Source organism: Actinomadura opuntiae (assembly GCF_030283205.1).
Taxonomy (GTDB): Bacteria; Actinomycetota; Actinomycetes; order Streptosporangiales; family Streptosporangiaceae; genus Spirillospora.
Genome location: NZ_JASNWF010000011.1, coordinates 170,487 through 349,538, shown reverse-complemented (window position 1 = coordinate 349,538; position 179,052 = coordinate 170,487). Strand labels below are relative to the sequence as shown.

168 protein-coding genes, 3 tRNA genes and 1 riboswitch (1 of these 172 cut by a window edge) are annotated in these 179,052 nt (G+C 73.7%); of the genes, 82 read left to right on the top strand and 89 right to left on the bottom strand.

All coding sequences use genetic code 11. The features are described from left to right. Positions 1 to 372: alpha-amylase family glycosyl hydrolase (locus QP089_RS25335; RefSeq protein ID WP_285914509.1), on the bottom strand; the 372-nt coding region annotated here is incomplete at its 3' end. 338 nt (positions 373 to 710) lie between these two features. On the opposite strand from QP089_RS25335, the gene QP089_RS25330 reads away from it, so the two are divergent. After that, positions 711 to 1,061 (top strand): hypothetical protein, encoded by a 351-nt coding sequence (locus tag QP089_RS25330; RefSeq protein WP_285914508.1) that lies wholly within the window; start codon positions 711 to 713, stop codon positions 1,059 to 1,061. A 3-nt stretch (positions 1,062 to 1,064) separates the two neighbouring features. After that, on the top strand, positions 1,065 to 1,919 hold the full coding sequence (locus QP089_RS25325) for an STAS domain-containing protein (RefSeq protein ID WP_285914507.1): 855 nt from the start codon (positions 1,065 to 1,067) through the stop codon (positions 1,917 to 1,919). 98 nt (positions 1,920 to 2,017) lie between these two features. On the opposite strand, the gene QP089_RS25320 is transcribed toward QP089_RS25325, so the two are convergent. Further along, on the bottom strand, positions 2,018 to 2,362 hold the full coding sequence (locus QP089_RS25320) for an STAS domain-containing protein (RefSeq protein ID WP_285914506.1): 345 nt from the start codon (positions 2,360 to 2,362) through the stop codon (positions 2,018 to 2,020). A 494-nt stretch (positions 2,363 to 2,856) separates the two neighbouring features. Here QP089_RS25320 and QP089_RS25315 point away from each other — a divergent pair, with 494 nt between their 5' ends. From QP089_RS25315 to QP089_RS25305, 3 genes are all read left to right on the top strand, one after another. Further along, positions 2,857 to 3,150 carry a sulfurtransferase TusA family protein gene (locus QP089_RS25315; protein ID WP_285914505.1) on the top strand — a complete coding sequence of 98 codons (294 nt, stop codon included), beginning with the start codon at positions 2,857 to 2,859 and terminating at the stop codon, positions 3,148 to 3,150. 309 nt (positions 3,151 to 3,459) lie between these two features. Further along, entirely contained in the window at positions 3,460 to 3,612 is a 153-nt protein-coding gene (locus QP089_RS25310; protein ID WP_285914504.1) for a hypothetical protein, read from the top strand. A 1-nt stretch (position 3,613) separates the two neighbouring features. Then, positions 3,614 to 4,690, top strand: a complete 1,077-nt coding sequence (locus tag QP089_RS25305; RefSeq protein WP_285914503.1) for a hypothetical protein — start codon at positions 3,614 to 3,616, stop codon at positions 4,688 to 4,690. Positions 4,691 to 4,693: 3 nt separating this feature from the next. Here QP089_RS25305 and QP089_RS25300 read toward each other — a convergent pair whose 3' ends face one another. Continuing rightward, the gene (locus QP089_RS25300) at positions 4,694 to 7,585 is read right to left on the bottom strand and encodes an ATP-binding protein (protein WP_285914502.1); all 2,892 of its coding nucleotides are present in this window, start codon (positions 7,583 to 7,585) and stop codon (positions 4,694 to 4,696) included. Then, the gene (locus QP089_RS25295) at positions 7,582 to 8,223 is read right to left on the bottom strand and encodes an FMN-binding negative transcriptional regulator (protein WP_285914501.1); all 642 of its coding nucleotides are present in this window, start codon (positions 8,221 to 8,223) and stop codon (positions 7,582 to 7,584) included. Before QP089_RS25295 ends, QP089_RS25300 begins: the two co-directional genes overlap by 4 nt. Before the next feature lie 51 nt (positions 8,224 to 8,274). On the opposite strand from QP089_RS25295, the gene QP089_RS25290 reads away from it, so the two are divergent. The 4 genes from QP089_RS25290 to QP089_RS25275 all read left to right on the top strand — a co-directional run bounded on the left by QP089_RS25290 (position 8,275) and on the right by QP089_RS25275 (position 12,476). Further along, positions 8,275 to 9,231 (top strand): DNA polymerase domain-containing protein, encoded by a 957-nt coding sequence (locus tag QP089_RS25290; protein WP_285914499.1) that lies wholly within the window; start codon positions 8,275 to 8,277, stop codon positions 9,229 to 9,231. 122 nt (positions 9,232 to 9,353) lie between these two features. After that, entirely contained in the window at positions 9,354 to 10,715 is a 1,362-nt protein-coding gene (locus QP089_RS25285; protein WP_285914527.1) for a cytochrome ubiquinol oxidase subunit I, read from the top strand. Positions 10,716 to 10,718: 3 nt separating this feature from the next. After that, on the top strand, positions 10,719 to 11,729 hold the full coding sequence (locus tag QP089_RS25280) for a cytochrome d ubiquinol oxidase subunit II (protein ID WP_285914498.1): 1,011 nt from the start codon (positions 10,719 to 10,721) through the stop codon (positions 11,727 to 11,729). Between the two features lie 72 nt (positions 11,730 to 11,801). Continuing rightward, a complete protein-coding gene (locus QP089_RS25275) occupies positions 11,802 to 12,476 on the top strand; it encodes an esterase/lipase family protein (RefSeq protein WP_285914496.1) in 675 nt (224 codons plus the stop codon). Between the two features lie 80 nt (positions 12,477 to 12,556). Here the strand turns inward: QP089_RS25275 and QP089_RS25270 are convergent, their stop codons facing one another. From QP089_RS25270 to QP089_RS25230, 9 genes are all read right to left on the bottom strand, one after another. Next, entirely contained in the window at positions 12,557 to 13,411 is an 855-nt protein-coding gene (locus QP089_RS25270; protein WP_285914495.1) for a geranyl diphosphate 2-C-methyltransferase, read from the bottom strand. A gap of 32 nt (positions 13,412 to 13,443) precedes the next feature. After that, complete coding sequence (locus QP089_RS25265; RefSeq protein ID WP_285914494.1) at positions 13,444 to 14,745, bottom strand: family 2 encapsulin nanocompartment cargo protein terpene cyclase; 1,302 nt, start codon at positions 14,743 to 14,745, stop codon at positions 13,444 to 13,446. A gap of 173 nt (positions 14,746 to 14,918) precedes the next feature. Next, positions 14,919 to 15,812, bottom strand: coding sequence for a TauD/TfdA dioxygenase family protein (locus tag QP089_RS25260; protein WP_285914493.1), 894 nt, complete (start codon positions 15,810 to 15,812; stop codon positions 14,919 to 14,921). Between the two features lie 14 nt (positions 15,813 to 15,826). After that, on the bottom strand, positions 15,827 to 16,660 hold the full coding sequence (locus tag QP089_RS25255; protein WP_285914492.1) for an ABC transporter permease: 834 nt from the start codon (positions 16,658 to 16,660) through the stop codon (positions 15,827 to 15,829). After that, on the bottom strand, positions 16,657 to 17,466 hold the full coding sequence (locus QP089_RS25250) for an ABC transporter ATP-binding protein (protein WP_285914491.1): 810 nt from the start codon (positions 17,464 to 17,466) through the stop codon (positions 16,657 to 16,659). Before QP089_RS25250 ends, QP089_RS25255 begins: the two co-directional genes overlap by 4 nt. Further along, positions 17,463 to 18,527: a type 2 periplasmic-binding domain-containing protein gene (locus tag QP089_RS25245; protein ID WP_285914490.1), complete on the bottom strand. Its 1,065-nt coding sequence runs from the start codon at positions 18,525 to 18,527 to the stop codon at positions 17,463 to 17,465. The genes QP089_RS25250 and QP089_RS25245 overlap by 4 nt, the downstream gene beginning before the upstream one ends. Positions 18,528 to 18,872: 345 nt before the next feature. Continuing rightward, the gene (locus tag QP089_RS25240; RefSeq protein WP_285914489.1) at positions 18,873 to 19,157 is read right to left on the bottom strand and encodes a DUF6295 family protein; all 285 of its coding nucleotides are present in this window, start codon (positions 19,155 to 19,157) and stop codon (positions 18,873 to 18,875) included. Between the two features lie 28 nt (positions 19,158 to 19,185). Beyond that, complete coding sequence (locus tag QP089_RS25235) at positions 19,186 to 19,929, bottom strand: dienelactone hydrolase family protein (protein ID WP_285914487.1); 744 nt, start codon at positions 19,927 to 19,929, stop codon at positions 19,186 to 19,188. A gap of 140 nt (positions 19,930 to 20,069) precedes the next feature. Next, a complete protein-coding gene (locus QP089_RS25230) occupies positions 20,070 to 20,900 on the bottom strand; it encodes an undecaprenyl-diphosphate phosphatase (protein WP_285914526.1) in 831 nt (276 codons plus the stop codon). Positions 20,901 to 20,905: 5 nt separating this feature from the next. On the opposite strand from QP089_RS25230, the gene QP089_RS25225 reads away from it, so the two are divergent. From QP089_RS25225 to QP089_RS25170, 12 genes are all read left to right on the top strand, one after another. Continuing rightward, complete coding sequence (locus QP089_RS25225) at positions 20,906 to 21,136, top strand: hypothetical protein (RefSeq protein ID WP_285914485.1); 231 nt, start codon at positions 20,906 to 20,908, stop codon at positions 21,134 to 21,136. Further along, on the top strand, positions 21,133 to 21,222 hold the full coding sequence (gene kdpF, locus QP089_RS25220; protein WP_285914484.1) for a K(+)-transporting ATPase subunit F: 90 nt from the start codon (positions 21,133 to 21,135) through the stop codon (positions 21,220 to 21,222). Before QP089_RS25225 ends, kdpF begins: the two co-directional genes overlap by 4 nt. Then, a complete protein-coding gene (gene kdpA / locus QP089_RS25215; protein ID WP_285914483.1) occupies positions 21,222 to 22,883 on the top strand; it encodes a potassium-transporting ATPase subunit KdpA in 1,662 nt (553 codons plus the stop codon). The genes kdpF and kdpA overlap by 1 nt, the downstream gene beginning before the upstream one ends. Beyond that, entirely contained in the window at positions 22,883 to 24,982 is a 2,100-nt protein-coding gene (gene kdpB / locus QP089_RS25210) for a potassium-transporting ATPase subunit KdpB (RefSeq protein ID WP_285914481.1), read from the top strand. Before kdpA ends, kdpB begins: the two co-directional genes overlap by 1 nt. Continuing rightward, positions 24,982 to 25,857, top strand: coding sequence for a potassium-transporting ATPase subunit C (locus QP089_RS25205; RefSeq protein WP_285914480.1), 876 nt, complete (start codon positions 24,982 to 24,984; stop codon positions 25,855 to 25,857). Before kdpB ends, QP089_RS25205 begins: the two co-directional genes overlap by 1 nt. A 14-nt stretch (positions 25,858 to 25,871) precedes the next feature. Beyond that, complete coding sequence (locus QP089_RS25200; protein WP_285914479.1) at positions 25,872 to 28,397, top strand: DUF4118 domain-containing protein; 2,526 nt, start codon at positions 25,872 to 25,874, stop codon at positions 28,395 to 28,397. Next, positions 28,394 to 29,071: a response regulator gene (locus tag QP089_RS25195; protein ID WP_285914478.1), complete on the top strand. Its 678-nt coding sequence runs from the start codon at positions 28,394 to 28,396 to the stop codon at positions 29,069 to 29,071. The genes QP089_RS25200 and QP089_RS25195 overlap by 4 nt, the downstream gene beginning before the upstream one ends. Positions 29,072 to 29,186: 115 nt before the next feature. Then, entirely contained in the window at positions 29,187 to 29,714 is a 528-nt protein-coding gene (locus tag QP089_RS25190; protein WP_285914477.1) for an HU family DNA-binding protein, read from the top strand. Positions 29,715 to 29,785: 71 nt separating this feature from the next. Continuing rightward, a complete protein-coding gene (locus tag QP089_RS25185) occupies positions 29,786 to 30,289 on the top strand; it encodes a SigE family RNA polymerase sigma factor (protein ID WP_285914475.1) in 504 nt (167 codons plus the stop codon). 3 nt (positions 30,290 to 30,292) lie between these two features. Then, positions 30,293 to 31,336 carry a hypothetical protein gene (locus QP089_RS25180; protein WP_285914473.1) on the top strand — a complete coding sequence of 348 codons (1,044 nt, stop codon included), beginning with the start codon at positions 30,293 to 30,295 and terminating at the stop codon, positions 31,334 to 31,336. A 104-nt stretch (positions 31,337 to 31,440) separates the two neighbouring features. Further along, positions 31,441 to 32,928, top strand: a complete 1,488-nt coding sequence (locus QP089_RS25175) for an alkaline phosphatase family protein (RefSeq protein WP_285914471.1) — start codon at positions 31,441 to 31,443, stop codon at positions 32,926 to 32,928. 28 nt (positions 32,929 to 32,956) lie between these two features. Continuing rightward, positions 32,957 to 34,195, top strand: a complete 1,239-nt coding sequence (locus QP089_RS25170; protein ID WP_285914469.1) for a YncE family protein — start codon at positions 32,957 to 32,959, stop codon at positions 34,193 to 34,195. 66 nt (positions 34,196 to 34,261) lie between these two features. Here the strand turns inward: QP089_RS25170 and nhaA are convergent, their stop codons facing one another. The 6 genes from nhaA to QP089_RS25140 all read right to left on the bottom strand — a co-directional run bounded on the left by nhaA (position 34,262) and on the right by QP089_RS25140 (position 42,350). Then, entirely contained in the window at positions 34,262 to 36,169 is a 1,908-nt protein-coding gene (gene nhaA, locus QP089_RS25165; protein ID WP_285914467.1) for a Na+/H+ antiporter NhaA, read from the bottom strand. A gap of 106 nt (positions 36,170 to 36,275) precedes the next feature. Then, the gene (locus QP089_RS25160) at positions 36,276 to 36,872 is read right to left on the bottom strand and encodes an Rv1733c family protein (RefSeq protein ID WP_285914465.1); all 597 of its coding nucleotides are present in this window, start codon (positions 36,870 to 36,872) and stop codon (positions 36,276 to 36,278) included. A 28-nt stretch (positions 36,873 to 36,900) separates the two neighbouring features. After that, positions 36,901 to 37,530 carry a CBS domain-containing protein gene (locus QP089_RS25155; protein WP_285914463.1) on the bottom strand — a complete coding sequence of 210 codons (630 nt, stop codon included), beginning with the start codon at positions 37,528 to 37,530 and terminating at the stop codon, positions 36,901 to 36,903. Between the two features lie 69 nt (positions 37,531 to 37,599). Further along, positions 37,600 to 39,222: a phospholipid carrier-dependent glycosyltransferase gene (locus QP089_RS25150; protein WP_285914462.1), complete on the bottom strand. Its 1,623-nt coding sequence runs from the start codon at positions 39,220 to 39,222 to the stop codon at positions 37,600 to 37,602. Between the two features lie 32 nt (positions 39,223 to 39,254). Next, entirely contained in the window at positions 39,255 to 40,982 is a 1,728-nt protein-coding gene (locus QP089_RS25145; protein WP_285914460.1) for an alkaline phosphatase family protein, read from the bottom strand. Positions 40,983 to 41,201: 219 nt separating this feature from the next. After that, positions 41,202 to 42,350 (bottom strand): NDMA-dependent alcohol dehydrogenase, encoded by a 1,149-nt coding sequence (locus QP089_RS25140; RefSeq protein WP_285914459.1) that lies wholly within the window; start codon positions 42,348 to 42,350, stop codon positions 41,202 to 41,204. 215 nt (positions 42,351 to 42,565) lie between these two features. On the opposite strand from QP089_RS25140, the gene QP089_RS25135 reads away from it, so the two are divergent. The 7 genes from QP089_RS25135 to QP089_RS25105 are packed head-to-tail and all read left to right on the top strand — an operon-like array spanning position 42,566 to position 50,968. Then, positions 42,566 to 44,116: an FAD-dependent oxidoreductase gene (locus tag QP089_RS25135; RefSeq protein WP_285914458.1), complete on the top strand. Its 1,551-nt coding sequence runs from the start codon at positions 42,566 to 42,568 to the stop codon at positions 44,114 to 44,116. A 1-nt stretch (position 44,117) separates the two neighbouring features. After that, positions 44,118 to 45,197 carry an alpha-hydroxy acid oxidase gene (locus tag QP089_RS25130; RefSeq protein ID WP_285914456.1) on the top strand — a complete coding sequence of 360 codons (1,080 nt, stop codon included), beginning with the start codon at positions 44,118 to 44,120 and terminating at the stop codon, positions 45,195 to 45,197. Further along, complete coding sequence (locus QP089_RS25125; protein ID WP_285914454.1) at positions 45,191 to 46,540, top strand: cytochrome P450; 1,350 nt, start codon at positions 45,191 to 45,193, stop codon at positions 46,538 to 46,540. The genes QP089_RS25130 and QP089_RS25125 overlap by 7 nt, the downstream gene beginning before the upstream one ends. A 5-nt stretch (positions 46,541 to 46,545) precedes the next feature. Continuing rightward, entirely contained in the window at positions 46,546 to 47,595 is a 1,050-nt protein-coding gene (locus QP089_RS25120) for a DUF6282 family protein (protein WP_285914453.1), read from the top strand. Next, entirely contained in the window at positions 47,592 to 48,992 is a 1,401-nt protein-coding gene (locus tag QP089_RS25115; RefSeq protein WP_285914451.1) for an aldehyde dehydrogenase family protein, read from the top strand. The genes QP089_RS25120 and QP089_RS25115 overlap by 4 nt, the downstream gene beginning before the upstream one ends. Before the next feature lie 54 nt (positions 48,993 to 49,046). Next, on the top strand, positions 49,047 to 49,715 hold the full coding sequence (locus QP089_RS25110) for a response regulator transcription factor (RefSeq protein ID WP_285914449.1): 669 nt from the start codon (positions 49,047 to 49,049) through the stop codon (positions 49,713 to 49,715). Positions 49,716 to 49,735: 20 nt separating this feature from the next. Then, a complete protein-coding gene (locus tag QP089_RS25105) occupies positions 49,736 to 50,968 on the top strand; it encodes a sensor histidine kinase (RefSeq protein WP_285914445.1) in 1,233 nt (410 codons plus the stop codon). On the opposite strand, the gene QP089_RS25100 is transcribed toward QP089_RS25105, so the two are convergent. From QP089_RS25100 to QP089_RS25075, 6 genes are read right to left on the bottom strand one after another with little or no spacing between them, the layout of a single operon-like run. After that, positions 50,965 to 51,606, bottom strand: a complete 642-nt coding sequence (locus QP089_RS25100; protein WP_285914443.1) for a DsbA family oxidoreductase — start codon at positions 51,604 to 51,606, stop codon at positions 50,965 to 50,967. The two genes, QP089_RS25105 and QP089_RS25100, sit on opposite strands and share 4 nt — an antisense overlap. A gap of 39 nt (positions 51,607 to 51,645) precedes the next feature. Then, positions 51,646 to 52,719, bottom strand: coding sequence for an alcohol dehydrogenase catalytic domain-containing protein (locus QP089_RS25095; protein ID WP_285914441.1), 1,074 nt, complete (start codon positions 52,717 to 52,719; stop codon positions 51,646 to 51,648). After that, a complete protein-coding gene (phnE, locus tag QP089_RS25090) occupies positions 52,716 to 53,549 on the bottom strand; it encodes a phosphonate ABC transporter, permease protein PhnE (protein ID WP_285914439.1) in 834 nt (277 codons plus the stop codon). Before phnE ends, QP089_RS25095 begins: the two co-directional genes overlap by 4 nt. Beyond that, a complete protein-coding gene (locus tag QP089_RS25085) occupies positions 53,546 to 54,307 on the bottom strand; it encodes a phosphonate ABC transporter ATP-binding protein (protein ID WP_285914437.1) in 762 nt (253 codons plus the stop codon). The genes phnE and QP089_RS25085 overlap by 4 nt, the downstream gene beginning before the upstream one ends. 2 nt (positions 54,308 to 54,309) lie before the next feature. Then, on the bottom strand, positions 54,310 to 55,218 hold the full coding sequence (locus tag QP089_RS25080; protein WP_285914434.1) for a phosphate/phosphite/phosphonate ABC transporter substrate-binding protein: 909 nt from the start codon (positions 55,216 to 55,218) through the stop codon (positions 54,310 to 54,312). Between the two features lie 18 nt (positions 55,219 to 55,236). Beyond that, positions 55,237 to 56,352, bottom strand: coding sequence for a TIGR03364 family FAD-dependent oxidoreductase (locus QP089_RS25075; RefSeq protein WP_285914432.1), 1,116 nt, complete (start codon positions 56,350 to 56,352; stop codon positions 55,237 to 55,239). Positions 56,353 to 56,485: 133 nt separating this feature from the next. On the opposite strand from QP089_RS25075, the gene QP089_RS25070 reads away from it, so the two are divergent. Together QP089_RS25070 and QP089_RS25065 are read left to right on the top strand one after the other, a co-directional pair. Next, positions 56,486 to 57,247 carry a GntR family transcriptional regulator gene (locus QP089_RS25070; protein ID WP_285914431.1) on the top strand — a complete coding sequence of 254 codons (762 nt, stop codon included), beginning with the start codon at positions 56,486 to 56,488 and terminating at the stop codon, positions 57,245 to 57,247. After that, entirely contained in the window at positions 57,244 to 57,897 is a 654-nt protein-coding gene (locus QP089_RS25065) for a phosphonatase-like hydrolase (RefSeq protein ID WP_285914428.1), read from the top strand. The genes QP089_RS25070 and QP089_RS25065 overlap by 4 nt, the downstream gene beginning before the upstream one ends. Before the next feature lie 354 nt (positions 57,898 to 58,251). Here QP089_RS25065 and QP089_RS25060 read toward each other — a convergent pair. The 5 genes from QP089_RS25060 to QP089_RS25040 all read right to left on the bottom strand — a co-directional run bounded on the left by QP089_RS25060 (position 58,252) and on the right by QP089_RS25040 (position 60,505). Further along, positions 58,252 to 58,323, bottom strand: a tRNA-Val gene (locus QP089_RS25060). 14 nt (positions 58,324 to 58,337) lie between these two features. Next, positions 58,338 to 58,408, bottom strand: a tRNA-Cys gene (locus QP089_RS25055). Between the two features lie 26 nt (positions 58,409 to 58,434). After that, a tRNA-Gly gene (locus tag QP089_RS25050) sits at positions 58,435 to 58,507 on the bottom strand. A gap of 40 nt (positions 58,508 to 58,547) precedes the next feature. Then, a complete protein-coding gene (locus QP089_RS25045) occupies positions 58,548 to 59,531 on the bottom strand; it encodes a CHAP domain-containing protein (protein WP_285914426.1) in 984 nt (327 codons plus the stop codon). Positions 59,532 to 59,701: 170 nt separating this feature from the next. Beyond that, on the bottom strand, positions 59,702 to 60,505 hold the full coding sequence (locus QP089_RS25040; RefSeq protein ID WP_285914424.1) for a universal stress protein: 804 nt from the start codon (positions 60,503 to 60,505) through the stop codon (positions 59,702 to 59,704). A gap of 101 nt (positions 60,506 to 60,606) precedes the next feature. Here QP089_RS25040 and QP089_RS25035 point away from each other — a divergent pair, with 101 nt between their 5' ends. Next, positions 60,607 to 61,173, top strand: coding sequence for a YceI family protein (locus tag QP089_RS25035; protein ID WP_285914422.1), 567 nt, complete (start codon positions 60,607 to 60,609; stop codon positions 61,171 to 61,173). A gap of 41 nt (positions 61,174 to 61,214) precedes the next feature. On the opposite strand, the gene QP089_RS25030 is transcribed toward QP089_RS25035, so the two are convergent. From QP089_RS25030 to QP089_RS25015, 4 genes are all read right to left on the bottom strand, one after another. After that, the gene (locus QP089_RS25030) at positions 61,215 to 62,135 is read right to left on the bottom strand and encodes a hypothetical protein (protein WP_285914421.1); all 921 of its coding nucleotides are present in this window, start codon (positions 62,133 to 62,135) and stop codon (positions 61,215 to 61,217) included. A gap of 118 nt (positions 62,136 to 62,253) precedes the next feature. Beyond that, on the bottom strand, positions 62,254 to 63,474 hold the full coding sequence (locus tag QP089_RS25025; RefSeq protein ID WP_285914420.1) for a M20 metallopeptidase family protein: 1,221 nt from the start codon (positions 63,472 to 63,474) through the stop codon (positions 62,254 to 62,256). 96 nt (positions 63,475 to 63,570) lie between these two features. Continuing rightward, positions 63,571 to 64,284 carry a hypothetical protein gene (locus QP089_RS25020; protein ID WP_285914419.1) on the bottom strand — a complete coding sequence of 238 codons (714 nt, stop codon included), beginning with the start codon at positions 64,282 to 64,284 and terminating at the stop codon, positions 63,571 to 63,573. 26 nt (positions 64,285 to 64,310) lie between these two features. Continuing rightward, positions 64,311 to 65,081, bottom strand: coding sequence for a maleylpyruvate isomerase family mycothiol-dependent enzyme (locus QP089_RS25015; protein ID WP_285914417.1), 771 nt, complete (start codon positions 65,079 to 65,081; stop codon positions 64,311 to 64,313). Positions 65,082 to 65,145: 64 nt separating this feature from the next. Here QP089_RS25015 and QP089_RS25010 point away from each other — a divergent pair, with 64 nt between their 5' ends. From QP089_RS25010 to QP089_RS24985, 6 genes are all read left to right on the top strand, one after another. After that, a complete protein-coding gene (locus tag QP089_RS25010; protein ID WP_285914415.1) occupies positions 65,146 to 66,090 on the top strand; it encodes a MerR family transcriptional regulator in 945 nt (314 codons plus the stop codon). A 58-nt stretch (positions 66,091 to 66,148) separates the two neighbouring features. Then, complete coding sequence (locus QP089_RS25005; protein WP_285914413.1) at positions 66,149 to 67,243, top strand: LLM class flavin-dependent oxidoreductase; 1,095 nt, start codon at positions 66,149 to 66,151, stop codon at positions 67,241 to 67,243. Next, entirely contained in the window at positions 67,240 to 67,833 is a 594-nt protein-coding gene (locus QP089_RS25000; RefSeq protein WP_285914411.1) for an FMN reductase, read from the top strand. The genes QP089_RS25005 and QP089_RS25000 overlap by 4 nt, the downstream gene beginning before the upstream one ends. A gap of 61 nt (positions 67,834 to 67,894) precedes the next feature. Then, positions 67,895 to 68,236, top strand: coding sequence for an ArsR/SmtB family transcription factor (locus tag QP089_RS24995; RefSeq protein ID WP_285914409.1), 342 nt, complete (start codon positions 67,895 to 67,897; stop codon positions 68,234 to 68,236). After that, on the top strand, positions 68,233 to 68,865 hold the full coding sequence (locus QP089_RS24990) for an SRPBCC family protein (protein WP_285914407.1): 633 nt from the start codon (positions 68,233 to 68,235) through the stop codon (positions 68,863 to 68,865). The genes QP089_RS24995 and QP089_RS24990 overlap by 4 nt, the downstream gene beginning before the upstream one ends. A gap of 10 nt (positions 68,866 to 68,875) precedes the next feature. Further along, positions 68,876 to 70,831: a hypothetical protein gene (locus tag QP089_RS24985; RefSeq protein ID WP_285914405.1), complete on the top strand. Its 1,956-nt coding sequence runs from the start codon at positions 68,876 to 68,878 to the stop codon at positions 70,829 to 70,831. Here QP089_RS24985 and cobN read toward each other — a convergent pair. Continuing rightward, positions 70,828 to 74,379 carry a cobaltochelatase subunit CobN gene (gene cobN, locus QP089_RS24980; RefSeq protein ID WP_446474083.1) on the bottom strand — a complete coding sequence of 1,184 codons (3,552 nt, stop codon included), beginning with the start codon at positions 74,377 to 74,379 and terminating at the stop codon, positions 70,828 to 70,830. The genes QP089_RS24985 and cobN overlap by 4 nt on opposite strands. Positions 74,380 to 74,461: 82 nt before the next feature. Continuing rightward, positions 74,462 to 74,579: riboswitch (cobalamin riboswitch) on the bottom strand. Positions 74,580 to 74,673: 94 nt separating this feature from the next. On the opposite strand from cobN, the gene QP089_RS24975 reads away from it, so the two are divergent. The 4 genes from QP089_RS24975 to QP089_RS24960 are packed head-to-tail and all read left to right on the top strand — an operon-like array spanning position 74,674 to position 79,099. Continuing rightward, complete coding sequence (locus QP089_RS24975; protein ID WP_285914403.1) at positions 74,674 to 75,768, top strand: hypothetical protein; 1,095 nt, start codon at positions 74,674 to 74,676, stop codon at positions 75,766 to 75,768. A gap of 60 nt (positions 75,769 to 75,828) precedes the next feature. Beyond that, positions 75,829 to 76,980, top strand: coding sequence for a ferredoxin-like domain-containing protein (locus QP089_RS24970; RefSeq protein ID WP_285914401.1), 1,152 nt, complete (start codon positions 75,829 to 75,831; stop codon positions 76,978 to 76,980). Then, positions 76,977 to 77,597: a precorrin-8X methylmutase gene (locus tag QP089_RS24965; RefSeq protein ID WP_285914400.1), complete on the top strand. Its 621-nt coding sequence runs from the start codon at positions 76,977 to 76,979 to the stop codon at positions 77,595 to 77,597. The genes QP089_RS24970 and QP089_RS24965 overlap by 4 nt, the downstream gene beginning before the upstream one ends. After that, entirely contained in the window at positions 77,597 to 79,099 is a 1,503-nt protein-coding gene (locus QP089_RS24960) for a precorrin-2 C(20)-methyltransferase (protein WP_285914399.1), read from the top strand. The genes QP089_RS24965 and QP089_RS24960 overlap by 1 nt, the downstream gene beginning before the upstream one ends. Here the strand turns inward: QP089_RS24960 and QP089_RS24955 are convergent. Further along, a complete protein-coding gene (locus tag QP089_RS24955; protein ID WP_285914397.1) occupies positions 79,087 to 79,842 on the bottom strand; it encodes a cobalt-precorrin-6A reductase in 756 nt (251 codons plus the stop codon). The genes QP089_RS24960 and QP089_RS24955 overlap by 13 nt on opposite strands. 17 nt (positions 79,843 to 79,859) lie before the next feature. On the opposite strand from QP089_RS24955, the gene QP089_RS24950 reads away from it, so the two are divergent. Further along, a complete protein-coding gene (locus QP089_RS24950) occupies positions 79,860 to 80,897 on the top strand; it encodes a cobalt-precorrin-5B (C(1))-methyltransferase (protein ID WP_285914396.1) in 1,038 nt (345 codons plus the stop codon). A gap of 7 nt (positions 80,898 to 80,904) precedes the next feature. Here QP089_RS24950 and cobM read toward each other — a convergent pair whose 3' ends face one another. The 3 genes from cobM to QP089_RS24935 are packed head-to-tail and all read right to left on the bottom strand — an operon-like array spanning position 80,905 to position 83,328. Continuing rightward, positions 80,905 to 81,648 (bottom strand): precorrin-4 C(11)-methyltransferase, encoded by a 744-nt coding sequence (gene cobM, locus QP089_RS24945; RefSeq protein ID WP_285914395.1) that lies wholly within the window; start codon positions 81,646 to 81,648, stop codon positions 80,905 to 80,907. Beyond that, the gene (gene cbiE, locus QP089_RS24940; RefSeq protein WP_285914394.1) at positions 81,645 to 82,925 is read right to left on the bottom strand and encodes a precorrin-6y C5,15-methyltransferase (decarboxylating) subunit CbiE; all 1,281 of its coding nucleotides are present in this window, start codon (positions 82,923 to 82,925) and stop codon (positions 81,645 to 81,647) included. The genes cobM and cbiE overlap by 4 nt, the downstream gene beginning before the upstream one ends. Beyond that, positions 82,918 to 83,328 (bottom strand): pyridoxamine 5'-phosphate oxidase family protein, encoded by a 411-nt coding sequence (locus QP089_RS24935; protein WP_285914393.1) that lies wholly within the window; start codon positions 83,326 to 83,328, stop codon positions 82,918 to 82,920. The genes cbiE and QP089_RS24935 overlap by 8 nt, the downstream gene beginning before the upstream one ends. 156 nt (positions 83,329 to 83,484) lie before the next feature. On the opposite strand from QP089_RS24935, the gene QP089_RS24930 reads away from it, so the two are divergent. The 7 genes from QP089_RS24930 to QP089_RS24900 all read left to right on the top strand — a co-directional run bounded on the left by QP089_RS24930 (position 83,485) and on the right by QP089_RS24900 (position 91,224). Next, positions 83,485 to 85,197 (top strand): MFS transporter, encoded by a 1,713-nt coding sequence (locus QP089_RS24930; RefSeq protein WP_285914392.1) that lies wholly within the window; start codon positions 83,485 to 83,487, stop codon positions 85,195 to 85,197. A 126-nt stretch (positions 85,198 to 85,323) separates the two neighbouring features. Continuing rightward, complete coding sequence (locus QP089_RS24925; protein WP_285914389.1) at positions 85,324 to 86,352, top strand: LacI family DNA-binding transcriptional regulator; 1,029 nt, start codon at positions 85,324 to 85,326, stop codon at positions 86,350 to 86,352. A 28-nt stretch (positions 86,353 to 86,380) separates the two neighbouring features. Further along, complete coding sequence (locus tag QP089_RS24920; RefSeq protein WP_285914387.1) at positions 86,381 to 87,601, top strand: extracellular solute-binding protein; 1,221 nt, start codon at positions 86,381 to 86,383, stop codon at positions 87,599 to 87,601. Then, positions 87,598 to 88,704 carry an ABC transporter ATP-binding protein gene (locus QP089_RS24915; RefSeq protein ID WP_285914386.1) on the top strand — a complete coding sequence of 369 codons (1,107 nt, stop codon included), beginning with the start codon at positions 87,598 to 87,600 and terminating at the stop codon, positions 88,702 to 88,704. Before QP089_RS24920 ends, QP089_RS24915 begins: the two co-directional genes overlap by 4 nt. After that, positions 88,704 to 89,627, top strand: coding sequence for an ABC transporter permease (locus QP089_RS24910; protein WP_285914385.1), 924 nt, complete (start codon positions 88,704 to 88,706; stop codon positions 89,625 to 89,627). The genes QP089_RS24915 and QP089_RS24910 overlap by 1 nt, the downstream gene beginning before the upstream one ends. Then, positions 89,624 to 90,472: an ABC transporter permease gene (locus QP089_RS24905; protein WP_285914383.1), complete on the top strand. Its 849-nt coding sequence runs from the start codon at positions 89,624 to 89,626 to the stop codon at positions 90,470 to 90,472. The genes QP089_RS24910 and QP089_RS24905 overlap by 4 nt, the downstream gene beginning before the upstream one ends. Beyond that, entirely contained in the window at positions 90,469 to 91,224 is a 756-nt protein-coding gene (locus QP089_RS24900; protein WP_285914382.1) for an SDR family NAD(P)-dependent oxidoreductase, read from the top strand. The genes QP089_RS24905 and QP089_RS24900 overlap by 4 nt, the downstream gene beginning before the upstream one ends. Positions 91,225 to 91,289: 65 nt before the next feature. Here QP089_RS24900 and QP089_RS24895 read toward each other — a convergent pair whose 3' ends face one another. The 3 genes from QP089_RS24895 to QP089_RS24885 form a co-directional block, all read right to left on the bottom strand. Then, complete coding sequence (locus tag QP089_RS24895; RefSeq protein ID WP_285914381.1) at positions 91,290 to 92,264, bottom strand: hypothetical protein; 975 nt, start codon at positions 92,262 to 92,264, stop codon at positions 91,290 to 91,292. 161 nt (positions 92,265 to 92,425) lie between these two features. Then, entirely contained in the window at positions 92,426 to 93,544 is a 1,119-nt protein-coding gene (locus QP089_RS24890) for a DUF2637 domain-containing protein (protein ID WP_285914380.1), read from the bottom strand. Positions 93,545 to 93,656: 112 nt separating this feature from the next. Continuing rightward, complete coding sequence (locus QP089_RS24885) at positions 93,657 to 94,322, bottom strand: dioxygenase family protein (protein ID WP_285914379.1); 666 nt, start codon at positions 94,320 to 94,322, stop codon at positions 93,657 to 93,659. A gap of 245 nt (positions 94,323 to 94,567) precedes the next feature. Here QP089_RS24885 and QP089_RS24880 point away from each other — a divergent pair, with 245 nt between their 5' ends. The 5 genes from QP089_RS24880 (at position 94,568) to QP089_RS24860 (ending at position 99,325) form a co-directional block, all read left to right on the top strand. Beyond that, positions 94,568 to 95,536: an AraC-like ligand-binding domain-containing protein gene (locus tag QP089_RS24880; RefSeq protein ID WP_285914377.1), complete on the top strand. Its 969-nt coding sequence runs from the start codon at positions 94,568 to 94,570 to the stop codon at positions 95,534 to 95,536. A gap of 96 nt (positions 95,537 to 95,632) precedes the next feature. Next, the gene (locus QP089_RS24875) at positions 95,633 to 96,958 is read left to right on the top strand and encodes an erythromycin esterase family protein (RefSeq protein WP_285914375.1); all 1,326 of its coding nucleotides are present in this window, start codon (positions 95,633 to 95,635) and stop codon (positions 96,956 to 96,958) included. 63 nt (positions 96,959 to 97,021) lie between these two features. Further along, positions 97,022 to 97,810 carry a DUF427 domain-containing protein gene (locus tag QP089_RS24870; RefSeq protein WP_285914374.1) on the top strand — a complete coding sequence of 263 codons (789 nt, stop codon included), beginning with the start codon at positions 97,022 to 97,024 and terminating at the stop codon, positions 97,808 to 97,810. 87 nt (positions 97,811 to 97,897) lie between these two features. Next, entirely contained in the window at positions 97,898 to 98,524 is a 627-nt protein-coding gene (locus QP089_RS24865) for a LysE family translocator (RefSeq protein ID WP_285914373.1), read from the top strand. An 87-nt stretch (positions 98,525 to 98,611) separates the two neighbouring features. Next, a complete protein-coding gene (locus QP089_RS24860; RefSeq protein ID WP_285914372.1) occupies positions 98,612 to 99,325 on the top strand; it encodes a Crp/Fnr family transcriptional regulator in 714 nt (237 codons plus the stop codon). A 2-nt stretch (positions 99,326 to 99,327) separates the two neighbouring features. Here the strand turns inward: QP089_RS24860 and QP089_RS24855 are convergent, their stop codons facing one another. After that, positions 99,328 to 99,765: a DUF3291 domain-containing protein gene (locus QP089_RS24855; RefSeq protein ID WP_285914370.1), complete on the bottom strand. Its 438-nt coding sequence runs from the start codon at positions 99,763 to 99,765 to the stop codon at positions 99,328 to 99,330. Positions 99,766 to 99,853: 88 nt separating this feature from the next. Between QP089_RS24855 and QP089_RS24850 the strand changes: the two genes are divergently transcribed. Beyond that, positions 99,854 to 100,417: a TetR/AcrR family transcriptional regulator gene (locus QP089_RS24850; protein ID WP_285914367.1), complete on the top strand. Its 564-nt coding sequence runs from the start codon at positions 99,854 to 99,856 to the stop codon at positions 100,415 to 100,417. Positions 100,418 to 100,433: 16 nt separating this feature from the next. Here the strand turns inward: QP089_RS24850 and QP089_RS24845 are convergent, their stop codons facing one another. From QP089_RS24845 to QP089_RS24830, 4 genes are all read right to left on the bottom strand, one after another. After that, the gene (locus QP089_RS24845; protein ID WP_285914365.1) at positions 100,434 to 101,891 is read right to left on the bottom strand and encodes an MFS transporter; all 1,458 of its coding nucleotides are present in this window, start codon (positions 101,889 to 101,891) and stop codon (positions 100,434 to 100,436) included. A gap of 37 nt (positions 101,892 to 101,928) precedes the next feature. Further along, positions 101,929 to 102,957: a sigma-70 family RNA polymerase sigma factor gene (locus QP089_RS24840; RefSeq protein ID WP_285914364.1), complete on the bottom strand. Its 1,029-nt coding sequence runs from the start codon at positions 102,955 to 102,957 to the stop codon at positions 101,929 to 101,931. 78 nt (positions 102,958 to 103,035) lie between these two features. After that, a complete protein-coding gene (qcrB, locus tag QP089_RS24835) occupies positions 103,036 to 104,694 on the bottom strand; it encodes a cytochrome bc1 complex cytochrome b subunit (protein ID WP_285914363.1) in 1,659 nt (552 codons plus the stop codon). Positions 104,695 to 104,795: 101 nt separating this feature from the next. Beyond that, positions 104,796 to 105,440, bottom strand: coding sequence for a hypothetical protein (locus tag QP089_RS24830; protein ID WP_285914362.1), 645 nt, complete (start codon positions 105,438 to 105,440; stop codon positions 104,796 to 104,798). A gap of 302 nt (positions 105,441 to 105,742) precedes the next feature. On the opposite strand from QP089_RS24830, the gene QP089_RS24825 reads away from it, so the two are divergent. Then, positions 105,743 to 106,486, top strand: coding sequence for a hypothetical protein (locus QP089_RS24825; RefSeq protein WP_285914361.1), 744 nt, complete (start codon positions 105,743 to 105,745; stop codon positions 106,484 to 106,486). Here QP089_RS24825 and QP089_RS24820 read toward each other — a convergent pair. The 6 genes from QP089_RS24820 to QP089_RS24795 form a co-directional block, all read right to left on the bottom strand. Then, a complete protein-coding gene (locus QP089_RS24820) occupies positions 106,483 to 107,733 on the bottom strand; it encodes a ferritin-like domain-containing protein (protein WP_285914359.1) in 1,251 nt (416 codons plus the stop codon). The two genes, QP089_RS24825 and QP089_RS24820, sit on opposite strands and share 4 nt — an antisense overlap. Further along, positions 107,730 to 108,590, bottom strand: a complete 861-nt coding sequence (locus QP089_RS24815) for an HvfC/BufC N-terminal domain-containing protein (protein WP_285914357.1) — start codon at positions 108,588 to 108,590, stop codon at positions 107,730 to 107,732. The genes QP089_RS24820 and QP089_RS24815 overlap by 4 nt, the downstream gene beginning before the upstream one ends. Next, complete coding sequence (gene bufB / locus QP089_RS24810) at positions 108,583 to 109,464, bottom strand: MNIO family bufferin maturase (protein ID WP_285914355.1); 882 nt, start codon at positions 109,462 to 109,464, stop codon at positions 108,583 to 108,585. Before bufB ends, QP089_RS24815 begins: the two co-directional genes overlap by 8 nt. After that, the gene (locus QP089_RS24805) at positions 109,461 to 110,060 is read right to left on the bottom strand and encodes a hypothetical protein (protein WP_285914352.1); all 600 of its coding nucleotides are present in this window, start codon (positions 110,058 to 110,060) and stop codon (positions 109,461 to 109,463) included. Before QP089_RS24805 ends, bufB begins: the two co-directional genes overlap by 4 nt. Positions 110,061 to 110,159: 99 nt before the next feature. Then, entirely contained in the window at positions 110,160 to 110,501 is a 342-nt protein-coding gene (locus QP089_RS24800) for a hypothetical protein (protein ID WP_285914350.1), read from the bottom strand. 199 nt (positions 110,502 to 110,700) lie between these two features. Then, positions 110,701 to 111,954, bottom strand: a complete 1,254-nt coding sequence (locus tag QP089_RS24795) for a hypothetical protein (RefSeq protein ID WP_285914349.1) — start codon at positions 111,952 to 111,954, stop codon at positions 110,701 to 110,703. A gap of 379 nt (positions 111,955 to 112,333) precedes the next feature. Between QP089_RS24795 and QP089_RS24790 the strand changes: the two genes are divergently transcribed. Next, positions 112,334 to 112,894 (top strand): TetR family transcriptional regulator, encoded by a 561-nt coding sequence (locus tag QP089_RS24790; protein ID WP_285914348.1) that lies wholly within the window; start codon positions 112,334 to 112,336, stop codon positions 112,892 to 112,894. A 47-nt stretch (positions 112,895 to 112,941) separates the two neighbouring features. Beyond that, complete coding sequence (locus QP089_RS24785; RefSeq protein WP_285914347.1) at positions 112,942 to 113,805, top strand: NAD(+)/NADH kinase; 864 nt, start codon at positions 112,942 to 112,944, stop codon at positions 113,803 to 113,805. 4 nt (positions 113,806 to 113,809) lie between these two features. Here the strand turns inward: QP089_RS24785 and QP089_RS24780 are convergent, their stop codons facing one another. The 4 genes from QP089_RS24780 to QP089_RS24765 are packed head-to-tail and all read right to left on the bottom strand — an operon-like array spanning position 113,810 to position 116,682. Then, positions 113,810 to 114,418 carry a response regulator transcription factor gene (locus tag QP089_RS24780; protein ID WP_285914346.1) on the bottom strand — a complete coding sequence of 203 codons (609 nt, stop codon included), beginning with the start codon at positions 114,416 to 114,418 and terminating at the stop codon, positions 113,810 to 113,812. Continuing rightward, entirely contained in the window at positions 114,415 to 115,533 is a 1,119-nt protein-coding gene (locus QP089_RS24775) for a sensor histidine kinase (RefSeq protein ID WP_285914345.1), read from the bottom strand. Before QP089_RS24775 ends, QP089_RS24780 begins: the two co-directional genes overlap by 4 nt. Positions 115,534 to 115,543: 10 nt before the next feature. Next, the gene (locus QP089_RS24770; protein ID WP_285914344.1) at positions 115,544 to 115,999 is read right to left on the bottom strand and encodes a hypothetical protein; all 456 of its coding nucleotides are present in this window, start codon (positions 115,997 to 115,999) and stop codon (positions 115,544 to 115,546) included. Positions 116,000 to 116,049: 50 nt separating this feature from the next. Next, positions 116,050 to 116,682: a TetR/AcrR family transcriptional regulator gene (locus QP089_RS24765; protein ID WP_285914342.1), complete on the bottom strand. Its 633-nt coding sequence runs from the start codon at positions 116,680 to 116,682 to the stop codon at positions 116,050 to 116,052. Between the two features lie 269 nt (positions 116,683 to 116,951). Here QP089_RS24765 and QP089_RS24760 point away from each other — a divergent pair, with 269 nt between their 5' ends. The 3 genes from QP089_RS24760 to QP089_RS24750 are packed head-to-tail and all read left to right on the top strand — an operon-like array spanning position 116,952 to position 119,709. Then, a complete protein-coding gene (locus tag QP089_RS24760) occupies positions 116,952 to 117,971 on the top strand; it encodes an enoyl-CoA hydratase/isomerase family protein (RefSeq protein WP_285914340.1) in 1,020 nt (339 codons plus the stop codon). A 45-nt stretch (positions 117,972 to 118,016) separates the two neighbouring features. Further along, positions 118,017 to 118,847 carry an acyl-CoA thioesterase gene (locus QP089_RS24755; RefSeq protein WP_285914338.1) on the top strand — a complete coding sequence of 277 codons (831 nt, stop codon included), beginning with the start codon at positions 118,017 to 118,019 and terminating at the stop codon, positions 118,845 to 118,847. A 58-nt stretch (positions 118,848 to 118,905) separates the two neighbouring features. Continuing rightward, complete coding sequence (locus QP089_RS24750; protein WP_285914336.1) at positions 118,906 to 119,709, top strand: enoyl-CoA hydratase/isomerase family protein; 804 nt, start codon at positions 118,906 to 118,908, stop codon at positions 119,707 to 119,709. A gap of 40 nt (positions 119,710 to 119,749) precedes the next feature. On the opposite strand, the gene QP089_RS24745 is transcribed toward QP089_RS24750, so the two are convergent. The 3 genes from QP089_RS24745 to QP089_RS24735 all read right to left on the bottom strand — a co-directional run bounded on the left by QP089_RS24745 (position 119,750) and on the right by QP089_RS24735 (position 123,542). After that, on the bottom strand, positions 119,750 to 121,576 hold the full coding sequence (locus QP089_RS24745; RefSeq protein WP_285914335.1) for a carbohydrate-binding module family 20 domain-containing protein: 1,827 nt from the start codon (positions 121,574 to 121,576) through the stop codon (positions 119,750 to 119,752). A gap of 146 nt (positions 121,577 to 121,722) precedes the next feature. After that, complete coding sequence (gene nrfD, locus QP089_RS24740; RefSeq protein WP_285914334.1) at positions 121,723 to 122,766, bottom strand: NrfD/PsrC family molybdoenzyme membrane anchor subunit; 1,044 nt, start codon at positions 122,764 to 122,766, stop codon at positions 121,723 to 121,725. Further along, on the bottom strand, positions 122,763 to 123,542 hold the full coding sequence (locus QP089_RS24735; RefSeq protein ID WP_285914522.1) for a 4Fe-4S dicluster domain-containing protein: 780 nt from the start codon (positions 123,540 to 123,542) through the stop codon (positions 122,763 to 122,765). Before QP089_RS24735 ends, nrfD begins: the two co-directional genes overlap by 4 nt. Positions 123,543 to 123,782: 240 nt before the next feature. Here QP089_RS24735 and QP089_RS24730 point away from each other — a divergent pair, with 240 nt between their 5' ends. Beyond that, positions 123,783 to 124,226: a PaaI family thioesterase gene (locus QP089_RS24730; RefSeq protein WP_285914333.1), complete on the top strand. Its 444-nt coding sequence runs from the start codon at positions 123,783 to 123,785 to the stop codon at positions 124,224 to 124,226. Positions 124,227 to 124,252: 26 nt separating this feature from the next. Here the strand turns inward: QP089_RS24730 and QP089_RS24725 are convergent, their stop codons facing one another. Continuing rightward, positions 124,253 to 125,125, bottom strand: a complete 873-nt coding sequence (locus QP089_RS24725) for a PaaX family transcriptional regulator (protein WP_285914332.1) — start codon at positions 125,123 to 125,125, stop codon at positions 124,253 to 124,255. A gap of 117 nt (positions 125,126 to 125,242) precedes the next feature. Between QP089_RS24725 and QP089_RS24720 the strand changes: the two genes are divergently transcribed. From QP089_RS24720 to boxB, 3 genes are all read left to right on the top strand, one after another. Further along, positions 125,243 to 126,847, top strand: a complete 1,605-nt coding sequence (locus QP089_RS24720) for a benzoate-CoA ligase family protein (protein ID WP_285914331.1) — start codon at positions 125,243 to 125,245, stop codon at positions 126,845 to 126,847. Between the two features lie 81 nt (positions 126,848 to 126,928). Continuing rightward, complete coding sequence (gene boxC / locus QP089_RS24715; RefSeq protein ID WP_285914329.1) at positions 126,929 to 128,620, top strand: 2,3-epoxybenzoyl-CoA dihydrolase; 1,692 nt, start codon at positions 126,929 to 126,931, stop codon at positions 128,618 to 128,620. A gap of 2 nt (positions 128,621 to 128,622) precedes the next feature. Next, on the top strand, positions 128,623 to 130,041 hold the full coding sequence (gene boxB, locus QP089_RS24710; protein ID WP_285914327.1) for a benzoyl-CoA 2,3-epoxidase subunit BoxB: 1,419 nt from the start codon (positions 128,623 to 128,625) through the stop codon (positions 130,039 to 130,041). A 138-nt stretch (positions 130,042 to 130,179) separates the two neighbouring features. Here boxB and QP089_RS24705 read toward each other — a convergent pair whose 3' ends face one another. The 4 genes from QP089_RS24705 to QP089_RS24690 all read right to left on the bottom strand — a co-directional run bounded on the left by QP089_RS24705 (position 130,180) and on the right by QP089_RS24690 (position 134,550). After that, the gene (locus QP089_RS24705) at positions 130,180 to 131,370 is read right to left on the bottom strand and encodes a cytochrome P450 (protein ID WP_285914326.1); all 1,191 of its coding nucleotides are present in this window, start codon (positions 131,368 to 131,370) and stop codon (positions 130,180 to 130,182) included. 11 nt (positions 131,371 to 131,381) lie between these two features. Continuing rightward, entirely contained in the window at positions 131,382 to 132,326 is a 945-nt protein-coding gene (locus tag QP089_RS24700) for a PDR/VanB family oxidoreductase (protein ID WP_285914325.1), read from the bottom strand. Positions 132,327 to 132,425: 99 nt separating this feature from the next. After that, positions 132,426 to 133,169, bottom strand: a complete 744-nt coding sequence (locus QP089_RS24695; protein WP_285914323.1) for an IclR family transcriptional regulator — start codon at positions 133,167 to 133,169, stop codon at positions 132,426 to 132,428. Between the two features lie 238 nt (positions 133,170 to 133,407). After that, a complete protein-coding gene (locus tag QP089_RS24690) occupies positions 133,408 to 134,550 on the bottom strand; it encodes an acyl-CoA dehydrogenase family protein (RefSeq protein WP_285914322.1) in 1,143 nt (380 codons plus the stop codon). A 71-nt stretch (positions 134,551 to 134,621) separates the two neighbouring features. Here QP089_RS24690 and QP089_RS24685 point away from each other — a divergent pair, with 71 nt between their 5' ends. Then, positions 134,622 to 135,179: a TetR/AcrR family transcriptional regulator gene (locus tag QP089_RS24685; protein WP_285914321.1), complete on the top strand. Its 558-nt coding sequence runs from the start codon at positions 134,622 to 134,624 to the stop codon at positions 135,177 to 135,179. 6 nt (positions 135,180 to 135,185) lie between these two features. Here the strand turns inward: QP089_RS24685 and QP089_RS24680 are convergent, their stop codons facing one another. Genes QP089_RS24680 through QP089_RS24665 form a run of 4 tightly spaced genes read right to left on the bottom strand, consistent with a single transcriptional unit; the run spans position 135,186 to position 138,993 of the window. After that, a complete protein-coding gene (locus tag QP089_RS24680) occupies positions 135,186 to 135,770 on the bottom strand; it encodes a GTP-binding protein (RefSeq protein WP_285914319.1) in 585 nt (194 codons plus the stop codon). Further along, on the bottom strand, positions 135,751 to 136,137 hold the full coding sequence (locus QP089_RS24675) for a DUF742 domain-containing protein (RefSeq protein WP_285914317.1): 387 nt from the start codon (positions 136,135 to 136,137) through the stop codon (positions 135,751 to 135,753). The genes QP089_RS24680 and QP089_RS24675 overlap by 20 nt, the downstream gene beginning before the upstream one ends. A gap of 7 nt (positions 136,138 to 136,144) precedes the next feature. Then, positions 136,145 to 136,579 carry a roadblock/LC7 domain-containing protein gene (locus QP089_RS24670; RefSeq protein ID WP_285914315.1) on the bottom strand — a complete coding sequence of 145 codons (435 nt, stop codon included), beginning with the start codon at positions 136,577 to 136,579 and terminating at the stop codon, positions 136,145 to 136,147. After that, positions 136,576 to 138,993: a sensor histidine kinase gene (locus QP089_RS24665; protein ID WP_285914313.1), complete on the bottom strand. Its 2,418-nt coding sequence runs from the start codon at positions 138,991 to 138,993 to the stop codon at positions 136,576 to 136,578. Before QP089_RS24665 ends, QP089_RS24670 begins: the two co-directional genes overlap by 4 nt. A 312-nt stretch (positions 138,994 to 139,305) precedes the next feature. Between QP089_RS24665 and QP089_RS24660 the strand changes: the two genes are divergently transcribed. Continuing rightward, positions 139,306 to 140,817 (top strand): M20/M25/M40 family metallo-hydrolase, encoded by a 1,512-nt coding sequence (locus QP089_RS24660; protein ID WP_285914312.1) that lies wholly within the window; start codon positions 139,306 to 139,308, stop codon positions 140,815 to 140,817. 80 nt (positions 140,818 to 140,897) lie between these two features. Here the strand turns inward: QP089_RS24660 and QP089_RS24655 are convergent, their stop codons facing one another. The 3 genes from QP089_RS24655 to QP089_RS24645 form a co-directional block, all read right to left on the bottom strand. Beyond that, complete coding sequence (locus QP089_RS24655; RefSeq protein ID WP_285914311.1) at positions 140,898 to 141,197, bottom strand: SAM-dependent methyltransferase; 300 nt, start codon at positions 141,195 to 141,197, stop codon at positions 140,898 to 140,900. Next, positions 141,194 to 141,442 carry a hypothetical protein gene (locus tag QP089_RS24650; RefSeq protein WP_285914310.1) on the bottom strand — a complete coding sequence of 83 codons (249 nt, stop codon included), beginning with the start codon at positions 141,440 to 141,442 and terminating at the stop codon, positions 141,194 to 141,196. Before QP089_RS24650 ends, QP089_RS24655 begins: the two co-directional genes overlap by 4 nt. A 123-nt stretch (positions 141,443 to 141,565) precedes the next feature. After that, entirely contained in the window at positions 141,566 to 142,408 is an 843-nt protein-coding gene (locus QP089_RS24645) for an LLM class F420-dependent oxidoreductase (RefSeq protein ID WP_285914309.1), read from the bottom strand. A 61-nt stretch (positions 142,409 to 142,469) separates the two neighbouring features. Here QP089_RS24645 and polA point away from each other — a divergent pair, with 61 nt between their 5' ends. Beyond that, a complete protein-coding gene (gene polA / locus QP089_RS24640) occupies positions 142,470 to 145,100 on the top strand; it encodes a DNA polymerase I (protein ID WP_285914307.1) in 2,631 nt (876 codons plus the stop codon). A 3-nt stretch (positions 145,101 to 145,103) separates the two neighbouring features. Here the strand turns inward: polA and QP089_RS24635 are convergent, their stop codons facing one another. Next, positions 145,104 to 146,291 (bottom strand): acyl-CoA dehydrogenase family protein, encoded by a 1,188-nt coding sequence (locus QP089_RS24635; RefSeq protein WP_285914306.1) that lies wholly within the window; start codon positions 146,289 to 146,291, stop codon positions 145,104 to 145,106. Positions 146,292 to 146,364: 73 nt separating this feature from the next. Here QP089_RS24635 and QP089_RS24630 point away from each other — a divergent pair, with 73 nt between their 5' ends. Further along, a complete protein-coding gene (locus QP089_RS24630) occupies positions 146,365 to 147,030 on the top strand; it encodes a GntR family transcriptional regulator (protein ID WP_285914304.1) in 666 nt (221 codons plus the stop codon). 21 nt (positions 147,031 to 147,051) lie between these two features. Here QP089_RS24630 and QP089_RS24625 read toward each other — a convergent pair whose 3' ends face one another. Beyond that, positions 147,052 to 148,173: a 5-methyltetrahydropteroyltriglutamate--homocysteine S-methyltransferase gene (locus QP089_RS24625; protein WP_285914303.1), complete on the bottom strand. Its 1,122-nt coding sequence runs from the start codon at positions 148,171 to 148,173 to the stop codon at positions 147,052 to 147,054. 137 nt (positions 148,174 to 148,310) lie between these two features. Next, positions 148,311 to 148,988 carry a GntR family transcriptional regulator gene (locus QP089_RS24620; RefSeq protein ID WP_285914302.1) on the bottom strand — a complete coding sequence of 226 codons (678 nt, stop codon included), beginning with the start codon at positions 148,986 to 148,988 and terminating at the stop codon, positions 148,311 to 148,313. Between the two features lie 101 nt (positions 148,989 to 149,089). Here QP089_RS24620 and QP089_RS24615 point away from each other — a divergent pair, with 101 nt between their 5' ends. Continuing rightward, positions 149,090 to 149,869, top strand: a complete 780-nt coding sequence (locus QP089_RS24615) for an NAD(P)-dependent oxidoreductase (protein ID WP_285914300.1) — start codon at positions 149,090 to 149,092, stop codon at positions 149,867 to 149,869. 72 nt (positions 149,870 to 149,941) lie between these two features. Here QP089_RS24615 and QP089_RS24610 read toward each other — a convergent pair whose 3' ends face one another. From QP089_RS24610 to QP089_RS24580, 7 genes are all read right to left on the bottom strand, one after another. Beyond that, positions 149,942 to 150,883 carry a catechol 2,3-dioxygenase gene (locus tag QP089_RS24610; RefSeq protein WP_285914299.1) on the bottom strand — a complete coding sequence of 314 codons (942 nt, stop codon included), beginning with the start codon at positions 150,881 to 150,883 and terminating at the stop codon, positions 149,942 to 149,944. Further along, positions 150,880 to 151,932 carry a 4-oxalomesaconate tautomerase gene (locus QP089_RS24605; RefSeq protein WP_285914297.1) on the bottom strand — a complete coding sequence of 351 codons (1,053 nt, stop codon included), beginning with the start codon at positions 151,930 to 151,932 and terminating at the stop codon, positions 150,880 to 150,882. The genes QP089_RS24610 and QP089_RS24605 overlap by 4 nt, the downstream gene beginning before the upstream one ends. After that, positions 151,929 to 152,627 carry a 4-carboxy-4-hydroxy-2-oxoadipate aldolase/oxaloacetate decarboxylase gene (locus QP089_RS24600; RefSeq protein WP_285914295.1) on the bottom strand — a complete coding sequence of 233 codons (699 nt, stop codon included), beginning with the start codon at positions 152,625 to 152,627 and terminating at the stop codon, positions 151,929 to 151,931. Before QP089_RS24600 ends, QP089_RS24605 begins: the two co-directional genes overlap by 4 nt. Continuing rightward, on the bottom strand, positions 152,624 to 153,361 hold the full coding sequence (locus QP089_RS24595; protein ID WP_285914293.1) for a PIG-L deacetylase family protein: 738 nt from the start codon (positions 153,359 to 153,361) through the stop codon (positions 152,624 to 152,626). Before QP089_RS24595 ends, QP089_RS24600 begins: the two co-directional genes overlap by 4 nt. A 134-nt stretch (positions 153,362 to 153,495) precedes the next feature. Next, positions 153,496 to 155,334: an ABC transporter ATP-binding protein gene (locus QP089_RS24590; protein ID WP_285914291.1), complete on the bottom strand. Its 1,839-nt coding sequence runs from the start codon at positions 155,332 to 155,334 to the stop codon at positions 153,496 to 153,498. 273 nt (positions 155,335 to 155,607) lie between these two features. Further along, a complete protein-coding gene (locus QP089_RS24585) occupies positions 155,608 to 156,564 on the bottom strand; it encodes an ornithine cyclodeaminase family protein (RefSeq protein WP_285914289.1) in 957 nt (318 codons plus the stop codon). After that, complete coding sequence (locus QP089_RS24580) at positions 156,557 to 157,297, bottom strand: IclR family transcriptional regulator (RefSeq protein WP_285914287.1); 741 nt, start codon at positions 157,295 to 157,297, stop codon at positions 156,557 to 156,559. The genes QP089_RS24585 and QP089_RS24580 overlap by 8 nt, the downstream gene beginning before the upstream one ends. 179 nt (positions 157,298 to 157,476) lie before the next feature. Between QP089_RS24580 and QP089_RS24575 the strand changes: the two genes are divergently transcribed. The 6 genes from QP089_RS24575 to QP089_RS24550 all read left to right on the top strand — a co-directional run bounded on the left by QP089_RS24575 (position 157,477) and on the right by QP089_RS24550 (position 165,944). Further along, a complete protein-coding gene (locus tag QP089_RS24575; protein WP_285914285.1) occupies positions 157,477 to 158,835 on the top strand; it encodes an amidohydrolase family protein in 1,359 nt (452 codons plus the stop codon). Beyond that, the gene (locus QP089_RS24570) at positions 158,825 to 159,901 is read left to right on the top strand and encodes a dipeptidase (protein ID WP_285914284.1); all 1,077 of its coding nucleotides are present in this window, start codon (positions 158,825 to 158,827) and stop codon (positions 159,899 to 159,901) included. The genes QP089_RS24575 and QP089_RS24570 overlap by 11 nt, the downstream gene beginning before the upstream one ends. A 65-nt stretch (positions 159,902 to 159,966) precedes the next feature. After that, entirely contained in the window at positions 159,967 to 161,892 is a 1,926-nt protein-coding gene (locus tag QP089_RS24565) for an ABC transporter substrate-binding protein (protein ID WP_285914283.1), read from the top strand. Between the two features lie 49 nt (positions 161,893 to 161,941). After that, complete coding sequence (locus QP089_RS24560) at positions 161,942 to 162,889, top strand: ABC transporter permease (RefSeq protein WP_285914281.1); 948 nt, start codon at positions 161,942 to 161,944, stop codon at positions 162,887 to 162,889. Next, positions 162,886 to 163,806, top strand: a complete 921-nt coding sequence (locus QP089_RS24555) for an ABC transporter permease (protein ID WP_285914278.1) — start codon at positions 162,886 to 162,888, stop codon at positions 163,804 to 163,806. Before QP089_RS24560 ends, QP089_RS24555 begins: the two co-directional genes overlap by 4 nt. A gap of 26 nt (positions 163,807 to 163,832) precedes the next feature. Then, positions 163,833 to 165,944, top strand: coding sequence for a dipeptide ABC transporter ATP-binding protein (locus QP089_RS24550; RefSeq protein WP_285914276.1), 2,112 nt, complete (start codon positions 163,833 to 163,835; stop codon positions 165,942 to 165,944). Positions 165,945 to 166,024: 80 nt separating this feature from the next. Here the strand turns inward: QP089_RS24550 and QP089_RS24545 are convergent, their stop codons facing one another. Continuing rightward, a complete protein-coding gene (locus QP089_RS24545; RefSeq protein ID WP_285914275.1) occupies positions 166,025 to 166,477 on the bottom strand; it encodes an Lrp/AsnC family transcriptional regulator in 453 nt (150 codons plus the stop codon). A gap of 153 nt (positions 166,478 to 166,630) precedes the next feature. Here QP089_RS24545 and QP089_RS24540 point away from each other — a divergent pair, with 153 nt between their 5' ends. Both QP089_RS24540 and QP089_RS24535 read left to right on the top strand, forming a co-directional pair. Next, positions 166,631 to 167,518 carry a tryptophan 2,3-dioxygenase gene (locus tag QP089_RS24540; RefSeq protein WP_285914274.1) on the top strand — a complete coding sequence of 296 codons (888 nt, stop codon included), beginning with the start codon at positions 166,631 to 166,633 and terminating at the stop codon, positions 167,516 to 167,518. Positions 167,519 to 167,534: 16 nt separating this feature from the next. Beyond that, complete coding sequence (locus QP089_RS24535; protein ID WP_285914273.1) at positions 167,535 to 168,893, top strand: FAD-dependent oxidoreductase; 1,359 nt, start codon at positions 167,535 to 167,537, stop codon at positions 168,891 to 168,893. Between the two features lie 19 nt (positions 168,894 to 168,912). Here QP089_RS24535 and QP089_RS24530 read toward each other — a convergent pair whose 3' ends face one another. Beyond that, positions 168,913 to 169,533 carry a TetR/AcrR family transcriptional regulator gene (locus QP089_RS24530; protein ID WP_353070615.1) on the bottom strand — a complete coding sequence of 207 codons (621 nt, stop codon included), beginning with the start codon at positions 169,531 to 169,533 and terminating at the stop codon, positions 168,913 to 168,915. 86 nt (positions 169,534 to 169,619) lie between these two features. Here QP089_RS24530 and QP089_RS24525 point away from each other — a divergent pair, with 86 nt between their 5' ends. Further along, complete coding sequence (locus QP089_RS24525) at positions 169,620 to 170,627, top strand: oxygenase MpaB family protein (RefSeq protein ID WP_285914272.1); 1,008 nt, start codon at positions 169,620 to 169,622, stop codon at positions 170,625 to 170,627. Here QP089_RS24525 and QP089_RS24520 read toward each other — a convergent pair. Further along, complete coding sequence (locus QP089_RS24520; RefSeq protein ID WP_285914270.1) at positions 170,624 to 172,084, bottom strand: MFS transporter; 1,461 nt, start codon at positions 172,082 to 172,084, stop codon at positions 170,624 to 170,626. The two genes, QP089_RS24525 and QP089_RS24520, sit on opposite strands and share 4 nt — an antisense overlap. Before the next feature lie 135 nt (positions 172,085 to 172,219). Between QP089_RS24520 and QP089_RS24515 the strand changes: the two genes are divergently transcribed. The 3 genes from QP089_RS24515 to QP089_RS24505 are packed head-to-tail and all read left to right on the top strand — an operon-like array spanning position 172,220 to position 174,344. Next, positions 172,220 to 172,858, top strand: coding sequence for a TetR/AcrR family transcriptional regulator (locus tag QP089_RS24515; RefSeq protein WP_285914268.1), 639 nt, complete (start codon positions 172,220 to 172,222; stop codon positions 172,856 to 172,858). Then, on the top strand, positions 172,855 to 173,061 hold the full coding sequence (locus tag QP089_RS24510; RefSeq protein ID WP_285914266.1) for a ferredoxin: 207 nt from the start codon (positions 172,855 to 172,857) through the stop codon (positions 173,059 to 173,061). Before QP089_RS24515 ends, QP089_RS24510 begins: the two co-directional genes overlap by 4 nt. After that, complete coding sequence (locus QP089_RS24505; protein ID WP_285914264.1) at positions 173,058 to 174,344, top strand: cytochrome P450; 1,287 nt, start codon at positions 173,058 to 173,060, stop codon at positions 174,342 to 174,344. Before QP089_RS24510 ends, QP089_RS24505 begins: the two co-directional genes overlap by 4 nt. 70 nt (positions 174,345 to 174,414) lie before the next feature. On the opposite strand, the gene QP089_RS24500 is transcribed toward QP089_RS24505, so the two are convergent. From QP089_RS24500 to QP089_RS24485, 4 genes are all read right to left on the bottom strand, one after another. Continuing rightward, positions 174,415 to 174,780, bottom strand: coding sequence for an STAS domain-containing protein (locus QP089_RS24500; protein ID WP_285914263.1), 366 nt, complete (start codon positions 174,778 to 174,780; stop codon positions 174,415 to 174,417). A gap of 39 nt (positions 174,781 to 174,819) precedes the next feature. Beyond that, the gene (locus QP089_RS24495; RefSeq protein WP_285914262.1) at positions 174,820 to 175,848 is read right to left on the bottom strand and encodes an SDR family oxidoreductase; all 1,029 of its coding nucleotides are present in this window, start codon (positions 175,846 to 175,848) and stop codon (positions 174,820 to 174,822) included. Between the two features lie 92 nt (positions 175,849 to 175,940). After that, positions 175,941 to 177,146, bottom strand: coding sequence for a sensor histidine kinase (locus tag QP089_RS24490; protein ID WP_285914261.1), 1,206 nt, complete (start codon positions 177,144 to 177,146; stop codon positions 175,941 to 175,943). A 67-nt stretch (positions 177,147 to 177,213) separates the two neighbouring features. Then, on the bottom strand, positions 177,214 to 179,052 hold the 3' portion of the coding sequence (locus QP089_RS24485) for a bifunctional phosphatase PAP2/O-acyltransferase family protein (RefSeq protein WP_285914259.1). 228 nt of this gene lie beyond the right edge of the window; the window shows 1,839 of its 2,067 coding nt (coding positions 229-2,067); the start codon falls outside the window, past its right edge; the stop codon is at positions 177,214 to 177,216.

The following is a 179,052-nucleotide window of genomic DNA, read 5'->3' as shown; positions in this document are numbered from 1 at the left end:
GGGGAGGATCCTGGTGTACTCGGAGATGTCGTAGCCGCCGTCTTTGAGCGGTGACTGGTAGATGGGCAGCAGCCACAGGCAGTCGACGCCGAGCCATTCCAGATGGTCGAGTTTGGAGATGAGGCCGCGCAGGTCGCCGTAGCCGTCGTTGTTGGAGTCGCAGAACCCGCGGACCGACACCTCGTAGAACACCGCCGTCTTGAACCAGTGCGGCGTCCGCGGCGACTCCTCGGCGAAGGGATCGGGGATCGCGCCCGCCGCCTGCCGGACCGACTCCGCCGGCAGCCCGCTCCGGGCCGGCCCGTGACCGGCCTCCGGGCCGGTGACCTGGCCGGACGTTCGGCAGGTGAAGTACCTCGACTGGTCGTGCATGGGCCATCCCGGAGTGTCGGCGACGTCTAGATCAGCAATGCCCGCCGCCCGTCGCGGGGACGTGCGCGACAGGCAACCATCAGTAAAAATCTCCGTACTCTCCGTGACCGCGCCGCCGGTTCGGCGGCGCCGCGGCCGGCCGACAGGCGACTCGCGGACCTTTGCACCCGTCGGGCGTGTCATGCCCCGTTCTTTAGCGTCGGCACCGTTTTCGCCGCAGGCCCCGGGTAGGTCGTTCCCAAGCTCAGAACCTGCCGCGCGGGCAGCTGATGACCAGCCCGGACGGGCGACCCGTCGCCCCGTCCAAAGCGATCGGAGGGACAGTGGAGCGCTGGGAGATGTCGCCATCGGTCGTACCGACGCGCGATGACCTCGTGGCCCGGCTGCGCGCCCGCTTCGCCGGCATTCCGGCCGAGCACGTGCGCCGTTGCGTGGACGATCTGTGGCGCTGCTGCACCCATCTCGGGATGCGGCCCGACGCCCGGACCATCGAGCGCCTCGCGGCGTCCCGGCTGACGGGCGTCGTGCGCGGCGCCCGGCCGCCCCGTCCGGACGGCGAGCGGGCGCCGGGGCCGCACGGCCCGGCCGCCGCCGCGCTCCCCTCCGCGCCCCCGACCACCGCCGTGCCGCCGGGCACGGCCGGGCCGAGGACGGCCCGTGCCGCCGCGAGTACCCCGATCGGGATGTGACAGATGAAGGACACCACCGTGCCGGGCCTGCGGATGGACACCCGGCGAGGGTTCGTCGTACTGCGGATGCCCGCGCAGATCAGCTGGCACAACTACGCGGGGATCCGGGAGGGGGTGTGCCGGGCGCTGTCGGCGGCCGGCGGCGCGCTCGCCCCGGACGCCGCGGTCGCGGCCGTGCCGCGCAGGGGGGTCGTCGTCGACTTCGGCGACTCGATCCTGCTGGACGCGTCCGGGCTGGTGCTGCTGGCCCGCACCGAGACCCGGGCCCGGCTGCTCGGCTGCCCGCTGCGGGCCGTGGTGCCCGCGACGGCCGCGCCCGTCCGGCGCGCGCTGCACCTCACCGGCCTGTCCAGCCTGGTCCCGGTGTTCGAGGACGTCGCGCAGGCCACCGCGGCGCCCGCGCCGCCGGCGCGGACCGCGGACGTCGACACCGGCCACGTGCTGGACGCCATCCGGGCCCTGCACCCGGCCGACGCCGGGTTCGCGGCGGCGCCGTCCGCGGCCGCGCCCGACCTGCTCATCACCACGGCCGAGGCCGGCGACGGCGACCACACCGTGGTGCACCTGTCGGGGGTCCTGGACCACATCACCGTCCGGCGGCTCGGCGAGACGCTGACCTCGCTGGTCGAGGGGAACCTGCGGCACCTGATGGTGCGGATGGGCGACCGGGTCGGGGTGCGCTGCGACCCGCTGCCCGTGCTGCTCGGCATCCGCTGGCGGGTCGCGGCCGAGGGCGGCTGCCTGTCGCTGCCCGGGCTGCCCGGCCGGCTCCGCGAGATCATCGACCGGGAGGGGCTCGGCTCGGTGTTCACCGCCTGCCGGTCCGCCGGCGGCGGGCTGCTCGGCGGGCCTGCCTGACCGGTCGGCACCGGTTCGCGGACGGGGCGGCCCGCTCGTCGGTTGCGGCCGCCTCGCGTCCCGCGCCCGCCTGTCGGTGCGGGCGCGGGACGCGGGCGTCAGGCGTGCGTCACGGGGACGGCGAGCGCCTCGCGCGCGGTCGCCACGTCGGGTGCGATGGCGACGCGGCGCGGCAGGCCCGCGACCTCGGCGACCCGGCGGACGATGCCGCGCTTCGGCAGCACCACCCACATCGGCACGCCGAGCTCGGTGGCCCGCATCTGCGAGCGCAGGATCACGTTCAGCGCGTTGGAGTCGCAGAACGTGCAGCCGGACAGGTCGAGGATGAGGGCGCGCGTCCCGGAGTCGAGCAGCCCGAGCGACTGGGCGAGGATCGCCTCGCCGTTGCTCAGGTCGACCTCGGCGGGGAACGTCACCGTCCCGCAGGTCTGCGTGCTCTCCACTCGCGCTGCTCCGAGATCCATGGCTCGCCCCAAGGTCAGGTTCCTCACGTGGGTGACAACTGGGGGTGCTTCACTGCGACTGTAAGCCCCAAAGCTGGACGAAACCTGAAAGAAATGGTCAAGAGTGGGACGCCGCTCCCTCATTTCGCCGATCATCGCGCTCACTTCCCGTTGATACCGATTCGTCGCTTCGGATGCGCGCATGCGCGATCACAGGCGGTTCCCTGGGATGGCGTTCGCGAGGATCCCTCGAACGCCCGGCCGTGCCGGGCGCGCCCGTGCGGGCGCCGTTCTCCGAAGCGTGCGCCGGGACGGGCTGATCGACGTCGTCGGCGCTCCTGCCGGGGCCGCCGAGCACCGTCCGGTACTCCGGCCCGTAGGGACAACGATCGCCGGCCGCGGGATGTTCCGCGGTGAACCGGAGGTCGCAAAGCCCTATATTTCCCTTAAGGGGGAGATGGCTCGCTTTGTGGGGCGAGGACAGGGGGACGCGGATGGGCTCGGAACCGGTGGTCATCGACGGCGGCGACCGCTCCTGCGTGCGCCTGCTGCTGGAACTGCGCGGGCGGCTCGCGGATCTGGAACCCGGCACGGTCGTCCATCTGATCGCCAGTGACCCCGCGGCCCCGATCGACCTGCCCGCCTGGTGCCACCTGACGGGCCACGCCTACCTGGGACCGGTCCCGTCGGCCTCCCCGGCCGGCGCCCCCACCTACGGGCTGCGCGTGGCCGAGCGGCCGCGCGCCACCGAGCCCGGTTCGCCCTGGCGCCCCGCCGCCCGGGGCTGACACGCGGGGCTGACGCGCGGGGCCGCCGCGTTCCCTTTCGGCGCCTCGTCCGGCACTATTGGCGTAGCGCCAACAGTGCGGGAGGTGACGGGCATGCCGGGACGGCCGTCGATCGCGGTCGCGGGTGCCGGGTTCCGCACCCGCGGCCCCGCCGCGCGGATGCGGTTCACAGGTCTCACTGAGCGGGACCTGGACGAGGCGTGGCGGGGCGGAGCGCGAGCCTACGGGGGAATGGCCCTCGGAGGTTCCCCGAAGTTCTGCCCCATGTACGGACCCAATACGAATGCCGGTCCCGGGTCGGTGATACACATGCTGGAAAGCCAGATCGCCCACATCGTCCAGGCCGCCCGTACGCCGCGCGATCCGGAGGTACCCGACATGGACGTCCGCGAGGGCGTACCGGCCAGCCGCCGCCGCACCCGCGCCCTCGACCCGTCCGACCGCCGGATCGTGATGCGCTGACATGGGCACCGGATCCACAGGCAAGGCACGAGCCCGCAGCGCGGGCGGCGTCGACCGCCGGTTACTGCGCGCGCTGGACGGCCTCTACGTCATCCCGCCCGAGTACCACCGGCCCGACACCGGGCGCGCCGAGGCCGCCGGGATGCTCGCCTGCGACGACCGGACGCTGACCGCGCTCGCCCGGCACGGCCTGCCCCGCACCGGCGAGCCCGGCCAGGAGCGGTTCGACTCGCGCGACCTGTTCAACCTCGCCCTGTACTCCGGCACCGGACGCACGCCGGTCGAGCGGGAGGTCGCCTCCCTGCTGCGGTGGACCCGCTCGTCGTGCGAGGACCTCATCGCGCCCCGCGTCTCCCGGTTCGAGCTCCGCGTGGCCTGCGGCGACCCCGACGGGTGCCGTCCCGACGCCCGCAACGCCCTCGCGCGTCCCCGCACCGGCGCCTACGGCGGAGCGGTCCGCAACGTCCGGGCGCATCCGGCGCGCGGCGGGCGCCGGGTCGCCGCGGCCCCCGACGCCGCCGCGACGACCGCGCGGTCGTCCGGTCCCGCGATGGCGATCTCCGCGGTGCTGCGGACGGTCGGCGACTGCCCGGTGCTGCGCTCGCCCGTGCTGCGCGCGATCGTCCGCGAGTTCATGGGCGCCGAGCCGCGCTTCCTCCGGCTGCCGGTGGAGCTGCGCGACGACCCCGACCTCGTCCCGCGCGGCTTCGCCGGCTGCGGCGCCGCCAGCCGCTACATCGAGCGGCTGTGCCGGGAGGAGGGCGTGCAGGCCACCACCCGGATCGGCTGGGTCGTCGGGCTGCCCGACGTCGTGCACGCCTGGGTCGAGGTCGTGGACGACGACGGCGTCACCAAGGTGATCGACCCGACGTTCGCGCTGCTGTCGGAGCTGATCCCCTGGACGAACCCGATGCTGCGCGACCCGTCGCTGGCGTTCCGGACCAACCGGCTCGTCCCGACGGGCCTGCACGTCGGCGGCGACATCGCGTCCCACACCTGCGGCCGCGCGCCCGGCGCCGGCGACCGCCCGCACGCCCGCGTCACCACCCGCATCGTCCCGCTGCGCCCCGGCCCCTGAGACTCAGTCGAACAGCCTCAGCCGGTGCGCGCGGGCGGCGGCCTCGCCGCGCCCGGCCACGCCGAGCTTGCCGAGGATGTTCGACACGTGCACGCTGGCGGTCTTCACCGAGATGAACAGCGCCTCGGCGATCTCCCGGTTGCTGCGCCCGGCGGCGACGAGCCGCAGCACCTCCGTCTCGCGCGGTGTCAGGCCGAGCCCGGGGGCGGGGCGCTCGCCGTCGAGGGCGGCCCCGGCGCGGCGCGCGAGGTCGGCGGCGCGCTCGCGCAGCGGGACCGCCCGCAGCCCGTCGGCCAGCTCGACGGCCCGGCGCAGCGCGACGCCGGCGCCGTCGCGGTCGCCCGTGGCGAGGGCGGCCTCGCCCGCCCCGGCCAGCGCGAACGCCGTCTCATAGGGCCGGTGCAGCGCGTCCCACGCCTCGGCCGCCGCGTCCCATGCCGGCCCGTCGAGGACGCCTTCGGCGCGCGCCGCCTCCGCGGCGAACGTCAGCCGGTACGCCTCCTGAACCGGACCGTAGATCCGCAGCCCCTCCACGCGGGCGCGCACCGCCGCCAGCGTCCCGGCGTCGTCCAGCTCCGCGCACGCGGTGGCGGCCACGATCAGCCCCGGCAGCGCGTACCGGGTGTCGTCGGGAAGGCCGACGTCGGTGAGGACCGGGCCGAGGGCCTCCAGGGCGTCGGCCGGACGGCCCCGCGCCAGCGCGATCGCCGCGTCCAGCCGGCACACCGGGAACAGGTTCTGCGCGCGCCGCGCCGCGCCCCGCGCGATGAGCTGCGGCGCCTGCGCGGCGTGCCGCTCGGCGGCGGCGACGTCGCCGCGCGCGAGCGCGACCGCCCCTCCCAGATTGTGCAGCCCGGCCCGGATGACGCCCGCCGACGTCCGCGGCAGCGTCCGCCCTATCACCGCGAGCGCCTCGTCCCACCGGCCGAGCGAGACCAGCGGCTCGGCGGCGTTGATCGACAGGTAGGCGCCGGCCGACCGGGCGAGGCCGTACTCCTCCGCCGTGGCGACGCCCGCGGCGGCCACCGCGGCGGACTCCTCGTGCCGCCCGTACATCTCCAGCACGTCGGAGTGGTTGGTGATCGCGCGCAGCAGCGGGGTGAAGGCCCGCGCCTCCACGGCCCGCTCGGCGACCCGTTCGAGCCGCGCGATGTGCGCCTCCGGGTCGTCCTGGTCGAACAGGTCGATCCACGCCATGTCCAGCTCGACCGACAGCTCCACCTCGGTCTCCCCGACGGCCCGCGCGACCTCCAGCGCCTCCCGCGCCGCCGCGACCGCCTCGGGACGGGTGCCGTGCAGGCCGTTGATCTTCTCGGCGAGCGTCGCGAGCACCCGCGCCCGCGCCGCCGACGGCGGGTCGGCGGGCACCAGCCGGGCCGCCTCGCGCAGGTCGGCGGGGGCCTTGTCGCTGCCCGACCGCAGCCGCATCATGCCGCGCAGCTCGTAGAAGCGGGCCGCGCGCACCGGGTCGCCCGACGCCTCCTCGTGCCGCAGCGCCTCCGTCGCCAGCCGGGCCCCGGTGTCGGGCTCGCCTGCGAGGTCGGCCAGCGTCACGGCCTCCTCCATCACCTGGACGTGCGGGACGCCGATGCGCTGCGCCGCGTCCGGCACCCGGTCCCACAGCTCCAGCACCCGCGACGCCATCCGCAGCGCCTCGGCGTAGGCGAGCGCCCGGCGCGTCTCGCCGACCGCCCGCCACGCGGCGGTCAGCGCCCGCACGACGTCGTGCGCGGCATGCCAGTGGTGCGCCAGCGTCACCGCCCGCGCCCGGTCCGGCATCAGCTCCGGGCGCTCCTCCAGCACCCGCGCGTACCGGACGTGCAGCCGGGTCCGCTCGCCGGGCAGCAGGTCGTCGTGCACGGCCTCGCGGATGAGCGCGTGCCGGAAGGCGTAGCCGTCGCCGTCGACGACGAGCGTGTTGGCCGCGACGGCGGGCCGCAGCCCCCGGGTCAGTTCCCGATCGTCCAGCCCGGCGACCGCCGCCAGCAGCTCGTGCTCGATCCGCGCGCCGCCGGCCGCCGCCACCCGCAGGATCTCCTGGGTGTCCTCCGGCAGCCGCTGGACGGCGCCGAGCAGCAGGTCGCGCAGCGACTCCGGCAGGTCCCGGCCGCCGCCGGAGCCGACCAGCGCCTCGACGAACAGCGGGTTGCCCTCGCTGCGCTCGAACACGTCCGCGAGCGCGCCCGCCGGCGGTTCGGCGCCGAGGATGCCGTGCACGAGGTCGCGCACCCCGTCCCGGCCGAGCCGGCCGACCTCGATCCGGGCGACGTGCTCGACGCGCTCCAGCTCGGTGAGCACCGGCCGCAGCGGGTGCGCGCGGTGCAGCTCGTCGGTCCGGTACGTCACGACGACCAGCAGCGCGTCGCCGCCGCTCAGGTTGCGGACCAGGAACGTCAGCAGGTCGCGGGTCGAGGCGTCCGCCCAGTGCGCGTCCTCGACGACCAGCACCACCGGGCCCGCCGCGGCGAGCCGCTCCAGCAGCGTCAGCACCAGCTCGAACAGCCGCGCCCGCGACTCGGCGGTGAACGCGCCCGCGTCGGCGTCGCCGAAGTCGGGCAGCAGCCGGGCCAGGCCGTCGCCCGCGCCGGCGGGCAGCAGCCCGCGCACCCCGTCCACGCCGAGGTCGCGGACGAGCCCGCGCAGCGCCGCGGTGAACGGCGCGAACGGCAGCCCCTCGGTGCCGAGCTCCAGGCAGCCGCCGACCAGCACCCGCGCGCCCTCGGCGCGGGCGCCGGCGGCGAACTCGCCCACCAGCCGGGTCTTGCCCACCCCGGCCTCGCCGCCGAGCAGCACCGCCGACGGCGTGCCGTCCCGGGCGGCGCGGAACGCGGCGCCGAGCGCGGCGGACTCGCGCTCGCGCCCGACGAGGACCGGGCTGACCGTGCGGGCGTTCACCGTCGCCGCGTCTCCGCCGGTTCCGCCGCTGCGCGCACCGCCTCGGCCATGATCGGGTCGCCCTCGGCGAGGTAGCCCGCGGCGACGCCGTCCCGGTCGGCCGCGGGCCGGTTCTGGCTCATCTTGGCCTTCGCCTCGATCCGGGTGATGACCAGCTCAAGGCCGACGATCGCGCGCAACTGGCCGGCGATGTACTGCGGCGGCGCGTCGTCCACCGACCAGGCGTCCGCCCGGCCCGCCTCGTACTTGCCGGTGAGCCGCCGCACCAGCGAGTCCAGCCACTCCGGGTCGTCGTGCACGACCAATCGTCCGTAGACGTGCGCGGTGAGGTAGTTCCACGTGGGCACGACTCGCCCGTGCTCGGCCTTGGACGCGTACCACGACGGCGTCACGTACGCGTCGGGCCCGTGCACGATGAACAGCGACTCGCCCTGCGCGGGCTCTTTCCACTGGTCGTTGTTGCGGGCGACGTGCGCGAGCAGCGCGCCGTGCTCGCCGATCTCCGGGTCGTACAGGACGGGCAGGAACGTCGCGACGAGGCCGCGCGGCGTGCTCGTCACGAGGTCGGCCGCGCCGCAGCCGCGGAGCAGGCCGCGCACCGCGCCGTCATCGGCCGAGAAATGGGCGGGAATGTACACGCCACGACGCTACCCGACCGGCCTGTCGGAGGCGCGTGCGAAGGTGGGGGTGTGAGCACCGAAGAGGAGCGGGACGGTGTCCGGCTGACCAACCTCGACCAGCCGCTGTTCGACGGCGCCGAGGCGACCAAGCGCGACCTGGTCGACTACCTCGACGCCGTCGCGGGGCGGCTCGTCCCGCAGCTGGCGGGCCGCCCGCTGTCGGTCATCCGCGTGCTGCGCGGCCAGAAGCCGTTCATGCAGAAGAACCTGCCGAAGTACACGCCGCCGTGGGTTCGGCGGGTCACCGTGTGGGCCGAGACGTCGCAACGGGAGGTGTCCTATGCGCTGTGCGACGACCGCCCGACGCTCCTGTGGTTCGCCAACCAGCGCGCCGTGGAGTACCACCCGCCGCTCGCCCTCGCCGCCGACCCCGGCCGCCCCACCCACCTGGTGATGGACATCGACCCGCCGGAGGGCGGCCCGTTCTCCGCCGCCGTCGGCGCCGCCCACCTGGTGCGCCGGGCGCTCGGCGACTGCGGGCTCGACGGCGCGGTGAAGACCAGCGGGTCCAAGGGCGTGCACGTGTTCGTCCCCCTCGACGGCCGCACGACCGCCGAGGACGCCGCGGCGGCGACCCGCGCGCTCGCCGCCCGCGCCGAGCGCCTCGACCCGGCCCTCGCCACCACCGCGTTCATCCGCGACGACCGCGCCGGCAAGGTGTTCCTCGACTCGACCCGGGCGGGCGGCGCGACCGTCGCCGCCGCCTACAGCCCGCGCATCAGGCTCGGCACCCCGGTGTCGTTCCCCCTCCCCTGGGACGAGCTCGACACCGCCGACCCCCGCGCCTTCACGATCCGCACGGCGGCCCGCCTGCTCGCCGACCGCGACCCGTGGACCGAGCTGATGCCCGCCGCGCGCCCGCTGCCCGCCGACCTGGTGGAGGAGGGCCACACCATCCCGATCGCCCGCGTGCAGGCGATGCACGAGGGCAAGCGCCGCGCCCGCGCCCGCCGCGCCCAGGGCTGACACCCGGAATGGTCAACGGCCGCCCATGATCGTCCCGGCCGCCGCGTCGCCGCGCGGCGCCCCGGGTACGACCCCGCCGGACCGATGCGCGGACGGAATCCGGGGAGCGGCACGTGACCGTGATGGGGCAGCTGGCGGCCGGCGCGACCCCGGGCGACCTGGTGGCCGCGCGGACGCAGATGGCGGTCTCGCTCGGCTGGCACATCGTGCTGGCCTGCCTCGGCGTCGGCATGCCCGCCATCACCCTGATCGCCGAATGGCGCGGCCACCGCACCGGCGACGCCAACTACCGGCTGCTGGCGCGCCGGTGGGGCCGCGCGATGGGCGTGCTGTTCGCCGTCGGCGCGGTGTCCGGGACGATCCTGTCGTTCGAGATGGGCCTGCTGTGGCCCGGGATGATGGGCGTCTACGGGCAGGTCATCGGGCTGCCGTTCTCGCTGGAGGGCATCGCGTTCTTCATCGAGGCGATCTTCCTCGGCCTGTACCTGTACGCGTGGGACCGGCTGAGCCCGGTGAAGCACCTGCTGTCCGGCGTGCCGATCGTCGTCGCCGGCGTGCTCAGCGCGTTCTTCGTGGTGACCGCGAACGCGTGGATGCAGGCGCCCGTCGGCTTCCGGGCCGTGAACGGCCGCATCGTGGAGGTGCACCCCTGGCGGGCCATGTTCAACCCGTCGTTCCCGTCCCAGACCGTCCACATGATCCTCGCCGCGTTCATGGTCGCCGGGTTCGGCATCGCGTCGGTGTACGCGGTGGCGATGCTGCGCGGGCGCCGCGACCGCTACCACCGGCTCGGCCTGCTGCTGCCGTTCACCGTCGCCGCCGCCGTCGCGCTGCCGCAGGTCGTCGTGGGCGACTGGGCGGCGCGGTTCGTCGCCGACCACCAGCCGATCAAGCTCGCCGCGATGGAGGGCGTGTTCGAGACGGCGCGCGGCGTCCCGCTGCACATCGCCGGCGTCGCCGTCGACGGCGAGCTGCGCTACGCGGTCGGGATCCCGGACGGGCTGTCGCTGCTGGCGCATGGCGACCCGCACGCCGAGATCGTCGGCCTGAACACGGTGCCGCCCGAGGCCCGCCCGCCGGTGAACATCGTGCACTGGGGCTTCCAGGTGATGGTCGGCCTCGGCTTCGCGATGCTGCTGCTGGCGCTGTGGCTCGGCCTGTACTGGTGGTGGCGCCGCGACATGCCCCGCACCCGGTGGTTCCTGCTGGCCACCTCGGTGTCGGGCGTCGCCGCCGTCGGCGCGCTCGAATCAGGATGGGCGGTGACGGAGGTCGGACGGCAGCCTTGGATCGTCTACGGGGTCCTGCGCACGGCCGACGCCGTCAACCCGGCGCCCGGCCTGGTCTGGGGAGCCGCGCTGGTCGGGATCGTGTACGCCGTGCTCACCGTCGCGTCGGTGTACGTGCTGCGGCGCATGGCCCGCGACAAGCCGGTCCCGATCGCGCCGCAGGAGCAGGACGTCACCGGGTTCACGGTGGTCTGACCCGTGGCGGCCGCGATCCTGCTCGCCGTGCTGTGGATCGGCCTCAGCGCCTACGTGCTGTTCGCCGGCGCCGACTTCGGCGGCGGCGTCTGGGACCTGCTCGCCGGCGGCAGCGAGCGCGGCCGGTCGCAGCGGGCCCAGATCGAGCACTCCATCGGCCCGGTGTGGGAGACCAACCACGTCTGGCTCATCTTCGTCCTCGTGGTCACCTGGACGGGCGTGCCGGCGGTGTTCGCGGCGCTCGCCTCCACCCTCTACATCCCGCTGACGCTCGCCGCGCTCGGCATCATCGCGCGCGGCGCCGCGTTCGCGTTCCGCAAGGCCAGCACGGCGCTGTGGCAGCAGCGGCTGTTCGGCTTCACGTTCGCGTTCTCCTCGCTCGTGACCCCGTTCTTCCTCGGCACGGTGGCCGGCGCGATCGCCTCCTTCCGCGTCCCGCCGGGGCTGGCCAAGGGCGACCTCGTGACGAGCTGGGTGAACCCCACCTCGCTGATCAGCGGCGGCCTCGCGGTCGGCGTCGCCGCCTACCTCGCCGCCGTCTACCTCACCCGGGACGCCGAGCGCGGCGGGCACCCCGAGCTGTCCGAGCGGTTCCGGCGGCGGGCGCTGGCCGCGGGCGCGGTGGTCGGCGTCCTTTCGGCCGGCGGCCTCGCCGTCCTGCACGCCGACGCGCCGCGGCTGTTCACCGGGCTGACGTCCGGGCGCGGGCTGCCGCTGCTCGTGGTGTCGATCGCGGCCGGGATCGCGTCGATCGTCCTGCTGTGGCGGCGCGCGTACGTCGCCGTCCGCGCCACCGCCGCGCTCGCCGTCGTCGGCCTGCTGTGGGGATGGGGCGCCGGCCAGTACCCGCACCTGCTGCCCGGCGTCGACCTCGACCAGGCCGCGGCCACCGACTCCGTCCTCGTCGCGAGCCTCGCCTCCCTCGGCGTCGGCGCGCTGCTGCTCCTGCCGTCGCTGTGGTGGCTCTACGCGACGTTCCAGCGTGAGCAGGCACCGGACACGCGAGACCGGTGATTTCGCCGATGCGGCGACCGGCGGCCGCACCGACACTCGGTGACGAAACCCCCACCCCCCGAGGAGGAGCAGATGCGCCGGATTCTCGGCACACTCCTGACCGCGGCGGTCACCGTGCTCGGTGCCGTCGTCGGTGTGAGCGCGCCCGCGCATGCGGCCGGGCACACGCCCGTGGTCTTCGTCCACGGCTACACCGGCAGCGCGTCCAACTGGGTCACCGCGGAGGCGGTGTTCGCCGCGGCCGGCTACAGCAGCAACGAGATGTTCGCCTTCAACTACAACTCCTACGGCGACAACAAGGCCAACGCGGCCAGCCTCGCCTCCTACGTCGACCAGGTGCGGTCGCGGACCGGCGCCTCCCAGGTCGACATCGTCAACCACTCGATGGGCGGCCTCGTCAGCTGGTGGTACATCAAGGAGCTCGGCGGCCAGCGGTACGTCCGGCACCTGGCCTCCCTCGCCGGCGCCAACCACGGCACCACCGCCGCCTACGCCTGCCTGACGTTCGTCACCTGCCAGCAGATGTCGCCCGGCTCGTCATTCATCCAGACCCTGTCCGCCGGTGACGAGACGCCCGGCGACACCCGGTACGCCACCTGGTACTCGCCGTGCGACGGCGTCATCAACCCCTACACCAGCACCATGCTGAGCGGGGCCACCAACAACTACGTGCCCTGCGAGAACCACCTCACCTACCTCACCGACACGGTGGTGCTGAACTCCGTCCGCACCTTCCTGGCGAGCTGACGCCCGCCGCTCCCGCCTCGATCGGGAATCCCGCGGCCCGCCGGTGCTCCCACCGGCGGGCCGCCCCCCTCTTCTCGGGATCAGACCCGGTCGGCCGCGATGAGCAGGTACTGGAAGCTGCCGCCCTTGTAGGCGTCCAGGAACGCCGCCTCGATGCCGGTCGCCAGCGTCGACTTGGCGCGCAGCTCCCAGTACGGGATCGTCGCGGACGTCAGGTCGACGACGCTCACCGGCACGAGCCGGTTCGCCGCCATCTCGCGGAAGTAGGTGCTGCGCGGGTGGATGTCGCAGATGTAGTGCGCGTTGATCTCGCTGACGGCCCGCGAGGGCAGCCCGTAGGCGTCGTTGTAGCAGCCGGTGATGCACACGTAGCGGCCGCCGCGCCTCAGCAGCCGCGCGTGCTCGGCGAACAGCAGGCCGAGCTCCACGTACATCGTGCTCTCGTTGTTCCAGATCGCCTGGAACGCCCCCGTCTCGAAGCCGGTGTCGAGCATGTTCTTGAAGTGGAAGCGCACCTTGTCGGCCACGCCGCGCCGCTCGGCTTGCTCGTTGGCGAACGCGACCTGCGCCTCGGAGATCGACACCCCGTCCACCCGGCAGCCGAACCGCTGGTTGGCCACCAGGCTGGACCCGCCGCGCCCGGACCCGGCGTCCATCAGCCGGTCGGACGGTTTGACCGGCGCGAGGTGGCTCATCAGCAGGTCCGCCTGGGCGCTCTCCAGCCGGTGCAGCTCGGCGATGGTCCGCTGCTCGCGGGTCTCGGCCGGGCCGTCCAGGACCGTCCAGTCCACGGGGCCGACGCCGTAGTGGTGGTGGTAGATCCCGTCCACCTCGCCGAGCCGCAGGTTGACCGGGTTGCGCTCGGCGTTCCAGTACTCGGCGACCGAGTGCTGGTAGAGGCTGCTGAGGACCGGGGACTCCTGGGTCGCGGTCATATCCGGTGATCCTTTCTCGTGGGTGCGGGGCGTCACTTGTAGCGGTCGGAGGCGCCGTGCCATTCGAGGCAGCCGGCCATCCAGCTCTGCACGCCGAGCAGGAAGCGCTGCAGCTCGGCGGACGGGACGGACGCCAGCTCCCGCTGGCTGTCCTCGAACCCGCGGACGAAGTCGTTGTGCATCGCCACGGCCGTCCGGACCGCGTCCTCGAGGGCGCAGCCCTCCTCCTCGGCGATCAGCAGGACCACGTTGCAGTCCGGCAGGTCGTCTGCGGCCTCCCGCTCCACCGAGTGCAGGTCGTTGACGATGACCGACGCGGTGCCCGCCTGCATGACCGCGCGGTGCACGCGCGGCTCGTAGAACAGGTTGGCGTCCAGCTGGTAGCCGCCGACGACGTCGATCAGCGTCATCGAGGTGTAGAAGCTGTCGTGCTGGCGGGCGGCGAGGTAGCGCCACACCGGCGGCAGCTCGCCGAGGTGCCGCCAGGCCGCGTAGGCCGTCCAGCTCACGTACATCTGGAACGTGGTGTTGAGGATCCGCATCAGCTGCGACGGCCCGGAGTGGCGCTTCAGGTGCCCGGTGGCCGAGCGCAGCGCGACCAGCACCGGATCGGCCCGCACGGCCTCGTCCAGCTGGAGGCTGTACTTGCCCGCGTCGGGCGGCGGGTCCATCGCCGACATCACCAGCGCCAGCCGCGGCGGCAGCTCGGTGGGGGTGGCGCCGAGGTCGCTCTCGTCGGCGTAGTAGTCGTCGCACGCCCACCAGGCGGCGTTCATCTTCGCGGCGAGCAGCAGCGCGTCGACGTCGTCGGTCTCGGGGTGGGCGAGGACGGCCAGCCGCCCGAACCCGGTGTTGCGGAACTTGTCCAGCTGGTCGGCGTAGATCCCGACCTCGCCGGCCCATTCGACCAGCCGGTCGTTGACCACCCGGGCGAGGTCGTCGTCGATCCGCGCGGTCAGCGGGCAGTACAGCGGCGGGAACGAGCCATCGCCCCACTCGCGTTCGGCGTAGCCCGGCGAGAAGAGGCCGCCCTGGCGGGTCGGGCTCGGCACCGGTGTCGGCAGGACCGGGAGGGCGGCGTCCGGCTCGGCGGGGGTTTCAGGGAAGGCGTCAGGGGCGAGGGCGTCCGGCTCCGGCGTCGCGGGTGCGGGGGCGGCCGGCGGGGGCGGTGCGGCGCGGAGCGCGTCCAGGATGCGCGCCGCGGACGTGCCGAGCCCGCTGGGACCGGACAGCAGCCGGCTCACCCGCTCGGCCGCCGCGGGGTCGGGCCCGGTCGCGTGCGCCGGCCCGTCCGTCCCGCAGCCGGGTCCGCGGGCAACGCTGCACTCGTCCATCGTCGTCCCCCTCGCTGGATCATGGCGTGGTCGGCCGGAACCAGTTACTCACAGCTTTGGGACGACTACAACAGGCAATGACCTTCCCTTGAGGTAACAGGATGTAAGCGTGCGCGCACGCATGGGGAGACGCCATGCCGGGGCGTCCCCGGCATGGCGTCTCGCTCCGGACGTCAGGCGGCGGTGGCGGCGGCCGCGGCCGGGGTGTAGTGCCCGGCGTCGTCGCCCTCGATGATGTAGCTGGTCTCGCCGTTCACGCCCACCGGAGCGTCGCCGGCGACGGTGACGCGGTGCAGCGTGCGCGGCAGGTCGCCGTAGTCGTCCGGCGCGTAGTGCTGGGTGATGCGGTTGTCGAACAGGACCAGGTCGCCGGGGTTCCACGCCACCCGCACGATGTTCTCCGGACGCGTCACGTACCGCTGCAGCAGCCGCAGGATGTCGCGCGACTCGGTGCCCGACAGCCCCACGATCTTCTGCGCGAACCCGCCGATGAACAGGCCGCGCTCGCCCGTCTCCGGATGCACCCGCACGACCGGGTGGGCGGTCTGGTAGCGGCGCGCGGTGAACACCTTCCGGTATTCGAGGGCCTTCTCGGTGTTGCTGCGCGGCACCGCGTAGTCGTAGTCGTTGGTGTGCACGGCCCACAGCCGATCGGCGAAGTCGCGCAGCTGCTCGGGCAGGTCCCGGTAGGCGGCGGCGGAGTTGGCGATGAGCGTGTTGCCCCCGTACGGCGGGACGACCAGGGCGCGCAGCGTGCTGAGCTTCGGCGGCGTCCGGACGAACGTGACGTCGGTGTGCCAGTTGTTGGACCGGATGCCCTCCTCGCCGTTCACCGGGAGGATGTCGGGCTGGCCGTCCACGGACGGGACGGTCGGGTGCGCCCTGGTCAGCTCCCCGAACCGGGAGGCGAAGCGGAGCTGGCCCTCGTCGTCGAGGCCGGCGCCGCGGAACACCAGCACCTTGTGCGCCAGCAGCGCCTCGTTGACCTCCTCGAAGGGCAGCCCGTTCGGGTCGGTCCCGGTGTACTCGGCCCCGATGCGGCCGCCGATGCGGCGGAACTCGGTCATGGTTCTTTCCCTTTCTAGCGGCGGACGGTGGGGTCGGCCAGCCGCAGCAGCAGCCGCAGCAGGCCGTCGAAGGCGAAGCCGAGCACGGCGATCTCGGCGATCCCGCTGAAGATCAGCGGCGTCTGGAGGTAGTTGCCGGCCTGCAGGATCAGGTAGCCGACGCCGCCGGTCGCGGCGATCATCTCGGCGGCGATGATGGCGGTCCACGCGCCGCCCATCGCGATCCGCATCCCGGTGATGACGCCGGGCACGGCCGCGCGCAGCCGCACGTGCAGCATCGTGCGCAGCTGCGAGGCGCCCAGGCTGCGGCTGGCGTTCAGCAGGTCGGGCGGGACGGCGTCGAGCGCGCCGAGCGTCGCGACCGTCACCACCGGCAGCACCCCGAAGAAAATCAGCGCGATCTTCGAGGTCTCGCCGATGCCGAACCACACCACCAGCAGCGGAATGAACGCGATCGGCGGCAGCGGCCGCATCACCGCGATGAGCGGGTCGGCCAGCTCGCGGACCACCCGGATCCCGGCCATGGACGCGCCGAGCGCGAGCCCGGCGGCGGTGCCGAGCAGGAACCCGGCCAGGATCCGCCCGGTGCTGATCAGCGCGTCCGCGACGAGCGTCTTGCCCTGCACCTCCGGGTACGGCTTGGTGAGGTACTCGGTGAGCGTGCGCGCGGTCTCGGTGACGGTCGGCAGCGTCACGGTGTCGCCGATGACGAGCGCCGCGATCTCCCAGATCACCAGGGCGAGGGCGAGCGCGCCGGCGCCCGTCCAGACGCGCCGCCACGAGCGCGGCGCGCGGGCCGGACCGGAGGGGGAGGCGGTGGCCGCGGGGGCCTCGGCCGTCGTCGTCATCGCTCCAGCACCTCCCGGATGCGGCGCTTGGCGTTCACGAACGCGAGCGTCTCGGTGTCCTCGTAGGCGCGGGGGCGCGGCAGGTCGATGTCGATGACGTCCTTGGTGCCGGCGGGCGGCGCGGACAGCACGCACACCCGGTCGCCGAGCAGCGCCGCCTCCTCCACGTCGTGCGTCACGAACACGATGGTGGTGCGGTGCTTCTGCCACAGCTCCAGCAGGAACCGCTGCATGGCGGCGCGGGTGATGGCGTCCAGCGCGCCGAACGGCTCGTCCATCAGCAGCACGCCCGGCCGGTTGACCAGCACCCGCGCGAACGCGGCCCGGTGCCGCATCCCGCCGGACAGCTCGTGCGGGTAGGCGTCGCGGGCGTCGGCGAGCCCGACCGTCTCCAGCAGCCGCTCGGCCTCCTCCCGCACCCGCGGGGTCAGCGCGCCGCGCGCCTTCGGCCCGTACAGGACGTTCTGCCAGGTCGTCAGCCACGGGAACAGGTTCGGCGTCTGGAACAGCACGCCCCGGTCGTGGCCCGGGCCGGTGACCGGCCGGCCGCCCACCAGCACCTCGCCGGAGTCGGCCTCGGTGAACCCGGCGACGATGTTCAGCAGCGTCGACTTGCCGCAGCCCGACGGCCCGAGCAGGCACAGGAACTCGCCCGGCCGCACGTCCAGGGTCACCCCGTCCAGCGCGGGACGTCCCGCCCGGCGCCGCCGGCTGAAGGTCTTGCTGACGTCCCGCAGCCGCACCCCGGCGGGCTCGTCGGCGACGCCGGCCTCGGCGAGGGCCGGGCTCGTCTCGATGGCGCTCACTTGCAGCCTCCCGACTGGGCCTTGTCCCAGAAGCTCGGGTCGATGTGCTGGGCGATCTTCTGCGGATCCGGCACGCTCTTCGCGCGGCCCTGCGTGACGAGGAACTCGGCCGTGAGCTTGAAGTTCTGGGCGAGCCGGCCGGTCGCGGCCGTCCCGTCCGGGCCCTTCAGCCACGACGCCTCCTCCGACGCGGGGATGTAGGGGTAGGTCCTGGTCGCGGCGACCGCGTCCTCGGGCGTGACGCCGACGTACTTGGCCGCGGGGCGGATGTAGCGCTCGGCCTGCGGGCCCTTGACCAGCGCCTCCGCCTTCGACATCTGGCAGACGAGCGCCTGCACCACGTCCGGGTGCTGCTTCGCGTACGGCGAGGACACCGCCAGCATGTTGACCGCCGCGTAGCCGAGCGCGGCGATGTCGGTGGAGCGCACCAGCACGCGCGCCTTGTGCTTCTGCAGTTCGAGCAGGAACGACTGGCTGATGTAGACCGAGTCGATCTTCCCGGCCTTCCAGGCGGCGGCCTCGGCGGCCTCGCTGGCGAAGCTGGCGACCTGCACCTTGCCGGCCAGGCCCCGGGTCTTGAGCCAGCCGCGCAGCTGGAAGTCCAGCGTGGACCCGACCAGCACGCCGACCTTCCGCAGGTCGCCCGGTGCCTTGATCTTGTCGTTCACGGCCAGGCCGGAGGCGTCGATGCCCTCGACGTAGACGGCCTTCACCTCGGTGCCGCTGGTGAAGGCGCCGGTGAACGGCGGGTTGCCGACGCCGGCGACGAACGGGAACGCGCCGGCGCGCAGCTGCGCCATGCCGGCGACGCCGCTGTCGATCGGCCGCAGCTGGATCGTTCCCGGCACCTTGCCGGCCAGGTCCTTGTTCGCCAGGACGACCGATTCGGGGCCGGCGACGGCGCCCTGGAAGTAGCCGATCTTGATGGTGCCGGTGGCGCCCCGCGCAGACGCCCCGCAGCCGGCCGCCGCCAGCGCGAGCGCGACGGCGGGCGCCGCCTTGGTGAGCAGCGACCTGGTGAACGGGGGTTTCGCGGGCAGGGGTGTGCTGAATCTGGGCATGGGGGGACGTGTTCCTCGTGCAGGGGGCGGTGCGCGTCCTCGGTGAGGGCGCGTGGCCTCGGTGGGTCTGGACGGGCGGGGCGGAGGTCCGCGGGCGGGGGCCCTGCGGAGCCGCGGGCGGATCGTCAGGCCGGACAGCGCGCGGCGGCCACGCGGAGCAGGTCCACGTGGCGGCGGCGGACGAGGCGGTGCCGGGGGCGCATGCCGGTATGAGAACACGCCGGGCGGGCCTTATGCAACTATTCCGACCGATTTACCATGAAATGCCAGATGGATCACGAGGACGCCCTCCCCGCCGCCACCGGCGGGGCGCGTTCAGGCGGTGTGCGTTCAGGCGGGGTGCGTTCAGGCGGGGCGCGGCCCGGTGGCGGAGGCCATGCCGGGCGGCGCCGAGGCGAGGGCCTTCTGGATGGCCTCGACGAGCGCGAGCGCCGCCTCCTCGGTCAGCTCCACCGCGACCCGCGCGGACGGCCCGTCGGACGGGTTCGTGAAGTCGATGTTGAGCGTGTGCTCGTTCGTCGAATGGAACGGGTGGTCGACGTAAACCGCCCCGTCCGTCAGCGTGAACCAGCCGGACGCGCCCTTGGCGGCGCCGGCCAGCTCGACCTTGTGCGTCTGGTAAGTGCACATGCGGGGGTCCTCCCTCGGGACGCGGGCTTCAGGACGCCAGGTGCCGGCCGTAGAAGTCGAGGATCCGCTTCCAGCCGTCGACCGCGGCCTCGGGCCGGTAGGCGGTCCGCTCGACGGAGAAGAACGCGTGCCCGGCGCCGGGGTAGCTGTGGAACTCGTGCTCCTTGCCGAGCCTGGTCAGCTCCGCGTCCAGCACGGCGACCTCGTCCGGCGCGGGGAACTGGTCGTCCTCGCCGAACAGCCCGAGCAGCGGGCAGGACAGGTCGCCCGCCCTGGAGATCAGCGGCCGGGCCTGCAACGGGAACTCCGCCGGCGGCTCCTTCACCACGAAGGCGCCGTAGCAGTCGACGGCCGCGTCGATGTCCAGCGACACCGCCGCCAGGAACGCCTGCCGGCCGCCCGAGCAGAACCCGATCACGCCGATCCTCCCGTTGGCGCCCTCCAGCGAGTTGAGGTGCGCGGCGGCGCCCGCCACGTCCCCGACGAGCTGCTCGTCGGGGACGCCGCCCTTGGCGCGGGCGGCGGCGGCCTGGTCGTCGGGGCTGACGCCCTTGCCCTCCCGCGAGTACAGGTTCGGGCAGATCGCCGCGTACCCGCGCGCGGCGAGGGTGCGGGTGATCTGCTTGGTGCCCTCGTCGTAGCCGGGCAGGTGGTGGATCACGACCACGCCGCCGCGCGGCCGGTCGCCGAGCGGGCGGGCCAGGTACGCCTCGAGCTCGGCCCCCTCGTGGCCGGTGATCGCGACGGTCCCGGCCTGCATCTGGTCTGTCATGTCTGCGCAACGCTCCGTATGCGGGTGTGGACACGGTCGGACGCGCGGTCCGCGGGCCGGCCGTGCGGACGGTCGCCAGTCTGCCGCACGGCCGCGCCGGTGATCACCGGCACCCCCGCCGGGCCCGGGGGCGGGGCGGGTCAGCCGTTCAGCGTCCCGGCACCGAGCAGGCCGAACAGCAGCAGGCCGACGGCGACCCGGTACACCACGAACGCGGTGAAGGTGTGCCGCGCGACGTACCGCAGCAGCCAGGCGATCGAGGCGTAGGCGACCACGAACGACACCGCGGTCCCGATGGCGAGCGGGAGCGCGTCCGCGCCGGACCCGAGGGCGCCCGGCAGCTCGTACAGGCCGGCGCCGGTCAGCGCGGGGATGCCCATGAAGAACGACAGGCGGGTGGCCGCGACGCGGTCCAGGTTCAGCAGCAGCCCCGTGGAGATCGTCGCGCCGGAGCGGGAGAAGCCCGGGAACAGCAGCGCGAGGATCTGCGAGCTGCCGACGAGCATCGCGTCCCGCAGGCTCGTGTCGTCCTCGCCGCGCTTGTTGCGGCCGAACCGGTCGGCGAGCCACATCACGACGCTGCCGGCGATCAGCGATCCGGCCACCACCCACAGCGAGGCCAGCGGCCCCTCGATGAGCGGCTTGGCGGCGATCCCGACGATGACGACGGGGATGGTCGCGTAGATGACCCACCAGGCGAACTTGTAGTCGTGGTGGTACCGCTCGTCCTTGTTCGCCAGGCCGGTGAACCAGGCCCGGACGATCCGGACGATGTCGGAGAAGAAGTAGACCAGGACGGCGGCGATGGCGCCGACCTGGATGACGGCGGTGAACCCGACCACCGCCTTGTCGTCGACCGGGACGTCCATCAGTCCCTCGGCGATCTTCAGGTGCCCGGTCGAGGACACCGGGAGGAACTCGGTCAGCCCCTCCACGATGCCGAGGACGATGGACTGGCCGACGTTGATCACGCTCAATGGACGATTTCCTCACGCTTCGTCACCGGCTCGGTGACGCGAGCCTACCCCCGCGGCGTAGCGAACGCGTGAAGATCGGGCGCGGCCGCGTAGGGAACGCGTCAAGAAGCCTTATTTGCCCTGGTTGCAGGTGTTTTCTGAGGGTCATGACTGATCTGCTGCTCGTGGCGCTGACCGTCGCGGTCTTCGCGCTGCTCGGCCTGGCCGCGAAGGCGGTGGGGCGGCTGTGACCGTCGACAACGCCGTCGGCCTGGTGCTGGCCGTGCTCCTGGTGGTCTTCCTGATCGCGGCCCTGCTGTTCCCGGAGCGGTTCTGATGGGCGCCACGACCGCGGGGGTCGTCTTCATCGGCTCCCTGCTGCTCGCGCTGGCCGCCGTCCACGTGCCGCTGGGCGACCACATGTACCGCGTCTACTCGTCCGCGAAGCACTGGCGGGCGGAACGCGCCCTCTACCGGACGATGGGCGTGGACCCCGACGCCGAGCAGGCGTGGGGCGCCTACGCGCGCAGCGTGCTGGCCTTCTCGCTGGTCTCGGTGCTGGTGCTGTACGGGCTGGAGCGGCTGCAGAGCCACCTGCTGCTGAGCCTCGGCATGAAGAACGTCCCGGACCACGTCGCCTGGAACACGGCCGTCAGCTTCGTGACCAACACGAACTGGCAGTCGTACTCGGGCGAGTCCACGATGGGCCACCTCGTGCAGATGGCGGGCCTGGCCGTGCAGAACTTCGTGTCGGCGGCCGTCGGCATGGCCGTCGCGATGGCGTTCGTCCGCGGCCTCGCACGGCGCCGCACCGGGAACCTCGGCAACTTCTGGGTCGACCTGACCCGCGGCGTCCTGCGGATCCTGCTGCCGATCGCCGTCGTCGCCGCCGTGGTGCTGGTCGCGGGCGGAGCCGTGCAGAACTTCGCCGATCCGCACACGGTCGGCACCCTCGCCGGGCATCCCCAGACCATCACCGGCGGGCCTGTCGCGTCCCAGGAGGCGATCAAGGAGCTCGGCACCAACGGTGGCGGCTTCTACAACGCCAACTCCGCGCACCCCTTCGAGAACCCCACCGCCTGGACGAACTGGATCGAGATCTTCCTGCTGGTGGTGATCGCCTCCGCGCTGCCCCGCACGTTCGGCCGGATGGTCGGGCAGAAGCGGCAGGGCTACGCGATCGCGGCGGTGATGGGCGTGCTGGCGGTGCTGAGCATCTGCGCCACCACGGCCGCGCAGGTCTCCCACCACGGCACCGTCCCGCAGGCGGTGGGGGCGGCGTCGGAGGGCACCGAGACGCGGTTCGGGATCGTCGACTCGGCGATGTTCGCGACCGCCACCACGCTCACCTCGACCGGGGCCGTCGACTCCTTCCACGACTCCTACACCAGCCTCGGCGGCGGCATGGCCATGCTGAACATGATGCTCGGCGAGGTCGCGCCCGGCGGGGTCGGCTCCGGTCTGTACGGGATGCTGATCCTGGCGATCATCACGGTGTTCGTCGCGGGGCTGATGGTCGGCCGGACGCCGGAGTACCTCGGCAAGAAGATCGGCGCCCGGGAGATGAAGCTGGCGTCGCTGTACTTCCTGGTCACCCCCGCCCTCGTGCTGGTCGGGACGGCGGTCGCGATGGCGTTCCCCGGGCCGCGCTCGTCCATGCTGAACGGCGGCCCGCACGGCTTCTCCGAGGTGCTGTACGCCTTCACCTCCGCCTCCAACAACAACGGCTCGGCGTTCGCGGGCCTCACCGTGAACACCCCGTTCTACGACGTCGCGCTCGGCCTGGCGATGCTGCTCGGCCGCTTCCTGCCGATCGTCCTGGTGCTGGCGCTCGCCGGGTCGCTGGCCCGGCAGACGCCCGTCCCGGTCTCCGCCGGGACGCTGCCGACGCACCGCCCCCAGTTCGTCGGCATGGTCGCCGGCGTGACGCTCGTCCTCGTCGCGCTCACGTTCTTCCCGGCGCTGGCCCTCGGCCCGCTGGCAGAAGGGATCCGCTGATGTCCGCCTCCGTACGTTCCGGCAGGGTCCCGCCCGCCGTCCGGGCCGCGCTGCCGGACGCGTTCCGCAAGCTCGACCCGCGGGCGATGTGGCGCAACCCCGTGATGCTGATCGTGGAGATCGGCGCGGTCTGGACGACGGTCCTCGCCGTCCGCGACCCGTCGGTGTTCGCGGTCGCGACCGCGGTGTGGCTGTGGCTGACCGTGCTGTTCGCGAACATGGCCGAGGCGGTCGCCGAGGGCCGCGGCAAGGCGCAGGCCGACTCGCTGCGCCGTACCCGCCGCGACACCACCGCCCACCGCCTCACCGGCTGGAGACCCGGCACCGCCGAGGGCGCCGAGGAGGAGGTGCCGGCCACCGAGCTGCGGCAGGGCGACATCGTCGTGGTCGAGGCCGGGCAGACCGTCCCCGGCGACGGCGACGTCGTCGAGGGCATCGCCAGCGTGGACGAGTCGGCGATCACCGGCGAGTCCGCGCCGGTGATCCGCGAGTCCGGCGGCGACCGCAGCGCGGTCACCGGCGGCACCCGGGTGCTGTCCGACCGGATCGTCGTGAAGATCACCCAGCGGCCCGGCGAGTCGTTCGTGGACCGGATGATCGCGCTGGTCGAGGGCGCGGCGCGGCGCAAGACGCCGAACGAGATCGCGCTGAACATCCTGCTCGCCGCCCTCACGATCGCGTTCCTCATCGCCACCGCCACCCTCCAGCCGTTCGCGATCTTCGCGTGGGCGCAGCACCCCGGCGCGTCCGCCGGGGCCGCGCTCGGCCCGCACGGCGTCACCGGGATCGTGCTGGTGTCGCTGCTGGTCTGCCTGATCCCCACCACGATCGGCGCGCTGCTGTCGGCGATCGGCATCGCGGGCATGGACCGGCTGGTGCGGCGCAACGTCCTCGCCATGTCCGGACGCGCCGTCGAGGCGGCCGGCGACGTCAACACGCTGCTGCTGGACAAGACCGGCACGATCACCCTCGGCGACCGGCAGGCGTCGGAGTTCATCCCGGTCGGCGGCGTGACCGCCGCCGAGCTGGCCGACGCGGCGCAGCTGTCGAGCCTGGCGGACGAGACGCCGGAGGGCCGCTCGGTCGTCGTGCACGCCAAGACCGCCTACGGGCTGCGCGAGCGCCACCCGGGCGAGCTGGCGCACGCCGGCTGGATCCCGTTCGCCGCGCAGACCCGGATGTCCGGCGTGGACGTCGACGGGCGGCGGCTCCGCAAGGGCGCCGCGAGCGCGGTGTCGGCGTGGATCCGCGAGCAGGGCGGCACCGTCCCGCCCGAGCTCGGGGGAGTGGTGGACGGCATCTCCGCGGCGGGCGGCACCCCGCTCGTCGTCGGCGAGGCCGAGGACGGCGGCAAGGCGCGGGTGCTCGGCGTCGTCCACCTCAAGGACGTCGTCAAGCAGGGCATGCGGGAGCGGTTCGCGCGCATGCGCGCCATGGGCATCCGGACGGTCATGGTCACCGGCGACAACCCGCTGACCGCCAAGGCCATCGCCGACGAGGCGGGCGTGGACGACTTCCTCGCCGAGGCCAAGCCGGAGGACAAGATGGCCCTGATCAAAAGCGAGCAGGCCGGCGGCCGGATGGTCGCGATGACCGGCGACGGCACCAACGACGCGCCCGCGCTCGCCCAGGCCGACGTCGGCGTGGCGATGAACACCGGCACCTCGGCCGCCAAGGAGGCCGGGAACATGGTCGACCTCGACTCCGACCCCACCAAGCTCATCGAGATCGTGGAGATCGGCAAGCAGCTGCTCATCACCCGCGGCGCGCTGACGACCTTCTCGATCTCCAACGACATCGCCAAGTACTTCGCGATCATCCCGGCGCTGTTCGCCGGCCTCTACCCGGGCCTGGACGCCCTCAACGTCATGCGGCTGCACAGCCCGCAGTCGGCGATCCTGTCCGCCGTCGTGTTCAACGCGCTGGTGATCGTCGCGCTGATCCCGCTGGCGCTGCGCGGCGTCCGCTACCGGCCCGGGTCGGCGTCCAAGCTCCTCAACCGCAACCTGCTCGTCTACGGGCTCGGCGGCGTCGTGGCCCCGTTCGCCGGGATCAAGGCCGTCGACCTGCTCGTCCAACTCGTTCCGGGGATCTCCTGATGGGCATGTTCCAGAACCTGCTGCGCCGGCACACCGCCGCGCTGCGGGCCCTCCTCGTCCTCACCACCGTCTGCGGCGTCCTGTACCCGCTGGCCGTCACCGCGGTCGCGCAGCTGCCCGGGTTGAAGGCCAAGGCCGACGGCTCCTACGTCGGCGCGGACGGCCGCCGCGTCGGCAGCGCCCTGATCGGCCAGTCGTTCACCGACGCGCAGGGACGGCCGCTGAAGCAGTACTTCCAGAGCCGCCCGTCGGCCGCGGGCGACGGCTACGACCCGGCCTCGTCCGGCGCGAGCAACCTCGGCCCCGAGAACATCGTCGACACCAAGGACGGCCCGAGCCTGCTGTCCCAGGTGTGCGCGCGCAGCAAGGCCGTCGGCGAGCTGGAGGGCGTGGACGGCCGCCGCCCCTACTGCACGCCGGGCGGGGCGGGCGCCGTGCTGGCGGTGTTCGGCCCCCGCGACGCCACCGGGACCGTCGCCCGCCCGACCCGTGTGATCAGCGTCAACGAGCCCTGCCCGGCGACGCCGTTCCAGGCCGAATACCGTGGAGTCAGGGTCGAGTGCGCCGCCGCCAGGCAGGACGACCGCACGGCCGCGATCGTGCCCGTGCGGGGGGACGCCCCGGCGCGGCCGGCCGTCCCGTCCGACGCCGTCACCGCCAGTGGCAGCGGCCTGGACCCGGACGTCTCGACCGCCTACGCGCGGCTGCAGGCCCCGCGGGTCGCCCGCGCGCGCGGGCTGGCCACGGCCGAGGTCGTCCGGATGATCGACGCGAACACCACCGGGCGCGCCGCCGGGTTCATGGGCGACCCAGCGGTGAACGTGCTCGAGCTCAACATCGCACTCGACAGGGCGGCCCCGTTCCGGGGCCGGTGAAGGGAGACGACGCCATGGCCAGGGGGCAGCTCCGCGTCTACCTCGGGGCCGCCCCCGGCGTGGGCAAGACCTACGCCATGCTCTGCGAGGGGCGGCGGCGGCTGGAACGCGGCACCGACGTCGTCGTCGGCTACGTCGAGACGCACGGCCGCCCCCGCACCGCCGCGCTGCTGGACGGCCTGGAGATCGTCCCGCGCCGCACCCTGGTCCACCGCGGCGCGACCTTCACCGAACTGGACGCGCAGGCCGTGATCGACCGGGCCCCGGCGGTCGCGCTCATCGACGAGCTGGCGCACACCAACGTCCCGGGCAGCCGCCACGACAAGCGCTGGCAGGACGTCGAGCGGATCCTCGACGCCGGCATCGACGTGATCTCCACGGTCAACGTCCAGCACCTGGAGTCGGTCAACGACGTCGTGGAGGAGATCACCGGGGTCGCGCAGCGCGAGACGCTGCCGGACGAGGTGGTCCGCCGCGCCGACCAGGTGGAGCTGGTCGACATGGCGCCGGAGGCGCTGCGCCGCCGGATGGCGCACGGCAACGTCTACGCGCCGGAGAAGGTCGACGCGGCCCTGTCGAACTACTTCCGCGTCGGCAACCTCACCGCGCTGCGCGAGCTGGCGCTGCTGTGGCTGGCCGGCAAGGTCGACGAGCAGCTCGACCGGTACCGCGCCGACCACGGCATCGCCCGCACCTGGGAGGCCCGCGAGCGCGTCGTCGTCGCCCTCACCGGCGGCCCCGAGGGCGACACCCTCATCCGCCGCGCCGCCCGCATCGCCGACCGCACCAAGGGCGCCGACCTGCTGGCCGTCCACGTCACCCGCGGCGACGGGCTGGCCGGCGCGGGACCGGCGCCGCTCGCCCACCAGCGCAACCTCGTCGAGGGCCTCGGCGGCACCTACCACCAGGTCGTCGGCGACGACGTGCCCCGCGCCCTGCTGGAGTTCGCCCGCGCGGTGAACGCCACGCAGCTGGTCATGGGGGTGTCGCGGCGCAGCCGCCTGTCGCGGGCGCTGCTGCCCGGTGTCGGAGTCACCACGACCGCGCTGTCCGGGCCGATCGACGTGCACATGGTCACCCACGAGCACGCGCACCGGAGCCTGCGCCGGCCCCAGGACGGCGGCCCGAACCTGCCGCTGCGGCGCCGCCTCGCCGGGTACGCGCTCGCCGTCGTCGGCCTGCCGCTGCTCACCCTCGCGCTGACCGCGCTGCGCGGGTCGTTCTCGCTGCCCACCCAGATCATGTTCTTCCTGGCGGCGGTGGTCGCGGTCGCGCTCGCGGGCGGGCTGTGGCCGGCGCTGCTGGCCGCCGTCGCGGGCTCGCTGCTGCTCAACTTCTTCTTCGCGCCGCCGCTGCACACCCTCACCATCGCCCAGCACGAGAACCTGATCGCGCTCGCGGTGTTCCTGCTGGTCGCGGCCGGGGTCAGCGGGGTGGTGGACCTCGCCGCGCGGCGCTCGCGGGAGGCCGCCCGGTTCGGCGCGGACGCCGAGGTGCTGTCCACCCTGGCCGGGAACGTGCTGCGCGGCGAGCGGGAACTCGACGCGCTGCTCGGCCGGCTCCGCGAGACGTTCGGGCTCGACTCGGTGACCCTGCTGGAGCGCCGCGCCGGCGACGACGGCGACCCGCCGCGCTGGCAGGTCGTCACCACCGCCGGGGGACGGCCCTGCACCGTCCCCGAGGAGGGCGACACCGAGATCCCCGTCGGCGACGACCTCGCCCTCGCGCTGCGGGGACGCCCGCTGCCGGCCGGGGACCGGCGCGTCCTGGAGGCGTTCGCCGCGCAGGCCGCCGCCGCGCTGCGGCGCCGCCGGCTGGAGGCCGAGGCCGAGCGGGCCCGCCCGCTGGAGGCCGTCGACCGGATGCGCACCGCGCTGCTCAGCGCCGTCAGCCACGACCTGCGCACCCCGCTGTCGTCGGCGAAGGCCGCCGTCGAGAGCCTGCGCAACACCGAGATCGACTGGACGGCCGAGGAGCGCGCCGAGCTCGCCGACACCGCCGGGGAGTCCCTCGACCGGCTCGACCGGCTCGTGGCGAACCTGCTCGACATGAGCCGGCTCCAGGCGGGCGTGCTCGGCATGGCCGCCCGCCCGCTCGCGCTCGACGAGGTCGTCCCGCGCGCCCTGGACGAGATCGGCGCCGCCGCCCGGCACGTCGGCGTCGCGATCCCCGGCGACCTGCCCGAGATCGAGGCGGACCCGGCGCTGCTGGAGCGGGTGCTGGTCAACCTGATCTCCAACGCGCTGCGCTACAACCCGCCCGGCCCGCCCGTCCTGATCACCGCGGGGGCGCTGCGCGACCGGGTCGAGCTGCGGATCGCCGACCGCGGCCCCGGCATCCCGGCCGCCGACCGCGACCGCGTCTTCCAGCCGTTCCAGCGCCTTGACGACCGCGACAACCACACCGGCGTCGGGCTCGGCCTCGCCCTGGCGCGCGGCCTCACCGAGGCGATGGGCGGGGAGCTGATCCCCGAGGACACCCCCGGCGGCGGCCTGACGATGATCGTCGTGCTGCCGGCCGGGGAGAATGGAGCGTCATGACGCGCGTGCTGGTGGTCGACGACGAGCCGCAGATCCTGCGGGCCCTGCGCATCAACCTGCGGGCCCGCCACTACGAGGTGGAGACCGCCGCGGACGGCACCACCGCGCTGCGCCGCGCCGGCGACTGGCATCCCGACCTGGTCGTGCTGGACCTCGGGCTCCCCGACATCGAGGGCCTGGACGTCATCCACGGGCTGCGCGGCTGGACCCGCACCCCGATCATCGTGCTGTCCGGCCGCGCGGGCAGCCGCGACAAGGTGGAGGCGCTGGAGGCGGGCGCCGACGACTACGTCACCAAGCCGTTCACGATCGAGGAGCTGATCGCCCGGATCCGCGCCGTCGGCCGCCGCGCCGCGCCCGGCGAGGAGGCGCCGACCGCCGCGGTGGGCGCGCACACCGTCGACCTCGCCGCCAAGACCATCACCGCGCGGGACGGCACGCCCGTCCGGCTCACCCCGACCGAATGGCACCTGCTGGAGATCCTGCTGCGCAACCCCGGCAAGCTCATCAGCCAGGGCCAGCTGCTCACCGAGGTGTGGGGCCCGTCCTACACCCGCGAGACGCACTATCTGCGGCAGTACATGGCGCAGCTGCGCCGCAAGCTGGAGCCGGACCCGACCCGTCCCCGCCACCTGCTCACCGAACCCGGCATGGGCTACCGCTACCAACCGTGACCCCGCACCGGGTCCGGCCGCCCCGCCGACCTGGAGACCCGGCCGTATCCAGGGATTCTGCCGGTCACGCTGGGCTAGCCTGAGCGAACGAAACGCCGCAATGGAGGCAGGGCGCATGAATCGCAGCGAGTTGGTCAAGGCCGTGGCGGAACGGGCGGGCGGCGACGAGGCGGTCGCGCGCCGGCACGTCGACGCGGTGTTCGAGGCGGTGATGGACGCGGTGTCCGCCGGGGAGCGCGTCGTCGTCACCGGGTTCGGCGCGTTCGACCGGTCCGCCCGCCCGGCGCGCAGCGCCCGCAACCCGCGTACCGGCGCGGCCGTCGAGGTGCCCGCCGCGCTCGTCCCGACGTTCCGGTTCGGCCAGACCTTCCGCAACCGCGTCGCCCAGAGCCCCGCCGAGACCGCGTCGACCGCCGAAGCCGTGGCGGTCGAGGCCGCGGCGGTCGAGGCCGCGCCGGCGGCCGAGGACGCCCCCGCCCCGTCCAAGAAGCCCAAGAAGGGCAAGAAGGCAGCGGCCTCTAAGGCAGCGGCCAAGAAGGCGCCGGAGAAGGCGCCGAAGAAGGGCAAGAAGGCCGCCGCCGCGGACCCCGCGCCGAAGAAGAAGGGCGGGAAGGCCAAGGCGAAGGCCAAGGGCGGGAAATAGCCGCGCCGCGCGGGCAACCATTGCGGCCGGTCGACCGGTAGATGTCGGCGGACGATCTACTGGGAGGTCGGATGCGGGATCGACCGGACTACGCGGCGTACGTGACCGAACGGTCACCGCGGCTGCTCAGAACCGCCTACCTGCTGTGCCGCGACTGGGGCCAGGCGGAGGACCTGCTGCAGACGGCGCTGGTGAAGGCATGGCGGGCGTGGCGCCGGATCGAGGACGATCCGGACCCCTACGTCTACCGGATCCTCGTCAACACGCACGCGTCGTGGGCGAGGCGGCGCTGGCACGGCGAGCGGCCGACCGGCCGGACGCTGGAGGGCCCCGACCCGGCGGACGGCATCGGCGCCGCCGAGGACAAGGCGGTGCTGTGGGAGGCGCTCGGCCGGCTCCCGCGGCGCCAGCGCGCCACGGTGGTGCTGCGCTTCTTCGAGGACCTGTCCGAGCCGCAGGTCGCCGCGGTCCTCGGCTGCTCGGTCGGGACCGTGAAGAGCCAGACCAGCAAGGCCCTCGCCAAGCTCCGGATCGACCCCGGGGTGCTGGCCGCCTCGCCGCAGGGAGGGGAGTGACCCATGGCCCACCAACTGAAGGACCTGACCGAGGTCATGGAGGCCGAGAGCGCGCGCGGCCTGCCCTCGCCGGACCTGCTGGACGGCGTCCGCCGCCGGGTCCGGCGCGGCAACCGCCTGCGCGCCGCAGCCGCGGCGCTGAGCGTGGTGCTGGTGGCGGGGACGGCCTTCGGGATCGTCCGGCAGCAGGACGGGAGCGATCGGGGGCGGCAGGCGCTGGCACCGACGATGACCGGCGTCACCAACGAGGCCTTTCCCAGGTCCGCGCCGGAAGAGGGCATGCAGCCGCTGAAGGAGGTGCGGTTCTCGAAACTCCTGGCCAGAGCGCGGCTCACCGTGACGCCGACCGGGCCGTTCATGGGCACCAGGCTGAAGTGCTCGGGCGATTTCATGGTCTTCATGACGGTGCGCGGCGCCAACGCGGGCGGCGGCTGCGGAACGGGCTCGCCCGACGCCAACTCCACCTCGCTCTACCAGGTGACGCCGGGCGTCCCGATCACCATCGACGTCGTGGCCGTCCCGTCGGCGGCCTACGATCGGGCGCCGGACGCGTTCGACGCGACGGCGGACCTCGACCGCTACCTGAAGAGCCATACGCCTGCTCCGGGTGACTGGAGCCTGCGGATCTACAGCGGTCAATGCGACTCCGAGCACTGCAGGATGGCGGCCCATCCGCCGCGGCAGCAGGCGCCGCTCCCGGTCACGGGGCTGAAGCGGCTGGCGCGGGCGTCCGGAACCGCCGACGGCCGCACCCGGACGGTGCCGCTCAAGACGAAGGCGCTGCGAATGCGGGTGACGTGCGTGGACGGCGCGGCGACCGCGGTGGTCCGGATCGGCGGGCACGCCAAGGTGGTGCCCTGCGAGGCCGCCGAGTCCGAGGGCGTCGTCTGGGACGCGCAGCTCGCGGACGGTGCGGACGGTCTGGAGATCGTCGTGCTGCCGGCGGAGGCGGGCGAGGTGCACGGCACCGGCGACGCCGCGCTGGCGAAGCTGATGAGGGGCGCGAAGCCGGCCGGGAAGTGGACCCTAGACGTCTACGCCCGCTGAGCCCGAGGGTCGCCGGGCCGGGGCGGTGAACGCGCCGGCCCGGCGGCTCGCCGAGCGCCGCGCGGTTCCGCGGACGCCCAGGTCGGCCGGGTTACGCTCGCGACGTGATCTTGCCTGGTGAGCGGCGCGGGGAGCGCCGCCCGGCCGGCCCGGGCGTGCCGCTGACGCGGCGCCGGCTGCTGTCGGCGGCGGGCGCCGCGGCCGCCGCGGCGTTCGCCGCCGAGTTCCTGCCGCCGAACGTGCGCCGCGCGCTGGCCGCCGAGCCGGCGCGCGGCCCCGGGCGGCTGAAGGACGTCAAGCACGTGGTGATCCTCATGCAGGAGAACCGCAGCTTCGACCACTACTTCGGGACGCTGCCGGGCGTCGCCGGGTTCTCCGACCCGAACGCGATCACGCTGAGCACCGGCCGGTCGGTGTTCTACCAGCCCGACGACGTCAACGAGGCCGGCTACGTGCTGCCCTTCCACCTCGACACCACCAGGAGCAGCGCGCAGGCCATCCCGTCCACCAGCCACGCGTGGGGCGTCCAGCACGCGGCCTGGAACAACGGGAGGATGGACGGCTGGCTGCCCGCGCACCGCGCCGCCGACGGGGACGCCGCCCCCTACGTCATGGGGTACTACACGCGCGAGGACATCCCGTTCCATTTCGCCCTGGCCGAGCAGTTCACCGTCTGCGACCGCTACCACTGCTCCGTGCTCGGCCCGACGTGGCCGAACCGGCTGTACCTGATGAGCGCCACCATCGACCCGGACGGCGACGACGGCGGCCCGATCACCGGCAACGTCGACCCCGAGCCCTACACCTGGGACACCTACCCGGAGGCGTTGACCGACGCCGGCGTGAGCTGGAAGGTGTACCAGGAGGCCGACAACTACGGCTGCAACATCCTGGAGCCGTTCGCCGCCTACCAGGACGCCCCGACCGGATCCCCGCTGTACCAGAACGGCATGCGGACGTACTCGGCGGGCCGGTTCGAGTACGACGCGGCGCACGACCGGCTGCCCACGGTGTCGTGGATCATCCCGACCAGCTACCAGTCCGAGCATCCGGACTACACGCCCGCCGCGGGCGCCGACTACATCGCCAGCAAGATCGACGCGATCGCCTCGAACCCCGACGTGTGGGCCAAGACCGTCTTCATCCTGAACTACGACGAGAACGACGGGCTGTTCGACCACGTCCCGCCGCCGGTCCCGCCCGCCGGGACCGACGGCGAGTTCGTCGACGGCGTGCCGATCGGCGCCGGGTTCCGGGTGCCGTGCGTCATCGTGTCGCCGTGGACGCGGGGCGGCTGGATCGCCAGCGAGCCGTTCGACCACACCTCCCCGCTGCGGTTCCTGGAACGCGTCACCGGCGTGGAGATCCCGAACCTCAGCGACTGGCGCCGCGCCACGTTCGGCGACCTGACCTCGGCGTTCGACTTCGGCCGGTCCGCCGGGCAGGGCGCGTTCCCGAAGCTGCCCGGCACCAAGGGGCCGCTCGCCGACGCGGTCACCGGCGTCACCTCCCTGCCCGCCCCCGCGCTGCCCGGCGCCGAGCAGACCCCGCCCGTCCAGGAGCACGGGCCGCGGCCGCGCCCGCGGCGCTGAACCGCACCGACAGCGACAGGAGACCGAGATGGTGCGAGGACTGCGAGGACTGCGAGGACTGCGAGGACTGAGCCTGGCCGCCGCCGGGACCGCCGCCGGGGCCGCGCTGGTCGCGCTGCCGGTGGCAGCGTCCGCGCTGGCCGGTCCGGATCCGGGCGCGGGCCCGGACCCGGGAGCGGGCGCGTCCGACGAGCAGGGCGTCCAACCGGGCGCGCCGACCTGGGCGCCGTTCGTCCCGCCGGCGCCGCGGACTTCGGTGCCCACACCGCCGGTGCCCGCCCGCCCGTCCCTCCCGTACGTGCCGCCGGCGCCGTCCCCGTGGGGGCGCAGCCAGCCCGCGAAGGCCGGCTACACCGGCTACGTCGCGCTGGCCGGCAGCGGCAGGGTCGCCCGGGTGGACGTCGCCGCCCATACCGTCACCTCGACCGCCATCCGCGCCGACACCGCCGAGGGCGTCGCCGTCACCCCGGACGCCAGGAAGCTGTACGTCGCGGTCACCGGCCAGTTCCAGGTGGCGGCGGTGGACACGGCCACGCTGCGGACGACCCCGATCGTCGTCGGCCCGTTCCCGCAGGACGTCGCCGTCTCACCGGACGGGTCACAGGCGTACGCGGCCGTCACCGGCGGCGACACCGGCGCGGGCGGGTCCAGCACGGTCGCGGTCATCGACACCCGCACCGACACCGTGACCCGCCGCATCGACGTCGGCGCGGCGCCGCGCCGGCTGGCTTTCGCGCCCGACGGCGAGCACGCCTACGCGGCGACGGCGGGCGGCCTCGTCGTCATCGACACCGCGAAGGGCACGGTCACCGGCAAGGTCCCCGGCATCCCGGACGCGCAGGGCGTCGCCGTCGGCCCGGACGGCTCCCGCGTGTACGCGACGCAGCCGGACGCGGACCTGCTGTACGTGGTGGACGCCGAGCACCGCAAGGTCACACGCAAGGTGAAGGCGGGCGCCGAACCGTGGGCCGTCGCCGCCACCCCGGACGGACGGAAGGTCTACGTCGCCGACATGAACTCCGACTCGGTCGGCGTCTACGACGCCACGGGCCGCAGGCACCTCGCGGACGTGCCGGTGGGCCGGCTGCCCGCCTCCGTCGAGGCCGTCCCGGACGGCTCGGAGGTCTGGGCGGGCAACGACATGACCGGCACCGTCTCGGTGATCGACACCGGCACCGACAGGGTCACAACGACGATCCGGGGCGGCGCGCGGAGCGAGACCCTCGGCGCGAGCCCCCTCGACATCGCCTTCGTCCGCAACCCCTGACGAACGCGCGTTCACTTGCGGCGAGTCGTCGTCTGGAGCGTTCCCATAACGACGACTCGCCGCAACTCAACGCGAAGCGCGGGCGCCGATGGCGGCGCGTTTGCGGGCGATGTGGACGGCGTGCCGCAGGCTCTCCAGGTCGTAGGCGCCCTGGTGGCGGCGCCCGTTGACGAAGAACGTCGGGGTGCCGGACACGCCGCTGAGGTCGGCGGAGTCGACGTCCTCGGCGACCCGGCCGGCGCCGGCGCCGCGGCGCAGGTCGTCGCGGAACCGGGCCACGTCCAGCCCGAGGTCGCCGGCGTACCGGACGAGGTCCTTGGGCTGCAGCGCGTCCTGGTGGGCGAACAGCAGGTCGTGCATCTCCCAGAACGCGCCCTGCGCGGCGGCGGCCTCGGCGGCCTGCGCCGCGAGCTGCGCCTGCGGGTGGACGTCGTTCAGCGGCAGGTGCCGCCACACGTACCGGACGTCGCCCTGCCCGGCCAGCAGCTCGCGGATCACCGGCTCGGCCTGCCCGCAGTACGGGCACTCGAAGTCGCCGTACTCCACCACGGTGACCGGCGCGCGGTCCGGGCCGCGGACGTGGTCGCGGGCCGGGTCGACCGGCGCGGCCAGGTCGATCACGCTCTCCGCGGTGCCGAGCAGCGCGACCACCCGCGGCCGGGCCGGCAGCAGCGCCGTCACCCGGACCACCAGCCAGGTCAGCGCCGAGGCCAGCAGCGCCGCCGACAGGATGCCGACCTTCGCCTCGGCGAGCCGGTCGCCGGTGAACGCCAGCGTCGCGATCAGCAGCGCGGCGGTGAAGCCGATCCCGGCGATGGCGCCGCCGCCCCCGACCGCCGCCCAGCCGACCGGCGGCTTCAGCCGGCCCCGGCTCACCGCCGACACCAGCCACGACAGCCCGAGGATGCCGATGGGCTTGCCGAGCACGTAGCCGGCCACGATGCCGAGCGTCACCGGCGAGGTGAACGCGTGCCGCAGGAACCCGGCGCTGATCGGGATCCCCGCGTTGGCGAGCGCGAACATCGGGACGATCACGTAGCTCGTCCACGGGTGGTACAGCTGCTGGAGCCGCTCGTTGGGGGAGATCGCGGCGGCGACGCCGGTCCGCGCCGACCGGGCCAGCTCCGGGGTCGGCTGCTCGCGGAACAGCCGGAACACCTCGCTGGCGCGCTCCAGGTCGGTGCGCGCGGCCGGGTAGGCGTACGTCAGCAGTCCCATCGCCAGCCCGACGACGACCGGTTCGACGCCCGAGGCGTCCAGCGCCAGCCACGCGGCAACGCCGAGGACCGCGTAGACCGGGAGGCGGGCGACGCCCGCCGCGCGGACCGCCAGCGTCACGGCCAGCACGCCGACGGCCGCCAGCAGCGGCCCCGCCTTGACGTCCTCGCTGTACACGGTCGCGATCACCAGCAGCGCGACCAGGTCGTCGACCACGGTGACGGTGAGCAGGTAGGCGTGCAGCCGGGCCGGGAACCGCTTGCCGACGAGGGTGAGGACGCCGAGCGCGAACGCCGTGTCGGTCGACATCGCGGTGCCCCAGCCGTGCAGGGACGGCCCGCCCGCGTTCACCGCCAGGTAGATCGCCACCGGGACGACCATGCCGCCGATCCCGGCGGCGAGCGGCAGCGCGAGCCGGCGGCGCTCGCGCAGCTCGCCCATGTCGAACTCGCGGCGCGCCTCCAGCCCGACGACGAAGAAGAACAGCGTCATCAGCCCGCTGTTGATCCATTCCCGCAGGTCCATCGACAGGGCGTGGCGCCCGGCGCGCAGCGACGCCTCCGTCCCCCAGAACGCGTCGTAGGACGAGCCGGAGGCGTTCGCCCACACCAGCGCCGCGATCGTCGCGGCCAGCAGGACGACCGCGCCGCCGGTCTCGGTGCGCATGAACTCCCGCAGCGGCGTCTGCAGGTTGCGGGCCCACGCCGTCCGGTCCGACAGCGGTCCGGCGGGCGGCCCCTCGCGGCGTTCCGTCATCGCGGCATCGTCACCCGATCCTCCGGCGGCACTGCGGGGGCGGGCCGGTCGGCGTCCCCCACCAGCGCATACCCCATGATCGCCGGGCCGGAACCGGCGGCGCGGGTCAGCCGATGTGCGGGCGGTCCAGCCGGGCCCACGCGGCGTCCCACATCTCCTCCCGCCCGCGGTCGCAGCGCCGCCGGACCGCCAGGTACACCGCCAGCGGCGGCAGCGCGGCGGCGCCGGCGGCGCCCGCCCCGGCGAAGACCGCGCCCGCGACGGTGTCCGCGCGGTTCTGCGGGCGCGGGGACCGCTCGCCGCGGGCGTCCACCCAGATCCGCCGCGTCGTGCCGGGTCGGGCCGACCTCCCCGCGGGGATCACGGTCGTGTGCGCCCGGCCGTCCGGGGTGGTCCAGCCGAGCCGGGCGTAGGAGTAGCGCTGCTCGCCGTCGTTCTGCTCCTCGATGCCGGTGACCCGCGCGATGATCCGGTGGTGCCCGGCCGACTCCGCCCGCTCGGCGCGCACCCCGGCCGTGTAGGCCAGCGACGCGGCGCTCGCGCAGGCGGCCGGCGCCGCGATCGCGAACGCGGCGGCGGCCCCGATCCCGACGGCCCGCTGCCGCCGGTCGACGGCGCGGCGCAGCGGGTTGCCGTCGAACCCGCAACGGCGGCGCAGCCCCCGCAGGGCCGCCGGGACGCGGCGCGGACGAACGCTGGTCATGGCTCCCCTCCCGATGGGATCCATGATCTCAGCCCGTCCCCCCGCGGGCCCCGCCGGGCTCCGGGGTGCGCACCGACACCCGGGTGACGCCGGGCACGGTGCGGGCCAGCACGTCGGCGACGCGCTGCGCCGCCTCGTCGGCCGGCCCGGTCAGCACCACCGCCCCGTCGCGCACCGAGACCTCCCAGGCGTGCCCGCCGGGGCCGTACTCGGTGATCGCGGCCAGCACGTCGTCCCTGATCCGCGCGTCCCCGCGGGCCAGCAGCGCGATCAGGTCGCGGCGGCTGACGATGCCGACGAGCACGGCGCCGTCCAGCACCGGGACGCTCTTGTGCCGCGTCCGCATCATGGTCTCGGCGAGCGCCGCGACGTCGGTGCCCGGCCGGGCGGTCTCCACCTCCCGCGTCATGACCTCCTCCACGTACCGCGGCGGCGGCCCGGCGGGGGTGGCGAGGGGGCGGGAGAACGCCCGCGGGTCGGCCTCGAACGCGCCGCGCAGCAGGTCCATCTCGCTGACGATCCCGGCGAGCCGCCCGTTGTCGTCCAGGACGGGCAGCGCGGTGATGTCGTGCTCGTGCAGGACGCGGGCGGCCTGGCGGACCGTGGCCGTCCGCGGGATCGTCACGACCGGTGAGGTCATCGCCTCTCGGACCAGCATGGCGTCCTCTCCTTCAGCGTGTCGTCCTGTCTACATCTCCCGCAGCGGACGGCGCATGCACCGCCCGGGTCACCGCGCCGCGGGCGCGGGACGCCGGTAGAGGGTGATGGAGTGGCCGACCTCGCCGATCGGCTCGCTCGTCCGGACGAGGGCGAGTATGCGGGGATCGGCCTTGGCGATCCAGCTGTCGGACACCGCGAGGACGCCGCGGACCCGGTCCGGCGGGACGGCGAGCGGGTCGGAGGCCGTGATCCCGTAGTGGGACGGCACGCCGCTGCCTTTGTAGGCGAGCCAGACCGGCTCCCCGGCGTACCGGTCACGCAGGCGCCCGGCGAGGCGGCCGAGGTCCTGGCCCCAGTCCACATTGGAGTCGTGCAGCCGCAGATGGGTCTTGGACGGCCCGCCGAACGCCTCGTTGGAGTAGGGCAGGTAGTAGGGGAAGGTCCGGACCGAGCTGACCGCGGCGAACAGGACCAGCCCGGCCGCCGCCACGGGCGCCCACCGCCACCGGACCGCGGCCGCGCAGCCTGCCGCGACCGCCAGCAGGATCGGGACGAAGATGGCGTACCGGACGCCGAGGTCGCGGGATCCGGCCATCGCGGCGCCCAGCAGCACCGCCGTAGGCGCGAGCACGTACGGTGCCGCCGGACGCAGCCGCCGGACCGACACCATCGCCGCCGCGCCCGCGAGCCAGAGCGCGAGCATCCCCAGCGGCGTCTTCACCAGGAGCGCCGCGGGCAGGTAGTACCAGAGCGATCCCTGGTAGTGGCGGCCGAACAGGAACCCGGTCCACGTCGCGTCCTCGAATCCGAACTGGACGCGCAGGCCGTCGCGGTAGGGGCGCGGGAACGGCAGCGCGTCCGTGGCGAGCCCGCGAAGCCCGCCGATCGCCGGGACCTCAGGTGGCGTCGTCCACCGCAACCGCGGATCGACGGCCAGGTAGCTCGCCCACACCACCGCGACCGCGATCACCGCGACCCCCGCCGCCGCTGCGGCCGCCCGAAGGATCGCCTTCCCGGCCGTCCCGGCCCCGTCCCGGCGATACGCCGACCACGCCGGGACGGCCGCGAGGGCCAGCAGAACCGGGACCGCCGCGAGCGTGCTCATCTTGGTCGCGAGCGCCGCGCCCAGCGCCGCCCCCGCGAGCGGCAGGTACGGCCATGGCCGGTCCCGCGCCCGCCACAGCAGCCACACCGACGTCAGGACGAACCCGGCCGCCGGCACGTCCAGCGTGGCCAGCGACCCGTGCGCGATGACGTCCGGCGAGAACGCGTACAGGCCCAGCGCCAGCAGCCCGCCCGCCGCACCGGCCAGGTCGCGCGCGAAGGCGAAGACGACCAGGCCGAACAGCAGCGTCAGCACGATCATGGGCAGCCGGGCGGCGAGCATCACCCGGCCGGGGTCGTTGCCCGACTCGTACAGCAGGTGCCGCCCGACCGCCTCCTGCGGCCCGGTGTAGGACCGGTCCAGGCGGACGCCCGCCAGCTCCGGCCCGATCCCGATGACCAGCTTGCCGAGCGGCGGATGCTCGGGGTTGTCGCGCAGGTCGTGCTCGCGCAGGTACAGCAGGGACGCGCCCGCGTACACCGGCTCGTCGATGGTCGGCGTCTGCCGCACCGCCGTCGTGACCATCGCCGCCGCCATCCCGGCGAGCAGCGCCACCACGGCGAGCACCACCGCCAGCGACCTCATCGCCCCACGGTCCCACCACCCGGGGCCCGAGGTCACCTGTGCGACGCCGCGGGCGCCGAACCCGTGGAGGGCGTGGAGCCGAACGCGGCCAGGAAGCGATCGCGGAACGTGCTCATCGGCCAGACCGGCGAGGTGCGCGCGGGCCGCAGGCCGTCCTGCCAGCCCCATCCGGAGATCTTGTCCAGCACGGCCGGGTCGCGGGCCACGATCGTGACCGGGACGTCCCGGCTCGCGTGCTGCCCGGCGATCGTCGGCGCGGGCTGGTGGTCGCCCAGGAAGACCAGCACGGTGTTCTTCGTCCCGTAGGTCAGCATGTAGGAGACCAGGGTGTTCAGCGTGTACTCGATGGACTTGCGGTACTCCCCGCGGATCCGGCCGGACGACGGCCAGGGCGCGTTCTCGCCCTTGCCCATCCCGTCGAACACCGACCCGTCGCCCACCGTCCTCCAGTCGACCAGGCTCGGGATGGACGCCCACGGCGCGTGGCTGGACACCAGCGCCAGCTCCGCCATCACCGGCGCCCGCTTCGAGCCGCTCAGCTCGTCGCGCTGCAGCGTGTTCAGCGTGTACTGGTCCGGCATGGTCGTGTAGCTGAACCGGGGGCCCTTGTAGCCGAGGTTCCGGTCGTCGTAGACCTTGTCGTAGCCGTAGAACGACGCCTCCGGCCACGACCGGGTGATCGCCGGCTGGACGGTGAGCGTCCGCCAGCCCGCCTCGCCGAACGCCCGGGTGAGCGTGAACCGGCTGCTCGACGTCAGCGTCCGGTACCGCTGCTGGTTGTCGATCCACAGCCCGGACAGCAGCGTCGAGTGCGCCAGCCAGCTCCCGCCGCCCGCCGTCGAGGAGGTGAGGTAGCCGCTGCGGGCGCCGAACCCGGCGGCCTTAAGACGCTGCGTGCCCGCGTCCAGCGTCGCGTCCACCTGCGGCGCGTACTCCGGGTGCTCGACCGCCGAACGGCCGTAGCTCTCCACGAACGCCAGCACGACGTCCTTGCCGCGCAGGCCCGTCAGCAGTTGGGTCGGCGGGGTCTGCCGGAAGGCGTCGACGGCGGCCTGCTTGGCGAACACCTGGCGGTCGTTCAGGCTGACCCGGACCTGCCTCGCGTGGTCGTAGGCGAGTTCGGCGGTGCTTCCCGAGGCCAGCGGGACGCCGGGGACGAGCCGCACGCCCAGCGCGGCGCACGCGACCCACGCCGTGGCGAGCACCGCGACCGTCCGGCCCGCCGCGGTGCGATGCCGGGCCGCCAGCCGGGTCAGCCGCAGCACCGCCAGCGCCGCCAGCACCGGCACCGCGAGCACCAGCAGCACGATGAGCGCGGTCAGGCCGATCGCGGCCGGCCGTCCGGCGGAGGTGTCGACGAACTCGAACCCGGGCCGCAGGAAGCTCCAGTCGAACACCGGGTTGAACGGGCGGACCAGGACGGCGTCGAAGCCGATGTCCAGCACCTTGACGACGACCAGCACCCCGAGGAGCGCGCCGAGCGGCGCCGCGACCCACCGCCGCGCCCGCTCGGGCAGCACCAGGACCAGCGCCACGGTGAGGAGCGCCTCGACCGGGATCCGGACGAACTGCCCGGGCGTCAGCCGGCCGAACTGGTCCGGCGCGTCGAGGGCGAACAGCACGAACAGGACGGCCAGCGCGGTCGTCGCCCATCCCGCGGCGCGCCGCAGCCGGCCTCGCGCGGGCGGGTCGCCCGCATCCCGCGCGTCCCCGTCCCCGCGGTTCGCGCTCGCCGAACGGAACGCATGAAACACCGACATCTCGGCTCTCCCCAGCCTGGCCCGTGACCGCCCGTGCCCGGCCGGAGTCCGGCTTCGACACCGGGTGCGGTCGGGCACATCCGGTTGTACGGCCCGGCGCCTTGATCGGTTCAGCCGCGCGGCGCCGCCGGGACGCCCCGGCGCATCGGAAAGGCCGCCCCGGGATGCGTTCCCGAGGCGGCCTTTCCAGGGTCGTAAGGCGCGGCGGCGCCGGCCGGATCAGTACTTGATCAGGCCGCGGATGTTCTTGCCGTCCCGCATGTCCTGGTAGCCCTGGTTGACCTCGTCCAGGCTGTAGGTCTTGGTGATCAGCTCGTCGAGCTTGAGCTTGCCCTCCTCGTAGAGGCGGAGCAGGCGGGTGACGTCGCGGCGCGGGTTGGCGTTGCCGAAGATGCAGCCGACCAGCTCCTTGCGCTGCATCGCCAGGTCGAACAGGTTGAGCTTGACGTCCTCCTGCATGACCGGCGCGACCGCCGTGACGACGCCGCGGCCGCCCTTGGTGACCATGCCCATCATCGGGCCGATGAGGTCGCCGGTGGCGGTCCCGACCGTCAGGATGACCTTGTCGGCGTTGGCGCCCCAGGTCATCTCGGCGACCATCGCCTGCGCCTCCTCGATCGAGGCGGCGCTGTGCGTCGCGCCGAAGACGCTGGTCGCCTTCTCCCGCTTCCACTCCACCGGGTCGACCGCGACGACGTGCCGGGCGCCGGCCATCGCCGCGCCCTGCACCGCGTTCATGCCGATGCCGCCGATCCCGATCACCACGACGGTGTCGCCGGCGCGCACGCCGGCGGCGTTGACCGCCGAGCCCCAGCCGGTGGTGACGCCGCAGCCGACCAGCGCGGCCTTGTCCAGCGGGATCCAGTCGTCGATCTTGATGACGGACGACTCGTTCACCACCGTGTACGGCTCGAACGTGCCGGTGCAGCACATCGTGCCGAGGTCCTCGCCGTTCTTGGAGTGGTGCCGCGAGGTCATGTCGCTGATCTGCCGGCCCGACAGCAGGAAGGCGCCGAGGTCGCAGATGTGCTGGCGGCCCTGCGCGCAGGAGGGACAGCGGCCGCACGCGGGGATGAACGACAGGACGACGTGGTCGCCCTCCTTCACCGAGGTGACCCCGGGGCCGACCTCGACGATCTCGCCGGCGCCCTCGTGCCCGCCGATCACCGGGAACTGCTTCCAGCCCATCAGGTCGGCGATCTCCTTGTCGATCACCATGTCCCCGGTGACCATGTGCTCGTCGGAGTGGCACAGGCCGGACGCCGCGAGCTTGACCTTGACCTCACCCGCCTTGGGGTCGTCGAGTTCGATGTCCTCGACGCTCCACTCGGTGTTCTTGTCCCACAGGATCGCCGCTCGAGTCTGCACAGGGCCCCCTCGCTGGTTCGGGCTGAAGATTCGTCAAAAATAGACGTTTCCGGGCCCGCCTGTCGACATCCGAATCGGATTATGTTTCATGTTCCGGACGGGGTTCCGGTCATGCCGCTGGACACTCGTCCAGGTCCGGTGCTTTCTTAGAACCCTCTGAGATCCCCGTCCTACCGTCTGCGGCGTTCGATCGGCGAGCGAGCGGAGGCGGCACGGTGGACGGAATCCGGGACTACCTCGTTATCGGCGCGGGACCGGCGGGCCTGCAGCTCGGCCATCTCCTGCGGCGCGCGGGCCGCGACCACGCCGTCCTCGAGAGCGGGCCCGGCCCGGGGACCTTCTACCGGACGTTCCCCCGGCACCGCAGGATGATCTCCATCAACAAGCCGCACACCGGCTGGGACGACCCCGAGCTGAACCTGCGGATGGACTGGAACTCGATGCTCAGCGACGTCCCGGACCTGGTGCTGAGCAAGTACACCGACGCCTACTTCCCGAACGCCGACGACTACGTCCGCTACCTGGCGGACTATGCGACGACGCTGAAGCTGGACGTCCGCTACGACACCCGCGCCGTCAACGTCGCCAAGGACGGGCACTTCAGGGTCACCGACCAGCGCGGCGAGGTGCACGAGGCCAGGCGCGTCATCGTCGCGACCGGGTTCGGCGCGCAGAACGTCCCGGACATCCCGGGGATCGAGACCGTCGAGCACTACTCCGACGTCTCGGTCGACCCCGACGACTTCACCGACCAGCGGGTCCTCATCCTGGGCAAGGGCAACTCGGCGTTCGAGACCGCGGACGCGCTGACCGAGCGGGCCGCCGTCATCCACGTCATCGGCCCGAGCGACGTCCGGTTCGCGTGGCGCACGCACTTCATCGGCCACCTGCGCGCGGTGAACAACAACTTCCTCGACACCTACCAGCTCAAGGCGCAGAACATGGTCCTGGACGGCCGGGTCGAGCGCATCGAGCACGACGGCGGCGCCTACCGGGTCCGCATCGCCTACGCCCGGCGCGACAAGGTCGTGACGCTGGAGTACGACCGGGTCATCAACTGCACGGGCTTCCGCATGGACGCGTCGATCTTCGACGAGACGTGCCGGCCGCAGCTCGTCATCAACGACCGGTTCCCGGCGCTCACGACGCAGTGGGAGTCGGTGAACGTCCCCGACCTGTTCTTCGCCGGGACGATCACCCAGTCGCGCGACTTCAAGAAGTTCACCAGCGCCTTCCTGCACGGGTTCCGCTACGGCGTCCGCGCGCTGCACCGGATGCTCGAACGCCGGTACGAGGGGATCGACTGGCCCGAGCGCGAGCTCCCGGCCGACCCCGGCGCCATCGCCGGCGCCGTGCTGAACAGGATCAACCGGACGTCGGCGCTGTGGCAGCAGTACGGCTTCCTCTGCGACGTCGTCGCGGTCGGCGACGGCGGCGCCCGCTACCTGGAGGAGCTGCCGCTCGACCACGTCGCCGAGCATATGGAGGGGGAGGACGAGCACGCCTGGTTCACCGTCAGCCTGGAGTACGGCGCCGGGCACGCCGACATCGACCCGTTCGACATCGAGGCGGGGCGCGCCTGGGAGGCGGACCCGTCCAAGGAGGACCGCTACCTGCATCCGGTGATCCGGTACTACCGGGACGGGAAGCTCACCGGCAGGCTGCTGCTGCCCGAGGACATCTGCAACGACTGGTCCGGCGAGGAGGAGTTCCGCGCGCCGCTCCGCGCCTTCGCCGCGTCCGCCCTCGACGGTGCCGGGGCCTGACATGGGCGCCCCGGTGAACGTCCGCGAGTTCGAGGAGCTCGCGCGCGAGCGGCTCGACCCGGTCCACTACGACTACTTCGCCTCCGGCGCCCAGGACGAGGTGACCGTGCGCGTCAACGAGGCCGCGTTCGCCCGGCTCGCCCTGCTCCCGCGCGTGCTTCGCGGCGCCGGGACGCCGCGGCTCGGCGTCACCGTGCTCGGCGCCGAGGCGTCGATGCCCGTCATGCTGGCGCCCACCGCGTTCCACCGGCTCGCCCACCCCGACGCCGAGCGGGCGACCGCGCGGGCCGCCGCCAAGGCCGGCGTCATCATGATCGCGGCGATGCTCTCCACGGTCGCGATCGAGGAGGTGGCGGCCGAGGCGCGCAAGGCGGCGCCCGACCCGGCGCTGTGGTTCCAGCTGTACCCGCAGCCCGACCTGGGCTTCACCGAGGCGGTCGTCCGGCGCGCGGAGGCGGCCGGGTGCCGCGCGCTGGTGGTCACCGCCGACTCGCCCGCGCTCGGCCGCAACGAGCGCGGCGACCGCAACGGCTTCCACGACCTGCCGCCCGGCATGCGCTGCGAGAACCTGCGCGAGCCCGGCGACTCCGCGCGGACGGGCCACGTAAGGCAGGTCGTGCTGTCGCCGGAGATCTGCTGGGACGACCTCGACCGGCTGCGCGGCATCACCGACCTGCCGATCGCGGTCAAGGGGGTGCTGCGTCCCGACGACGCGCGGCTGGCCGTCGAGCGGGGCGTCGACGCGGTCATCGTGTCCAACCACGGCGGCCGGCAGCTGGACACGGTGCCCGCCTCGATCACCCGGCTCGCGCCGGTGGCGGACGCCGTCGCGGGCCGGGTTCCCGTGCTGCTCGACGGGGGCGTGCGGCGCGGCACCGACGTGGTCAAGGCGCTCGCGCTGGGGGCGGACGCGGTCGCGATCGGCCGTCCGGCGCTGTGGGGCCTGGCCGCCGGGGGCGAGGACGGGGTGACGGACGTCCTCGGGCTGCTGCGGCGGGAGCTGGAGAACGCGCTCGCACTCTGCGGCTGCGCCGCGCCGGAGGACGCGGATCCCGGCCTCGTCGAGGAGGGGCCGTGCTGATCGCGGCGGTCGTCGTGGCGGCGATCGCCGTTCTCGCGAGCCTGCCGTACTGGCTGCCGCGAGCGGTGGTCGCGCTGCGGGTGCGCATCTTCGCGCGGGTCAACGGCGAGGAGGGCGTTCCGATCCCCGGCGACCTGGTCGGCGCCGACCGGTTCCGGGAGGTGTACTCCCATCCGGCGGCGGACGGGCGCAGCGAGGGCGCGCCGCTGTCCGACCTGTTCTGGTACTGGTTGGCGCCCGGTCCGCACGTCCATCAGGAGCACCTCGAACCGGGGGAGCGCTACGACGACGTCGCCCGCACCACCCGCCGCTTCCTCGCCCGGCCGAAGGGGGAGGTGGCAGCGCTCGCGCAGCGCTGCGCCGCCCGCGTGCTCGACGAGACCGGGCCCGGGCTCGTCCGCCTGCGCGACCTGATGATGCCGATCTGGGCGGAGTTCTCCTACGAGCTGGTGTTCGGCGAGCGGTGCCCGGCGCACGCCCGCGCCCTGATCGTCGCGAACGCCGACGACGTCGTCACCGCGCTGAAGTGCTGCGGGCTGCGGCACATGGACCGCCGCGGCCGGCTGACGGAGTACCTGCGGGACCGGCTCGGCGACGTCCGCCTCCCGCTGCCCGAGCGGCTGTCGAAGGACGAGCAGGTCTTCTACCTGCAAGGGACGTTCTTCAACACCGCGGTGGTGCAGATGTCGGAGGCGATGGCGCACCTGCTGATGGCGATCGCCCAGCACCCCGACGTGCAGCACCGCCTCGCCGCCGATCCCGCCGACGACGCCTACCTGGACCGCGTGATCGAGGAGAGCATGCGCCGGTACCCGCTGTTCGGCATCGCGCACCGGATCACCTCGGCCGACATCGCCGTGGACGAGCGGACCACGCTGCCCGCCGGGTCCGTGCTCTGCTTCAACTACCCCGAGTTCCACGCCACCGGCTTCGAGGACGCCGACCGCTTCGACCCCGGCAGGTGGGAGCGCCTGGCTGTGCGCGAGGCGAACCACATCCCGTTCGGCGTCACCGCGAACCGGCCCTGCCCGGCGCGGGGCGTCGCGCCCGCCGCCATGCGGGCGGTGACGCGAGAGACGCTGCGCCGCTTCGCGCTGTCGTCGTCCGCTGCGCACACCCGCTCCCTCCCGAACCGGGGGCCGTGCCTGCTCGCCCCGCGCGGCGCCCCGTCCCGCCGCGCCGGGGCCCGGCTGGCGCTGCTGCGGCTGCGCGACCGGTGGGAGGACGTGTGGCGCAGCCTCGTCCAGCTCGTCTACGGGACGTACATGGTGCTGGACGCCCGGCGGCAGCGCCTGGCCGCCGCCTACTTCGAGAACCTGCGGACCGCCGGAGAGGAAGGCTGATCGGGGTGGACGACGAACTGCTCGCCGAGGCGCGGCTGCGCCGCCCGAACGGCGCCCCGCACGACCGGTTCCTCGCCTCCTACCGCGCCCGGATGGGCTATCGCGGGCAGGCGCTCGTCCCGCCCGCCGTGTTCGGCGTCGAGGACGCGGTGGACATCCACTGCCACGCCCACGAAGGACAGCAGGACGCGCTGGCGATCGCGAAGCTGGCGTCGGCCAGCGGGATGAAGGGGCTGCTGTTCAAGAGCGTCGTGGGCATGAACCGGCCCGAGGCGCCCGGCCCGGCCGAGGTCGTCCGCGCGGTCGGCCGGGACCTCGAACGGTGGTGCGAGGACACCGGCGTCGAGCCGGTGCGGCTGTGGTCGGGGTGGATCGCCACCGACACCCGCGGCCTGCCGCTGCCGGAGGCGGCCCGCCGCGCGATCGAGGACGGCGCGTCCGCCATCTGGATGCCGGTCTTCCGCAGCGCCAACACACTGCACAAGGTCGGCGGGCTGCCGGTGTGGTGGGGCGAGGACTCCCGCGAGTGGAGCGACCCGCTGCCATGGCCGGACGCCCTGCGCGCCGGCGCGTACACGCTCGACGAGCACGGCGTCCTCAAACCCGAGTACAAGGAGGTGTTCCGCATCGCCGCCGACCACGACGTCATGGTCTCGTTCGCGCACGCCACGCACGAGGAGATCTACGCGATGGCGGACGAGGTGCGGAACCTCGGCATCACCAGGGCGGTGATCGACCACCCGTTCAGCCCGTTCATCGACCTGTCGCTGGACCAGATGCGGGAGCTGACATCGGCGGGGATCACCATGAACTTCACCTACGACGAGATCTCCCCGCTGCTCGGCGTCGACCCGGCGCGGATGTGCGCGACGATCCAGGCGCTCGGCACCCGGCACGTGACGCTGTCCAGCGACGCCGGCGAGCCGCTGTTCCCCAACACCGTCGAGGCGCTGCGCCTGCTCCACGCCCACATGCGCGCGTTCGGGCTGAGCGAGGAGCAGGTGCACGAGACCGGTTCCGTCAACCCGTCCCGGCTGCTGAAGGCGGACGCATGACCGACATGCTCATCGGCGGCGAGCTCATCGGCTCCTCCCGGACGATCGGCGTCGTGAATCCCGCGACGGGCGAGGAGTTCGCCCGCGCGCCCGACTGCGACGAGACCGCCCTCGACGCGGCGGTGCGGGCGGCGAACGAGGCGTGGCCGGGCTGGCGCGCCGACGCGGGCGAGCGGCGCGAACGGCTGGCCGCCGCGGCCTCCCTGCTGCGCGACGCGGCGGGCGAGCTGGCACCCCTCCTGACGGCCGAGCAGGGCAAGCCGCTGCGGGAGGCCGAGGCGGAGGTCGCGCGGGCCGCCGCCCGCTTCCAGCACCTCGCGGAGCTGGAGATCGCGCCGGACGTCATGGAGGGCGTCGACGGCGAGCGCGTCCGCGTGCACTGGCGCCCGGTCGGCCCGGTCGCCGCGATCGCGCCGTGGAACTTCCCGCTGCAACTGGGCGCGGCGAAGGTGGCGCCCGCGCTGGCGGCCGGCTGCGCCGTCGTGCTCAAACCGTCGCCGTACACGCCGCTGGCGACGCTCGCGATGGGACGCGTCCTGGCCGGCGCGTTCCCGCCCGGCGTGCTCAACGTCATCTCGGGCGCCGACCCGCTGGGGGAGCGGCTCGCCGCCCACCCCGGCATCCGGAAGATCAACTTCACCGGGTCGGCGGCGACCGGGAAGCACGTGGCCGCCGCGGCGGCGCCCGACCTCAAGCGCCTCACGCTGGAACTCGGCGGCAACGACGCCGCGATCGTCCTCGACGACGCCGACGTGGACGCCGTCGCCGACGGGCTGTTCTGGAGCGCCTTCGCCAACTGCGGCCAGATCTGCATGGCGGTGAAACGCGTCTTCGCGCCCGCCGTGCTCCACGACGACCTGGCCGAGGCGCTCGCGGAGCGCGCCGCGAAAGCGGTCGTCGGCGACGGCATGGACCCGGCCACGCAGATCGGCCCCATCGCCAACCGCCCGCAGTACGAGCGCGTGTCGGGCCTCGTCTCCGAGGCACTGGCTCAGGGCGCCCGCGCCGCCGCTGGCGGAGCCCCGCTCGACGGCCCCGGGTACTTCTTCGCCCCGACCGTGCTGGCCCGCGCCGAGGCGGGCATGCGGATCGTCGACGAGGAGCAGTTCGGCCCGGCGCTCCCTGTCGTCCCCTACCGCGACGTCGACGAGGCGGTCGCCCTCGCCAACGCGACCCCGTACGGGCTGTGCGGCTCGGTCTGGGGCACCGACACCGGCCGCGCCGCCGCGGTCGCCGAACGCCTGGAATGCGGCACCGCCTGGGTGAACGGTCACATGCGGATGTCGCTGGACGAACCGTTCGGCGGCAGCAAGCACAGCGGGCTCGGCGTCTCCGGCGGACCGTGGGGCGTGCGGGCGCACTGCGAACCGTTCGTCCTCCACGTCCCGGCGTCCTGAGGCGCGTCCGGCGGGCACCTGCCGTCAAGATCAAGGCCGTGGAATCCTGGAGGGGTGCGCACGCATCCGCCCCGGATTCTCCTCATCGAGGACGACGCCGAGATCGCGGGGATGCTGGACGAGCTGTTCACCGGCGAGGGGTACCGCGTCGAGGTGGCCCCCGACGGGCACCGCGGCCTGCACCTGGCGCTCGCCCGCGCCTATGACGTCCTGGTCGTCGACCGGATGCTGCCCGGCCTGGACGGCCTGGAGGTGCTCCGCCGGATCCGCCGCAAGGGCGTCGCCACCCCCGTGCTCGTGCTGACCGCGCTCGGCACGGTCGCCGACCGGGTCGCCGGGCTCGACTCCGGCGCCGAGGACTACCTGGTCAAACCGTTCGAGGTCGACGAGCTGCTGGCGCGGATCCGGGCGCTGCACCGCCGGCACGCCGACCGCGCGCGGACGCTGCCGCTCGGCTCGGGCGAGATCGACCTGGTCCTGCACCGGGCGCGGCTCGCCGACGGCACCGAGCACGAGCTGTCCGCCCGCGAGTTCGAGCTGCTGCGCGTCCTCGCCGGCCGGCCCGGCATGGTGTTCAGCCGCGCGGAGCTGCGCGAACGCGTCTTCGCCGACACCACCTCGGAGTCGATCGTCGACACCTATGTCCACTACCTGCGGCGCAAGCTCGGCCGCGGCACCGTCCGCACCGTCCGCGGCCTCGGCTACCGGGCTGGCGAGCTGTGAGGCCGGCCGGAGGAGGCACCGTGCAAGGACCGGACGCCCGCGTGCTGTCGAGGGTCGGATGGACCCTCACCCTGCAGCTCGCCGCGGCGGCGACCGTCGTGATCGCGCTCGTCGGGGCGCTGGTCTACCTGGCGATGAGCGCCGGGCAGCGCAGCGACGCCGAACGCGACCTGCGGCACGTGATCGCCGCGAACGCCGTCGAGAACGCGCCCCCCTGCGTGTGGATGTTCGCCATCGAGGACGGCCGGACCCGCCGCACCCCGAACGCGCCGGACGGCCTGCCCGTCCGCGCCGACCTGCGCGCCACGGGCACGGTCGTGCGCGAACACCGCATCGGCGGGATCGGCTACCTGGTGCGCACCGAGCACCGCGGCCCGGTCGTCGTGCAGGCGGCCCTCGACCGGCGGTACCAGATCCAGGAACGGCAGCGCCTCTACAAGGCGCTGGGCGTCGCCGAGATCGGCGGGCTGCTCGCCGCGCTCGTCACCGGCCGGCTGCTGGCGCGGCGGGCGATCTCCCCGCTCGCCGAGGCGCTGGACCGGCAGCGGCGGTTCGTCGCCGACGCCAGCCACGAGCTGCGCACCCCGCTGACGCGCCTGCACGTCCGCGCGCAGCTGCTGGCCCGCCGCACCGACGCGGGCGCGCTGGGCGACGAGCTCGGCGCCATCGTCTCCGACACCCGGCAGTTCGGCGAGGTGATCGAGGACCTGCTGCTGTCCGCCCGGGTGCGCCCCCGCGCGGCCGAGGGCAGTCCGGTGGACCTCGCCGGCGTCGTCGCCTCCGTGACCGCCGCCGAATCCGTCCGCACCCGGGCGCAGGACATCGCCCTCGACGTCACGGGCGCCGGCGCGCCCTGCGTCGTGGAGGGCGTCGAGACGGCGCTGCGCCGCGTCGTGTGCGCGCTGCTCGACAACGCCATCGGCCACACGCCGCCGGGAGGCCGCGTGGAGGTGGCGCTGGCGCGCGACGGCGACCGGGTCGAGCTGACCGTCCGCGACGACGGGACCGGCTTCGACCCCGCCGACGCCGAACGGATCTTCCAGCGCTTCGCCCGCGGCGCCCACGGCAAGGGCCGCCGCTTCGGGCTGGGGCTCGCCCTCGTCCGCGAGGTCGTGGAGAGCCACGGCGGCACGATCGACGCGACCGGGCGTCCGGGGGCCGGTGCGTCCTTCACCGTCCGCCTGCCCGCCGCGTCCCCGCCCGCGCGCCGCCGCCGCGTGGGCGCCGTCCCGGCCCGCTGGGCCCGCGTCTAGGAGCCCGCTTCAGTCCAGGCGCGGTCGAGGACCTGCGCGAACGCCTCGGCGGGCTGGGCGCCGGACACGCCGTAGCGGCGGTCGACGACGAAGAACGGAACGCCGGTCGCGCCGAGCTGCTGGGCCTCGCGCTGGTCGGCTTCTACCTCGGCGGCGAACTTCCCGGAGTCGAGGGCGTCGCGGGCCGCGTCCGCGTCCAGCCCGGCCTCCGCGGCCACGCCCACCAGCGAGTCGCGGTCGAAGATCGAACGCCCGTCGGTGAAGTGCGCCTTGTAGAGCGCCTCCACGACATCGCCCTGCACGCCCTGCCCGCCCGCCAGATGGACGAGCCGGTGCGCGTCGGCGGTGTTGCCCACCCGTCCGCCCTCCAGGTGGTACTCCAGCCCCACCCCGGCCGCGCGCTCCTCCATCTGCCGGTTCATCTGGACGGCCTGGTCGCGCGACATGCCGTACTTCCCGGCCAGCATGTCCGCCACGTCCTCGGTCCGGCCGCTCGGGTAGGACGGGTCGAGCTGGAACGCCCGGTAGGCGACCTCGACCCGGTCGCGGTGCGCGAAGCCGTCGAGCGCCCGCTCGAACTGGCGCTTGCCGATGTAGCACCAGGGGCAGATCACGTCGGACCAGATCTCGACACGCATGGGACACCTTTCTCAGGGACGGCTGACCGTGTGCAACGCTCAGCGGCCCTGATCGATTTCCCCAGGGGCGACGCCCACGCGGACCGCCCCGGACCGGGCGGCCTCCTGGAGCGCGGCGTCCAGATCGTCCAGCGGGTGGACGGGGCCGAGCAGCGCGTCCACCGGCAGCCGTCCGGCGGCGGACTCGGTCCAGGCGGCGGCCTCGGCGAGGTGGGCGGGGGCGTAGTTGTGGACGCCCCGCACGGTGAGCAGGCCGCGCACCAGGTCCTGCGCCTCCCAGTCCAGCGGCGCGCCGGGCGAGACGGTCCCGGCGAGGACGATGGTGCCGCCGGTCGCGGTGCGGGCGACGGCGTTCCGCGCCGCGGCGGGCGCGCCCGACAGTTCGATGTAGACGTCGGCGGACGGCGGCTCCGCAGCGGCGTCGACGGCGTTCGCGGCGCCCATCAGTTTCGCGGTGGCGCGGCGTCCGGCATCGGGATCGACGACGGTGACGGCAGCACCCTGATCAGCGAGCATCGCGGTCGCCAGCAGGCCGAGCAGCCCGGCGCCGCACACCGTGATGTTCCGGCTGCGCACCTCGGCGCCCCCGGCGGCGACGGTCGCGACCGCCGTCGCCGTCGCGCAGCCGAGCGGCGCCGCCAGCCCGGCGGGTAGCTCCGGCGGCACCACGGCCAGGGGGGTGCCGGCTCGCACGCGCACGTGAGTGGCGTAGCCGCCCGACAGCGGCCCGGCCTCCGCCAGCGGCGCGTGACCGTACTTGAACAGCCGCTCGCACTTCTGCGGCAGATCCCGCCGGCAACGCCCGCATCTGCCGCATGCCGCGTAAATGCCGACCGCGACCCGGTCCCCAATGGCGACGGCCCGGTCGCGGACGTCGCGCGGAGGCGGCCCGTCCCCGAGGCGGACGACCCGTCCGACGATCTCGTGACCGAGCACCCCGGGCGCCGGTCCCGGCCGGCGGCCGGAGACGGTGTGCAGGTCCGAGCCGCAGATCGTCGCGAGCTCCACCTCGACCAGCGCCTCGCCCGGCGCGGGCTTCTCAAGGCGCACCGCCACCGGCCGGTGGCGCCCGCCCACGCCGGGCCAGACCATGGCGACCGCCTCGGCGGTCATGGCGCCAGCCTGCGCCGGACGAACGAGCTGAGCAGGTCCACCACCACGACCAGGACCAGCACCATCAGGATGTAGGTGAGCATCTGGTCGAACCGGAACTCCTGGATCGACTGGTTGATGAGGAAGCCGATGCCCCCGGCGCCGACCAGGCCGAGCACCAGCGACGCCCGCACGTTGACGTCCAGCCGGTACAGCACCAGCCCGACCAGCTGCGGCACGCACGCCGGCAGCACCGCGTGCGCGACCAGCTGGGTGCGGCTCGCGCCGGCGATCCGCAGCGCCTGTGCCGGGCCGTCGTCGACCTCCTCCATCGCCTCCGACCACAGCTTGCCCATCACGCCGGTGTTGTTGCAGACCAGCGCGAGCACGCCGGCGAACGGCCCGAGCCCGACGGCGGTGACGAAGATCAGCGCGAACACCACGTCCGGGACGGCCCGCAGGAACGACATGACTCCGCGCGCCGCCTGGTAGACGGAGGCGTTGCCGTTGACGGCGCGCGAGCCGAGCGCGCACAGCACGATGGTGAACGGGATCGACAGCGTGGTCCCGAGCAGCCCGATCCACAGCGTCACCAGGCACGCGTGCAGGCCGTCCTTGACCACCGGGTCCCAGGCGAGGTCCGGCGGGATCGCCTCGGAGACGAAGCGGACCATGCCGTGCCAGCCGTCGGCCAGCATCGCCAGATCCATGTCGGTGCCGATCCACGCGGCGACGTGCAGCGCCACGAGGACGGCGATGACGGCGCCGCCGGTCACCAGCGTGCGGGCACTGCGCCGCCTGCGCGGGACCGGCAACCGCTTCGGGGCGCGTTCTGTGACGAGCACACTCACGGATTGACCTCCTCGTCCGCGACATAAAGAGAGGACACCTGGTCCTGGGACACCTCGGCGGCCGTTCCGGCGAAGGCGATCCGGCCGCCGCGCAGGCCGACGAGCCGGTCGGCGTGGCGGCGGGCCAGATCCGGCTGGTGCAGCACCGCCGCGACCGCGATCGACTCCGTCCGGGCCAGTTCGGTCATCACGGTCATGACGTTCTCGGCGGCGGACGGGTCCAGCGCGGAGACCGGCTCGTCCGCCAGCAGCACCTCGGCGCGCTGGCACAGGGCGCGGGCCAGCGCGACCCGCTGCTGCTGGCCGCCGGACAGCGCGGCGACGCGCTCGTGCGCCCGGTCGGCCAGGCCGACCCGGTCCAGGCACGCCATCGCCTCCTCGCGCAGCTCGCGGGGGAAGGCGACGGGCGCCCACGAGCGGCGCAGCGGCAGCCGGCCGAGCGCGCCCGCGCAGACGTTGTCCAGCGCCGAGCGCCGCCGCACCAGATGGATCTGCTGGAACACCATGGCGACGCGGGTGCGGGCCCGGTCGGCGGCGCGCGACCCGTCGAGCAGGTCGTCGCCGAACACCCCGGCGCGCCCCTCGTCCGGGCGGACGAGGCCGACCACGCACTTCAGCGCGGTCGACTTGCCCGACCCGTTGGCCCCGAGGAGCGCCACCACCTCCCCGGGAGCCACGTCGAGGTCGAAACCGGACAGCACCGTGCGACCGCCGAAGGACTTGCGCAGGCCGCGGACCGTGAGCGCGTTGGCGGTCATCGCTACAGGTTCTTCTCGGTGAGGCCGAGCGTCTTGGCCAGGTCGAACAGCGGCTGATAGGTCTGCTTCGTGACCGCGACGAGCGGGCCGGGCTCGACGTCGAGGAACGCGCCCGCCTTCGCCACGTCCTGCGGCGACAGCGAGGTCAGCGCGGACACGAGCTTCTTCTTGAACGCCGGGTCGAGGTCCTTGGCGACGGTGATCGGGTCGTTCGGGATCGGGTCGGACGCCCAGATCTGCTTGTACTCGGCGGCGTCGAACTGGTGCTCCTCCGTCGAGGTCGCCTGCTGCTGGGTGTTGATCTCGGCGGCGTCGACCTTCCCGTAGGTCAGCGCGAGCAGCGACTGCGGGTGGCCGCCCGCGTACTGGAGCTTGACGTCGGACTCCGACAGCCCGGCCTTCCGGATGGCGTAGCGGGGCAGCGCGTCGCCTGACGTCGACCCCGCGTCCGACAGAGCGAGCGTCCGGCCCTTGAGGTCCGCGACGGACGCGACCGGGCTGTCCTTCTTCACCCAGATGCCCGCCTTGTAGGTCGACACGGAGCGGTCCGGGTTGCCGAACGACACCACGGGCTCCGCGCCGGTGCGCTGCGAGGCGAACACGAACCCGAGCGGGCCGAACTGCGCCACGTCGAGCTTGTGGTTCTGCAACGCCAGCACCTCGGCGGAGTAGCCCTGCACGATCTGCACCTCGACCGGGCAGTCCAGCTTGGCCTCCAGGGCCTTGCCCAGCGTCTTGTAGGCGGGCGTCAGCTTGGCGGCGTCCTCGAACGGCTCGACACCGAACCGGACCTTGCCGCCGGGGCAGGACCCCTTGGCGGCGCCGGACGAGCCGTCGCCGCAGCCCGCCAGCACGAGGGCGGCCGCGGGGACGAGCGCGGCCAGCACGACAGAAAGCCGAAAACGGCGCATGGAAAGGCCTCTCATAGGTCAGAACAGCGAATCCAGGACGGCGGGCGCCAGTCCATGGGAGATGGTCATGCCGATGCCGGAGGTCACCGAGACGGCGCGGACGCCCTCGGCCACCTCCGCGTCGAGCACGCCGGCGGGCGCCGAGGCGTACTGGCCCCGCCAGCGGCGCAGCACCCGCAGCGACGGGACGCCGAGCAGCCGCGCGCCCTCGCGCAGCAGCAGCTCTGCCGTCCCCTCGTCGTCGAACGGCGCGTGGGTGGGGGAGTAGTGGTGGGTGTCGCCGAGCACGATCGCGCCGCCGGGCCGCTGGGTGAACATCAGGTTCACCCCGGCGTCCAGCAGCTTGGGCGCCTGCGCGGCGACCGCCTCGCGCAGCGCGGCGGCCGACGGCTGCGCGGCGAACCCGCCGTAGCGCAGCAGCGACAGCCCGGTCAGCACGCCCGGTGCCACCCGCACCCCGCCCGGCGGCGCGACCTCCAGCATCCGCAGCAGGCACCGGGTCATCCCGGCGGCGTCGGCGACGTCCGGCAGCAGCCGGTCGAGGTCGTGGCCGACCGCGAGCACCGTCCGGGCGGCCCGGACGTCACCCCGCGAGGTGCGCACCAGCCCCGGCTCCACCGACAGCACGCTGGTGCGCCACGCGATCGGAACGCCCTGCCCGACAAGCCAGCCGGCCAATGCGGGAATCACCGTGGGCGAGTCCACCCGCAGATCCAGCGGCAAATGCGCACCGCCCAACGCCCCGGCACCCGGCACGTGCCGCGCAACAGCGTCCGCATCCAGCATCCGAACCTGCTCGACGCCCCGCACCGCGGCGAACTCCTCCAGCACGGCCATCTCCTCGGGCCGCCGCGCGACCACCACCGTGCCGGCCTCGACGACGTCGAAGCCGGCCTTGGCCGCCAGCCAGAGCCAGCGTTCGCGCGCGGCCAGCGCGTACCGCAGCGCGTCGCCGTCCTGGGCGGTCACGCAGACATGGCCGAAGTTGCGGATCGAGGCGCCCGCCGCGAACGCGTCGCGGTCGACCACCGCGACCGTCAGCCCGCGCAGGTGCGCCTCGACGGCGTGCGCGAGCCCGACGACGCCGGCACCGACCACGAGCAGGTCCACAGGGGTGGCAGGGAGGGGGGTCATGGCCCCGAGACTCGGGGCCCGGCGGACCGCCCGTCAACCACCCGGAAGGACTTGTACAAACAAGTTAACCGGCTGTTCACCTGCAAAAATAGAACATTGACATCGCCGCCGCCGGCCCTTGTATGGTCAGGCCATGCCGTCGGGATCACTGCACGCCAAGCTGGCCGACGCGCTCCGGGAGCGGATCGTCTCCGGCGCGCTGGCCGTGGGAGAGCCGCTGCCCTCCGAGGCCCGGCTGGTCGAGGAGTTCGGGACCTCCCGCGGCACCGTCCGGCAGGCGCTGTCCACGCTGCGCAACGAGGGCCTGATCGAGGGCGGCCAGGGCCGCCGCCCCGTCGTCCGGCGCCGCCCGATGGGCCAGCCGTTCGAGACGTTCCTGTCCTTCTCCGCGTGGGTCGAGCGCTCCGGGCACCGCCCCGGCCAGCGCACCATCGAGCTGGCCCGCCGCGGCGCCGACCCGGTCGCCGCGGGCGCGCTCGGGCTGGAGCCCGGCGAACCGGTCATCGACGTGCTGCGGCTCCGGCTGCTCGACGACGAGCCCGTCATGCTGGAGCGCAGCACGTTCGTCCTGGACGTCGGCCTGCTGCTGTTCGACTTCGACCCCGACGCGGGCTCCATCTACGCGGGCCTGCTGGCCCGCGGCGTGGAGATCGTCGCGGCCACCCACACCATCGACGCGATCGCGGCGCCCGCCGAGGACGCCCGCCTGCTCGGCGTCCCCAAGGGCGGCCCGCTCCTGCGCGAGCGCCGCACCGCGAGGACCACCGACGGCCGTCCCGTCGAATACGGCGACGACCGCTACCGCCCCGACCGCGCCACCTTCACCATCGCCAACGAACGGGCGCACCACCTGGCGCTCGTGCGCACCGTCCCCGAAACAGGAGAGGCCCAATGACGTTCGAACTCGCCGCCCTCGACATGGCCGGCACCACCGTGCAGGAGGGCGGCGCGGTGTACGCGGCGCTCGACCAGGCCGTGGCGGCCCACATCGGCCGCCCGGTCCCCGAGGACGTCCTGCACCGCTGGACCGGCACCAGCAAGAGCGAGGCCGTCGCCGGCCTCCTGACCGAACTGACCGGGGACGCCGCCGACACCGGCACCGTCTACGCCGACTTCACCCGCCGCCTCACCAAGGCCTACGCGGACGTCCCCCCGCGACCGCTCCCCGGCGTCCCCGAGGCCATCGCGGAACTGCGCGCCGCCGGCGTCAAGGTCGTCCTGCAGACCGGCTACTCCCGCGAAATCGCGCAGTCGATCCTCGCCGCCATCGATTGGACCGTCGACGGCCTGGTCACCAGCGACGAGGTTCCCGCGAGCCGCCCGGCCCCGTACCTGATCTTCCGCGCGATGGAGCTGGCCGGGGTGACCAGCGTGCACCGCGTCCTCGTCGCCGGCGACACCCCCAACGACCTGGCCGCCGGCCGCAACGCCGGCGCCGCGTACGTCGTCGCGGTCACCACCGGCGCGACCACCGCCGCCGACCTGGGCCGCCACCCCCACACCCACCTGCTGGAGTCCGCCGCCGACCTGCCCGCCCTCCTGTGATCAGGCGCAGCCAGCCCAAGCCCCCTCCACCATGATCACAAAGGAGCCCTCCCCACCGAAACCACAGGGGACAAGGGGCGAAGCCCCAACGGGGGCGAGGGGCGAAGCCCCAAAAGACCGGTAGTAGCGCTCACCGAAAGGTGATCGCCGACCGCAACCACAAGGGGGCGAGGGGCGGAGCCCCAAAAGACAGAAGCGGCGCAGAGCCGAAAGATGCCCACCGACCGCAACCACAAAGGGGGCGTGGGGGGCGGAGCCCCCCACATCGGGGGTCCGGGGGTCGCCCCCCGGGTCAACAGGAAGAGGGAGTGCCGGCCCGCGCTCTCCGCGGGCACACCACTCCCCACTCCATCGTGGGCGATACTGGGATTGAACCAGTGACCTCTACCGTGTCAAGGTAGCGCTCTCCCACTGAGCTAATCGCCCTTGCGTGTACTGCGAGGTGGAGACGGGATTCGAACCCGTGTACACGGCTTTGCAGGCCGTTGCCTCGCCTCTCGGCCACTCCACCAGAGCGAGGCCGTACGGGCCTCTCAGAGCGGACGACGGGATTCGAACCCGCGACCCTCACCTTGGCAAGGTGATGCTCTACCAACTGAGCCACGTCCGCTTGTGGGCTCCGGGGTTTCCCCCGGCGCGCATGGACAACTCTAGCGGAATCCGGGAGTGGTTGCGTACTCGATGGCCCCGGGCGCGGTGGTCTCGGCCTCGGTGGTCTCGGCGTGCAGGGAGTTCCAGAAGGCGAGTTCCTTGTCCTCTTCGAGGTGGGCGATGCGGCCCCAGAACTCGCGGTCCTCGGCCTCGTGGGCGGCGGCGAGGGAGAGGGCGGGCATGAGGGTGGTGCCGGCGTCGGCGGCGTCGAGGTCGGCGGGGGTGACGCCGGTGGGGAGGGCGACGGGGGTGGAGGGGCGGTGGTGCTTGCCGCGCTTGCGGACGCGGATGGGCGGGGCGGTGGGGGCCTTGGTGGCGGCGCGTCCGGCGGCGAGGGCGACGGTGCCGCACAGCACGAAGGCGAGGATGCCGCCGAGGACGACGTCCTGGGCGGGGAGCTGCTGCTCGGGGGAGCTGTGCTGTTCCTCGTGGGTGTGCGTGGTGGTGGCGGCGTCGCCGACCTTGTCGACGGTGGTGGCGGGGGCGGCGTGCTTGGGGGTGTACTTGGCCTCGGTGACGTGGATCTTGCCGGGGTAGCCGAAGCCGACGACGTCGTCCATGCTCCGCGTCTTGCGCATGAGCTTGTAGCCGTCGGCGTTGCCCTCGATGGTGTGGAGGGTGTGGCCGTCGACCTTCTCGACGATGCCGACGTGGTCGATCTGGTCCATGTCGCCGGATCCGGCCCAGTCGTAGAAGACGAGGGCGCCGGGTTCGGGGGTGTGTCCCCAGGCGCCGTGGTCCTTGAACCACTGGGCGTGCTCGACGGTGGAGGCGAACTGCCCGGCCTGCTCGGCGACGCCCGCCTTGTCGGCGGCCCAGGCGAGGAACATGTCGCACCAGGGGGCCGTCTTGAAGTAGGAGTCGTGGTCGCCGTCGATGTGCTGGGCGTACCAGTCGCCGAACTTGGTGTAGCCGCTGCCGTGCTCGGCGTAGCCGAGCTGCTTCTGGGCAACGTCGAGCAGCTTCTTGCCGATCGGGTCCATCTCGCTCCCTGCCGACTCGCCGACTCGGGCAGGGGACGCCCGACCGGGGACCCGGTGCGTGCCTCGTTCCAAGGTCACGTTCCGGTCTCGCTGGAATGTAGTCGAGGTAAACCGCAGGCGGCAAGCCGTTCCGGGAAAGCGGTCAAAACGGGCTACTCGGGGGTAGTCCGTCAGAAGTAGCCCCTCGGCAGGACGGTCACCGGGCAGGGCGCGGCCCGCAGCACCTTGACCGAGACCTCGCCGAGGAAGACGCGGTGGGCGGCGGCGTCCTCGCTGGACGCGCAGACCAGCAGCTCGCCCTCGGGCCAGTCGAGGTCGTCCAGGGCGTCGGCGACGTCGTCGCCCTCGGCCAGGTCGGCGGTGACGTCCTCGGGGAGGAGCTCGGCGGACTCGACCGCGAGCCGGATGGCCAGCGCGAGGTCGTCGCGCAGCCGCTCGGCGTCGACGTCGCCGATGGCGAGGGTGACCAGGCGGAGCGGGACGTCGAGCCGGTCGGCGGCCTGGGCGGCGCGGACGACCGCCTCGTCGCACTGGGGGCGCCGGACGTACATGACGGTGATGCGGCCGAGCTCGTCGGGCGGGACGTAGCCGGCGGGGGCGAGCATGACGGCCTCGGTGGCCGAGTGCAGCAGGTGGTCGGCGGCGGCGCCGATGCCGATCCGGCCGCGCGCGCCGCCCTCGGGGGAGCCGACGACGATCAGGTCGGCGCCGATCCGGCCGGCGAGCGCGGTGAGGCCGCGGCCGACGCTGCGGCTCTCCTGGACCATCAGCTCGGCGGGCTGCTCGCCGAGCAGCTCGGCGGCCTGCTCCAGCAGCGTGTGCGCCTCGGCCGCGGCGCCCGCGCGGCCCGGCGGGTGGACGGTGGCCACGCTCAGCTCGCCGCCGGTGAGGGCGACGATGGCGCGGCCCAGCTCCAGGGCCTCGCGGCCGCCGGCGTCGCGGACGAATCCGGCCAGCACGTGTTCGCCGATCATCCCGGGAGCATTCCCCCGGAACGCGCCGTCACAACGATCATGATCGGGTTTGCGGTAACTTTTCGTGTTTGAAGCTCAGTGCACCATTTGGGGGGATTTTCATGGGGGACGAGTCGGCGGGCCTCGCGCCCGGCCGCTGGACCATCGACCCGGTCCATTCCGAGATCACCTTCACGATCCGGCACCTCATGACCACGGTTCGCGGCTCGTTCCCCGACTTCGGCGGCGAGCTGTCCATCGGCGCGGACCCGATGGCCTCCAGTGCCCGGGCCGAGATCAGGATGGCCTCCATCGACACCCGCAGCGCCGAGCGCGACGAGCACGTCCGCTCGCCGGACTTCCTGGACGTCCGGCGCCACCCGGTCATGACGTTCCGCGGGACCGGCGTGCAGCGCGCCGCGATCGGCCGCCGGGCCCGGCAGCCCCGCTACCACCTGGACGGCGAGCTGACCGTCAAGGACGTCATCCGGCCCGTCCGGCTGCTGACCGAGTTCCACGGCATCGCGTCCGACCCCTGGGGCGGCACCCGCGCCGGGTTCACCGCGACCGCCTCGATCAGCCGCCGCGACTTCGGGATCGAGTTCAACGTGCCGCTGCAGGGCGACAAGGTCATGCTCGGCGACACGATCGCCATCGCGCTGGAGATCCAGGCCGTCCACGAGGGCTGACCGCCCCCGCCGGCCGGCCCGGCCGACTGGCCCCGCGCTGGTCAGGTGAGCGTGCCGGAGCCGCCCGTGCGGGCCGGCTCCGGTGCCCGCACGGGGGGGACGTGCGGGTTGCCGTACCAGGCGACCGCCACCGCCCCGGCCACGGCCAGCACGAACCCGACGCCCGCCGGGACCGCCATCCCGTCCCGTGCCGCGTCGCCGAGCCACAGCACCCCGATGATGCCCGGGACGACCGTCTCGCCCGCCACCAGCGCGGCCGTGGCGCCGTTGATGGACCCGATCTGCAGCGCCAGCGTGTGGAAGTACATCCCGCCGAGGCCCGCGATGGCGATCGCGTACAGCGCGGGGTCGCCGAGCAGGTCCCGCCAGGCGAGCGGGTCGGTGCCGTTCAGCACCCGGACGCCGACGCCGACCGCGCCGAAGCACAGCCCCGACAGCAGGCCGGCGGGGATCGCGGCGCGCGGCCCGAGCAGCCGGACGACCGGCAGCGCGGCGGCGACGAGCAGCACCGACACCGCGAGCAGCCCCCAGTGCCAGCCGATCGCGACGCGTCCGGCGCCCTCGTGCCCGGCGGTGCCGGCCAGCAGCACCAGCGCCGCGCACACCACGCCGATCGAGATCCACTCGGGCCGGACGAGCCGGATGCCGAGCAGCCGGATGCCGAGCACCGCGGTGATCACCAGGTTCGCGCTGATCACCGTCTGCGACAGGAACAGCGGCACCAGCTTGGCCGACAGGGCGCCGAGCGCGAACCCGGCGGTGTCCAGCACCGTCCCGGCGATGAACTCCCACGTCACGACGGCCTTGGCGGTGGAGCCCAGGCTGGGGCCGCCGTAGCCGGTCGATCCGGCGCCCGCCCCGCCCTCCCGCGCGGCGGAGCGCCGGGCGCCGACCGCCTGCAGGACCGAGCCCGTCCCGTAACACGCCGACGCGCCCACCGCCGTCAGCAGACCGATGAACACGGGCGCCCTCCGATTCGCCGCGGGCGACCGCCCGTCCCGCCGGCCCGGTCCGTCCCGCCCCCCAGTCTGACGACCGGGCGGGCGGGAATGTTTCGCCTGCTCCGCACCCGGCCGATCCTCATCCCTCCCGCGCGAGCCGCCGGACGGCCAGCTCGGCGTACAGGGCCGCGCCGTCGGCGAGCACGGCGTCGTCGTAGCGGGCCTCGGGGGAGTGGTTGACCGCCGCCCCGGCCGGGTCGACGCCGGACGGGCAGGCGCCCATCACGACGAACGCCGACGGCACCTCGTTGCACACGAACGAGAAGTCCTCGGAGGTGGGGAACGGCCGCGGCGAGTCGAGGTAGCGCTCCTCGCCGTAGACCTCCCGGACCGTGTCGGCCATGAACGCGGCCTCGGCGGCGTCGTTGATCATCACGGGGAAGTCCTGGACGTAGCTGACGTCGACGTCCAGGCCGTGCGCCCGGGCCAGGCCCCGCACCAGCTCGACCACCCGCTCCTTCAGCCTCTCGTGCGAGGCGGGGGAGAACGACCGGACGGTGCCGGAGAAGTTCGCCTCGTCGGGGATGACGTTGTCCATCGTGCCGGAGTGGAACGATCCGATCGTCAGCACGACCGGGTCGAAAGGGTCGAAGGTGCGGGTGACCATCGTCTGCAGCGCGGTGACCATCTCGCAGGCGGCCGGCAGCGGGTCCTTCGCCAGGTGCGGCATCGACCCGTGCCCGCCGGCGCCCCGGACGGTGACCCGCAGCCGGTCCGCGGCCGCCATGATCGGCCCGCTCCGGGTCACGAACATCCCCCGCGGCAGCGCCGCGGAGAACACGTGCAGCGCGTACGCGGCGACGGGACGCTCGCCGGACGCCTCCAGCACGCCCTCCTCGATCATGATCCTCGCGCCGCCGAGGCCCTCCTCGCCCGGCTGGAACATGAACACGACGTCGCCCGCCAGGTCGTCGCGGCGGGCCGCGAGCAGCCGCGCCGCGCCCGCCAGCATGGTGGTGTGCAGGTCGTGCCCGCAGGCGTGCATGACGCCGTCCACCTGCGAGATGACGCCGGCGTCGCCGCGCTCGGTCACCGGGAGCGCGTCCATGTCGCCGCGCAGCAGCACGGTCGGGCCGGGGCGGGCGCCGCGCAGCACCGCCGTCACCGACGTGAGCCGCTCGCCCGTGGTGATCTCCAGCGGCAGGCCGTCGAGCGCCGCGAGCACCTTCTCCTGGGTGCGCGGCAGGTCCAGGCCGACCTCGGGCTCGCGGTGCAGGGCGCCGCGGAGCCGGACGAGGTCGTCCTGGAGGGCGGCGGCGTCGTCGCGCAGGGAGCCGGGATCGGGCGAGGGCTGGCTCAACGGTTCCTCCTCAGCAGTCTCCGGTCGGCCGCAAGCGGCTTTCCGGGCGGCCCGTTCCGGCGCCGCACCTGCACCGTATCGCCGCCGCCGCCCGATTCACCCCGTTCTGTGGGCACGAAGATCTTTGATGAGGAGATGCGCGTCCCGCAGCCGCGACGCGTCCTTCAGCGACCGGTAGATGCCCCACTTGGGGGAGATGCCGGCCGCGCCGGGCCGGAGGTCGAGGCCGTCCCGGGAGACGTCGGAGACGGCCCGGCCGCCGGCCTCGACCGCCCAGCGGACGCGCCCGGCGGGCGCCGCGGAGAACCGGGCCTCGATCTCGACGCCGATCCAGCGGCTGCAAAGCGGCTCCAGGTCGGTGGCGCCCACGATGACGCCCGACCGGATCGCGTTCAGCTCCAGCAGGTCGCGCCCGCCGCGCCGCCTCAGCGACGTCACCAGCACCGGTTCCCCGCCCGGCCCGCTACCGGGAACCGAGGCGAAGAACTGCTGGACGTGGGTGAAGCCCGTCGTCGCCCGCAGCGCCCGCGTCAGGTACCACGACCAGGCGAAACGCCACGTCTCGTCCGCGGCGACGCGGTGTTCCCGGCCGTCCGCCGTCCGCATCCCGCGAACCTCCTGGCGCTGCCGGTCCGGATAGGTGTCGACGTCGCCCGGATAGTGGACGTCGAACCGGTACATCGTCCCGAGAGCCCGGATGTGGCGGACGCCGGGATGTGACCCGGCACGGTCGTCCTCGACCCCGGCGAACGCGCCGAGCCCGTCCGCGCGGGGATCGGCGCTCCACGTCGCCGGGCCGTCCTCCGCCATCGGACCATCATGCCGGTCGCGGCTCGTCAGAAGGCCGTGCGGGCGAGCCAGTGGTCCAGGAGCGCCCGGTCGCCGGTCACCTTCACCTCGGCGTCGCCCGGGGCCAGCCGGCGGGCGAACACCAGCATCAGATCGCGGACGGGACCGGCGATCGTCAGGTCGCCGTCCCGCGACGCGCGCTCCCAGGCGATCCCGTCCGGCGCGCGGGTGATCACCCAGCCGGGCACGGACGGCTCGGACGGGCGCAGCGCCAGCGTCTCGCCCCGCCCGCGCAGCTCGGCCAGCTCCGGCCGGAACGTCGCGGCGGCGGGCTCGGACACCAGCACCAGCCACTCGCAGATCCCGTCGGCGGCGACGTCGGGCGCGACCTCGTACGCGACGCCCGTGGCGAACGCGGCGTCCGCGTGGTGGACGGCCGTGTCGTGCAGCATCCGGCGCAGCCACATCGCGGCCGGACGCGGCCCCATGACCGGATGCGCGACCGTGCGGCCCGGGTCCGCCTCGAAGGCCCGGACGAGGTCGTCCGCGCCGTCGCGCAGCCAGCCGGGCCAGTCCGCCGGCGCGTCGGGCGCCGTCCGCGGCACCTGCGTGACCAGGTCGGTCTCGCCGTCGCGGATGAAATCCGCGGCCCACCGGTGCGCCTGGCCGATGTGCCCGACGAGGTCGCGCAGCGTCCACTCCGGGCAGGTCGGCACCCGCGCGTCCGGGTCCGTCCCGGCGACGGCCGCGGCGATCCCGCCGGCGTGCCCGCGCAGCGCCTCGGCGATCCGCTCGGCGCCGAGCACATGGTCGTTCATGTTCGTCTCCTCCTCGTGGACGTGGTGCCCGTAACGTAGGAACTCCAGCCCGGTGGAGGTTCAAGTGACTGTGACCGGCGCCACAGGATCGGGGGGCCTCGGCATTGGCGAGTTGGCGGCGCTGACGGGCGTTCCCGTCCGGACGATCCGGTTCTACTGCGACGAGGGCATCCTCGAACCCGCCCGCAGCGCCGGAGGGCACCGCCGGTTCGACGGGGCGGCGGCCGACCGGCTCCGGCTCGTCCGGCGGCTGCGCGGCCTCGGGCTCGGGCTGCCCGCCATCGCGGCCGTCCTGGCGGGGGAGCGCTCGCTCGGCGAGGCCGTGGCCGCCGAGCGCGCCGCGCTGGAGGCGGAGATGTCGGCGCTGGCGTGGCGGCGCGCCGCGCTGACCGCGGTCGAGTCGGCGGCGCCGGACGAGCGGGCCGCGCGGCTGGAACTGCTGGCGGCGGCCGAGGACGGCCGCGCCGCGCGGGGCGCGCTGGTCGACTTCTGGCTGCGGCGGATCATGGCGCCGCTTCCGGAGGAGCGGGTCGAGGCGTTCCTGGAGATGGTGGTCCCGCCGCCGCCCGCCGATCCGAGCCCGGTGCAGGTCGTCGCCTACGCCGAGATGGTCGTCCTGGCCGGTGACCGGTCACTGAACCGGAGGCTGCTGGCGCAGGGGCGGTCGAACGTGCGGGTCGTGGGCGACGAGGAGTCGCTGCTGGCCGGGATGAGCGAGGCGATGGAGCTGGCGTCGCCGCTGGTCGCGGCCGGTGAGGCGCCCGGCCCGTGCAGGGCCCTGGACCGGTTCGTGGCCGCGCACGTGGCGGGTAGGAAGGCCAGGGACGGACCGGAGTTCCGGCGCACGATCCTGCGCGACGCCCAGGTGGAGCGCGACCCGCGCGTGGCCCGGTACTGGGAGCTGTTCCGGCTGGTCACCGGTGAGCCGGTGACCCTCGGCAGGCTGCACCTCTGGCTGCTCGAGGCGCTCGAACGGTCCGTGCCGCAGGCGCGGCGGCGGCCGGAATAGCGGGACCCGTTCCGGGGTTCGACAGTATAATTGAAACTTCTACTACTTGGAGGCCGGCATGCAGTTCGGGATCTTCACGGTCGGCGACGTCACCACCGACCCGACCACCGGCCGGACCCCGTCGGAGGCCGAGCGGATCCAGGCGATGGTCGCGATCGCGCTCAAGGCCGAGGAGGCCGGCCTCGACGTCTTCGCCACCGGCGAGCACCACAACCCGCCGTTCGTGCCGTCGTCGCCGACGACCATGCTCGGCTACATCGCGGCGCGCACCGAGCGGCTGATCCTGTCCACCGCGACCACGCTGATCACCACGAACGACCCGGTGAAGATCGCCGAGGACTTCGCGATGCTGCAGCACCTCGCCGGCGGCCGGGTCGACCTGATGATGGGGCGCGGCAACACCGGCCCCGTCTACCCGTGGTTCGGCAAGGACATCCGCGACGGCATCCCGCTCGCCATCGAGAACTACCACCTGCTGCACCGGCTCTGGCGCGAGGACGTGGTCGACTGGGAGGGCAAGCACCGCACGCCGCTCCAGTCGTTCACCTCGACGCCGCGCCCGCTGGACGGCGTGCCGCCGTTCGTGTGGCACGGCTCGATCCGCAGCCCGGAGATCGCCGAGCAGGCCGCCTACTACGGCGACGGCTTCTTCGCCAACCACATCTTCTGGCCCACCGACCACTTCCAGCGCCTGATCGGCCTGTACCGGCGCCGCTACGAGCACTACGGGCACGGGTCCGCCGACCAGGCGATCGTCGGCCTCGGCGGGCAGGTGTTCATGCGCAGGAACTCCCAGGACGCCGTCCGCGAGTTCCGGCCCTACTTCGACAACGCCCCCGTCTACGGGCACGGGCCGTCGCTGGAGGAGTTCACCCGCGAGACCCCGCTGACGGTCGGCAGCCCGCAGCAGGTGATCGACAAGACCCTGACGTTCCGCGACCACTTCGGCGACTACCAGCGGCAGCTGTTCCTGATGGACCACGCGGGCCTGCCGCTCAAGACCGTCCTGGAGCAGATCGACATGCTGGGCGAGGAGGTCGTCCCGGTGCTGCGCAAGGAGTTCGAGGCGCTGCGGCCCGCGCACGTCCCGGCGACCGCGCCGACGCACGCCGCGCTGGTCGCGGCCGAGGAGAACGCGGAGGTGACGCGATGACCACCCTCGCCGTGGTCTCGGCCGGGCTCGGGCAGCCGTCGTCCACCCGGCTGCTCGCCGACCGCCTCGCCGAGGCGGCCGCGCAGGCGCTGGGAACCGACCCGGAGATCGAGACGGTCGAGCTGCGCGACCACGCGCACGCGATGGTCGACGCGACGCTCACCGGCTTCCCGTCCGGCGATTTCCGCGCCGCCGTCCAGGCCGTCACCGGCGCGGACGGGCTGATCGCGGTGACGCCGGTGTTCAACGCCTCCTACAGCGGACTGTTCAAGACGTTCTTCGACGTGATCGAGCGCGGGGACCTGGAGGGCCGGCCGGTGCTGCTCGGCGCGACCGGCGGCACCGCCCGCCACTCCCTCGCCATCGACTTCGCGATGCGCCCGCTGTTCGCCTACCTGCGCGCGAACGCCATGCCGACCGCCGTGTTCGCCGCGTCGGAGGACTGGGGGAGCGGCGACACCGCCCTGCCCGACCGCATCGCCCGCGCGGGCGCCGAACTCGCCGCCGCGATCGACGGGCGCCCGGCCGCCGCGAAGGCCGACCCGTACGAGGAACCCGTCCCGTTCGCGGACCTCCTCGCCGGGCGCTGACCCGCCGGGCCTCCTTGTTTAAGGCTTGGCTTATATAAGCCGTGCCTGTAGGTTGGGTCCCGTGCACGCCTTCGATGTGCTGGGCGACCCGGTCCGGCGCCGCATCCTCGAACTGCTCGCCGACGGCGAGCGGTCCTCGGGCGAGGTGTCGTCGGTCGTCCGGGAGGAGTTCGGCATCTCGCAGCCCGCCGTGTCGCAGCACCTCAGGGTGCTGCGCGAGGCGGGCTTCGCGGTCGTCCGGCCGGACGGGACGCGGCGCCTCTACAGCGTCGGCTCCGCGCCGCTCCAGGAGATCGACGCCTGGCTCGACCGCTTCCGCCGCTACTGGACGCCGCATCTGGACGCCCTGGCCACCGAGATCGCCAGGGGACGGCGGGCACGCCGGACCGAGGAGGAACCATGATCGAAGTGACCGGGCAGATCAACGACGTGCGCCGCCGGGTCGGCGAGCGCGAGATGGAGGCCGGGACCGCCCGCGCCGTCGTCATCAGCCAGACCTACGGCGCCCCCGTCGAGGACGTGTGGGACGCCGTCACCGACCCCGAGCGGATCCCGCGCTGGTTCCTGCCCGTCTCGGGCGACCTGCGCGTCGGCGGCCGCTACCAGCTCGAAGGCAACGCCGGCGGCACCGTCGAGCGCTGCGACCCGCCGAAGAGCTTCTTCGCCACCTGGGAGTTCGCCGGGCAGACCAGCTGGATCGAGGTGCGGCTGACCCCGGAAGCCGACGGGCGGACGCGCTTCGAGCTGGAGCACATCACCCGCGTCGACGACCACTGGGAGCAGTTCGGGCCGGGCGCCGTCGGCGTCGGCTGGGACATGGGCCTGCTCGGCCTGTCCCTGCACCTGTCGTCCGGGAAGGACATTCCGGCGGACCTCGGACCCGAGTGGCAGGCGTCGGACGAGGCCCGCGACTTCATGACCGGCTGCGCGGAAGGCTGGTACGCGGCGGACGCCGCGTCCGGCACCCCGCAGGCCGAGGCCCGCGCCCGCGCCGACCGCACGATCGCCGCCTACACCGGTTCCGTGGAATGATCCCCGTTTTGTGACGCTTCTCCGGGGCCTGGACGACATCGACTGGTCCGCCCTGCGGCACGCCTACGGCTCCGCCGAGGACGTCCCCGGCCTGCTGCGCGCCATAGCCGACGAGCGCGACCCGTCCACCGACGCGGTCGGGGACCTGGACATCAGGATCTACCACCAGGGCGGCTTCGTCTGCGACGCCGCCACCGCGGCCCTGCCGTACCTCCTCGAACTGGTGGCGTCACCGGACACCGCCGATCGGATCGGCCTGCTGGAACTGATCGGGCAGCTCGTCCACGAGGCGAACACGGTCTCGGAGGTCGACCCGGGGTGGCCGGACGCCTGGGCCGCCGCGCTGTCCGGCCTGCTCGCCTTGCTCGACGACCCCGACGCGACCGTCCGCAGGGAACTGACGAGGACGCTGTCGGCCGCCGCGAGCGACGCGGACGCGATCGTCCCGGAGCTGCGCGCCAGGTGGGACGGCCAGGACGATGCGGCGGTGCGGCTCGGGCTGGTCCTCGCGGCGGGCGAACTGGCGTCCGGGTGCAGCGCGCTCGTCCTGCCCGAGACGCTCCTCTGGCTCCGTGACCTGCGGGCATCGGGCGACGCGCAGCTCCGGCTCGCCGCCGACATCGCGCTGTCGGCGGCGGTCGGCGCGCAACGTCCCGATCTCGCCGCGGCCATCGAGGCCCTGCACGGTGACGTCGCGGTCTGGCGCGGCGTCCCGTGGGTCGGCGGCATGAGTCCCGAGCTCGTCCCGTTCTTCGGCGGCGGCGCGTCCCGCCTGCTCGGCTGGATCGCGGCGCGGATCGAGGACGACCCGCCCGCGCGCCTCGACCTGTGCACGGCCTTCATCGCCGACGGCGACGCCGACAAGCGGACCGGTGCAGTGCGCATCGCCGCGCACCTGCTGACCGCGCGGCGATCCCCGGTGGAACGCCTGATTCCGCACCTGGCCGCCCTGTCCGCCGATGCGTCCCCGGCGGCGCGCTCCCACGCCGTCCTGCTGCTCGCGGCACTGGACGAGGGCGCCCCCGACCTGCTCGCCGCCCGGCTCGGCGACGACGCGCCGCTGTCCCGGCACGGCGACGATCGCGTCTCCGACTTCGCCGCGTGGGGCCTGGCCTGGCGCAGGGACCCGCGCTGCGTCCCCTACCTGATGGAACGGCTCGCCGGAACACCGCCGACCGCCGACGTGTACGACGGTTCGGTGTTCACCACGTCGGCTCCGTCCATCCTCTATTCGCTGGCCCCGCTGAGCGAGCACGCGGACGTCCTCCTTCCGGCGATCCGCGCGCGGATGGACGACCCCGACACCGGCCGCACGCTCGCGCGGTCGCTGGCGGAGTGGGGGCCGGCCGCCGCACCGGCCGTCCCCGAACTCGTCCGGCTGCTCGACACTGTCGCGGCCGTCCAGGCGGCGACGGCGCTCGCCGCGATCGGCCCGGCCGCGGCCGGCGCGGCCGAAGCGCTGCGGCGCGGCGGAGGGTCCGTCTACGACGGAGAGGCCGTCCTTTCCTGGGCGCTGTTCAAGGTGACCGGCGACCCGGCGCCGCTGCTGGGCGCCGTCGACGCCCTTTCGCCCGGCCACGGCGGGATCCATCTGCTGGCCGATCTCGGCGAGCAGGCCGCCGCCCACGCCACGCGCCTCCGGCTGCTCATGGACTCCCGGTCCGACTGGACGCGCGTGGACGCGGCGCGCGCGCATCACTCGGTCACCGGTGAGCCCGGGGCCGCGTCCGAGACGTTGTGCCGCGAGGTCTACGAGCTGGCGCGGGGCCGGTACCTGCCGGTGCGGTGGGCGGCGGTGCGGTACCTCGCCGAGATGGGCCCGGCGCCTTCGCAGGTGCGCTGGGCGCTGCGCGAGATCCTGGACTCCGACCGCCGGCATCACGTCAACAGCGGATGGCGGGCCTTCGCCGAGGACCGGGAACTGCGCACCCTCGCCGCACGGCTCCTCGGACTGTCCGCGGCTTAGTCGGAATCCTCCAGGTCGCCTTCGACCTCGAGGTAGAGGCGCTTCAACGCCTCCAGGGTGTCCTGTTCCGGGTGCTCCCACATGCCCCGGTCGGCGGCTTCGAGGAGGCGTTCGGTGATGCCGTGCAGCGCCCACGGGTTCGACTCGTTGAAGAACGCCTGGTTCTCGGCGTCCAGCGCGTAGGTCTGCGCGAGCTTCTCGTACATCCAGTCGGCGACGACCCCGGCGGTCGCGTCGTAGCCGAACAGGTAGTCGACGGTCGCGGCCAGCTCGAACGCGCCCTTGTAGCCGTGCCGCCGCATCGCCGCGAGCCAGCGCGGGTTGACGACGCGGGCGCGGAAGACGCGGGACGTCTCCTCGTCGAGCGTGCGGGTGCGGACGGCGTCCGGGCGCGTGCTGTCGCCGATGTAGGCCTTCGGCGCCTTGCCGGTCAGCGCCCGCACGGTCGCGATCATGCCGCCGTGGTACTGGAAGTAGTCGTCGGAGTCGGCGATGTCGTGCTCGCGGGTGTCGGTGTTCTTCGCCGCGACGCTGATCCGCCGGTAGGCGTTCTCCATGTCGCCGCGCGCCGGGACGCCGTCCAGCCCGCGCCCGTAGGCGAAGCCGCCCCACACCGCGTACACCTCGGCGAGGTCGGAGTCGTCGCGCCAGTTCCGGCTGTCGATCAGCGGCAGGATCCCGGCCCCGTACGCGCCCGGCCGCGACCCGAACACCCGCAGCGTCGCCCGCCGCTCGTCGCCGCCCTCGGCGAGATCGGCCCGGACGTGCGCGCGGACGTAGTTCATCTCGTCCGGCTCGTCCTGGTTCGCCGCGATCTGCACGGCGTCGTCCAGCATCGCGACGGCGTGCGGGAAAGCGTCACGGAAGAACCCGCTGATCCGGATCGTGACGTCGATGCGCGGGCGGCCCAGCTCGTCCAGCGGGACCGGTTCCAGGCCGGTGACGCGGCGGGACGCCTCGTCCCAGACCGGGCGGACGCCGAGCAGCACCAGCACCTCGGCGATGTCGTCGCCGGAGGTGCGCATCGCGCTGGTGCCCCACACCGACAGACCGACCGAGCGCGGCCATTCGCCGGTGTCCTCGCGGTACCGGTCCAGCAGCGAGTCGGCCATCGCGCGGCCGGTGTCGTAGGCGAGCCGCGACGGGACGGCCTTCGGATCGACGGAGTAGAAGTTCCGGCCGGTCGGCAGCACGTTGATCAGGCCGCGCAGCGGGGAGCCGCTCGGCCCGGCCGGCACGTAGCCGCCGTCGAGGGCGTGCAGCACCATGCCGATCTCGTCGCGGGTCTTCTCCAGCCGCGGGACGATCTCCGTCGCGGCGAACCGGAGGATGTCGGCGACCTGCCCGTCCGCGACCTCGGACGCGGCGGCCGGGTCCCAGCCGCGCTCCTCCATCGCGCCGACCAGCGCCCGCGCCCGCTCCTCGACCGCGTCGACCTCCGTCCGGGCTGCGCCGTCCTCCTTCAGGCCGAGCGCCTCGCGCAGGCCGGGCAGCGTCACCGAACCGCCCCACATCTGCCGCGCCCGCAGCATCGCCAGCACCAGGTCGACGCGCGTCTCCCCGGCCGGGGCCGCGCCGAGGACGTGCAGGCCGTCGCGGATCTGGACGTCCTTCACCTCGCACAGCCAGCCGTCCACGTGCAGCAGGAAGTCGTCGAACTCGGCGTCGTGCGGGCGGTCGTCCAGGCCGAGGTCGTGGTCGAGGCGAGCGGCCTGGATCAGCGTCCAGATCTGCGCGCGGATCGCGGGCAGCTTCGCCGGGTCGAGCGCCGCGATGTTCGCGTGCTCGTCGAGCAGCTGCTCCAGCCGCGCGATGTCGCCGTAGCTCTCCGCCCGGGCCATCGGCGGGATCAGGTGGTCGACGAGCGTGGCGTGCGCGCGGCGCTTGGCCTGCGTGCCCTCGCCCGGGTCGTTCACCAGGAACGGGTAGATGAGCGGCAGGTCGCCGACCGCCGCGTCCGGGCCGCAGGACGCCGACATCCCGGCGGACTTGCCGGGCAGCCACTCCAGGTTCCCGTGCTTGCCGACGTGGACCATCGCGTCCGCGCCGAACTCGTCCGCGATCCACCGGTACGCCGCCAGGTAGTGGTGGCTCGGCGGAAGGTCGGGATCGTGGTAGATCGCGACGGGGTTCTCGCCGAAACCGCGCGGCGGCTGCACCATCACGACGACGTTCCCCGATCGCAGCGCCGCGAGGACGATCTCGCCGTCCGGGTCGTGCGAGTCGTCCACGAACAGCTCGCCGGGCGGCGGACCCCAGTGCCGCTCGATGCTTTCGCGCAGGTCCCCCGGAAGCGTCGCGTACCAGGCCTTGTACCGCGCTGCCGGGATGCGGACGGGGTTGCCGGTGAGCTGCGCCTCGGTGAGCCAGTCGGGATCCTGCCCGCCCGCCGCGATGAGCGCGTGCATGAGCGCGTCGCCCTCGGCCGGTAGCGCGTCGCCGATGTCGTAGCCGTGGCCGCGCATCTCGGCGAGCAGCTTCACGACGCTGGCCGGGGTGTCGAGCCCGACCGCGTTCCCGATCCGCGCGTGCTTGGTCGGATACGCCGACAGCATCAGCGCGACCCTTTTGTCCTTCGCCGGGACGTGCCGCAGCCGCCCGTGCCGGACGGCGATCCCGGCGACCCGCGCGGCGCGTTCCGGATCGGCGACGTAGACGCTGAGGCCGTCCTCGTCGGTCTCCTTGAACGAGAACGGCACCGTGATGATCCGGCCGTCGAACTCCGGCACGGCCACCTGCGTCGCGGTGTCCAGCGGCGACAGGCCGTCGTCGTTGGCCTCCCACGCGGCGCGCTCGCTCGTCAGGCACAGGCCTTGCAGGATCGGGACGTCCAACTCCGCCAGCGCGCCGACGTCCCACGCCTCGTCATCGCCGCCCGCGCCCGCGAACGCCGGTTTCGTGCCGCCCGCCGCGAGGACGGTGACGACCAGCGCGTCGGCCCGTCCGAGCGTCTCCAGCAGCTCCTTCTCGGCGGTGCGCAGCGAGGCGCAGAAGACCGGAAGCGCCCGCCCGCCCTTCGCCTCGATCGCCTCGCACAGCGCCTCGACGAACGCGGTGTTCCCGGCCAGATGATGGGCCCGGTAGTACAGGACGCCGACGACCGGCCCCTCACCCGGCGCGCTCGCGCGCTCCAGCACACCCCAGGTCGGCGTGGGCGCCGGGGGAGCGAACCCGAATCCGGTGAGCAGCACCGTGTCGGACAGGAAGTTGAACAGCTCCGCCAGGTTGCCCGGCCCGCCGTGCGCCAGGTACGCGTGCGCCTCGGCGCTCACCCCGGCCGGGACGGTGGACAGCTCCATCAGCTCGGCGTCCGGCGCCTGCTCGCCGCTGAGCACCACCACCGGGCGCGGGCCCGCGAGCAGCGCGTCCAGCCCGTCCTCCCACGCGCGGCGGCCGCCCAGCAGCCGCACGACCACCAGGTCGGCGCCGTCCACCAGCGCGGGCAGGTCGGCCACGGACGTGCGGGCCGGATTGGCGAGCCGGAAGCCGGCGCCGCTCGCACGCGCACTGAGCAGATCGGTGTCCGACGTGGACAGCAGCAAGATCACGCGGATCGGGTCCTCACCCGGGGTCCTCGCCCCGAATCGCAGGTCGCAGCACTGCACGACGGCTCGTGCAGCGGCGGCACGGAGTCTCCTGGCTCCCGGATCGCCGCTCGCCCCGGCCTTCCCGCTCGCGCGGTGGCCTCGCATGGGGTCCGCTCCCCGGTGACAGTGGCGGGACCGCGCCGGATTCGCACCGGCTTCCTCCCTTGCCGCCGCCCACACCCTAACCCGATTCCCTCCGGACCGGCGCGCGCGGGCGCGCCGCGGGGAGCCGCGGGCGCGTGGGACGATCGTCCGATGCAACCGGAGAGCGAGCCGGTGTCGTGGCGGATCCGGCGCTGGGCGGCGCCCGTCGCATTGGCGGTGCTGGTCGGCGCCGCCATCGCCGGAGTCGGCTCGGCGGTGGGCGGGAAGGACCCGGAGGCGGCCGGACATCTCCGCTACCGGATGCCGCGCTTCATGCTCACCGCGGGGCGGCAGGACCCGTGGCTCGAGGTCCGCGCGGCGCGCAGCGTGAACGGGCAGGTGCAGGTGGTCGACGCGGTGCGGCCGCCGGGCTCCGCCGGTGCGGTGCAGGAGATCCTCGCCGGGCCGGGCGGGAGGTTCGTGGTCGCCGCATCGCGGAACGATCCGTGCGAGACGCGCCTCTTCCAGTTCCGGCTCACCCGCGACGGTCACGTGACCGGGCTCGCGCCGCTGCGCGGCGGCACCACACCCGCGCTGGTCGCGGGCCTTGCGATGAATCGCCACGGCGACCGGCTCGCCTACACGACCGCGCCCTGCGCGCCGAACCCGCCGAACCCGCCGAACGCGCCGAACTCACCGAACGCATTGGCGCCCGCGAGCCCGCCGCGTGCCGCGCTGACCGTCCTCGACGCCGGGACGGGGGCCCGCCGCACGTGGAGCGCGGCCGGGCCCTCGGCCATCGGCGAGATCGTCTGGGCCCGCGACGGGCGGACGCTCGGCTACGCCACCGGCGACGTCGTCCCCGGGGCCGGGCAGGACGCCGCCGTCCGGAACGTCACCGTCCGCGCGACCGACACGCGCGCCGGCGGCTCCGGCCTGCGCGAGGGGCGGCTCCTGTTCCGCGCGCCGGGCGGCCCGGCTGCGGTCTCCTCCGCCACCATGGGCCCGGACGGCCGCTCCGGCCACGGGACGCTGCGACGGCCGGACGCCATCGCGATCTTCTCCTTCGCGGAGGGGGAGCCGCTGCGCGTCACCAGCACGATCCCCCAGAAGCCGGGCACGGGCGTCGCGATCGCGCTGGTCTCGAGCGGGGAACCGCGATATGCCTGCTTGAACGGCCTCGACGCGTTCGGCAGGGCCATCGACGGGGAGTTCCGGACGACCTTCTCGGGGTTCGGGCACTGCGACTCGGCGTGGGGCTACTGAGCAGCGGTTCCGTCCGGATCGGGGCGTTCGGGCCTTCGGGGCGGGCCTTAGGATCCTGGCGTGTCGTCTTCGCGTTCTGGGCCGGACCGGTGTCCGGGGGCTCTGCGGGTGCACGCCGCCGCCGATGGGGGGCTGGCGCGCGTCCGGCTGCCCGGCGGCGCCGTGACGCGGCGGGGGCTCGACGCGCTCGCCGTCGCCTCGCGCGAGCTGGGCGACGGGTTCCTGGAGTTGACCTCGCGCGCGAACGTGCAGATCAGAGGGCTTGCGGACGGCGCCGAGGAGGAGCTGAGCGCGCGGCTGAGCGACGCCGGGCTGCTGCCGTCCGCGACGCATGAGCGGGTCCGCAACATCCTCGGCAGCGTGCTGACCGGACGCGACGGCGGCGGCCTCGTCGACGTCCGGCCGGTCGTGGCGGCGCTGGACGCCGGCCTCTGCGCGGACCCGGGCCTCGCCGAGCTGCCCGGCCGGTTCCTGTTCGCGGTGGACGACGGGCGCGGCGACGCCATCGCGCTGCGCGCCGACGTCGGCCTGTACGCGGTGGCGCCGGACGTGTTCGCCCTGGTCCTCGCCGGAAAGGACAGCGGCCTGCGGGCCGCCCCCGAGGACGCTGCAGGGCTCGCGCTGGACGCCGCGCGCGCGTTCCTGCGCGTCCGGACGAGCGAGTGGCGAGTCGCCGAACTCGGCCGAGAGCTGCCGCTGAGCGGTGAACGGGAAGCGGAACCGGTGGCGGTTCCGGCGGTGCCGCGCAGGCCACCGCTCGGCGAGATTCCCCAGCGGGACGGGCGCACGGCGTTCTCCGGGCTGGTCCCGCTCGGCCGCCTCGACCCGGCCGGGCTGAGCGCCGCCGGGGAGATCATTGTCACTCCGTGGCGGGGGGTCGTCGTTCCCGGCCTCACGGACATGCCACACTTCCCTGGCCTGGTCACCGGACCCGACTGGGCGGGGCTGACGTCCTGCGCCGGCCGTCCCGGCTGCGCGAAATCGCTCACCGACGTGCGCGCGGACGCGGCCCGCGCCCGCCGGGCCGGCGGCGGGCTGCCGGTGCACTGGTCGGGCTGCGAGCGGCAGTGCGGGCGTCCCGCCGACCGGCACGTCGCGGTGGTGGCCACCCCCGGCGGGTACGAGGTGCGGCTCGGCGGCGAGGTCCGCGCCCGGCCCGGCGACCTGACGGCGACGGCGGCGGCCGCCGCCACGACACGGAGGAGCGAGTGATCGACTACGTCCGCGACGGCGCGGAGATCTACCGGCGGTCGTTCGCGACCATCAGGGCGGAGGCGGACCTCGCGGGGCTGCCGGACGACGTCGCCCGGGTCGCCGTCCGCATGATCCACGCGTGCGGGATGACCGACCTGGTGCGGGACCTGGACCACGCGCCCGGCGTCGTCGCGGCGGCCCGCGCGGCGCTGCTGGCGGGCCGCCCGATCCTGTGCGACGCGCAGATGGTCGCGGCGGGCGTCACCCGCCGGAGGCTCCCGGCGGGCAACGACGTCGTCTGCACCCTCGGCGATCCCCGCGTGCCCGCGCTCGCGGCGGAGCTCGGCACGACCCGCAGCGCCGCCGCGCTGGAGCTGTGGCGGGACCGGCTGGAAGGCTCCGTCGTCGCGATCGGCAACGCGCCGACCGCGCTGTTCCGGCTGCTGGAGATGGTCGCGGACGGCGCGCCCCGGCCCGCCGCCGTGCTGGGGATCCCGGTCGGGTTCATCGGCGCGGCCGAGTCCAAGGACGCGCTCGCCGCGTCCGGCCTGCCGCATCTGGTGGTGCGCGGGCGGCGCGGCGGCAGCGCGATGACCGCCGCCGCGATCAACGCCATCGCCAGCGAGGAAGAGTGATGACCGGACACCTGTACGGGGTCGGGCTCGGCCCCGGCGACCCCGAGCTGATCACCGTGAAGGCGGCCCGGCTCATCGCGGGCGCGGACGTGGTCGTGCACCACGCCGCGCGCCACGGCCGCAGCATCGCCCGCGGCATCGCCGCCTCCCACCTGCGCGAAGGGCAGATCGAGGAGGCGCTGATCTACCCGGTCACCACCGAGGCGACCGGCGACTACCGCGCCGTGCTGGAGGAGTTCTACGAGCGGTGCGCGGCGCGGCTCGCCGAGCACCTGGACGCCGGGCGGAACGTGGTGGTGCTGTGCGAGGGCGACCCGTTCTTCTACGGCTCGTACATGCACCTGCACAAGCGGCTGTCCGGCCGGTACCCGACGACGGTCGTGCCGGGGGTGACGTCGGTGAGCGCCGCGTCCGCCGAACTCGGCCGTCCGCTGGTGGAGCGCGACGAGGTGCTGACCGTCCTGCCGGGCACGCTGCCGCCCGATGACCTCGCCCGCCGCCTGGAGGCCACCGACTCGGCCGCCGTGCTGAAGCTCGGCCGGACGTTCGGCGGCGTCCGCGCGGCGCTGGAGGAGGCGGGCCGGCTGGACGACGCCTGGTACGTCGAGCGCGCCACCACCGACCGGCAGCGGACGGTCCCGCTCGCCGACGTCGACCCGGACACCGTCCCGTACTTCTCGGTCGCGATCCTCCCGAGCCGCGTGCACGAGCAGACCCGCCGCGAGCTGCCGGAGCCCGCCGCGGCGGGGGAGGGACGGGGCGAGGTCGTGATCGTCGGACTCGGCCCGGCCGGCCGCGCGTGGCTCACCCCCGAGGCGCAGGACGCCCTCGCCACCGCCGACGACCTCGTCGGATACGCCCCCTACCTGGCGCGGGTGCCCGCCAACCCGCGGCAGGAGCGGCACGCGTCCGACAACCGGGTCGAGTCGGAGCGGGCCGAGTTCGCGCTGGCGCTGGCCGAGCGGGGACGCCGCGTGGCGGTGGTGTCGTCCGGCGATCCCGGCGTGTTCGCGATGGCCGCCGCGGTCCTGGAGGTCGCCGCCGAGGACCGCTGGAAGGACGTCCCGGTGCGGGTCCTGCCCGGCCTGACCGCCGCGAACGCCGTCGCGTCCCGGATCGGCGCGCCGCTCGGGCACGACTACTGCGTGCTGTCGCTGTCGGACCGGCTCAAGCCGTGGGACGTCATCGCGTCCCGCCTCGCCGCCGCCGCTGCCGCCGACCTGGTCATCGCCCTCTACAACCCGGCGTCGAAGACCCGCAAGGAGCAGGTCGCCAGGGCCCGCGACGTCCTGCTGGAGCACCGGTCGCCGGACACGCCGGTCGTCATCGGACGCGACGTCGGCGGACCGGAGGAGAGCATCCGGGTGATCCGGCTCGCCGACCTCGACGGGACCGGCGTCGACATGCGGACGCTGCTGCTGGTCGGGTCGTCGCGGACGACGGTCGCCGAACGCGGCGACGGCGGCACGATCGTGTTCACGCCGCGCCGCTACCCCTCATGAGCGAGCCAGCTCACCGCCTCCTCGACCGTCGCGGCGATCGGGACGCCGCGCGGCGCCGGCGGCCGGTCGACCATGACGACCGGGACGCCCAGCGTGCGGGCGGCGGTGAGCTTGGCCGAGGTCATCGCGCTGCCGCTGTCCTTGGTGACCAGCGTGTCGATCGCGTGCTCGCGCATCAGCGCCAGCTCCTCCTCGATGGTGAACGGGCCGCGTCCGAGGACGGTCTCCATGCGCGGCGGCAGCGGCGGCTCCGGCGGATCGACGGACCGGACGAGGAACCAGCGTCGCGCGTCGCCCGCGAACGCGGCGAGGTTCTTGCGGCCGGTCGTCAGGAAGACCCGCTCGCCGGGCAGGTCCGCGGCGGCGGCCTCCAGGGACGGGACGCGCCGCCAGTCGTCGCCCGGCCCCTGCGTCCAGCCGGGGCGGCGCAGCACCAGCAGCGGGATCCCGGTCCGCCCCGCCGCGACCACCGCGGACTCGGTCATCAGCGCGGCGAACGGATGCGTGGCGTCGACGACCGCGTCGATGCCCTCCTCGCGCAGCCAGGCCGCGAGACCGTCCGGGCCGCCGAACCCGCCGATGCGGGTGCGGCCCGGCGGCAGGTCGGGGTCGGCCGTCCGGCCCGCCAGCGAGCTGATCACGTCGTAGCGGGGATCGTCGGCGAGGGCTGCGGCCAGCCGCCGCGCCTCACCGGTCCCGCCGAGCAGGAGAACACGCCTGGTCTCTTCCACGGGCACGGTCACGAGGGCATGGTACGGCCGTGAGCGATCTCCGCTACGGCTGGACGACCGGCGCGTGCGCGACCGCCGCGACCAAGGCCGCGCATGCCGCGTTGCTGACCGGCGAGTTCCCCGATCCCGTGCAGATCACGCTGCCGAAGGGGCAGACGCCCGCGTTCGCGCTCGCCGTCGAGGAACTCGGCGACGGGTTCGCCACGGCCGGGATCGTGAAGGACGCGGGCGACGACCCCGACGTCACGCACGGCGCGCTCGTCCGCTCGACCGTCCGGCCGGGCGCGCCCGGCAGCGGGGTGGTGTTCCGCGCGGGGCCCGGCGTCGGCACCGTCACCCGTCCCGGCCTGCCCCTCGACGTCGGCGAACCGGCGATCAACCCGGTGCCGCGCCGGATGATGCGCGAGGTCCTCGGCGACGCCGACGTCATCGTGGAGATCTCCGTCGACGGCGGCGAGGAACTGGCGCGCAGGACGTGGAACCCGCGCCTCGGCATCCTCGGCGGGCTGTCGATCCTCGGCACGACCGGCGTCGTCGTCCCGTACTCGTGCTCGGCGTGGATCGACAGCATTCGGCGCGGCGTGGACGTGGCGCGCGCGATGGGCCGCGAGCACGTCGCGGGCGCGACCGGCAGCACGTCGGAGAAGGTCGCCGCCGACCTGCACGGGCTGCCGGAGGACGCGCTGCTCGACATGGGCGACTTCGCCGGCGCCGTGCTGAAGTACCTGCGCCGCCACCCGGTGCCGAGGCTGACGATCGCGGGCGGCATCGGCAAGCTCGCCAAGCTCGCCGCCGGGCACCTCGACCTGCACTCCAAGCGGTCCCAGGTCGACTTCGGCGTCCTCGCCGCCATGATCGACGACCCGGAGACCGCCGAGCGGGTGCGCAACGCCAACACCGCGCTCGACGCGCTCCAGATCTGCCAGCGGGCCGGTGTGCCGCTCGGCGACCTCGTGGCGGACCGCGCCCGCGCCACGGCCCTCGACGTCCTGCGCGGCGCGCCCGTCGCTGTCGACGTCGTCGTCATCGACCGCGCCGGCGTGATCGTCGGACGATCCGGCCCCTGACCTGCGCCTACGAGCGGCAGCGGGCGGCGGAGTACAGGTGGCTGTCGGTGAAGTCCTCCGCCGTCAGGACGCGGCCGACGATGATCACGGCCGTCCGCTCGATGCCCGCCTCCCGCACCTTCGCGGTGATGTCGGCGAGCGTGCCCCGGACGATCACCTCGTCCGCTCGGGACGCGTAGGCGACGACGGCGACCGGGCAGTCCCCGCCGTAGTCCAGGATCAGCTCGTCGACCACGGACTCGATCCGCTGCACGGCCAGGTGCAGCACCATCGTCGCGCGGCTGCGGCCCAGCGTGCGCAGGTCCTCGCCCGGAGGCATCGGCGTCGCCCGCGCCGACGTGCGGGTCAGCACCACGGTCTGCGCCACCTCCGGGACGGTCAGCTCCCGGCCCAGCGAGGCCGCCGCCGCCGCGAACGCGGGCACGCCCGGCGTCACGTCGTACGGGACGCCCGCCGCGTCCAGCCGCCGCATCTGCTCGGCCATCGCGCTGAACACCGACGGGTCGCCCGAATGCAGCCGCGCCACGTCCTGCCCGCGCCCGTGCGCCGCCACCAGCTCGGCGACGATGTCGTCCAGGACCATCCGCGCGGTGTCCACCAGGCGCGCGCCCGGCGGGCACCACTCCAGCACCTCCGGCGGGACGAGGCTGCCCGCGTACAGGCACACCGGCGAGGCGGCGACCAGGTCGCGCCCGCGCACCGTCATCAGGTCGGCGGCGCCCGGCCCGGCGCCGATGAAATGCACGGTCATCGGTCGTCCCCTCGCGTCACGGCCCACTGCGTGACCGGCATCATCGGCCGCCACCCCGTGAACCCGCCGACCGGCGCGGCCCGGCCGATCTCGATCCTGGTCAGGTCGCCGCCGAGCCGCTCGCGCGCCTGCGTGACCACCCGCTCCGACTCGATCGTGACGGCGTTGACGACCAGCCGCCCGCCCGGCCGCAGCGCCTCCCAGCACGCGTCCACCATCCCCGGCGCGGTGACCCCGCCGCCGATGAGGACCGCGTCCGGGGCGGGCAGCCCCGCCAGCGCCGCGGGCGCCTCGCCGACGACCACGCGCAGGCCCGGGACGCCCAGCGCCGCCGCGTTCGCCTCGATCCGCGCCGCCCGCCGCTCCCGCTCCTCGATCGCGATCGCCCGGCAGGACCGGTGCGCGCGCATCCACTCGATCCCGATGCTGCCCGCGCCGCCGCCGACGTCCCACAGCAGCTCGCCGGGGACGGGCCCGAGGCGGGCGAGGGTGATCGCGCGGACCTCCCGCTTGGTGAGCTGCCCGTCGTGGTCGTAGGAGTCGTCCGGCAGGCCGGGCACGACGGACGTCCCCGGCCCCGCGCAGCGGATCGCGACGACGTTCAGCGCGCCCGGATCGTCCGGCACCGGGCCGACGCGCTCGTCGTCCGCGCCGAGCCGCTCCAGCACGGTCACCTCGCTGGCGCCGTAGCCGCGCTCGTCCAGCAGTGCTTTGATCTCGGCGGGCGTGTCCGCGCCCGCGCTCAGCACCAGGACCCGCCGGCCGGGTGCCAGTACCGCGTTCAGTACCGGTAGCGGCCGCCCCACCGCGCTCACGACCTCGGTGTCCTCGACCGGCCAGCCGAGCCGCGCGCAGGCCAGCGACAGCGACGACGCGTGCGGCACCACCCGCACCCGGCCGGCGCCGAGCAGCCGCACCAGCGTCGTGCCGATCCCGTAGAACATCGGGTCGCCGCTCGCCGCGACGGCGATCCGGCGCCCGCGGTGCGCCTCGAACAGCGCGGGCAGCCCCGGCAGCATCGGCGACGGCCACAGCGCCCGCTCGGCGTCCAGGCTCGGCAGCAGGCCGAGCTGCCGCGGCCCGCCCATGATCACGTCCGCCTTGCGGAACGCGTCCCGCGCGGCCTCGGTCAGCCCGTCCCAGCCGTCGGCGCCGATGCCGACGACCCAGACGTCCGGGGCCACCGGGTCCTCCGGGGCACCCGGGGCGGCCGGGGTGTCGACGGCGTGCAGGTCCGGCCGCGTCGTGTCATGGGAGGCGGTGCCGTCGTCAGACATTGCCCAGCACCCGTCCGACCGCGATCTCGATGACGACCCGCTGCGGGTTCTCGCGCGGGGGCTTGTAGCGCTCGGCGTACCGCCGCTCGGCGTCCGCGACCGACGCCGCGTCGCTCCGCAGGACGGCCCGGCCCTCGACCGTCACCCAGTACCGGCCGTCCACCTGGCTCACCGCGACCGGCAGCCCGCCGTCGCCCGCCGCCCGCACGTGCCGCGCCTTCGCCGACCCGGCCGAGGTGATCACGCGCACCAGCCCGGCGGCGGCGTCCAGCGTCGCGCCCACCGGCACCGCGTGCGGCGTGCCGTCCGGGCGGACCGTGACCAGCGTGCACACCCGCCGCTCCCGCCAGAACGCCCGGACCCGCTCGTCGTCCAGGCTCAGCCGGTGTCGTGTCCCCTGCATCTCGTCCTCTCGTCCGGGTGAGCAGCAGGATCCCACGGCCGCGGGGGAGAACGTACGGACGGGGAGGTGACATGGTCCCCCGTTCGCCGCGCTGGCGGATTTGTCGCGCTATATGATTAGTTAGCGCAAGAAACTATTTCGTCGGGAGGGGAGAGCGTGCCGACCAAGCACTATCCGTGGGTCGCGCTGAGCAACACGACGCTGGGCATGCTGCTGGCCACGGTCAACTCCTCGATCGTGATCATCTCGCTGCCGGCGATCTTCCGCGGCATCCACCTGAACCCCCTCGAGCCGGGCAACGTCAGCTACCTGCTGTGGGTGCTGATGGGGTACATGCTCGTCTCGGCCGTCCTGGTGGTGACGCTCGGCCGGCTGGGCGACATGTTCGGGCGCGTCCGCATGTACAACGCGGGCTTCGCGGTCTTCACGGTCGGGACGGTCGCGCTCGGGCTCGACCCGCTGCACGGCGGCGCGGGCGCGGTCTGGCTGATCGCCTGGCGGGTGTTCCAGGGCATCGGCGGCGCCATGCTGATGGCCAACTCCGCCGCGATCCTCACCGACGCGTTCCCGGCCGACCGGCGCGGCATGGCCATGGGCGTCAACCAGGTCGCCGGCATCGCGGGCAGCTTCCTCGGCCTGGTCGCCGGCGGGCTGCTGAGCGAGGTCAACTGGCGGCTGGTGTTCTTCGCCTCCGCCCCGATCGGCCTGATCGGCACGCTGTGGGCCTACCGCAGCCTCGTCGAGACGGCCACGCGCTCGCTCCGCACCAGGATCGACTGGATCGGCAACGCCACCTTCGCGGTCGGGCTGACCGCGCTGCTGGCCGCGATCACCTACGGCATCCAGCCGTACGGCGGCCACGACATGGGCTGGACGAACCCGTGGGTGCTCGCCGGCGTCATCGGCGGCGTCGTGGTCCTCGCGGTCTTCTGCTACATCGAGACCAGGGTGGACGAGCCGATGTTCCACCTGGACCTGTTCAAGATCCGCGCGTTCGCGGCCGGGAACGCGGCCGGGCTGCTCGCCGCGATCTCCCGCGGCGGCATGCAGTTCATGCTGATCATCTGGCTGCAGGGCATCTGGCTGCCGCTGCACGGCTACGACTTCGAGGACACCCCGCTGTGGGCCGGCATCTACCTGCTGCCGCTGACCGTCGGGTTCCTGGTCGCCGGGCCGATCTCCGGCCACCTGTCCGACCGGCACGGGGCCCGCGCGTTCGCCTCCGGCGGGCTGGCGCTGTCCGCGCTGGCCTTCCTCGGGCTGCTGCTGATCCCGACGGACTTCAACTACTGGGCCTTCGCGGCGCTGATCTTCCTCAACGGGGTCGGCTCCGGGCTGTTCGCCGCGCCCAACACCACCGCGATCATGAACGCGGTGCCGGCGGGGCAGCGCGGCGCCGCGTCCGGCATGCGCGCCACCTTCATGAACGCCGGCATGGTGCTGTCCATCGGGGTGTTCTTCTCGCTGATGATCGCCGGGCTGTCGAACTCGCTGCCGAAGACGCTGACCGGCGGGCTGACCTCGCACGGCGTCCCGGCGGACGTCGCGGGCCAGGTGGGCCGGACCCCGCCGGTCGGGACGCTGTTCGCCGCGTTCCTCGGCTACAACCCGATCCAGAACCTGCTGGAGCCGTTCGGCGTGCTGTCCAAGCTGGACCCGCACGACGTCGCCACGCTCACCGGCCGCTCGTACTTCCCGCACCTGATCGCCGACCCGTTCCACCACGGCCTGGTGATCGTCTTCAGCATGGCGATCGCCATGTCGCTGATCGGGGCGCTGGCCTCGCTGCTGCGCGGCCGCCGCTACGTGCACGACGACTCGGCGACCGGCGCGCCCGAGCCGGTGAAGGCCGGGAAGGACGCCACCTAGCCCCGCACGCAGGACCCCGCCCCGGAACCCCCGGCCGCCCGCGCGGCCGGGGGTTCCGCCGTGTCCGGCCGGATCGGTCGCGGCCGCCCCATTGACGCGTACCACAAACGTTTTCATACTCCGGGCATGAGCACCGCGCCCGACGGCTCCCGGGCGACGATCCGGGCCGTGGCGAGGCTCGCCGGGGTGTCCGCCTCGACGGTCTCGCGCGCCCTGAACGCCCCCGAGCTGGTCAACGCCGAGACCCGGCGGCGCGTGCTCGAATGCGCCGAGCGGCTGGGCTACCAGCCCAACCGGGCGGCGCAGTCCCTCGTCCTCGGCCGCACCCGCAACGTCGGGCTGATCGTCCCCGACATCGCCAACCCCTTCTACGCGCCGTTCATCAAGGGCGTGGAGGCGCACTTCCGCGACACCGAGTACGCGGTGTTCCTCGCCGACACCGACGAGGACACCGCGACCGAGGTCCGGCTCGCCGAGGCCATGTCCGAACGGGTGGACGGGCTGATCCTGTGCGCCCCCCGCATGTCCGGGACGCGGCTGCGCACCGTCGCGTCCAAGACCACGATCGTGCTGGCCAACCGGGTCAGCCGCGCCGCGCCGTCGGTCCTGCTGGACTTCCGGCCCGGCATGGAGCAGGCCGTCGCGCACGTCCACGCGCTCGGCCACCGCCGCTGCGCCTACCTGGCCGGGCCCGCCAACTCCTGGTCCAACCGGCAGCGGCGCAGGTTCCTGGCCGCCGGCTGCGCCGAACGCGGCATGGAGCTGGTCGAGCTCGGCCCGTACGAGCCGCGCTTCACCGGCGGCTACCGCGCCGCGGACGAGGTGCTCGCCCGGGACGTGACCGCCGTGTTCGCCTACAACGACCTCGTCGCGCTCGGCGTGCTGTCCCGGCTCACCGCGCGCGGCGTCCCCGTCCCCGCCCGGCCCGGCGCGCCGGGCGGGCTCAGCCTCGTCGGCTTCGACGACGTCCCGATGGCGTCGATGACCAACCCGCCCCTCACCACCGTGGCGATGCCCGTGACCGCCCTCGCAAGAGCCGCGGCCGCCGCCATGCACGCGATGCTCGCCGAGGGGGCGCCGGGCGCGCCCCCGCCGCCGCCGGCCGCCGAGCTGGCGACCCGTCTCCTCATCCGAGGCACCACCGGGCCGATCTGAGCGCCGGCCCGCCCTGGAGGACCACCCCATGCGCATCCCCCGAAACGCCGTCCTCGCCCTCTCCGCCGCCACCGCCGTCCTCGCCGCCGCCTGCGGCGCCCCCGACTCCGGCGGCAAGTCGATCTCCGAGCCCCCGCCCGCCGACGTCAGGCTCCCGTCCAAGCCGGTCACCCTCAACATCGTGGACGTCGCCGGCAACCTCCAGCTCACCCAGCCGATCTTCGAGAACTACCAGAAGACCCACCCCAAGCTCGTCAGCAAGATCACCTACACCAAGGTCACCGCGCCCGAGCTGGCCGGCAAGGTCAAGGCGCAGCAGGACGCCGGCCGCCTCGACATCGACCTCGTGCTGACCGGCACCGACGGCCTGTCCGCCGGGCTGGAGCAGAACCTCTGGATCGACCTGCTCGGCAAGTACGCCGACAAGCTCCCGGACGTGAAGTCGATCTACCAGGACCCCGCCGCGAAGATGCAGGACCTCGCGCAGGGCAAGGGCGTCGTCGTCACCTACTACCCGTCCGGCCCGCTGCTGGAGTACAACCCGAAGACCGTCCCGAACCCGCCGAAGACCGCGCAGGACCTGCTCGCCTGGGCGAAGGCGCACCCGAAACGCCTCGAATACGCACGTCCCGCCAACTCCGGGCCCGGCCGCACCTGGCTGATGGGCCTGCCCTACATCCTCAAGGACTCCAACCCGATGGACCCGGTGAACGGCTGGTCCAAGACCTGGACCTACCTCAAGGAACTCGGCAGGTACGTCGACTACTACCCGACCGGCACCTCGCAGACCATGAAGGAGCTCGGCGAGGGCTCCCGCGACATCGTCCTCACCACCACCGGCTGGGACATCAACCCCCGCGCCCTCGGCCAGGTCCCCAAGAACGTCGGGGTGCAGTCGCTCGACGGCTTCACCTGGGTGACCGACGCGCACTACATGGTCGTGCCGAAGGGAGTGTCCGGCGGCAAGCTCGCCGTCCTCGCCGACCTCATGAAGTTCGCGCTCACCCCGCAGCAGCAGGCCGTCACCTACGACAAGGGCTACTTCTACCCCGGCCCCGCCGTGAAGGGCGTGACCCTGTCGATGGCGCCGGCGGAGAGCCAGAAGGTCATCCAGGAGTACGGCCGCCCCGGATACGACAAGCTCATCGCCGGCAACCCGAAGGCCCCGCCCCTGGACGCCAAGGCCATGGTCGCCGCCTTCGACCGCTGGGACCGCGAGATCGGCGGCCAAAAGGTCAAGAAGTCATGACGGCGGAGGTGGTGGCGGCGCGGGGCGCGCGGGGGACGTTCGGGGCGCTGCGGTTGGAAGGGGTGACGCGGCGGTTCGGGAAGGCGGTGGCGCTGAGCGGGCTCGATCTGCTGATCGAGGGCGGGGAGTTCCTCGCGCTGCTCGGGCCGTCCGGGTGCGGCAAGTCGACGGCGCTGAACTGCCTGGCCGGGCTGCTGCCGTTGTCGGAGGGCGGCATCTGGCTGGACGACGAGCGCATCGACGGCCTGCCGCCGGAGCGGCGCGGGTTCGGGATGGTGTTCCAGAACTACGCGCTGTTCCCGCACCTGTCGGTCCGCAGGAACGTCGCGTTCGGGCTGTCGGTCCGGCGCGTCGGGAAGGCGGAGACGGCGCGGCGGGTCGACGAGGCGCTGCGCATGGTCGAGCTGACCGAGCACGAGAACAAGCTGCCCGGCCAGCTGTCGGGCGGCCAGCAGCAGCGGGTGGCGATCGCCCGCGCGATCGTGCTGCGGCCCCGGCTGGTGCTGATGGACGAGCCGCTGTCCAACCTGGACGCGAAGCTGCGCGTCCAGATGCGCACCGAGATCCGCCGCATCCACCAGGACCTCGGCTTGACCACCGTGTACGTGACGCACGACCAGGAGGAGGCGCTCGCGCTCGCCGACCGTGTCGTGGTGCTGCGCGCGGGACGCGTCGAGCAGATCGGCACGCCCGAGGACGTCTACACCTATCCAGCGAGCACCTACATCGCCGGGTTCATGGGCTACCGGAACCTGCTGGAGCTGCCCGTGCTGTCGGCGGCGGACGGGCGGGTCACGCTGGGGGAGCCGGACGGCCCGGAGCTGACCGGCGTCGCCCAGGAGGCCGTCGAGGGGACGCGGGCGGTCGCCGCCGTCCGGCCCGAGGACTTCCGGGTCGCCGCGTCCGGGCAGGACGGCAACGCGCTGTCGGTGCGGGTCGAGGTGTCGGAGTTCCACGGACGCGAGGTCGCCGCCGAAGGCGTCACCGACGGCGGGCAGGTGATCCACTTCCGGACGCCGGAGCGGATCGCGCCGGGGGAGCGGGTCACGCTGACCGTCCCGCCCGAACGCGTGCTCGTGTTCCAGGGCGAGGGGGACGGGTGATGGCCGTCGACGCCCCCGCGCGTCCCGCACCGGCGAAGGCGCGGGGCGGCCTGCGGCACCGGCTCGCCGAACGCGGCGTCGACCGGGTGCTGCTCCTGCTGCTTCCCGCGCTGCTCGTCGTCGTGCTGCTGTTCCTGTACCCGATGATGTACGGGGTCGGGCTGTCGCTGCAGCCGATGCACGGCGGCGGCGCGCTCGCCAACTACCGCGAGTTCTTCCAGGACTCCTACCAGCGCGGCACGGTCTGGAAGACGCTGCGGCTCGCGCTCCCCGCCGCGCTGATCAACGTGGGCGCGTCCGTGCCGATCGCCTACCGGCTGCGCGGGCGGTTCAGGGGCCGGCGGCTGCTGACGGCGGTACTGGTCCTGCCGGTCACGCTAGGAACGGTCCTGGTGGCGGACGGCATCCTCCGCTACCTCGGCCCGAAGGGCTGGTTCAACCGGGTCCTGATGGACGTCGGGCTCGTCGACCACCCGGTCCGGCTGATCTACAACTACTGGGGCGTGCTGTTCTCGCTGCTCATCACCGGGTTCCCGTTCGCGTTCCTGCTCGTCCTGGCGTACATGTCGGGCATCGACCCGACGCTGGAGCGGGCCGCCGCGACGCTCGGCGCCGGACCCTGGCAGCGGATGCGCCGCGTCGTGCTGCCGCTGCTCGCGCCCGGCCTCGCCACCACGTTCGTGCTCGCGTTCGTGCTGGCGTTCTCGGTGTTCCCGTCCGCGAACCTCGTCGGCCAGCCCGCCGGGGAGACGCGGGTCATGGCGATCGCCGCCTACCAGGCGGCGTTCGAGAAGTACGACTACTCGATGGCCTCGACCATCGCCGTGCTGATGGGCGTGTTCGAGCTGCTGGTCATCTCGGTGACGCTGCTGCTGCGCGGCCGCCTCTACACCGGGCCCGCGACGGGAGGGAAGGGATCGTGAGCACCGTCTCCGCGGCACGCGCGCGCGGCCGTGCCGGCAGCTGGATCGTCTGGATCTGCGTGGCGTTCTTCCTGGTCAATCTGGCCGCGCTGATCCTGTCGGTGGTCGTCGACTCGTTCGGGACGCGCTGGTTCGCCGGCTGGCTCCCCGAGGGCTTCACCAAGGCGTGGTACTCCGACGCGTGGGAGGAGTTCCAGCTCGGCGACGTCCTGCGCGTCACGCTGGAGGTGACGCTCGCGGTCGTCGCGCTGGCGCTGCTGCTCGGCGTCCCCGCCGGGTACGCGCTCGCGCGCCGGACCTTTCCGGGCAAGCGGATCGTGATGTTCCTGCTGTTCCTGCCGGTGCTGCTGCCGCCGATCACCTACGGCATCCCGCTCGCCACCGTCCTGTACAAGGTGCACCTGGCGGGGACGCTGACCGGCGTCATCGCCGCGAACCTCGTGCCCGCGCTGCCGTTCGTCGTGCTGGTGATGACGCCGTTCGTCGAGCAGATCGACGCCAACGTGGAGTCGGCGGCCCGCATGTGCGGCGCCCGCACCGGGCAGGTGTTCGCGCGGGTGCTGGTGCCGCTGCTGCTGCCCGGCATCCTGGCCGCCGGGATCCTGGTGCTGGTGCGGACCGTCGCGATGTTCGAGCTGACGTTCCTCGTCGCGGACGCCGACAGCCAGACCCTGATCGTCGCGCTCTACAGCGCCGCGTTCACCCCCGGCATCCGCGCCGCCCAGGCCATCGACGCGATGGCCGTGATCTACATGGCCCTGTCGGCGGTGCTGCTGGTCATCGCCCTGATATTCATCAACCCGACGCAGCTCGTCGCGCAGGTGAGGGAGGCCCAGGCCGAATGAGCGCCGTACGGTTCGACTACCGGGGCGAGCGGGTGGTGGTGACGGGGGCGGCCGGGCTGATCGGCCGCGCCCTGGTCGCCCGGTTCGCCGGAGCCGGCGCGCGGGTGCTGGCCGTCGACGTGGACGCCGACGGGCTGAAGGTCCACGACGGCGCGCCCGGCGTGGACGTGCTGGCCGGCGACCTGGCCCGCGAGGACGTCGCCGACGCGGTGTTCGAGCGGCTCCGCGCCGACGGCGGCGGCCTCGACGTCCTGGTCAACAACGCCGCGATGACCGAGCTGCGCACCCCCTTCGCCGACATCGGGGCGGCGGTGTGGGACGCGGTCGTCGCGGCGAACCTGCGCTCGGCGTACCTGCTGTCGGTCCGCGCCGTCCGGTACTGGCGGGACGCCGGGCGCGGCGGCGCGATCGTCAGCATGTCGTCGCCCGGCGGGACCCGCGCCCACGAGAACCAGAGCGTCTACGACGTCACCAAGGCGGGCATCGAGGCGCTCAGCCGGGCGATCGCGGTGGAGCTCGGCGGCCTCGGCATCCGCGCGAACTGCATCGCCCCGGCCAGCGTCGTCGGGACGGTGCGCCCCGCCACCGACATCCCGTCCGGCCGCACGACCTCGCCCGAGGAGGTCGCGGACGCGGCGCTGTACCTGGCGTCCCCGGCGGCGGCGCAGCTGAACGGGCACGTCCTCCACCTGGACGGCGGCCTGCACGCCCGGCTGCGCACCGACCCGTCCCAGGAGCAGCAGCGCGGCTGACCGCGCGGTGCCGCCGCAGCGCTCCTGCGGCGGCATTGCAGCGGCACCACGGCGGCCGACGGCGGTTACGGCTTCGTGCCCGCCGGTGCGGGGCAGGGGCTCGTCGTGGCGGGGCCCGGCGAGGGCGCCGGGTCTCGCTCGGGGACGCCCGGACCGGTGCGGCGCAGGTTGTGCTTCTTCATGACGGCCTGCAGATCGGGGTTGCCGTCCCGGCCGTCGGCGTCGGCGAGCGCGGGGCACGCCCAGGCGTCCTGGCGGCCCCACGAGTAGCTGATGTCGAACGCGGGCCGCGGGACGAGCCGGTCCCACCGGTGCAGGATCGCCGTCATCTCGCCGGCCTCCGGCAGCCGCCAGTTCTTCTCCCCGTCGGTGCACGCCTGCCCGAACGTCTGGAACACCGGGACGATCATCTTCGTGGCGAAGCCGGCGCTCCTCGCCTGCCCGACCATCCGGTCGATCGCCTTCAGGTCGCATCCGCCGCCGCCCGCCCGGCACGGGTAGGGGTCGAGGCCGATCAGGTCGAGATGGGTCTCGGACGGCTTCAGCGGCGCCATCGGCCAGTCCGTCAGCGACGCGAACGCCTTCTGACCGGGCGCGTACCGGTGGACGATGTCGGCCCGCTCCCGCAGCTCGCCCGCGATGCCGGGGCACTGGTCGGGGTTCGGCTCGTCCGACAGGTACCAGCCGTAGACGCGGTCGTCGCCGGCGAACCGCTTCACCGTGTCGGCGAACGCGGACGTGCTGCTCTGCTGGAAGCCGCCGCAGGTGGTGTTGCCGACCCACAGCAGCGCGCGTCCCCCCTTCGGCAGGGAGGCGATCTCGTCCTTGTCGGGGTCGACGTCGAACAGGTTGTAGCCGAGCGCGGCGGCCTTCGCGCGGTCGCCGTCCGGCATGTTGAGGGCGGCGTGCAAGGTTCCGGTGACGAGGGACGCGGCGGCGGGACGGGCGGCGGCGTCCCCGGGGGAGGGGGCCGCCAGGTACCCGGTGACGGCCCCGCCGAGCGCGGCCGCGGCGGCCACCGCGAGCAGTTGCGTCTTCATGGGTGTCTCCCGGCATCGCTGATGCGGCATGAGATGCGCGTCCAGCGTCGCACGGGAATGGCGGGGACGGCCGGGAAAGCGAGCGAGGGCCGCAATGGACCCGTAAACGGACGGGATCGGCCGCCATTTCGGACGGCCGATCCCCGGAAAGGCGTGCCGGGTCAGACGCGCCAGGAGCGGACGAGTTCGTCGAGCGCCGCCTGGTCGTAGGCGATGCCCTGCGCGGCCAGTTCCTGCGCGACGAGCTCGCCGTCGCCGTGGTGCTTGGCGAGCAGCCGGTAGACCGCGTAGGGGAACCAGTGGTTGTCGCTGATCCGGCGGATGTCGGCCTCGTCGCACACGTAACCCTCGGCGCGCACCTCCTCGAGCGTCGCGGCGATGTCGCCGTGCCGGCGCTCGAGGACGTCGATGACGATGGTGCGCAGGTTCTCCGGGTCGGGCGCGGCGGGCGCCGGGTCCTCGTGCGGCGTGCCGAGCGTGCTGCGGCCGTTGAGGCTCCCGCGCGCGGCGGCGCTGACGACGGCCAGCTCCGGGTCGGGCTCGGGCGCCGGGGCCGGAGCCGGCTCGCGGGACGCGGCCGGTGCCCGCTTCGGCGCCGCCGGAGCGGCGGCCGCCTGCTCGGCCGCGCCGGACGCGGCGCCTTCGGACGCCGTGCCGGCGGCGCCCGCCGTCCCCGACTCGATCGCCTTGCCGGAGTGGCCGGGCACCTGGATCTGCGGGAACGGGCCGGTGTTGCGCAGCGGCATCAGCGTGATCTGCTGCAGGGTGACCGGCCCCGCGATGGCGCGCGGCGCGGCGGCCTCGGGCGCCTTCTTCTGCTCCTCCTCCTCGGCCTGCCTCGCCACGTACCTATGCAGCGTTCGCAGCAGGACGAACAGGCCCAGCATCGACACGATCGGCGGGACGGCGGCGGTCGCCTGGTAGGAGAACGACCGGTGGCCGACGTGCCCCACGTTGAAGATGAGGCTGGCCGTCCAGCCCGCCAGGGCGATGGCGAGCGGCAGGAAGAAGTCGAGCCAGCTCATCATGTCCCGGCGGCGCAGCACGAAGGCGTCGACGGCGAGCAGGAAGAGGCCGAGCTCTCCCACGATGATGAACAGGTCGACCAGCAGCGGGAACGAGTCGGCCTTCCATCCGCGGAGGCCGTGCTCCAGCGCCCAGTGGTAGAGCCCGGCGTAGGACTGGGCGAAGCCGCCCGCGGTCGCGGTCATGACCGCGATCGCCATGAAGGCGATGGCCCCCCACCGTGTGATGACCTGTACCCGGTTGGCAGCGCTCATGCGGCAGGTGCTCCAGATTGTCTTACCTAACCAAATGTGATCGGTGGGAGACTATCCATTCCTTGCGTGTTTCGTGGGAGATTCCAGTTACGTCTCTGTACCGTTCGGCGCCCTACCAGACCTGCAGGACGAAATCGAACCGCGCGGTGCGCCCGTCCGGGCCGTCCTGGACGTCCATCAGCAGTTCGGGGTCGAACAGCGTGTCGGTCCGGTTGCGGGGCTCGCCGGGGAAGTACAGCTGCGTCGTGAGGATCCGCTGGTAGGGCGCTTGCGCCTTGACGTGGATGTGCCGGGTGCGGCCCGGGTAGAGGCCGGGCACGATCGTGGACAGCGCGAACCGGCCCGCCGCGTCGGTGTACTGGTGGCCGCGCAGGGTGTAGCCGGTGTTGTCGTAGTTCCCGTAGTCGTCGGCCTGCCAGAAGTCCAGCAGCGCGTTGGCGACGGGCCGGCACGACATGGAGTAGACGGTCCCGCTCACCGCGAGCCGGGTGCCGGGCATGCCGGGCTCGACGAGGGAGGTCCGCTGCGGCGAGCCGGGCTTGAAGTACGGGCCCTCGATCTGCGCGGGGGTCGGCTCGTCGTCGCCGTCGTCGCACTTCGGGGTGGGCTTGAGCACGCGCGGCCGGACGCGGGCCTGCGCTGGCGGGGCGGCGGCGGACGCGGCGGCGGGCAGCGCGAGCGCGCCGAGCCCGACGGCCACCATGAAGTTCTTGCGGGTGATGCCGGACGGCTGGTCGGCAGGGGACTGGTCGGCGGGGGGCTGGTCGTCGACGGACATGGCGGGGTCCTCTCGGAGGGGTGCGGGAGCCGCCCTCCCGGTCGCCCCGGAGGGCGCGGGAGGCGTCGAGACCTGTATAGGCCCGCCGGAGCGGCCGGGTCTTGGCCCCGGCTGCCGGGACGTTGGCGCCGACTGCCCAAACTCCGCCCGGGATGTCGTGCTGACTCGCTCATTGACCTTCCTGACCGGCCGTAGAAGCCTTGCGGGTGCGTCCGGGACCCCCGCACCCAGCGAGAAGGAGCGTCATGCCCACGCTCGTCAGCACCTCGGACCACCCTGCCCGCGACCAGGCCGACTACTGGCGGCACGCGGTCCGCGAGGCCTTCGGCCCCTTCCACGTCCGGCCCGCCCGCGCCGGCGGGTTCGCCGCCCGGTTCGCCGGCCGCACCCTCGGCCCGGTCGAGGCCGGGGAGGTGCGCGCCCCGGCCCACGAGGTCCGGCGCGGCGCCCGGCAGATCGCCCGCGACACCCGCGAGTGCTACAAGCTCGGGCTGGTCCTGCGCGGCTCGTGCGTGCTGCGCCAGAACGGCCGCCGGGTCGGGGCCGGCCCCGGTGACCTGGTCTTCTACGACCTGACCCGGCCCGTCGAGATCGCCTTCGGCGCGCACCGGATCTTCACCGTGGTGGTCCCGCACCGCGCCGTCCCGCTGCCGCACGGCCGGATGACGGAGTTGGGCGGCACGCTGCTAAGCGGCGAGGCGGGCGCCGGACGGCTCGTGGCGTCCCTGCTGACCGCGCTCGCCGAGGACGCCGACCCCGCGGACGAGCCGTACGCGCACCACCTCGGAGGCGCCATCGTCGAGCTGCTGGCCGGCGCGGCGGGGGAGCGGCTCGGCGCCGGGTCCGTGCCGCCGCCGTCCCGGGAGCAGGCGGAGGCGGTGCGCGCGATCAAGGAGTGGATCGAGGCGCACCTGCACGACCCGGACCTGACCCCGGCCGCGATCGCCGGGGCGCACCACATCTCCGTCCGGCAGCTGTACCGGGTGTTCGAGCCGGCAGGCACGACGGTGGCCCGGTACGTCCGGGACCGCAGGCTGGAGCGCTGCCGCCGGGAGCTGGCCGACCCGCTGCTGGCCGCCCGGCGGATCGGCGCGATCGCGAGCCGCTGGGGGATGCCGGACGCCGCGGGGTTCAGCCGCGCGTTCCGGGCCGCCTACGGCCTGCCGCCGTCGGCCTACCGGGCGCGGGCGACGGGCCTGCGCCGGGCCGACTGATCACCCGGCGGGACGGGCCGCATCGGCGGCGGCCGCCGTGCATCGATCCGGGGATCCGGGGAACGCGGGAGATAAGGAGCATTTGGGGGGAATGTGATGCGACATCCACGGAGCCACCAGAACCCCGACGACGCCGTCCTCGGCGCCGCGCTGCCGCTGGAGTACGCCGACGACCTGGATCCGCTGCTCGACCGGATCGGGGACGCCCGGTGCGTGCTGCTCGGCGAGGCCAGCCACGGCACCCACGAGTACTACGCGTGGCGGGCCGCGATCACCCGCCGGCTGATCGCCGAGCGCGGGTTCTCCTTCGTCGCCGTCGAGGGCGACTGGCCGGACTGCCGCCGCGTCGGCCGCTCGGTCACGCTGGCGCCCGGCGGCGCCCGGGACCCGCGGACCGCGCTGGACGCCTTCGAGCGCTGGCCCACCTGGATGTGGGCGAACGAGGAGACCGTCCGGTTCTGCCGCTGGCTGCGCGAGCACAACGCCGATCTGCCGCCGGACGAGCGCGCCGGCTTCTACGGCCTGGACGTCTACAGCCTGTGGGAGTCCCTGCGGGCCGTCATCGACCATCTGGCCGAGCACCGTCCCGAGTACCTGCACACGGCGCTGGAGGCCTACCGCTGCTTCGAGCCGCACGGCGAGGACCCGCAGTCCTACGGGTGGAACACGGCGCTGGTCCCGGACGGGTGCACCGAGGAGATCCTGGCGCTGCTGACCAGGCTGCGCCGTCCCGTCTCGCACGGCGACTCCCGCGATCCCGACGAGGAGCTGGACGTGCGGCAGAACGCCGAGGTCGCGGCGGGCGCCGAGCGCTACTACCGCGCGATGATCGGCGGCGGACCGGAGTCGTGGAACGTCCGGGACGTGCACATGGCCGACACCCTCGACCGGCTGATGGACTTCCACACCCACGGCGGGCAGGGCGGCAAGGCGGTCGTGTGGGCGCACAACACCCACGTCGGCGACGCCCGCGCCACCGACATGGCCGACGCCGGCATGGTCAACCTCGGGCAACTCGCCCGCGAGCGGCACGGCCGCGACCTGGTCGTCGCGGTCGGGTTCGCGGGCGGACCCGGCGAGGTGGTCGCCGCGCCGCGCTGGGGCGGCCCGATGGAGGTCATGACCGTACCGCCGCCGCAGGAGGGGTCGCTGGAGGACGTGCTGGCGGGGTCGGAGCTGCACCGGGGCCTGTTCGTGGTGCCGCCCGAGCGCGACATGCCCGGCTTCCTCACCGGGAGGCTGGGGCACCGCGCGATCGGCGTCGTCTACGATCCCGACCGCGATCGGCGGCAGTACGTGCCGACGCGGCTCGCCGACCGCTACGACGCGCTGTGCTGGTTCCGGACCACGTCCGCGATCGCGCCGCTGCACCTGGAGGCGGCCCGGCGCGGCGAGTTGGAGACCATGCCGTCGGGCGTGTGACAGGGTCGTCGAGCGTGCGACGGCGCCGCCAGGCGCGACCGAGGCCGACGCAGGGAGACGAGCATGACGCTGACCATGGCCCCCGGGCCGCTCGCCGGGTCGCCCGGCGACGACGTCAACTTCCGCATCGAGGGGCCGAAGCACCGGCTGCTGATGCACGACTTCCCCCGCCGGGTGCACGCCCGGTTCGGCGGGGAGGTCGTCTTCGACACCGAGCGCGGGAAGCTGCTGCACGAGACGGGGCTGCTGCCCGTCCTGTACGTGCCGGAGGAGGACGTCCGGACGGACCTGCTGGAGAGGACGGACCACAGCACGCACTGCCCGTTCAAGGGCGACGCCGCGTACTGGACGATCCGCGCCGGCGGCCGCGTCGCGGAGAACGCGGTCTGGGGGTACCCGGAGCCGCGTCCCGAGTCGTCGTGGCTGCGCGGCTACATGGCCTTCTACTGGGAGCCGATGGACGCCTGGTACGACGAGGACGAGGAGGTGCGCGGGCACCTGCGCGACCCCTTCCACCGGGTCGACGCCCGCGTCGCGTCGCGGCACGTCCGGGTGCTGATGGACGGGAAGGTCATCGCCGAGACCGAGCGTCCGATGCTGCTGTCGGAGACCGGGCTGCGCAACCGGTTCTACATCCCGGCCGAGGACGTGCGCAGCGAGCTGCTGACCCGCAGCGACAAGCACACCGTCTGCCCCTACAAGGGCGAGGCGACGTACTGGTCGCTGGACGGCGCCGAGAACGCGGCCTGGTCCTACGAGGAGCCGCTGGAGGACGCGACGAAGATCCGCGGCCACCTGAGCTTCGACCACGAGGCGGTGACCGTCGAGACCGAGCCGCCGCCCGGCACGTGACGGCGGGTCGCGTGACGGCGGGCGGGGGCGCCGCGCCGGCCGCTAAATGGGTCGCACCGGACCCGTCCGGCGTTCCATGATTCCGGCATGCTGGACACATCTCTCTACGCGGCGTTCCTCGTCGCCGCGCTCGCCCTGTGCCTCACTCCCGGCCCCGACATGATGTTCATCGTGGCCATGGGCGGACGGGGCGGGCCCGCCACCGGCGTGATGGCCGCCGCCGGCGTGGCCACCGGCGCCCTCACCCACGCCATCGCCGCGATGCTCGGCCTGTCGGCGCTGTTCACGGCGATGCCGACGCTCTACCACGTCCTGCGCTGGGCGGGCGCCGCCTATCTGCTCTACCTCGCGGTGAAGTCGTTCCGGGACCGCGGCGAACCCGCCGAGGAGGCCGCGCCCGCCGGGCCGGGGCGGCTGCGCGCGTTCTGGCAGGGCGTCGTCACCAACCTGCTCAACCCGAAGGTCATCCTGTTCAACATCGCGTTCCTGCCGCAGTTCGTGAACCCCGATCTCGGGCACCCGATGGTCCAGTTCCTCGTCCTCGGGCTGACGCTGGTGCTGATGGGCCTGGTGGTGGACGGGACGGTCGGGCTGCTGTCCGGACGCCTCGCCCTGCTGTTGCGGCGCAGCCGCCGGGTCGCGCGGGCGCTCAACCTCTTCAGCGGCACCGTCTTCACCGGCCTCGCCGTCCGGCTGGTCGCCGTCGCGAAATAGGGTCGCGCCGAGATACGCCGGGGCGGTTTACCGGACAGGTGTCAGCGGGCATGTCAAGGTACCCGGCGAAAGGTAAGGAGGAGGACCGTGGCACCCTCCTCGCCGTGCTTCCCCCGCCCCGGCTTCTGGGCCGCGCTCGACACCGCGCAGCGGACCGCGCTGCGCGCCGCCGCGCGCCCGCGCCAGTACGCCGTCAAGGCGCCGCTGGTCTACCAGGGCGACGAGTCCGACCATGTGATCATCATCGAGCGGGGCTGGACCAAGGTGACCTCCTCCACCGAGGACGGGCACGACGTGGTGCTGGCCGTGCGCGGGCCGGGCGACCTGCTCGCCGAGAGCGCGGTGCTCGGCGGCCGCACCCGCTCGGCGACGGTGACCGCGCTGTCGCCGGTGCGGGCGCTGGTCGTCCCGGCCAACCGGTTCACCGGCTTCCTGGACGAGCATCCGGGCGTCTGGATGCTGGTCACCGGGACGTTCGTGCAGCGCATCGACGACTCCGACCGGCGGCTGCGCGCGCACGTCGCCAGCCGGGGCACCCAGCGGCTCGCGCGGCTGCTGGCCGATCTCGCCGAGCGCTCGGCGCAGCACGTCCCGCCCGCGCCGGACGGGTCGATCGTCATCGGGCCGCGGCTGTCCCAGGAGGAGCTCGGCAGCTGGATGGACGCCTCCCGGGAGACCGTCGCGCGGGCCCTGACCGGGCTGCGCGCCGCCGAGCTGATCCGCACCGGCCGGCGCAGGATCACCGTCGTCGACCTGCCGGGCCTGCGCGCGTTCGCCGACGACATCGACCTGCCGGACTAGCCCTACCGCGCGCGTTCCTCGGATGAGCGCGGACGGCCGCTGGTCTCGGGCTTGCGGCTCTCGCTGATCCTCCGCTGGGCCTCCTCCCAGGTGATGGGCAGGTCGGCGGCCTTCGCCCGCCAGAACACGAACGTGGAGTCGCGCATCACCGCGCGCTTGGCGCGCATCGTGGAGCGGTGCGGTTCGGCGGCCGCGTAGGCCTTGATCGCCTGCTCGTCGCGCCACGCGGAGAGCGTCCAGAACGTCCGCCCGAACAGCTGGGCCTTCAGCGTGACGCCGTGCGCGCCGTCGGACCGGCGCGCCTGCCGCAGCAGGGAGAGCGAGGCGAGGAGGAAGCCCGGCACGTGGCGCAGCGAGCGCACCTCGAGCCGGGAGGCCATGACCGTCACCCCGGCCTCGGGATCGGCGGCCGCCACGGGGGTCCAGGGCAGGGTCGGCATGGTCGGAGTCCTTCGGTCGGGCAAATCTTGTCGCTGGCTAGATTGCCGTCCGGATGCGAACTTGTCAATGGAAAGATAGGATCCCGGCATGAGCGACGACGGCTACCACCACGGTGACCTGCGGCGGACGATCATGACGGCCGCCGTCGAGGCGATCGCCGAATCGGGACCGGCCACCTGGAGCCTGCGCGAGCTGGCCCGCCGCGCGGGCGTCTCGCACGCCGCGCCCGCCCACCACTTCGGCGACAAGGCCGGGCTGCTCACCGCCGTCGCCGCCGAGGGCTACGCGCGGTTCGCCGACGCGCTGGAGGCCGCCGGCGACGACTTCCACGACGTCGGGCTGGCCTACGTGCGCTTCGCCGTCGACCACCGCGCGTACTTCGAGGTCATGTTCCGGCCCGAGCTGTACCGGGCCGACGACCCGGAGGTCGCCGCTGCCCGCGCCCGCGCCGACACCGTCCTCGTCCGCGGTGCCCGCACGGTCGCGCCGGACCGCCCGGCGGGCGACCTCACCGCCCCGATCGCCGCCTGGTCGATCGTCCACGGCTTCGCCGAGCTGTGGTTGCGCGGCGCCCTCCCGGCCGGGCTCGGCGACGACCCCGTGGCCGCCGCCGAACCGGTCATCCGGCTGCTGTTCGCCGAGCGCGGCTGAACGGCCCGCCGCCGCCCTAGGGCCGGGCGGCGACGGAATCGCGCCCGGTCTCGGGCACCGCGGCCCGCGCCTTGGCGGGAACGCACAGCGCGGCGATCACCCCGGCGGCGGCCACCCCGGCCGCGACCCACAGCGCGGGCTTGAAGCCGTCGACGAACGACTCGGGGGAGGCGTAGCCGCCCTCGTGGGCGAACACCGCGGCGAGGATCGCGATGCCGAAGACGCCGCCGAGCTCGCGCAGCGCCGTGTTGGTTCCGGCCGCCACGCCCGCGTCGCCGGCGGGCACCGCCGCCGTCGCCGCGCCCGCCGTCGTCGCGAAGATCATGCCGGTGCCGACGCCCCCGAGGACCAGCGGCCCGACGAGCGTCCCGTAGCCCACGTCCGGCGAGGTCACCGCCGCGAGCCAGCCGAACCCGGCGGCCTGCAGCACCATCCCGCCCGCCATCAGCGGGCGCGGCCCGACGCGGTCGGCCAGCGCGCCCGACAGCGGCGCGGCGATCATCGGCATGCCCGTCCAGACCAGCAGCCGCAGCCCGGTCTCCAGCGGGGAGTCGCCCAGCCCGATCTGGAACAGCTGGGTGATCATGAACAGCGAGCCGAGCAGCGACACCGCCTGCAGGAAGATCACCGCGTTGGCGGAGGAGAAGGCGCGCAGCCGGAAGTACGCCAGCGGCAGCATCGGGTGCGCGGCCCGGCGCTCCCACAGCAGGAACGCCGCCACCAGCACGGCCCCCGCCGCCAGCGCGCCCGCCACCTCCGGCGAGTCCCAGCCGGCCGACGGCGCCCGGACCGGCGCCCACGTCAGCGCGAACATGCCGAGCCCCGCGAGGACCTGCCCCGGCAGGTCCAGGTGGGGGCGCGGCCCGCGGCTCTCCCGCAGCAGCGCCGCCGACAGCGGGATCATCACCAGCCCCACCGGCACGTTGATCCAGAAGATCCACTGCCAGGCCAGCCCCTCGGTGATCGCGCCGCCGAGGACGGGCCCGCCGGCCACCCCCAGCCCGGTGATCCCGCCCCACAGCCCGATGGCCGCACCGCGCTTCTCCACCGGGAACACGTCGCTGATCAGCGTCAGGGTCAGCGGCAGCAGCAGCGCCGCGCCGGCGCCCTCGACCACCCGCGCGGCGACGAGCGCGCCGGCGCCGCCGGCCAGCGCGCACGCGGCGGACGCCGCGGTGAACACGGCGAGGCCCGTCACGTAGATCCGGCGGCGCCCGAACCGGTCGCCCAGCGCGGAACCGGTCAGCATCAGGCAGGCGAACGCCAGGTTGTAGGCGTTGATCGTCCATTCGAGGTCGGACAGGCTCGCGCCCAGGTGGGTGCGCAGCACCGGCAGCGCGGTGGCGACCACCACCACGTCCAGGGAGCACAGGAACGCCCCCATCCCCGCCAGCACCAGCGTCCAGCCCCGCCGCGCCGCCGGGACGGCGCCCGTCGCGGACGCCTCCCGGCCGGTCGCGGTCTTGCTCGTCATCTCCGGCATCCCGGTCCCTTCCCTTGGAGCGGATCGCTCACCGGGTACAGACCGCCGCCGATCCGGAAGGAACCGGTCCGGCCGCGGAGGCCGGGGACGGCGACACGGGCGGCAGCCCGAACTTCGGGAACAGCCCGGGGTCGAGGAAGGCCGTGATCTCCGCGACGCCGCCCGCCGCGACCGTGAGCACCTGGACGCAGTGCGCGCGGTGCACGCCGTCCGCGTCGCGCCGGTACGCGGCGAAGGCCGGCTGGCCGTTGGCGGAGACCGGGAGAAGGCGCATGTCGCCCGGTCCGGAGAGGATGTGCGCCGCGGCGAAGCGCGCCACGTGGTCGCGTCCGGCGAACCAGGCCGCGAACGGCGGCATCTCCAGCGTCGCGTCCCGCGTCAGCAGGTCCGCGAGCCCGGCCGCGTCGGCGTTCTCGAACGCCGCCACGTACCGGTCGAGCAGCGCGCGGACGCCCGGATCGCCGGGTTCGGCGACCGCGTCCTGCTCCGGCGCGAGCCGCTCGATCTGCTCGCGCGCCCGCTGCAGCATGCTCTTGACCGCGACCGTGGAGGTGCCGAGCGCCTCGGCGACCTCCGCCGCCCGCCAGCCCAGCACGTCCCGCAGGATCAGCACCGCGCGCTGCCGGGCGGGCAGGTGCTGCAGCGCGGCGATCAGCGCGAGCCGGACGCCCGCGCGGGACGCGACGACCGCGGCCGGGTCGCCGCCGTGCGCCGCGTCCGCCCACCCGCCCGGCAGCGGCTGCAGCCACCCGATCTCCGGACGGGCCGGGCCGACCGGAAGGTCCGGGTCGGAGTCCGGCGCGCCCAGCCCGGACGGCAGCGGCCGCCGCCCCCGCGCGCCGAGCCCGGTCAGGCACACGTTCGTCGCGATCCGGTGCAGCCAGGTGCGCAGGGACGCCCGCCCCTCGAACCGGTCGAACGACCGCCACGCCCGCAGGTACACCTCCTGGACGAGGTCCTCCGCCTCGTCCAGGGACCCGAGCATCCGGTAGCAGTGCACCAGCAGCTCGGCCCGGTACGGGTCGGTCAGCCGCACGAAATCCCCGTCATCGGTCATCGGCATTTCCCTTCACTGCTCCCACACCTGTACAGACCCGTGGGGCAGGCGAAAGGAACCGGCTTCCCGCCGACCGATTCAGCGGGGCGCCGGTGCGGTCTCCTCGGAGGCGCCCTCCTCCAGCGCGGGATCGCCGTGAGCGGGCTCGGGGACGACGGCCAGGTCGGCGCGGAAGCGACGGTTGAGGGCCGCGCGCATCCGGGCGGCGCGGCTGCGGGCGCGCGGGCTCTCGACGCCGCCGGACGGCGGCGGGACGTCCAGCGGGACGGCCGGGGCCGGACGCGGATCGGTGATCGCCGCCGTCCGCTCCGCCGGGAGCCGCCGCTCCACCTCGCTGAACCCGCCCTCGGGCGACTGCCGGATGACACCGGTCTCCAGCCCGTGCTCGACCAGCGCGAGGTCGCGCCGCTGCAGGCCGACGCAGATCCGGTAGGTCACGGCGTAGGCCAGGACGGGGCCGAGGACGACCGCGAACCGGAAGAACCACGTCGTCCAGAACAGCGGGATGTCGAACCGGTCGGCGATGACGTCGTTGCCGCCGGCCGCCCACAGCGCCCCGTAGAACACGACGCCGCCCATGCCGACCCCGGTCCGGGCCGGGACGTCGCGGGGCCGGTCGAGCAGGTGGTGGATCTGCCGGTCCCCGGTGACCCAGCGCTCCAGGAACGGGTAGACCGCCAGCCCGGTGAACAGCAGCCCCGGCACCACCAGCGCCGGGACGAGCACGCTCAGCGCGACCGTGTGGCCCCACGCGTTGATCTCCCACGCGGGCATGATCCGCAGCGCGCCCTCCAGCCAGCCCATGTACCAGTCCGGCTGCGAGCTCGCGCTGATCGCGCCCGGGTCGTACGGGCCGAACAGCCAGATCGGGTTGATCTGGACGAACGCCGCCAGCAGCACCGTCACCCCGATCACCCACAGGAACAGCGACGTGGTCTTCGCGATGAACACCGGGAAGAACGGGTAGCCGCGCACGGTCGTGTTGGTGCTGCCCTTGCCGGGGAACTGCGTGTGCGTCTGCCGCCACGTCAGCACCACCGCGTGCAGCGGGATGAGCGCCGCCAGGATCCCCGGGATCAGCAGCACGTGCACGACGTACAGCCGCGGGACGATGTCGGTGCCGGGGAACTCGCCGCCGAACAGGAACATCACCAGGTACGAGCCGACCAGCGGGATCGACGCGGTGACGCCCTCCAGGATGCGGATGCCGGTGCCCGACAGCAGGTCGTCCGGCAGCGAGTAGCCGAACAGCCCGTTCAGCATCACCAGGATGAACATGGTGATGCCGATCAGCCAGTTCAGCTCGCGCGGCTTGCGGAACGCGCCGGTGAAGAAGTTGCGCAGCAGGTGGACGAGGATCGCGCCCATGAAGATCAGCGTCGCCCAGTGGTGGATCTGCCGGACCAGCAGCCCGCCGCGCACCTCGAAGCTGATCTTCAGGGTGGAGGCGTACGCCTCGCTCATCCGGACGCCCTTGAGCTGGGTGTAGGAGCCGTTGTAGACGACCTCGTTCATGCTCGGCTTGAAGAACAGGGTGAGGTACACCCCGGTGAGCAGCAGGATCACGAACGAGTACATCGCGATCTCCCCGACCAGGAAGGTCCACTGGTCGGGGAAGGCCTTGCGCAGCGCCTTGCGCGCGAAGCCGGTGGTGCCGAGCCGCTCGTCGAGGGCGTGCGCCGCGGCGTCCACGCCCCGCGCCGCGCCCGTCCCGGTGCTCGGCATCGTGTCCGCCATCGACGCCGTCCTTTCGTCGGTCTGGACCGGTTCTGCGCATAAGACCGATCAAGACGGACGAATGTGACATCGGCCGATGTGCGGCCCGTCACACGCGGCGGTCAGACGGCGGGCGCGGCCCACCGTTCGCGGCGCTGGTAGCGCGGCAGCCAGCGGGCCCGGTACAGCAGCCGGAACGGCGGCGGCAGCAGCCGCATCACCGCGCGGGACGTGGCGTCGGGCGCCCCGTCCAGCAGCCACGGCACGAACGAGGCCAGCCCGCGCATGCCCAGCTCGCGGCGCATCTCGACGTCGAACGTGCCCCACTCGAACGGGGTGAGCACGCGGTGGATCAGCGGCAGCATCTCCGCCTCCTTGTAGTCCAGGAGGTCGTTCACCGCCGGGGGAAGGGTGCGCGCGTACTGCCGGAACGCGCGCCGGTCGCCGTGCTCCAGCGCGGCGTCGACCCCGTCCAGCAGGGGGACGACCCGGAACGCGCGCAGCTCCAGGGCGTCGAACACCGAGGAGCGCTCGCGGCCCCGCATCACCGTCCACAGCGCGCGCTGCTCCGCCGCCTGCTGGGCCAGCCAGTGCCGCCGGAACATCCCCCAGCCGCGGGCGACCCGCCCGGCGTCCGGCGCGGAGCCCGGCGCGGTGCCGGCCGCGGCCGACATCCGGGCCATGTCCCGCCGGAACGCGTCGTAGGCGGCGTTCAGCATGGTCAGGTTGAACCGCCGTGGCGTGCTGCTCTCCGGTATGGCGCCCATGCCCCCTCCAAACCCTCTGCGCGACCCGTCACAGAGAAGATGGATCAGTGCCGCCGAACGTGACGCGATCGGGGCCCGTGCGGGTGTGACCTGCCCCACATCGCGTTCGCCCGTGCGGTGCTATATGTCCATGTAAGCACTCTTCCCTGCCGCGCCCCGCTGATGCGGCCACGAACCCGGGAGTCGCCCCATGACCGTCGGCGCGGGGGTCTACGCCGCCGTGGAGGAGCCCGGCGTGGTGCGGCCCGGCGATCGGGTCGAACTTCTGCCGTGACCGCGATCTTCGCGTACCCTGCCGCCTGATGATTGATGAGCAGACGTCGGTGAGCTCCCGGCATGTCCTGTGCGTTCTCGGGACGGGGCTGGACCTCGGCGAGGTCGAGGCGCTCGCCGAGAAGGAGGGCTTCGAGCTCGACTGGGAGTACTCCGGGTACGCGCCGGACCCGCGGATGCCCGCCGCGTTCGAGGCGTGCGGCGCGGGCGCATCCTTCACCGGCCCGGACTGGGAGGCGGTGCGCGCGCACGACACCGTCGCCTACCTGCTGTCGCCCGCCGTCCGCCCCGGCGTGGCGTTCACCGTCGCCCGCCGCACCCTGGCGCTGACCGCCGAGCTGCTGCGCTCGGGCGCCACCGCGGTGAAGAACGAGAGCAACGGGCTCGCGCACGGCCGCGACCGCTGGCTCGACCTGGCCTACAAGGCGTACGCGGGGCAGGAGGCGGCCGTCCCGCTGTACCAGGCGTGGGTCAAGAAGCCGATCACGACCGGGGCGCTGTACTTCAGCTGCGGCATGCACCTGCTCGGCGCCCCCGACGTCGAGCTGGACCACCCGGGCGACCCGCACCCCGACGACGTGCTCGACCTGATCGACGGGCTGGCGCTGTACCTGCTGATGGAGCAGCGGTCGCGGGAGGTCCAGGACGGCGAGCTGTTCGCCCTCGACGACGGCGCGGACCGCTGGGTGCTGCGGCACGGGCCGTGCGACCGGTTCGCGGAGGACGACTACTTCCATAACCCGTACGGCTACTGGCGCCTGGTCCCCGCCTAGAGGTCGGGCATCTTGTCCAGCAGCCAGCGGACGCTGTTGTCGCCGCCGAGCGCGGGGAAGTGCCGCGCCGCCTTGTCGCACAGGTCGACGAGGTGCTTCCTGCGCCCGCTCTCGGGCAGTTCGACGTACTCGAAGGTCGGGCCGATCTGGGTGTCGTCACCGGACCGGTCCCGCGCGAGCGGCCCGGCCTGCACCGGCCGCGCCACCATGATCTCGGCGATGTTGGCGAGCAGCCCCTGCATCGCGGAGACGAACGTGCGCTCGTACCCGTAGCGGAGGCTGCGGCCGCGGGCGTCCACCGCCGCGGACGGCGTCCTGTACAGCACGTCGATGAAGTGCAGCACGTAGCAGTACACCGCGTTGAACAGGTCGTTGACGGCGGCCGCGGCCTCGTCGTCGGCGTACTGGAACCACTTGGGGTCGGTCGGGACCTTCCACACCGGGCCGATCGCCTCGACGCCCTCGGCGATGCGCTGGAACTTGGTGTAGTGCGGCAGCTCGTCCATGCCGAGCTTGGGCTTGAGCGGGTCGATGCTGACCGACGGCTTCTTGGGGTCGGCGCCCTCGCCCTGCTCGACGATCATCTTGAGCGCCGTCTGCGCGGTCGCGAGGTTCTCGACGGCCAGCGGCGAACCACCGCCGTCCTTGTTCCAGTAGGCCGCCACGTACTGCAGCTCCTTGTGCGGGGCCGCCCACAGGTCCTGGCTGTTGAGGTCCTTCAGCCCCTTCTTGATGGCCTCGTAGAACAGGCCGATCGTCGTGTACTGGCCCTTCGGCGGCTTGCCCTCCTTCGGGTCGGCGTACGGCCGCTCGAACTGCATGAAGACGTCCCGGACGACCTCCTTCGTACACGGCGCCGCGTGCAGCAGCAGCGGCGGATGCCGGTGCAGCATGTACTCGGGGTAGTCGGGGATGAACGTCTCGCTGTAGAACGTCACCTGGTCGCCGGCGCCGAGCGCGACGAGGATGTTGCGGACCAGGCACAGGTGCAGCATCTCCTCGATGACGATGCTGCGGATCAGCCGCTGCGCGCTCATCCCCGGGTTCCAGCGGGACGTGCCGACCCCGCCGATCGAGTACATCGCGTACAGGTACATCGGGATCGTCTGCAGCTCGACGGCGGCGGCCTGCTGCAGATGGTTGACCAGGTCGCCCCTGGTCCGGACGCCTTCGGCGGCGTCGACGGGATGGGCGTCCAGCACGGCGGCGAGCGACGCGCTCGCGGTGGGTGCGGTCTCGGTGGTCATCGCGGAACCTCCTGTCGGGGGAGCGGGACGGGCGCGGCGGGGACGCGCTCGGGGAGGCGGGCCGTGAGCCACCGCTGGGCGATCCAGCGGCGCAGGTGGCGGCGGGCCGCGCCGTCGCCGACCCCGGCCCGCTCCGCCGCCGCGTCCAGCGGGACGCCGGACAGCAGCGCGGTGAGCAGCGCGAAGGCCTCGGTGGGCGGGCGGACGGTGACCACGCGGTAGTCGCGGCGGAACACGACCAGGTTCGACGGCTCGGGCTCGGGCGGATCGGGCCGCGCGCTGCGCCGGACGGCCGAGTGGTACTCGTGCACGGCGGCGCACGCGCGGAACACCCGCAGGCCGGGCGCCGCCGCGGCGGTCACCGCCCCGGGCAGCTCCGCCGGCCACGGCGCCGGCGGCTCGCCCTCGGTGCCGGGACCGTCGTAGACCTCGGCGAACAGGCACTCGTACCGCACCAGGTCGATCATCAGGTCGATCCAGAACTCGCGCCGCCCGGCGGGCCGGTGCCGGTCGGGGCGGTGCGCGGCCAGGTGCGCGGCGAGCCGGTCGTCCAGCCGCGCGAGCGTGTACGAGCGGGGCGGGCGGGCGTCCAGGTACTCGCCGGCGAACGCGTCGAACAGGTCGGGGCCGAGCAGCGCGCGCAGCGCCGGATGCCGGTGCCGCATCACCTCCAGCAGCCGCCGCCGGCACCCGCGCCGGTAGATCTCCAGGCGGCGCGCCGCGCCGGGGCCGCCGGGCGCGGCGAGCAGCGCCGCGGCGCGCTCCGGCCGGGGGGACGGCGCGGTGATCGCGTCCTGGAACCACTGCTGCGCGGCCCGCAGCGACGGCGGCCCGCCGGTCGCGCGCGGCTCACCCATCGGACACCGCGCTCGCGGGCAGGGCGCCGACGTGCAGGTCCGCCTTGTGCAGCTCGTCCAGCAGCGCGGGGAACGGCGGGATGTCCTCGTCCCACTCCAGCAGGGTCGGGACGGCGCCCGCCAGCGACGTCGCCAGCCGATACAGCCGCCACACCGGCTCGGCCACCGGACGGTCGTGGGTGTCGATGAGGTGGTCGCCCATGTCGGTGTGCCCGGCCAGATGGATCTGCGCCACCCGGTCGTGCGGGATGGACCGGATGTACTCCTCGGGGTCGAAGCCGTGGTTGACGGACGAGACGTGCACGTTGTTGACGTCCAGCAGCAGGCGGCAGCCCGACTCCTCGCACAGCCGCGCGAGGAACTCCCACTCCGTCATCGTCGAGTGCGCGAACGCCGCGTACGTGCTCGGGTTCTCCAGCACCAGCGGCTGCTCCAGCACGTCCTGGACGACCCGGACGCGGCGGGCGATGTGCCGCAGCGCCTCCTCGGTGAACGGGACGGGCAGCAGCTCGTGGGTGTTCACGCCCGCCACGCCCGTCCAGCAGACGTGGTCGGAGATCCAGCGGGCGCCGACGTCCTCGGCGAGCATGCGCAGCCGGCCGAGGTAGTGCATGTCCAGGGGGTCGGTGCTGCCGATCGACATCGACACCCCGTGCATGACGACCGGGTAGCGCTCGGCGATCCGCTCCAGCGCGTGCCGGGGGTAGCCGGCCGAGTCCATGAAGTTCTCGGAGATGATCTCGAACCAGCCGACGTCGGGCCACTCGGCGAGCACGTGCGGCAGGTGGGCCGAGCGCAGGCCGAGGCCCAGCCCGAGCCGGGCCCCCTCGCCGCCGCGCGCGGTCCGGGCGGCCGGTGCGGGACCGGCCGTCACCGTTCCTGGTCCTTCGCGCCGGCGTCCGCGGAGGACGTGCCCTGGCCGGTGGGGAGCCCGCCGAAGCGGGTCTCGTAGTCGGGCACCTCGTCGTCGGGGAAGCCTTCGCCTGGCGACGGCCCGAACGGGACGCCGGCCTCGAACATCCGCTGCTCGAACACCTTGCGGGCCCGCTTCCACACGCTGGTGCCCCGGTACGGGCCCGCCGCGTGCACCCGGCTCACGTTGATCGGGCTGGCGCAGCTGCCGGACCAGCGGCAGTGCTGCGCGCCCGGCATGGCCTGCTCGGCCTCGTGCCCGCTGTAGCCGCAGCCGCCCTGGGCCGCGCACTCGTTGTCGCCGTGGCAGTTGTGCGAGACGGTGGCGCACCGCCCCATCCCGGCCATGACGCCGGTGCCGTCCCGGCCGTGCCCGGCGCAGGCGTTCAGGCCCATGCAGACGTGCAGCTCCGGTACGGGCTTCAGCGGCGCGGGCCGGGGTCTCGAGCCCGCCTCGGACGCCTGGTCGCGGCTCTGCTCGGCCGCCTCGCTCTCTCCTCTGAACTTCGTGACGTCGCGGTAGGTCAGTCGGGGGTCCCTGTCGTCGGGTGGGGCCATGCGTTCGTCCTTTCCGAGCGGGAGCGGTGGTCGGGGACGGGGGTCGGGGATGGGATTCGGGTTCGGGGACGGGGTTCGGGATCGCGGACGTCGCGCGGGTCAGGAGGCGAGGCGTTCGCAGCGGAAGCCGAGGACCCGGTCGGGAAGCTCGGCCTCCCCGGCGGGGAAGTTCTCCTCGGTGCTCGTCCTGCACCAGAAGGTCGGGTCGGCCGCGGCGCGGGAGCCGATGAGGAACGGCCCGTCGACGCGTCCGCGCTCGGGCGCGCCGGCCGCGGCCTCGCAGTGCTGGTAGCCCCAGCCCTTGCCCTTGTGGCCGGGGAACGTCCGATCGCAGGTGTAGTTGGGGAACGGGACGTCGGCCGACGCGGGGACGGCGCCGAGCGAGGCGAGGACGGCCGCCGCGGCGAGCACGCCGGCGCGCCGCCTTCCTCTGCGGGTCATGGGGGCTCCCGGGGGGTCGATGACTTCTCGCGACAGGATAATAACGCAGAGTCATCATTTGGAACGGTAGGTTCCTGTCACCCGGAAGCGCCCCCGGCCTGCCGCGCCCTCCGATCGGGGAGGGCGCGGCAGGCCGGGGGCGCTTCGCGGGGGCCGGCCGGGCGGCGGGGCGCCATCACCGCCCGGCGCGGCGGCCGGGTCAGGTCACCGGGTTGTCGACCAGGTAGACCGTGGGGGAGGGGGCGCCGCAGGTCGCCGGGGAGGCGGACCCGCCGCCGAACGACAGGTCGGCGGCGGCCGACCCGAGTGAGACGGCCGTGCTCTTCGCCGAGGAGGTCGGCGTGAACGGCCCCGCGGTCAGCGTGCCGTCGCTCGGCAGCGGCACGGTGATCTGCTTGTCGCGCACCAGCTGGGTGGTCGGGATCGGGATCCCGCCGGACGGGATGACGTTCTGCGACGCGGGCGTGCCGCCCTCGACCGTCAGGTTCAGCGCCGTGACCTTCCCGGACGCCGAGGTGTACCCCTTGTCGATCAGCTTGTTCACCGTCGCCGCCGGGATCACCAGCGCGCCGCCGGCCTCGGTGAAGGAGAACGAGGCGCCGCGCTTGGCCACCAGCGGGATGTGCGCGCCGACCGCGATGCCGACGTCGAGGGTGTCGGCGCCGACCTTGCACGCGTACGGCGCGTTGATGATGCCGACCAGCTCGTTCGAGGCGGGCTCGGGGAAGTTCAGCGGCGCGCCGGTGATCTTCGCCGGGGGCTGCCCGGCGGCGCCGCCGACCGCGATCGTGAGCAGCGCGTTGCCCGCCGACGGCTTGCAGTCGGCGGTGATCGGCAGGCTGAACCCGGCCTGCGACTTCAGGTTCACCTCGGCGAGGGCGTGGTCGAACGCCAGCGTGACCTTGCCGCTGTCCGGCGCGGTGTAGGGGCCGACGTCGAACGTCCCGGTCAGCGGCAGCCCGACCTTCAGCGGCTTGCCCGCCTCGATCGCGATGTCGTTGATCTCGAACGGCTTGTCGGCCGCGATGTTGATGCTGGACGGGGTGGAGTTGCTCGCCCCGATGCTCAGGTCCGTGATCTTCGCGTCCGCCTTGTCGATGCCGAGGATCGGCGCCAGCGACGTCAGCCAGGACGGGAAGGTGATGCTGCCCGATCCCTGCGACAGGTAGAACTGCTGGCCCGGGCCGAGCTGGACGGGCGCGACGCCCTGCACGTCCACGTCCGTCGGCAGGTAGAACACCGGCAGCCCGGCGAGTTTGATCGTGCAGCCGATCGGCAGCTTGAACCGGCCGGTGTCGACGCCGACGGCGGGCACGTCGCCCGGCGGGAGCGCTTGCGCGGACGGCGCGATGACGAACGTGAGCGCCGCGAGGGCGGCGCCCGCGCAGGCGGCGAGGGGACGCCGCAGCCGGCCGCGGCGGGCCGTCGCGGCGCCCGCCTGTCGAACTCTCATGGGGACTCCTCTCAGAAGTACGCATCTCAGAAGTACGAACACGTACCTGTGGGTCCCGGACATGGTGAACCCCGACGGGAGGCGGGGGATACGGACAGTGATGCGCAAACGCCACGGCGCGCTTAGCAGCCGCCCATAGAAATGCCACGGCCGGCCGCGTGGCCGGACGGCGTCCGCCCAGTACAATGCGCCCATCGAACGACAGCGGCGCTCCGATGGCGGCGCCCCTTCCGGTGGCCCGCGGTCCGGTGATCGGCGACCCGGCGGCCGGCGGCTGGCCGAGGTCTACGACCCGGCGCGTCCCGGCCTGCCGCGGGGCCGCAGCAGCCTGCCCGCCCAGGTCGTCCGCAAGGCCCAGCGCGAACGGCTGCTCGCCGCGGTGATCTCCGCGGTCGCCGAGAACGGCTACCCCCGCACCACCGTGGCGGCGGTCGTCGCCCGCGCCCGCGTGTCCCGCAAGGCGTTCTACGACCACTTCACCGGCCTGGAGGACTGCTTCCTCACCGCGCTCGCCGACGCGCAGAAGGTGATCCTGCGGGAGCTGATGAACGCGCCGAAGGGCCTCGGCGAGAAGCCGCCGCCGCTGGCCGTCCTCCAGGCGGGCCTGCGCTCCTACCTGTCCCTGTGCGCGCGCGAGCCCGAGTACGCGCGCTGCATCCTGGTCGAGCTGCCCGCCGTCGGCCCGCGCGCGCTCAGGGGCCGCAACAAGGCGTACGGGGCGGTCGCCGACGTGCTGCGGCTGTGGCGCGAGCACGCCGCGAAACGCCACCCGGAATGGCCGCCCGTCGAGGACCCGGCCTACCGCGCGGCGGTCGGCGCCATCGCCGAGCTGATCACCGCGCACGTCTGCGCGGGCGACGCGGCGGCCCTGCGCGACCTGCACGGCCCGCTCACCGACATCCTGCTGCGCATCCTCGCCGCGCCCCTCCCGCGCGGCTGATCGCGCGCCGCTCCCCGCGCGCGGCCCGATGGCCGTACGGTGCTGGCATGGGCATGGTGCACACGGTGGGGCTGGTCCTGCATCCCGAGCGCGACTCCGAGGTCGCCGTCGACACGATCGTCGGATGGGCGGGGCGGCGCGGCGGGACGGTGCTCGGGCTGCCCGAGGAGATCGGCCGGATCGACTGCAGCGCCGTCCCGGTCGGGGCCGCCGCGCTCGCCGAGCGCGCCGACCTGCTGGTCAGCCTCGGCGGCGACGGGACGATGCTGCGCAGCATGCGGCTGGCGGCCGGCGCGGCGACGCCGGTGCTCGGCGTCAACCTCGGCCGCCTCGGCTTCCTCGCCGAGATCGACGTGGACGGGCTGGCCGACGCGCTGACCGCCATCGACGAGCACCGCTACCAGGTGGAGCCGCGGATGGCGGTGTGCGTGCGGCTGCCCGGCGGGCAGGTGGTGTCCGCCTTCAACGACATCGCGCTGGTGCGGATGCCGGGCGACGGCCTGGCGGCGGTGGAGGTGACGGTGCAGGGCCAGCCGTTCGTCCGGTACGCCGGCGACGCGGTGATCGTGGCGACCTCGACCGGGTCCACCGCCTACAGCTACTCCGCCGGCGGGCCGATCGTCTCGCCCGCCGTCGAGGGCTTCCTGGTGGTGCCGGCGGCGGCGCACTCGACCTTCAACCGCGCGGTCATGCTGTCGGCGGACGAGGACGTCGAGCTGGAGCTGCTGCCGACGTCGGGGACGCTCGCGGTGGAGGTGGACGGCGGGGTCGCCGCGCAGCTCAAGGCGGGGGACCGGCTGCACGTCACCGCGTCGCGCGGCGCGGCCCGCGTCGTCCGGCTGGGCGGGACGACCTTCTACGAGCGCGCCCGCCGCAAGCTGCGCGTCAGCGGCAGCGCCGAGGCCGACTGACCCGTCACAGCCAGCCGCGCTCGTCGGCGACGCGCAGCGCCTCCATCCGGTTGCGGGTGCCGGTCTTGGCGATCGCCGAGGACAGGTAGTTGCGGACGGTCCCCTCCGACAGGTGCAGCCTCGCGGCGATCTGCGCCACCGCCGCGCCCGCGCGCGCGGTGTTGAGCACGTCGGCCTCGCGGGGCGTGAGCGGCGAGTCCCCGGCCGCCAGCGTCGCCGCCGCGAGGGCCGGGTCGACGACGCGCTCGCCCCGCACCACCCGGCGGACGGCGTCGGCGAGCGCCTCGGCCCGCGCGTCCTTGACCACGAACCCGGCGGCGCCCGCCGCCATCGCCCGGCGCAGGTACCCGGCGCGGCCGAACGTCGTCAGGATCACCACCCGGCAGCCGGGCGCCTTCTCGGCGAGCACCGCCGCCGCGGCCAGGCCGTCCGTCCCGGGCATCTCGATGTCGAGCAGCGCCACGTCCGGGCGGTGCTCCAGGACCGCTGCGACCACCTCGTCGCCGCGCCCGACGGAGGCGACGACCTCGAAGTCGTCCTCCAGGTCCAGCAGCGCGGACAGCGCCGTGCGGATCAGCTCCTGGTCGTCGGCGAGCAGCAGCCGGATCGTCATGCGCGCGCACCCTCCGCCGTCCCGACCGTCACCCTCAGCCGCCAGCCGCGCGGGCGCACCGGCCCGGCGTCCACGCGCCCGCCCGCCGCCGCGACCCGCTCGCGCAGCCCGGTGAGCCCGTTCCCGGACGGCGCGGCGCCGCCCACCCCATCGTCCACTATCTCCACGGCCGACGGCGACAGCGTCACCGTGCAGCGGGAGGCGCGCGCGTGCCGCACCACGTTCGTCAGGCCCTCGCGCACCACCCAGCCGAACAGCTCCTGCCGGGCGGGGTCGACCATCTCGGTGGACACCGGCAGGTCGGCGTCGACGCCCGCGGCCCGCAGCACCTCCCGGCCTCGGGCCAGCTCGCCCGCCAGCGACACCTCCCGGTAGCCCGACACGGCCGCGCGCACGTCGGCGAGCGCCTGCCGGGCCAGCTCCTCCACCTCGGTGATCTCCCGCGCCGAGCGCGGGGAGCCGGCCGCCGCCAGCCGGCGGGCCAGCCCGCTCTTGATCGTGATGACGGTCAGCGAGTGGCCGAGCAGGTCGTGCAGGTCGCGGGCGATCCGCGCCCGCTCGGCCGCCGACGCCAGCCGGGCCACCTCCGCGCGCGCCTCCACCAGCGCCTCGTTGGCGCCGGCCATCTCGGCGTAGGCGTAGACGGTCAGGGTGGTGAACACGACCATCAGCGCGGTGAGCGGGTCGGGCCCGCTGTGCCAGGGCCGCACCGCCCACGGGACGGCCAGGGCGGGCAGCGCCCCGGCCAGCACGATCAGGACGATGCGCCGGCGCACGATCAGGGCCGTGATGGCGACGACGACGGCCCACAGGTAGAAGGCGAAGTGCCGGGCGAACGGCAGCTCAGCGAGGAACAGCACGACCATCACGCCGTACAGGACCCAGAGCCGGCCTCGGGCCCCGCGGACGATCGACACTCCGGCGAGGATGTAGACGGCCGCGAACGCGGCGGCGATCGTGAACCCGGCCGTGGCGCCCGCCCCCGTGGAGTACTGCGCGACCCCGACCGCCGTCACCGACGGGTAGACGAGCATCCCGGTCGCGAGCCCCGCCCGGCGCCAGCCGCGCGCCCAGCGCTGCGGATCGGCGGCCGGCGCCTTCGCGGCGTCGTCCATGGCGGGCACGCTACCGGCCGCCGGACGCGGTGGCCGCGCCTCCGGCCGCGAACAGCGCCCGCATGCGCCGGCCCGCGGTGATGGCGACGACGCAGAGCAGGAGCAGCCCGCAGACGCCCTGCTCGACCTTCATCCACGGCGGGAGGAAGCCCGGGATCGAGACGATGACGACGACGGCCGCCACCATCACCGCGGAGACGATCCGCAGCCGCCGGTACGCCGCCCGGGAGCCCCTGGCGGTGCGGCGGGCGAAGGCGAACGAGAACACCGACACGACGGCGACGATGGTCCCGCGCACCCACACGGTGTCGTTCACCATCGAGTGGTGGTCGCGGAGCAGGTAGACGGCGACCATCGTCAGCCAGCTGAGGGCGAGGTAGGCGCCGGTGAGCAGGGTGATCGCGCGGAAGGCCCGAAGGTCGCGGGGGTCGCGGGAGGCGGTGCTGCGGTTCTCGGCTGCGTCCATACCGGTCATGGTGGGCGCGGGCCCCCGGTCACGCACAGTGAGTTCGCGCATCACCCGCCCATGACATTCGTCATGGCCCGGCCGTTGGCGGACCGGACGCCGAGCGCCCGGAACAGGAACGCGGTGAGCTGCGCGGCGGCCGCCGACGCGCTCTCCCGCGCCGTCCCGTCCAGCTGGTGCTCGAACGCCCGGCCGAGCGCGGCCCGGACGGACCGCGCGTCCGGCTCCGGATCGGCCCACGGCAGCGACCCGTCCGCCAGGCCGGCGGCCAGCACGTCGGCGATCAGCGCCTCCTGCTCGGCGACGGCGCGGGCGCGCTCCCCGGCGCAGCCGCGCGCCCGCATCGCCTCGCCCGAGGCCAGCGCCAGCGCCCGGCGGCGGCGCCGGTCGTCGGCGGTGATCCGCAGCATCCCGTCGACCAGGGCGCGCAGCGCCTCGGGCGGGCTCGCCGCGGACGCCGCCCACGAGCGCATCTCCGCCGTCACCAGCGCGCCGTCGCGGCGGAACATCGTCAGCAGCAGCGCGTCCCTGGACTCGAAGTGCCGGTCGAACGCCTCGTCGGGCAGCCCCGCCGCCGCGACGATGTCGCCGACGGTCACCGGCGCGCCGTCCGCCGCCGCCAGGCAGCGGTACGCGGCGTCGATGATGCGGACCCGCTCGACGGCCTGACCCGGTGCCTGCACGGCCCCTCCCCGCACGCCTTCGTCCGGACGTCCCCGGCTCCCAGCGGGTCCCGGGAGCCTCCAGCCTAACCCGGCGGGCCGCCGCGGGACCGTCCCCGCCGGGGCCACGCTGAGGTGGCCGGACGGCCCGGTTCACGTCGCTCACCTGCGCGGATTCGCCATGCCGCCGCCGCGCGCCGGGGCCCCGCGGCGCTACACTCCCGTCCCGGTAGAGATCAACGCGCGGATCCGCCGCAGGCCGGAGGGTCCCCGGGGCGAGAGGGACCGGCGTGCACATCTCCATAGCGGACCTCGCGGACGGCGCGGCGGACCTGCCGCCGCTCGACGGGGACGGCGCGGTCGGCGATCCGCTCGTCGCCGTGGACCTCGCGCCCGCCGACGCCGCGGTCGTCGCGCGCGCCGCGCGGCGCGCCCGGGACTGCGACCGCATCCTGGTCGGTGTGGGCGCCGGCGACCGCGACCTGGTCCGGGCCCTCGACCTCACCCTCACCGCGTCGGCGGAGGCCGGGCCGGAGAGCGTCGCCGCCGGCGACCCGGCGGAACGGCTCGCCGCGCTGCGCGCCGCCGCCGCGCACAGCCCGCAGGCGGCGCTGGTGCTGCGCGACGTGCTGCGCACCACGGACGGCATGCCCGTCGCGGCGGCCCTGGACGTGGAGTCCTACGCCTACTCGACGCTGCTCGGCGGCGCGGAGTTCGCGCGCTGGCTGGCCTCGCGCGGGCCGCGGCTGCTGCCCTCCGACGTCAAGGACCCGGTGCTGCTGGCGCGGGACGGCGACGTCCTGTCGATCACGCTGAACCGGCCGCAGCGCCGCAACGCCTACGGGCGCCAGCTCCGCGACGCGCTCGTCGACGCGCTCCGCGTCGCGCTGCTCGACGACGGGATCGCCCGCGTGGTCCTGGACGGCGCGGGCCCGGTGTTCTGCTCCGGCGGCGACCTGGACGAGTTCGGCACCGCGCCCGACCTGGCGACGGCGCACTTCGTCCGCACCCGCGCGGGCGCGGGCCGGCTGATCCACCGCCTCGGGCCGCGCGTCGAGGTCCGGGTGCAGGGCGCCTGCGTCGGCGCGGGCATCGAGCTGCCCGCGTTCGCCGGACGCGTCGTCGCGGCCGGCGACGCGACGTTCCGGCTGCCCGAGGTGTCGATGGGCCTGATCCCCGGGGCCGGCGGGACGGTGTCGCTGCCGCGCCGGATCGGCCGGTGGCGCACCCTGTACCTCGCGCTCACCGGCGAGCCCCTGGACGCGCGCACCGCGCTGGCCTGGGGCCTGGTCGACGAGGTCCTGCCGTGAGGGCGGCCGGAACGGCGCCGGACGACGTCGGATAACGTCTCGACCGTGCGACCCACGATCTCCGAGCAACCCGAGCCCCGGCTGGAAGAGCGGCACTCCGTCCTGGAACTGCTGGACCTGGAGGAGCTCGACCGGGACCTGTACCGCGGCACCCTCGTGTTCGACGACCCGTACCCGCTGTACGGCGGGCAGGTCGCGGCGCAGGCGCTGCGCGCGGCGGGCGGCACCGTCCCGGAGGGGCGGCTGCCGCACTCGCTGCACGGCTACTTCCTGCGCGGCGGCGACGCCGCCCGCCCCACGATCTTCCGCGTCGACCGGGACCGCGACGGCCGCTCGTTCTCCGCGCGCCGCGTGGTCGCACTGCAGGGCGGCGAGGTCATCTTCAACATGTCGGTGTCGTTCCAGCAGCCCGCCGTGGACGAGGACCGCCAGGTGCACCCCGCCCCGGACGCGCCCGGCCCCGAGGCGCTGCCGGACGAGGAGATGCCGCGGCTGTTCTCGATGGACAGCCGCGTCCCGCCGCAGCCCTACGCGGCCGCCGACTTCCCGACGCGGCTCTGGTCGCGCTGCGTCGAGCCGCTCCCCGACGACGACCTGCTGCACGCGTGCGTGCTGACGTACCTGTCCGACATCTCCAGCGGGCTGACGGCGCTGCACGACGGCAACGCCCGCTCGGGGTCCAGCCTGGACCACGCGGTGTGGTTCCACCGGCCCGTCCGGATGGACGAGTGGGTGCTGATGGACCTGGTCCCGCTGACCGTCGCCTCCGGGCGCGGCCTGTACTCGGGAACGATCCACACCCGCGACGGCGCGCTCGTCGCCAGCCTCACCCAGGAGTGCCTGTTCCGCACCCCGCGCGACCGGCCCGCCTCCTGACGCGGTTACGCTGACGCCGCCCGCCGCCGCAGCGGACGCCGCCGTCGCAGGAGGAACGTTGAGCGAGATCGTCGTGACCCGGCCGCGGCCGGGCGTCACCCGCGTCGAGATGAACCGGCCCGACCGGCTGAACGCGATGACCGCCGGGATGATCGAGGGCCTGCACGCGGCGCTGGCCGAGGCGGGCGCGGACCCGGAGTGCCGGTTGATCGTGCTGACCGGTGCGGGCCGCGGCTTCTGCGCGGGCCTGGACCTGGGCGGCTACGGCGAGCCGGAGGGCGTGGAGGGCGCGGGCGCGGTGCAGCGGGGGCTGGCCACGCAGCGGCACATCGCGGGGCTGGTGCAGCGGATCCGGCGGCTGCCGCAGCCGGTGGTCGCAGAGGTGAACGGCGCGGCGGCGGGCGGCGGCCTGGCACTGGTGCTGGCCTCGGACCTGCGGATCGCCTCGACGTCGGCGGTGTTCGCGGTGTCGTTCATGCGGGTCGGGTTCTCCGCCTGCGACATCGGCACGTCGTGGATGCTGCCGCGGCTGGTCGGCGCCGGACGGGCGCACGAGCTGATGATGACCGCCCGCCGCTTCGACGCCGAGGAGGCGCTGCGGATCGGCCTGCTCGCCGACGCCGTCGCACCCGATGAGCTGGCCGCGCGCGTGGACAAGGCCGTCGACGACCTGCTGTCGATGCCGCCGCTGTCGCTGTCGCTGACCAAGCAGGCGATGTGGCTGTCGCTGGAGATCCCGTCGTTCGACGCGGCCGTCGAGCTGGAGAACCGGCAGCAGGTCCTGACGATGATGACCGCCGACCAGACCGAGGCCATGACCGCGTTCGTGGAGAAGCGGGCCCCCGACTACCGCAACCGCTGACCGGCGTGCCGCCCCCGCCGGGGCGGCACGCCGGTCGTGCTCAGCGCCAGGTGTCGTTCGCGGTGTGCGGCGAGGTGCCGGTGGTGTAGGTGCGGTTGGCGCCGCTCTCCCACGTCACGGCCCCTGCGTCGGTCTTCTTGATGTACTTGTACTCGATGGGCGTGCCGGCGGGGAGCGTCACCGTGCCGCTCCAGGTCGGGTAGCCGGCCGACGACAGCGGGACGGCCCTGGCCGGGTCCCACGAGCCCAGGGCGGGCACGTTGCCGACGACGTAGACGCTCGTCCCCCAGGTCGTCGTGGCGTGGACGTTGAACGCGTCGGTGACGGTCGAGGCCGGGGGAGTGGTGGTTCCGGTGGTGTCGTCCACGTCGATGGCGACGGCGCCACCGGCCGGGATCGTGACGGACGCGGTGCCGCCCGACACCGTCACGGCCGTGCCGTTGCAGCCGCCGCCCTTCGCGCCGCCGGTGATGACGTCGCAGTACACGCCGTCCGGCAGGCCCGTGGTGTAGGTGGCGGTGGACGCGCCGGACGAGGCGTTCAGCCCGATCCAGCCCTTCGCGCCGCGGCTGAACCCGATGACGTTGCCTGCGGTGGCCGTGAAGTTGGAGACGGTCGTGGCGGACGCAGTGGCGTTGTGCCAGCCGACCATTCCCTTGACGCCGGTCGACTGCGTGATGCACTGCCAGCCATTCGAGCAGTTCGCGTCGGTCACGAAGCCGTAGGAATCGGCGGGCGGCGACTGCCCGGCCGCCGACCAGGTGAACCCGTCGAACACCGACGGCTTGCCGTACGGGTAGGCGAGCAGGAAGTAGTTCGCCAGCGTGTACGCGGTCCCGTTCTTGTAGCTGAGCGTGCTGCCGTTGCGCTCGGTGTCGTGGTTGGTGACCATCGCGAACGTCTGGCCGCTCCCGGCGTCCAGCGACCAGGACGGGATGCCCGACAGGTTCGACAGGGTGCCGGCGGAGAACTGCGCCTTCAGTCCGTCGGCGTAGGAGAAGCCGATGACGTCGCCGTTGGCGGTGAACGCGGACGGCTTGAGGGCGCCGGTCGTCGACCCCGGCATGACCTCCTGCGCGATGTACGGAGCCTTCCCCTCGGCCGTCGTGGTGTGCAGGGCGCCCTTGATGGCCGCGAAGTCGGCTTGCGGGATGTGCTTGGCCGCGTCGATGCGGAATCCGTCGACGCCGAGCCCGATGAGGTCGTTGAGGTATCCGGCGATCTTGCTGCGGACGTAGTCGGTCTGCGTCTTCAGGTCGGAGAGGTGGTCCAGTTCGCAGTTCTGGACCTCGGCGGTGTCGTTCCAGTCGTCGATGACGCCGTCGTCGTCATTGCAGTACCCGTCGCCGGGATGGTGGAAGTCGCCGTACCCGTACGGGACGGCGGGGTAGGCGTACCCGGACGGGTCGAACGCCGACCCGTCGTAGGTGGTGGTGAGCGTGTTGTTCGCGCCCGCCATGTGGTTGACGACCGCGTCGGCGTAGACGCGGACGCCCGCGCCGTGGCAGGCGGCGACCATCGCGGCGAACTGCGCGCGGGTGCCGAGCCGGCTAGTCAGGCCGTACGAGACGGGCTGGTAGACCTCCCACCAGGGGTGGGCGCCGTCGCCGCTGGAGGCGAGGCTGACGGACTCGGCGGGCGGGGCGACCTGGACCGCGCCGTACCCGGCCGGGCCGAGCTGGTCCGTGCAGGCCTTCGCGACGGAGTTCCAGTTCCATTCCCACAGGTTCGCGGTGACGTCACTGGCGTTGAGGGCCGCGTCGGCGCGGGCCGTCCCGTCCGGGGACGGGACGGCGAACGGCGCGGCGCCGCCGATCAGCAGGGCGGCGGCGATGAACAGTGGGCGAGCAGGGTTTCGACGGTGCATGTCGGCGGACTCCTGTCACAGGGCACATGGCGCGTGCCTGAAGGGGGTGGGGGACGGCCGTCCACGAGTACCGTGAGAATGCGCTCTTCTTGCAGTCAGGTCAAGAGCTTGCGCAAGATTTCATGCTTCTTGCAGAAACCGGACGGTCACGCGCCTTCGGTCTTCGCCGCGTCCCGGGCGTCCGCGCGTTCGCGCTGCGGGACGATCGTGTACTTCGGGTCCTTCGCCGACTGCATCCCGGCGTGGAAGATCCCGAACCTGGTGCACGCCGAACCGGCCAGCAGCGCGGCACCGCTCAGCGCCGCCGCGACCCGGCTGCGCCCGCCGAGCAGCGCGCCGCCCGCGGCGCCTGCCACCGACAGGATCTCCGCCGCCCGGGTCAGCTTGCCGCCCGTGCCCTGCCGGTACGGTTCGGCGAGCATGCCGAGGCGGCGTTCCATCAGCTTGGCCGCGGCGAGTTCGAGGCCCGCGCCGAACACCGCGGCGCTGCGCATCGGCGCCGTCTCGGCGACCGGCGAGGCCAGCAGCGCCATCCCGGACGCGGCGGCCGTGGCCGAGCCGACGAACACCAGCGGCAGCTCCCGGTAGCCCTCGTGCCAGGCCGGCACCGCCGTGTCGGCGGCGAGGACGGCGGTGTAGGCGGCGACCGCCGGGCCGAGCGTCGCCGCGCCCACCGTCGCGGTCCTGCTCAGCGGCTTGAACAGGCCGGTCACGTCCAGCACGGCGGCCGCGCCCGCCGCCGGGCCGTAGGCTGCCAGCAGCCACGAGCCAACGCTCATCGGCGAGGTCGGCTTCAGCACCCGCAGCATGTTGTAGAACCGCGCGGGCCGGCCCAGGTCGTGGACCAGCGCCACCGCCGACCCGGTGATCGCGACCAGCGAGGAGATCTTCAGCGCCCGCGCCGCGGCCGGACGCCCGGTCAGCTCCGCGCCCGCCGCCAGCACCGACCCGGCGCCCGCCAGCCCGCCGAGGAAGAAGTACCCGGCGATGTCGGCCGCCTGCCAGACCGGCGGGTTCAGCACGGGCTTGCCGTAGTAGGAGGTGAACTCGGCCTTGGGCACCATCGCCCGCTCGCCGCGCCCGCCGCGGCGTCGGCGGCGCTCGATTTTGCCGGTGCCCTGCCCGATGAGGGCGTCCCGGCCCTCCCGCTGCCCCTGGAGGCCGTCCTTGGTGACGTCGGACGTGCTCATCGCCTGCCTCCCAGCCGGCCGTGGACGGTGAACAGCGCGGCGACCCCGCCGGCGAGCGCGGCGGCGGCCACGCCGGCGTGCTTCCACATGGACGGCAGGTCCCGCGTGGTCACGACCGGGTCCGGCGGCAGCCCGTAGACCTCCGGCTCGTCCAGCAGGAGGAAGAACGCGCCGTCGCCGCCGACGCCGTCCTCCGGGTCGTGCCCGTACAGCCGGGCGTCCTCGACGCCCATGCCGTGCAGTTGGTCGACGCGCGCGGCGGCGCGTTCGCGCAGCTCGTCGAGCGGGCCGAACTGGATGGAGTCGGTGGGGCACGCCTTGGCGCAGGCCGGTTCGAGGCCGTCGCCGATCCGGTCGTAGCACAGGGTGCACTTCCAGACGCGGCCGTCCTCCTTGCGCTGGTCGATGACGCCGTAGGGGCAGGCGGGCACGCAGTAGCCGCAGCCGTTGCAGATGTCCTCCTGGACGACGACAGTCCCGAACTCGGTGCGGAACAGCGACCCGGTCGGGCAGACGTCCAGGCAGGCGGCGTGCGTGCAGTGCTTGCAGACGTCCGAGGCCATCAGCCACCGGACGCCGGAGTCGGCGTTGCCGACCGGCTTGTCCTGCTCGATGAACGCGACGTGCCGCCAGGTGTCCGCGCCGAGCCCCTGGGTGTTGTCGTAGGACATCCCGGTGAACTCCAGGCCGTCCTCGGGGACGGAGTTCCACTCCTTGCAGGCGACCTCGCAGGCCTTGCAGCCGATGCAGACCGACGTGTCGGTGAAGAATCCCATGCGGGGCGGGGCGTCGGGATAGCCGGCGTCCTTCGCGACGTCGGGCTCGGCGCCCGCCAGCAGGTTCCGTCCGACCAGCCCGCTCATGCGGTCACCTCCAGCCCGTGGACAAGGCGCTGCGTCCCTTCCCGCGAGAGGGCCGGCTACACCTGCGCCATCAGCGGCTCCGCAGGACATCTCGGTGCATTGACGGCTTTTCGGACGGCTGGATAGCGTCGGGAGATCGTCGAGGAGGCTGCGATGGCGGTGGAACCGTCCGGCTACGCGGGCCCGCTGGACCGCACGCTGGGCCTGCGGGTGGTCGAGGCGTCCGACCGGGAGGTCGTGGCCGAGATCGAGGTGACCGACGGGCTCATGCAGGCGTACGGGATCGTGCACGGCGGCGTGTACTGCGCGATCAACGAGACCGTGTGCAGCATGGGCGCCGCGCTGACCGTCGGGCTGGAGCACCGGGTCGTCGGGATCAGCAACCACACGCGCTTCATCCGCGCCGTCCGCGAGGGCCGGCTGACGGCACGCGCCCGCCCCGTCGACCGGGTCGGCGACCATGTCACCTGGCAGGCGGCCATCACCGACGACGAGGGCCGGCTGGCCGCCGAGGGCACCGTCAACCTGCTGCGGCTCACGCCGCAGGCGCCGCGGCCCGCGGGCGGGCGAGCGGCGGGGTCGCCGGCGGCCGGCTGATGGGCGCCCGGCCCGCCGGCCGGCGGTCAGCCGGCGGTCATCGCCTTCCACTGGCGGTCGGCGACCGGACGCCAGGCGCCGTGCCGCTCGTGGAACAGCGCGAACGCCTGCGAGCCGCTCCAGTCGTCCGGCAGCAGCGCGGCCGGCAGCGCCGGGTCGAGGAACGGGAACCGCCGCCACTCCTGGACGAGCCGGGCGTGCGCGGCGAACGTCCCCGGATCGTCGGCGGGACGCAGCGCGCGGACCGCGTCGAGGAAGTCCTCGTAGGCCAGCTCGATCTCGTCGAGGTTCCATGCCTGCCGGGCCACCCGGCGCGCCTCGTCGAGGTCGCCGAGGCACCCGACGAACAGCGTGGAGGTGTCGGCGACGCCGATCTCGGCGAGCACCTCGCGCACCTCGGGCTCGCGCTCGGGATGGGGGCTGACCCACACGCCGGGGGACAGGTTGCCGAGGCCGTTCCACGACAGCCGCGTCCGCAGCAGGTGCCGCAGCTTCCGGTTCGTCTCCGGGACGGTGGCGAGCACGAGCAGCCATCGCCCGTCCCACGCGCCGCCGGGACGGCCGAAGCCGTAGATGCGCTCGGTGCCGTCGGTGAGCAGCCGCTTCCCGGCGGGGGTGAGATGCCAGGCGGTGCGCCGGCCGTGCCGCTCCCCGGACAGCCATCCCTCGCTCGCGCTGCGGGCGAGGGCCTGCCGGACGGCCTTCTCCTCGACCCCGAGCAGCCCGAGCGCCTCCAGGAACGCCGCCGTCCACACCGGTTCACCGGCGGGCAGGACGAACTCGCCGAGGACGGTCAGCAGCAGCGAGCGCGCGCTGGCCGCCCCGAGCTCGCGGCGGCGCCGGAACCGCGGCCCCGCGCCGGAGCCGTTCCCCGCGTCCGTGCCGGCGGCCGGGCTCATCGGCTCTCCCTCCGCGGACGACTGCATCCGGTCCCTCATCATTCCACATAACCATTGACTAGCGTTTTGCGAGTGTAGAACATAATTGCCACGGTTCACGGCGAAGGGAAGCCCCCGATGACCGCTGACGCGGCGACCGGCCAGGCGCGGCCGGGCACGTTCAACGCCTCCGATTATCTGCTGCGGGCCGCGCGGGACCCCGGAACCGCCGGACGGACGGCGCTCACCGGCCCCGGCGGCGACCTGACCTACGCCGAGCTGGACGCTCTCGCCGGGAACGTCGCCGCCGGGCTGGAGGCGTGGGGGCTGCGGCCCGAGGAGCGGGCCGTGCTGTTCATGGCGGACGGCCCCGCCATGGCGGGCGCGATCCTCGGCGCGATGCGGCTCGGCGCCGTCCCCGTCCCGGTGTCGACCATGCTGACGGCCGCCGAGCTGGCGGCCCTGCTGAACGACGCGCGCGCCAGGGTGCTGCTGGTCAGCGACCGGTTCGCCGGTCCGGCGCAGGAGGCGTTGGCGCTGGCCCCGGGCGTGCGGCGCGTCGCGGTCGAGGGGGACGCGGTGCTGCGCGTCCCGGAGGGCGTGCGGGTGAACCCCTTCGCCGACCTCGTCGCCGAGGGCGCGGCGCAGGGCGGGGAGATCCGCGAACCGTACGCGACGTCCGACGACTCCAGTGCGCTGTGGCTCTACACGTCCGGGACGACCGGCAGGCCCAAGGGCGCGATGCACCGGCACGCCAACATCCGGCACGTCGTGGAGACCTACGGCCGGCAGGTCCTCGGCATCACCCCGGACGACCGCTGCTACTCGGTCGCCAAGCTGTTCTTCGCCTACGGCATCGGCAACTCGCTGTTCTTCCCGCTCGCCGTCGGCGCCACCGCGATCCTCGACCCGGACCGTCCGACGCCCGCGTCCGTCGCCGAGCGGCTGCGCGAGTACCGGCCGACGCTGTTCTTCGCCGTCCCCACCTTCTACGCCGCGCTGCTGAACGCGGACGTGCCGGCCGAGGCGTTCGCGTCGGTGCGGCTGGCGGTGTCGGCGGGCGAGCCGCTGCCCGCCGAGCTGTGCCGCCGCTTCACCGCGCGGTACGGCGTGGAGATCATCGACGGCATCGGCTCCACCGAGTGCCTGCACATCTTCCTGTCGAACCGCCCGGGCGAGGTGCGCCCCGGCACCACGGGCGTCGCCGTCCCCGGCTACGAGCTGCGCGTCGTCGACGCGCACGGCGCCGACGTCCCGCCCGGCACGCCCGGGTCGCTGCTGGTGAAGGGCGAGTCGATCGCCACCGGCTACTGGTGCCGGACGGAGACGACCCGGCAGGTGTTCCAGGGCGAGTGGCTGCGCACCGGCGACACCTACGTGGTGGACGAGGACGGCTACCACACCTGCCTCGGGCGCACCGGCGACATGCTCAAGGCCGGCGGCATCTGGGTGTCGCCGGCCGAGGTGGAGGCCCGGCTGCTGGAGCATCCGGCGGTCGCGATGGTCGCGGTCGTCGGCCTCCCGGACGGCGACGGCCTGGACAAGCCGATCGCCTGCGTCGTCCTCGCGGACGGCGCGAAGGCCGAGCCGGCGGAGCTGATCGACTTCTGCCGGGCGGGGCTCGCGTCCTTCAAGCGGCCCCGCGAGGTGCTGATCGTGGACGTGCTGCCGACCACGGCCAGCGGCAAGCTGCGCCGCTTCGCCGTCCGCGAGCAGGCCGCCGCCCTGCTCGGCCGCGCCTGACCCCCGCACGGTCCCGGGTGGCGGCCCGCCGCGCGCCGATATGCTACAAACTCTTGACGTGTTGACCGTGTTCTGTGGAGCATGGAGGGACGGACAGACCTGGAGGAGCACCCCATGCACGTCGAGTTCCGGACGGATCCGGCCCGCTACCGGCACTGGAGGGTCGAGGTCGACGGTCCGGTCGCCACGCTGACGATGGACGTCGACGAGCAGGGGGGCCTGGTCCCCGGCTACGAGCTGAAGCTCAACTCCTACGACCTCGGCGTGGACATCGAGCTGTACGACGCCGTCCAGCGGCTGCGGTTCGAGCAGCCCGGGGTGCGCACGGTCGTGGTGACCAGCGGCAAGGAGAAGATCTTCTGCGCGGGCGCCAACATCCGGATGCTGGCCGCGTCCGAGCACGGGTGGAAGGTGAACTTCTGCAAGTTCACCAACGAGACCCGCAACGGCATCGAGGACGCGACCGCCAACTCCGGCCAGACCTACCTCGCCGCGTGCAACGGCACCGCGTCCGGCGGCGGCTACGAGCTGGCGCTCGCCTGCGACCACATCATGCTCGTGGACGACCGGTCGTCGACCGTCTCGCTGCCGGAGCTGCCGCTGCTCGGCGTGCTGCCCGGCACCGGCGGGCTGACGCGCGTCACCGACAAGCGGCACGTCCGCCGCGACCGCGCCGACTACTTCGCCACCAAGGCCGAAGGGCTCGGCGGCAAGAAGGCCGTCGCGTGGCGGCTGGTCGACGAGGCCGTATCCCGCACCGCGTGGGACGCGACCGTCGCGGAACGCGCCGCCGAGCTGGCCGCCCGCTCGAACCGCCCGGCCGGCGCCGAGGGCGTCACGCTGGCACCGCTCGACAAGACCCGCACCGACGCCGAGATCGCCTACCGGCACGTGACCGCGAAGCTGGACCGCGACGCCGCCGCCGTCGAGATCACCGTCAACGGCCCCTCCGCCGACGCGCCCGAGGACATCACCGGCGTCCACGCCCAGGGCGCGGACTTCTGGACCCTCGCGATGACCCGCGAGCTGGACGACCTGATCCTCGACCTGCGCACCAACGAGCCGTCCCTCGGCACCTGGATCCTCCGGACCGCCGGCGACCCGCTGAAGGTCCTCGACCACGACCGCCTGCTGCTCGACCATGCCTCCGACTGGCTGGCGAACGAGATCGTCCTGTACCTCAAGCGGACGTTGAAGCGCCTCGACGTGACGAGCCGCAGCATGATCGCGCTGATCGAGCCCGGCAGCTGCTTCGCCGGCTCGCTCTTCGAGCTGGCGCTCGCCGCCGACCGCTCCTACCACCTGGAAGGCGTCTTCGAGGACGTCGACCCCGGCGCCGAGCCCGCCACCGTCGCCGTCGACGCGATGAACCTCGGCCCGCTGCCGATGGGCAACGGCCTCACCCGCCTGGAGACCCGCTTCCTCGGCGACGACGAGGGCCTGGCCGCCGTCCGTGACGCCGCCGCGAAACCCCTCGACGCCGGCGACGCCGAGCGCCTCGGCCTGGTCACCTTCGCGCCCGACGACATCGACTGGGACGAGGAGGTCCGCATCGCCGTCGAGGAGCGCGCCGGATTCTCCCCCGACGCCCTCACCGGCCTGGAGGCCAACCACCGCTTCCCCGGCCCCGAGACCCTGGAGACGAAGATCTTCGGCCGGCTCACCGCCTGGCAGAACTGGATCTTCAACCGGCCGAACGCGTCCGGCCCGGACGGCGCGCTGCGCCGCTACGGCACCGGACGGCGCGCCGACTTCGACCGAAAGCGAGTCTGAGCATGCCCGTCTCCGCGGACTACTCCGAGAAGATCCCCAACAACGTCGACCTGCACGAGGACCGCCGCCTGCAGCGCGCCCTGGAGTCGTGGCAGCCGAACTTCCTGTCCTGGTGGGAGTCGATGGGCCCGACCCTGCCGACCCAGGACGTCTACCTGCGCACCGCCGTCAACGTCGGCCGCGAGGGCTGGGCGCACTTCGGGCACGTCGCCATGAAGGACTACCGCTGGGGCATCTTCCTCGCCGAACGCGACGGCGACCGCCGCATCGGCTTCGGCGCGCACAAGGGCGAGCCCGCCTGGCAGAAGGTGCCCGGCGAGTACCGCGCCGAACTCCAGCGGCTCATCGTCATCCAGGGCGACACCGAACCCGCGTCCGTCGAGCAGCAGCGCAACCTCGGCGCCACCGCCCCCAGCCTCTACGACCTGCGCAACCTGTTCCAGGTGAACGTCGAAGAGGGCCGCCACCTGTGGGCGATGGTGTACCTCCTGCACGCCTTCTTCGGCCGCGAAGGACGCGAGGAGGCCGAGGAACTGCTGCACCGCAACTCCGGCAGCGAGGAGTCACCGCGCATCCTCGGCGCCTTCAACGAGGAGACGCCCGACTGGCTCTCCTTCTTCATGTTCACCTACTTCACCGACCGCGACGGCAAGTACCAGCTCGGCACCCTCAAGGAGTCCGGCTTCGACCCCCTGGCGCGGACCTGCGAGTTCATGCTCAAGGAAGAGGCCCACCACATGATGGTGGGCACCACCGGCATCGACCGCGTCGTCGAGCGCACCGTCCGGCTCATGCTCGAACACGACACCGACGACGTCGCCGCGCTCGGCGCGATCCCCCTGGACATGATCCAGAAGTACCTGAACTTCCACTACTCGGTATCGCTCGACCTGTTCGGCTCCGAGACGTCCAGCAACGTCGCCAACTACTACACCGCCGGGCTCAAGGGCCGCTGGATGGAAGGCCGCCGCAAGGACGACCACCGCCTCACCGACGACTCCATCCTGGTGGACGCCCTCGTCGACGGCGAGATCGGCCAGACCGAGGTCGCCGCCCTCGTCGGCCTCAACACCGACCTGCGCCGCGAGTACGTCTCCGACTGCCAGAGCGGCGTCAACCGCTGGAACCGCATCCTCGCCGACGCCGGCCTCCCGCAGCGCCTCTACCTGCCCAGCGTCGCGTTCAACCGCAAGGTCGGCGCCTTCGCCGGCATCGAGGCCACCCCGCAGGGCGAACGCATCACCCCCGAGGAGTGGGAGGCCCGCAAGGGCGCCTGGCTCCCCACCGACGTCGACAAGGCCCACGTCCGCTCCCTGATGCGCCCGGTGTACGAGCGCGGCAAGATCGCCTCCTGGATCGCCCCGCCCCGCAACGGCGTCAACGGAAAGCCCTTCGAGTACGACTACGTAAGGCTCGGTTAGCCCAGGGGGGCGACGCCCTGGAACCCCCGTTGCGACCGACAGGCTGGCCCGCTCCGCTCGCTGCGCTCGCTCCGCGTGCCTGCCCGTGGCCGGTGGCTCAGGTTTGGTCTTCCGTGCGTTGTTCAGCCGGGATCTTCGTTAGGTGAGGCGGAGGGGGAGGGACTTCCAGGCGCGGAGGGTGTTGTTGTGGTGGCGGATCGGGGGCGCCGCGAGGTCGATGTGTTCGACGCGGCGGGCCAGGGCTGTCAGGAGGGCTTCGGATTCCAGGCGGGCGACGTGCTGGCCCACGCACTGGTGGATGCCCATGCCGAAGCCCACGTGGCCGGACGGGTCGCGGGCCAGGTCGAACGCGTCGGGGGCGGTCCAGCGGCGCGGGTCGCGATTCGCGGCGCCGAGGAACATCAGGATCTTGCGGCCGTCCGGGATCACCGTGCCGCCGATCTCCCGGTCGCCGACGGCCGTCCGGAAGAAGGTCTGGACGGGCGACTGCCAGCGGACGGCCTCGTCGAACGCGGTGCGGGCCAGGTGCGGTTCGTCACGCAGCCGCCGCCACTGGTCGGGGTTCGTCGCGAACGCGTAGAGGACGGCGGCGAGGCCGTGGACGGTCGTGTCGACGCCCGCCGACAGCAGCGACCGGACGATCAGCGGGGCCTGCTCGTGGGTGATGTCGCCGCGGTCGGCCGCCGCCCAGATCTGCGCGCCGAACCCGTCCGGTGACAACCGGTCCCGCGCGCACTGGGCGTTCACCCAGTCCGAGACCTCGGGCATGCGGGGCTGCCCGCCGTGGAAGAGGTCGTTCTCCGGGCCGAACGTGTTGAACAGGTGGTCGCCGTAGGGGAGGAGGTTCTCGCGTCCGTCGTGCCCGAGGCCGACCGCGTCGGGGAAGACGCGCAGCGGGAACGCCTCGGCCAGGCGCGGTACGGCGTCGAACTCGGTGTCGGAGAGCACCTCGTCGACGAGCCGCTCGGCGTCGGCGAGCCAGGCGTCGCGCAGGCGCCGCAACGCGCGCGGCCCGAGCACCTTGGCCAGGACGGCGCGCGGCGCGTCGTGCCGGGGCGGGTCGGCCTCCAGCAGCAGGCTCGGCGGCCGCCACGGCTTCTCGTGCCGGAAGTTGCTGAGCCCCACGCCGGCGGCGGACTGGAAGTCCTGCCAGTTCATCAGCGCGGCGTGGACGTGCTCGTAACGGGCCAGTGCGAACACGTCGTACCTGGGCAGGTAGGTGACGGGTCCGGCCTCCCGCAGCCGCTCGTGCAGCGGCAGCGGGTCTTCGAGGTGCTCGTGCCCGAACGGGTCGGCGTCGATCGCGGGCGGGGCCTGCACGGTGGTCATGGCGTTTCCTTTCACAGGTCCAGGACGAGGCGCTCGCCGCGGGACCGGGACACGCACACGAACATGCAGTCGCCCGCCTCCCGCTCGTCGTCGTCGAGGATCGAGTCGCGATGGTCGGGCACGCCGTCGAGCACGGCGGTCTCGCACGTCCCGCACAGCCCCTGCCGGCAGGACGACAGCACGCTCACCCCGGCGTCCCCGGCGGCGTCCAGCACCGACCGGCCCGGCGGAACGGTGACCGTGACCCCGGTGCGTTTCAGTTCGACTTCGAACGGCTCGTCGCGGACGGCACCGTTCTCACGGGCGACGAACCGCTCGGTGCGGAGCAGGCCGGGCCGCCAGCCCGCGCAGCGTCCTTCCACGGCTTCCAGGAGCGGCGCCGGTCCGCAGCAGTAGACCTTGGTGGCCGGGTCCTCGTCGGCCAGGTACGTGCCCAGGTCGAGGAGGCCCTGTTCGTCCTGGGGGACGACGGTGACCTTCGCGCCGTGCGGTTCCAGTTCGTCCAGGAACGCCATCGACGACCGCGTCCGGCCCCCGTAGAGCAGCCGCCAGTCGGCGCCGAGCATCTCGGCCTGCCGCACCATCGGCAGCAGCGGCGTGATCCCGATCCCCCCGGCGATGAACAGGTACCGCTCCGACGGGACGAGCCGGAAGTTGTTGCGCGGCCCGCCGATCCCGACCGGGTCGCCCACGGCGAGGTCGTCGTGGACGAATGCCGAGCCGCCGCGTCCGCCGGGCTCGCGCAGCACGCCGACCCGGTAGGTCCGCGCGTCCCAGCGGTCGCCGCAGAGCGAGTACTGCCGGGTCAGGCCGTTCGGGAGGACGAGGTCGATGTGCGCTCCCGGCGTCCAGTCCGGCAGCCGCCCGCCGTCCGGGCGGGCGAGCGTGAGCGCCACGACGTCCTCGGCCGCCCGTTCCTTGGCCACGACGCGGAGTTCGATGGCCGTGTCCGCCATGGGGTCTCCTCAAGGTCCAGGTCCGGCCTTGAGAATCGCTTCCGGGCACGGCCTCGGGCCATGGCTTTCTCATTGGATGAGAGACGAATGTGCCTCCGCTCACACCATGTCGGTGCCCACCGCGCGCGAGATGCCCCGCGCGGCGGCCTTGAGTGCGGGGACCTGCGCCCGCGCATTGCCGTCGTTCGGGACCACGACCGACAGCGAGGCGATCACCTTGCCGTCCGGTCCCCGGATCGGCACGGCGATGCCGGTCGCGCGCTCGTCGATGTAGCCGGGGCACAGCGCGACGCCGCTGCGGCGCACGTCGGCGAGCAGCGCGCGCAGCCGGCGGGGATCGACCACCGTGCTCGGCGTGAAGGCGACGAGCTCCCCGGCCAGCACGTCCTCACGCAGGTCGGCGGGTGCGTGCGCGAGCAGGACCAGGCCGCTGGACGAGGCGTGCAGCGGCAGCCGTCCCGCGATCCGGGTCAGGTTGATCACCGCGTTCGGCATCGACAGCCGCTCGACGAACAGCACCTCGCGGCCGTCCAGCACCCCGAGTTGGGTGTGGTGGCCGATCACCGCGTGCAGGTCCTCCATGAACGGCATCGCGGCCTCGCGCAGCCCGAGCGTCGGCGCCGCCCGCGACGCCAGCTCCCACATGCGGATGCCGACCCGGACGCGGCGCCGCTCGTCCCGCGCCAGCAGCCCGTGCCGCACCAGCTCGTCGACCAGCCGCGACGCCGTCGCCACGTGCAGGCCGGTGCGCCGCGCGATCTCCGACACCGACAGCGCCGGATGGTCGGGATCGAACGCGTCGAAGATCCGAACCGCCCTGGTCAGGACGGAATCACGTGCCACACCGCCATTCTGCCCCGCACGCGAAGAACGGGCGCCGGCCGATGAGGCGCCGCCCGTCCCCTGAACGCTTGGGGCGAGGAGGGCGTCAAGGCGGGGATCGTGGAGGCCGCCGAGCGCATCGTCGAGCGCAGGGGTTGTGCGCGGTTCCCCGGTACGGCGGGACGCCTGCGCTGCTGCGGGCCTTTCGTCCCGAAGCGCCGCTGGTGGGCGAGAGCATCGGCGTCGAGAGCGGGGTGGGTCAGCGGGCGAGGTGGCGGGAGATGACGAGGCGCTGGATCTGGTTGGTGCCCTCGAAGATCTGCATGACCTTGGCCTCGCGCATGAAGCGCTCCACCGGGAAGTCGCGGGTGTAGCCGGCGCCGCCGAGGACCTGGACGGCGTCGGTCGTCACCTTCATCGCGTTGTCGGTCGCGATCAGCTTGGCGACGGACGCCTCGCGGCCGTAGGGGCGGCCGGCGTCCTTCAGCCGGGCGGCCGACAGGTAGGTGGCGCGGGCCGACTCGACGGCGGCGGCCATGTCGGCCAGGACGAACGCCAGTCCCTGGTGGTCGATGATCGCCTTGCCGAACGCCTCGCGCTCCTTGGCGTAGGCGACGGCGTGGTCGAGGGCGCCCTGGGCGAGGCCGGTGGCGACGGCGGCGATGCCCAGCCGGCCCGCGTCCAGGCCGGCGAGCGCGATCGACAGGCCCTGGCCCTCGCGGCCGATGAGGTGGTCGGCCGGGATCCGCGCGTCCACGAGGCGGACGGTCGCGGTGGTGGAGCCCATCAGGCCCATCTTGTCCTCGGGCCGGTCGAACTCCAGGCCGGGGGTGTCCGCCGGGACGTGGAAGCAGGAGATGCCGCGCGGTCCCTCGTCGGACGTGCGGGCCATGACGGTGTAGAAGTCGGCCTTGCCGCCGTGGGTCGTCCACGCCTTGGCGCCGTTGAGGACGTAGGAGTCGCCGTCCCGGACGGCCTTGGTGCGCATCGCGGCCGGATCGGAGCCCGCGTGGGCCTCCGACAGGCAGTACGCGCCGAGCCGCTCGCCCGACAGCATGCCGGGCAGCCGGCGGACGCGCTGCTCGTCGGAGCCGAAGGCGAACAGCGGGAAGCAGGACAGCGCGTGCACGCTGACGCCGACGCCGACGCTGGCCCACACCGCGCCGATCTCCTCCAGGACCTGCAGGTAGATCTCGTACGGCTGGTCGCCGCCGCCGAACTCCTCGGGGTAGGGGAGCGTCAGCAGGCCCGCCCGGCCGAGCGTGGTGAAGACGTCGCGGGGGAAGGTGCCGGTGCGCTCGGCGTCCGCGACGCGGGGCGCCAGCTCCTTGGCGGCGATCTCGCGGGCGAGTGCGAGCAGGTCCTCGGACTCGGACGTGGGCAGGTGCCGGGTGGCGGGCATGCGCGACTCCTTTCGCCATCTGAACGGTACCAGAACCAGTACCAGAGAACCCCTTTTGGTACTGTCGCGGGATGACGGAGACCCGCGCCGAGCGGCGCCGCGCGGAACTGGTCGAGCGGCTCATCGAGGTGTTCCTCGACCGCGGGTTCGCCGGGCTGAGCGTCGCCGAGCTCGCCGCCGTCCTGCGCTGCTCCAAGAGCACCCTGTACGCCGTCGCGGCCAGCCGCGAGCAGATCATCGTGACGGTGGTCCGCGCGTTCTTCCGCCGCGCGACCGAGCGGGTCGAGGCGGTCGTCGACGCGAGCGCCGGGCCCCGCGAGCGGGTCGGCGCCTACCTGCGCGCCATCTCCGCAGAGCTGGCGCCCGCCTCGCCCGCCTTCTTCGCCGACCTGGACGCCTTCCCCCCGGCCCGCGAGATCTACAAGCGCAACACCCTCATCGCGGCGCGGCGCGTGCAGGCGCTCGTCCGCGAGGCCGCACCGGGCGCCGACGCGGAGTTCGTCGGCGCCGTCGCGGGCCAGGTGATGGAGTCGATCCACCGCGGCGAGATCAAGGCGCAGACCGGCCTGGACGACTCCGCCGCCTACGCCGCGCTCGCGGCCCTCATCGTCGCCCGCATGGCCGCCTGAGGCGGGTCACGCCGTCGACTGCAGGGCGTGCTCGACCATCCGGATCAGGACGTTCTTGGCCGAGTCGTAGTGCCGGACGTCGCACAGCACGACCGGGACGTCCGGGTCGAGGTCCAGGGCCTCGGCGATCTGCTCGGCGGTGTAGCGGCGGGCGCCGTCGAAGACGTTCGCGGCGACGACGAACGGGATCCCCCGGTTCTCGAAGAAGTCGATGGAGGCGAAGCTGGTCGGCAGCCGCCGGGTGTCGACCAGCACGATCGCGCCGACGGCGCCGTAGGCGATCTGGTCCCACATGAACCAGAACCGCTCCTGCCCGGGGGTGCCGAACAGGTACAGCCGGACGCCGCCGCCGAAGGTCAGCCGGCCGAAGTCCATCGCGACGGTCGTGGTGGTCTTGCGCTCGAGGCCGCCGAGGTCGTCCACCCCGACGGAGGCGTCGGTGAGGGTCTCCTCGGTGCGCAGCGGGCGGATCTCGCTGACCGCGCCGACCAGGGTGGTCTTGCCGACGCCGAAGCCGCCGGCGACCAGGATCTTCAGGGTGTGCGCGGGGAGGTCCTCGGGCGCGGTGGGGTCATAGGCGGCGGAGTTCATCGAGCACTCTCATCAGGATCTTCGGGTCGGGACGACCGGTGCTGTGCCCGGCCGGCCCGCCCTGGGGGAGTTCTTCGATCAGGCCGTAGTGGTGCAGGTCCGCCAGCAGGACCTGCACGACCCGCAGCGGCAGGTCGGTGTCGGAGGCCAGGTCGGCCGGGGTGGAGGGGTTGCGGCACAGCTCCAGCAGCCGCCGCTGCTCGCGCGACAGCCACACCCGCTCGCCGGGCGTGCGGCCCGTCGCGACCAGCAGCGTGACCAGGTCGGCGACCAGCCCCCGGGGGCGGGTGCGCCCCCGGGTCACCGCGTACGGCCGCACGATCGGGCCGGCGTCCGCGCCGACCCAGCGCTCTCTCGGGGTCTCCACGGCCGGCTCAGCCCGGGGCGCCGGCCTGCGAGGGGTCCGCGGCCTCCGCCCGCGGCGCCGTGCCGAGCTGGCGCCGCACCCGTTTGATCAGCATCGTCGTCTCGTAGGCGACCAGCCCGGCGTTGCCGCCCGCGTCGCTCAGCACCGCCAGGCAGCTGCCGTTGCCGGCCGGCATGACGAAGAACAGGAGCCCGTCCAGCTCGACGACGGTCTGCCGGACCTGTTTGGCCCGGAAGTGCTCGCGGGCGCCGTTGGCCAGGCTGTGGAAGCCCGACGACAGCGCCGCCAGGAACTCGGCGTCCTTGCGGGTGACCCCGCCGGAGGCGCCCATCACCAGCCCGTCCCGCGACAGGAGCACCGCCTGGTGCACCTCCCCGACCCGGTTCACCAGATCGTCGAGCAGCCAGTCCAGCTCTCCCGTGGCGTGGCCCTGCTGCGTCATGCCTGCCCCCATTCATCGCGTGGGTCGCGATCGTCCGGATCGTCGTCGTCCCTGCCCCGAAGCCATCCCGACTGTAGCGACGCCATCAGGTCCCGGCTGACCTCCGGGCTCGGCTCCTCGTCGTCCTCGGCCGGCGCGCCGCCCCGCTCCGGGACGGCGCCCGCGGGCTCCGGCGCGGGCCGCGCGAGCAGCTGCGGCGCCATGTTGCGCTGCCGCACCCGCCGGGGGAGCCGGCCCGTCACCTCGCTCGACTCGCCCTCCGCCGGGTCCTCGGCGGGCGGCCGGGTCCGGCCACCCCCGGCCGGCACGGCCGGTGCGGGCGGCCCGGCGGGCGGTGGTCCCGCGGGCGGCGGGGGCTCCGGCGCGTACGCCGGGCCGGGCAGCGCGGGACGCACCGGACGCGCCAGCCCGCGCGGCACCGGCGCGGCCGACCCGACGGGGTGCCCGACCAGCGGGACCTCGTCGCCGCCCAGCAGCTCCCGGGACTCGTCCAGCACCACCAGCGAGTGCGGGACCAGCACGATCGCGGTCGTGCCGCCGTACGGCGAGGGCTGCAGCGACACGCCGATGCCGTGCTTGGCGGCGAGCCGCGCGACGACGAACAGCCCGAGCCGCTCGGTGTCGACCAGGTCGAACTCCACGGTGCTGGCCAGCCGCCGGTTCAGCTCGTCGCGCTCCTGCGGGGAGAGCCCGACGCCGCGGTCGACCACCTCGACGGCCAGCCCGTTGGCGACCGTCTCGAGCTTGACGGTGACCTCGGTGGTCGGCGGGGAGAACGAGGCGGCGTTCTCGATCAGCTCGGCGAGCAGGTGGATCACGTCGGCGACCACCCCGCCGGTCACCGCCGCCGACGACGCGCCGGTCACCTCCACCCGGGTGTAGTCCTCGACCTCGGCGATCGCCGCGCGGATGACGTCCTCGGCGGAGACCGGGTGGTCCCAGGCGCGGACGGTCGGCGAGCCGGACAGGATGACCAGGCCCTCGGCGTGTCGGCGCATGCGGGTGGTGAGGTGGTCCAGCCGGAACAGGTCGTCCAGCTCCTCGGGGCTGGCGGCGCGGCGCTCCATCTGGTCCAGCAGCCGCAGCTGCCGGTGCAGCAGCGACTGGCTGCGCCACGACAGGTTCACGAACACCCGGTTGATGCTGGCCCGCAGCTCGGCCTCGCCGACCGCGGTGCTCACCGCCGTCCGCCGGACGGCGCCGAACGCCTCGCCGACCAGCGCGATCTCCCGCGTGCCGCCGACCTGCGGATGCGGCGCCTCGGCGTCGACGTCGACCTTCTCGCCGCGCCGCAGCCGCGCCACCAGCCGCGGCAGCCGCTCGTGCGCCAGCTCCTGCGCGCTGCGCTGCAGCTGCCGCAGCTCGAAGGTGATCCGCCGCGCGAACAGCAGCGACAGCACCACCGACACCACCACGGCGAGCAGGCCGAGCCCGCCGATCAGGTAGAAGGCGAGCATGATCCGCCGGCCGGCGGGCTCCACGTCCTTGCGGTTCACCTCGTCGCCGGCCTTCGCGGCCGCCTGCAGCCAGACCGGCGACACCGCCGCGACGGCGGCGCGCCACTCGCGCTGGTCCGGGGCCGCGCCGTTGCCGACGATGTCGTTCTCCAGCACGGCGTAGTCGGTGTAGGCCTGCGAGTTCACCAGGTCGGCCATGATCTTGGCGATGCCGCCGCTCGCCGACGCGCGGCCGAGCTCGAAGAACTGGTCGCGGTTGCTCGCCCAGCCGGTGAACGCGGCGCGGTCGTCGGTGGTCATCCGGCCGTGCCGCAGCCCCGCGACCAGGTCGGCCTCGCGCAGCATGAACTCGCGCGCCCAGTACATGTCCAGCAGCGCGTTGGTCTGCTGGTAGACCGAGACGGCGTTGACGCTGACCAGCGTCGTGAGCACCCGGATCGTGCTGTCGGAGATCTTGCTGTACCCGTTGATGATCCGCAGCGGCGGGCTGCCGATGCGGACCTGGGCGCGCAGCGACCCGAGGTCGTCGAACGCGCCGCTGAGCACCCGGGTGCGCTGGAGCACGGTGTCGCTCATCGCGTCCTTGGCCGCCGAGGAGAAGGCCGACTTGCGGAACGCCGCCACGATCGCGTCCGTGCGGGCGGCCTGCGCCTCGTACTTCTTCTCCGCCGCGGCGGTGCGCGCCGCCAGCGACACGACCGCCGCCGAGCGCTCCTGCTGGATCGCCTCGATGACCGTCGTGGCCGGCAGGCCCACCTTGTCGTAGACGGTCGAGAAGTCGTACCGCTGGAGGGCGCTGTTCAGCGAGACCCCGGTCGGGATGGCCCACAGGACCAGCAGCGAGGCGAGCGGGACGGCCAGCAGCAATGCGATCCGGCGCCTGATGCTGCGGGTGCGCGGCCCGGTCCGGGTGCGCGGACGCCGCGGCGGCGCGGGCGCCTGGTCGGGTCGCGTCACCGGTTCACTTCCTTCGTCGAGGTCCGAGCTCGCTCCGTCGCCGAGCTGCAAAGGTCACGAAGCATACTGAGTCGGATTTGTCGCTGACCAGGGAAGTCAATCGGTAGGTGCCGGATATCCGTGGAATGCCGGGGTTGACAACTTCGGGAAATGGTGTCCGTCAGGTCGTGCCGGGGCCGCGTCCGAACGGCGTGCGGGCGCCCTGGCCGCTTCCGGCTAACGCCCGCTGATTGGCGACTCCAGATCTTGTCGACAGTAAGCCCACATGTCACGATTCGTGCGATTTGTCCCCCACGCAACGGAGACACGGTCATGCGCAGAGCCGCGCTCGCCTCCCTCCTCGGCCTCTCGCTCGCCGCCACCGCCGTGGCCGCGACGGACGCCCAGGCCGCCGCACCGGACCGGTCCCGGCTGGCCGCGCTCGTCACCCTCAAGGCCGTCCGCCACCACCAGCTCGACCTGCAGAAGATCGCGGACGCCAACGGCGGCAACCGGGCCGCCGGCCTGGACGGCAACAAGATCACCATCAAGTACGTCGCCGACCAGCTCAAGCGCGCCGGCTACCAGCCGACGGTCCAGAAATTCACGTTCGACTTCTGGCAGGAGAACGCGCCGGCGACGTTCGCCGAGACCGCGCCGACGCCGAAGACGTACACCCCCGCCACCGACTTCGCGACCCTGCAGTACTCCGGCTCCGGCGACGTCACCGCCGCCGCGACGGCCGTCGACCCGGGCGCGTCCGGAACCGGCAGCGGATGCGAGGCCGGCGACTTCGCCGGGTTCCCGAAGGGGAACATCGCGCTGATCCAGCGCGGCGGCTGCTTCTTCTCCGTCAAGGCCGACAACGCCATCGCCGCCGGCGCGAGCGCCGTCGTCATCTACCAGCTGCCCGACCAGCCCGGGCCGGTGGCGGGCACGCTCACCACGCCGTACTCCATCCCGGTCGTCGGCCCGACGAACGCGGTCGGCACCGACCTCGTCAAGCAGGCGCAGAACGGCGGCGTGACGCTGCACGTCAAGACCGACACCACCAATCAGAAGCGCGAGGCGGCCAACGTCATCGCCGACACCCCGCGCGGCCGCGCCGACAACGTCGTGGTGGTCGGCGCGCACAACGACAGCGTCGTCGCCGGTCCCGGCATCAACGACGACGGCTCCGGCACCGCGACGCTGCTGGAGATGGCCAAGCAGATCCACAAGCTCGGCGGCAAGGTCCGCAACCAGGTGCGGTTCGCGTTCTGGGGCGCCGAGGAGGAGGGCCTGCTCGGGTCCCAGTACTACGTCGACCACCTGCCGCAGGCCGAGCGCGACAAGGTCGCGCTGATGCTCGACTTCGACATGCTCGCCTCGCCGAACTACGTCCGGTTCGTCTACGACGGCGACAACAGCGAGGGCGGCAACAACGTCGACACCCCGCCCGGCACCGGCGCGATCGAGAAGGCGTTCACCGGCTACTTCGCCGGACGCCGCCTCGCCACCGACCCGACCGCGTTCGACGGCCGGTCCGACTACAACGCCTTCATCACCGCCGGCATCCCGGCGGGCGGCATCTTCACCGGCGCCGAGAAGATCAAGACCCCGGAGCAGGCGAAGGTGTACGGCGGCACCGCCGGCCTCGCCTACGACCCGTGCTACCACTCCGCCTGCGACCGGTACGACAACGTGAACCTGCAGGGCTTCGACCAGATGATCGACGCGACCGCGGCGGTCACCGAGCAGTTCGCGCACAGCACGCTCACCGTCAACGGCAACGAGCTCGCGCGCAAGCACGCGCTCGCCAAGCCGGCCGCCCCGACCCGAGTCGGCCCCTACCTCACCCGCTGACCCCACGTTGAGATGCGGCGAGTCGTTGTTATGGGACGCCTCATAACGACGACTCGCCGCAAGTCAACGAAAGAGCGGGGTCAGGGCTTGCGGCCTGCACCGACCAGGAACCAGAACTGCGACGGATCGTCCGGCACGTCCTCGGGCGAGTCGGGACGCCACAGCGGGCCGTGCACCAAGCCGGGATCGAGCAGGTCGAAGCCGGTGAAGAACGCGCCGATCTCCTCGGCGGTGCGCAACGTCGGCTCGATGGCCTCCAGCGTCCGGGCGATGTCGCGGTCGGCGGTGAAGCTGTGCGCGCCGCCCAGCAGGTAGTCGTAGACGCGGGCGACGCTGGCCTGGTTCGGGTCGATGCCGCCGGCCCAGTCCGGCTCGTTCAACGGGTCCCCTCTCGTCGTGCGTTCGGCGCCTCCACGGCCCGGACGTCGGGCGGGCGGGGCAGCTCGTCCCCGACGATCAGCTGCTCGACCAGGTACACCCCGATGGTGTCGGCGAACCCCCCGCCCGCCGCCGCACCGGTTTCGCCGAGGGCGACCGCGACCAGGTGCCGCGCGACCCGCTCCATCTGGCCGGCGCCCGCGGCGGTCAGCGGCCGGAGCCCGGCGGCCTCGGATTCGGCGTTCACGGCCAACGCCTCCTGCGGCGCTCGGGTGGAACGTGACGGCGGGCGCGCATCGTGCGGACATGATCATTCCGCGCCCTGACGCCGCCCGCGAGACCCCGCGGAAGGTCCCTCCGTTTCCGGTGCTCAGCCCAGGTTCAGTGCCTCCGCGACGGCCCGCAGGGCGGGCAGCGGGTCCTGACCGGAGCCGGTCAGGACCTGGACCGCGACATGGTCGGCGCCCGCGTCGAGATGCTCGGTCACCCTGGCCGCCGCGGCCGCCGGGCCGCCGTGCGCGACCAGCGCGTCGATGAGCGCGTCGCTGCCCTCGCCGGCGAAGTCCGCGCCGGTGAACCCGAGCCGCTCGAGGTTGGCGACGTAGTTGCGCATCTTCAGGTAGGTGCTGGACAGGTTCTCCCTGGCCAGCGCGCGGGCGCGGTCGGCGTCGGTGTCGACGATGACCTTCTGCTCCGGCGCGAGCAGCGGCCATTCGCCCAGCTCGGCACGGGCCCGGCGGGTGTGCTCCGGGGTGGTCAGGTACGGGTGCGCCCCGGCCGCCCGCTCGGCCGACAGCCGCAGCACCTTCGGCCCGAGCGCCGCCAGCACCCGTCCCGAGACCGGGACCTCCTGGGCGTCCAGCCGGTCGAGGTAGTCGACGATCTTCTCGAACGGCTTGCGGTACTCCTGCGTCGCCTCGCGGTGGCCGATGCCCACGCCGAGCAGGAACCGGCCGCCGTGCGCGGAGTTCAGCCGGTGGTAGGACGCGGCGGCCTCCTCCGCCGGCGTCGCCCACATGTTCACGATGCCGGTCGCGACCGTGATCTGGTCGGTCGCCGCCAGCAGCCGCTCGGCGATGTCGAGGTCGCCGGACGGCGAGCCGCCGATCCAGATCGTCCCGTAGCCGAGCCGCTCCACCTCCCTGGCCAGTTCCGGACTCAGGCCGCTCCAGGAGCGCCAGATGCCGACGCGCCCCACATTGATCTCCGTCATGTCCCCCTCCAACGGCAGGTGCCTCCGCGTGCCCACTACCCGCGGCTGCGAGGATGAGACCATGACCGACCGGCCCCGCCTGCTGCTCCTGGACGGCCACTCGCTGGCCTACCGGGCGTTCTACGCCCTGCCGGTCGAGAACTTCGCCACCACGGCGGGCCAGCCCACCAACGCCGTCTACGGGTTCGCGAACATGCTGGCCAACGCGTTGCGCGACGAGCGGCCCACGCATCTGGCGGTCGCGTTCGACGTCGGGCGCCGCACGTTCCGCACCGAGGCGTTCCCCGACTACAAGGCGACGCGGGCGCGCTCGCCCGAGGAGTTCGGGAGCCAGCTCGCCGTCCTCGACGACCTGCTGGCCGCGATGAACGTGCCCGTGCTGCGGGCTCCCGGCTACGAGGCCGACGACGTCATCGCGACGCTCGCCACCCGGGCCGCGGCCGACGGCCTCGCGGTCCTGGTCGTCACCGGCGACCGCGACGCGCTCCAGCTCGTCAGCGACGACGTCACGGTCCTGTACTTCTACCGGACGGCGTCGGAGATGATCCGCTACACGCCGGAGGCGGTCGAGGCGAAGTACGGCCTGACGCCCGCGCAGTACCCCGACTTCGCGGCGCTGCGCGGCGACCCGTCCGACAACCTGCCGGGCATTCCCGGCATCGGGGAGAAGACCGCCGCCAAGTGGATCCGCGAGTACGGGTCCCTCGCCGCGCTGCTGGAGCGGTCCGGCGAGGTGAAGGGCAAGGCGGGGGAGCGGCTGCGCGCCGCGCTCGACGGCGTCCGGCTGAACCGGCGCCTCACCGAGCTGGTCCGCGACGTCGACCTTCCCGTGGACGTCGGTGACCTGCGGCGGCGGCCCTACGACATCGCCGCCTTCACCGCGCTCCTGGACGACCTGGAGTTCCGCAACGCGAGCCTGCGGCAGCGGCTGTTCGCCGCCGACCCGGGCGGGGGCCGCCCGCCGGAGCCGACCGGGCCCGTGCTGCGCGGCCACGAGCTCGGCCCGGACGAGCTGGCGCCGTGGCTCGCCGCCAGGGCGACCGGGCCGGTCGGGCTCGCCGCCGACTGCACCTGGGTCCGCGGGGCCGGCGACATCGCGCGGATCGCGCTCGCCGCGCCCGACGGGTTCGCCGCCGCGTTCGAGCCGTCCGCCCTCACCGCGGGCGACGAGCGCGCGTTCGCCGGGTGGCTCGCCGACCCCGGCCGTCCCAAGGCGGTGCACGACGTCAAGGCGCTGTCGCGGGTCCTGCCCGAGCGCGGCTGGCGGCTCGGCGGCGTCACCACGGACACCGCGATGGCCGCCTACCTCCTGCTGCCCGGCCTCGCCGCGTACGGCGTCGCCGACGTCGCCGCCCGCTATCTCGGCCGCCGCCCGCCCTCGGACGGTCCCGACGCGCTGATGCTGCAGGCCGGCGCCGTCCTGGAGCTGGCGGACAGGCTCGCCCCCGACCTGGCGTCCACCGGGATGGACGAGCTGCTGCGCGACGTCGAGCTGCCGCTGTCGGGCCTGCTCGCCCGCGCCGAACGGGCGGGCGTCGCCGTCGACGCCGGGCTCCTGCGCGAGCTGGAGCAGCACTTCGCCGACGGCATGGAGCGCGCCGCCGACGACGCCGCCGAGATCGCCGGACGCCGCTTCAACCCCGGCTCCACCAAGCAGCTCCAGGAGGTGCTGTTCGGCGAGCTGGGGCTGCCGAAGACCAAGAAGATCAAGTCGGGGTACTCCACCGACCTGGACGCGCTGACCTGGCTCGCGACCCAGACCGACAACGGCCTCCCGCAGGTCCTGCTGCGCCACCGCGACCTGGCCCGGCTGCGCGCGACGGTCGCCGGGCTCATCCGGGAGATCGGCGCGGACGGCCGCGTGCACACCACCTTCCAGCAGACCGTCGCGGCCACCGGCCGGCTCACCTCCACCGAACCGAACCTCCAGGTCATCCCGGTCCGCACCGAGGAGGGACGGCGGATCCGGCGGGCGTTCCGGCCCGGCGACGGCTTCGACGCGCTGCTGACCGCCGACTACGGCCAGCTCGAGCTGCGCGTCATGGCGCACCTGTCCCAGGACCCGACGCTGCTCGCGGCGTTCGCGTCCGGCGAGGACCTGCACGGCACGATGGCCGCGCGGGTCTTCCAGGTCGCGCCCGAGGCGGTGACCCCGGACATGCGCCGCAAGATCAAGGCGATGTCGTACGGGCTGGCCTACGGGCTGTCGGCGTTCGGGCTGGCCAAGCAGCTCGGCATCGCGATGGCGGAGGCGCGCCCGCTGATGGACGCCTACTTCGCGCGGCTCGGCGGCGTCCGCGACTACCTGGAGGAGGTCGTCGCGGAGGCCCGCGTCACCGGCTACACCCGCACGCTCCTCGGCCGCCGCCGCTACCTGCCGCACCTGACCAGCGACAACAGGCAGCGGCGCGAGACCGCCGAGCGGATGGCGCTGAACGCCCCGGTGCAGGGCTCCGCCGCCGACATCGTCAAGATCGCGATGCTGCGGGTGGACGCGGCGCTCGCCGCCGCCGGGGCGCGCAGCCGGCTGCTCCTCCAGGTCCATGACGAGGTCGTGGTGGAGGTGGCGCCGGGGGAGCACGACGCCGTCCGCGATCTCGTCCGGACCGAGATGACCGGCGCCTACCCGCTCAGCGTCGGGCTGGACGTGGCGATCGGCGCGGGACCGGACTGGGCGGCCGCCGCCCACTGACCCTTACTGGAAGGCGGACTCGCCGGTGAGGGCGCGGCCGATGACCAGGGAGTGGACCTCGGAGGTGCCCTCGTAGGTCAGCACGGATTCCAGGTTGGCCGCGTGCCGGATGACGGGGTATTCGAGCGTGATGCCGTTGGCACCCAGCAGGGTGCGGCAGGTGCGGGCGATGTCGATGGCCTCGCGGACGTTGTTGAGCTTGCCGACGCTGACCTGCTCGGGGGTGAGGGTGCCGGCCTCCTTGAGGCGGCCGAGGTGGACGGCCAGCAGCAGGCCCTTGCCGGCCTCCAGCGCCATGTCGGCGAGCTTCTGCTGGGTGAGCTGGTAGGACGCCAGAGGGCGGTCGAACACCTGGCGCTGGCCGACGTAGTCGATGGTGGTCTCCAGGCAGTCCAGCGCGGCGCCGATCGCGCCGAACACGATCCCGAAGCGGGCCTCGTTCAGGCAGCTCAGCGGTCCGGACAGCCCGCGCGCCTCCGGCAGCATCGCCGAGTCGGGGAGCCGCACCTCGTCCAGGACGAGCTCGCTGGTGACGCTGGCGCGCAGCGACAGCTTGCGCTCGATGTCGCGGGCCTGGAAGCCGGGCGTGCCGGCGGGGACCAGGAACCCGCGGACGCCGTCGTCGGTGCGGGCCCACACGACCGCGACGTCGGCGACCGACCCGTTGGTGATCCACATCTTGGTGCCCGACAGGATCCAGTCGGCGCCGTCGCGGCGGGCGCGGGTGCGCATCCCGGCCGGGTCGGAGCCGAAGTCGGGCTCGGTCAGGCCGAAGCAGCCGATCGCCTCGCCGCGCGCCATCGCCGGCAGCCACTGCTGCTTCTGCTCCTCGCTGCCGTGCTTCCAGATCGCGAACATCGCCAGCGACCCCTGCACCGATACCAGGCTGCGCAGCCCCGAGTCGGCGCCTTCCAGCTCCAGGCACGCCAGGCCGTAGGAGACCGCGCCCATTCCCGCGCACCCGTAGCCCTCCAGGTGCATGCCCAGCACTCCCAGCGACCCGAGCTGCCGGGCCAGCTCCCGCGCCGGGATCCCGCCCTTGTCGAACCACTCGGGCAGGTGCGGCCGCAGCTCGCCGTCGCAGAACCGGCGGACGGTCGCCCGGATCTCCCGCTCCTCGTCGCCGAGGAGCCCGTCGATGCCGAACAGGGCGGTGGGGGTGACGGTCCGAGGCCGCGCTGAAGTCGTCATGCGGGGCAGTCTAGTATTGGATCCAATATCCGATCCACCCGCGCCGGCGTCCCGGCCGTGAGATATTGAGCCGGTGACCACCCAGCAGCCCCGACGGCCTCCGACGGCCCAGCAGTTCGTCCTGGAGGAGCTGCGGCGCGCCATCACCAGCGGCCGGCTGCGCCCGGGCGCGCCGATCCGCCAGGACGTGGTCGCCGAGGAGCTCGGCGTCAGCCGGGTCCCGCTGCGCGAGGCGCTCAAGACCCTGCAGGGCGAGGGACTGGTCACCTACCGGGCGCACCGCGGCTACTACGTCGAGGAACTGTCCCTGGACGACCTGCGCGAGGTCTACCGGATCCGCACCCTGCTGGAAGAGGAGGCGGTCCGCCGCGCCGCCGCGTCGATGACCGCCGCCGACCTCGCCGCCCTCGACCGCGCCGAAGACGAGGTCGAGGCCGCGGCGCTGGCCGGGGACGTGCTGGCGATGGCGGCGGCCAACCGGGCCTTCCACATGGCGCTCTACGAGTGCGCCGGCATGCCGCGCCTGGTCCGGCTCATCCGCACGCTGTGGGACGCCACCGACGCCTACCGCTCCATCTACTACGGCGAAGGCGTCAACCGCGAACGCGTCATCGGCGAACACCGCGCCGCGCTCGCCGCCCTGCGCGACGGGGACGCCGACGAGGCCGTCCGCGTCCTCGACGTGCACCGCGCGCATGCCGTCACGGCTCTCGAACACCTCATGTCCGCGACCGGCTAGCCGCGCCAGGGCGCCCAGGGCTCAGTCCCAGACCTCCTCGGCGGTCTCCGCGATGAGCCGCAGCTTCGCGAACTGCTGGTCCGCCGTCAGCGCGTTCCCCTCGACGGTGGAGGAGAAGCCGCACTGCGGGGACAGGCAGATCTGCTCCAGCGGGACGAACCGGGCGGCCTCGTCGATGCGCCGCTTCAGCTCGTCCTTGGACTCCAGCTCGCCGCGCTTGGTGGTGACCAGGCCGAGCACGACCATCTTCCCCGGCGGGACGAACCGCAGCGGCTCGAAGCCGCCGGAGCGCGGGTCGTCGTACTCCAGGAAGAACCCGTCCACGTCCAGCTCGCTGAACAGCGCCTCGGCGACGAAGTCGTAGCCGCCCTCGGCCGTCCACGACGAGCGGAAGTTGCCCCGGCACATGTGCGTGGTGACGGCCAGGTCGTCGGGGCGCCCGGCCAGCGCCGCGTTGATCTGCCGGATGTAGCGCAGGTGCAGGTGGTCGGGGTCGTCGCCGCGCTCGGCGATCATCGCGCGCTGCTTGGGGTCGTTGAGGTAGGCCAGGCTGGTGTCGTCCAGCTGCAGGTAGCGGCAGCCGAGGCCGGCGATCCGCCGCACCTGCTCGGCGTACGCGGCGGCGAGGTCGGCCCAGAACTCCTCGATGTCCGGGTAGACCTTCGGGTCGATCGCCGCGGGCCCGCCCCGGTAGTGGACCATGTTCGGCGACGGGATCGTCAGCTTCGGCGTGACGCCGTCGCCCGCGACGTCCTGCAGGAAGCGGAAGTGGTCGGCGAAGATCGTCTCCTCGAGCCGGACCCGGTCGTGCACGCGCAGGGCGGCCGTGCTGAACTCCAGGTCGCCGGACTCGTTGCGGAACCTGACCTTGATCTTCTCGTCCGCCGGGCTGATCCCGCCCAGCCGGTAGATGAAGTCCATGTGCCAGGACGTGCGGCGGAACTCGCCGTCGGTGGCGCTGCGCAGCCCGGCCTGGCGCTGCATCGCCACCACGTCGCGGACGGCGGCGTCCTCCACCTCGGCGAGGCGCCGGTCGTCGATGCGGCCCTGGGCGTGGTCGTCGCGCGCGGCCAGCAGGTCGGCGGGGCGCAGCAGGCTCCCGACGTGGTCGGCGCGGAACGGCGGTCGTGTGCGCGGGGACATGGCGGCTCCCTCACCGGGACGATGCTGGCGGACGGGGTCCACCCGCCAATCTAGGCACTGCCGCGACGGCGATCAATCCGTTGCCCAGGATCGGGTCTGACCGGCCGGAACTTGGGACCGCCGGGACCGGGTGCGGCCTAGCGGGCCGGGCCGTTGCCGTGCGGGCGGGTGCGGTCGGCCTCGGGCAGGGTGCGGATGACGCTGCGCAGGTGCTCGCGGGCGGCCCGCTCGGCGGACTCGGGGTCGCGGGCGCGGATCGCCTCGATGATCGCCAGGTGCTCGGGCAGCGACACCGCCGGGCGGCCGGGGTGCATCGCCAGCTTGAACTGGTGCCGGACGCTCTGCGCGCGCAGCCGCTCCAGCACCCGGGCGGCCGTGCGCTGGCCGCTGATCTCGCGGATCTCGCCGTGCAGCCGCTCGTTCAGCCGGGAGTAGCCGAACACGTCGCCCGCCGCGACGGCCGCGCGCATGGCGTCGCCGATCTCGGTCAGCAGCCGGACGCCGTCCTCGGTGATCCGCTCGGCCGCCTTCGCCGCGCACAGGCCCTCGATCACCATGCGCAGCTCGCTGATCTCGACGGCCTCCTCCAGCGACACCGCGCGCACCCGGGCGCCGCGGTTCTGCACCCGCTCGATCAGCCCCTCGTTGGCCAGCTCCAGCAGCGCGGCGCGGACCGCGGCGCGGCTGGCGCCGAACCGCTCGGCGAGGTCGGCCTCGACCAGCCGCTGGTTGGGGACGAACTCGCCGGCGAGGATCGCCTCCCGGATCCCGGTCACCACCGGGCGGCCGGTGTCCCGGTCGTCGGCTGTCGGCACTGTCCCTCCCCTGGAACCGCGTGCGAAGATATTGTCGCCAATTTTGTCGCGACCTAGTCTAGCGGGCGGCGCGAGCGCGCCGCCGGAGCGAGGAGGCCGGAATGTCGCAGGGTACCGGGCGGAAGCCGGCCGTCGCCGTGCTCGGGCTGGGCGAGGCGGGCGGCGCCATCGCCCGCGACCTCGTCGCGGCGGGCGCCGCCGTGCGTGCCTACGACCCGGCCGTCCCCACGCCGGACGGGACGATCCCCTGCACCGGAGAGGCCGACGCGGCGTCCGGTGCCGACCTCGTGCTGAGCGTCAACAGCGCGCACGACGCCATGGACGCCCTGCGCGCCGGGCTCGCGGGCGCGTCCGGCGCGGTCTGGGCGGAGATGAACACCGCGTCACCGGGGCTCAAGCGGGAGCTGGCCGCCGTCGCGCGGGCGGCCGGCGTGCGGTTCGCCGACATCGCGATCATGGCGCCGGTGCCGGGCCGCGGGCTGTACACCCCCATGCTGGCCAGCGGCGACGCAGCGGCGGACGCCGCGCGGATCCTCACCGGGCTCGGCGCGTCCGTCGAGGTCATGGACGCCGAGGCGGGCGCCGCCGCGACCCGCAAGCTGCTGCGCAGCGTCTTCTTCAAGGGCCTGGCCGCGTCGGTGGTGGAGGCGCTGGAGGCGGCGCGGGCGGCCGGCTGCGAGGACTGGCTGCGCGGCAACATCGTCGAGGAGCTGGTCGCGGCGGGGGAGCCGACCGTGGACCGCCTCGTCGACGGGACGCACAAGCATGCCGTCCGCCGCGCCGCCGAGATGGCCGCGGCGGCCGACATGCTCACCGAGCTCGACGTCCCGCCGACGATGGCCGCCGCCAGCCGCGACCTCCTGCGCCGCCTCTCACCCTGACCCGCTCTCGTTGAGTTGCGGCGAGTCGTGGTTATGGAACGCGCCATAACCACGACTCGCCGCAACTCAACGTCACAGGGGCGGGGTGCCGTGGGTGTGGAAGGACTCGATCGTCTTCAGGCCCCACGCCTGGCCCTTGGCGCGCTCGGCCTCCGTCCAGGTGATCGGCTTCCAGTCCGGCGCCAGCACCAGCCGCGCGCACGGGTTGCACAGCTCGATGCGGTTGCCGCCGGGCTCGTAGACGTACAGGAAGAACGTCTGCTGGATGGCGTGCTTGTGCGGCCCGGTCTCGATGAAGACGCCGTGGTCGAGGAAGATGTCGGCGGCGCGGAGGATGTCCTCGCGGGTGTCGGTGGCGAACGCGATGTGGTGCAGGCGCCCGTTGGCGCCCGTCCAGTCGCGGGTGTAGACGATGTCGTAGGACTTGTTGGTGAAGTGCAGCCAGCGTCCGGCGATGTCGCCGCTGTCGAGCCGGATCTGCTCGGTGGTGCGGCCGCCCAGCGTCTCCATCAGGAACTCGGTGCTCGGCTCGACCTCGGCGGCCAGGTAGTTGACGTGGTCGAGCCGCCGGACGCACACGCCGCGCGCCGGGTACGCCTGCGCCTGGTTCTTCAGCGACGGCTTCAGCTCCGGCGGCGCCTCGTACCACTCGCTCTCCCAGTACAGCTCCAGCTCGTGGCCGTCGGGGTCGCGGAACACGTACGTCGGGCCGACGCCGGGGTCGCCGTCGCGCCAGCCGACGCCGAGCCCCGACTCCTCGATCGCCTTGACGCGCCGTTCGAGGGCCTCCTGCGACCAGGTGCGCAGCGCGGTCCGGCGGATCCCGGACGTGCCGTGCGCGGTCAGCTTGACGGTGTGGTGCTCGTAGTCGTCCCACGTCCGCAGGTACACCGAGTCGCCCTCGGAGCCGACCTCGGTCAGGCCCATGACGCGGGTGAAGAACCGCAGGCTCTCGTCCGGTTCGGGCGTCAGCAGCTCGACGCTCCCGACGTGCGCGATCTCGTGCGTGATCAAAGGGACCTCCGGGGGAAGACGGTTCCGTCGAAGAGCTTGCGGGCGGTGCGGACGATGCTGGAGCGCCGCACGGACGTTCCGTCGAGCTCCACCTCGACGTCCAGCCGGCCGGTGGGGTGCTCGATGCTCATCGGCACGCCCGGCGCGGGAAACGCGGCGAGGTCGTGGCCGACCGCGCCGTCCATCAGCAGCGCGGTCGCCACGGTGACGGCGCCGAGCACGCCGATCGAGGCGTGCACGCGCAGCGGGATGAAGGTGCGGGTGCAGATCGTCCCGCCGGCGCGGGGCGGCGCGACCAGCGTGGTCTTCGGGACGGACGCCTCCGCCACGTCGCCGAGGCCCATCAGCTTCCCGGCCGCCAGCCGCAGCGACTGGATCCGGTCGCGCAGGGCCGCGAGGTCGGCGGGGTCCTCGTAGCCGGTGACGCCGAGGTCGGACGCGGCGGCGACCACGACCGGCATCCCGTTGTCGACGCACGTCACGTCGATGCCGTCGACGACGTCGCGGACGTTCCCGGTCGGCAGCAGCGCCCCGCACGCCGACCCCTCGGTGTCCTCGAAGTCCAGGACGATCGGCGCGGCGGTCCCCGGCACGCCCGAGATCACGGTGTCCCCGTCGTAGTCGACGGCGCCGTCCGGCGTCGCGAACGTCGCGGTCGCGACGCTGTCGGAGTTGACCATCCGGATCCGGACACTGCTGCGTCCGGGCCCGGCGGCGACGAGGCCGCGCTCGACCGCGAAGGGGCCGATCCCGGCGAGCAGGTTGCCGCAGTTCTGCCGGTCGGAGACGGTCGGCTCCTCGACGCCGAGTTGCAGGAACAGGTACTCGACGTCGACGTCCGGCCGCTCCGAGGGGGAGACGACCGCGACCTTGCTGGTCAGCGGGTGCGCGCCGCCGATCCCGTCGATCTGCCGGGGATCGGGCGTGCCCATGACCCGCAGCAGCAGATCGTCGCGCTCGGCGGGGTCGGCGGGCAGGTCGTCGGCGAGGAAGTAGGCGCCCTTGGACGTCCCGCCGCGCATCATCATGCAGCGGACCCCGGCACTCATGATTTGCCGTATTCGCTGTAGGAGACGTACTCGATGCCCATCTCGGGGAGCCGGTCGCGCAGCCCGTACCGGTCGAGGCCGAGCTCGCCCTTCTGGAACGCCGCGCGGGTCGCGTCCTCCTTCTGCTCTCTTGCGCGCGCCGCCTCCACGGCGTCCGCGACCTCCTCGCGAGGGACGCAGACCACGCCGTCGTCGTCGGCGAGGATCGCGTCGCCAGGCCGGACGACCTGGCCGCCGATGCTCACCGGCACGTTGACCGCGCCCGGCGTGGCCTTCACCGTGCCCTGCGCGCTGACGGCCGCCGACCACACCGGGAACCCCATCGCGTGCAGGTCCGCCACGTCCCGCACGCCCGCGTTGATGACGAGCCCGCGCACGCCCCGGTACTGGAGCGCCGTCGCGAACAGCTCGCCGAACATCCCGTCCGTGCACGGCGACGTCGTCGTCACCACCAGCACGTCGCCCGGCCGGCACTGCTCGACCGCGACATGGATCATCAGGTTGTCGCCCGGCCACGACAGCACCGTCACCGCCGTCCCGGCGACGCGCGTGCCGAGGTGCACCGGGCGGATGCCCGGCCCGAGGTAGCCGGTCCGCCCCATCGCCTCGTGGACGGTCGCGACCCCGAAGCCGCCCAGCTCGTCGACCGCGCCGGCGTCCGCGCGCGGCGGGTCGGTCACCACCACCGTCCTCATGCCAGCACCCCCGTCGTCTGCGGGTACACGCGAACGTACGCCTCGGCCATCGTCTCGTGGGGGAGGCCCAGGTTCGGGCCCGCGTTCCGCTTGAGCTGGACGCCCCGCCGCTTGGCCAGGTCGGTGTAGTAGTCCCACATGTGCACCTGCGCGGGCAGGCACTCCATCGCCTTGCGCTTGCGCTCGAACACCGGCGTGATGTCCAGCAGGACGTCCGGCTTGAAGTCGCACTGCTCCGGCTGGTGCGGCTCGAAGAGGAACACCGGGGGAGCGCCCAGCGGCTCGCCCGGCGCGTCGTACCCGATGGCCTGCGCCAGCACCCGCGCCTGCAACGCCATCCGCGCCGCCGCCGGATGGTCGCCGTTGTACGGATCGGCCAGCGTGTGCGTCAGCACGACCGCGGGCTCGAACTCCCGGTACACCCGGACGAGCCGGTCCACCAGCTCCGGCGTCTCGCGCAGCGGGTAGTCGCCGGCGTCCAGGAACTCGATCTCGGCGCCCAGCTCGGCCGCCGCGGCCTCCGCCTCGCCCCGCCGCAGCTCCTTGATCTCCTCCAGGCCCCTGCCCTCGCGCCACGCCCGCGCGGACTCCCCGCGCTCGCCGTAGCTCAGGCACACCACCTTCGCCCGGTCCCCGCGCTCGGCGGCCAGCGCGATCGCGCCCGCGGCGCGCCACACGAAGTCGCCCGCGTGGGCGCTCACCACGAGCAGCGGACTGGCGGCGTCGGTGCTCATTCAGACTCCTCCACAGCAGACGGAACCCGCCCCCGAACAGGGCCGATCAGCACCGATCCTGAATCCTGTCGCCCAAATTGTCAACAATTATGGCGTTGATTGGATGGAGGGCGGCCGACGCGCGGGCCGCGGCGTCACGCCGGACGGCGGTCCAGGGCCTCCTCGTCGTCCTCCTCGGTGAGGAAGCCGCCGGACTGGTGGTGCCACAGCCGGGAGTACGGGCCCTTGGACTGGAGGAGTTCCCGGTGGGAGCCCTGCTCGACGACGCGGCCGTGGTCGAGGACGACCAGCCGGTCCATCCGGACGACCGTGCTCAGCCGGTGCGCCACCACCAAGGCGGTGCGGTCGCGCATCAGGCGCCACAGCGCCTCCTGGACGAGGATCTCGCTCTCGGAGTCCAGCGCGCTGGTGGCCTCGTCCAGAAGCAGGATCGGGGCGTCCCGCAGGATCGCGCGGGCCAGCGCGACGCGCTGCCGCTGGCCGCCGGAGAGCTTGACGCCGCGCTCGCCGACCAGCGTGCCGAGGCCGTCGGGGAGGCCGTCGGTGAACTCGGTGACGTGCGCCGCCCGCGCGGCCCGCAGGATCTCCTCCTCGGTGGCGCCCGGCCGGGCGAACGCGATGTTGTCGCGCACCGACCGGTGGAACATCGCGGGCTCCTGCGGCACGTACGCGATCAGGCCGCGCAGGTCGGTCTGGCGCAGCCGCGCGATGTCCTGGCCGCCGACCAGGATGCGGCCCTCGTCGACGTCCATCAGGCGCAGCAGCAGCCGGGTGAGGGTGCTCTTGCCGCCGCCGGACCGGCCCACCAGCCCGATCCTGGCGCCCCCGGGGATCTCCAGGTCGAGCCCGTCGAACAGCGGCGGGCCGTCGCCGTGCGCGAAGACCACCCGCTCGAAGCGGACCGAGGCGTCGGCCGGGCGCAGCGGCTGCGGATCGGTCGGGTCGACGACGGCCGGGGGCGCCAGCAGCAGCTCGGTGAACTGCGCGGCCTCGGTGAGCGTGCTCTCGATCCGCCGGTACACCTGGTTGAACTCGAACATGATGCGGGTGGCGTTGGTGTAGTAGGTGAACGTCACCACGACCGCCTCCACCCCGAGGCCGCCGCGCAGCGCCACCGCCGCGAGCAGGCCGAGGACGCTGGTCAGGATCGACATCGGCGCGACGATCATGTCGACCCGGAGGTTGGCGTAGTCCCAGGAGCGCAGCGAGAGCCGGTACTGCTCGGCCATCCGCGCCCGGTGCTCACCGGCCTCCCGGTCCTCGGCGGCGAACGCGCGGACCGTCTCCATGTTGGTCACCACGTCGGCGACGTGGCCCGACACCCGCACCTTCGCGGCCTCGCGCGCGTCCACCAGCGCCTGCCGGCGGCGGATGAGCGGGGCGATCAGCAGGCCGGTCAGGACGATCATCCCCACGAGCACCAGGACCAGGGCCGGGTGGTACCGCCACAGGACCACCGACGCGAACGCCAGCGGGATCACGTTGGCCATGATCGAGAAGGCGAGCGTGTCGGCGAAGTCCTCGAACCCGCTGGAGAAGTTCAGGATCCGCTTGGTCAGCGCGCCGGCGAAGTTGTCGTGGAAGAAGGCGGTCTCCTTGGCGAGCAGCTCTTCCATTCCGGTGACGCCGAGCCGCTCGATCCCCCGGCCGTCCGTCCGGTTGAGGCAGTGCAGTCCCGCTCGCCAGAGCGCCTCGCCCGCGAGCATCAGCCCGGCGAAGGCGAGAAGGAAGGGGAGCAGGGCGGCCGGGCCGTCGTCCCCGCTGCCGGCGAGATGCCCCACCAGAGCGGCCACGACCAGCGGCGTCAGGTAGTACAGGCAGGTGTTCCCGAGGGCCGGAAAGGTCATCGCCGGAACCGAGACCCGCCACTCGCGGCGCAGGACGCCGCAGTAGTGGCGCAAGGCCAGCAGGACCGCCCGCCTGCGGGGCGCCGGACCGTCCTGAGAACCCTCTCGTGCCCCTGCCAGAACCACGCACCCTCCCACGCCGCCGCGGCCTTCATGCTGCCCCGAACCCTCCGGGCCGGGCGAACGCATTTTCCGCAGGCGGTGCGGCCGGTTCCGGACCGCGTTCCGAAAACGAGGAGGAGCGCGTCCCGGCATACGCCGAACGCGGGGGAGAGGGCTGGCGAGCCGCCCTTCCGCGCGGCGCCGATCGCGAAGGAGAGCACCCGGAAACGGGACGACTGTTATGCGCCGGCCGCACATCCGAATGTGACGCGAGCCGGAGCAGGGACCGGAACCCGGCTAGAGGTCGACGGCGATCCCCAACCCGCGCTCGCGGGCCGCGCGGTAGACCACGGAGGCCGCCGCGACGTCGAGCGCGGCGTGGCCGGTGGACTTGAAGAGCGTCAGCTCCGCGGCCGAGCCGCGACCGGGACGCCTCCCGGCGAGCACGTCGCCGATGAGACGGGCGTCTGCGGGGTCGGTCCCCTGAAGCTCCCAGGCACCGGCCGGGGGCGGCTCGGTCACGGCGCCGGGCCACTCGACGAACAGCGCCGAGGCCCGCAGCGTCTCGGCGCCGAACTCCGGGCCGTCGGACCCGCCGACCGAGCTGAGGTGGGCGCCGTCGCGCAGCCACGAGCGCCGCAGGACCGGCTCCCGGCTGGACGTGCAGCAGAAGACGACGTCGGCCGACCTGACCGCCGCCTCGACGCCGGCCGCTGCCGCTGCCGCGGGCAGGCCCGCGACCAGCCGCTCGGCCTTGCCCGGATCGCGCGCGCCGACCACGAGTTCCACGCCGTCCATCGGCGCGATGAGCGCGATCTGGGCGCGCGCCTGCGTTCCGGTGCCGATCACGGCGATCCGGGAGGCGCCGGGCCGGGCGAGCGCGCGCATGGCGACCGTCGCGGCGGCGGCCGTCCGCACCGCGGTGATCGCCTCGGCGTCCATGACGGCCAGCGGCCGCCCGGTCTCGGCGTCGAAGTGGGCGACGATGCCGCGGTGGGCGCCGTGGTCGCCCGCGGCGGCGCCGGGGAAGACCGACACGAGCTTTGCCGACAAGCCCAGCCCGGGCACGTGCCCGGGCATCGCGCCCAGCAGGCCGCGCCCCGAGCGGGCCGCGACGCGCGGCGGCGCGGAGACCTCGCCGGCGGCGACGGCGATGAGGGCGGTGCGCACCGCCTCCAGTACCGCCTCGGGCGGTGCGGCCGCCCTGGTCGCCTCCCGGTCGAGGACGAGCACGCCGCATGCGGGATCAGCCAACGCCGACTCCGGCGTCCGGGCCGGCCAGGGCGCGTTCCAGCTCCGCCGTGGCCGCGGTCAGGTGGTCCTGGAGCCCGGTCAGCGTGGGATCGTCGAACTCGCTGTCCAGGCCGACGATCGTGAGCGCGCACAGCGGCCGGCCGTTGCCGGCGAGCACCGCGCGGCCGAGCGAGGCGATCACCTCCTCGTTGCGCCCGCGCTCCAGCGCGAAGCCCGTGCGCCGGGTCCGCTCGATGTCGGCCAGCAGCTCGGCCCGGCGCTCCGGCGGATGCCCCTGCTGCTCGGCGGCGCGCAGGTAGGGGATCTGCGCGGCCTCGTCCAGCGCGGAGACGAGCGCCATGGGCCCGGCGAACTTGTGGACGGGGAGCAGCTCGCCCAGCAGATCGTTGATCATCGCCAGCCGGGGCGGCCGGACGACGTCGATCACCCGGGCGCCCTCGGGTTCGAGCACCTGCAGGTTCACCATCATCGCCGTCCGGTCGGACAGCGCCCGCAGCACGGGCCGGCCCAGCACGACCAGCGAGTTGGCGGCCGCTGCCTCGGAGAACTGGAGCACCACCGGACCCGGCAGGTAGTGGTCCTCGCTGCGCATGATCCAGCCGCGTCTGACCAGGTCCACCAGGATGCGGTAGGCGGTGGCGCGGTGCATCCCCGCCTCGTTCGCCACCTCGCTCAGCCGGAGCGGGCGGTCGGCCCGCACGACGGACTCGATGAGATCCAGAGCCTTGTCCACGGCAGAGCTCGCCGGTCTGGGCAACTTCCCTCCACGGTCGCTGAGCGGGCTTTTCCGATTCTTGACGCACATTAGCAGACGTTGCTAATGTTGTAACACTTGTTACGTTCTATGTAACAAACCTGGTCCGAGGGGTGCGCCAGCCACCCGGGACCGAGAACGGAGACCGTGCGATCGCCATGACGGACAAGGACGAGCCCCCGGTCGCGGGCAACGACCCCGCCCCCACTCCCTTCGCCGCCCCCGAACCGGGCCGGGCGACGGCCTACCGCGGCGTCTCGCTGATCGACGGAACCGGCGGCCCGGTCCGGCACGGCATGGCGGTGGTGACCGACGGGCCGACGATCACCGCGGTCGTCCCCGACGCCGACCTCGGCGCCGCGGTGCCGGCCGGCGCGGAGACGGTCGACCTGCAGGGCGCGTTCCTGCTGCCCGGCCTGGTCGACGCGCACCAGCACCTGTCGACGCCGCCCAACCGGGCGCAGGCGGAGGCGTTCATGCGGCGGCAGATCTACGGCGGCGTCACCGCGATCCGCGAGATGGCCGGCGACCTGCGGCAGATGGCCGACCTCGCGCGGGCGTCACTGGTCGGCGAGATCCCCGGCCCGGACGTGCACTGCGCGGCGCTGATGGCGGGCCCGGGCTTCTTCGACGACCCGCGCACGTGGCAGGTGACCCAGGGCGCGACGCCCGGCACCGTCCCCTGGATGCAGGCGGTCGACGCGGACACCGACCTGCGGCTGGCCGTCGCCGCGGCGCGCGGCACCGGCGCGGTCGCCATCAAGATCTACGCCGACCTCGACGCCGCGACGGTCACCCGGATCGCCGAGGAGGCCCACCGGCAGGGGATGCTCGTGTGGGCGCACGCGGCGGTGTTCCCCGCCATGCCCGGCGAGGTCGTCGCGGCGGGCACCGACGTGGTCTCGCACGCCCACATGCTGGCCCACGAGATCCCCGGCGACCGGCCCGGCGAGTACCGGCGGCAGCGCGGGCACCTCGCGGACACCTACCGTCGGCTCCTCGACGCGCCGGTGGACGCCCTCGACGCGCTCTTCGCCGACATGCGGCGCCGCGGCACGATCCTCGACGCCACCGCGAGCCTCGTGGCGCGGCTGCCGTCGAGCGCGCCCGGCGCGGCCGAGTTCGCCCCCGACGTGCTGCGAAGGCTCATCGACCGGGCACGGCGCGCGGGCGTCACGATCTGCACCGGGACCGACTACGAGACACAGCCGGCGGATCCGTTCCCCTCGCTCCACGAGGAGCTGCACTTCCTCGTCCACGCGATGGGGATGCCGCCGCACGAGGTGATCCGCGCGGCCACCTCCGCCGGCGCCGCCGCCATCGGGCTCCAGGACACGGTCGGCACCGTCGAGCCGGGCAAGCGGGCCGACTTCGTGGTCGTCGAGGCGGACCCCTGCGAGGACATCGGCCACCTGCGCCGCATCGTCACCACCGTCAAGCGCGGCCGGCGCTACGACCGGGCGGACTACGACCGCGCCGGCGCCGGCGCCCAGGAAGGAGCGCCCCGTGAGCGCTGACATCGAGGACCTCATCGTCGTCAACGCGCTCGGCGGGCTGGACAATCCGAACGCCCCGGCGTCGGCCTCCGCGTCCGGCGCGCTCGTCCAGACCAGCGACCAGCTGACCATCGACGAGCGGACCCTCGCGGACGCGCACGCCTCCGGCGTGACGGCCATCAACGTGACCCTGGGATACACGCTCGGCGACTTCCCGCCCTACCGGCACACCCTGGACGAGATCCGCACCTGGGACGCGATCATCGCCGCCCACCCGCGCGACCTGATGCGGATCGACACCGCCGCCGACATCGCCGAGGCCAAGCGGCAGGGAAGGATCGGCATCATCTACGGCTTCCAGAACGCCGCCGCCGTGGAGGACCGCCCCGAACGGGTCGCCGAGTTCGCAGGCCTGGGCGTGCGGATCATCCAGCTCACCTACAACCAGGCCAACCAGGTCGGCGACGGCTCGATGGCGCCCGGCGACCGGGGCCTGACACCGCTCGGACGCCAGGTCGTGGAGGCGCTCAACGAGCACCGCGTCATGGTGGACCTCTCGCACAGCGGCGAGCGGACCTGCCTGGAGGCCGCGCGCGCGTCCACGCAGCCCATCTCGATCAACCACACGGGCTGCCGCGCGCTGGTCGACCTGCCGCGCAACAAGACCGACGAGGAACTCCGGCTCGTCGCCTCGAAGGGCGGGTTCGTCGGCATCTACTTCATGCCGTTCGTCAACGCGTCGGGGCACGCCACGGCCGCGGACGTGGTGGAGCACATCGCGCACGCGGTCGACGTCTGCGGCGAGGACCACGTCGGCATCGGCACCGACGGGACGATCACGGCGATCGACGACCTGGACGGCTACCGGGCGCTGCTCGCCGAGCAGGTGGCGCAGCGGCAGGCCGCCGGCGCGTCCGCCGCCGGGGAGCGCGCCGACACCTTCCCGTTCGTGGTCGACCTGCGCGGCGTCGACCAGTTCCGCGAGCTCGCGCGGCTGCTGGCCGAGCGCGGCTACTCCTCCACCCGGATCGAGAAGATCCTCGGCCTGAACTTCCACAACTACGCGAAGGCGGTCTGGGGGAGTTGACGGCCGCCGAGAAGCGGAGTCACGCGATTCCCCCCGCCACGGACACGACACAGGAGCGGGCGCGCATGGGCATCAACACCTGCATCGGCACGGGCAGTGCACGGACATCGGGCCGCCGCACGGCGCGCGCCCGGGGCGGCCGGACACGGTACGCGCTCCTCGCCGGGGCACTGGCCGCCGTGCTGCCGCTGGCGGCGTGCGGCGGCGGTGGCGGCGGGACGACGAAGCACAAGTCGGGGTCGCCGACCTTCGGCTCCATCCCCGCCCAGTCGGGGACGCCCAAGGACGGCGGCGCCATCGACATAGCGCAGCAGCCGGGAGCCGGGCCGTTCTACATGCTGCCGATCGTGCCCGGCGCCTTCAACTCCACCTACGTGACCTACGAGTTCCAGCGGCTCATGTACCGGCCGCTCTACTGGTTCCCGCAGGGCGGCAGCCCCAAGATCGACGAGAGCCTCAGCCTGGCGTCCCCGCCGCAGTTCTCCGACGGGAACAAGACGGTCACCATCACCATGCGCGACGGCTACACCTGGTCGGACGGCACGCCCGTCGACGCCGACGACGTCGTGTTCTTCATCGACCTGCTGAAGGCCGCGCTGAAGAAGAGCCCGGCGAACTGGGGCAGCTACACGCCCGGCCAGTTCCCCGACAACGTCGCCGACGCGAAGGCGACGTCGCAGAACACGGTGACGCTGAAGCTCAAGGAGGCCTACAACCCCGAGTGGTTCACCGCCGACGAGCTGACCTCGCTCGTCCCGCTGCCGGCCGAGCAGTGGTCGCGCGCCGCCGGCGGCGGCGACCACGCCTCTGCGAAGGACGCCGCGGCGATCTACGCCTACCTGGACAAGGCGTCGCGGAACCCCGCCTCGTTCGCGAAGAACCCGCTCTGGCAGACGGTGGACGGCCCGTACAAGCTGAGCAGCTTCGACGTGACGACGAACGCCTACTCGATGACCGCGAACAAGGCGTACGGCGGCCCGCAGAAGCCGCACCTCGCGACGCTGAACTTCCGGCCGTTCACCTCCGAGAGCGCGAAGTTCAACCAGCTGCTGAGCGGCAGGCTGGCGATGGCCACGGTCGACCAGAGCAACGTGGGGCAGGTGTCGGCGCTGAAGGCCGCGGGCTACAACGTCTACGGCGCTCCGGCCCTGGGCTTCAACTTCATCATGCTCAACTTCAAGGACACCACCGACAACGTCGGCAAGCTCTACGCCCAGCTCTACATCCGGCAGGCGTTGCAGCGGCTGATCGACCAGCCCGGGTACATCGCCAGCAAGGGCATCTACAACGGCGCGGCCGTCGAGAGCTACGGCACGGCGCCCGCGACGTCGCCCTACGTCTCCGGAAGCACCGCCACCGCGCCCTATCCCTACGACCCGGCCGCCGCACGCAAGCTGCTGGAGGACCACGGCTGGAAGGTGGTGCCGAACGGCGCCACGACCTGCGAGCGCCCCGGCACCGGGCCGTCGCAGTGCGGTGCCGGGATCCCGCAGGGCCAGACGATGAAGTTCAACCTCTTCTACCGCAGCGGCCCGCAGCTGCACAGCGCGGTCAGCACCGCGTTCGCCTCGGAGGCCCGCAAGCTCGGCATCGCGATCACCGTCGCGCCGAAGACGTTCAGCTTCCTGATCCAGAACTACAACGTCCCGGCGGCGCCGTCGAAGGCCGGCGAGTGGGCCATGTCGACCTGGGGCGGCTTCAGCACCCCGCCCTACCCGACCGCGTCCGGGATCTTCGACACCAAGGGCTCGGGCAACGTGGGCGCCTTCGGCGACCCCGAGACCGACAGGCTGATCGACGCCTCGGTGCACGGCGCCGACCGCAGGGCCGTCCAGGCGGAGGTCGAGCACCTGCGGACCGGCCTGCCCGTGCTGTGGCTGCCGGCCGCGCAGACCATCTGGGCCTGGAAGAAGACGCTGTCCGGCCCGACCGGCTCGTTCGCCAACCTGCCGGCCAACGTGCTCACCCCCGAGTACTGGTACACGCGCTAGCCGGCGTCCCGGCGACGCCCGGGACCGCGACACGGAAAGGAGGCGGAACGTGATCCAGTACGCGCTGCGGCGGCTCGCGACGTCGGTGATCGTGATCCTGGGCGTCTCGGTGATCACCTTCGTCCTGCTGCACGGGATGGCCGGCTCGCCCGGCCGCGCCATCCTCGGCGTCCAGGCGAGCCCGGGGGCGGTGGCCGCGTTCGAGCACGAGCACGGCTACGACCGGTCGATCGTCGTGCAGTACCTCAGCTACCTGGGGCATCTGCTGCACGGCGACCTCGGGTACTCCTACAAGCTGAACCAGAGCGTGAACGCGCTGGTGGCCGAGAACGCCGGGCGGACCGCCCTGCTGTCGGCCGTGGCGCTGATCCTGGCGATCGGCATCGCGGTCCCGCTCGGCGTCTTCCAGGCGGTGAAGCGCGGCGGCATCGGCGACACCGTGCTGACGACCCTCACCTTCGTCGCCTACTCGATGCCCGTCTTCCTGCTGGCGATGCTGCTGATCCAGGTCTTCGCGATGGGGCTGGGCGTCCTTCCCGCGCAGGCGTCCCAGTCCAGCTCGGCCTTCGTGATCTTCACCGACCCGCGCGCCATGCTGCTGCCGGTGCTGACGCTGACCGGCGTGACGGTCGCGCTCTTCTCGCGGTACCAGCGGTCGGCGGCGCTCGACCAGCTCGCGCAGGACTACATCACCGTGGCGCGGTCGAAGGGCCTGTCCATGCGCATGGTCCTCACCCGGCACCTGCTCCGCAACGCCTGCGCGCCGCTGGTGACCCTGATCGGCATGTCGATCCCGCTGCTGCTCGCCGGCAACCTGGTGGTCGAGTCGGTCTTCAACTACCCGGGGCTGGGGCTGCTGTTCTTCAACGCCCTGAACAACCAGGACTATCCGGTGCTGCTGGGCTACACGCTGATCGCGGCGACCCTGACCGTCCTGGGCAATCTCGTGGCCGACCTGCTCGTGGCGGTCACCGACCCGAGGACGCGGCGGGCATGACCGAATCGGCGACCGACCGGACCACGGCGCTCACCGCGCCCGAGAAGCCGGGGACCCGTCCCCCTGGCCGGACGCGCGGCGGCCGGCTCACCCTGCGGGAGTTCACCAGGAACCGGCTCGCCGTCCTCGGCGGCGGCATCATCGTGTTCTTCGTCCTGTTCTGCTTCGTCGGCCCGCACCTCTACGTCACCGAGCAGATCTCCGTCGACCCGGTGAACAGCATGCTGCCGCCCGGCGGCGGGCACCCGCTCGGCACCGACGCGCAGGGCTTCGACGTCCTCGGGCGGATCATGAAGGGCGGCCAGGCGTCCCTGCAGATCGGGCTGCTCGCGGCGCTGATCGCCACCGCGATCGGCACCCTCTACGGGACGGTCGCGGGCCTCGCGGGCGGCCTCGCCGACGCGGTCATGATGCGCGTCGTCGACACGCTGCTGTCGATCCCGTTCCTGTTCATCGTGCTGATCATCGCGACCCGGTTCAGCTCCACGGTGCTGTCGCTCAGCCTGACCCTCGGGGCGTTCTCCTGGCTCGCGCCGGCCCGGCTGGTGCGGGCCGAGGTGCTGGCGCTGCGCTCGCGCGGGTTCGTCGCGGCCGCGACGGTGATGGGGGCGACGAAGGCCCGGATCATCGTCCGGCACCTGATCCCGAACGCGCTCGGCGTGGTGATCGTGAACATCACCTTCCAGGTCGCCGACGCGATCATCGCGGTGTCGCTGCTGGGCTTCCTCGGCTTCGGCCTCAACTACCCGGCCGTCGAGTGGGGCACCCAGCTGTCCAAGGGCGTGAGCTCCCTGCTCGACGGCTCCTGGTGGCTGATCTACCCGGTCGGCGGCTGCCTGGTCCTGGTGGTCATGGCGTTCAACTTCGTCGGGGACGCGCTGCGCGACTCGATCGACGTACGGCTGAGGCGGCGCTGATGGCCGCCGGCGCGAGAGGTGGCGATGTGAGGACCGGCGAGGAGCCCCTGCTGGCGGTCGAGGGGCTGTGCACGAGCATCCGGACGAGCCGGTCGGAGGTCCGCGCCGTCGACGGGGTCGACCTGACCCTGCGCCGGGGCGAGACGCTCGGGCTGGTGGGGGAGTCGGGCTCCGGCAAGTCGATGACCGGCCTGTCGGTGATGGGGCTGCTGCCGCCGGGCGGGCGGGTCACCGGGGGGTCGATCAGGCTGGAGGGCCGCGAGCTGGCCGACCTGCCGGAGCGGCGCTACCAGCGGATCCGCGGCAACGAGATCGCGATGGTCTTCCAGGACCCGATGACGTCGCTCAACCCCACCAGGACCATCGGCGAGCAGATCGCCGAACCGGTCCGGCTGCACCGCGGCGCGAGCCGCAAGGAGGCGCGGGACCGGGCCCTGGAGATGCTCGCGATGGTCGGCATCGCCGGCCCCGCCGAACGGCTCGGCCAGTACCCGCACGAGCTGTCCGGCGGGCTCCGGCAGCGGGTCATGATCGCCATGGCGCTGTCCTGCGAGCCGAAGGTGCTGATCGCCGACGAGCCGACCACGGCGCTCGACGTGACCGTGCAGGCGCAGGTGCTGCGGCTGCTGCACGACCTCAAGGAGCGGCTCGGCATGGCCATGCTGCTGATCACCCATGACATGGGGGTCGTCGCGCAGTGGGTCGACCGGGTCGGCGTCATGTACGCCGGGGGCGTCATCGAGAGCGCCGGCACGGCCGAGCTGTTCACGGGCATGCGCCACCCGTACGCGCAGGGCCTGCTCGCGTGCACGCCGCGGCTGACCCAGCGGCGCGAGGACGTCCTGTTCTCCATCCCCGGCTCCCCGCCGGACCTGGCCGCCCCGCCCGCCGGATGCCGCTTCGCCGACCGCTGCGGGCGCGCCGACGACCGCTGCCGGACGGAGGCGCCGGCGCTCACCGAGCCGCGGCCCGGGCACACGGTGGCCTGCTGGCACCCGGTCGACGGCCCGCTCCCGGCGGCGGCGCCCGGCCCCGCGAAGGTGGCCGCGCCCGCGGCGGACGCCGCGCCGGCGACCACGGGGCCCGAGGCGCCCGCGGCCGGCGCAGCCGACCCCGTGATGGTCGTCGAGGACCTGGTCAAGGAGTACCCGGCCGGCCGGCCGCTGCGCGGTCCGGCGCGGAGCGTCAAGGCCGTCTCCGGAGTGTCGTTCGAGGTGCCGCGCGGCCGGACCTTCGGGCTCGTGGGCGAGTCCGGCTCCGGCAAGAGCACGCTGGCCCGGATGCTCGTCGCGCTGGAGAAGCCCTCGTCCGGCGGCGTCACCGCGCTCGGCGGCGACCTCGCCCGCCTGCGCGGGCGGGAGCTGCGCCGGCACCGCCGCGACCTGCAGATGATGTTCCAGGACTCGCTCGACGCGCTCGACCCGCGGATGCGCGTCGGCGCCGCCCTGGCGGAGCCGTTCGCGGCGCAGGGCGTCGGGACGGCCGGGGAGCGGCTCGCGGCGATCCACGGCCTCCTGGACGAGGTCGGGCTGCCGCACGACGTCCTGGACCGGCACCCGCACGAGTTCTCCGGCGGGCAGCGCCAGCGCATCGCGCTGGCCCGGGCGCTGGCGCTCAACCCGCGCGTGATCGTGGCCGACGAGCCCGTGAGCGCGCTGGACGTGTCGATCCGGTCGCAGGTGCTCAACCTCATGCGGCGGCTCCAGGCCAAGCACGACCTCACCTTCGTGGTGATCTCCCATGACCTCACCGTCGTCCGCTACCTGGCGGACACGGTCGGGGTGATGTACCTGGGGAAGCTGGTCGAGATCGGCTCGCCGGACGACGTCTACCTGCGCGCCGCGCACCCCTACACCGCGGGGCTGATCGCCGCCATCCCCGTGCCGGAGCCGGGCGCCGGAGCCGCGGGGGACGCGGGCGCCGAGGCCGGCGACCAGGCGGGCGGCGCCATCGAGATGCCCAGCCCGTTCGATCCGCCGTCCGGCTGCCGCTTCCGCACGCGCTGCCCGCGCGCGGAGGCCCGGTGCGCCGAGGAGGAGCCGGTGCTGCGCGACTTCGGTCCCGGCCACGTCGCCGCGTGCCATTTCCCGCTCCGCGAGCCCGAGCCCGCGCCCGAGCCCGCCGCGCGGGCCGTCTGATTCCCCCCGCCCGCGCGGTGGTCCCGCGCGCCTCGGTGCGCGGGACCACCGCGTACCGGGGCGCGCCTCCCACTCACGGGTCAGGGGGCCGCCGGGGCGTCGGGGGAGGTGATCGGCGACCAGGCCAGCGGCGTGGACAGCACCATCGTGCTGGTGGGCTGCCCGAAGGGGGCGAGCCGGTCGATCAGCGACTCGAAGGCGTCCATGGAGGACGCCGCGATCCTCAGCAGGCTGCACGCGGCGCCGGTGACGCGGTGGATCTCGCGGATCTCGGGCCACTCCGCCACCTCGGGGGCGCGCAGCACGCACCGCGGCCCGTAACAGGACATCTGGATGAACGCGACGACGGACCACCCGACGCGGGCCGGGTCCACCTGCGCCCGGTAACCGGTGAGCACGCCCGCCTCCTCCATCCGGCGCACGCGCTCGGCGACCGCGGGCGGGGACATGTGGACCCGCCGCGACAGTTCGCTGAACGACAGCCGCGCGTCCGCCTGGAGCTGCGCGAGGAGCAGCCAGTCGGTCTCGTCCATGGTGATCCTCCCAATCTGAAACCCAACTTGGCCAAATGAAGCTGATGCAGTGCCATATCCGGCTTGATGCCTTCGAATCGGCATGTACTACGGCCTATCTCCTATCAGATCATTAACACCACGTCACATCGCCGAGCCACGAGGAGGGCAGCGTTGACCAGCACCGATCTCGCATCATCGATCCGGCCCGCGTCCGAGCGGGAGCGCGCCGAGCGCGCCGCCGCGAGCGGGGGCGAGCCCACGCTGGCCTTCACGGAACGCGTTCCCTACGACGCCTACGTGAACGCCGACACCCTGCACACGCTCCAGCGGACGCTGAGCGACGACCCCGGCGAGATGTCGTTCCTGGTGATCAGCCAGGTGATGGAGCTGTACTTCGGGCTCGTCCACCACGAACTGCGCGAGGTCCAGCGGCTGCTGCGCGCCGACGACGTGTGGGGGGCCCTGCTGCCGGCGCGCAGGGCGGCGCTGCACCTCGACGGCCTGAACGCCGGCTGGCAGTGCCTGCGCTGGATGACCCCGGCCGACTTCAACCGGTTCCGCGACCTGCTCGGCGAGGGCTCCGGCTTCCAGTCCGCGATGTACCGGCGGCTGGAGTTCCTCCTGGGACTCAAGACGGCCTCTCTCATCCGGCCCTTCAGGCGGCAGCCCGCGGTGCACGCCGAACTGGCCGAGGCCCTGCGGTCGCCCAGCGTCTGGGACGACGTGGTCGCGCTGCTCGCCCGCACGGGGCACGACATCCCGGCGGACCTTCTCGGCAGGGATTTCTCGGACGAGCACCAGCCGCATCCCGCGGTGGAGGCCGCCTGGGTGGAGATCTACGGCGACGCCGGACCCGGCAACCACCTGCGCCTGCTCGGCGAGGCGCTCACCGCGGTCTCCGAGGGGTTCGGCGACTGGCGCCACCGGCATCTGGCCTCGGTCCGGCGGGCGATGGGCGCCAAGGCCGGCACCGGGGGCTCGAACGGCGTCCAGTGGCTCCGGCGCAGCCTGGACCGGGAGGTCTTCCCGGAGCTGTGGTCGGCCCGCACCCACATCTAGAAAGGTCCGCGATCCAATGAGCACACCACAGGAGATCGCCGTGGTCGGAGCCGGCCTCACCGGCTCCCTCCTCGCCTGCTACCTCGCGAGGCGGGGCCACCGGGTCGCCCTGTACGAGCGCCGGTCCGACCCCCGGGCCGGCGGCGCCGAGCGCGGCCGCTCCATCAACCTCGCCCTGTCCGAGCGGGGCCTGGACGCGCTGCGCCGGATCGGCCTGGAACGGCGCGTCATGGCGGGCGCGCTGCCGATGAGCGGCCGGATGATCCACCCCGTGGCCGGCGGCCTGGACTTCCAGCCCTACAGCCGGGACGGCGGCAAGGCGATCCACTCGATCGGCCGGAGCGCGCTCAACGCCGCGCTGCTCGACGCCGCCGAGGCCGCGCCCGGAGTGCGGGTGCACTTCGGCCACCGGCTCACCGGAGCCGACTTCGCGACCGGCGCGCTGAGGTTCGAGACCCTCGGCGGCACGGTGCACGCCGCCGCGGCGGTCATTCTCGGAGCCGACGGCGCGGGATCGGCGGTGCGGGCGCAGATGGCGGCGTCGGGCGCCGTCCGCGAGAAGGTCGCGTTCCTCGACCACGGGTACAAGGAACTGACCATCCCCGCGGCCGGCGGGGAGTTCGCCCTCGATCCCGGAGCCCTGCACATCTGGCCGCGCGGCGGCTCGATGATGATCGCGCTGCCCAACCCCGACCGGTCGTTCACCTGCACGCTGTTCTGGCCGCGGGACGGCGCGTCCGGGTTCGCCGCGCTCGACGGCCCGGCGGCCGTGGAGCGGCACTTCCGCACCCGCTACCCCGATGTGCCGCCGCTCTCGCCCGGCCTGGTGGACGACTACCTCCGCAACCCGGTGGGCAGGCTCGGCACGGTGCACTGCGACAGGTGGCTGGTGTCGGGCCGCGGGGCCGCACTGATCGGCGACGCCGCCCACGCGATCGTCCCGTTCTACGGGCAGGGCGCCAACTGCGCCTTCGAGGACGTCGTCGAACTCGACCGCTGCCTCACCGAGACCGCCGGCCGATGGGACCGCGCGCTGCCGCTGTACGAGGAGCGCCGCAAGGACAACGCGGACGCCATCGGCAGGATGGCGCTCGAGAACTTCACGGAGATGCGGGAGAAGGTCGCCTCACCGGCTTTCAAGCTCGCCCGGAAGGCCGACCACGCGATGGAGCGCGCCCTGCCGGGCCGGTGGATGTCCCGGTACGAGCTCGTCTCGTTCTCCACGGAACCCTATGCGCGGGTCGAACGGCGCACACGGCGGCAGCGGCACGTCCTGGCCGGGCTGGCGGTCACCCTGACGACCGGCACGGCCGCCCTCGCCCTCCACCGAACGGCGGCGGCCCGTCGAGGCGCAGTGGCCTCGGAAGCCCGGTGACCACTCCCGCGACCGGGGGCTAACAGCGCATGGCGAGGGAGAGGGTCACGGCGGTGTCGACGACGGCGTCGAGGTCGTCGCCGAGGCGTCCGTCGGCCCACTGCTGGGCGAGCTCGGTCATGGCGCCGGTGAACATGGTGGCGGCGATGACGACGGGCAGCGGCGGGCTCTGGTCGCGGGTCATCGCGAGGACGCCCTCCAGCAGCGCGGTCTGCGCGGCGCGGCGGCGGGCGGCGAGGACCTCGTTGCCGCGCGCCTCGGCGAACAGGACGCGGCCGCGGCCTGGGTCCTCGCTGATGAACCGCAGGACGGCACGGATGCCGGCCCGGGTGCGCGCGTCGGGGCGCGGGCCCGCGTCCTCGACCGCGCGGGCCAGGACGTCGCCGAGCGCGGTGGCCTGCTGGTCGTAGACGGCAGCGAGCAGCTCGGCGGTGTCGGCGAAGTTCTCGTAGAAGTAGCGCGTGTGCAGCTCGGCCTCGCGGCACACCGCGCGGACGGCCAGGGCCGCCTCGCCGCCCGCGGTGAACAGCCGGTATGCGGCCCGGACGAGCATGTCGCGCCGCTCGTCGCGGCGCCGGGCGGCGGGGACGCCCGCCCACCGGGTGTTCGCGGCCGTCCGGGCGTTCGCCATGGCGGTCACGATACCAAGTCTGGACACGCATGTACCCAGACGCTTACCCTGAGGTCTGGACACGGCCGTAGCCAGACTTTGACGGGAGCGCCGGGATGGCACCGAGAACCAACCCCCTCGCGGCACGATTCGAGCGGGCCTTCGACGCCGAGATCCGGTCCCGGTTCTTCCGGGGCCTGGAGTTCGCCGGGCCGCAGGGCGACCCGGGCTGGTTCGGCCCGGACAGCGCGGTCTGGTACGTCCACTCGCACCTGCCGACGCTGGTCCTCGGCCTGGTCGGCGCCGCCTACATCGAGGGCCTCGACCCCAGCATCAGCTGGATGGCCTACGACCACTCCCGCATCCCCGAGCGGGTGGACGGCGTCCCGACCGGCGGCATCGACCCCGAGGGCGCCGCCGTCCGGCTCGGCCACTCGCTGTCGTTCTTCATCGGCACCGCCTACGGCTCCACCGAGACCGCCGAGCGGCTGGCGCGCACCGTCCGCGCCATGCACCACACCGTGAAGGGCACCCGCCCGGACGGCCTGCCCTACGACGCCGACGACCCGGAGTGGCTGCGCTGGAACTACGCCACCGTGGTGTGGGGGCTCGCGACGGCCCACGAGCGCTACCACCGCAAGCCGCTGCGCGGCGCCGACCTCGACCGCTACTACGGCGAGTTCGTCCGGGTGGGGGAGGCGCTCGGCGGCACCGACCTGCCCGCCACGAAGGCGGAGGTCGCCGAGTGCCTGGAGTCCTACCTGCCGCGCCTGGCCGTCACGCCGATCAAGGCGTTCGGGACCGGACCGAACCTGCGCGGCAACGGCACCAAGCCCTGGGAGCCCGGCAGCCCGTTCATGGACTGGGCGGCCCGCGACATGCTCCCCGAATGGGCGCAGAAGCTGGCCCTCTACCAGCGGCCCAACCCGCTGGTGCTGCGCATGCGCCGCAGCGCCCTCTGGATCGCGCTCAACGGGCTGTACGACGCGACCGGCCCGCTGCCGGAGTTCCGGCAGGCGAAGGCCCGCGTCGCCGGCGGCGTCTCGGCCCCGGTCGTCGCCACGACCGCGCCCGCCGCCCCCGACCCCGTACTGACCCGCGCCGAGGTGGAGGCCACCGCCTAGCGGGAGCGTTCCGCGCGGCGGGTGCCGAGGCAGGCCAGCACGGCGAGCGCCGACAGCGCCGCCATGCAGGCCAGCGCGTACCGGTACCCGATGACGAGTTGCTGGACGCCCTGGCCCGACACCCGCGACAGGTCCCCGGCGAAGACGTGCGCGCGCAGCGCCGCCGGCACCGGGCCCGCGATGAGGGAGAACGCCAGCGCGGTGCTGACCACGATCCCGGTGTTCTGCACCATCAGCCGCATCGCGTTGACCACGCCGAGCCGGTGCGACGGCAGGCCGCGCAGCAGCGCGGTCGCGTTGGAGGGCAGGAACATGCCCGACCCGGCGCCCAGCAGCATCAGTCCCGCCGCGACCGGCGCGTACGCCACGTCCCGCCCGATCACCGCCAGCAGTTCGAGCAGGCCGAGGGTGGTGAGCGAGGTGGCGAGCACCGTCATGGTCCGGGCGCCGACGCGGTTCTCCAGGAACCCCGCGCCGGTGGACGCCACGACCGCGACCGCCGACATCGGCAGCACCTTGAGCCCGGCCGTGAAGGGGTCGTCGCCCTGCGCGGACTGGAAGAACAACGCCAGCAGCACCACGGCGCCCATCCGCGCGGTCGCGTTGAGGAACGTGGCGAGCAGCCCGAGCGCGAACGGCACGTCCCGGAACAGCCCGATGTCGACGACGGGACGGGCGGCGCGGCGCTCGACGGCGAGGAACACCGGGAGCAGCACCGCGAACACGGCGACGCCGCCCAGCACGACCGGGCTCGTCCAGCCCCGCTCGTTCACCTGCGACAGCCCGAACAGCAGGCTGCCGAGCCCGGCGAGGACGAGCGCGTTGCCGGGCACGTCGACGCCGCGCTCGCGCGCGTCCGCCTCCACGGGCCGCAGCGCGACCGCTCCCCACAGCAGGCACAGCGCGCCGAACGGCACGTTGTACCAGAACACCCAGCGCCAGCCGAAGGCGTCGGTGAGGTAGCCGCCGAGGGTCGGCCCGGCCAGCTGCGCGATGGAGAACGAGGCGGTGTAGACGCCCATGGCGCTGCCGAGCCGCTCGCGCGGGAAGGCGTCGGTGACGATGGCCGCGCTGTTGGCCAGCAGCATCGCGCCGCCCGCGGCCTGCAGGACGCGCAGGCCCACGACCGTCCAGGCGGTCGGGGCGAAGCCGAGCAGCAGGCTCGCCAGGGTGTAGGCGCCGAGGCCGGACAGGTACATCGCGCGGCGGCCGAACATGTCGGAGAACCGGCCGAACACCACGATCAGGACGGTGTTGGCGAGCATGAACGCCAGCAGCATCCAGTTGGCGGCCAGCGGGCCGGCGTGGAAGTGCCGCACGACCGAGGGCAGCGCGACGTTGAGGGTGTTGCCGCCGAGCCCGGTCAGCACGCTCGCCATGCTCACCGCGGACAGCGTCCACCACGGGTTCCCGGCGGCGGGCCCCGCGGGCGCGACGGTGGGCTTCGTCCCCGTCACGCGGGTGCGCCGGCAACGCCCATGGGGGGCCTCCCGACCGAGGAGTCTGAAACTACTTTCTAGATCGTGATACTAGAACCAACTTCTAAAATCCACCCCTTGACGCTACTGAATGAACGGTCTTTTAATTCCGGCATGGGCCGGATCGCGGGTGTCACGGCGGCCGAGACGCGGGAGCGGCTGCTGCGCGCCGCCGCCGACGCGTTCGCCGAGCGCGGGTACGACGGGACGCGCGTCGCCGACATCGCGGCGGCCGCGGGCGTCAGCAACGGCGCGCTGTACGCGCACTTCGGGTCCAAGGGCGAGCTGATGGTGGCGGCGCTGCGCGCGCACGGCCGACGGCTGCTGGCCGAGCTGGTCGCCGCCGACCCGGAGCGTTCGATCACCGAGTCGCTGCTGATCATCGGCCGGTGGCTGCCGCGCCGCCGGGACGCGCGCGGCCACCTGGTGGTCGAGGCCCTGGTGGCGGCCCGCCGGGACGCCGACGTGGCCCGGCCGATGCACGACTACATGGGCGAACGCGCCGGGATGCTCGAAGAGCTGGTGCGCGCCGCGCAGGCCGGCGGGGAGATGGACGGCGCGCTCTCGCCGAACGCGATCGCCCATTTCTGCCTGCTGCTGGCGATGGGCAGCGCGCTGGTCCCCCCGGAGATGCACGGCGTCGGCGACGAGGAGTGGTCCGCGCTGCTGACCCGGGTCGTGGCGGCGTTCGCACCGCCGGGCGCCGCCGCGCGGCCGGCCGGTCCGGCGGCGCAGACAGGAGGAACGCGATGAAGGTGCAGATCGACCCCGGACGCTGCCAGGGGCATGGCCGCTGCTACGACCTGGCGCCCGGCCTGTTCGGCGAGGACGACGAGGGCTACGGCACCGTCCTCGGCGACGGGACCGTCCCCGCGGACGGGGAGCAGGACGCGCGCAAGGCGGCGGCCAACTGCCCCGAGCGCGCGATCACCGTCCTGAAGGAGGCACGGCCATGACCACCGGCGACGAGATCATCGGCGACGACCGCTTCACCCGGGGCTTCGAGGAGATGCGCGAGAGCCGGCCGCTGGGCACGCGCAACGAGGTCGTCACCGGCCCGGTGGCGGACTGGGCCACCGACTTCTCCCACATGGAGCCCGAATGGGCCGCCGACCCCTACCCGATCCAGGACGACCTGCGCCGGCGCTGCCCCATCGCGCACACCGGGCGGTTCGGCGGCGCCTGGCTGCCGACCCGGTACGAGGACGTCAGCGCGATCGCCTACGACACCGAGCGCTTCTCGTCCCGGTCGATCGTCATGAGCAACTTCCGGCCGCCGCCCGAGATCGCGCCGGTCGGCGCGGTGCCGCCGATCTCCTCCGACCCGCCCTTCCACCACGACGCGCGCAGGCTGCTCCTGCCCGCGTTCACCAAGACGGCCGTCTCCCGGCTGGAACCGGCGACCCGCGCGTTCTGCCACGCCCTCATCGACGGCTTCGAGGGCGACCTCGTCGACGCCGCCCGCGACTACGCCCAGCACATCCCGATGCGCGTCATCGCCGACATGCTCGGCTTCCCGCCCGAGGACGGCCCGAAGTTCCGCGAGTTCGTCGAGAACGCGCTGGAGGGCGTCAACCGTCCCCCGGAGGAGCGCATCGCGCGGATGGAGAAGCTGTTCGACTACCTGCTCGCGCAGATCCGCGACCACATCGACCACCCGCGCGACGACCTCACGACCTACCTGCTCAACGCCGAGCTGTACGGGCGCAGGCTCGATCCGTCCCATGTCTCCGGGACGATGGCGCTGCTGCTGATCGCCGGTATCGACACGACGTGGAGCGCGATCGGCGCCTCGCTGTGGCACCTCGCCAAGACGCCCGCCGACCGGGAGCGGCTGGTCGCCGAACCCGGGCTGCTGCCGACGGCGATGGAGGAGTTCCTGCGCGCCTACGCGCCGGTCACCATGGCGCGGCTGGTGAAGCAGGACATGCACTGGCGCGGCGCCGACATGAAGGCCGACGACTGGGTCCTGCTGTCGTTCCCCGCCGCCAACCGCGACCCCGAGCAGTTCGACCGCGCCGGCGAGGTCGTCATCGACCGCGAGGTCAACCGGCACGCCGCGTTCGGCCTGGGCATCCACCGCTGCGTCGGATCGCACCTGGCCCGCATGGAGCTGCGCGTCGCCCTCGAGGTCTGGCTCGAACGGTTCCCGCGCTTCACCCTCGACGACCCCGCGGCGGTGACGTGGGCCGCCGGCCAGGTCCGCGGGCCCCGCACCCTGCCCCTGCGCATCGGCTGACCCTGCGCAGGACGGCATGACGGGGGCTCGCCGTCCTGGCCCGCCGTCCTGGCCCGCCGTCCGGGCGCGGTCAGCCGCGCCCGGACGCGGGCAGCTCGTCGCGGATGTCGAAGACGCGTTCCAGGCCGGTGACCCGCAGCACGTTGCGGACCCGCTCGGTCGGGCGCACCAGGACGAACCGGCCGCGCATCGCGGCGATCCGCTTGCTCGCGCGGATCAGCACGTTCAGCCCCGACGAGTCGCAGAACGTCATGCGGGTCACGTCCACCACCACCCGGGGCGGCCCGTCCGTGCCGATCGCCGACGTCAGATGCTCGTCCAGCGTCCCGGCCGTGGCGAGATCGAGCTCGCCCGCCACCGACACCACCGTCCAGCCGTCGTGCTCGGCGACGCCGAAGCTCGCTCCGCCGACCGGTACGTCACCAGCCGCCCCCATGTGCACTACCTCCGATCGTTCCCCAGGCACCCTAGGGGATCATCGGCGCAGCAGCTTCGCGGCACCCACCGCGGCACCCGTGGCGGCGGCCCCGGCGGTGGCCGCGCCGACCAGGTACTTGTGCTGCGTCGCCCACAGCTGAGGGCTGCGGGGGTGCGCCTCGTCGTCGAACCTGCCGTGCGCGCCGTAGTCGTGGCCGCCGGCGCCGTCGGCCGGCTCCCACAGGTTCGCCGCCTGGTCGGGCGGGGTCCTCTGCTCGGTCTGCTGCGACTTGAACGCCGTCCGGGCCAGGTAGCGGTCGAGCAGGCCCGCGGCGAACTTGTTGGCGATGAGCGTGCCGACCGTGCTCCCGCCGACCCAGTACTCCCGGCGCCGCGGATGCTCCGCCGCGTACAGCAGCGCGTTCGCCGCGATCTCCGGCTGGTAGATGGGCGGGACCGGCTGCGCGCGGCGCGGCAGCCGCGACAGCACCCAGTTGAACTGCGGGGTGTTGACGCCGGGCATCTCCACCATCGTCACCCTGACGTTCGGGTGCTCGTGCAGCAGCTCGGCCCGCAGCGAGTCGTGCAGGCCCTGGATCGCGTGCTTGGCGCCGCAGTACCCGCTCTGCAGCGGGATGCCCCGGTACGCCAGCGCCGACCCGCACTGGACGATCACGCCGCGGTCGCGCGGGATCATCCGCTTGAGCGCCGCCCGGGTCCCGTTGACGTAGCCGAGGTAGGTGACCTCGGTGATGCGCTTGAACTCGTCCGGCTCGATCTCCCAGAACGGCGCGAAGACCGACGAGAAGGCCACGTTCACCCACGCGTCGATGGGGCCGAGCTCGTCCTCGACGCGCTGCGCGGCCTCCTCCACCCGGTCGTTGTCGGCGACGTCGACGCTGAGCGGCAGCGCCCGCCCGCCGGCCTTCTCGACGTCGGCGGCGGCGCCGTCCAGCCCCTCCTCGCCGCGGGCCAGCAGGGCGACCTTGGCACCGCGGCCGCCGAACGCCCGTGCCGTCGCACGGCCGATGCCTCCGCTGGCACCGGTGATCACGACGACGCTGCCACTGTCGATCCCGTACTTCATCGCGGCCCTCCAACCGGCTCGGTCAGCACAGGTCGACACTGCCCGCACAGACGCGTCCGTAACGCGTCCGGCCTGCTGCGTCGCGGCCGGCGCTACGCGCCGCACAGGGGGAGGCGCACGACCATGCAGGTGCCGGACGGCCGGTCGGCGACGTGCAGGGTGCCCGCGTGGGCGTCGGCGATCTGGCGGGCGATCGCCAGCCCGAGCCCGGTGCCGTGCGGGTCGGCGTCGCGCGCGTCGGGACGGCGGTAGAACCGGCGGAAGATCGCCTCCCGCTCGCCGGCCGGGATGCCGGGACCGTCGTCGACCACCTCCAGGACGGCGTCGCCGCCCTGGCGGCCCAGCGCGACCTCCACGTGAGCCCCGGCGTGGCGCTCGGCGTTGGACACCAGGTTGCGCAGCAGCCGCGCCAGCCGGACGGTCGAGCCCTCCACCTCCAGCCCGCGCTCCAGGCGCGTCGTGACGGCCACGGCGGGATCGCGGCCGGCCAGCTCGTCCTCCACGAGCCGGGCCAGGTCGACGGTCTCGGTCCTGACCGGCACGCCCGCCTCCAGCCGGGCGAGCTCCAGCAGGTCCGAGACGATGGCGCCGAGCCGGTCGGCGTCGTGCAGCGCCGCGTGCAGGATCGCGCGCGAGTCGGCGTCCGGGTCGGCGAGCGCGAGCTGCAGGCGGGTCTGCAGCCCGGTGAGCGGTGCGCGCAGGTCGTGCGAGGTGTCGGCCACCGCCTGCTGCTGGCGCCGCAGCGCCTCGCGCATCGCGGCGTTCGCCCGGCCCTCCTCCTCGCGCGCCCGGTGCAGCCGCTGGTTGACCTCCTCGAGCTCGCGGGTCCGGGCGAACAGCTCGGCCTCCACCGCCTCGACCCGGTCCGCCGGCGACTGCCCGTGCGCCCGCGCCGTGCGCAGCTGCCGGATGTAGGAGGTCACCTCCTCCGCCCGGTGGATGAGGGCGACGACCGTGCCATCCGGGGCCGGCAGGGGAGCGTTGCGGATGCTCCAGTACCGCTCCTCGAACGCCCCGGCGCGGCCGGGGATCTCGATGTCGTAGCGCTGGAGCGGCATGATGTCGATCTCGCCCGACGCCGCCACCCGTTCCAGGGACGCGCGCACCTCGGCCATGCCCTCCCCGCCGGGGCCGCCCGGGAACACCTCGTAGAAGGGCCGGCCGACCAGCCCGTCGCGGGAGTGCCCGGAGAGCCGTTCATAGGCCCGGTTGACCGCGACGTACCGCAGGCCGGGCGTGAGCACCGCGCAGGCGACCGGCATCGCCTCGAAGACCGCCGACAGGTCGATCTCGGCCATCTCTCATATCTATCCATTCAGGGCAAAAGGCCGGGAAGGTGCGGGCATCCCGGCCGCAAAACCCTGCTCATCCGCGGACGGACGGCCCGCCGCGCCCGCGCGCCGGGCGGGCCCCGGCCGGCCCCGGCGGCCCCGGCGGCTCTGCCGGCCCCGGCCGCTCCGGGACGTCGGCAGCGCCGAGCTCCTCGATGACGTCGCGCATGGCCCGGCAGAGCGCGTCGACGTCGTCCAGCAGGGTCGCCTCCGCGCTGATCCCGAGGTTCAGCATCCCGCTCCAGCCGAGCGCGCCGACCGCGAGCGGCGCGCCGGGCCCGGTCGGGACGATCGGGTGCGCCACGGCCAGCGGCGCGCCGGCCAGCCGCGTCGGGGTGTTGGAACCCGGGAGGTTCGTGGCGATCGCCTGGAACGTCCGGTCGCCGTACACGGTCCGCGCGAACGCGTCGTGCAGCACCGGCGGCAGGGCCCGCGACGCCCGCTGCATCACGAAGGCCGAGGCCAGCGCGCGGGTGCCGGACCGCAGCCGGCGGGTCGCGGCGGCGAGCGTGCGCAGCCGCTCGACCTCCGACATCGGCCCGTACGGCAGGTCCACCATGACCGCGGAGGTGTGGTTGCCCTCGGGCGGCACCTCGGGGCCGCCCGTCATCAGCGGCACCGCGACCCGCAGGACGCGCCCGCCCTCGGACCCCGCGGGCATCGGGCCGACCCGCCGCAGCCCGCCGGCCAGCGCGCACAGCACCACGTCCGTCACCCGGACGCCGTGCCTGCGGGCGAGGTCGCGGACCGCCGGCATCGGCAGCCGGAAGGTGCCGAAGACCCGCTCCCCGGTGCCGGTCGAGGGCAGCCGGGTCCGCTGCCGGGACTCGGTCGCCAGCTGCGCGATCCCGGCGACCGTGGCGAGGGCGCGGCGCGCGGCCGACGGCCCGGCGCCCGCGACCGGCAGCGCGTCCGGCGGCGTCAGCATCCGCAGCACGTGCGTGATCACGCCCATGCCGTCGGCGACGACATGGTGCATCAGGAAGACCACCGCGGCCCGGTCGGGGGCGTAGCCGCGCACCGCGATCATCCGCCACATCGGCCGGTCGCGCGGCAGCGGCTCGCCCTGCAGCGCGGCGACCAGCGCGTTGAGGGCGGTGTCGCCGGGCTCGGGCAGCGTCGTCTCGCGGACGTGCCAGTCCCAGTCGATCACCGGGTGCGCGACCCAGCGGCGCCGCCGCAGCCGGGACGGGGGCGACAGCCGCTGGCGCAGCCGGGGCAGCTCGTCCAGCTTGCCGCGCAGCGTCGCGATCAGGTCCTCCCGGCTCGGCGACCCGTCCGGCGCGTCCAGGAAGATCAGCCCGCCGACGTGCTGCGGCGCCCGGTCCGACTCGACGGCCAGGAAGAACGCGTCCTCCGGCGGGACGATCGGGACGTGCGGCCGGCCGGAGTCGCGGTCGGTCACGACGTAGGCGAACCAGACCACGGCGACCGCTCCGGCCGCGTCCAGCAGGTAGTGGTTGGCGGTCGCCATGATGACGTAGAGCGTCACGAAGACGTGCAGCAGGCTCGCCGCCTGCAGCCAGCGGCGCACCGACAGCCGGGCCAGCTCCACGCTGACCCACAGCGCCCACGCGACGTGCAGCGACGGCATGGCCGCCAGCCGGTCGGCGTGGTCGACCACGGGGCTGCCCCACGACCCCCAGGTGCCGTGGTCCAGGACGGTGTCGACGAAGCCGAGGTCGGGCACCAGGCGCGGCGGCGCCACCGGCCATAACGCGAAGCAGACCGCGCCGATCACGTTGATCAGCGCGAAGGAGGTGCGGGCGACCCGGTAGCGCTCGGGCCGCCGGCGGTACAGCCAGGCCAGCAGCCCCAGCGTGCTGACCAGGTAGACGGCGGCGTACTCGTAGTTCGCGGCCACGGCGACGGT

Coding starts and splice junctions, on each gene's coding strand:
- QP089_RS25330 (WP_285914508.1), top strand. CDS start 711: ATGTCGCCATCGGTCGTACCGACGCGCGATGACCTCGTGGCCCGGCTG.
- QP089_RS25325 (WP_285914507.1), top strand. CDS start 1,065: ATGAAGGACACCACCGTGCCGGGCCTGCGGATGGACACCCGGCGAGGG.
- QP089_RS25315 (WP_285914505.1), top strand. CDS start 2,857: ATGGGCTCGGAACCGGTGGTCATCGACGGCGGCGACCGCTCCTGCGTG.
- QP089_RS25310 (WP_285914504.1), top strand. CDS start 3,460: ATGCTGGAAAGCCAGATCGCCCACATCGTCCAGGCCGCCCGTACGCCG.
- QP089_RS25305 (WP_285914503.1), top strand. CDS start 3,614: ATGGGCACCGGATCCACAGGCAAGGCACGAGCCCGCAGCGCGGGCGGC.
- QP089_RS25285 (WP_285914527.1), top strand. CDS start 9,354: ATGGGGCAGCTGGCGGCCGGCGCGACCCCGGGCGACCTGGTGGCCGCG.
- QP089_RS25275 (WP_285914496.1), top strand. CDS start 11,802: ATGCGCCGGATTCTCGGCACACTCCTGACCGCGGCGGTCACCGTGCTC.
- QP089_RS25270 (WP_285914495.1), bottom strand. CDS start 13,411: ATGACCGCGACCCAGGAGTCCCCGGTCCTCAGCAGCCTCTACCAGCAC.
- QP089_RS25265 (WP_285914494.1), bottom strand. CDS start 14,745: ATGGACGAGTGCAGCGTTGCCCGCGGACCCGGCTGCGGGACGGACGGG.
- QP089_RS25260 (WP_285914493.1), bottom strand. CDS start 15,812: ATGACCGAGTTCCGCCGCATCGGCGGCCGCATCGGGGCCGAGTACACC.
- QP089_RS25255 (WP_285914492.1), bottom strand. CDS start 16,660: ATGACGACGACGGCCGAGGCCCCCGCGGCCACCGCCTCCCCCTCCGGT.
- QP089_RS25245 (WP_285914490.1), bottom strand. CDS start 18,527: ATGCCCAGATTCAGCACACCCCTGCCCGCGAAACCCCCGTTCACCAGG.
- QP089_RS25240 (WP_285914489.1), bottom strand. CDS start 19,157: ATGTGCACTTACCAGACGCACAAGGTCGAGCTGGCCGGCGCCGCCAAG.
- QP089_RS25235 (WP_285914487.1), bottom strand. CDS start 19,929: ATGACAGACCAGATGCAGGCCGGGACCGTCGCGATCACCGGCCACGAG.
- QP089_RS25225 (WP_285914485.1), top strand. CDS start 20,906: ATGGACGATTTCCTCACGCTTCGTCACCGGCTCGGTGACGCGAGCCTA.
- kdpA (WP_285914483.1), top strand. CDS start 21,222: ATGGGCGCCACGACCGCGGGGGTCGTCTTCATCGGCTCCCTGCTGCTC.
- kdpB (WP_285914481.1), top strand. CDS start 22,883: ATGTCCGCCTCCGTACGTTCCGGCAGGGTCCCGCCCGCCGTCCGGGCC.
- QP089_RS25205 (WP_285914480.1), top strand. CDS start 24,982: ATGGGCATGTTCCAGAACCTGCTGCGCCGGCACACCGCCGCGCTGCGG.
- QP089_RS25200 (WP_285914479.1), top strand. CDS start 25,872: ATGGCCAGGGGGCAGCTCCGCGTCTACCTCGGGGCCGCCCCCGGCGTG.
- QP089_RS25195 (WP_285914478.1), top strand. CDS start 28,394: ATGACGCGCGTGCTGGTGGTCGACGACGAGCCGCAGATCCTGCGGGCC.
- QP089_RS25190 (WP_285914477.1), top strand. CDS start 29,187: ATGAATCGCAGCGAGTTGGTCAAGGCCGTGGCGGAACGGGCGGGCGGC.
- QP089_RS25185 (WP_285914475.1), top strand. CDS start 29,786: ATGCGGGATCGACCGGACTACGCGGCGTACGTGACCGAACGGTCACCG.
- QP089_RS25180 (WP_285914473.1), top strand. CDS start 30,293: ATGGCCCACCAACTGAAGGACCTGACCGAGGTCATGGAGGCCGAGAGC.
- QP089_RS25170 (WP_285914469.1), top strand. CDS start 32,957: ATGGTGCGAGGACTGCGAGGACTGCGAGGACTGCGAGGACTGAGCCTG.
- nhaA (WP_285914467.1), bottom strand. CDS start 36,169: ATGACGGAACGCCGCGAGGGGCCGCCCGCCGGACCGCTGTCGGACCGG.
- QP089_RS25160 (WP_285914465.1), bottom strand. CDS start 36,872: ATGACCAGCGTTCGTCCGCGCCGCGTCCCGGCGGCCCTGCGGGGGCTG.
- QP089_RS25155 (WP_285914463.1), bottom strand. CDS start 37,530: ATGCTGGTCCGAGAGGCGATGACCTCACCGGTCGTGACGATCCCGCGG.
- QP089_RS25150 (WP_285914462.1), bottom strand. CDS start 39,222: ATGAGGTCGCTGGCGGTGGTGCTCGCCGTGGTGGCGCTGCTCGCCGGG.
- QP089_RS25145 (WP_285914460.1), bottom strand. CDS start 40,982: ATGTCGGTGTTTCATGCGTTCCGTTCGGCGAGCGCGAACCGCGGGGAC.
- QP089_RS25130 (WP_285914456.1), top strand. CDS start 44,118: ATGGGCGCCCCGGTGAACGTCCGCGAGTTCGAGGAGCTCGCGCGCGAG.
- QP089_RS25115 (WP_285914451.1), top strand. CDS start 47,592: ATGACCGACATGCTCATCGGCGGCGAGCTCATCGGCTCCTCCCGGACG.
- QP089_RS25100 (WP_285914443.1), bottom strand. CDS start 51,606: ATGCGTGTCGAGATCTGGTCCGACGTGATCTGCCCCTGGTGCTACATC.
- QP089_RS25095 (WP_285914441.1), bottom strand. CDS start 52,719: ATGACCGCCGAGGCGGTCGCCATGGTCTGGCCCGGCGTGGGCGGGCGC.
- QP089_RS25085 (WP_285914437.1), bottom strand. CDS start 54,307: ATGACCGCCAACGCGCTCACGGTCCGCGGCCTGCGCAAGTCCTTCGGC.
- QP089_RS25080 (WP_285914434.1), bottom strand. CDS start 55,218: ATGCGCCGTTTTCGGCTTTCTGTCGTGCTGGCCGCGCTCGTCCCCGCG.
- QP089_RS25075 (WP_285914432.1), bottom strand. CDS start 56,352: ATGACCCCCCTCCCTGCCACCCCTGTGGACCTGCTCGTGGTCGGTGCC.
- QP089_RS25070 (WP_285914431.1), top strand. CDS start 56,486: ATGCCGTCGGGATCACTGCACGCCAAGCTGGCCGACGCGCTCCGGGAG.
- QP089_RS25065 (WP_285914428.1), top strand. CDS start 57,244: ATGACGTTCGAACTCGCCGCCCTCGACATGGCCGGCACCACCGTGCAG.
- QP089_RS25045 (WP_285914426.1), bottom strand. CDS start 59,531: ATGGACCCGATCGGCAAGAAGCTGCTCGACGTTGCCCAGAAGCAGCTC.
- QP089_RS25040 (WP_285914424.1), bottom strand. CDS start 60,505: ATGATCGGCGAACACGTGCTGGCCGGATTCGTCCGCGACGCCGGCGGC.
- QP089_RS25035 (WP_285914422.1), top strand. CDS start 60,607: ATGGGGGACGAGTCGGCGGGCCTCGCGCCCGGCCGCTGGACCATCGAC.
- QP089_RS25020 (WP_285914419.1), bottom strand. CDS start 64,284: ATGGCGGAGGACGGCCCGGCGACGTGGAGCGCCGATCCCCGCGCGGAC.
- QP089_RS25015 (WP_285914417.1), bottom strand. CDS start 65,081: ATGAACGACCATGTGCTCGGCGCCGAGCGGATCGCCGAGGCGCTGCGC.
- QP089_RS25005 (WP_285914413.1), top strand. CDS start 66,149: ATGCAGTTCGGGATCTTCACGGTCGGCGACGTCACCACCGACCCGACC.
- QP089_RS25000 (WP_285914411.1), top strand. CDS start 67,240: ATGACCACCCTCGCCGTGGTCTCGGCCGGGCTCGGGCAGCCGTCGTCC.
- QP089_RS24990 (WP_285914407.1), top strand. CDS start 68,233: ATGATCGAAGTGACCGGGCAGATCAACGACGTGCGCCGCCGGGTCGGC.
- QP089_RS24975 (WP_285914403.1), top strand. CDS start 74,674: ATGCAACCGGAGAGCGAGCCGGTGTCGTGGCGGATCCGGCGCTGGGCG.
- QP089_RS24960 (WP_285914399.1), top strand. CDS start 77,597: ATGACCGGACACCTGTACGGGGTCGGGCTCGGCCCCGGCGACCCCGAG.
- cobM (WP_285914395.1), bottom strand. CDS start 81,648: ATGACCGTGCATTTCATCGGCGCCGGGCCGGGCGCCGCCGACCTGATG.
- cbiE (WP_285914394.1), bottom strand. CDS start 82,925: ATGTCTGACGACGGCACCGCCTCCCATGACACGACGCGGCCGGACCTG.
- QP089_RS24935 (WP_285914393.1), bottom strand. CDS start 83,328: ATGCAGGGGACACGACACCGGCTGAGCCTGGACGACGAGCGGGTCCGG.
- QP089_RS24925 (WP_285914389.1), top strand. CDS start 85,324: ATGAGCACCGCGCCCGACGGCTCCCGGGCGACGATCCGGGCCGTGGCG.
- QP089_RS24920 (WP_285914387.1), top strand. CDS start 86,381: ATGCGCATCCCCCGAAACGCCGTCCTCGCCCTCTCCGCCGCCACCGCC.
- QP089_RS24915 (WP_285914386.1), top strand. CDS start 87,598: ATGACGGCGGAGGTGGTGGCGGCGCGGGGCGCGCGGGGGACGTTCGGG.
- QP089_RS24910 (WP_285914385.1), top strand. CDS start 88,704: ATGGCCGTCGACGCCCCCGCGCGTCCCGCACCGGCGAAGGCGCGGGGC.
- QP089_RS24900 (WP_285914382.1), top strand. CDS start 90,469: ATGAGCGCCGTACGGTTCGACTACCGGGGCGAGCGGGTGGTGGTGACG.
- QP089_RS24895 (WP_285914381.1), bottom strand. CDS start 92,264: ATGAAGACGCAACTGCTCGCGGTGGCCGCCGCGGCCGCGCTCGGCGGG.
- QP089_RS24890 (WP_285914380.1), bottom strand. CDS start 93,544: ATGAGCGCTGCCAACCGGGTACAGGTCATCACACGGTGGGGGGCCATC.
- QP089_RS24885 (WP_285914379.1), bottom strand. CDS start 94,322: ATGTCCGTCGACGACCAGCCCCCCGCCGACCAGTCCCCTGCCGACCAG.
- QP089_RS24880 (WP_285914377.1), top strand. CDS start 94,568: ATGCCCACGCTCGTCAGCACCTCGGACCACCCTGCCCGCGACCAGGCC.
- QP089_RS24875 (WP_285914375.1), top strand. CDS start 95,633: ATGCGACATCCACGGAGCCACCAGAACCCCGACGACGCCGTCCTCGGC.
- QP089_RS24870 (WP_285914374.1), top strand. CDS start 97,022: ATGACGCTGACCATGGCCCCCGGGCCGCTCGCCGGGTCGCCCGGCGAC.
- QP089_RS24865 (WP_285914373.1), top strand. CDS start 97,898: ATGCTGGACACATCTCTCTACGCGGCGTTCCTCGTCGCCGCGCTCGCC.
- QP089_RS24855 (WP_285914370.1), bottom strand. CDS start 99,765: ATGCCGACCCTGCCCTGGACCCCCGTGGCGGCCGCCGATCCCGAGGCC.
- QP089_RS24850 (WP_285914367.1), top strand. CDS start 99,854: ATGAGCGACGACGGCTACCACCACGGTGACCTGCGGCGGACGATCATG.
- QP089_RS24845 (WP_285914365.1), bottom strand. CDS start 101,891: ATGACGAGCAAGACCGCGACCGGCCGGGAGGCGTCCGCGACGGGCGCC.
- QP089_RS24840 (WP_285914364.1), bottom strand. CDS start 102,957: ATGACCGATGACGGGGATTTCGTGCGGCTGACCGACCCGTACCGGGCC.
- qcrB (WP_285914363.1), bottom strand. CDS start 104,694: ATGGCGGACACGATGCCGAGCACCGGGACGGGCGCGGCGCGGGGCGTG.
- QP089_RS24830 (WP_285914362.1), bottom strand. CDS start 105,440: ATGGGCGCCATACCGGAGAGCAGCACGCCACGGCGGTTCAACCTGACC.
- QP089_RS24825 (WP_285914361.1), top strand. CDS start 105,743: ATGATTGATGAGCAGACGTCGGTGAGCTCCCGGCATGTCCTGTGCGTT.
- QP089_RS24820 (WP_285914359.1), bottom strand. CDS start 107,733: ATGACCACCGAGACCGCACCCACCGCGAGCGCGTCGCTCGCCGCCGTG.
- QP089_RS24815 (WP_285914357.1), bottom strand. CDS start 108,590: ATGGGTGAGCCGCGCGCGACCGGCGGGCCGCCGTCGCTGCGGGCCGCG.
- QP089_RS24805 (WP_285914352.1), bottom strand. CDS start 110,060: ATGGCCCCACCCGACGACAGGGACCCCCGACTGACCTACCGCGACGTC.
- QP089_RS24800 (WP_285914350.1), bottom strand. CDS start 110,501: ATGACCCGCAGAGGAAGGCGGCGCGCCGGCGTGCTCGCCGCGGCGGCC.
- QP089_RS24795 (WP_285914349.1), bottom strand. CDS start 111,954: ATGAGAGTTCGACAGGCGGGCGCCGCGACGGCCCGCCGCGGCCGGCTG.
- QP089_RS24785 (WP_285914347.1), top strand. CDS start 112,942: ATGGGCATGGTGCACACGGTGGGGCTGGTCCTGCATCCCGAGCGCGAC.
- QP089_RS24780 (WP_285914346.1), bottom strand. CDS start 114,418: ATGACGATCCGGCTGCTGCTCGCCGACGACCAGGAGCTGATCCGCACG.
- QP089_RS24775 (WP_285914345.1), bottom strand. CDS start 115,533: ATGGACGACGCCGCGAAGGCGCCGGCCGCCGATCCGCAGCGCTGGGCG.
- QP089_RS24770 (WP_285914344.1), bottom strand. CDS start 115,999: ATGGACGCAGCCGAGAACCGCAGCACCGCCTCCCGCGACCCCCGCGAC.
- QP089_RS24745 (WP_285914335.1), bottom strand. CDS start 121,576: ATGCACCGTCGAAACCCTGCTCGCCCACTGTTCATCGCCGCCGCCCTG.
- nrfD (WP_285914334.1), bottom strand. CDS start 122,766: ATGAGCACGTCCGACGTCACCAAGGACGGCCTCCAGGGGCAGCGGGAG.
- QP089_RS24735 (WP_285914522.1), bottom strand. CDS start 123,542: ATGGGATTCTTCACCGACACGTCGGTCTGCATCGGCTGCAAGGCCTGC.
- QP089_RS24730 (WP_285914333.1), top strand. CDS start 123,783: ATGGCGGTGGAACCGTCCGGCTACGCGGGCCCGCTGGACCGCACGCTG.
- QP089_RS24725 (WP_285914332.1), bottom strand. CDS start 125,125: ATGAGCCCGGCCGCCGGCACGGACGCGGGGAACGGCTCCGGCGCGGGG.
- QP089_RS24720 (WP_285914331.1), top strand. CDS start 125,243: ATGACCGCTGACGCGGCGACCGGCCAGGCGCGGCCGGGCACGTTCAAC.
- boxC (WP_285914329.1), top strand. CDS start 126,929: ATGGAGGGACGGACAGACCTGGAGGAGCACCCCATGCACGTCGAGTTC.
- boxB (WP_285914327.1), top strand. CDS start 128,623: ATGCCCGTCTCCGCGGACTACTCCGAGAAGATCCCCAACAACGTCGAC.
- QP089_RS24705 (WP_285914326.1), bottom strand. CDS start 131,370: ATGACCACCGTGCAGGCCCCGCCCGCGATCGACGCCGACCCGTTCGGG.
- QP089_RS24700 (WP_285914325.1), bottom strand. CDS start 132,326: ATGGCGGACACGGCCATCGAACTCCGCGTCGTGGCCAAGGAACGGGCG.
- QP089_RS24690 (WP_285914322.1), bottom strand. CDS start 134,550: ATGCCCGCCACCCGGCACCTGCCCACGTCCGAGTCCGAGGACCTGCTC.
- QP089_RS24685 (WP_285914321.1), top strand. CDS start 134,622: ATGACGGAGACCCGCGCCGAGCGGCGCCGCGCGGAACTGGTCGAGCGG.
- QP089_RS24680 (WP_285914319.1), bottom strand. CDS start 135,770: ATGAACTCCGCCGCCTATGACCCCACCGCGCCCGAGGACCTCCCCGCG.
- QP089_RS24670 (WP_285914315.1), bottom strand. CDS start 136,579: ATGACGCAGCAGGGCCACGCCACGGGAGAGCTGGACTGGCTGCTCGAC.
- QP089_RS24660 (WP_285914312.1), top strand. CDS start 139,306: ATGCGCAGAGCCGCGCTCGCCTCCCTCCTCGGCCTCTCGCTCGCCGCC.
- QP089_RS24645 (WP_285914309.1), bottom strand. CDS start 142,408: ATGACGGAGATCAATGTGGGGCGCGTCGGCATCTGGCGCTCCTGGAGC.
- polA (WP_285914307.1), top strand. CDS start 142,470: ATGACCGACCGGCCCCGCCTGCTGCTCCTGGACGGCCACTCGCTGGCC.
- QP089_RS24635 (WP_285914306.1), bottom strand. CDS start 146,291: ATGACGACTTCAGCGCGGCCTCGGACCGTCACCCCCACCGCCCTGTTC.
- QP089_RS24625 (WP_285914303.1), bottom strand. CDS start 148,173: ATGTCCCCGCGCACACGACCGCCGTTCCGCGCCGACCACGTCGGGAGC.
- QP089_RS24615 (WP_285914300.1), top strand. CDS start 149,090: ATGTCGCAGGGTACCGGGCGGAAGCCGGCCGTCGCCGTGCTCGGGCTG.
- QP089_RS24605 (WP_285914297.1), bottom strand. CDS start 151,932: ATGAGTGCCGGGGTCCGCTGCATGATGATGCGCGGCGGGACGTCCAAG.
- QP089_RS24600 (WP_285914295.1), bottom strand. CDS start 152,627: ATGAGGACGGTGGTGGTGACCGACCCGCCGCGCGCGGACGCCGGCGCG.
- QP089_RS24595 (WP_285914293.1), bottom strand. CDS start 153,361: ATGAGCACCGACGCCGCCAGTCCGCTGCTCGTGGTGAGCGCCCACGCG.
- QP089_RS24575 (WP_285914285.1), top strand. CDS start 157,477: ATGACGGACAAGGACGAGCCCCCGGTCGCGGGCAACGACCCCGCCCCC.
- QP089_RS24565 (WP_285914283.1), top strand. CDS start 159,967: ATGGGCATCAACACCTGCATCGGCACGGGCAGTGCACGGACATCGGGC.
- QP089_RS24555 (WP_285914278.1), top strand. CDS start 162,886: ATGACCGAATCGGCGACCGACCGGACCACGGCGCTCACCGCGCCCGAG.
- QP089_RS24545 (WP_285914275.1), bottom strand. CDS start 166,477: ATGGACGAGACCGACTGGCTGCTCCTCGCGCAGCTCCAGGCGGACGCG.
- QP089_RS24535 (WP_285914273.1), top strand. CDS start 167,535: ATGAGCACACCACAGGAGATCGCCGTGGTCGGAGCCGGCCTCACCGGC.
- QP089_RS24525 (WP_285914272.1), top strand. CDS start 169,620: ATGGCACCGAGAACCAACCCCCTCGCGGCACGATTCGAGCGGGCCTTC.
- QP089_RS24515 (WP_285914268.1), top strand. CDS start 172,220: ATGGGCCGGATCGCGGGTGTCACGGCGGCCGAGACGCGGGAGCGGCTG.
- QP089_RS24510 (WP_285914266.1), top strand. CDS start 172,855: ATGAAGGTGCAGATCGACCCCGGACGCTGCCAGGGGCATGGCCGCTGC.
- QP089_RS24505 (WP_285914264.1), top strand. CDS start 173,058: ATGACCACCGGCGACGAGATCATCGGCGACGACCGCTTCACCCGGGGC.
- QP089_RS24500 (WP_285914263.1), bottom strand. CDS start 174,780: ATGGGGGCGGCTGGTGACGTACCGGTCGGCGGAGCGAGCTTCGGCGTC.
- QP089_RS24495 (WP_285914262.1), bottom strand. CDS start 175,848: ATGAAGTACGGGATCGACAGTGGCAGCGTCGTCGTGATCACCGGTGCC.
- QP089_RS24490 (WP_285914261.1), bottom strand. CDS start 177,146: ATGGCCGAGATCGACCTGTCGGCGGTCTTCGAGGCGATGCCGGTCGCC.